Raw genomic sequence first — 230,686 nt, forward strand, 5'->3', positions numbered from 1 at the left:
GCACAGACTGAGGCAGGGTCATGCGCGTTCTGATTATCGAAGACGAGGAAAAAACCGCGGATTATCTGCACTGCGGTCTGACGGAACAGGGTTACACCGTGGATCTGGCGCGGGACGGGGTCGAAGGCCTGCACCTGGCGCTGGAAAGCGACTACGCGGTGATCGTCCTCGACGTGATGTTGCCGGGCCTCGATGGCTTCGGCGTTTTGCGCGCCTTGCGTGCGCGCAAGCAAACCCCGGTGATCATGCTCACCGCCCGTGAACGAGTTGAAGATCGCATCAAGGGCCTGCGTGACGGCGCCGATGACTATCTGGGCAAACCGTTTTCCTTCCTGGAACTGGTGGCACGCCTGCAAGCGCTGACCCGGCGCAGCGGCGGCCATGAACCGGTGCAAGTGAGCATCGCCGACCTGTGGATAGATTTGATCAGCCGCAAGGCTACGCGTGGCGGTACACGGCTGGACCTGACCGCCAAGGAGTTCTCGCTGCTCAGCGTTCTGGCCCGCCGCCAGGGTGAAATCCTCTCGAAAACCGCCATCGCCGAAATGGTCTGGGACATTAATTTCGACAGTGACGCCAACGTCGTCGAAGTCGCGATCAAACGCCTGCGGGCCAAGCTCGACGGGCCGTTTGAAGAGAAACTGCTGCACACCATTCGCGGTATGGGTTATGTGCTGGAGAGCCGTGGTGTCCAGTAATTCAATCGCCTTGCGGCTGAGCGGGATGTTTACGCTGGTGGCGCTGCTGGTGTTCCTGTTGATCGGCTGGGCCTTGTACCAGCAGGTCGACAAAGGCCTTGGCCTGTTGCCCGAAGCTGAACTCGATGCGCGCTACAGCGTGCTCGAATCCACGGTCGGCCGATACGGCACGCCCGAGCATTGGCTGAAGATCAACAACAAGCTCAATCTGCTGAGCGAAGAAGACAAGCGCATCAGTTTCTGGATCATCAGTGGCGATCCGCACTACGAATATGGCAACTTGACCCCAGAGATCCGCGCCTTTGCCCAGGGGCCGCTGGGCACACGGGACATGCATCTGCCGGATCACCCGTATCCGCTGAAAGTGCTGGTCAGCGAGTTCCCGGCCAAGGACCAGCGCCCACCACTGCGTTTCATGATCGCCATCGACACCGAAACGTTTTTCCATACGCAGCATCAACTGCTGATCGCGCTGATCAGCCTGGCGATTGTCGGCGTGCTGCTGGCCTCGGCACTGGGTTACTGGGTGGCGCGGATCGGTCTCAAGCCGCTGATCAAACTGTCCCAGGAAGCCCAGCGCCTGGCCCCGCCGTTGCGCTCGGGGCGCTTGCGACTGTCACCGTTGCCACCAGAACTCGATCAATTCGTCAGCTCGTTCAATTCGACCCTGGAACGGGTCGAGCAAGCGTACTCGCGCCTTGAATCGTTCAATGCCGACGTCGCCCACGAATTGCGTTCGCCATTGACCAACCTGATCGGCCAGACCCAGGTCGCATTGACCCGCGGACGCTCCGCCGAGCATTACTTCGAAGTGCTGCAATCGAACCTCGAAGAGCTTGAGCGACTGCGTTCGATCATCAACGACATGCTGTTCCTCGCCAGCGCCGACCAGGGCAGCAAGGCGACCAAACTCACCTCAACCTCACTGGCCGAAGAGGTCGCCACGACGCTGGAATATCTGGATTTCATTCTCGAAGACGCTCAGGTCCGGGTCGAGGTCAGTGGTGACGCACAAGTGAGCATCGAGATTGCCCATCTGCGCCGGGCGTTGATCAACCTGCTGAACAACGCGGTGCAGCACACGGCGCCCGGGCAGGTCATTCAGGTGCGCATTGAAGCCGCAGAACACCAGGTCAGCATCGGCGTCGCCAACCCCGGTTCGCCGATTGCCTGTGAGCACCTGCCACGGCTGTTCGAGCGTTTCTATCGGGTCGATGCTTCGCGCAGCAACAGCGGCAACAATCACGGCCTGGGGCTGGCCATCGTCAAGGCGATTGCATTGATGCATGGCGGCGATGTGTTCGTGCGCAGCGACCATGGGATGAATACGTTCGGGATTCATCTGCCTGTCTGACGGGCACACCCCCTGTTGGGCTGCGCAGCGGCCCCAAAATCTGCAACCACGATTTATCTGATACACCTTGCATACCGGATTTACGACGGCTTTGCCGCCGAACGGGGGCAAGCCCCCTCGCCACCGTGAATGTTTGCTTCCTCCTATCGATCTTTGCTTTTGTTGTAACAGTCCTTTCATGAATCCGCTCTTTTTCCCCTCGCCTCATATCCTTATCTTTGCCCGCACCAAACAGCACTTGCCAAGCAAGAAGGTTTTAAAGATGTCCAACAGTATGGGTATTGCCAGCGCTTTCGTTTTGTCCTCTTTGTTCCTGTCGCCATTGGCGATGGCGGAAGAATCGCAGACTTTCGTTGCACATAACGCTGCACGCTCTGCGGCGTTCGAAGAGCATCAGGTCGAGATGACGGCCAAGGCTGCGCAAGACGCCCAGGCCCCGCAAGCCTCCAGCACCCAGGCCCAGCCACGGGCCGAAAAAGACAGCTGATCCGTACCTGTCACGCCTGTTTCCCTCGACACTTTTCATTGGCTCTTCCCTTTGAAAAGTTGTCTTAAAGCCGCTGCTGCCAGCGGCTTTTTTTTATCGTGGCGACTCAACTTTCATTGCAATTTTTGCAACGAAAACACTGACACCCACGCCAATGATCAATCGTTCAAGCAACAGAAGCGATTCACTCGGCTGCTACGTTTATGCAACTACGCTTACTACGTCCCTCCAGCAGACGTCAGTCCTATGACCGCAAGCCGCACCCCACACATTCAAGGCCCGCCCGGGCGACCGGAGATCATGGTGATCCTCGGCAGCACCCTGACTGTCATCTCGATCCTGTGCATCGTCACGTTCCTGCTGATCCGCGAACACGCCTATGCACAGCAGACCGCCACACGCAGCGCGACCACCATCGCACAACTGATCGATGCCGATGTCCTGCGTACGGTCGAGCTCTATGATTTGACCTTGCAGGGCCTGATCGCCGCCGCCCAACGGGAGGACCTGAAACAGGTATCGCCACAGATCCGTCATCTGGTGCTGTTCGACCGCTCCACCACCGCGCGCTACAAGGGCGACATCCTGCTGCTGGACAAGCACGGCGACGTGCTGGCCGACTCTTCATTGATCGAACCGAAACCGGGCAACTTTGCTGACCGTGATTATTTCCAGGCCCATGTCTCCAATCGCGACACCGGCATGTTTATCAGTCGACCATTCAAGCCGCGCTGCGACTGTGATGACAGCGACGAATGGCGCATCAGTTTCAGCCGACGCATTTCCTCGCCAACGGGTGAGTTTCTGGGGGTCGCGGTGGCCTCTATGCGCATGAGCTACTTCGATCAGCTGTTCAACAGCCTCGACATCGGCACCGGCAGTACGCTGGCCATCATCAACAATGACGGGATTCTCCTGGCGCAGAAACCGTACCGGGAACAAAACTCCATCGGTAAAAGCTTCTCCAACCGTCCCAACGTCGTACGCATGCTGCAGGAGCGCAGTGGGACCTTCGAAAGCGTATCGAGTGTCGACCATCAACGGCGCCTGTACACCTTTTCCCGGGTTGGCAATCTGCCGCTGACCGTCATCGTGGCCCTTTCCATCGATGAAGTGTTCGCCACCTGGAGCCGCACGGCCTATGTGATCAGCGGTGCTACCGGGGTTTTGTGCATCGGTTTGTTCTGGCTGACCTGGCTGCTCTGCCGCGAGCTGCGCCTGCGCCAATATGCCGAACAGGAACTGGCGCAACTGGCGGCCACTGACGCCTTGACCGGCGTGGCCAACCGTCGATCCCTTGATCAGACGCTGCGCCATGAATGGTTTCGTGCGCAGCGCAGCGGCAAGCCGTTGTCATTGCTGATGATCGATGCCGATCATTTCAAGGCCTTCAATGACCGGCACGGGCATCAGGCCGGCGACGACGCCTTGCGGGCATTGGCCGAGGTCATCCGCGCCAATGTCCATCGCCCGGCAGACCTGGTGGCGCGCTATGGTGGCGAGGAGTTCTCGGTGATTCTGGCGGAAACCGGCAGTGAAGGCGCGCGGCAGATCGCCGAACATATCCGTGGGGCGGTGCAAAAGCTGCCGCTGGTTGACCCGGGTGAGTCGCCGATGAGCGTGAGTATCGGCATTGCCACCTGGACGGCGGCCAGCGATATCAACCTGGAACAATTGCTGTTCAGTGCGGACAAGGCGCTGTATCAGGCCAAGGACGGGGGGCGCAATCGGGTGGTGTGTGCCAAATAGGATTTTTACTGGATGGGCCGACGCCTTCGCGAGCAGGCTCGCACCCACATGAGAATGCAACCCTCTGTAGGAGCGAGCTTGCTCGCGATGAGGCCAGCCCAGGCACTACAAACTTCGGGGCATAAAAAAAGGCCACCCGAAGGTAGCCTTTAAAAAACTAGAGAGGTTTTTTGCTTACACGGCCGCAACCGGGCGCATGTAAGAGATCGGTGCAGTGCTGGCATCTTCGAACGTCACGACTTCCCAGGCATCTGTCTGCTCAATCAACTTGCGCAGCAGCTGGTTGTTCAGTGCGTGGCCGGACTTGAAGCCCTTGAACTCACCAATCAGGCTATTGCCCAGCAGGTAGAGGTCACCAATTGCATCGAGAATCTTGTGCTTCACGAATTCGTCTTCGTAGCGAAGGCCGTCTTCGTTCAGTACGCCATCGGCGTCGACCACAATAGCGTTTTCAACGCTGCCGCCGAGTGCGAGGTTGTGCTTGCGCAGGTACTCGATGTCACTCATGAAACCAAAGGTACGGGCGCGGCTGACTTCTTTTACAAACGAAGTGCTGGAAAAATCCACGCTTGCACTTTGTGTGCGGTCACGGAAAACCGGGTGATCGAAATCGATCTCGAAGCTCACCTTGAACCCGTCGAAAGGGACGAAAGTAGCGCGCTTGTCGCCATCTTCCACTGTCACTTCACGCAGGATGCGGATGAACTTCTTGGCGGCGTCCTGTTCTTCCAGGCCAGCCGATTGAATCAGGAATACGAAAGGTCCGGCGCTACCATCCATGATCGGGACTTCGGACGCGGAGAGCTCGACGTAGGCGTTATCGATGCCCAGGCCTGCCATGGCCGAGAGCAGGTGCTCTACCGTGTCCACTTTGACGTCACCGTTAACCAGCGTGGTCGACATAGTGGTTTCACCAACGTTTTCCGCGCGGGCAGGAATCTGCACCACGGGATCGAGGTCGGCGCGACAAAACACAATGCCGGTGTCGACAGGCGCTGGCTTGAGGGTCAGGTAGACCTTCTCCCCGGAGTGCAGGCCGACACCTGTGGCACGGATAATATTCTTCAGGGTGCGTTGTTTAATCATGGCATGGGCCGCTTCAGCGCAAATTGCGAACTGGTATCAACAAAGGCTGGCGATGATAGCAGACCAGACCTTTGCTGAACACCAATCACCCTAATACCCCTGATACATTTCATCAATCGGCCTGTCGACGCAGGAAAGCCGGAATGTCCAGGTAGTCCAGGTCATCTTGCGGATTCATCTTCGCGGCAGTCGCAGCACCGGCCTGGGCCTGGTTGCGCATGACGGTCGGACGGTCCAGGTCACGGTAGTTCACCGCTGGAGCTTCCTGACGAACAGGGGCCTGTTGTTGTGGCTGTGCAGCCATCGAGGTGTGGACGGTGTTGTCGATGACCTTCACAGGCTTCTCGATTTTAGCGCCAAGACCTGTGGCAACGACGGTCACGTGCAGCTCGTCGCGCATGTCCGGATCGATAACGGTACCGACCTTGACCATCGCGTGCTCGGATGCAAATGCCTCGATGATGCTACCCACGTCGGAGTATTCACCCAGGGACAGATCCGGACCGGCGGTAATGTTCACCAGGATGCCGCGAGCGCCTTGCAGGTTCACGTCTTCCAGCAGCGGGTTGCGAATGGCCGCTTCGGTGGCTTCGCGTGCACGGTTCGGACCGCTCGCGCAGCCAGTGCCCATCATCGCCATGCCCATTTCGCTCATCACGGTACGCACGTCGGCGAAGTCGACGTTGATCATGCCCGGACGCTTGATGATGTCGGAGATACCGCGAACGGCACCGGCCAGTACATCGTCAGCCTTGGCGAAAGCCGACAAGAGGCTTGCGTCTTTACCGAGGATGGTCAGCAGTTTTTCGTTGGGAATGGTGATCAACGAGTCGACGCTTTCGGAGAGCATGCGGATGCCTTCGTCGGCGATCTGCATACGCTTGCGGCCTTCGAACGGGAACGGACGGGTCACCACCGCAACGGTGAGGATGCCCATTTCCTTGGCCACTTCGGCGATGATCGGCGCAGCACCGGTACCGGTACCGCCGCCCATGCCGGTGGTGATGAACACCATGTTGGTGCCGGCCAGTACTTCGGCAATGCGCTCACGGTCTTCCAGAGCGGCTTGACGGCCGACTTCAGGGTTGGCGCCAGCGCCCAGGCCCTTGGTCACGCCGGTGCCCAGTTGCAGGATGGTGCGCGCGCCGATGTTTTTCAGCGCTTGAGCATCGGTGTTGGCGCAGATGAACTCGACGCCTTCGATGTTGCTCTTGACCATGTGGTTGACAGCGTTGCCGCCGCCACCGCCGACACCGATAACTTTGATTACCGGGCTTGCGGGGATGTTGTCTACGAGTTCGAACATTTTCCCTCTCCTTTACATTCTCTAGTTTTTTCGCCTACTGCGTGCTTCGGTGTAGCGGTGATGCGGTAAATCTTCAGAAATTGCCCTGGACCCACTTCTTCAGGCGGTCCAGCAGCGGAGCCTGTGGCTCTTCGTTGCTGTAGCTGTCGCGACTGCCGATGCCCGAGAACGAGATGCCGTCGGACTGCTTCTGCAGGCCGTACATCAACAGGCCGACGCCAGTGGAATAGATCGGGTTGCGGACTACGTCATCCAGGCCTTTCACGCCGTGAGGCACGCCCAGGCGGACCGGCATGTGGAAGATTTCCTCGGCCAGTTCGGTAGCGCCTTCCATCTTCGACGTACCGCCGGTCAGCACGATGCCGGCCGGGATCAGGTCTTCGTAGCCGCTGCGGCGCAGTTCGGCCTGGATCAGCGTGAACAGTTCGTCGTAGCGCGGCTCAACCACTTCGGCCAAGGCCTGACGGGACAGCTCACGCGGCGGACGGTCGCCAACGCTCGGTACTTTGATGGTTTCACCGGCACCGGCCAGCTTGGCCAGGGCGCAGGCGTAGCGAATCTTGATTTCTTCGGCGTACTGGGTCGGAGTGCGCAACGCCATGGCGATGTCGTTGGTCACCTGGTCACCGGCAATCGGGATCACCGCGGTGTGACGGATCGCGCCTTCGGTGAAGATCGCGATGTCGGTGGTGCCACCGCCGATGTCCACCAGGCACACGCCCAGCTCTTTCTCGTCATCGGTCAGTACCGAATACGCGGAAGCAAGCTGTTCGAGAATGATGTCGTCGATTTCCAGACCGCAGCGACGCACGCATTTTTCGATGTTCTGTGCGGCGTTGACAGCGCAGGTGACCACGTGGACCTTGGCCTCCAGACGCACGCCGGACATGCCCAGCGGCTCACGGACGCCTTCCTGGTTATCGATCACATAATCCTGCGGCAAGGTGTGCAGCACGCGCTGGTCAGCCGGAATCGCCACGGCCTGGGCCGCGTCGAGCACGCGCTCAAGGTCCGCCGAGCTGACTTCGCGATCACGAATCGCGACGATGCCGTGGGAGTTCAGGCTGCGGATGTGATTGCCGGCCACGCCAACGAACGCCGAGTGAATGCGGCAACCAGCCATCAGCTGCGCTTCTTCGATCGCGCGCTGGATCGATTGCACGGTGGATTCGATGTTCACCACCACGCCTTTTTTCAGGCCACGGGACGGATGGGTGCCGATCCCGACGATTTCCAGCGTGCCGTCGTCCGCGACCTCGCCTACCAGCGCCACCACCTTGGAGGTGCCGATATCGAGACCGACGATCATTTTGCCGCTTTGCACGTTTGCCATGGGTCCTGCCTCTTCTTAATTCTTCGCGACAGCGGGTTGGGCTGCCGTGGGCGCTACAGGTTCCCGCCAGCCAACGGCGAGGCCGTTGGCGTAGCGCAGATCGATGCGCGCAATGTTCGTAATCTGTTCTTTAAGCGTCTTGTCATAGATGGCGATGAAGCGGCGCATCTTTTCCACCTGGTTGCCGCGTCCCAGCAGCAGTTCGATGCCCGGGCCGGCACTGCCGGGGCCGGTGGTCAGGAACCAGCTGCCGCGATCACGCAGTTCCAGGCGTGCAATCGAGAAGCCCAGCGGCCTGAGCATCTGGCTCAATACCTGGTATTGCTGCATAACTTGCTGCTGGGCCCGCTGCGGGCCGAACAGCTGCGGCAAGTGTTCGTAGTTCGCCAACTCACGCGGAGTGAAGGCCTGGCCCTGGTTGTTCAACAGCGACTCGTCGCCCCATCGGGCCACCGGCAGTTGTTCCTCCAGGCGGATCACCACTTGATCCGGCCACACCCTGCGCACTTCGGCGTGGGCAATCCATGGCATCGTTTCAAGCTCCGTGCGCATGCTCGCCAGGTCGATGGTGAAGAAGCTCGACGCCACGTATGGGGCGATCCGCTGCTGCACCGCTTGCTGGCTGATGTAACTCAAGTCGCCCTGCACGTTGATCCTGGTGATGGGTCGGTCGGCATACGGCAACAGCCGAGTGGCGCCTTCGTAAGTACCGAACCCCAAAGCCACCAGCACTACCGGCCAGAACAGGCTTTTCAGAAAGCCGAAATTGGCTTTCGGCAGGCGCACGGACATCGGCTCTTTGGCCACCATTCGGCTGGCACCCCGTGGCACCGGCTTGCGACCGGGTGCGGGAGGCTGATGTCTGAGCTGAGCGCCTTGCATGGCCTTAACCTCTCGTCGACTCTTGATTACCGGCAGTGTTGCCGGCAACGCTCTCGGCCAGAATGGCCAGAACCAGTTGCTGGAAATCCAGACCGGCAGCACGGGCCGCCATCGGCACCAGGCTGTGATCGGTCATGCCCGGTGCGGTGTTGACTTCCAGGAACCAGAACTGCCCGTCGGCGTCCTGCATCACGTCTGCCCTGCCCCAACCGGCGATACCCAGCGCTTCACAGGCTTTCGCCGTGAGGTCCATGAGTTCCTGTTCCTTGGCGCTGTCCAGACCGCACGGAATGCGGTACTGGGTATCGTTGGCGATGTACTTGGCGTCGTAGTCGTAGAAGCTGTGCGTCGTGCCCAGGGCAATCGGTGGCAACACCTGGTCACGCAGGGTGGCGATGGTGAACTCCGGACCGTGAATCCATTGCTCGACCAACACTTGCGAATCGTAGGTACTGGCCGCGTTCCATGCGTCGATCAACTCGGACGCAGAACTCACTTTGGCCATCCCGATACTTGAACCTTCATGGGCCGGTTTGACGATCAAAGGGAAGCCCAGTTCCGTCGCTGCCGAAATACAATCAGCCTCGCTGCTCAGTACCGCGTGACGTGGCGTCGGAATGCCCAGGCTGTGCCAGACCTGCTTGGTGCGCAGTTTGTCCATGGCCAGGGCCGAGGCCAGGATGCCGCTGCCGGTGTACGGAATGCCCAGGCATTCGAGCAGGCCCTGCATGCTGCCGTCTTCACCGCCACGACCGTGGAGGATGATGAAGGCGCGGTCGATCTTTTCGCTCTGCAGACGCTGCAGCAGGTCATCGCCCACGTCGAGGCCGAACGCGTCCACACCGGCGCTTTGCAGCGCGTCGAGAACAGCGTTGCCCGACTTCAGGGAGACTTCGCGCTCGGCACTCTTGCCGCCAAACAGCACGGCGACGCGGCCGAAATCTTTCGGCGCGATCGTGGAGACCAGGTTGGCGTAGGCAGCAGTCATTTCAACGTCCCCTTCTCCGGTGCGGCAACGGCACCGGCGAACAGCTCACTCTTCAGCAGTTTCGGTGCGAGACCGCCGATATCACCGGCACCCTGGCACAGCAGGATGTCGCCGGCACGCAGCAGCGGCTTGACCACTGGCGCGAGGTCGACACCACGCTCGATGTAGATCGGGTCAAGCTGGCCACGCTGACGGATGCTGTTGCACAGCTTGCGGCTGTCGGCGCCCGGAATCGGCTCTTCGCCGGCCGGATAGACCTCCATCAGCAGCAGTACATTGGCGTCGGCCAGCACATTGACGAAATCGTCGTACAGGTCACGGGTGCGGCTGTAACGGTGCGGCTGGTAGACCATCACCAGGCGTCGCTCCGGCCAGCCCCCGCGCACGGCCTTGATCACGGCCGCGACTTCCGTCGGGTGGTGACCGTAGTCATCGACCAGCATCACATTGCCGCCGTCCACCGGCAGTTCGCCGTAGACCTGGAAGCGTCGGCCGACGCCCTGGAACCCGGACAGACCCTGGACGATGGCTTCATCGCTGACGCCTTCGTCGGTGGCAATGCAGATGGTCGCCAGTGCGTTCAATACGTTGTGGTTGCCCGGCATGTTCACCGACACATCCAGCGGTTCGCGGTCAGGGCGCAGCACAGTGAAGAAGGTCTGCATGCCTTGCTGGCGCACGTTGATGGCGCGCACGTCGCAGTCTTCGCCGAAGCCATAGGTGACTGTCGGGCGTTTGACCAATGGCAGGATTTCACGCACCACCGGATCGTCCAGGCACACCACCGCCAGACCATAGAACGGCAGGTTGTGCAGGAATTCGACGAAGGTTTTCTTCAGTTTGTTGAAGTCACCGTCGTAGGTCGCCATGTGATCGGCGTCGATGTTGGTGACCACGGCCACCAGCGGCTGCAAGTGCAGGAAGCTGGCATCGCTTTCGTCGGCTTCGGCGATCAGGTAGCGGCTGGTACCAAGCTGGGCATTGGTACCCGCGGCATTCAGGCGGCCACCGATCACGAACGTCGGGTCCAGGCCACCGGCCGCGAACACCGAAGCGATCAGGCTGGTGGTGGTGGTTTTGCCGTGGGTACCGGCAACGGCGATACCGTGGCGATAACGCATCAGCTCAGCCAGCATCTCTGCACGCGGCACCACCGGAATACGGCGCTCCAGCGCGGTAGCGACTTCCGGGTTGGACGTGTTCACGGCACTCGACACCACCAGCACGTCGGCGGCAGCGGCGTTCTCGGCGCGGTGGCCGATGAAGATCTGCGCCCCGAAGGACTCCAGGCGCTCAGTGACCGGCGAAGCTTTGAGGTCGGAACCGGACACGGCATAACCCAGGTTCAGCAACACTTCGGCAATCCCGCACATGCCCACACCGCCGATACCGACGAAGTGGATGCGACGGATACGGCGCATTTCCGGTTGTGGCATGGCTTTCTGACTCTCAACCATGGGCCACCTCCAGGCAGCTATCGACCACGTTACGGGTGGCATCGGGTTTGGCGAGGCGGCGTGCCGCGGTAGCCATTTCGTTGAGTCGTTGTGGTTGCATCAGGACCTCTGTCAGGCGAGCGGCAAGATCCGCTGCGCCAGTCGTTCTTTGCGGCATCAGGAAGGCTGCGCCTTCACGGGCCAAATATTCGGCGTTGCGGGTCTGGTGATCGTCGATGGCGTGAGGCAAAGGCACCAGCATCGAGGGCAGACCGGCGGCGGCCAGTTCACTGATGGTCAGCGCGCCTGCGCGACATACCACCAGGTCGGCCCAGCCGTAGGCTTGGGCCATGTCTTTGATGAAAGGCTGCACCTGCGCCTCGACGCCAGCCGCGCGATAGCGCTCTGCAGTCACTTCATCGTGTTTTTTGCCGGCCTGATGGAACACTTCCGGACGCAAATCGGCAGCAACTTGCGACAGGGCTTCAGGCAGCAACTTGTTCAACGGTTCTGCGCCCAGGCTTCCGCCCAGGATCAGCAAACGCGCCTTGCGACCGGCCAGGGCAGGTCGCGATGTCTCGAGGAACAGCTCGGTGCGCACCGGATTACCGGTGGTCCGGCGGCTGTCCGACAGGGTAAAGGTGTCGGGGAACGCTTCACAGACTCGGGCGGCCAACGGCACCAGCAACCGATTGGCGGTACCGGCCACGGCGTTCTGCTCGTGAACGATCACCGGCACACCGGCCAGTTTGGCCGCGACGCCACCAGGACCGGTCACAAAACCGCCAAAGCCCACGACACAGACCGGTTGCAGACGGCGAATGATCGCCCGCGCCTGCCAGACCGACTTGAACAACATGAACGGTGCCTTGAGCAGCGACAGCTTGCCCTTGCCGCGCAGACCGCTGGCATTGATCCGGTGCAACTCGATACCGGCTGCCGGCACCAGATCGTTCTCGATGCCACGCGGCGTGCCGAGCCAGTGCACGGTATAGCCGCGCGCCTGGAATTCGCGGGCACAGGCCAGCGCCGGGAACACGTGGCCACCGGTGCCGCCGGCCATGATCATTACGTTAGCGCCCATGGTGCGGCTCCTCGGCGAAGTCGCTCTCCTGGAACTCCATTTCCTCGCTGCCCAGGTGGGTTCGACTTTCCCATTCGATGCGCAGCAACAAGCCGAGACAGGCGCAGCAGATCACCAGCGAACTCCCGCCATAGCTGAGGAACGGCAGGGTCAGCCCCTTGGTCGGCAGCAAGCCCACGTTCACGCCGATATTGATCAGGAATTGACCAATCCACAGAAAGGACAAACCGTAGGCGACATAAGCAGCAAAAAACTGCTTGGCCTTCTCGGCCCACAAACCGATGTACATGCCGCGAATACACACGAAGACGAACAGTGCCACAGTGCACAGCGAACCCACCGCGCCCAGTTCTTCGGCCAGGACCGAGAACACGAAGTCAGTGTGGGCCTCCGGCAGATAGAACTGTTTTTGCACGCTGTTGCCCAGGCCAACGCCCAGCCATTCGCCACGACCGAAAGCTATCAACGCCTGGGACAATTGATAGCCGGCACCGAACTGGTCGGCCCATGGATCGGCAAAGTTCGTCAGACGCGCCATTCGATACGGCTGCATTTGAATCAACAGCACCACCGCTCCGACAGCCAGGACCACCATCAGGGAAAAACGGAACAGCCCGACGCCGCCAAGGAACAACATCGCCGCCGCAGCGCCCATCATCACGACGGTGGCACCGAAGTCCGGCTCCATCAGCAGCAGGCCCGCCATCGGCAGCAGCACGATGAACGGCTTGAAAAAGCCCATCCAGCTTTCACGCACTTCTTTCTGGCGACGCACCAGGTAACCGGCGAGGTAGATCACCACGAATACCTTGGCGATCTCGGAAGGCTGGACGTTGAAGAAACTGAAGCCGATCCAGCGCATCGAGCCGTTAACCTCACGGCCGATCCCCGGAATGATCACCATCACCAGCAAACCGAACGCACCCAGCAGCATCAGCCAGCCCAGGCGTTGCCAGGTGGCAATCGGGATCATCATGGTGACGATGCAGGCCCCCAGGCCCAGCACCACGTAAATAAGGTGGCGAATCATGTAGTACAGGGCGCTGCCCGACTGCACGGCCGCCACTTCGGTCGATGCCGAGGCAATCATGATGAGCCCCAGGCCGAGCAACGTCAGGCAACCGGCGAGCATCGGGAAATCGAGGTCGATACCGCGCCCGGTGATGATCGGCGACGGGTACGGCTTGATGATGCCTCTCAGGCTCATGCCAGTTCCTCCACGGCTTGGACGAACTGGTGACCACGGTCTTCGTAGTTCTTGAACATGTCGAAACTGGCGCAGGCTGGCGACAGCAGCACCACGTCGCCCGGCTGCGCGGCCGCGCGGCATTGCTCGACCGCTTCGATCAGGGAGCCGGCGCGGATCAGCGGCACGGCGTCGCCGATGGTCTCGCCGATCTTGTCGGAGTCGCGGCCCATCAGCACCACGGCGCGGCAGTTGGCCGCCACCGGATCGCGCAAGTCCTTGAACTCCGCCCCCTTGCCGTCGCCACCGGCGATCAGCACGATCTTGCCCTCGATGTCCGCGCCCAGCCCTTCGATGGCGGCCAGTGCGGCACCGACGTTGGTGGCCTTGGAATCGTTGTAGTAACCCACGCCGTCGAGGTCACGGACCCATTGGCAACGATGCTCCAGGCCGGCGAAGGTGCGCAGGCTCGACAGCATGGCATCGAACGGCAGGCCGACGGCATGACCCAGGGCCAGGGCCGCGAGGGCGTTGGACTGGTTGTGGGCGCCACGAATCTTCAACTCGCGCACCGGCATCAGGTTCTGGAATTCGAAGGCCAGGTATTTCTCGCCATCTTCTTCACGGATACCAAAGGCCTTGAAATCCGGTTTGCTCAGGCCAAAGGTCCAGCACGGCTGGCCCTCGCCCATCAGCGGACGGCTCAGGGCATCCTGGCGATTGACCACGAACTGTTTGGCACCACGGAAGATCCGGTGCTTGGCCAAGTGATAGGCCGGCAGACCGCTGTAGCGATCCATGTGGTCTTCGCTGATGTTGAGCACGGTCGCCACTTCAGCGTTGAGCTGGTCGGTGGTTTCCAGCTGGAAGCTCGACAGTTCCATCACGTACAGTTCGACGTCATCGCGAAGCAGATCAAGCGCCGGGGTGCCGAGGTTGCCGCCCACCGCGACGCGCTTGCCGGCCGCAGCCGCCATTTCGCCGACCAGCGTGGTGACGGTGCTTTTCGCGTTGGAGCCGCTGATGGCCACGATCGGCGCCTTCGCGTTACGCGCGAACAGCTCGATGTCGCCGGACATTTTCACGCCACGGGCGGCGGCGGCCTGCAGGGCCGGGGTCGCCAGGGCCAGGCCGGGGCTCACGTAGAGCTCGTCGGCACGGCACAGGAACTCGACGTCCAGCTCGCCACAACGCACTTCCACGTGCGGATAGTCACGCTTGAGCGTGGCCAGTTCCGGTGGATTTTCCCGCGTATCGGCCACTGCAAACGCCACGCCCCGGTTCGCCAGGAAGCGAACCAGGGACATGCCGCTCTTGCCGAGGCCGACAACGATGCGGAAGTGGTCAGAAGCGATCAGAGACACGAGTTTCTACCTCAGCTTCAGGGTGGCAAGACCGATCAGCACCAGAATCACGGTGATGATCCAGAAACGGACGATCACGCGCGGCTCGGGCCAGCCCTTGAGTTCAAAGTGGTGATGAATGGGCGCCATGCGGAATACGCGGCGACCGGTCAGTTTAAAAGAGGCAACCTGAATGACCACTGACAGGGTTTCCATCACGAACACGCCGCCCATGATGAACAGGACGATTTCCTGACGGACGATCACCGCGATGGTGCCCAGGGCCGCGCCCAGCGCCAGTGCGCCGACGTCGCCCATGAAGACTTGTGCCGGATAGGTGTTGAACCAGAGGAAACCCAGGCCTGCGCCGATCAGTGCACCACAGAACACGATCAATTCACCGGCGCCCGGTACATAAGGAATCAGCAGGTATTCGGCGAATTTCACGTTACCCGACAGGTAGCAGAAAATGCCCAGGCCGCCGCCGACCATTACCGTCGGCATGATCGCCAGACCGTCGAGGCCGTCGGTCAGGTTGACCGCGTTGCTCGAACCGACGATCACGAAATAGGTCAGGACGATGAAACCTGCGCCCAGCGGAATGCTGTAGTCCTTGAGCATCGGCAGGATCAGCGTGGTTTCCACTGGAGTGGCCGCGGTCATATAAAGGAAGATCGCAGCGCCGAGGCCGAACACCGACTGCCAGAAATACTTCCAGCGGCTCGGCAGGCCACGGGAGTTCTTCTCGATGACCTTGCGGTAGTCGTCGACCCAGCCGATGGCGCCGAACAGCAGGGTCACCAGCAACACGACCCAGACGTAACGGTTGGTCAGGTCAGCCCAGAGCAAGGTGCTGACGCCGATGGACGACAGAATCAATGCGCCACCCATGGTCGGTGTGCCCGACTTGGACAGGTGCGATTGCGGGCCGTCGTTACGCACCGATTGGCCGATCTGACGGTTCTGCAGGGTGCGGATCATCCACGGGCCGTAGCACAGCGACAAGACCAGCGCGGTCAGCACACCGAGGATCCCGCGCAGGGTCAGGTACTGGAAGACCGCGAAGCCTTTGTAGAACTGTTGCAGATACTCCGCTAGCAGCAGCAGCATTAATGTTTCTCCAGACTGGACCCGCACAAGGCGGCGACGACGTTTTCCATCGCAGCGCTGCGCGACCCCTTGATCAAAATGGTGGTGTTTGTGTCTTGCTCGGCACCCAGGGCCTTGATCAGTTCAGCCTGCGTGCTGAAGTGAAAAGCCTGTGGACCGAATGCGTTCACGGCGTGAGCCATCATTGGCCCGACGGCGTACAGCGCAGAAACCTTGCCACGGGCGTACGCGCCCACGTCGCGGTGCCCCTGCTCCGCCCAATCGCCCAACTCGCCGATATCTCCGAGCACCAGGACGGTGCGACCGGAAAAGCCGGCCAGTATATCAACGGCAGCGCACATGGAGGTGGGATTGGCGTTGTAAGTGTCATCGATCACGCGCATGCCGTTGCTGGCCAATTGCGCAACGGTGCGCCCCTTGACCGGTTGCACCGCGCCCAGGCCGGTAGCGATGCCAGACAGCGACACACCCAAGGCATGGGCGGCAGCGGCGGCGGCCATCGCATTGGCGACGTTATGGGTGCCAAGCAGATTCAGTTGAACGCGCTCCACACCTTCAGGTGTATGCAGGTTGAACGCCGGGCAACCGCGAGCATCAGTGGCCAGGTCACTGGCGTAGAAGTCGGCATTACTGTTGCTCAAGGCGAATGTCAGCACTTTGCGATCACCGGCGCGCGCCTTCCAGATACCGAATGCCTTGTCATCGAGGTTGAGCACGGCGACGCCATCGGCCGCCAGCCCTTCGATGATTTCGCCCTTGGCCTCGACGATTTTCTCCGGCCCGCCGAACTCGCCTACGTGGGCGGTCCCTGCGTTGTTGAGGATCGCCACGTGCGGCTTCGTCAGCCCTACGGTGTAAGCGATTTCACCCAGACGCGAAGCGCCCAACTCGATCACCGCCGCGTTGTGTTCCGGGGCGAGTTCGAGCAGGGTCAACGGCACGCCGAGGTCATTGTTCAGGTTGCCACGGGTCGCCAGTACCGAACCGCGGGTACGCAGGATGCTTGCGAGCATTTCCTTGACCGTGGTCTTGCCGCTGGAGCCGGTGACGGCTGCGACCTGATGGGCGTAGGCGGCGCGATTCAGCGCGCCCAACTGGCCGAGGGCCTGGCGAGTGTCCTTGACCAGCAATTGCGGCAAGGTGCTATCGGCGACTTCACGCTCGACCAGCGCGGCCACGGCACCCTTGGCGGCGACTTCATTCAGATAGTCATGACCGTCAAAACGCGGACCGGCCAGGGCAATAAACAGTTGGCCCGGTTTGATCGCGCGGCTGTCGATACTGACGCCGTCGAATCTGGCATCGGTGGACACCAGGCGAGCATTCAGCGCACTGGTCAGTTCGCTCAGTTTCAAGGCCTCAAGCATGGGCAACCTCCCACGCAGTCAAGGCATGATCAGCCTCGATCAGATCGGAAAAGGCATGACGTTCGCCGTTGATTTCCTGATAGTCCTCATGACCTTTGCCGGCCAGGACAATCACGTCGTCCACCGAGGCACTGGCGATCAACCGGGCAATCGCCTGACCACGACCGGCAACGAACTCCACCTTATCCACAGCCGTGAAACCGGCGCGGATGTCATCGAAAATCACCAAGGGGTCTTCCGTACGCGGATTGTCATCGGTGACCAACACACGATCGGCCAGACGCTCGACCACCTCCGCCATCAGCGGACGCTTGCCGCGATCACGGTCGCCACCACAGCCGAACAGGCACAGCAACTGGCCCTTGGCGTGTGGACGCAGAGCCAGCAGCACTTTTTCCAGGGCATCCGGGGTGTGGGCATAATCGACCACCACCAACGGCTGCGAACCACCACCCAGACGCTGCATGCGACCGGCCGGGCCTTCGAGCATCGGCAGCACCTTGAGGATTTCGTCCAGTGCGTACTCCAGACCGAGCAACGCGCCGACTGCCGCCAGGACGTTGCTCAGGTTGAAGCGACCAAGCAAAGCGCTACGCAACAGATGCTCGCCCTGTGGCGTGACCAGCGTGGCACGCACGCCTTCGTCGTCGTCGAATTGCGCCTGGCGGCAATACAGATAGGCGCTGGAATCTTCCAGGCTATAGGTGATCAGCCGCGACTCGCGCTTGTCCGCGGCCAGCTGCCGACCAAACTCGTCGTCGAGGTTGACCACGCGGCATTTCAAATCATTCCAGGCAAACAGCTTGGCCTTCGTCTCGCCGTAAGCCTGCATGGTGCCGTGGTAGTCCAGATGATCGCGGGACAGGTTGGTCATCACCGCCACATCGAAGGCCAATGCCGTCACACGGCCCTGGTCCAGGCCATGGGAAGAAACTTCCATCGCCACGGCTTTGGCCCCGGCCTTTTCAGGTCCGCCAGGGTCGCTTGCATGGCAATCGGATTCGGCGTGGTGTGCAGGCCGCTTTCCAGCGCGCCGTAGAAGCCGCAACCGAGTGTGCCGACCAGGCCGCAGTGCTGGCCAAGCAGGTCCAGTGCCTGGGCGACCAATTGAGTCACGCTGGTCTTGCCGTTGGTGCCGGTCACGCCCACCAGGTTCAGGTGATGGCTTGGCTCGCCATAAAAACGCCCGGCGATGTCCGACAACTGGGCCGCCAGCCCCTTGACCGGAATCAGCGGCACTTCAGTGATCGGCAGGACCGTGGCGCCTTCGACTTCATAGGCCACTGCAGCAGCACCACGTTGCAAGGCGTCGGTAATGTGCGCACGCCCATCGAACTTCCCGCCCGGCACGGCGAGGAACAGATCACCCGCGCGCACTTTGCGGCTGTCCAGGGCGAGCTCGCGAATCAGCAGATCGTGACCGGCGTGAGGGAAAATCTTGTTCAGGCTCAGAGACATCAGCCGCGCCCTCCATTGGCTTTCAGCGGAACGACCGGTGTCGCGTTCGCTTGTTGAGTAGGTGGCAGGTTGTCCGGCGTAATGTTCATCAGGCGCAGGGTGCCCGACATCACGCGGCTGAACACCGGTGCGGAAACCAGGCCACCGAAGTAACCAGCCTTGGTCGGCTCATCGATGACGACAACGATGGCGTAACGCGGATCGCTCATCGGGCCGAAACCGGCGAACAGCGAACGGTAGGAGTTCTCGGCGTAACCCTTGGTGCCAACCGATGTTTTACGAGCGGTACCGGACTTGCCGCCCACGTGATACGCCGGCACTTGCGCACGGAACACACCGCGCGGGGCTTCGATCACTTGTTGCAGCATGCCTTGCATGGTTTTCGCGACAGTCTCTGGCAACACCTGAGTGGTTTGCGGCGGCTTGTCGGTCTTGATCAGGGTCAGCGGTGCGAGGCGACCGTTGTTGGCCAGGGCCGAGAAGGCGTGGACCAACTGGATCGCGGTCACGGAGATACCGTAGCCGTAGGACAGCGTGGCGGTTTCTGCCTTGCGCCATTCGCGGTAGTTCGGCAGGTTGCCGACGCGTTCACCCGGGAAGCCCAGGCCAGTGTCCTGGCCGAGGCCGACTTTCTGCGCAAGACGGAAGATCGTTTCGCCGCCGATGTCGAACGCGACCTTGCTCATGCCGACGTTACTGGAGTTGATCAGGATGCCGGTCAGGTCGAGCACCGGGCCTTCGGTCTTGGATACGTCCTTGATGGTGTACTTGCCGATCTGCAACGAGCCCGGATACACCTCGACCGTGTCGCTCGGCTTCCAGCGGCCGGTTTCGATCGCAGCGCTCATCGAGATCGCTTTCATGGTCGAACCGGGTTCGAACACGTCGATCATCGCGCGGTTACGCATCATCGCCGGTTGCAGGTTGCGACGGTTGTTCGGGTTATAGGTCGGCTGGTTGACCATCGCGAGAATCTCGCCGGTCTTCACGTCCATGATCACCAGGCTGCCGGCCTTGGCGCCGTTCTCGATGATCGCGTTGCGCAACTCACGGTTGGCCAGGTATTGCAGGCGCAGGTCAATGGACAACGCCAAGGGCTTGCCGGCCTTGGCGTTTTTGGTGACCTGGACATCCTTGATCAGCCGGCCGCGCCGGTCCTTGATCACCTGACGCTTGCCAGGGACCCCGGCCAGCCATTCGTCGTAGGCCAGTTCGACACCCTCACGACCGTGATCGTCGATGTCGGTAAACCCGACCATATGGGCGGTGACTTCGCCGGCAGGATAAAAGCGCCGGAACTCTTCGATGCCGTAGACACCCGGCACCTTCAGGTCGAGCACAGCCTGCCCCTGCTCCGGCGTCAGCCCGCGCACCAGGTAGATGAATTCCTTGTTGGCCTGGGCTTCAAGACGCTCGGTCAGGGCCTTGGGATCCTGCCCCAGCGCGGCGGCCAGTGCTGGCCACTTGTCTTTTTCCAGCTGCATTTCCTTGGCGTTGGCCCACAGCGTGGTCACCGGGGTACTGACCGCCAAAGGCTCGCCGTTACGGTCGGTGATCAAACCACGGTGAGCCGGAATCGGAATATGACGGACACTGCGCGCATCGCCCTGACCTTTCAGGAAGTCACGGTCGACCACTTGCAGATCGATGATGCGCCAGCAGATAGCAACCACCATGACGCCGAGCAAACCCAGCACCACGCGGAAACGCCAAGGGAAGAGCGCACCTTCGAGCTTCATCATGGCGCCACCATCTTCACGTCAGCGGCACCGGGGATGTGCATTTTCAATTGCTCGGTGGCCAGCACTTCGATACGGCTGTGGGCGGTCCAGGTGCTCTGTTCCAGAATCAACCGGCCCCACTCGGCTTGCGCCTTGTCGCGCACGCTCAATTCGTTGTACAGCGTGTTCAACAACTGGCGATTCCAGTGGGCGCTATAAGACACGCCGATAGCCGAAACGAGCACGGCAACAAACAGCAGCAGCATGAAGAAGCTTCCGCCGGGCAATGGCTTGGCGAAAAGCTTGCTCACCGCAGCTTCTCCGCCACACGCATGACAGCGCTACGGGAACGTGGGTTGGCTTTGAGTTCGGCGTCGGAGGCCGTCTGCGCTTTGCCATGGACTTTGATTTTCGGTTCGAAAGCGACGTGCCGAACCGGCAGGTTGCGCGGCAGGTTGTCGGCTTCGCCTTTCACCAGCTTGCGCATGAACAGTTTGACGATGCGGTCTTCCAGCGAATGGAAGCTGATCACCACCAGGCGACCGCCCACTTCCAGGCATTCCAGCGCGGCTTCGAGGCCGGTCTCCAGATCGCCCAGTTCGTTGTTGACGTGAATACGCAATCCCTGGAACGCACGGGTTGCAGGGTTCTTGCCCTTTTCCCACGCCGGGTTGGCGACCTTCAGGACTTCCGCCAGGTCACCGGTACGCTCGAACGGCTTGATGTCGCGACGTTCGACCACGGCACGGGCCATGCGACCGGAGAAACGCTCTTCGCCGTATTCCTTGAACACACGGGCGATTTCTTCCACGGGTGCGGTGTTGACGAATTCGGCGGCGCTGATGCCACGAGACGGATCCATGCGCATGTCCAGCGGGCCGTCGTTGAGGAAACTGAAACCGCGTTCAGGGTCGTCGAGCTGTGGCGAGGACACGCCAAGATCCAGCAGAACGCCGCTGACCTTGCCAGCCAGACCGCGTTCGGCGACTTCCGAACCGAGTTCGGCAAAGCTGCGCTGCACAACGACAAAGCGGCCGTCTTCGGCCGCTAGCGTCTGCCCGGTGGCAATCGCTTGTGGATCTTTATCGAATCCGAGCAACCGGCCATCGGGGCCGAGCTGGCTGAGGATCAACCGGCTGTGCCCGCCGCGTCCGAACGTGCCGTCCAGATAGCAGCCATCAGGACGTACGGCGAGAGCTTCGACGGCTTCGTCAAGCAGTACGGTGATGTGGTTAAAGCCGCTATCAATAGTCACAGGATCAAATCACGCAGTTCATCAGGCATAGCGCCCGGTTGTTGAATAGCAGCCAGGTCAGCGGCAGAAACCGCGTTCCAGGCATCCTCGTCCCACAATTGGAACTTGTTCAGTTGGCCTACCAACATCGCGCGTTTATCCAACTTGGCATATTCACGAAGACGCGGCGGAACCAGAAAGCGACCACTGCCATCGAGCTCGAGGTCGACGGCATTACCAATCAGTAAACGTTGCAAGCGGCGGTTCTCTTCGCGAAGCGAAGGCAGTGCGCGCAGTTTGGTTTCAATAATTTCCCACTCATCGAGGGGGTAAACACACAAACAAGGATCAACGGCATCAATTGTTACGATCAATTGACCGGAACTACGCGAATCGAGCTCGTCACGGTACCGGCTCGGCATGGCGAGACGGCCCTTTGCATCGAGACTGATAACGTTGGCTCCGCGAAACACGTCTGCGTTTCTCCAAATTCTAGCGTTTTGAGTTCAAAAAACCCACTTCATGCCACTTTCCGCCACTTGCGCACACTATAGGAATGCGCCCACCACACCGTCAAGGCGCGGATCAAAGGAAAACCCTTACAGAACTGAGATTTAGGAGCATTAAAGGAGGGGCAACGAGAATCCGGCACATGAAACTGCCCGATAACTTGAATCAGCGCAGGAGGCTGCATTCGGAAGTTAAAGTAATTTATTAAGAGTAAGATTTTTTCGGTATTACAAAAGTGGTTCTGCTGACGATTGTGGAAGGAGGAAAACTGGTGCTGCGTGGAGTTTATGCGATCACTACAAGCGCGGGCTAATCGATATCACAAAACCGTGTCTCCTGACGATTGTGCAAGGAGGAAAACCGGTGCTGCGTGGAGTTTATGCGATCACTACAAGCGCGGGCTAATCGATATCACAAAACCGCTTCTCCCGACGCTTGTGCACGAAGGGAAATGGCTATCACCAACACTCTGCCCAATGATTCAAGCAGAGGAGAAAAAAGGTGGAGAGTCGATCTGTAAGCCGGGTTCTGTCTTGAACAGTCATTCGTCTACGATGGCCATCACTGGACACCTTTAGCAACCTACCCGGTCCCAGCGCGGGCCACGCCTTGGGACCCTATTTGGTCTTGCTCCAAGTGGGGTTTACCTAGCCACGAACTGTTACCAGACGTGCGGTGCGCTCTTACCGCACCTTTTCACCCTTACCGGCGCCGAAGCGCTTAGGCGGTTATTTTCTGTGGCACTTTCCGTAGGCTCACGCCTCCCAGGCATTACCTGGCACTTCGCCCTATGGAGCCCGGACTTTCCTCCCCCCCCTAATTTTCATAGGGGGCAGCGACTGTCCAATCGACTCTCCGCCGCGAAGGTTACCGGCAGAGCGCCCGAAGAACAAGGGCCAAGCGCCCTTGAGCACGCCTGCACGTCGGGTTTTACTCGCTTTTCTGTTTATCCAGGGCGATCTGGTACAGCACATTCTTGCGCTCGCCGGTGATTTGCGCCGCCAAAGCCGCTGCACGCTTGAGCGGCATTTCTTCGAGCAACAGGTTGAGGATGCGCATCGCCTCGCTGCTGACGGCGCCCTCCTCTTCGGGGGCAGACCAGCCCGCCACCAACACCACGCACTCGCCACGCTGCTGATTGCTGTCCGACTCGACGAACTCGCGCAGCTCAGCCAGCGGCAGCCCCTTGAGCGTTTCAAACGTCTTGGTCAACTCACGGGCAAGCAGCGCCGGGCGCTCGGGGCCAAACACCAGTTCCATGTCTTGCAGGCATTCCAGAATGCGATGCGGAGCCTCATAGAAGATCAATGTGCGAGGCTCTTCCTTTACCTGCTCCAGACGCGCTCGCCGCCCCACAGCCTTGGCTGGCAGAAAACCCTCGAAAATGAATCGGTCGGAAGGCAGCCCTGCCGCCGACAACGCTGCAATCAACGCGCAGGCACCCGGAACCGGCACCACATCGATACCCGCTGCCCGGGCCTGCCGCACCAGGTGATAACCCGGATCGGAAATCAGCGGCGTGCCGGCGTCGGAGATTAACGCCACGTTGTCGCCGGCAAGCAGACGAGTGATAAAGCGACTACCTTCATCCCGCTCGTTATGCTCGTGGCAGGCTGCCAATGGCGTCGAAATGCCGAAGTGCTGCATCAAGCGCTGGGAATGGCGGGTGTCTTCCGCGGCGATCAAGGCCACTTCACGCAGAATCTTCAGCGCCCGCGCACTGATGTCATCCAGGTTGCCGATGGGCGTCGCCACCACATAAAGCGAGCCAGCAGCGGAATTCAAAGCACCTGGAGCAGTCAAAGCGCACACCTCATGATCGGTAAAAGCCGCCATTGTAGCGCGTAGCGAGACTCACGATACGCGCAAGCAAACGTGGTATCGCCGACCGTTTGTGTACTGGCGCAACATTTACACCAGCTAAATTGATCGATTCACGCCACTAACATCGCGCCCCGGCCAGTGCTTGGGTACAATTCCACGCTAATTTGATCGAGTATCAGGAACGCTTACATGATCGCTTGCCTGCGGCTGTTATCTGCCCTCTGCCTCGCTGCCTTGCTGGCGGCTTGCGCCAGCTCGCCCTCCTCCAGCCTTGGCGAACTTCCACGGACACCGGACGCCAGTATCGAGCAACTGCTTGCGAAGGCTGCCCAAAGCAAATCACCGGAAGATGCCGCCCTGCTGCGCCTGAGCGCTGCAGACCTAGCCTATCACCAGGGCAATGCCGGCCAGTCCGCGCAAATCCTGCAACAGGTTCCGATCGAGCAGCTCAAGCCGGGCCAACAGATTTTCGCCAGCACTCTGGCGGCTGAACTGGCCATGACCCGCAACCAGCCCAAGGCAGCACTTACTGCCTTGAGCCATCCCAGCCTGCAGCGCTTGAGCGAACTGCCCGTAGAGCAACAGGTGCGCACCGGCACCGTTCACGCCCGCGCCCTTGAAGCCGATGGCCAGACACTCGCCGCCGCTCGCGAGCGCATTTTCATTGCCCCGATGCTGAAAGGCGAAGCCGCGAGCAAAAACCACGAAGCCATCTGGACCCTGATCGCTTCGTTGCCAACCGATCAGTTGCAGCCGAACACCACCGACGATCTCGGTGGCTGGATGGCCCTGGCGCTGGCCGTGAAATCCGCCGGCACCCTGGAGCAGCAACAGGCCGCCATCGATAACTGGCGCGCGAAGAATCCGAAACACCCGGCAGCCATTCAATTGCCACAGCCACTGACCCAACTCAAGGAGCTGGCCAGCCAGCCCCTGAACAAGATCGCCCTGCTGTTGCCTCAGGACGGCCAATTGGCCTCGGTTGGCAAAGCACTGCGCGACGGCTTCATGGCCGCTCACTACCAGGCACAACAGGCCGGGCAGAAGCCACCCGCCATCGAGTTTTATGACAGCTCGCACCTGACCTCCATGGACGAGTTCTACCGCAAGGCCCAGGCCGATGGCGTGCAACTGGTCGTCGGGCCGCTGGAGAAGCCGCTGGTCAAACAGCTGAGCACCCGCCCGCAATTGCCGATCACCACGCTGGCGCTGAACTACAGCGAAGGCGACCAAGGCCCGGCACAGCTGTTCCAGTTCGGTCTGGCCGCTGAAGACGAAGCCCGCGAAGTGTCGCGCCGCGCTCGCGCCGACGGCCTGCATCGGGCAGCCATCATGGTGCCGAAAGGCGAATGGGGCGACCGCGTGCTCAAGGCGTTCAGCCAGGACTGGCAAGCCAATGGTGGCACCATCGTCGCCACCGAACGCGTCGATCAGCCGGTCCAGCTGGCCCAGCAGATTGCCGACATGTTCCAGCTGCGCCAGAGCGAAGGTCGCGCCAAGAGCCTGCAAAGCACTGTTGGCTCGCAAGTGGCTGCCCAGCCATCGCGCCGCCAGGACATCGAGTTCATCTTCCTGGCCGCAACACCGCAACAGGCCCAGCAGATCAAACCGACCCTTAACTTCCAGTACGCAGGCGATGTTCCGGTCTACGCCACCTCCCACGTGTTCAGTGCCAGCGGTGACATCAACCAGTACAACGACATGAATGGCATCCGTTTCTGCGAGACGCCATGGTTGCTGGACGCCAACGATCCACTGCGCCGCCAGGTCACCGCCCAGTGGCCACAAGCCGCCGGCAGCCTGGGGCGTCTGTATGCAATGGGCGTGGACGCCTATCGACTGGCGCCACGCCTGGGCCAGCTCAAGTCTCTGCCGGACAGCCGGATCGACGGTGAATCGGGCAGCCTTGGCATGACTCAGAGCCAGCGTGTCGTACGCCAGCTGCCATGGGCCCAGTTCGCCAATGGCCAGGTCCAGCGCCTGCCGGACACCGCTCGCTGATGCCTGACAGGTCACGCCAGCAAAGCGGTAAGGATGCCGAGCGCCATGCGCTCGAGCATCTTCAACAACAGGGTCTGCGCCTGCTGGCGCAGAACTGGTTGTGTAAACGCGGCGAGCTTGATCTGGTCATGCTAGATGGCGATACAGTAGTATTCGTTGAAGTCCGCTACAGAAAAAACACTCAATGGGGTGGCGCGCTCGATAGCATCGATGAGCGCAAACGGCAAAAACTGATTTTCGCCGCGCAGTATTTTCTTCAGTGCGAGTCGCGCTGGGCCAATTCCCCTTGCCGCTTCGACGTGATTGCCATCGACAGCAATCTCGATCAGTTGAATTGGCTACAGAATGCCTTCGACGGCTGATCGCCGGCATTGCGAACCGGACACTATCACCCAACACTTTTGCTCTTTGCTTTGCGGGCTGCACATTCACGTGCCGAACAGCCGCGCTACTTAAGGTCACACAGATGGACATGCAATCCCGAATTCGCCAGCTTTTTCAGGCCAGTATCGACACCAAGCAACAGGCGATGGAAGTACTTGCACCGCACATCGAGCAAGCCAGCCAGGTCATGGTCAACGCCCTGCTCAACGAAGGCAAAATGCTTTCCTGTGGCAACGGCGGCTCTGCAGGCGACGCCCAGCACTTCTCGTCCGAGCTGCTCAATCGCTTTGAGCGCGAGCGCCCGAGCCTGCCAGCCATCGCCCTGACGACCGACAGCTCGACGATCACCTCGATCGCCAACGACTACAGCTACAACGAGATCTTCTCCAAGCAGATCCGCGCACTCGGCCAACCGGGCGATGTGCTGCTGGCTATCTCCACCAGCGGCAACTCGGCCAACATAATTCAAGCGATCCAGGCCGCACATGATCGCGAAATGATTGTCGTAGCATTAACGGGTCGTGATGGCGGCGGCATGGCGTCGCTGCTGTTGCCCGAGGACGTGGAGATTCGCGTACCGGCCAACGTCACCGCTCGTATTCAAGAAGTCCACCTGCTGGCGATCCATTGCCTTTGCGATTTGATCGACAGCCAATTGTTCGGGAGTGAAGAATGACCCCTAATCGCCTTGGCCTGTTGGCCTTGACCCTGTGCCTCGGCATCAGTGGCTGCACCTCGGTCGTGACTGCCAGCCGTGAAGCACCGATTGAAGATGACCGCGGTACTCGCACACTGGGCAGCAAGATCGACGACTCCCTGATCGACACCAAGGTTGGCGTGAACGTCGCCAAGGCTGACCCGGCCCTGGACAAGGATTCGCACATCGTCGTCACCAGCTTCAACGGTGTCGTGCTGCTTGCCGGGCAAACGCCACGCGCAGACCTCAAGGCCAAGGCCGAACAGGCCGCTGCCGCGGTCCAGCGCGTGAAGCAGGTGCACAACGAACTGCAGATCCTGCCACCCTCCTCGTTGCTGGCACGCCAGAACGACACCTGGCTGACCACCAAGATCAAGACCCAGATGCTCGCCGATGCGAACATCCCTGGCTCGCGCATCAAGGTCGTCACCGAAAACGGTATCGTCTACATGCTGGGCCTGCTGACCAAGCAGGAAGCTGCGCAGGCGACCAACCTGGTACAGGGCGTTTCCGGCGTACAGAAGATTGTGAAATTGTTCGAGTACATCGACTGACCTGCAATCCCGCGCAATAAAAAAGGCGATCCATCTGGATCGCCTTTTTTATTACTTCACCACTTTCAGACTGGGGCGACCGCTTGGACGCGGCGGCTCACTGTCGGGTGGCGGAAGATCGTCATCTGGTTCGATCTCGTCATCCTCGCCCATCGGCGATTCCAGATCAAACACCATGCCCTGACCATTCTCCCGAGCGTAGATTCCCAGGATCGAAGCGATTGGCACATACAGTGTGTGCGGCACACCACCAAAGCGCCCCTCGAAACTGACCGCCTCGTTATCCATGTGCAAGTGACGCACGGCTTGTGGCGATACATTCAGGACGATCTGCCCGTCACTGGCAAACCCCTGTGGAACCTGTACCGACGGGTACTCGGAATTGACCAGCATGTGCGGGGTGCAATCGTTGTCCACAATCCACTCATAGAGCGCGCGGACCAGATAAGGTCGACTGGAGTTCATAGCGGCTCCTTAAGCCTTAGCGCATGTCGCGTTCGACACCAGACAGACTCGCCTGGAAAGCCTCACGCGCAAACTGGCGCTCCATATAATCAAGCAGCGGCTTGGCCGGCCGCGGCAGTTCTATACCCAGAATCGGCAATCGCCAGAGTATTGGCAGTAGGCAGCAATCCACCAGACTTTGTTCCTCACTGAGGAAAAACGGTTTGTCGGCGAACAGCGGCGACACACCCGTCAGGCTTTCGCGCAATTCTTTCCGGGCCACGGCACGGGCCGCCTCCTTGGTCCGCGAATCCAGAATCAGATCCACCAGACCACACCAGTCCCGCTGAATGCGGTGCATCAGCAGGCGACTGTTGGCACGCGCCACGGGATAAACCGGCAGTAGCGGCGGGTGCGGGTAACGCTCATCCAGATATTCCATCACCACAGTCGACTCCCACAATGCCAGGTCGCGATCGACCAGGGTGGGCAAGCTGCCGTAAGGGTTCACTTCAATCAGTTTAGGTGGCTGGCGTCCAGCTTCCACGTAAATGATCTCGGCGCTGACACCCTTCTCTGCCAGTACGATGCGCACTCGGTGGGAATAGTGGTCGGCGGGGTCGGAGTAACAGGCCAACCGATTGGTCACGCCCATGGCGATCCTCCTCGCTTGTAGAAATAATCGAACGCGGAAAAACGAGCGCGCCCAGAGGGCGCCTCCCGTAACGACTGGATCACCAGTTTCGCTACACCTTCAGAGGCGCCCTTGGGCGCGCGCGATTAACAGCAATAGCTTGAAGCTTTATCAGTGCACGTCTTTCCAGTATTCGCGCTTGAGCAGGTAAGCGAATACGAAGAAGAACGCCAGGTACAACAATACGTAAGTACCGATGCGCTGATGTTGCAGCTTAACCGGGTTAGCCGAGTAAGCCAGGAAGGTTACCAGATTCTTGACCTTCTCATCGAACTGCTCTGCAGTCAGGGCACCGCTTTTCGGCACGATGGTCAACTGATCGCACGCTTCATGGGTCAGCGCCGTACCGGTCAGAGGATCATATTGCTTCTTGCCGTCTTCGACGATTTGTACCTGTTTGCAGCCAACCACCTGGCGACCTTGCAGGCCGGCCAGGACGTTAGGCATACCCACGTTCGGGAAGACCTTGTTGTTCACACCCCATGGGCGCGCCGGATCTTCGTAGAACGACCTCAGGTAACCGTACAGCCAGTCAGTACCGCGAACACGGGCAACCAGGGTCAGGTCCGGTGGCGCGGCGCCAAACCAGGCCTTGGCGTCCGCCGGCTGCATGCCGATGCTCATGTGGTCGCCGATCTTGGCGCCGGTGAACATCAGCTTCTCCATCATCAACTCATGGGGAATGCCCAGGTCGTCGGCAACACGCTCGTAGCGCTGGAACTTGGCACTGTGGCAACCCATGCAGTAGTTGGCGAACGTACGCGCGCCATCCTGCATGGCTGCTTTATCGGAAACGTCGATGTCGACTTTTTCCAGCTCGGGGCCACCGTGTTCTGCTGCGAAAGCGAACACTGGCAGCGCGGCAAGCATCAATACAGCAAATAGTTTTTTCATCAGCCAGTCACCCTTTCCGGAACCGGTTTGGTCTTCTCGAGCCTGGTGTAGAACGGCATCAGAATGAAGTAGGCGAAGTACAGGAAGGTACATACCTGCGACAGCAACGTACGCTCAGGGGTTGGGGCCAATACGCCCAGCACGCCCAGGATCACGAACGCGATGCAGAACACCCAGAGCCAGATCTTGCTCAGCCAGCCCTTGTAGCGCATCGACTTGACCGGGCTACGGTCCAGCCATGGCAGGACAAACAGCACGGCAATGGCCGCGCCCATGGCGATCACACCGAAGAGCTTGTCCGGAACAGCACGCAAGATGGCGTAGAACGGGGTGAAGTACCAGACCGGAGCGATGTGCTCTGGGGTCTTGAAGGCGTTTGCCACTTCAAAGTTCGGCTTTTCGAGGAAGTAACCGCCCATTTCCGGGAAGAAGAACACGATCGAGCAGAAGATGAACAGGAACACCACCACGCCGACGATATCTTTCACGGTGTAGTACGGGTGGAAGGCAATGCCGTCCAGCGGTATGCCGTTTTCATCCTTGTGCTTCTTGATGTCCACGCCGTCCGGGTTGTTCGAACCTACTTCGTGCAACGCCAGGATGTGCAACACCACCAGACCCAGGATAACGATCGGCAGGGCAACCACGTGCAAGGCGAAGAAGCGGTTCAGGGTAATGCCGGAGATCAGGTAGTCACCACGAATCCATTGGGTCAGGTCGTTGCCGATGACCGGAATCGCACCGAACAGCGAGATGATTACCTGGGCACCCCAGTAGGACATCTGCCCCCACGGCAGCAGGTAACCCATGAAGGCTTCGGCCATCAATGCCAGGTAGATCAGCATGCCGAAGACCCACACCAGCTCACGCGGCTTCTGGTACGAACCGTAGAGCAGGCCACGGAACATGTGCAGATAGACCACGATGAAGAACGCCGAAGCGCCGGTGGAGTGCAGCAGACGCAGGATCGAGCCGTACTCGACGTCGCGCATGATGTATTCGACGGAGGCGAATGCCTCTTCCGCCGACGGGGTATAGCTCATGGTCAGCCAGACACCGGTAACGATCTGATTGACCAGCACGAGCAGTGCCAGGGAGCCAAAGAAGTAGAAGAAGTTGAAGTTCTTCGGAGCGTAATACTTGCTGAGATGGTCTTCCCACATCTTGGTGGCGGGAAAGCGTGCGTCAACCCAATCCATGAACTTGCTCATCACGCTTTCTCCGTATCGACGCCAATGATAATGATCTCATCGGTCTCATAGGAATGCGGGGGAACTGGCAGGTTCAAAGGCGCAGGTTGCGACTTGTAGACGCGACCTGCCAGATCGTAGTGGGAACCGTGACAAGGGCAGAAATAACCACCCACCCAGTCTTTACCCAGATCCGCAGGTGCCACTTCAGGACGGAAGGTCGGCGAGCAACCCAGGTGCGTGCAGATACCAATCAGCAGCAGGACCTCAGGCTTGATCGAACGGGTTTCCGGATCAACGTAAGTCGGTTGTGTCGAGTTCTTGGAGGTCGGATCAACGAGCTGGCCCTCGATCTTCTTCAGATTCCCCAGGATTTCCGGTGTACGGCGGACAATGAACACCGGCTGGCCGCGCCACTCAGCAATCATCTGCTGGCCTGGCTCGACTTTGCTGACATTCACTTTCACCGGTGCACCTGCGGCTTTCGCCTTGGCACTGGGAAACCATGACCCCACGAACGGGACCGCAGCCCCCACCGCTCCTGCAGCACCCACCACGGATGTGGCTGCTACCAAGAAGCGACGCCGGCCTGCATTCACGCCGTCATTGCTCATTCAGTCCTCTCCCATCAGCTTTGTGGCCTGTTAAATCAGGCATCTACTAAGTAAATCTATGTACTTATAAAAATTTTGCCGAATGGTAATGAAAAGCCCCAATCCTGACAAGGTAATTACCGGAGCCCATCACCCCCAAGCCTTGTAGTATAGGGCGCCTACGGATGTGGCAAGTTGTCACAGCGCAATTCTTTGATAAATCGCAGACATAAAAAAACGCCCAGCTCCGTGAGGATACTGGGCGTTCTTTTTTGAACGTGAAAGCGAATTAACGCTTCGAGTACTGCGGACGCTTACGCGCTTTACGCAGACCGACTTTCTTACGTTCAACTTCACGAGCATCGCGGGTTACGAAGCCGGCTTTACGCAGGGCGCTGCGCAGAGTCTCGTCGTAGTCCATCAGAGCGCGAGTGATGCCGTGGCGGATTGCGCCAGCCTGACCACTTACACCACCGCCGATCACGGTGACGTAGATGTCGAACTTCTCGACAGTCTCAGTCAATTCCAGCGGCTGACGAACTACCATGCGGGCAGTTTCGCGACCGAAGAAATTATCCAGCGAACGGTTGTTGATGGAGATGTTACCAGTACCCGGACGCAGGAAAACGCGTGCGGTTGCGGTCTTGCGACGGCCAGTGCCGTAATTTTGAGTCGCCGACATAATGAACTATTCCGTTAAATCTTCAGTTCTTGGGGCTGCTGAGCAGTATGAGGGTGTGCAGCGCCCGCATAGACTTTCAGCTTACGGTACATGTCGCGACCCAGCGGGTTCTTAGGCAGCATGCCTTTGACCGCGGTCTCGATCACGCGCTCAGGGGCCTTGGCGATCAGCTTTTCAAAGTTGATCGACTTGATGCCGCCCGGGAAACCGGAGTGGGAGTAGTACATTTTGTCAGTGGTTTTAGCACCGGTAACACGGATTTGCTCAGCGTTGATTACGACGATGTAGTCGCCGGTGTCAACGTGAGGAGTGTACTCAGGCTTGTGCTTGCCACGCAGACGGCTCGCGATTTCGGTGGCCAGACGACCCAGGGTCTGACCAGCAGCGTCGACGACAAACCAGTCGCGCTTTACTGTTTCCGGTTTAGCAGTAAAAGTTTTCATTCTTTATAGCCTCAGGGGCCGCCCTGTAAATTAGACGGCGGATCTTACTGAATAGTGCGTACTTTGACAAGTCAAAGGCAGCCGGATACAGACGCTTTCGGGGGCTCGGGTCGGCGCGTCCGTTCAACGGCAAGATTCTTCGGCGGCGGCGCATCACTTCCACTGCAGAAAGAGGTGCGCAATTATGCAGATTGCGAAAAATAATTCAACCTGCTTTTATGATTGTTTTGCCCAAGGAGCACCCGATGGACTATCGCCAGCTAGGCCGAACGAACCTGAACGTGAGCGCCATCTGCCTCGGAACCATGACCTGGGGCGAGCAAAACAGCGAGGCAGACGCCTTCGCCCAGATTGAGCGGGCAAAGGCTGCCGGGATCAACTTCATCGACACCGCCGAGATGTACCCGGTGCCACCCAAGGCCGAAACCTACGCCACCACCGAACGCTACATCGGCAATTACTTCAAAAGCCGCGGCGACCGCGCGGACTGGATCCTGGCCAGCAAGATCGCCGGCCCCGGCAACACCATCGACTACATCCGTGACAGGAACCTTCGGCACAACCGGCAGCACATCACCGAAGCCGTGGATGCCAGCCTCAAGCGCCTGCAGACCGACTACATCGACCTGTACCAGTTGCACTGGCCGGAGCGCAGCACCAACTTCTTCGGCCAGCTCGGCTACAAGCACAAGATCGAAGCCAACCTGACCCCGCTGGAGGACACCCTCGAAGCGCTGGACGAGCAGGTCCGGGCCGGCAAGATCCGCCACATCGGCCTGTCCAACGAGACGCCATGGGGCACCATGCGCTTCCTGGCGCTGGCCGAAGCCCGAGGCTGGCCACGCGCCGTGTCGATCCAGAACCCGTACAACCTGCTCAACCGCAGCTTTGAAGTCGGCCTGGCGGAAATCGCCATCCGCGAGCAATGCGGCCTGCTCGCCTATTCGCCGCTGGCGTTCGGTTTCCTGTCAGGCAAGTACGAAGGTGGCGCCCGCCCGCCAAAAGGTCGCCTGAGCCTCTACAGCCGCTTCAGTCGCTATTTCAACCCACAGTCGGAAGCAGCTTGCAGCCGTTACGTGGCACTGGCCCGTGAACACGGTCTGGATCCGGCGCAAATGGCCCTGGCGTTCGTGACGCAGCAGCCGTTCGTGACCAGCAACATCATTGGCGCAACGACCATGGAACAACTGGAGAGCAACATTGCCAGTTTCGATCTGAAACTGTCGGAGGAAGTGCTGGAAGGGATCGAGGCGATTCACAAGGATCATCCGAATCCTGCTCCATAATTTGCAGTAAAAAAAAGATCGCAGCCTGCGGCAGCTCCTACAGGGTTCACGCCAGTCCCATGTAGGAGCTGCCGCAGGCTGCGATCTTTTCAGCCATCAAAAATGATTCAAAGCGACCGCGCAATAATCTCCTTCATGATCTCGTTCGTCCCGGCATAGATCCGCTGCACCCGCGCATCCGCCCATGCCCGTGCGATCGGGTACTCCCACATGAATCCGTAACCACCGTGCAACTGCACGCACTCGTCGAGCACCCTGCATTGCAGATCGGTGCCCCAGTACTTGGCCATCGCCGCCGTAGGCACGTCGAGCTTGCCTTGCAGGTGCAACTCCAGGCAGCGGTCGACGAAGACGCGGCCGATCTGGATTTCCGTGGCCATCTCCGCCAATTTGAACCGGGTATTCTGGAAATCCGCGATCGACTTGCCGAACGCCTTGCGCTCGCGGGTGTAGTCCAGCGTCCATTGCAGCGCCGCTTCAGCTGAAGCCAGCCCGCCAACGGCCACGGTGAGGCGCTCCTGGGGCAACTCCTGCATCAGGTAGGCAAAGCCCATCCCGGCCTGGCCCAGCAGATTTTCCTTGGGCACACGCACGTCCTGGAAAAACAGTTCCGAGGTGTCCTGGGCTTTCATCCCGACCTTTTCCAGGCGCTTGCCCTTGTCGAAGCCCGGCGTGTTGGCCTCCACCAGAAACAGACTGGTGCCCTTCGCGCCGGCCTTCGGATCGGTCTTGGCGACGACGATCACCAGATCGGCCAGGTAACCGTTGGTGATGAAGGTCTTGGAGCCGTTGATCACGTACTCATCGCCATCGAGCACGGCCGTGGTTTTCACGCCTTGCAGATCGGAACCGGCGCCTGGCTCGGTCATGGCGATCGCGGTAACCATCTCGCCGGACACCAGCTTCGGCAGGTACTTCTGTTTCAGCGCTTCACTGCCGTAATGCAGGATGTACGGCGCCACGATGTCCGAGTGCAGGGAAAAACCGATGCCGGTCAGGCCAAGTCGCCCCACTTCTTCGATCACCACGGCACTGTAGAGAAAGTCCGCCCCCAGACCGCCGTATTCTTCCGGCAGGTGCGAGCACAGCATCCCCGCCTCCCCTGCCTTGTTCCACAGTTGTCGGTCGATATAGCCTTGTTTTTCCCATTGCCCATGGAACGGCACCGCCTCTTTTTCGAGGAACGTTCGCACGCTGTCGCGGAAAAGCTCGTGCTCGGAACTGAACAGGGTTCTGGGGATCATGCGGCACCTTTTCTTTGTTTTTAGAAGGAGTTGACCTTCAGAGACTATGCCTCGCTTCCGATACAGGACACTGGACACATCCGACAAAAAATAAGACGATCCAGCCGTCTGGTGACCACTTCCCCCTATAAAAATAAAGTTGAATTATGTCTAACCAAGCCTCCACGCCCCTGCGGCGCGTCAGCATCCTGGCCATCGACCGGGTTTTTGCTTCCACCCTCATGCAAGCCAAGGATTTCTTCCACCTCGCCAGCCTGCGCTACGGCAAACAGCTGGGCCAGGGCCTGACACCGGCGTTCGAAACCCGCCTGGTCAGCCCCGATGGCAAACCGGTCAACACCTTCAGCGATGTGACGATTCCGGTGGATGGCGGCCTGGAAAACGCCGACATCATCGTTCTTCCCGCGTTCTGGGACGATTTCGACAGCCTCTGCAAACGTTACCCGCAAGTCCTGCCCTGGCTGCGCCAGCAACATGCGCGCGGAGCAGTACTGTGCGGCGAGGCCACCGGTGTTTTCTGGCTGGCCGAAGCCGGGCTGCTCAATGGCAAGGAAGCGACCACCTACTGGCGCTTCTTCAATGCCTTCGCCGAACGCTTCCCCCAGGTTCAGCTCAATCAGGACAAGCACCTGACCGACGCCGACAACCTGTACTGTGCCGGCGGCACCACCTCGGCGTGCGATTTGTACATTTACCTGATCGAGCGATTCTGCGGTGCCAATGTGTCCCAGGCCGTAGCGCGGGACATTCTGTATGAGGTGCAGCGCAGCTACTCGCCGGGACGCATCGGTTTTGGTGGCCAGAAGCTGCACCAGGACGTGATCATCCTGCAGATCCAGCACTGGCTCGAAGAACACTTCGCCGACAAGTTCCGCTTCGAAGACGTCGCCCGCGAACACGGCATGAGCATCCGCAACTTCATGCGCCGCTTCCAGACCGCCACCGGCGACAAGCCGCTGCATTACCTGCAACGCCTGCGTATCGAAACCGCCAAGGGCTTGCTGTCCGGCAGTCGCAAGAGCATCAAGACCATCAGTTACGAAGTCGGTTACGACGATGCGAGCTTCTTCGCCAGGCTGTTCCGGCAGCACACGGAGTTGTCGCCGAACCAGTATCGGCAGCAGTTCCAACAAGCGGCGTAGATTTCAAGCCAAACACCAAGCAAATGTGGGAGCGAGCCTGCTCGCAAAAGCAATATGACAGTCGACTGAGCGCTGAATGTTAAATCGCCTTCGCGAGCAGGCTCGCTCCCACAGGTTATCTTTGGCGCATAAAAAAAGGGCCTGCATCTGCAGACCCTTATTATTTTCTGAATCGTCTTAAGGCTTATGCGCCCGAGACAGGAATTCGTGGGACTGCATTTCCAGCAGACGACTCAGGGTCCGCTGGAATTCGAAGTTCAGGCGACCGCCTGTGTACAGATCCTTAAGCTCGACTTCGGCAGAAATGATCAGCTTCACGTTGCGGTCGTAGAACTCGTCGACCATGTTGATGAAGCGGCGGGCGATGTCGTCGGTGGTGACGCTCATCTGCTCGACACCACTGAGCAGCACGGCATGGAAGATCTTGCCCAGCTCGATGTAGTCGTTCTGGCTGCGCGGGCCGTCGCACAGTTCGCGAAAGTCGAACCAGGCCACGTCGTCACAGGTGCGCAGAGCACGGATCTCGCGGTTTTCGATCATCAGCACGTCGTTCTCGATCGCTGCCGTGCATTCCGGCGTCAGCGCGCGGAAGCTCTTGCGCAGGCTTTCGTGGGACGCTTCGTCGAGCGGGAAATGGAACAGCTCCGCTTGTTCGAGGTGGCGCAGACGATAATCGACGCCGCTGTCGACGTTGACGATCTCGGTGTTCTGCTTGATCAGCGCAATGGCCGGCAGAAAGCGCGCGCGTTGCAGGCCGTCCTTGTACAGGCCGTCCGGCACGATGTTCGACGTCGCGACCAGGGTCACGCCGTTCTTGAACAGTTCTTCCATCAGAGTGCCCAGGATCATGGCGTCGGTGATGTCGGAGACGAAGAACTCATCGAAGCAGATCACCCGGGCTTCGGTGGCAAAGCGCTTGGCGATGATGGTCAGCGGGTTTTTCTCGCCGCCCAGGGTTTTCATCTCTTCGTGCACGCGCTTCATGAAGCGGTGGAAGTGCGTACGGGACTTTTCCTTGAACGGCAGCGCCTCGAAGAAGGTGTCCACCAGGTAAGTCTTGCCGCGACCTACGCCGCCCCAGAAATACAAGCCCTTGACCGGGGCCTGATCCTTCTTGCCAAACAACTTGCCCAGCAGGCCCGGCTTGTTTTGCTCGGCCGCGACCAGGTCGTCGTACAGGCGCTGCAAATGACGCACGGCGGTTTCCTGCGCGGCGTCATGGAAGAATTCCGGGCGTTTCAGATCAGCTTGATATCGTTCTAGGGGCGTCATAATTCGTTAGCAAGGCAACAAAAACGGGCCGACACTGTAGCGACGGCCCGGAGGAATGGCAATCGGCCCTTGGTCGGGCCGAACCGTTGTTTATTCCTGAACCGGTGTCAGGGCAATGCGCAAGGCTTCGATGGCCGCGTCGCGTGCGGCGCTGTCGGCGAAGGTCGGGCTGTCGGCAACACACTGGCCTTCGAGCCAGACGCTGAAGCCCAGTTCGTCACTACGCACGTCCAATGCCTGACCCGCTTGCAGTTGCTTGGTCACCTGTCCGGCGGTTTTACCATCGGCGAAGTTGCGCGACAGCAGCAGTTGTTCGCCATCGGCCGCCAGCAGACGGAAGCGGAAACTGCCGTCGTCCTCGCGGAAGCTGACAAAACGCGCAGCCTTCACGGCTTTCTTCTTGGTGGTCGCCGCCACTTGAGTCTGGGCAACGAAGGAACGCAGGCCCACCGCTTCACGCAGTTCGTTGAGGAACGGTGTCGCCACCGCACGGGCCTTTTTCGCGCCGTGTTGCAGGATGTCTTCCAGATCCGCCGGACGCTCGATCAGCTGGTTGTAACGCTCGCGGGATTCGCCCAGTTCGGCGTCCAGCAGCTGGAACAAACGATTCTTCGCCTCGCCCCAACCCAGGCCCTGCAACAGTTCGCTACGGAACTCGTCGGCCTGCGCCGAGGTGGCGAACGCCTGGAACAGGGTGAACAGGTGCGAATTGTCCGGGTCCTTGGCTTCGCCCGGCGCGCGGGAGTCGGTGACGATCCGAGAAATCGCGTCCTTCATCTCTTTGGCGCTGCTGAACAGCGGAATGGTGTTGTCGTAGCTCTTCGACATCTTGCGGCCATCCAGGCCCGGCAGCGTGGCGACGCTCTCCTCGATCAACGCCTCGGGCATGGTGAAGAACTCTTTGCCCTGGCCAAACAGGTGGTTGAAACGCTGGCCGATGTCCCGCGCCATTTCCACATGCTGGATCTGGTCACGACCGACCGGCACCTTGTGTGCGTTGAACATCAGGATGTCCGCGGCCATCAGTACCGGATAGCTGTACAGGCCCATGGTGATGCCCGCGTCCGGGTCTTCGCCGGTCTCGACGTTCTTGTCCACCGAAGCCTTGTAGGCGTGGGCGCGATTGAGCAGGCCCTTGGCGGCGACGCAGGTCAGCAGCCAGGTCAGTTCGGGGATTTCCGGGATGTCGGACTGGCGGTAGAAGGTCACGCGATCGACATCCAGGCCACCGGCCAGCCAGGTCGCGGCGATTTCCAGGCGCGAGCGCTGGATGCGCAACGGGTCATCGCACTTGATCAGGGCGTGGTAGTCCGCCAGGAAGTAGAACGAATCGGTATTACTGTCACGGCTGGCAAGGATCGCCGGGCGGATGGCGCCAGCGTAGTTGCCCAGGTGCGGCGTGCCGGTGGTGGTGATGCCGGTGAGGATACGGGTACGAGTCGTCATGGGTAATCGCTTGTCAGACTGCAATCAATTCGAGAGGCGCGGCAGGATCAGATCCTTGAGATCGGTCAGCTTGCCATGAAAAAAGTGTCCGCATTCTGCCACTTTCAGCAGCTCATGGGGGCGTTCGAGCTCGTCGGACCATTCGTAAACGACTTGTGGATCGATCACTTCGTCGGTTTCCGGCTGGATCAGGGTCAGTTCGCCGTGCTGCGGCAACTGATCCTGATCGCCGAGGCGCATGACCGCTGGCGCGACCATGAACAGGTGCTTGAGCTGCTCGCCCTTGGCCTCGAGGCGCCCGCCAAGGCTTGCAGCAACAAAACCGCCGAAGGAAAAACCGAACAGGGTCAGCGGCAATTGCGGGTGTCTGGCGCGAAACCATTCGGCGACAGCCTGGGCATCATCGACTTCACCGGTGCCCATGTCGTGGGAGCCTTCGCTGGCACCGACGCCGCGATAGTTGAAGCGCAGGGTGATCAGTCCGGCGTCGCGCGCGGTGCGCTGCAGGGTCGAGACCACTTTGTTGAGCATGGTGCCGCCTTGCACCGGGTTCGGATGGCAGATGAGCGCCAGGCCGCGCGGCTGCTCGTTGTCCAGGTACAGTGCTTCCAGTTGGCCGACCGGGCCATCAATCACTACAGGGGTTTCGCGCATAAGCAAGGAAGGAACTCCGTGACCTCGAATCGGGTCGACTCGTCTAGCAAATTGTCTGTGGCTGTCTATTGCGAGTGAATCGCGGTATACAGCGCAGGTTCGAGCCGTTAACGTAAAGCAAAGCCGTTTATAGAGGAAGGACTCGTGGAACACTCGCTCTTAGTTTGGTTGTTACCGACTCTTGCCCTGGTTGTGGGTGTCGCCATTGGGTTTCTGATCGCTCGCCTTGCGCCGAATGCCGCGCCTAGCAGCACGCAACGTCAGCTGGACGACATTCAGGAACGTTTCGACAGTTATCAGAACGAAGTGGTGACCCACTTCAACAGCACTGCAACGCTGGTCAAGAAACTGACTGCGAGCTACCAGGAAGTGCAGGATCATCTCGCCGAGGGCGCCAACCGCCTGGCCCTGGACGAACAGACTCGCCAACGCCTGCTGGCCTCCCCAGCACGCCGATGCGGCGCAGGCTCCACGGGAACGCCTGACGCCGCCGCGCAATCAGGAACCGCCTCGCGACTACGCACCAAAAGCCCCGAACGCGCCGGGCATGCTCGATGAGCATTACGGCCTGAAGAAGTAATCAGGTATCGCGCGATAAAAAGCCCCCGGACAAGTGATTGTCCGGGGGCTTTTTCGTTTTTGAACTCTTCTTTGCCCGTTCTGACCCCATCGCGAGCAGGCTCGCTCCCACTGGGCTCTTCTTCGATCACAGGATTTGTGTCTATTGAAGATCAATTGTGGGAGCGAGCCTGCTCGCGATGGGGCCGGAGTCAACGACACAAAAAAACCGCTCGGCCTATAAGGACCGAACGGTTTTTTTTGCCCGGGATTCAGTCAGACGCTTATGGGTACTGCTGAACTGTGCCCTGCTGCTCACCGCCATATTGCTGACCCGGAATCGCCTTGAGGTTGACCTCTACACGGCGGTTCTGCGCCCGGCCATTGGCGTCGCCGTTGCTGGCAACCGGGCTATCCGGACCGGCGCCGCGAGCGCTCAGGTTGGTACCGCTGACACCTTGCGAGGTCAGGTAGGTTGCCACGCTTTGTGCACGACGCTGGGACAGGTCCATGTTGTGCTGGCGGCTGCCGGTGCTGTCGGTATAGCCGACGATTTCGATCTGGTTCTGGTTGAACTCTTTCAGCGAGCCCGCCAGGTTGTTCAGCGGCTGATAGAAACTTGAAGCAATATTCGCCGAATCGGTAGCGAACGTGATGTTGCCCGGCATGATCAGCTTGATCTGGTCGCCCTGGCGCTGCACTTCAACACCGGTGTTGGCCATGCTGGCGCGCAGCTTTTTCTCCTGCTGGTCGGCGTAGTAGCCGTAACCGGCGGCGGAAGCACCGACCACTGCCGCACCGATCAGTGCGCCCTTGCCACGGTTATCGTGGTTGATTGCAGCACCGGCCAGCGCACCGGCCAGCGCGCCGAGGCCACCGTATTTCGCGGTCTTGCTCATGCCTTCGGAACCGCTATCCGCCTGGCCCTGAGCCTGGCCCTGACCGCCGTAAGGGTTAGGCGAGGCACAACCGGACAAAACGGCCACAGCCGTAGCGACAATAATCAAACGACGCGTGGTGAACATGTAAAGCTCCTACTTTTTTGCATTCTGTGGTGCAACGGACCAAGGCATAAGCCTTTGCGGGCGTTGGATCACTTCCTGGAATAAAAATTCCGCTCGTTACAAATCAGGCCCGTACAAACGGGTTTTCGCGCATTTCATCGCCCAGACGGGTGTCCGGACCATGCCCGGCTACCACCGTCGCCTCTTCGTCGAGGGTGTACAAACGCTGCTTGATCGAACGCACTATGGTCGCCTGGTCGCCACCCCACAAGTCCGTGCGCCCGACTCCGCGACGAAACAGCGTGTCGCCGGCAATCAGCAGCTTAGCCTCGGAAAACCAGAAGCTCATGGAGCCCGGTGTATGACCCGGCGTGTGCAGCGCCACGCCGCAACCGCAGGCCAGCTCTTCATCATCGGCCAGCCAGCGATCCGGTGACGGCACCGGGGTATAAGGCACACCGAACATCTGGCACTGCATTTCCAGGTTGTCCCACAGAAACTGGTCTTCCTTGTGCAGATGCAGCGTCGCGCCGGTTTTCTCTTTGAGTTGACCGGAAGCGAGGAAATGATCGAGGTGGGCATGGGTATGGATGATGCAGACCACTTTCAGCCCCAGGGCATCGAGACGCGCCAGGATCAGCTCATGATTGCCACCCGGATCGACAACGACGGCCTTTTTCGTCACCGGATCGCCGATGATTGTGCAGTTGCACTGCAAGGGGCCAACAGGGAAGGTTTCGCGGATGAGGGTGGGTTGCTGGGACATCGGGGCCTGCTCGACAAACGGGGACGAGCGATTTTCGCACAATTGAGTATCCAGCCAATGGCCGCGATCTGTATCGTGAAAAATCCTTAATCCAGCACCCCCAACTCCTTGGCCCGCGCCACGGCCTGAGTACGCCGCTCGACCCCGAGCTTGCTGTTGATGTGACTGGCGTGGGTCTTGACCGTGTGCAGGGAGATAAACAGCTGATCGCTGATTTCCTGGTTTGAACAGCCCTGGGCAATCAATCGCAATACCGCCAATTCCCGCGTGCTGAGCTGCTCCGCAGCCACGCTGGACTCCAGGCCGGAACGGGCAGCCAATGCCGGCAATTTTTCACTGAGACTCAGGGAAACGGGGGTTGGCGGATAAAGTTGCAGTTGCCCACGCAGCCAGTCCGGGTACTCGGCCAGCAGGCACTCAAAGGGTTGCAGCACCCCTCCACCGGCGACGTCCAGTGCCTGAACCAGTGCCTTGCGTGCTTCCGGCTCCCGTCCGGTGCCCAGCAATAACGCCACTTTCTGGGTCAGCGCCATGGCACTGAGCATCTGCCGACCGCTTTGCTGGCCATGTTCAAGCAGCGCATTCAAACGCCCTTCAGCCAGCATCGGTTGGCCCTGGATGGCATCCAGCAAGGCTTGCTGCAATTCGATATGCAGCGGCAATTGCGGGTGGAACTCTGGAGGTGCTGCCCCGTTTTCGCCGTTATAGGTCTGGCCCAGACGCGCCAGCCAGGCTTCGGCCAGATCGGTGCGCCCCTGGGCCAGCCAGAGTTCACATTTGACCAGGGTGATCATCGCCAGGTAGTAGATCGGCGGAACGTCCCAGATGTGCATCAGCCGTTCGGCTTCGGCGAGTTCGGCAAAGGCCTTGGCGAACTCGCCGCTGCTGCCCTCCAGCCTGGCAATCACGCAGTGGCCGATTAGCACGCTGATGTCACGACAGGCGCGCGCCTCGCTCAACCCGGCCTGCAAGCGCACCCGGGCCAATTGCGGCTGCATGCGCTGGGCCAGCAAAAAGCCTTCGTACAAGGTCAGCCGGGCACGAACCGCATACAGCCGTTGCGCCGACAGGCTCTGCAGGCGCTGCATGCCCTGACGGACCTCTTCCAGCGCCCGACAGATTTCTCCGCGCGCTTGCAACACCCGGGCGCGGTCGTAGTGCGCCAGTGCTTCGAACAACGGGTTGCCGACCCGTTGCGCCAGCTCCAGCGATTCGCGGTTCAGCCCCCGTGCCTGCCACAAATCACCGTCGGCAATGGCCAGGTTGGACAGGGTCGAGAGGCACATCAGGCGCTGGCCGTAACGCTTGGAAGGAAGACTTTCCAACGCTTCGCGGCAGTACCGCAACGTCAGTTCGCGGTTGCCGCGCCCACGGGCAATGATGCCGCTCAATGCCAGCCATTGAGCCAGCATGGACTTCTGGGCGGTGGCCGACGGAGCGGGCAGGAAGCGGCTCAAATGGCTGGCCAGCTCCTCGGCGGCATCCAGTTGGCAAGCCATCCCCAGCGCCCAGCTATACAGCACGATCAGTCGCGGGGTGCTAATCAGCAAGCTGTCAGGCAAGTCCATTTTCCAGCGCAGCAACATGCCGACATTCTGCTCGGCCAGCAGTTGCTCTTCGGAGAGGTTCTGCACCAGGTTCGCCGCAACGTCCAGGTGTCCGGCACGCAAGGCCTGCTCCACGGCCTCATCGAGCAGTCCCTGGGCATTGAACCAGCGACAGGCACGCAGGTGCAGGCTGGCGGCCGGGACCATCGACTGGGAAGTCGGCCGAGTACGCAACAGATCGGAAAACAGGTGATGATAACGATACCAATGGCCATGCTCGTCCAGCGGCACCAGGAACACCTGGTGAGCCAACAGGAAGCGCAGGATCTCTGTGCTGTCATGGGCGTCGCGAACGGCATCGCACAGTTCGCTGCAAAAACGTTCCTGGGGCGCCGTGTCATAGAGGAACGACTGGACCTCGGCGGGCAGGCAATCAATGACTTCTTCGAGCAGATAATCGCGGATCAGCCCTTCCCCACCGTGCAAGGATTGCGGCAGCGTTCCATCGGTGCCCGCCTCCGAAGCGGCCAGCAGCCAGAAGCGTAACCCCGCGACCCAGCCTTCGCTGCGCTGGATCAGGTTTTCCAGTGCCTCACCGCGCAAGGAACTGCTGTGTCGGTCGAGCAGGCTCAAGGCCTCGTCACGGGTCAGGCGCAAATCCTGTTCATGCAATTCAAGCAGTTGTCGCGACAGCCGCAGCCGCGCCAGGTGCCAGTCGGGACGTTGCCGACTGGTGACCATCACCAGCAAACCATCGGGAAGATGATTGAGGAAAAACTGCAGGCAACGGTCCAGTACCGGCCCCTGGGCCAGATGGTAATCATCCAGCACCAGCAGCAATGGCTTCGCTGTGGACAGGTGTACGGCCAACTCGTCGAGCAGGCCGTCCAGCCATTCTTCGAATGCGAACGGCTGATGGCGTTGGCGCATTTTCAACAGCCCGAGGGACTGCCTGCCCAGATGCGGGAAATAGTCCTGAAGGCCTTCGAGCAGGCGCTCGAGAAAACGCCCCGGGTCACTGTCTCGCGGGCTCAACCCCAGCCAGAGACTTTGCCAGTGCTCTGGTAATCCCTGACAAAACTCCACCGCCAACGAACTCTTGCCGAACCCTGCCGGTGCGCTGACCAGCAGTAACCTGCCCGCGAGCCCGGCACTCAGCCGCTCGCACAAACGTGGACGCAGCACATGGCCGTCGGGCAACGGCGGGCGGAAGAAGCGCCCGTCGAGTGTCGCGACGGCAACGTGTGCAGAACCTGGGGGTGTAGACAAATCAGTCATAGCCGGCTCTTGTTTGAATTGCGGGTGGCGGCGTTGCAGATGTCCGCAGACTAGCCGTAAACGGATAGGGAATGAAGGTAATTGCTACAAATGGCTACAAAAAGTCTACAAGCAAAAAAAAACGCCCCGAACCAGTCGGGGCGTTTTCAGAGGCTGCGTCGCTACTCAGTTCACCTTAGCGAACACCGTCCTGACGCAAGGCTGCCGGGGTGAAGTCGCTGGTGGTGGCGGTGAAGCCGAAGTCATAGGCCGACTTCTCTTCGTTCTTCATGCCCAACGCCAGGTAACGACCCGATTGCAGGTCATACAGGGCTTCGAGGGCATACCACGGTACTTGCTTGTCGTAGTAGTTCTCGGCATGGGCCTCGGCGACACGCCACAGTTGACCGCGACCGTCGTAGTGATCGATCACCGCTGCTTGCCAGGTGTCTTCGTCAATGTAGAAGTCACGCTTGGCGTAGATGTGACGCTGACCTTCCTTCAGGGTTGCAACCACATGCCACACACGACGCAACTCGTAACGAGCCAGGTCCTGGTTGATGTGGCCGGCCTTGATGATGTCGGCGTACTTGAGCTTCGGATCATCGAGCTTGTAGGAGTCGGAGGCGATGTACATCTCCTTCTTGCCTTCGAGTTTCCAGTCGTAACGATCCGGTGCACCGTTGTACATGTCCAGGTTATCGGAAGTACGCAGGCCGTCGGCTGCAGTACCCGGGCCGTCATAGGACACTTGCGGTGCACGGCGCACACGACGCTGGCCGGCGTTGTAGACCCACGCCGAGCGCGGTTCCTTCACCTGGTCGAGGGTTTCGTGCACCAGCAGTACACCACCGGCCAGACGTGCCGGCGCGGTCACTTTCTGCTTGAAGTAGAACAGGATGTTGCCCGGGTTTTTCGGGTCGTAATCCTTCATCTTGTCGCGGAACACGAACTGGTCCTGGAAGTACACCAGGCTGAACGAACCGTTCGGCTGTGGTGTGGCCTGGGTCACCAGACGGGTCACGCTGCCCCCGCGATAGCGGGTGATGTGGTTCCAGATGACTTCCACGCCGCTTTTCGGAATCGGGAACGGCACGGCCGTTTCGAAGTTTTCCAGACCGTTACCGCCGGACACCAGGTTGGTGTTGGTGGCGTTGCGCTTGATGGCGGCGAACACGTCATCCGGCACGGTGGCACCGCGGTGGGACAGGTACACCGGCATCTTGAAGGTTTCCGGGTAGCGCTTGAACATCGCGTACTGGCCCGGGGCGAGCTTCTCCTTGTACTGATCGACGTTCTGCGCCGTGATGGTGAACAGCGGCTTTTCGCTGGCGTACGGATCGGACAGGAAGCCCTTGCTGTCAACGGTGCCGGCATTCTTCGGCATCGGCTTCCAGGCCGGGATCGAACCGTCGGCATTACCCGCCATTTCGGCGCCCATCGGGGTCAGGCTCTTGCCCAGTTTGTCGGCCTCGGCCTGGGGAACCGCCGCCATGACGCTGGTCGCCAGCAGCGAAAGCCCCAGAACACTGGCGTGGAACAGACTCTTTGTTATTTTCATATGTGCGTTCGTCCTGAGAAACAGTGCTTAGAAGTTCACGCCGAGGCTGAGCGCAACGAAGTCGCGGTCATCCACGGTGGTGTACTTGCCGTCGAAGAAGTTGGTGTACGCCAGGCTCGCGGTGTAGGTGTTCTGGTACTCGGCGTCGACACCCAGGCTCACCGCCTTGCGGCCTTCCTCGAAGTTGCCGCCAGGGCCAGGGGAGTAACCGCTCACGTCATGGGACCAGGCAACGTTCGGCTTGAGGTTCACACCGGCAAACACGTCGTTGTATTCCCAGATGGCGCGACCGCGGTAGCCCCACGAAGTCGGGGTGGTGAAGCCTTCGTTGGTGCAATTGCGGCTGAGGTTGTTGCTCGGAGTACCCGGGCCGGCTCCGCGGATAGTGGCGGCATTGAGCGTCACGCAGGTATTTTGGCCGTTGGTAGCAGGCAACTCACCCGGGCCGTAGACCGGATCGCGGCCGTAACGGACATCGGAGGAGCTTTCCAGCCCGCCGACATGGGTCACGCCCACTTCGCCCACCAGGGTCAGACGGCTGGCGCCCATGACCTGGTCAAAGAAGTGCGTCAGGGTAGTCTGGAACTGGGTGATCTCTTTACGGCGATAGCCGTGCAGGTCAGTACCCGGTGCAGCGGACAGCAGCGACGCGTTGCCCAGGCCGGCCAAAGGACGTACACCAGCGAACAGGATGTCGGTGGTATTGAGCTGCACCGGAGCGTTCGGACGGTAGCTGATCTCACCACTCCACGCCGTACCGGTAGGCAGGGTGGTGGAGAAGCTCAAGCCATACAGGCGAATGTCCTCGGGGTATTCGATGAAGTATTGTGAATTACCTGCCACCAACAGTGGCCCGAGTGCCGCGAACGGGCCCGGGAGTCCCGCTGCCGTGTTGTAGACCGACTGCGGCGCACCGGTGGCGCTGAAGATCGGCGCACGGCTGTGGTAGTTCATGAAGTAGGCGCCGAACTCGGTGTCCAGCGGATCGAACATGTACTTGAAGGACGCGCCCCACTGACCGCTGTCACGGGCATCACGATCGGGGCCACGACGCACCAGAACACCCTCTTCGTTGACGTCGACGCCGTTGGCGGCCAAAGGCCCCAGGGCAATGGCCGGAATTTGCGAGCGTTTGTTCAGCACGCGCAGGTTGTTGTCGCAGCCGTCGGCAACGATGTCTGGCTGGGAGAAGAACGTGCCGCAGTTATCGACGACGGTCTGGTCCCACTCCAGTTGGTAGAAGGCTTCGGCCGAGAGGTTTTCGGTCAGGCTCTGGGAGATGTAGAACATGTTGACCGGGATCAGGCCTTCCTTGATCTCGGCACCCGGACGGCGGAACGCAGACACGTCGATCGGGTTGATCGAGTTGATGCCTCCGCCGATGAAGGTACTTTCACCCCAGCTCACGACCTGCTTGCCCAGGCGCACGGAACCTGGCTGATCGGCGATGGAGTAGTTGTGGTAGACGAAGGCGTCGAGGAGTTGAGTGCCAGCGGACTTGGCGCCTTCCTTGCGGCCGTCGTCACTGATGTCCTTGAACGGACGGCTTTCGTCTTTCAGTTCAAAGTCGTACCAGTATTTGCCACGGACGAAAACACCGGTATCGCCATATTTCAGTTCAAGGTCATGGATGCCCTTGAAGATCTTCGAGAAGGTTTCCCCGCTCTTGAAGTTCAGGTGACCGTCATCAGAAGTCTGGGACAGCCCCCTGCCACCGTTGTTGACACCGATGAGGTTCTTGTTCGGCTGCTGAGTAGACCAGCTGGCACCAATCGACAGGGATGAGTCGAACTGACCTTCGATTTCACCTACGTTGAAACTGACGCCGAATGCTGGCCCGGCGAGCGTAGAGGCAAGACTGACAGCCAAGGGCAGTTTCGCCCGGCGCCAGAACTGGTTAACTGATGTCATCGACGCTACTCCATGTGCACTTTATTGTTATGGCAGTGAGCACTTCTAAAAACGCTGTGGATAACCGGGAGCCACGGCATCCCAAAGTCATTCCAAAGTTGCATCGCCCCGGTTTGTGCGGTTGCCCCGTTCTTAAAAATCCTTGAGCGGACTATAGCCAGCAGGTAGTAACGCTTGATCCCTCTAAAGTGTGATTTGCAGCTGCCAGCCACTCTGGAACAGTCCTTTCGCCAGTCCGACGCCCGTCGGCCCGGCAAGGATGGCTGAAAATTTCGATTTGACAAGCCAAGCGCTTGCTTGGTGGGGCTGGCGTGCCCCTTCGGGCACGCCGAGAGGCGCTTAAAGCGTCGAGAGGAAGGTGCTGTTGGTGGCCTGCCATTCGGTGATGTCGACACGAATGCGCTTCTTGTCGAGTTTGCCGACACTGGTCTTGGGAATTTCAGTAACAAGGGCGATCTGGCTCGGAATCGCCCACTTGCTCAAGTGCCCCAGCTCCACAAACGGCTTGAGGTGTTCCTTGAGTTCCCGAGCCCCGATTGTGTGACCCTCGCGGAGCACCAGCAGGGCAAACGGCCGCTCGCCCCATTGCGGATCAGGGATCCCCACCACTGCTACTTCGCGTACCGCCGCATGGCGGCTGATCAGGTCTTCGAGGTCCAGGGAGGAAATCCACTCGCCACCGGTCTTGATCACGTCCTTGATGCGGTCACGAATGTCGATCACGCCCATGCTGTCCAGGGTCGCCACGTCGCCGGTGTGCAGCCAGCCGCCGGCCCAGAGTTCGGCGCCCTTCTGCGGCTCGTTGAAATACCCCTCGGTTAGCCACGGTGCGCGTAACACCAGCTCGCCCTGGGTCTCGCCGTCGGCGGGCAGGAAGTTACCCTCGGTGTCGACGATTGCCGCCTCCACCAGTGGCCCCGGTACGCCGGCCTTGATTCGGTAGGTAGTGCGTTCGTCTTCAGTGCCGGCCATCAATTCGTCGTTGAGGTGCGCACACGACACCAGCGGCCCGGTTTCCGACATGCCGTACGCAGCGGTCAGCTGAATGCCTTTGGCCTTGGCCGCCTCGTACAGCGTGCGGTTCAGGGCGCTGCCGCCGATGACGATTTTCCAGCCGCCGAAGTCGACGTTCTGCGCGGCCTTGGCATTGATGACCATCTGCAAGATGGTCGGTACGCAATGGGAGAACGTGACCTTCTCCTTGCGCCACAACTCCACCAGATACTCCGGGTCATAGCGACCGGGGTACACCTGCTTGAGGCCGAGCATGGTCGCCACATACGGCAAGCCCCAGGCGTGCACATGGAACATGGGGGTGATCGGCATGTACACGTCGTTGGTGCCCAACAGGCGCACGCTATCGATCGCACCCATGATGGTCGACACGCCCATGGTGTGCAGCACCAGTTGCCGATGGGTGAAGTACACGCCCTTGGGATTGCCGGTCGTGCCGGTGGTATAGAACGTGGTAGCGACCGAGTTTTCGTCGAAATCCTCGAAGTCGTACTGCGGGCTCGCCGCGGCCAGCAGCTGTTCGTATTCGCCGACGAGGTTCGGCAAGTCAGCGGTTTTTTCCGGCAGGTCAGTCAGCAGCAGGGTTTTGTCGACTGTGGTCAGATGCCCTTCGATGGCCTTGTAGAGGCCGACGAACTCGCTGTTGACCAGCACAAAGCGGTCCTCGGCGTGGTTCATGGTGTAGAGGATCTGTTCCGGCGACAGGCGCACGTTGATGGTGTGGATCACCGCACCGATCATCGGGATGGCGAACATGCATTCCAGGTAACGATGGCTGTCCCAGTCCATCACACCCACGGCATCCCCAGGCTTGACCCCGGCCGCGGTCAGCACGTTGGCCAGACGGGCGACCCGCTCGATCAGGGTCGGGTAGCTGTAGCGCAACTTGTCGCGGTAGATGATCTCGCGGGTTTTCTCATAACGGGCACCGGACATCAGTAGCCGCTTGATCAGCAGCGGATACTGGTAAGCACCTTCGGCCGGGGGGATAACGCGAGTCTGCAACATAAGAATCCCTTTTTCTGACTGCACGGACGTGACTGAAAGTACGCACTGTAGTGCCCTTGATCGTCAGCCAAATCAGCCAAAGGAATGATTTGCAGGGCCCCACAAATGCTAGCGTTGCGCCAGCATTGATCATTTATTGCGCATTCGAGGTCGACCCATCGTAGGAGCTGCCAAAGGCTGCGATCTTTTGATCTCGTTCTTCATGTCAAAGCTCAAAAGATCGCAGCCTGCGGCAGCTCCTACAGGGAATCACGTTTGATCAGTGCATCTCGGTAAAGGCGAGCTTCACGCCAATCGCAATCAGCACCGCGCCCATGGTCCGGTCGAACCAGTGCCCCATGCGTGCGAAACCGGCGCGTACGCGTTGCTGGCTGAACAACATCGCCACCAGGCAGAACCAGGTCGCTGTCGCCGCCGCCAGGTAAACCCCGTAACCGGCCTGCACGGCCAGTGGTGTGTGCGGGTTGATCACCACGGTGAACAGCGAGAGGAAGAACAGCGTGGCTTTCGGGTTGAGACCGTTGGTGACGAAGCCTGAGGTGAAGGCACCACGGGCCGTGCGCTCCCCGGCTTCCTTGTGCAGATCGTCCGTCACTGGCCTGGCCGGTTGCGCGCGCAGTGCCTTGTAACCGATATACAGCAAGTAAGCGGCGGCGGCCCATTTCAAGGCATTGAACAGCACGATCGACTGGGACACGATCAGGCCGATACCCAACAGGGAATAACCCACGTGCAGGAAAATCGCAGTACCCACGCCCAGCGCGGTCCAGGTGCCCGCGCGGCGACCGTGGGTAACACTCTCACGCACCACCACGGCAAAGTCCGGGCCGGGGCTGGCCACGGCCAGCAGGTGAATCAGGGCAACGGTCAAGAACTCTGTCCAGTACATGGGGGCTCCTTTAGGCCAAGCGTAACTATTTTTTTCATCTGGTAGGCTCGGCAGGTTACGCCTTCAGTTCATTGCACAAAAGGTACAGTTGATGACGAACACTCGCCGCGCCGTTTTCCTCGACCACCCGTCCCTGGACCTCGGCGACCTTGACCTCAACCCGCTGCGCAGTTGTTTCAGCGAACTGCAGCTGTTCACCCAGACCTTGCCCGATCAAGTCATCGAACACCTCAAGGGCGCTACCGTCGCCATCAGTAACAAGATCCTGATCGATGCCGCCGCCATGGCCGCCAGCCCTGATCTCAAGCTGATCCTGATCACCGCCACCGGCACCAACAACGTCGACCTCGCCGCCGCCCGCGCCCACGGGATTACCGTGTGCAACTGCCAGGGTTACGGCACGCCATCGGTGGCGCAGCACACGATCATGCTGCTGCTCAACCTGGCCACGCGCCTGGCCGATTATCAAAAAGCCGTCGGCGAAGGTCGCTGGCAGCAGGCCAAACAGTTCTGTTTACTGGATTACCCGATTGTCGAACTCGAAGGCAAAACCCTTGGCCTGCTGGGCCATGGCGAATTGGGCGGCGCCGTTGCGCGGCTGGCTGAAGCCTTCGGCATGCGCGTTCTGCTGGGGCAAATTCCCGGGCGCCCTGCCCGGCCGGACCGCCTGCCACTGAATGAACTGTTACCGCAAGTCGATGCCCTGACCCTGCATTGCCCGCTCAACGAACACACCCGGCATTTCATCGGCGCCCGTGAACTGGCATCAATGAAACCCGGCGCATTCGTGATCAACACGGCCCGCGGTGGCCTGATCGACGAACAGGCGCTGGCCGACGCTTTGCGCAATGGGCATCTGGGCGGCGCCGCCACTGACGTACTGAGTGTCGAACCTCCCATCAATGGCAATCCGCTGCTGGCCCACGACATCCCGCGCCTGATCGTCACCCCGCACAACGCCTGGGGCAGCCGCGAAGCGCGCCAGCGAATCGTTGGCCAAGTGACCGAAAACGCACTGGGATACTTCAGCGGTAAGGCGCTGCGGGTCGTCAGTTGATAAACTGCGGCACTTTTTTCAAGGGAGCAGTTATGGATCCGCGCAGTGAAGTACTGCTTCGTCAGGCCGAGTTATTCCAGGGCTCGGTGCTGTTGGCCGGCTTGCCCGCCGACGACTTGCTGGGCCGTCTGCCCGAGGCTCAGGGCTGGTGCTGGCACGCCGGCGATCAGGCCGCACTTGAAGCCCGCTTTGCCGGGCGCAGCCATTTTGGCGTGAATGCGCCTGAACGCGGGTTCGATAGCGCCTTGGTGTTTTTGCCCAAGGCCAGGGACCTGACCGATTACATCCTCAACGCTGTAGCCTCGCGGCTGGAAGGCCGCGAGGTGTATCTGGTGGGCGAGAAAAAAAGCGGTATCGAAGGTGCCGCCAAACAACTCAACCCGTTCGGCAAGCCGCGCAAGCTCGATAGCGCGCGGCATTGCCAGCTCTGGCAAGTCACCGTGGCCAATGCGCCACAAGCCAAACCGCTGGAAAGCCTGGCGCAGACCTACGAACTGCCGCTGGCCGAAGGCCCGTTGAAGGTCATCAGCCTGCCGGGTGTGTTCAGCCACGGTCGCCTCGATCGCGGCAGCGCGCTGCTGCTGGAGCACCTGGATAAACTGCCCGGCGGTCACTTGCTCGATTTCGGTTGCGGCGCAGGGGTCTTGGGCGCGGCGGTGAAACGTCGCTACCCGCACAATCAGGTCACGATGCTGGACGTGGACGCCTTTGCCGCCGCCAGTAGTCGCCTGACACTGGCGGCCAATGGTCTGGAAGCCGAGGTGATTACCGGTGACGGAATCGATGCGGCACCGATGGGTTTGAGTGCGATCCTGAGCAATCCGCCATTCCATGTCGGCGTGCACACCGACTACTTCGCAACGGAAAACTTGCTGCGAAAATCGGCCAAACATCTGAAAAATGGCGGCGAACTGCGCTTGGTGGCGAACAGCTTCCTGAAATACCAGCCACTGATCGAAGAGCATCTGGGCCCATGCACGATCAAGGCCGAAGGCCAGGGTTTTCGCATCTACCGGGCCAAACGCGGCTAAGGCTTTTTTGAAAAAGAAGGCTTGCCGAATGGATTTTGCCTAGGCAGAATCCGCTCCGTCCTAGGGGAGTAGTCTCCCACGAGCGCCACGCTCGTCCGGCATGCGTCAACATACTTGGTCCTCAGACCATGGCGTATGCGACCCAAGCATCCACATCAGATGGATCGCAGGGTTTGACAAGACCTATGACACGAACACCTTACCCGGGGCGGGAAGGCTGTACGTGTCATAGCCGTGTCGACCCGCCCCTTAGGAAAACCCCTGATGCTGGATTCACTACTCGTACCTACCGCAATCGTTGCCTTGGCCGAAATCGGCGACAAGACGCAACTGCTCGCGCTCATTCTCGCTGCCCGCTTCCGCAAGCCCTGGCCGATCATCGCCGGCATCGTCGCTGCGACCCTGGCCAACCACGCGGCCGCCGGCGCAGTCGGCGCCTGGGTCGGCAGTTTCTTCTCGGATACGATGCTGCACTGGATCCTCGCCGCGAGCTTCGCCGCGACCGCACTGTGGACCCTGGTGCCGGACAAGATGGATGACGACGAAGCCAGCACCGCCCGCAAGTTCGGGCCATTCCTGACCACGCTGATCGCGTTCTTCCTCGCGGAAATCGGCGACAAGACGCAAATCGCAACCGTGATGCTGGCTGCGCAATATCCGGAGTTGTGGCTGGTGATCATCGGCACCACGGCCGGCATGCTGATTGCCAACGTACCGGTGGTTCTGGCGGGTAACTTTGCCGCAGACAAGCTGCCATTGACCCTGATCCGTCGACTGGCGGCGTCGGCGTTCTTCATCCTGGCGATTGTGGCGGTGTACAAGGCGATGCAGAGCAGTGGGTGGGTTTGAAGCGGTAAGTCGTTAGATCGCGTTGTCGTTCTTCGCGAGCTGGCTCGCTCCCACAAGTGTCGTATTCCAATGTGGGAGCGAGCCTGGTCCGGGCAGTGATCCGACGAAAGCGTCAGCGGTCACACCACATGACTATTTCTTGGCCCGCTCGTACAGCGGCATGACCTTCGGAATCGCTGCCTGCAACGCAGCAGTCCGGCTGCTGGAAGAGGGGTGCGTGCTGAGGAACTCCGGCGGAGCACCTTCGCTGGCCTTGCTCATCTTGTCCCACAGGGTGATCGCGGCGTTCGGGTTGTAGCCGGCACGGGCGGCCAATTCCAGGCCGATCAGGTCCGCCTCGTTTTCATTGGCACGGCTGTTGGGCAAGGTCATGCCGTAGTTGGCTACAGCGTCCGCCAGGGCCAGGCTGTCCTGGCCCAACCCGAGCAACGCACCGGCGCCCTGCTTGGCCATTTCGATACCGTACGCCTTGGACATCGCCTCACGACCGTGCTCGCGAAGGGCGTGGGCGATTTCATGGCCCATGACCGCGGCGAGTTCATCGTCAGTGAGTTGAAGACTGTCGATCAGCCCGGTGTAGACAAAGATCTTGCCGCCGGGCCCACAGTTGGCATTGAGCTCGTCACTCTTGATCAGGTTCACTTCCCATTTCCACTGCGCCGCATCCGGACGGAAATTCGGTGCCTGGGCGATCAGCCGGTCGGCAATGGCCTGAACACGCCTGGCATCGTTGCTGGTCTTGTCCAGCACGCCTTTGCTGCTCGCCTCACCCACAGTCTTTGTATAGGACTGGGCGTACATCTGGTCGACCTCTTGCGAGGACAACATGCTGAACATGTACTGCTTGCGCTCAACGCCGACAGCGCCGCCGCTGGTGGTATTGACCGACTGGCAACCGGCGAGCAGCAGGCCTGCGCTCAGCGTACATATAGCCAATGTCTTGTTCATCGAATAACTCCCTGAAAACATGCGAGTATCCTAGGCGTGGAATTGTATCGACGCCAGATACATACAGATATGAGACGCACAATTCGGACAAAGCTCTCATCGGTGCAGGAAAAAATTCACATTCCGCGGTGAGCCGCAGCCCATCGCGCCGCGCATTGATTCATTTGCGACATCCGGCACGCAAAAACAGCCATTTCAACGGCCCGCGCTCATGCTCGCCCGATACCCTGCCGATACACCTCCGCAGACGTCCTTTCGCGTGCGGAGCCCCCATGAAATTCAAGTCGATCCAGTTTTCCGTGGCGGCCCTTGCCGGCGCCATCGTCCTCAGTGTCGTGGCAGCGCTGGTGGTGTACGCGCTGTTTTCCGGCGCCCGCACGCAAGACATGGTCCAGGAGCGGACCCAAGCCCAATTCGAGCAAGTCATCGAACAACGCCTGACATCACTGGCGCAAACCCAGGTCAGCCAGATCCAGCGTGAACTCGAAGCACCGCTGCTGATCGCCGGCGGACTGGTGCGGGTCAATGCCCTGATCGGTACACCGGGTGCCGATGGCAGGCCCGCCCTGAGCCTCAGCCGCGAGCAACTGATCGGCCTGATCAAGGAAAATGTGGTCAAGAACCCGAAAATCCTCGGCACCTACATCGGTTGGGAAAAAGACGCACTGGATCACAACGATGCGGCCTACGTCGGCACCCAGGTGGTCGGCATCGACGCCAGCAACGGGCGCTTCCTGCCCTGGTGGTTCCGCAACGACGACGGCACCCTGGGGCTGGACAAACTGGTGGACGTCGATGACCAGAAAACCCTGTCCACCGGCGTGCGCGCCAGCGAGTACTACCTGTGCTCGAAAGAAACCGGAAAATCCTGCGTGATCGATCCGGCGCCTTACAAGGTGGGCGACAAAATCGTCATGCTCGCCTCCTTTATTGAGCCGATCATGCTCAACGGTGCCTTCCAGGGCATCGTCGGTGCCGACCTGTCGGTGAACTTCATTCAGGAAATGCTCCTGGGCGCCAACCAGAAACTCTACGGCGGTGCAGGTGAAATGGCCCTGGTTGGCGGCAATGGCCGGATCGTTGCCTATACCAAGGATCCGAGCAAATTCGGCGAAAAAGTCAGTGACATCCTCGACAGCAAGCAGATTGCCAACCTGGCCAATCTCAAGCGCGGCGAAGTCACCTACACCGTCGACAAGGCCCAGGGCCGGATCGAGCTGTACCTGCCGTTCGGCATCGGCCAGACCGACGCCCGCTGGACCTTGATGCTGCAACTGCCCCTGAACGCAGTCATGGCAGACCTGCAAAAACTCCAGGCCGACCTGAACGCACAGCGTAAATCCGACACCTTCGGCATGGCGATGGTCGGTCTGGTGATCGCCGGTATCGGCTTGCTGGTGATCTGGCTGGTAGGCCACGGCATCGCCCGCCCACTCAAACAGATGGTGGCCATGCTCGACGATATCGCCCAGGGCGAAGGTGACCTGACCCGGCGCCTGACCAGCGACCGCGCCGATGAACTGGGCTCGATCGCCAAAGGCTTCAACACCTTCCTGGCCAAGTTGCAGGCGATGATCACCCAGGTGGTGACTTCGGTGCAGAGCGTGAGCGATTCGTCGGAACACACCGCCGACATCGCCATCCGCACCAACACCGGTGTCCACAAACAAATGGCCGAGATCGATCAAGTGGCCACCGCCGTGCAGGAAATGACCGCCACCGCCCAGGACGTCGCGCGCAATGCGACCCAGGCCGCACAGGCCGCCAGCCATGCTGATCAGGCCGCCAGCCTGGGCATGCAGATCGTGCGTGACACGTCGGACTCGATTGGCGCCCTCGCCGTGGAGATCGGTCGGGCCGTCGGCGTGGTGCAAACCCTGGCCAAGGACAGCGAAAACATCAATGCCATCCTCACCGCCATTCGCGGGATCGCCGAGCAGACCAACCTGCTGGCCCTGAACGCAGCCATCGAAGCCGCCCGTGCCGGAGAACAGGGCCGAGGTTTTGCCGTGGTGGCCGACGAGGTGCGTAACCTGGCGCAGAAGACACAAAAGGCCACCGAAGAAATCCAGACCATGATCCAGCAACTCCAGCAAGGCACGCGGGATGTGGTGCGAGTCATGGAAGACAGCCAGAACCGCACGGACGAAAGCGTACTGCACGCCTCCAAGGCCGCCGAAGCACTGGAAACCATCACTCAGGCAGTGTCGGTGATCAACGACATGAACACCCAGATTGCCAGCGCGGCCGAGGAGCAAAGCGCGGTAGCGGACGACATCAACCGCAATGTAATCAACATCGGGCAAGTGGCCAATGAAGTGGCGGGCGGCGCGGATGAGTCGAGTGCAGCCAGTGCGGATTTGACCAAACTGGCCGAGCAGCAGCGGCGGTTGATCAATCAGTTCAGGGTCTGATCCGGAGGCCCCATCGCTGGCAAGCCAGCTCCTACAAGGGATCTGCGGTGTTCACAAATCCCCTGTAGGAGCTGGCTTGCCAGCGAAGGCGTCAGCACACCCAACACATCAACCCGGGGTCAGGCACTCCGGCCCATTGAGCTTCGGATCATTCACCATGTTCGCCAGCACTCGCTCGCGCAACGCGGCGGGCTCGCTGGCCAGCAATGCTTGCAAGGCATGCAGCGGCGTATCCGGATCCAGCCAAGCGGCCTGTCCAGCCTCATCAAGAATCAATGGCCGCCGCTGGCTCGCCGCCGGTTGCGTGATCACCGCCGTGCTCAACCACACCTGCTCCTGTACCGGATACGCCTCCCAGATCGCCGCAAAGAACAATGACGAGCCCTCCCCCGGCGTCAGCCAGTACGGTCGTTTACGCGTGGTACCGCGCCATTCGTAAAAACCATTGGCCGGTAACAGGCAGCGGCGCAAGCGCAGGGCTTCGCGGAACATCGGTTGTTCGGCAACGGTTTCAGCACGGGCGTGGGCCGGAGTACGGGACAGATCGGTCAGCCAGGGCGGCGTCAGGCCCCAGCGGGCGCGGGCCAGCGTGCGCTGGCCGCCAGGCCCGGCCCGCAGCATCAGCACCGAATCATTGGGGGAAATGTTCCACTGCGCCTGCTGGTCGGCGGGAAAACCGGGCAGCGCCGCGAAGGCGGGATTCCAGCGAAACAGGGCATAACGTCCACACATGGGGCAACACGGCTCTTGATCAAACGAACACCAGCCTAACAGACCAGCGTGCCGGGAAAGCTGTCCGGTTCATCGCCAGACAGCGGCAGCGCGGCATTGTACGCGGTGATCAGCTCGCGGGCGTATTCGGCCTGGTCGTTCTCGACCGACAGCCCGAGCAGGCCATAGATCGGCAACTCGCCGCTGCCCCCGAGCAAATCACGCCCCACCAGATGCGCCTCGATACCCTCGCTGGCGAGCATGCCCTGCAGCAACTCGCCTTCCATCAGGTTTTCCGGATCGTAGATGCGCTGCATACACGCTCCTCACTCGTTTTCACTGAACACTTCGAGATGCCATTCTTCTCCATGAACCTGCAACACGAAGGTTATCGGCCGGCAGCACACCTGACAGTCCTCGATGTAGGTCTGATCGCCACCGGACAAATCCAGAGTAGTCTCTACCTCCTCACCACAATACGGACATTCATACAGCGCGTTTTCCAGCATCGCGGTCTCCCAGGTGACTTGTGCGTATAATCGCCGGTCTATTTGCAGGGCTATTTTTGTCTGGCTACTTTTTCAGACCGTGCCCCGCCGGTTTTCGATCAGAACCTTTACTTACCCTAGCCGTTTCTAACAAGAGAGCATGATGGGCGAATTCGATGCCATCCGACCTTACGACGACAGTGAAGTCCCGGCAGTGCTGGCACGGCTGCTCGGCGACAAGGCGTTTCTAGATATCCTCACCCACTTCCGCTTCCCGCGTTTCGCCGGCGCTTTAGGCTGGGCGCTCAAACCTCTTATAGCCCATCGGCTGCGCCGTGAGTTTGCCGGCGTGACCTCCGTGGCCACGTTACAGGACAAAGTCGAGCATTACGTCGACCATACCATCGAGCGTGCCACCGACGGTGTCACCTATACCGGGGTGGAGCAATTCAAGTCCGGCAGCGCCTACCTGTTTATCGCCAACCACCGCGATATCGTGATGGACCCGGCCTTCGTCAACTATGCCGTGTACCACGCCGGTCTGCCGACCCCGCGCATCGCCATTGGCGACAACCTGCTGCAAAAGCCTTTCGTCAGCGACCTGATGCGCCTGAACAAGAGCTTCATCGTTCACCGCTCGATCAGCGGACGTCGGGAGAAAATGGCGGCCTATCAATTGCTGTCGGCGTACATCAACCATTCGATCCGCAACGATTGCGCCTCGATCTGGATTGCCCAGGCAGAGGGGCGTGCCAAGGACGGTGACGACCGCACCGAATCAGCGATCCTCAAGATGTTCCACATGAGCCGCAAGGACGAGCCGTTCGGTGAAGTCATTCAGTCGCTGAACCTGACCCCGGTGTCGATCAGCTACGAATACGACCCGTGCGATCAGGCCAAGGCCCGCGAGCTTTACATCCGCGCCACCACTGGCAGCTACGCCAAGGTGCCGGGCGAGGATGACGTGAGCATTGCCAAGGGCATCACCGGCTACAAGGGCCGGGTGCATGTGAACTTTGCCGCGCCGGTCACCGACCTGTTCGAAGACACCAAGCAACTGGCGGTCGAGATGGACAAGCAAATCCTCAGCGGCTATCGCTTGTTCCCGGTGCATTACCTGGCTTATGCGCAGTGGAAAGACGCGGACCCGCAACTGCAGGTACCCAAAGCTGCGCAAGTGTTCCCGGCCGAGGAACTGGCCAAGGCCCAGGAAGAATGGCAACGCCGCCTGGACGCCTGCCCCGAAGAGCATCGTCCATTCCTGGTGCTGCAGTATGCGACGCCGGTGCGCAATCAGTACCGGGTGAAGGCAGGGTTGCCGCTGTAAGCGGTTTCGGCCAGATGCAAAAACGGCGCCGACTTGTGGCGAGGGGGCTTGCCCCCGTTGGGCTGCGAAGCAGCCCTAAAACCTAAGAAGGTTTTCCCCCTGACACAGCGTGCCTATCGAGGTGACGACGGCTTCGCCGCCGAACGGGGGCAAGCCCCCTCGCCACAGGTACTGCGTCAAGACTTTAGACCTGCGTACTGATCCACGACACCAGCAGCGCCATCCCCATGCAGGCAAAACCGAAAATGTAGAAAAACCGGTTCCTGCGCAAGGTCGCCCAGTCCAGCGAGGGCTCTACGCTGGCGCTACTCTGGCGCTGCGCCTGCAAACTGGCCATCGCGCGCAGTTCGCGGCGACGGGTGGCGTGCAGCAACCAGCCGCCCGGGAAGGCAAAGAGCAAGGCCAGCAGATTGATCAATTTGGCGGGATGGGCGGTAAACAGCGTCATCAAGTGCAGCGACATCACAGACCTCAAGTAAAACAGGTGGCAGGTGCCGGACCGGCGACCGCGGCGCGGATTCTACCGAAAGCCCGCGCCCCTGCCCTCTGTTTCCGACAAATAACGAAGCAATCGATCAATGGCTGTCCTGAGTCACGGCATCGTCATCTGTATCGGCAACCATGCGCGCCTCGAAACCGACAGGGACCACGTCATGCTCCACGCCGAAAACCAGGATCGTCTTTACCTCATCACCCCCAGCGAAGAACAGCAAGCCCTCGTCGGCAGCCTCGCTTTCAACGTTCAAGACCGCCATTGGCTGGTGTATTGCGCCTTGGGTGGACACCAACATGCGGATTTGCCGGAAACGGATTTGCTGACGGGTGTGAGTGTGCTGGATTTTTACTCGCAAGCGGCCTGATACCGATCTGTAGGAGCGAGCTTGCTCGCGATGGACTTGAGGGCGCCGCGGGGTATCAGATTTCCCGCGTAATCGTTAACGACCATCGTCGGAACGCCGCCCGGAGCAAGTTCGCTCCTACAGTGGGCTCGCATTACTCGCCGAGAATCTGGCCCACGGTCGGGTCCTTGAACAGGCGGGTCAACGCATCGCTCAACACATCGCTGACCAGCTTGGTGTTGGTTTCCTGGTTCGGCGCCATACCGAAGCGCTGGTCCAGGGACGAACCATAACGGCCGCTGTAGCGACGGTTGGCGTTCTGCACATCGGAGCGGAACGTCGCGCCGATGGTGGCTTCGGTCACGTACAGGCCTTCCTTGGGCGACTGGTACTTCAACTCTGCCAGGGTCACGGTCAGTTGCGGTGCATTCATGGCGTTGTTCGTCGGGGTAAAGCCCAACAGACGCACGGCGGCTTCAGCCTGGGCCTGCAGCTTCGGCAGGATCTGCGCGCCCTGCACGGTGATCGCGCTGGTCTCCGGATACAGGCCACCACGGGTGCCCAGTGTCGGCGACGGACGACCGTCCACTACACGTACCACAACGGGCTGGCCATGGCCCACCGGGGCCAACTGGGCAGTCAGCTTGGGTTCCGGGCTCAGTTGTTGCGGGCTGTGGGCGCAGCCAACCAGGGTCAAACTGGTCACAGTGATCAAACCGAACAACAGGCGTTGCAACATGCGCTTCTCTCCAGAATCAGGCACAAACAGGCCGGCAGTATAGCGGTGCGCCACTGCGGGGAACCAGCACCTCACAGTGTTTGATGAAATCTTTGACAACTCCTTGGGAAAGCGGTTCTTGTCACCTATCTGTCATCCCCCATACACTTGCACGTAACGGCTAGTGGGCTATTTTCACAATAACCACCCCACAAGGTAAATTGCCATGCGATACCTCGTTTCGTTGTTCGCACCACGCCCACTGCACCGCTGCTTTGCCCTGCTCGACAGCAATGGCCATTGCCAGGCCTTCAAGCAGTGCAGCCTCCAGCCCATGGGCGATGGCTGGGTTGAAATCGAAGAGATCCGCCTGAACTGGCTGAATCAGCCGCTGCCGGCCGGTGCCCACGTCGTTTCGCAACAGCACCAGCCACGCTCGCGAGCACAGCAATTGATGACGACCTGACCAAACACCTAATAAAAGTCATTAAACACGACCAATTCCCTGCGTTTCTTAGATACAATCTCCCCCCGATTATAAGGACGTCTCCTGATCGGGCCTCGCAGCACCGTCAATGCGCTTGCGTTGACACCCCGCACCGCCCACAGAGAGCCGCCCACACAGATCGAGTGAAGCTGGCGCGCTTGCTGTTTCGTTGAGCAAAACCTCCACTTTTCGCGAATCTGCAGAGCTGTCATTACGCTCGGTCACTGAGCTGTTTGCCCGTTTTGCCTGCCCTGTATCCCATGGCGGCAATCCATCCGGGCACGGTGCCAGGCTGGGACAGCCCTTTTGAGGTTCACGTCTTCAAAAGAGCGTGAAAAAAACGGGTTTTCACAACTTCACAAGAGTGTGGCGAGCAAATGAATAGTTTTGCGTCTGAACATGCACCATTAGCGTCTACAACAGCCCAACGACACAGGACCGAGTATTCCTCGAACACCGGAGCCTGAAGCCTGTCCGCTACGGATTTGGTTGCACAAACGGATGTATCGACCATAAGTCGAATTGCCTCCCGCGCGCTGAAATGAGTTCATATGGCTCATAGGCCCGGCAGGTAGCGTCCGTCGAAGTTGCGATAAATTGCGAAGATTCGGACATGGCGACACTGCCATGGGTACCAGGGGCAACACTGACACGCCCCGGAACGCCTGGCAGCCATGCCGACAATTTGGTGCTGCAGATTTTGGAGACGCGTTAAATGGCGCATAACGAAGCAGTCGACGTAGTACTGGTTGGGGCCGGCATCATGAGTGCCACCCTGGCGGTATTGCTCAAAGAGCTCGACCCCGCGATCAAGCTGGAAGTCGTCGAGCTGATGGATTCCGGTGCCGCGGAGAGTTCCAACCCATGGAACAACGCCGGTACCGGTCACGCCGGGCTGTGTGAGCTCAACTACACGCCGCAGGCAGCCGATGGCGCCGTCGACATCAAGAAAGCCGTGCACATCAACACCCAGTTCGAGGTGTCGAAGCAGTTCTGGTCGTACCTGACCCGAAAAGGCACGTTCGGCTCGTGCAAATCGTTTATCAGCCCGGTGCCACACCTGAGTTTCGTGCAGGGCGACAGCGGCGTGTCCTTCCTCAAGGAACGCTTCAAGGTGCTGAGCAAGCACCACGCCTTCGCCGACATGGAATACACCGAAGACAAGGCCAAGATGGCCGAGTGGATGCCGCTGATGATGCCTGGCCGCGACCCTGGCGAAACCCTCGCCGCGACCCGCGTGATCAATGGCACCGACGTCAACTTCGGCGCCTTGACCAACCAGCTGCTCAAGCACCTGACCAGTGCACCCGATGCCCAGGTCAAGTACTGCAAGCGCGTGACTGGCCTCAAGCGCAGCAACGGCGGCTGGACCGTCAGCATCAAGGACGTCAACAGCGGCAATACCCGTGAAGTCGACGCCAAATTCGTCTTCCTCGGCGCTGGTGGTGCGGCATTGCCGCTGCTGCAAGCCTCGGGCATCGAAGAAAGCAAAGGCTTCGGCGGCTTCCCGATCAGCGGCCAGTGGCTGCGTTGCGACAACCCGGAAGTGGTCAAGCACCACCAGGCCAAGGTCTACAGCCAGGCCGCAGTGGGTTCGCCACCCATGTCCGTGCCGCACCTTGACACCCGTGTGGTCGATGGCAAGAAGTCCCTGCTGTTCGGACCGTACGCCGGCTTCACCACCAAGTTCCTCAAGCACGGTTCCTTCATGGACCTGCCGATGTCGGTTCGCGCCGGCAACATTGGCCCGATGCTCGCCGTGGCGAAAAACAACATGGACCTGACCAAGTACCTGGTCAGCGAAGTGATGCAGTCGATGGAGCAGCGCCTGGATTCCCTGCGTCGCTTCTACCCGCAGGCGAAACCCGAAGACTGGCGCCTGGAAGTGGCCGGCCAACGGGTGCAGATCATCAAGAAAGACCCGAAAAAAGGCGGCGTCCTGCAATTCGGTACCGAACTGGTCGCGGCCAAGGACGGTTCCCTGGCGGCACTGCTCGGCGCTTCTCCAGGTGCCTCGGTGACCGTTTCGATCATGCTCGAGCTGATCGAAAAATGCTTCCCGAGCAAAGCAAAAGGCGAATGGGCCACCAAACTGGCCGAAATTTTCCCAGCCCGGGAAAAGGTTCTGGAAACCGACGCTGCGCTGTATCGCAAGATCAACGCGCAGAACAACGTTGCCCTGGAACTGGTTGAAGCCAGCAGCGAGACCGAAAGCTACGCTTGATTCATTCGGCCGCATAAAAAACGCCCCATTCTCACTGAGAGCGGGGCGTTTTTTTGTAGCTGTATTTGCTCAGCCGCGAGCTTTTTCGATCAGCTCGATGTAATCCGCCGCGTTGCGCTGATCCTTGATCAGGGCAACGAAGTCATTGCCGTGCTCATCCTTGCCATTCACGTCATAACCCGCTTCGACGAAGAACGTCAGGAAGCGCTCGAAATCGTCGATGCGCAGGCCACGGTAGGCCTTGACCAGTTTGTGCAGGGACGGAGAAGTCGCGTCGACCGGTTCGAAATCGAGGAACAACTTGATCTGCTCATCGCCGATCTCGTCACCAATCACTTGTTTTTATCTTTACGCATTGCCGACTCCAGCTCGCAGACATTTCACGGGCGGGCAGTTTACCCCTGCGCAGCCACAGGGCTCAACGCGCACGAGTGCTGCCGGTGTGCAGATCGGCCCAGACATGCCCATTGGCGTAGCTGAGAAACTGGCAATACACCGTGTCATTGCGCAACAAGTCGATCACCACCCGGTATTGCGCCAGCGGGTAATAGAGGGTCAAGGTCTTGCTCGGCTCGTCGTAAACCGGCTTCTTCAGGCTTTTGCTCTCGCCATCGAAGTTGACCAGCACCTGACTGATGGTAGCGCCCTTGTTCAGGGACTTGCCCTTGAGGCGAATCATCAAAGGCGAAGTGACCGGTATCGGCTGTTGATTGGATTGACGCTGAGCGCCGACCACCACCGAATAATCGGTGACTTGCATCAGTTGCTGCTGCTCGGGATCAGCATCGCGCAGAGTGAGATCGTCCGGCGGCAGAAATTGACTGTGCATGGGCGCTGGTGCGGCAGCCAGAGGCAGACTGAGGGTCAGCAACAGGGCGGCGCAGCAGCGAATCAAAAGGCTCATGACAGGCTCCTACAAAAAGCGCATCAATCGAACTGCACGCGCATCCAGGCCTGATACTCGGCTACACCAGGCTCACCTTCGCGCGGTGCCCAATGCGCCAGTTCACCGTCACCGACCGGACGGTAAGGACCGGCCTTGCATTCGAACATCAGGCTGTCGGCCTCCAGCACCACCAAACCGTGGAACACACCGGTTGGCAGGTCCACGCCAACACAGTCGCCACCGGCCTGAAGCACGGTCTTGCTAAGCACCGCACCCGTCTCATCAAAGATCAACACGCCCAGCCGGCCCTTGAGGACCAACAGGGTTTCGGCCTTGTTGTCGCCCAAGTGCCGGTGAGGCGGGATGTACGTGGACGGCTGCAAGCCCACTGCCATGCGATGGCAAGCGTCTTCCATCTGGTGGAAATTGTGATGCTGGCGCCCACGAGGATTCGCCGCGGCTTTCCCGGCCAGCTCGGCGAACAAGGTCTGATCCAGAAAGCGAGGCGTATCCATGTATTACATTCCTTTAACGGCGAAAATCCCATTGGCGTTACGCCAGTAGCCCTTGTAGTCCATGCCGTAACCGAAGATGTAGCGGTCGACGCATGGCAGACCGACGAAGTCGGCCTTGAGGTCCGGACGAGCCTTGCGGTCGTGGTCTTTGTCGATCAGCACGGCAGTATGCACTTTACGTGCGCCAGCGTGTTTGCAGAAGTCGATGATCGCACCCAGGGTGTGGCCTTCGTCGAGGATGTCGTCGATGATCAGCACGTCACGGTCGATGAAGGATACTTCCGGCTTGGCTTTCCAGAACAGGTCGCCGCCGCTGGTTTCATTGCGATAGCGGGTGGCGTGCAGGTAGGACGCTTCCAGCGGGAACTGCAGATAGGTCAGCAGCTTGCCGGAGAAAATCAGCCCGCCGTTCATCACGCAGAACACCACCGGGTTGCTGTCGGCCATTTGTTCGTTGATTTGTGCACCGACGCGGGCGATGGCCGCCTCGACTTCAGCTTCGGTGTACAGGCAGTCAGCCTCTCGCATGATTTGACGGATATGCTCGAGATCAGCGGACATGGCGCTCTCCAGGGGGGGGTTGGAAGTCAGGAAAAGCGGGCAAAGGTACGCATCCCGCACGGCCAGATCAAGCGTTTGTGGACTAACGTACTGTATGTCTATAGGACAACACCCTCGGATAGATTAATCTAGGCCGGTTTTTTTGCCCGCCGCCGGAGCCTTTCCCCATGCCCATCCATGAGATCCGCCACCCGCTGATCCGTCATAAACTTGGCCTTATGCGCCGTGCAGACATCAGCACCAAGAATTTCCGTGAGCTCGCTCAGGAAGTCGGCGCCCTGCTGACCTATGAAGCCACCAAAGACCTGCCGCTGGAAGCCTACGATATCGAAGGCTGGTGCGGCACCGTGTCGGTCGAGAAAATCGCCGGCAAGAAAATCACCGTGGTACCGATTCTGCGTGCCGGCATCGGCATGCTCGAAGGCGTGCTCAGCCTGATCCCGGGCGCCAAGGTCAGCGCCGTCGGCGTGGCCCGCAACGAAGAAACCCTCGAAGCCCACACCTACCTGGAAAAACTGGTACCGGAAATCGACGAACGCCTGGCGATGATCATCGACCCGATGCTCGCCACCGGCGGCTCGATGGTTGCCACCATCGACCTGCTGAAAAAAGCCGGCTGCAAGGACATCCGCGCCATGGTGCTGGTCGCCGCGCCAGAAGGCATCGCCGTGGTCGAGAAAGCTCACCCGGACGTGATCATCTACACCGCTTCCATCGATCAGAAACTGAACGAGCATGGCTACATCATCCCTGGGTTGGGCGATGCCGGTGACAAGATCTTCGGCACCAAGCAGAAGGACGCGTGACCATGCAGCAAGAGTTCAACGATCCGCTCTGGCGCACGGTGCTGTCGGGTGCGCAGATGCTGTTCGTGGCCTTTGGCGCCCTGGTGTTGATGCCGCTGATTACCGGTCTCGACCCGAACGTAGCGCTGTTCACGGCCGGCCTGGGGACGATCCTGTTCCAGATCGTCACCGGGCGTCAGGTGCCGGTGTTCCTGGCATCGAGCTTTGCCTTCATTACCCCGATCATTCTCGCCAAGGGCCAGTTCGGCCTGGCCGCGACCATGGGCGGCGTGATGGCGGCGGGTTTCGTCTACACCTTCCTCGGCCTCGCGGTGAAGATCAAAGGTACCGGTTTCATTGACCGCCTGCTGCCGCCGGTGGTGATCGGGCCGGTGATCATTTCGATCGGCCTGGCCATGGCGCCGATTGCCGCCAACATGGCCATGGGCAAGGCCGGCGACGGCAGTGAATTGATTCATTACCAGACGGCGATGATGATCTCGATGCCCGCGCTGCTGACCACGCTGATCGTCGCGGTTTTCGGCAAGGGCATCTTTCGCCTGGTGCCGATCATCTCCGGCGTGCTGGTCGGTTTCGGCATGTCGTTCTACTTCGGCGTGGTCGATATCGCGAAGATTGCTGCGGCACCTTGGTTCGCCATCCCGAATTTCACCGCGCCGGAATTCAACTGGCAGGCGATTCTGTTCATCGTTCCGGTGGCCCTGGCCCCGGCCATCGAGCACATTGGCGGCGTGATTGCCGTGGGTAGCGTGACCGGTCGCGATTACCTGAAGAAGCCCGGCCTGCACCGCACCCTGCTCGGCGACGGCATTGCCACCACGGCGGCCGGCCTGTTCGGCGGTCCGCCCAACACCACCTACGCCGAAGTGACTGGCGCGGTCATGCTGACCAAGAACTACAACCCGAAAATCATGACCTGGGCGGCGATCTTCGCCATCAGCCTGGCGTTTATCGGCAAGTTCGGCGCACTGCTGCAAAGCATTCCGGTGCCGGTAATGGGCGGGATTCTCTGCCTGTTGTTCGGTTCGATTGCGGCGGTGGGGATGAACACGCTGATTCGCCACAAGATCGATCTGGGCGAGGCGCGCAATCTGGTGATTGTTTCGGTGACCCTGGTATTCGGGATCGGCGGCGTGCTGATCGGCACCGGCACCGGGCCGGACGATTTCGGCCTCATGGGCATCGCGCTGTGCGCGGTGGTGGCGATTGGTTTGAATCTGATCCTGCCGGGCAATGACAGCTGGAAGCACAAGAAGGCGAATGAGCCGCTGATCTAAACAACCTCGGATTATTCGCTGACTGAAGGTCGCACTTCGCGAGCAGGCTCGCTCCCACAGTTTTGGAATGCATTTCCTGTGGGAGCGAGCCTGCTCGCGATGCTTTAAAGCGCCAACGGCGCCCTTTCGCACAACGCACTCAACGCCTTCGCCCAATGCGGGTCATCGTTGAGGCACGGCACCAGCACCAACTCCTCTCCTCCTGCTGCGCGGAACTGCTCCTTCCCGCGATCACCAATCTCTTCCAGTGTTTCGATGCAATCGGCAACGAATGCCGGGCACATCACCAGAATTTTTTTCACGCCTTTTTTGGCCAGCTCATCGAGGCGCGCTTCGGTGTAGGGTTCGATCCATTTCGCGCGCCCCAGACGCGACTGGAACGATACCGACCACTTGCCATCCGGCAACCCCATGCGCTTGGCAAATTCTGCCGCCGTACGCAGGCATTGGCCGCGATAACAGGTGGCGACCACCTCAGGGGGCGCCCCGGCACAGCAATCACCGTCACCCTCGAAGCTGTGACCCGGGTTGAGCTTCTTCAGATGCCGTTCCGGCAATCCATGAAAACTCATCAACAAATGATCGAAGTCCTGTTGCAAATGCGGCCGGGTCGTGGCCACCAGCGCATCGAGGTACTCCGGTTGATCGTAGAAAGGCTGGAGCACCGACAGCTGCACGTCGAGGCTCTTCTCGCGCACCACACGCCTGGCTTCTGCAATGACCGTGGTGGTGGTGCTGTCGGCGAACTGTGGATACAGCGGCGCCAGCGTGATTCGCTTGTGCCCCGCGGCGGCCATGCGCACCAGCGTCGATTCAATCGACGGCTCGCCGTAGCGCATTGCCAGTTCGACCGGGCCGTGCTTCCACTGGCCGGTCATGGCTTGTTGCAGGCGACGGCTGAGCACCACCAGCGGCGAGCCTTCGTCCCACCAGATCGAGGCATAGGCATGGGCCGACTGCTCGGGACGCTTGATCAGGATCAGCGACACCAGCAAGCGTCGAACCGGCCATGGCAGGTCGATCACGTAGGGGTCCATCAGAAATTGATTGAGGTAGCTGCGCACGTCCGCCACCGAGGTGGAGGCAGGTGAGCCAAGGTTGACCAGAAGCAACGCGTGATCGGTCATGCAACGTCCTATTTCAAAGGCGACCGGACAGATCGTCCAGAGCCGCGCGCAAATCCGTGAACTTAAATGTGAAACCCGCCATCAACAGGCGAACCGGCGTGGCCCGTTGGCCACCCAGCAACAACAAGGACAACTCGCCCAGCCCCACCTTCAATGCGAAGGCCGGCATCGGCATCAACGCCGGGCGATGCAGCACGCTGCCCAGCGCCTTGGCAAACTCGCGGTTGCGCACCGGTTTGGGCGCGCACGCATTATAGGGACCGCTGGCCTCGTTGCGGTGCAGAAGAAAATCAATCAGGGCGATTTGATCGTCGATATGAATCCACGGCATCCACTGCCGGCCGTTGCCGACCGGCCCTCCCAGGCCCAGTTTGAACGGCAGTAACAGCCGCGACAAAAAGCCGCCCTCCGCCGACAGCACCAACCCGGTACGAATGAGAATGACGCGAATGCCCAGCGTTTCAGCCCGCTGCGCAGTCTCCTCCCAGGCAATGCATAACTGGCTGGCGAAATCTTCGCTGACCGGCGCCGAGTCCTCGGTCAGTTCGCGCTCGCCACCATCGCCATACCAACCGGCAGCCGAACCGGAAATCAAGACCCGTGGTTTCTGCTCGCGGCTTTCAAGCCACGCCAGCAGGGTTTCAGTCAGCGTGATCCGGCTGCTCCACAACAAGGCTTTACGCTTGTGTGTCCAGGGACGGTCGGCAATCGGCGTTCCGGCAAGATTGACGATCGCATCCACCGGCTCCTGCCCCAGATCCTCCAGCCGGGCAACTCCACGCACTTGGGCACCACATATTTTCGCGACTTTTTCAGGCTTGCGACTCCAGACTGTAAGGCGATGGCCCTGCCCCGACCAGTGCCGGCAGAGCTGACGTCCTATCAAACCAGTACCGCCGGTCAGCAATATGTGCATGACTTCTTCCTCGCGTGGCGTTTTACCCTGTCCATTAGTCTATTTTTATAAGCAGGGATCTTTGGTATCGAGCAGGCTCTATGTTTAACAATAGGCCAAGCTGTCAGAACGAGAACGCTAAAAGTTATACCAAAAAACAATATTGTACAGGTTTAAACCCCAGCGTAGTCTGTACAGAAAGGTAAACGAGGCACCTATGACTGTACCTATCGCAATCATTGGCACCGGCATTGCCGGACTCTCCGCCGCCCAGGCCCTGACTGACCTCGGGCACGTGGTTCAACTGTTCGATAAAAGCCGCGGCAGCGGCGGGCGCATGTCGAGCAAGCGCAGCGATGCGGGTGCTCTGGACATGGGCGCGCAATATTTCACCGCCCGCGACCGCCGCTTTGTCACGGAAGTCCAGCGCTGGCAAGCCAAAGGCTGGGTCGCCGAGTGGACGCCGCAGCTGTACACCTACCATGGCGGCCAGCTCAACCTGTCGCCGGACGAGCAGACCCGCTGGGTCGGCACGCCCCGCATGAGCGCCATCACCCGCGCTCTGCTCGGTGACCTTGAAGTGCATTTCGCCTGTCGGATCACCGAGGTCTATCGCGGTGAAGAACACTGGCATCTGCAGGACGCCGAGGGCTTCACCCACGGACCGTTCAGCCACGTGGTCATCGCCACGCCAGCCCCACAGGCCACGGCTCTGCTGGCATCGGCGCCGAAACTCGCGGGTGCCGCCGCCGGGGTGAAAATGGACCCGACCTGGGCCATTGCCCTGGCCTTCGAAACGCCGTTGGAAACCCCCATGGAAGGCTGCTTCGTACAGGACAGCCCACTCGACTGGCTGGCCCGCAACCGCAGCAAACCCGGGCGCGACAACACCCTCGACACCTGGGTGCTACACGCCACCAGTGCCTGGAGTCGCCAGCACATCGACCTGCCCAAGGAGGCTGTGATCGAACAGCTGCATGGCGCATTCGCCGAACTGCTGCACGACTCCATGCCTGCGCCGAGCTTCAGCCTCGCCCACCGCTGGCTCTACGCCCGCCCCGCCAGCAGTCACGAATGGGGCACCCTGGCCGATGCCGACCTGGGACTGTACGCCTGTGGCGACTGGTGCCTGTCCGGACGCGTCGAAGGGGCCTGGCTCAGTGGTCAGGAAGCCGCCCGCCGCTTGCATGAACACCTGCAGTAAAGAGCATCAATCCGAGCAAGTCGCTGCTGTCATCATGGACAGCAGCCGGTCAAAAATATCTATACATAGAATTTGACTTGTACAACTTTGAATCTATGATGAAGTTATCTTGTACAGACCAGAATATTTGTACAGGTTCAGATTCGAGGTGCTCCGATGCCCCACTCCCCCGCCAAACCGAAAATCGCCATCAGCGCCTGCCTGATGGGGCTCGACGTGCGCTATAACGGCGGGCACAAGGAATCGCGGCTGTGCAGCCGTACCCTCACTGATTACTTCGATTTCATCCCGGTCTGCCCGGAAGTGGCCATCGGCCTGGGTGTGCCCCGCCAACCGATTCGGCTGGTCAGCGGCCCGGATCAACCCGAAGCCGTGGGAACCCTCGATCACAACCTGAACGTGACACAGGCGCTGGCCACCTACGGCCGGGACATGGCAGCGCATCTGAGGGATATTTGCGGCTACATCTTCATGCAAAACTCCCCGTCCTGTGGCCTGGAGCGGGTCAAGGTCTACCAAGCCAACGGCACACGAGCGGACGGTGGTGGTCGCGGGATCTACGCCAGGGCTTTCTGCCTGCTGCACCCGGACTTACCGGTGGAGGAAGACGGCCGGCTCAACGATCCGGTGCTGCGGGAAAACTTCCTCACCCGCGTATTCGCCTACAGCGCCTGGCAGCAGCTGTGCCAGGCGGGCCTGACCCGACGCGGTCTAATGGACTTTCACTCGCGCTACAAATACCTGCTGATGGCGCACAACCCGGAGCAATACAAAGTGCTCGGCAACCTGCTGGGTAACATGGGCCACACCGATCCAAACGAACTCGGCGCGCGCTATTTCAGTGAACTGATGGCGGCCCTGAAAAAGTGCGCCACCCGTGGCACCCATACCAATGTCCTGCAACACCTCAGTGGCTACCTGAAGCAGGCCATCAACCGCGAAGACAAGCAGGAAGTGCAACACGTGATCAGTCAGTACCGCCAAGGTATCGTGCCGCTGGTGGTGCCGCTGACGCTGCTCAAACATCACTTTCGCCAACACCCTGATCCATACATCGCACAGCAGGTCTACCTGCAACCGCACCCGGAAAACCTAAGCCTGCGAAACGCCATCTGATGAAAAAAGCACTCGACACCAGCGCCCGCGATGACCTCGGCGATGACTTTAACAAGGCGTTGGACGAAGGCTGGCTGCCGATCCGTGAAGTGGCGCGGCAAACCGGCGTCAATGCCGTGACCTTGCGCGCCTGGGAGCGGCGCTACGGGCTGATCGTGCCGCAACGCACGCCCAAGGGGCACCGGTTGTTTTCGGCTGACCATATACAACGCATCCAGGCCATCCTCACCTGGCTCAACCGTGGCGTTGCCGTCAGCCAGGTCAAGCAATTGCTCGACACGCCGCAAGCCTTCAGCGAGTCCGTCGACAACGATTGGCACACCCTGCTGCAAACGTTGTTGCAGGCGGTCAGCGGATTGCAGGAACGCGCCCTGGATGACAGCGTCAATCAGGCGATGGCGCTGTATCCGCCGCGAACCCTGTGCGAGCACTTGCTGATGCCCCTGCTGGCCGCTCTGGAGCTACGCTGGCAAGGCCAATTCGGTGCGCAGATGGAGCGGGTGTTTTTGTGCCTGGCTGCGCAGCAAGTTCGGCGCACGCATCTACCATAACAATCGTCAATTGCGCAGCGCACCACTGCTGTTAATCAACCACTCGGACCTGCCCACTGAGCCGAATCTGTGGCTCACGGCCTGGCTGATCAGCACAGCCGATTGCCCGGTAGAGGTCTTCGACGGGCCGCTGCCTGTCGGTGAACTGGCATTGGCGGTCGAGCTGCTGCAACCCCGCGGGGTTCTGCTGTACTCCAGCAAGGCCATGAACCTGACGCAACTGCCGAAACTGTTCAAAGGCATCAATTGCCCAAGAATGATTGCCGGACCAACGGTATGCATCCACCACGCCGAGTTGTCTGCAGGTACTACCGAGATCGCTGATCTGTACCTGGCCGAAGATCCATTGTCGGCACATCAGGTACTTATTCAGCGCGGGCTGATTTAAATGAATCGCGTGGATACCAACATGCAAATGATCTGGCTGCGCAGCGACTTGCGCCTGCATGACAACACCGCCCTCTCTGCCGCCGCGGCTCGCGGCCCGTGCCTGGCCCTGTATCTGCTGAGTCCGGAACAATGGCTGGAACACGATGACGCGCCCTGCAAAGTGGACTTCTGGCTGCGCAACCTGCGCGAGTTGAGCCGCGAACTGGGTCAACTGAACATTCCCTTGCTGGTCCGCTGGGCACCACGCTGGGAGGACGCGCCAGCCGTGTTGCTGAATCTGTGCCGACAATGGCAGATCGACGCGGTGCACCTCAATGAAGAGTACGGTATCCATGAAACCCGTCGCGATGCGGCGGTCGCCGGGGCGCTCGGGGCCGAAGGCATCGAAGTTCGCCGCTACCTCGATCAATTGCTGTTCAAGCCCGGGAGTGTGCTGACCCGGACCGGCACTTGTTTTCAGGTCTTCAGCCAGTTCCGCAAAGTCTGCTACGAACGCCTGCACCACTCGCTGCCCAGCCTGGTTCGTGCGCCGCAGAAACAAGCGCCGCTGAACATCGCTAGCGATGCAGTTCCCACGAGTATCGAGGGTTTCGCAACGCCCGCTGACAATCTGCGTCAAATGTGGCCCGCCGGCGAAACCGAGGCCCGGCGTCGCCTCGACAGCTTTACCGATGCGCAGATCGAGCACTATCAAAACGAACGCGACTTCCCGGCAAAACCCGGCACCAGTCAGCTCTCGGCCTATCTTGCCGCCGGGGTGATTTCTCCCCGCCAATGCCTGCACGCTGCCCTGAACAGCAATCAGGGTGAGTTCGAAAGCGGCAAGACCGGCGCCGTCACCTGGATCAACGAACTGCTGTGGCGCGAGTTCTATAAACACATCCTGGTGGGCTACCCACGGGTGTCCCGGCACCGCGCGTTTCGCCCGGAAACCGAAGCGCTGGCCTGGCGCGATGCACCCGAAGAACTGCTCGCCTGGCAACAGGCGCGCACCGGTTTGCCGATCATCGACGCGGCCATGCGCCAACTGCTGGCTACCGGCTGGATGCACAACCGCCTGCGCATGGTAGTGGCGATGTTCCTGACCAAGAACCTGCTGATCGACTGGCGCGAAGGCGAACGCTTTTTCATGCGTCACCTGATCGATGGCGACCTGGCGGCGAACAATGGTGGCTGGCAATGGAGTTCCTCCACCGGTACCGACTCGGCGCCTTACTTCCGGATTTTCAACCCGTTGAACCAGTCGGAAAAATTCGACCCCGAAGGCTTGTTCATCAAGCACTGGCTACCGGAACTGGCCGGACTGAGTAAAAAAGACGTGCACAACCCCACCAGTCTCGGCGGCCTTTTCGGTGTAGCGGATTACCCGTCACCGATCGTTGACTTGAGTGCTTCGCGTACACGCGCCTTGACCGCGTTCAAGAATCTGCCGTCACGGCAACTGTCCGCCGAACTGGCCGGGAGTGCCTATGAATAGTTTCCTGCAGCAGTTTGCCCGTCCGTTCATGACGCTCGACAAAGACAACCTGCAACATTTGGCAGACCGGGCAATCGCCTGGCTGAAAAGGAGCTTGGGATGAGTCGTACACCTCCTCGCCGATATTGGCTGACCGGCGCCAGCAGCGGTATTGGTGCCGCACTGGCCGAGAAAATTCTGAAGACCGGCGCGCACCTGGCGGTAAGCTCAAGGTCAGTTGCGCCACTGAAAGTCTTGTCGCAACGTTATCCGGGGCAAGTGCTGGTAGTCGCCGGAGACCTGACCAACAGCCAGACCGTGCGCGAGATCGGCGAGCAGATTGCCGACGATTGGGGTTCGCTGGACAGCGTGATACTCAACGCTGGCACCTGCGAGTACGTGGACGCCAATCAATTCGATGCATCGATTGTCGAGCATGTTGTGCGCACCAATCTGTTGGCCAGCAGCTATTGCATCGAGGCTGCCCTGCCTTTGCTACGGGCTGGCACCGCACCGCATATGGTGCCCATGGCCAGTGCAGTGACTTACCTGCCGCTGCCCAAGTCAGAAGCCTGCGGCGCCTCGAAGGCCGGGCTGCGTCATCTGTTCGAATCCCTGCGCATCGACCTGGCTCCCGAAGGCATAGAAGTCACGGTGATCAGCCCCGGTTTTATTGAAACGCTGCTGGCGACGAAAGACGACTTCTCCATGCCCTTGAGCTGGCCGGTAGTGAAAGCCGCACAGTACATCTTCGAAAAGCTCAAGGACCGTCCGCTGGAAATCGCTTTCCCGGCAGCGTTCATGGCCACCCTCTGGCCGCTCTCCAGACTGCCGGACCAGGTGAAACTGGAGATCGGCAAACCCATGACGCGCAGCCGGCCGCCACTCAAGGGTCAACCGTAAAAATCGCCATCATCGGCAGGAGTATCTCGGTGTCGACCTGCGTCCGTCCGACCGTTCACACAGCACCCGGTGACTGCCTTACACTGCGCGCCATGAATACCATCCCCCATACGCAAATCGCGGAACCCGCGGTCACGTGCTCGACCTGCGCAGCCTGCTGCTGCCAGCTCGAAGTCATGCTGATCACCGACACGGGTGTGCCTGAACGGTTCATCGATACCGATGACTGGGGCGGGGAAGTCATGCTGCGCCTGGACGACGGCTGGTGTGCCGCACTGGATCGCAACTCGATGATGTGCACCATCTACGAAAAACGCCCGCTGATCTGCCGGGAGTTCGAGATGGGCGCACCGGAGTGCATCGACGAACGCCAGGGGATTTCGACGGCGTATCGCTAGTTTGAAGTCACCCAAATACAAATGTGGGAGCGAGCCTGCTCGCGAATGCAGTCTGACAATCACTATAAATGGTGAATGTTAAACCGCTTTCGCGAGCAGGCTCGCTCCCACATTTAGTACAGCGTTGCGTCTTATAACGGCAAGGTGTAATGCAGCGAGTAGCTTTCTACACCGTCGTTGGAACTGGCGAGCCCGGCGTTGGAATAGTGCGTCGCGCGGATTCCGACTTCATGGCCGCCGTTGAAGCGCAGGCCAAAACCGAGCCGGTCTTCAAACTGGAAAGAACTGCCGATGTTGTTGTCTTCGAGTCGGGTATTGGAGAAAAACGCCACGCCAATGCCAGCTTCAACGTACGGCTTGACGTTCTGGCCGGCAAACTCGTAAACGAACACCGGAGAGAACGACAGGCTGTTGTTGCTCGAGGTCTTGTCGCCTTCCCAGTAGGTATAGGCACCGCTCCAGTAGCCGGTCATGCGACCGACGTCACTCTGCCACCAGCTCTGGTCCCAATCGAATTGCATGCCCAGTCGATACGTCATGGTCGAATCGCTGGTCTGACCAACCGCGAACTCCACACCTGCCGCCTGCGCAGTAAAGGTGTGCCCCATTAATGCGGCCGCAATCGCGGCCAAGCAGAATAGTCGCTTCACTAGAAACTTCCTTTTCCGAACGATTTCGTATGGTTTTTTTGTTACCAAGCCCCGCAAAACTATAGAAGTCAGCGATTTATCAGAAGTTCACCCCCGATTTTTCGTACTCCCCCCCGGACAGGCTTCTACCTGTTGAAGCTTCGCACAACGCCAGCGGTATTCCACAGTATCGGCAAGATATTTCTGAAATGAAGCGGATCGGCACTGGTCCAGAACTGCGCTTCACGGGCCGGCCCCTGGGCGAGCAGCTCGCTTTCGGCCAATAGCCGCTGGAGTTGCCGTGCGACCGCGGCACCGGTGTCGATCAGACTGATGTCCTCGGGGATCATCTGCCGGAGCATCGGCTTGAGAAAGGGGTAATGGGTGCAGCCGAGAATCAGGGTGTCCGCGCCGGCGGCCAGCAGCGGCTGGACATACCTGGCCAACAGCTGACGCAGCTCGGGGCTACGCAGATCGCCGTTTTCAATCAGCTCCACCAACCCCGGACACGGCTGGGTAATCACTTGCACGTCCGTGGCGAAACGGTCGAGCAATGCGGCGAACTTGGCGCTCTGCAAGGTGCCGGTGGTAGCCAGAACCCCCACCACGCCGGAGCGGGTTGCGGCGGCGGCCGGTTTGACTGCCGGCTCCATACCGACGATGGGCCATTCGGGATAGTCGCGGCGCAAGTCGGCGACACCGGACACCGTCGCCGTGTTGCAGGCCAGCACCAGGGCCTTGGCACCCTGCTGCTGAAAGAAGTCGGCCATCACGCTGCATCGCTGCCGGATGAATTCCGGGGTTTTCTCGCCATAGGGAACATTCCCGCAATCGGCGACGTACATCAGCGTCTCGTTGGGCAACAAGCGCTGGATCTCGGCCAGCACCGAGAGCCCACCGACACCAGAGTCGAACACGCCGATTGGCGCCTCACGCATGTTTCGACCCACAGACGCTGCAACCCGGATCCCGCTTGACCCGCAATTCGCGAAAGCGCGTGCCCAAGGCGTCGATCAACAGCAGCCGCCCCACCAGCGGCTCGCCGAATCCGGCCAGCAATTTCAGCGCTTCAAGCGCTTGCAGACTGCCGACCAGCCCCACCAGCGGCCCGACCACCCCGGCTTCGCTACACGTCAGTTCGGCTTCGCTGCCGTGCCCGTACAAACAGTGGTAGCACGGGCTCTCGGGGCGACGCGGATCGAACACCGACAATTGCCCTTCGAGGCGAATCGCTGCGCCACTGACCAAAGGTTTGCCGGACGCCACACAAGCGGCGTTGACCGCTTCACGGGTAGAGAAATTGTCGGAGCAATCGAGCACCAGGTCCACGGCGGCTACGGTAGCGGCCAAGGAGTCTTCATCCAGCGCCGCACGATGAGCGATCAACCGGACCTCGGGGTTGATCGCCGTCAGGCGCTTGATCGCCGAATCGACTTTGCCCATGCCGATGCTGTCGGTGTCGTGAATGATCTGGCGTTGCAGGTTAGTCAGGTCGACCGTATCGAAGTCCGCCAGATGCAACTCGCCGACCCCTGCGGCGGCGAGATACAGCGCCACCGGCGCACCGAGACCACCGAGGCCGACGATCAATACGCGGCTGTCCTTGAGGCGCAACTGGCCGTCGATATCGATGTGTTGCAGCAGAATCTGCCGACTGTAACGCAGCAACTCCTGATCATTCAGCACGGCAGGCGCCCCAGACTGATGCGTTGGTGACCGCCCAGATCGGTGCGGCTGTGAACTTCCTCGAAACCGCGGGTCAGCAGCAAATCGCGGACCGCCTCGGCCTGATCATAACCATGTTCGAGCATCAGCCAACCGCCAGCGTCGAGATGGTCCGGTGCCTGGGCGACGATCAGACGCAGATCGTCGAGCCCGTCGACACCGGCCACCAGGGCGCTGGCCGGCTCAAAGCGCACATCGCCCTCGACCAGATGCGGGTCGGTCGCTGCAATGTAGGGCGGATTGCTGATGATCAGTTGAAAACGCTGTCCTTCCAGGGCGCTGAACCAATGGCTGCTCAGTACCTTGGCGTTGTTCAGGTGCAGGCGCTGGCGATTGCGTTCGGCCAGGGCCACGGCCTCCAGCACGCGATCCACTGCAGTGACGCTCCAGGCCGGACGCTCGCTCGCCAGTGCCAGGGCAATCGCGCCGCTGCCGGTGCCAAGGTCGAGCACCTTGGCCGGTGTGGCCGGCAACAATTCCAGCGCTGCTTCCACCAGCAGCTCGGTGTCCGGGCGCGGGATCAGCGTGTGCGGTGCCACTTCCAGATCCAGCTTCCAGAAACCTTGCTGGCCGAGGATATAAGCCACCGGCTCGCCGCTGCGGCGGCGCTGCAAATACTCGGCGAACGTCAGCGCCGCTTCGCTCGGCACGATGCGTTCCGGCCAGGTGTGCAGAAAACTGCGGGACTTGCCCAACGCCGCCGCAAGCAGCAGTTCGGCATCCAGACGCGCCGTCGGCGAGTCGGGTAAATCGGCGGCGCGCAACAAACTGGCAATGATCGTCATTTACTCACCTATCGCCGCCAGTTGATCGGCCTGGTACTCGGCCAGCAACGGCTCGATCACCGCCTCGACGCCGCCGGCAAGGATCTCGTCGAGGGAATACAGGGTCAGGTTGACCCGGTGGTCGGTGACCCGGCCCTGGGCAAAGTTGTAGGTGCGGATGCGCTCGGAGCGATCACCGGAACCGACCAGCAACTTGCGCTCACTGGCGATGGCGTTGGCCGCGGCCGAGGTCTGCTGATCGTTCAGCTTGGCCGACAACCAGGACATCGCCCGGGCACGGTTCTTGTGCTGTGAACGTTCTTCCTGGCACTCGACCACGATACCGGACGGCAAGTGCGTGATACGGATCGCCGAGTCGGTCTTGTTCACGTGCTGGCCACCGGCGCCGGAGGAGCGATAGGTATCGATGCGCAAGTCGGCCGGGTTGATCTCGATGGCTTCCTGTTCGTCCGGCTCGGGCAATACCGCCACGGTGCAGGCCGACGTGTGGATGCGGCCCTGGGACTCGGTCGCCGGAACCCGCTGCACGCGGTGCGCGCCGGACTCGAATTTCAGCTTGCCGTAGACGTTGTCGCCTTCGACCCGGGCAATCACCTCTTTATAGCCGCCGTGTTCACCCTCGTTTTCCGAGAGGATTTCCACCCGCCAGCCACGACGCTCGGCGTAGCGCGAATACATGCGGAACAGGTCGCCGGAAAAAATCGCGGCCTCGTCGCCGCCGGTGCCGGCACGGATTTCGAGGAATACGTTGCGCCCGTCGTTCGGGTCTTTGGGCAGCAGCATGCGCTGCAGGTCGGCCTCAAGCGTGACCAGGCGCTCCTTGGCCTCGCGGACTTCTTCCACGGCCATTTCACGCATGTCCGGGTCGCTGTCCTTGAGCAGCGCCTGGGCACCTTCGAGGTCATCCTGCACTTTCAGCAGTTCTTTATAGGCGCCCACGATCGGCTCAACTTCCGCGTACTCCTTGGAGTAGGTACGGAACTTGTTCTGATCGGAAATGACCTCGCCATCGCCCAGCAGGGCGGTCAATTCCTCGAAACGGTCCTGGAGGATATCCAGCTTATTGAGCAGTGACGCTTTCATTGCGGTTTTTTATCCGAAAAGCTATCCGATGAGCCCTCACCGAGGGCAAAGAGTTCCTGGGCCATCGCCAGCGCATCCAGGCGACCTTCGGCAGAGAGCTTTTTCAACTGCACGCTCGGTGCGTGCAACAGTTTGTTGGTCAGCCCGCGAGCCAGTTGCACCAGCACCTCTTCGGCACTGGTGCCGTTGGCCAGCAGGCGCTGGGCCTTTTGCAATTCTTCGTCGCGCAGGCGTTCGCTCTGTTGACGATAGGCCTTGAGTACATCCACCGCCGCCAACTCACGCAGGCGGACCATGAAGTCTTCGGCGCCGACCGAGACCATCTCTTCGGCGGCCTGGGCTGCGCCCTGGCGGCTCTTGAGGTTCTCGGCGACCACTTCGTGGAGATCGTCGACACTATAGAGGTAAACATCGTCCAACTCGCCGACTTCTGGCTCGATGTCACGCGGAACGGCGATGTCCACCATGAAGATCGGTTTGTGCTTGCGCAGTTTCAAGGCGCTTTCCACGGCGCCCTTGCCCAGAATCGGCAACTGGCTGGCAGTGGAACTGATGACGATATCGCTGCGCACCAGCTCCGCCGGAATATCCGACAGCAACACGGCATGGGCACCGAACTGTTCGGCCAGAATGCTGGCGCGCTCCAGGGTACGGTTGGCCACCACGATGCGCTTTACACCCAGGTCATGCAGATGGCGGGCGACCAGGGTGATGGTCTCGCCGGCACCGATCAACAAGGCCTGGCTGCGCTGCAAGTCGCTGAAAATCTGTTTCGCCAGGCTCACCGCGGCAAACGCCACCGATACCGGGTTCTCGCCGATGGCCGTGTCGGTGCGCACCTGCTTGGCCGCGTTGAACGTGGCCTGGAACAGCCGCCCGAGCAATGGCCCGATGGTGCCGGCCTCGCGGGCCACGGCATAGGCCGACTTCATCTGACCGAGAATCTGCGGTTCGCCCAACACCAGCGAGTCGAGCCCGGAAGCCACCCGCATCATGTGACGAACTGCCGCATCATCTTCATGCACATAGGCGCTTGCGCGCAGCTCGTCGAAGCTCAAATGATGATATTCGGCCAGCCAGTGCAGCACGACGTCCGCCGACAGGTGATCCTGTTCTATATAGAGTTCACTGCGATTGCAGGTGGAGAGGATCGCAGCTTCGCGGCTGTCGGTGAGTCGGCAGAGCTGCTGCAAGGCCTCAACCAGCTGCTCAGGGGTAAAAGCCACGCGCTCGCGGACGTCTACTGAAGCAGTCTTGTGGTTAATACCGAGTGCAAGGAAGGCCATTCAAAGTCGCTGATTGTGACGTGAAGCCGGTAATTGTCCTACTTCGACGGAGTCAGAACAACTACTCGATATCTATCGTCATGGTAGGCACCTACCCGTACTGCGAGCCGTTCTCGTTTACAGGCGCGTACATCGCTTCCTGTGGGAGCTGGCTTGCCAGCGATGGACTGACTGGCGCCACGTCTTTGCGGTTAAAACGCGTCATCGTTAACGACCATCGCTGCGATGCGGCGACCCGACAAGCCAGCTCCTACAGGGACCGTGCACATGGGAAAATGGCTGGCCGGTTATGTTTGGCCTAAAGCTTGTGTCATGATGATCTGACCGCAGGTTAGTCGTCCTCTTCCCATATGAATAGATCTTCCGCGTTGCTCCTCGCTTTTGTCTTCCTCAGCGGTTGCCAGGCCTTGGCACCCGTTTCGTCGGACGGTACGCCGCCGGCTGAAGACAGCACCCCGGCCCCTGAAAAGCCCAAGGTCTACAGCTCATTCAGCGAGGAAACCATCTTCAGCCTGTTGAGCGCCGAACTGGCTGGCCAACGCAATCGTTTCGACATTGCGCTGGACAACTATGTGACCCAGGCCATCAACACCCAGGATCCGGGCATCTCCGAGCGGGCATTCCGTATCGCCGAATACCTGGGCGCCGATCAGGCAGCCCTGGATACCGCGCTGATCTGGGCCAGGAACGCCCCCGACGACCTCGAAGCGCAACGCGCCGCCGCCGTGCAACTGGCACGCGCCGGGCGTTATGACGACTCCATGGCCTATATGGAGAAAGTCCTGCAAGGCAAGGGCGACACCCATTTCGACTTCCTCGCGCTGTCCGCGGCAGACACCGACCAGGACACCCGCAACGGATTGATGAAAAGCTTCGACCGTTTGTTGCAGCGTCATCCAAACAACAGCCAGCTGATTTTTGGCAAGGCACTGCTGATGCAACAGGATGGCGACGCCAAAGGCGCGCTGACGCTGCTGGAAAACAATCCGCCGGACGACGGCGAAATCGCTCCGATCCTGCTGCGCGCACGCCTGCTGCAAACCCTCAATCGCGGCGACGAAGCCCTGCCGCTCCTGCAGAAAAGCATCAAGAAGTACCCGGACGACAAGCGCCTGCGCCTGACTTACGCACGCATGCTGGTTGAACAGGACCGCATGAACGACGCCAAGGCCGAGTTCTCGAGCCTGGTCCAGCAATACCCGGAAGACGACGAACTGCGTTACTCCCTGGCACTGGTCTGCCTGGAAGCCAAGGACTGGAAGGAGGCCAAGGGTCATCTTGAAGACCTGATCGCCCGGGAAAGCCATGTCGACTCGGCGCACCTGAACCTCGGCCGCATTGCCGAAGAACAGAACGATCCGCAAGGCGCGCTGATCGAATATGCCAAGGTGGGCCCGGGCAACGACTTCCTGCCGGCGCAATTGCGTCAGGCCGACATCCTGATCAACAACGGCAAGACCGCCGAAGCGCAACGCAAGCTGGCGGCAGAGCGCGATGAGCAGCCGGATTACGCCATCCAGTTGTACCTGATCGAAGCCGAAACCCTGTCCGCCAACAATCAGGGCGACAAAGCCTGGAATGTTCTGCAACAGGCCTTGCAGAAATACCCGGACGACTTGAACCTGCTCTACACCCGCGCCATGCAGGCGGAAAAACGCAATGACCTGGCGCAGATGGAAAAAGACCTGCGCACGATCATCAAGCGCGACCCGGACAACGCCATGGCCTTGAATGCCCTCGGCTACACCCTGTCCGACCGCACCACGCGCTACGCCGAAGCCAAGGCCCTGATCGAACAGGCGCACCAGATCAGCCCGGAAGACCCGGCGGTACTCGACAGCCTTGGCTGGGTGAATTACCGCATGGGCAACCTCGACGAAGCCGAGCGCCTGCTGCGCCAAGCCCTGGACCGATTCCCCGATCAGGAGGTCGCCGCTCACCTGGGCGAAGTCCTGTGGGCCAACGGCAAACAGCGTGAAGCCAGACAAGTCTGGGGCAAGTTCCTCAAGGAGCAGCCTGACAGCCCGACCCTGCGCGGCACCATCAAACGCCTGACCGGATCAGAGACCCTTTAGGATTATGTTTTTGCGCCATTTCATCGTTTTCAGTTTTATCGTCCTGCTCGCCGGTTGCGCGGGCCTGGGTCCACGCGAGTCGGTCGAGGGGCATGGCAATCCAGCCCAATGGCGTGAGCACAAACAGCAACTGACCGGCCTCGATGGCTGGCAGATCGACGGCAAGATCGGCATCCGCGCCCCGAAAGACTCGGGCAGCGGCACGCTGTTCTGGTTGCAACGCCAGGACTACTACGACATTCGCCTGTCCGGCCCGCTGGGTCGTGGCGCGGCTCGCCTGACCGGCCGGCCGGGCAAGGTGTCGCTGGAAGTCGCCAACCAGGGACGTTACGACGCGCCAAATCCGGAAGTGCTGCTCGAAGAACAGCTTGGCTGGAAGCTGCCGGTGTCCAACCTGGCCTGGTGGGTCCGCGGGCTCCCGTCTCCGGACAGCAAAAGTCACCTGACACTGGATGCCGACAGTCGCCTGGCCAACCTCGAACAGGATGGCTGGCAGGTCGAATACACCGACTACACCCAACAGAACGGTTACTGGCTGCCGGAGCGAATCAAGCTGCATGGCACCGACCTTGACGTCACACTGGTGATCAAGGCCTGGCAACCACGCAAACTGGGGTCGTGACATGCCAGCCGATCGCCTGACTTTGCCGTCTCCGGCCAAACTCAACCTGATGCTGCACATTCTCGGTCGCCGTGAAGACGGCTACCACGAACTGCAAACGATGTTTCAGTTTCTCGATTACGGCGATGAAATCACCTACGCCCTGCGCGAAGACGGTGTCATTTGCCTGCACACTGAATTCGCAGGCGTCCCCCATGACAGCAACCTGATCGTCAAGGCTGCGAAAAAACTCCAGGAACAGTCCGGGTGCACACTGGGCGTCGATATCTGGATCGAAAAAATCCTGCCCATGGGCGGCGGCATTGGCGGCGGCAGTTCGAATGCAGCAACGACTTTGCTCGGCCTCAATCACCTGTGGCAATTGGGTTGGGATGAAGATCGCCTGGCTGGCCTGGGATTGACGCTGGGCGCCGACGTCCCGGTTTTCGTACGTGGCCACGCGGCTTTCGCCGAGGGCGTGGGGGAAAAACTGACCCCTGTCGACCCGGAAGAACCGTGGTATCTCGTGCTGGTGCCGCAAGTCTCTGTAAGTACGGCAGAAATTTTTTCAGATCCGTTGTTGACACGTAACACGCCTCCCATTAAAGTGCGCCCCGTTCCCAAGGGAAACAGTCGAAATGACTGCTTGCCGGTGGTAACAAGGCGTTATCCAGAGGTACGTAACGCTTTGAATTTGTTAGGTAAATTTACCGAAGCAAAACTCACCGGAACTGGAAGTTGTGTGTTTGGGGGCTTCCCAAGCAAAGCTGAAGCTGATAAAGTCTCGGCCCTTCTTACAGAGACCCTTACAGGGTTTGTAGCAAAAGGAAGCAACGTTTCGATGTTGCATCGCAAGCTGCAAAGCCTGCTCTAAAGGAACCGATTACAGGGTAATCGTTGCAACAGATACAGGGGCGTCGCCAAGCGGTAAGGCAGCAGGTTTTGATCCTGCCATGCGTTGGTTCGAATCCAGCCGCCCCTGCCATTTTCCTATACTCATCCAGGTTACCCTCAGCCTTCAGGTACTGCGCGTGTCCAAGATGATGGTCTTTACGGGGAACGCTAACCCCGATCTGGCTCGGCGTGTCGTACGTCAGCTGCATATCCCTCTCGGTGACATCTCTGTCGGTAAGTTTTCCGACGGCGAAATTACAGCCGAGATCAATGAAAACGTCCGCGGTAAAGATGTCTTCATTATTCAGCCGACTTGCGCTCCGACCAACGATAACCTGATGGAACTGGTAGTGATGGCTGATGCCTTCCGCCGCTCCTCGGCTACTCGTATCACTGCTGTTATTCCTTACTTTGGTTATGCCCGTCAGGATCGCCGTCCGCGTTCCGCACGTGTGGCTATCAGCGCGAAAGTCGTGGCTGACATGCTTACCGTAGTCGGCATCGACCGTGTTCTCACGGTTGATCTGCATGCTGACCAAATCCAGGGTTTCTTCGATATTCCGGTAGATAACATCTACGGCTCCCCGGTTCTGGTGGATGACATCGAAGATCAGCGCTTCGAAAACCTGATGATCGTGTCCCCGGACATTGGTGGCGTCGTGCGTGCACGTGCCGTTGCCAAATCCCTGGGCGTGGATCTCGGGATCATCGACAAACGCCGTGAGAAAGCCAATCACTCTGAAGTGATGCATATCATCGGTGATGTCGAAGGGCGTACCTGTATTCTGGTCGATGACATGGTCGATACCGCCGGCACCCTGTGCCACGCGGCCAAGGCCTTGAAAGAGCATGGCGCAGCCAAGGTTTTCGCCTACTGCACGCACCCTGTGCTGTCGGGTCGGGCGATCGAAAACATTGAAAATTCCGTGCTGGACGAGTTGGTGGTGACTAACACCATTCCTCTGTCCGCTGCAGCACAAGCCTGTGCGCGTATCCGCCAACTGGATATCGCACCGGTAGTTGCCGAGGCGGTCCGCCGCATCAGCAATGAAGAATCGATCAGCGCGATGTTCCGCTAAGGGCCCTGCCCTTCTCGAAATGTCTCGTTGACGAAAAGCGCCCCGCCCCGGCATTCCTGTCGGGGCGGGGCTTTTTTGCCCATATCGCCTTTAGCGCTGGTCGCAAACGCTGGGGCGAGTGTGGTTATTTTGGAGATACAACATGAACGATTTTACTCTGAATGCTGAAGTGCGTTCCGACCTGGGGAAAGGTGCGAGCCGCCGCCTGCGTCGTCTCGCAAGCCTGGTTCCAGCTGTAGTTTACGGTGGCGACAAAGCCCCTGAATCCATCAGCATGCTGGCCAAAGAAGTTGCCAAACTGCTCGAAAACGAAGCGGCTTACAGCCACATCATCGAGCTGAACGTTGGTGGCACCAAGCAGAACGTCGTGATCAAAGCCCTGCAGCGTCACCCGGCCAAAGGCCACGTGATGCACGCTGACTTCGTACGCGTAGTCGCTGGCCAGAAACTGACCGCTATCGTTCCAGTGCACTTCATCAACGAAGAAGCACCGACCAAGAAAGGCGGCGAAATCTCGCACGTTGTTGCCGAGATCGAAGTTTCCTGCCTGCCGAAAGATCTGCCTGAGTTCATCGAAGTCGACCTGGCTAACGCTGAAATCGGTTCGATCATTCACCTGTCGGACCTCAAGGCACCTAAAGGCGTTGAGTTCGTGGCCCTGGCACACGGCGATGACAAGGCTGTTGCCAACGTCCACGCTCCACGTGTTGCTCCAGAAGCTGCAGAAGGCGCTGCAGAGTAATTTTACTCTGTACGCCGGAGTGACCGGAAACATCGCGGACTAGAGCGTAGCGAGAAAGCGGGCGAGAACGCGGAGTTTACATCATGGTAAATGAGCAATTTTCGTCCACTTTCGCCGCACTCCCTGATTGCGGCGATGTTATCCACCACTCCAATGAAGGGCCCCTATCGTGACTGCCATCAAACTGATCGTTGGCCTGGGAAATCCAGGCGCTGAATACGAACAGACCCGGCATAACGCAGGGGCCCTTTTTGTTGAGCGCATCGCGAACGCACAAGGCGTGAACCTTGTGGCGGACCGCAAATATTTCGGCCTGACCGGGCGCTATTCGCATCAGGGTCAGGATGTTCGTCTGCTGATTCCCACCACGTACATGAACCGCAGCGGCCAGGCCGTGGCGGCCCTTGCAGGTTTCTTCCGCATCAAGCCTGAAGAAATCCTCGTGGCGCACGACGAACTCGATCTGCCTCCGGGCGTCGCCAAACTCAAAGTGGGCGGCGGCCATGGCGGTCACAACGGGTTGCGCGACATCATTGCGCAACTGGGCAATCAGAACACTTTCCACCGCCTGCGGCTTGGCATCGGTCACCCGGGCGTCGCCAGCATGGTTTCAAATTTCGTCCTGGGTCGTGCGCCACGCGCCGAACAGGAAAAACTCGATGCCAGCATCGACTTTGCCCTCGGCGTGCTGCCGGATATCCTCGCCGGTGAATGGAACCGCGCGATGAAAAACCTGCACAGCCAGAAGGCCTGACTCTTATCCGAGGGGAAACACCATGGGATTCAATTGCGGCATCGTCGGCCTGCCTAACGTCGGCAAGTCCACCCTGTTCAACGCCCTGACCAAATCCGGGATCGCGGCCGAGAACTTCCCCTTCTGCACCATCGAGCCGAACAGCGGTATCGTGCCGATGCCGGATCCGCGTCTGGAAGCCCTGGCGGCCATCGTCAATCCAAAGCGCATCCTGCCGACCACCATGGAATTCGTCGACATCGCGGGCCTGGTTGCCGGCGCATCGAAAGGTGAAGGCCTGGGCAACAAGTTCCTGGCCAACATCCGTGAAACCGATGCCATCGCCCACGTGGTCCGCTGCTTCGAAGACGAGAACGTGATTCACGTCTCCAACAGCGTCGACCCGAAACGCGACATCGAAATCATCGACCTGGAACTGATCTTCGCCGACCTCGACAGCTGCGAGAAGCAACTGCAGAAAGTCGCGCGCAACGCCAAGGGCGGTGACAAGGACGCCGTGGTCCAGAAAGGCCTGCTGGAGCAACTGATCGCTCACTTCACCGAAGGCAAGCCGGCGCGCAGCCTGATGAAGAACATGGGCAGCGACGAGAAAGCGGTGATCAAGGGCTTCCACCTGCTGACCACCAAACCGGTCATGTACATCGCCAACGTCGCTGAAGACGGTTTCGAAAACAACCCGCACCTGGACGTGGTCAAGGCCATCGCCGAAGAAGAAGGCGCCGTGGTTGTTCCGGTGTGCAACAAGATCGAAGCGGAAATCGCCGAACTCGATGACGGCGAAGAGAAAGACATGTTCCTCGAAGCCCTGGGCCTCGAAGAGCCTGGCCTGAACCGCGTGATCCGCGCCGGCTACGAAATGCTGCACCTGCAGACCTACTTCACCGCCGGTGTCGAAGAAGTCCGCGCCTGGACCGTCCGCGTCGGTGCCACCGCACCACAAGCCGCTGGCGTGATCCACACCGACTTCGAAAAAGGCTTCATCCGCGCCGAAGTGATCGCCTACAACGACTTCATCCAGTACAAGGGCGAAGCCGGTACCAAGGAAGCCGGTAAATGGCGCCTGGAAGGCAAGGATTACATCGTCAAAGACGGCGACGTGATGCACTTCCGTTTCAACGTGTAACTACACCGCCCAAGAAAAAGCCGCGTCCAGACGCGGCTTTTTTGTGCCTGGTACATTTCCAACGAACAATAAAAATCCCTGTGGGAGCGGGCTTGCCCGCGAAGGCATTGTGTCAGTTGCATAAATGTCGACTGATACTCCGTCTTTGCGGGCAAGCCCGCTCCACACAGGAATTTGCATTGGCTCAGGACTTCTTCGTTCTTGGCAGGAAGATTGCCAACACCCCAAACAGCGGCAGGAACGAACACAAGTAGTACACATACTCGATGCCGTGTATGTCCGCCAGATGGCCCAGCAATGCCGCGCCAATCCCGCCGAAACCGAACATCAAGCCGAAGAACACCCCGGCGATCATCCCGACATTGCCCGGCACCAATTCCTGGGCGTACACCACAATGGCCGAGAACGCCGAGGCGAGAATGAAGCCGATGACCGCGCTGAGAATGCTGGTCCAGAACAGGTCGACATGCGGCAGCAGCAAGGTGAACGGTGCAACACCGAGGATCGAAAACCAGATTACTGCCTTACGCCCGATCCTGTCGCCGATCGGGCCGCCAAAGAATGTCCCCGCCGCGACCGCACCGAGAAACAGGAACAGATGCAGCTGCGAGCTAGCCACCGACAGGTCGAATTTCTCGATCAGGTAGAACGTGAAGTAACTGGTGAGGCTGGACATGTAGAAATACTTGGAGAACACCAGTAACCCGAGCACCACCAACGCACTGATCACCCGGCCTTTTGATAAACCGTGCGTCGCGGCCTGACCTTGTTTGAGTTTGAACAGATTCAAGTGATTGGTGTACCAGCGGCTGATCCAGTAGAGCACGAACAGCGCAAATACCGCGAACAGACCGAACCACGCCACGTGCCCTTGACCGAAGGGAATGATGATCGCCGCCGCCAGTAACGGGCCGAACGCCGAGCCCGCGTTACCCCCGACCTGGAAGGTCGACTGCGCCAGCCCGAAGCGCCCGCCCGAAGCCAGTCGCGCCACACGGGACGCTTCCGGGTGGAAGGTCGAAGAACCGATGCCGATCAAACCCGCTGCCAGCAGAATCAGCGGGAAGCTGCCGACTACCGACATCATCAGAATCCCGACCAAGGTACAGACCGTACCCGCCGGCAGCAGCCACGGCTTGGGATGGCGGTCGGTGTAGTAACCAACCCAAGGCTGCAACAACGAGGCCGTCAACTGGAACGTCAGGGTGATCAGGCCAACCTGGGTAAAGGTCAGGCCATAGTTGGCCTTGAGCATCGGATAGATCGACGGCAGCACCGACTGGATCAGGTCGTTGATCAAATGCGCCAGCGCCACCGCGCCGATGATGTGCATCACCAGGGGACTGCTTTGGGGCGTAGCGGACGCCGGCACTGAACCGGTCTGGGCGTTGCTGATAGCCATGGGGATTTCCGTACAACAGGTGGGTGCAAACGGGCAGGTGCGCCAATGTGCCATTTTTCAGTGCAGCAACGCCATCCCCTTAGCCTGCTAACGACTTCGATTTTCATCGCCATAACGTTGATGGCGCAAAGCCATGGTCTGAATCTTGCCTTGCTTGTCTGCTTGAACGCGGCTTCCTTACAAAGGAGGCCGACAATGGGAAGTTTCGCCACAGAGTCGGCCTACAGAGCGGACAAGGGTGAACTTTCGAGGCCTTTTTAGAGGGCACGAGTCGGCGGTGCAACAACCTCCGACGCACGCCAATGGTGCGTGGTGTCCAGAGGAGTCATGGGGCATGCAGGCTTTTTTATCACCGGGGATCGGGTTGCTGGGGCGTTTTGGCTTTGCACGCAAATTCCAGCTGTTGTTTCTGCTGTTTATCCTGCCGCTGGCTGGCAGCCTGTGGATGATCGGCCAGGACTATCGCGACAAACTCAGCCTGATCTCCGGCGAACGCGCCGGGGTGCGGCAACTGCTTGCGCTTGATGTGCTGGATGACCTGCTCGCCGCCCAGCGTGATCGCGCCGCCCGGTGGCGCGCCACGGAAACCAATCGCCAGCCAACGCCGGCCACCCTCGTTGCGATGGCTGCGTTCGATGCGGTTCAACCCGCCGTCAGCCAGGCCACTGCCGAGTTGGGAAACGCCCTGCAAAAAGAAGGTGCCGAGGGTGAAACACTGTCGCGTTATCAGGCCCTGCAAACCGCCCTCGATGGCCTCGACTCAAAAAGCCTGAGCAATGTCGGCTGGTGGCCGGATGGCTACGATCGCTTCACCAACGCCTTGAGCGCCCTGCAAGCCTTGCGCGAGCAGATCGCCATGGACAACCGCCTGACGCTGGCACCGTGGCTGGAAACCTACTTGCTGACGCAGATTTCCACCCAACATGCGCCGGACCTGATCGAACGCGTCGGTCGCCTGGCAGCGGTGGGCCAGGCGTCGGTCGTGTCCGGGCAGTTCACTCTGCAAAGCCGCCTGCAACTGCGCGACTTGCGCAGCCGCATCGGCGATGCGCGCGAGCAGCTGGTGAAAACCGCAGGCCTGCTCGAAGCGCGCCTGCCCGGCGCTCTGCAAACCTGGGCCGGGCAATACCACGACAGCCTCAAGCACCTGGACGCCGGCCTGAAGGTGCTGGATGACGGCGTGTTCGGCGGCAGCATCAACCTCAAGCCGGATGACTTCGAACGCAGTCTCGATGCCCTGCTCTCTGACCTCGCCTCATTGCGTCAGCAGTCGCTGGTGTCGCTGGATCAACGCCTTGATTACTACCACGGCTCGGCGATCCGTCAGTTCATTGTGGTGGCTGCCGTGTTCGGCTGCCTGCTGTTGGCCGCGCTGTATCTGTTCATCTGTTTGCAGGCCTCGATCCGCCGCAGCGCCAGCGGCATCACGCTACTGGCCGAGGCCTTGCGCGATGGCAATCTGAGCCTGCAAGTACCGGTTCAAGGCCGGGACGAACTGGCCGCCATCAGCACCGCGCTGAACGTCGCCGTGGTGCAACTGCGCACCAGCCTGCAAGGGGTGGACCACGAAACCCTGCAATTGAGCCACGCGGTGCAAACCCTCAACCATCACTCCAGTGACGCCTTGGGCGAAGTCGAAGCCCAGCAGCTGCAGATCAGCCAGATTGCCGCGGCGGCGACGCAACTGGCCGCCACCTCACAAGGGGTGGCCCACAGTTGCGAACAGGCGTCCGGCAGCGCCCAGCACACCCGGCGCATTGCCGCCGACAGCAGCCGTGACAGCCAGCGCACCACCGCGAGCATCCAGCAGCTCAACCAACGCCTGAATGAAACCGCAGCGGCGCTGGGCCGGGTCAGCGAGCAGGGGCAGCAGATCCAGTTGGTGGTCGACACCATTCGCGGCGTTGCCGAGCAGACCAATCTACTGGCGCTAAACGCTGCAATCGAAGCGGCGCGTGCCGGCGAACAGGGTCGCGGCTTTGCGGTAGTGGCCGATGAAGTGCGCAGTCTGTCGCAACGTACGCAATCTTCAACTGCGCAGATTGCCGGCACTGTCGATAGCTTGCGCAACACGGTGAACGAAGCCGTGAGCCTGATGGAAGCGGCCTGTGGTCAGGCACAGTCCGATGCGCAGGCTGTGACAGGTCTGGGTGAACGGCTCGGGGAAATCGCCAGTGCGGTTCAAAGCGTCACCGATACCCTGGCGCAAATCGCCACGGCGGTGGAGGAACAGGCCAGCACCGCCGATGAGGTCAGCGGCAATATCCAGCAGGTCGATCAAGCGGCGGTGCGTTTGCTCGAAGGTGCGCGCGCGGTGAACCAGGCAGCGGACACCTTGAGCCACGGCAGCAAGGCCCTCAGCGACAACACCGGGCGCTTCCGCTTGAGTTGAATCCGGCAGCGCTGCTCAGGCGCGGATCACCGCCTCCGGGAAGTCCTGCTCCAGCTCGGTCTTGAGCCAGTCGATAAACCACGCCACGTCCGCCGAGAGCTCGGCGGACGGCGTGAGCACCCGATAGCTTTCCAGCTTCACTTGCGCGTCCACCACCCGCACCAACTTGCCGCTATGGAGTTCTTCGCGCACCAGCACTTCGTTGGCCAGGGCAATGCCCTGCCCGCTCTCGGCCACCGACAGCGCGTGGTCGTTGTTGACGTAGAGCATGTCCGAATTGAGGTGCATGTCGAGGTCGTTGGCGGCGAACCACAGGTTCCACCACTCACCGTCATCGACGTGGATCAGGTTGTGTTTCACCAGGTCCGCGGGGCTGTCGATGGGCTCGACGCTGGCCAGGTATTCGGGGGAACAGATCGGAAACACCCGAGGACAAATCAGGCTGGTGCGGGAGTGGGCATACTGGCCGTCCAACCCGTAGACGATGCCCAGGTCAGCGCTTTTGCCATCCACTTCGGTGAAGGTCGAATTGGGTTCGATGGCGAATTTCAAACCCGGACGCAGATGGCGCATGGCTTCGATGCGTGGCATCAGCCAGCGCTTGGCGAACCCCGGCACCACCATGATGCGCAACCAGCGCTCGGCGTGTTTGGGCTGCGCCTCTTTTCCGGCTTCGATGATCAGTTGCAAGGCGGCAGCGATCTTGCGGTGGTACTTCTCCCCCGCCGTCGTCAGGTTGACCCCGCGAGAGGTGCGCTCGAAGAGTTGGATGCCCAGCCAGTCTTCCAGCAACTTCACGTGACGGCCGATGGCCGGCTGGGTCACGTGCAGGGCTTTGGAGGCTTCGACATAGCTGCCCAACCGGGCCGCGGCATCAAAGGCACGCACCGCGTTGAGCGGCGGCAAACGGTGGTCAGGCATGGTTTCCGGACGCCTTGTACTGTTAAATTTTTTAACAACCCCTATGTTAAAATTGAAGTTTCGCCCCCGCAACCCCTCGCTGATAATCGATCCACAGCAGAACAACAAAACAGCTGGTTACAACACCCGAACGCAATCTCGATCCTGCCCAGAAAAATAATATCCATGGTCCGACGGCTCAGCTGCTCACAGCACTCGCGGACGATGGGGGAATCGGAGGTAACGCATGAATGCCCTGCATTCGCTGCAAACGCTGGCGGTGTCCATCCGCTCAGTGCGCAAAGTCTACGGTGATCCACGTACCGGTCCGGTGGCGCTCAAAAGCATCGACCTGGACATTCGCGACAACGAATTCTTCACCCTTCTCGGCCCTTCGGGCTGCGGCAAAACCACGCTCCTGCGGATGATCGCCGGGTTCGAATTCCCTACCGAAGGCGAGATTCTGCTCTACGGCGAAAACATCGCCGACCGCCCGCCCTTCCAGCGCCCGGTCAATACGGTGTTCCAGCATTACGCGCTGTTCCCGCACATGACCATCGCCGAGAACCTGGCCTTTGGTCTTGAATCCCAGCCGATGGGCAAAGTCCTGAACAAAACGCAAATGGCCGAACGGGTGCGCGAGATGCTCGCCCTGGTGCAGATGGAACGTTTCGCCAACCGCAAGCCGGCGCAACTTTCCGGCGGTCAGCAACAGCGCGTCGCCCTGGCTCGCGCACTGGCGCCACATCCCAAGGTCTTGCTACTCGATGAACCGCTCTCGGCCCTGGACCTCAAGCTGCGCCAGGCCATGCGCGAAGAGCTGAAAACCATCCAGGCGCGCACCGGCATTACCTTCATCTTCGTCACCCACGACCAGGAAGAAGCCCTGACCATGTCCGACCGCATCGCCGTGTTGTCCGAAGGCGAAGTGCAGCAGGTCGGCCGCCCGGAAGACATCTACGAGCGCCCGCGCAACCGCTTTGTCGCGGACTTCATCGGTGAAACCAACTTCATCGAAGGCACGGTCACCCGCGTCGAAAATGGCCTGGCCTGGTTCGCCGGCCCGGCCGGTCACCCTCTGCCTGCGCAGCCGTGCAGCGATGTGCGGGTCGGTGCCAGCATCGCGTTGTCCGTGCGCCCCGAGCGTTTGCATCTGGTGCCGGGCAATACCGACGGTGCCTTGCCGTGCCGGATCGAAGTGCAGATCTACCTCGGCACCGACCTGCAATACCAGGTCAGCCTGAGCGACGGCTCGCGCCTCACCGTGCGTACCCCCAACTGCATCGACCAGAGCAAACGCTTCGCACCAGGAAGCCAGGCCGGCCTGTTGTTTGACCAAGGTAGCGCCAGCGTCCTGCACGATTGAGCACGAGGAATTGCCATGCACGCTTTACCGATTGCCAATACCCTGGAACGTCGGCGGGCTTTCCAGAGTTTTCTCGGTGTCAGCCCCGCGCTGATCGCCATCGGCCTGTTTCTGATCGTGCCGATCCTGATCGTCATCGGTTACTCGCTGATGGAAGCCAACCCCTACGGCGGGGTGAACAAGGTATTCAGCAGCGACGCCTACACCTCGCTGCTGTTCGAGCGGCAACTGGATGACAGCCTGGCCTTCGCCGACTCCTACCTGATCATCGCCTTGCGCTCGATCGGCATCGCCGGGCTGACCACCGTCATCACCCTGCTGATCGGCTTTCCGGTCGCGGTGTGGCTGGCCATGCAACCGGCCCATCGCCGAGGCCTGCTGATCTTTCTGATCACTGTGCCGTTCTGGGCCAACCTGTTGATCCGCACCTATGCGTGGATTCTGCTGCTGCGCAACACTGGGGTGATCAACAACAGCCTGATGGGCCTGGGGGTCATCGATCAACCGTTGCAACTGCTCTACACCGACGGCGCGGTGTTGCTGGGGCTGGTCTACACCTACGCGCCCTTCGTCGTGCTGCCGATCTACGCCACCCTGGAAAAAATGGACATCCGCCTGCTCGAGGCCGCCCAGGACCTTTACGCCGGGCGTGTGCGCACCTTGCGCAAGGTGGTGTTGCCGATCGCCAAACCGGGGATCCTTGCCGGCGCCATCCTCACCTTCGTGCCTTGCCTGGGCGCGATGATAGCCCCGGAATTGCTCGGCGGCGGCACGCGAATGATGCTCGGCAACCTGATCTTCCGGCAGTTCAGCGATGCCCGTAACTGGCCCTTCGGTGCGGCCCTGTCTTTGGTGCTGATGGCGGCGGTGATGTTGGTTCTGACGGTCTATGCCCTGCGTGCCGAACGCCAGCGCATCGCCAAAGGAGGTGCGTGATGATCGGCCTGTTCAAACGCAACACGCTGGACGTGCAAGACTTCCCCGGTTTCGGCGGTTTCAGTTTCCTGTTCTACCTGTACCTCTACGCGCCAATCGTGGTGCTGGTGGCGTTCTCGTTCAACGCCAACCAGTCGGCCACGGTGTGGACCGGATTCAGCCTCGACTGGTATCGCGCCGCATTCGCCAACCAGGCCCTGCGCCAGGCGGCCGGCAACAGCCTGTTGATTGCCGTCTGCGCCAGCATGGTTGCCACGGCCATCGCCACCCTCGCCGCCCTCGGCACGTCACGGGGGGCGAAGTTCAAAGGTCTGCAACTGTCCATGGGCGCAATCATGCTGCCCCTGGTACTGCCGGAAATCGTGGTCGGCGTCGCCACCCTCGCGCTGTTTTCCACCATCGGCCTGTCCCTGGGCTACGGCAATCTGATCATCGCTCACACGGTGTTCTGCATTCCGTTTGCCTTTCTGCCGATACGGGCACGCCTGAACGACATGGACCTGTCCCTGGAACAGGCCTCGGCCGACCTCTATGCCGGACCTTGGCGGACCTTCCGCAAGGTCACCCTGCCGTTGCTGATGCCGGGGATTTTCTCCGGGCTGATGCTGGCCTTCATCGTATCGCTGGATAACTTCGTGATCTCGATGATGGTCTCCCAGGCCGGTACCACCACCTTGCCGATCTTCATCTTCGGCCTGTTGCGCATGGGCGTGACACCCGACGTCAACGCCGTCTCGACCCTGATCCTGGGCGTCTCGGTGCTGTTCGTCACCCTTTCCTATCTGCTGGGCAAAAAGAAATCCTGATCCTTCTACGCACTGTGGGGAAATAGCATGAGCAAGTGGATTAAAAGCATCGGCGCGTCGTTGTTCCTGACCTTGCCGCTGACCATGGCCGGCAGCGTTCAGGCCGCGGAAAAACTCAATGTAGTGAGCTGGAGCGGTTATTTTTCGCCGGAGATTCTCGCCAAGTTCCAAAAGCAGACCGGTATTGAAGTCACAGTCGACTCCTACGACTCCAACGAAACCCTGCTGGCCAAATTGAAACAGGGCGGTGCCGGTTACGACGTGGCGATCCCGTCCCACCAGTTCATTCCAATCCTGATCAAGGAAAAGCTGCTGGAGCGCTTCGACCCGGTCAACGAGCCCTACTATGCCGGCGTCGTCGACAACCTGAAAAAACCCACCTGGGACCCGGAAGGCGCCTATTCCGTGCCATTCATCTGGGGCACCACCAGCGTGGTGCTCAACACCGAGCGCTACAAGGGCCCTGCCGACAGCCTCAAGGTGCTTTACGAGCCACCGGCCGAGCTGCAAGGGCGAATCAACATGTTCGACTCGGTCAGCGATGTGGTGGACATGGCCAGCCTGTACTTGAACATTCCGCTGTGCAGTGAAGATCCGAAGCAGATGCAGCAGATTCTGACCCTGCTCAAGACGCAGAAGCCGTTCGTCAAAACCTACAGTTCCAAGGCGGGTTCGATCCGCGAAAACCTGGCGTCCGGTGAGATCGACATGTCGACTTTCTGGGGTGGTTCGTCGATGCGCGCCCGGGAAATGAAACCGAGCCTGAACTACCTGTACCCGAAAGAAGGCGTACTGGCCTGGGTCGACAACATGGTCATCCCGACCGGCAGCAAGCACCCGGCGAACGCCAAGGCGTTCATTGCGTTCCTCAGCCAGCCTGAAAACGCGGCGATGACCCAGAACTTCCTCAAGCACCAGAGCCCGATCAAGGGTGTGGAGCCGTTCCTCGACGCGGGCCTCAAGGATGCGCCGGAACTGCACATCCCCGATGGCACTCCGGTGGTGTTCAGCAAGACCTGCGGCGAAGGCGCGATCCGCCTGGCCGACCGTCTCTGGACCAACCTGATGCGTTGATCGCTATCGCCCCGACGCAATGGCGGGGCGTTTTTCCAGCCGCTTGAAAGGCCGCTTGCAATGAACTCTAACAACATCAGCGAACTGGTCCTGTTGCAGGCCCATGAGCTCGCCGAACGCATCCGCCTGCGCCAGGTTTCCTGCCGGGAAGTGATGCAGACTTATCTTGCCCATATCGAACGCTTCAATCCGCAGGTCAATGCGCTGGTGAGCCTGCAAGCGCCGGACGACCTGCTGGCCCAGGCGGATAACCGGGACGCCGAACTGGCTCGTGGCGACTACAAGGGCTGGATGCACGGCCTGCCGCACGCGATCAAGGACCTGTCCCTGACCCTCGGCATCCGCACCACCCTGGGTTCGCCGCTGTACAAAGACTTCATCCCCGAGCGCGACGGCATCATGGTCGAGCGGATCAAGGCCGCAGGCGCGATCATCATCGGCAAGAGCAACACCCCGGAATTCGGTCTCGGCTCGCAAAGCTATAACCCGCTGTTCGGCGCGACCGGTTGCGCCTACGACCCGAGCAAGACCGCTGGTGGCAGCAGCGGCGGCGCGGCGGCGGCGCTGGCCATGCATCTGTTGCCGGTGGCCGATGGCAGCGACATGATGGGCTCGCTGCGCAACCCGGCCGCGTTCAACAACATCTTCGGCTTCCGTCCGTCCCAGGGCCGCGTGCCCTTCGATGACAGTGCCGACCTGTTTATCGACCAACTCGGCTACGAAGGCCCCATGGCGCGCAGCGTGCGCGATGCGGCGTTGCTGCTGTCGGTGCAGGCCGGGGCCGATGCGCGGGCGCCGCTGTCGATTGCCGAGTCCGGCAGCGCCTTTGCGGCACCGCTGGATCGTGACTTCAAAGGCACTCGTCTGGGCTGGCTCGGCGACTTCAACGGCTACCTGCCGATGGAAAAAGGCATCCTCTCGCTGTGCGAAAAGGCCTTCGGCGATTTCGAAAGCCTGGGTTGCCATATCGAGCCCGTACAGCCGGAGTTCGCGCCAGAGAAGCTGTGGAGCAGTTGGCGGACATTGCGTCACTGGATGGTCGCCGGCTCGTTGGGCGCGACCTATGCCGACCCGAAAAAGCGTGCACTGTTGAAACCGGAAGCCTGCTGGGAAGTCGAAAACGGCCTGAAACTCTCGGCCACTGACGTGTTTGCCGCGTCGGTGATGCGCAGCGACTGGTATAGGGCAATCTCCAGGCTGTTCGAAAGATACGACTACCTGCTGCTGCCGAGCGCCCAGGTATTCCCGTTCGATAAAACCCAACCGTGGCCCGCCGCCATCGAAGGCGTGAGCATGGACACCTATCACCGCTGGATGGAGGTGGTGATTCCCGGCACCCTGTCCGGATGTCCGGTGGCTAACGTACAGGTCGGCTTCAACGCCAGCGGCCTGCCCATGGGCCTGCAAATCATCGGCAGACACCAGGCCGACTTCGCTGTCCTGCAACTGGCCCACGCGTACGAACAGGCCAGCCGCTGGTTCCAGCGCTGCCCTTCACCCTTGCTCAGAGGATAGATTTTGATAAACGGTTGAAAGCGCAGAGAAATATTTTAGATTTGTGCTTGACGCATCCCCGTTACCGGTGAATAATGCGCGCCACTTGGCTACATAGCTCAGTTGGTTAGAGCATAGCATTCATAATGCTGGGGTCCGGGGTTCAAGTCCCTGTGTAGCCACCAAGTACTAAAAACGGCTTACCGAAAGGTAGGCCGTTTTTTTATGCCTGTAGGAATGAGCTCGCTCGCGATGGAATCAAGAACACCGGGTTCTGTCTGGGTTAGCGCGGTGTCTGGTAGTCCATCGCGAGCAAGCTCGCTCCTACACTGTCGGCAATGCCGACAACGCCCGCTCCCAGATCTGCCACGTGCGCAACCAGACCATCGCCTGCCAATCGCTATCCGCCGGATAGAACTGCTCCAGCAGATTCAACTTGATCCCGCGCCCCGTTGCGTCGCTTGGGTTGCCATGCAAATGCAGCCAGTGGTCATCACGCAGATGCCGGTGAACATCCGGCCCCGGATAGGTCCCGCACTCGATGACGAAAGGCATCAGCCGTACCTGCGGCAACGCATCGATCAACGCCTGTGAGGTATAGCCGGTGGCTGTCGCGGCCACACCGGTTTCGCTGACAGTCTCGGCACCGGTTTGCAGGCTGTAGAGCCACGGGCCGTAAATCGCCTGCGCATCCGCCAGTGCCGGATAGGCGGACTCGGTGATGGTCAGCAACATCGGATGACCGTACTCGCCAGCGCCTGTGTGCAAGTCGAAACACATGGCGACCTCGGCATGGCTCACGTGCTTTTGCACGATTTGGTGCAGCGTGCGGTTCGACCAGCTCGGCGCCAGCCCGCCATAAAACAGGCCATCGGGATGAGCGTGCTGACCGCCCTCGACAATCGACATCACCGCCGGCCAGCCATGCAGGCGAATCTGCTCGTCGAGCAAGGCATCGGCACGCTCACGCTGCGGGCCGTGCAACTGCGGGCAGGCATAGATTTCATGCAGGGCGTTGTATGCCTGATTGTCTGGCAGCGGGCGCTGGAAGTTCAGATGATTGCGGTTCAGGTCGATGTTGTCTTCGTTGACCCGGCGCAACCACGCCATGCCCCAAGGGTTGATGGCATGGATCATGACCACGGCGACATCCGCTGGCAGGGAACGTCTGCCCAACTCCTGCAGCCATTTGATCTGGCACCCCGAGCCATAGAAGCCTTCAACCCCGTGGGTGCCGCTCAGCGCAATCAACAGGCGCCTGGCGCCCGGATCACCGAGCACCGCCACATCCGTACTCAGCGATTCGCCGAACGGTCCTTTGAGCGGGTGTGGATACTCCGTCAGCGTCGCGCCTGCCGTGGTTGCTGCGGCCAGGAACTGTTCACGCTGGGCGTGATAGCCGGGCTGGGTGGGGAACTCGGTTTGCATGTCTGCCTCTTGTTGATTTTCTGGCCTGCCTGTTGGCAACGACCCTACAGAAAATCCTGTCGTTGATGAAGGACTAAAACGTCAATGCAGCCGGAGCTGGTTTGCGTCCCTTCCAGTCGGCCGATAAAGTCCACTGATCGTAGATCCAACGGACGGAGTACCCCACGTGTTCTCAACCTTCCCTTTGCGCCGCTATCGCCTGCCAGCCGTAGCTCTGCTCGCCAGTGCCCTGACCCTGGCCGCGTGCAACAACGCTTCGGTGCCGACGTTGCCGCTCGCTCCGGAAAGCGCTTCCGGGTTCCGCACCGACCTGCGCACCCAACACGCCGAAAAATACATGGCCGCGGCGGCCAACCCGCTGGCGGCCGAAGCCGGGCGGGAGATGCTGCGCCGGGGCGGCTCGGCGATCGATGCCGCGATTGCGATGCAAGCGGTGTTGACGCTGGTCGAGCCGCAATCTTCGGGCATCGGCGGCGGCGCATTGATCGTACTCTGGGATGGCAAGGCCGTGCGTACCTACGACGGACGTGAAACCGCCCCGGCCGGCGCCACCGAGAAGCTTTTCCTGCAAGCCAACGGACAACCGATGGGGTTTACCCAGGCACAGATCGGTGGTCGTTCGGTGGGCACGCCGGGCGTACTGCGTGCCCTCGAACTGGCCCATCAAAAACATGGGCGCCTGCCCTGGGCGCAGCTGTTTGAACCGGCCATCCAGCTCGCCGAGCAAGGCTTCGCCATTTCGCCACGCCTGCACCAGTTAATCGCCGCGGACTCGTCCATGCCGCGCTCAGCGGAAATGATGGCTTACTTCCGTAATGCCGATGGCAGCCCGAAAGCCGTCGGCACAAACCTGAAGAACCCGGCGCTGGCCGCCGTGCTCAAACGCATCGCCCAGGAAGGTTCCGATGCCCTGTACAAAGGCCCGGTCGCCGAGGAAATCGCAGCCAAAGTTCAAGGTCACGCCAACCCCGGCAGCTTGTCCTTGACCGACCTCGCCAACTATCAGGCCAAGGAACGCACACCGCTGTGTACCGACTACAAGCGCTGGCAAGTCTGCGGCATGCCGCCGCCGTCGTCGGGCGGGATCGCCGTGGCGCAGATTCTCGGCACGCTGCAAGCCCTGGAGGCTCGCGACAAGCGCCTGGCGCTGGCACCGCTGAAACCGGTCAGAACCACGGCCCCGGCCGGCATCGAACCCGCCCCGCAAGCCGTGCACCTGATCTCGGAAGCCGAACGCCTGGCCTATGCCGACCGCGCACAGTACGTAGCCGATACCGACTACGTACCCGTCCCGGTCAAGGGCCTGGTGGACCCGGCCTACCTCGCCAGTCGTGCCGCCCTGATTGGCGAACGCAGCATGGGCACGGCCAAGCCCGGCACCCCGCCGGGCATTCAGGTAGCCTACGCGCCGGACCGTTCGCCGCTGCGGATCTCCACCTCGCAAGTGGTGGCCGTCGATGACGCGGGCGGCGCGGTGTCGATGACCACCACCATCGAGTCGGCGTTCGGCTCCCACATCATGGTTCAGGGGTTCATGCTCAACAACGAGATGACCGACTTCTCGTTCATTCCCGAGGAAAACGGGCAGAAAGTCGCCAACCGCGTCGAACCCGGCAAACGCCCGCGCTCATCCATGGCCCCGACCCTGATTTTCGACCGCCAGAGCGGCGAATTCCTCGCCACTGTCGGCTCCCCCGGTGGCTCGCAAATCATCGAGTACGTCGCCAAATCCACCATCGGCCTGCTCGACTGGAACCTCGATGCGCAAACCGCCATCAACCTGCCCAACTTCGGCAGCCGCAACGGCCCGACCGAGCTGGAACAGGGACAGTTCAGCCCCGCGCTGATTCAGGCGCTGAAAGACAAAGGGCATAGCGTGAGCGAAATCGACATGACCAGCGGCACCCAGGCGATTGTCCGGGTCAAGGACGCCCAAGGGAAAGCATCGCTGACCGGAGGTGCCGACCCGCGGCGTGAGGGGCAAGCGTTGGGGGATTGAGTCGTACGCAGGAACGAGAAATGGCTTACCGGTGGGTAGGCCCTTTTGTTTATGAACAAGCGAAAATCAGCAGCACCCTTATCGACTGATCTTCAACCCCTGCCGAACCTGATGCTTCTCCAGCGCCAGCTCGATCAGTCGCGTCACCAGTTCGCTGTAGGTCATGCCGGTGGCCTGCCACAGTTTCGGGTACATGCTGATGCGGGTGAAGCCGGGCAGCGAGTTGATTTCGTTGATCAGCACTTCGCCGCTGTCGGTCAGGAACACATCGACGCGGGCCAGGCCGGAACAGCCCAGTATCTGGAACGCTTCGACGGCCAGGGCGCGAATGCGCTCGCTGGCCTCGACGCTGATATTGGCCGGCACCACCACTTCAGCCGCCTTGTCGTCGATGTATTTGCTGTCGTAGGAATAGAACCCGCTGTGCACCACGATCTCGCCACAGCCACTGGCGATGGCCTCTTCATTGCCGAGCACCGCGCATTCAATCTCGCGGCCGCTGACGGCAGACTCGATCAACACCTTGGTATCGAAACTTAACGCCAGTGCCACCGCAGCGGTGTACTCGACCTCGTCGGTGACCTTGCTCACGCCCACGGAGGAGCCCTGATTCGCCGGTTTGACGAACAGCGGCAAGCCGAGCTTGCCCTGCACCTCGGCAAACCCGATGCGGGCCGCCGTGGCGCGGGTCAACGTCACGAACGGCGTCACGGCCAGGCCGGCATCGCGCAGCAGGCGCTTGCTGATGTCCTTGTCCATGCACACGGCCGAGCCCAGCACATCGGAGCCGACAAACGGCAAATCGGCCATGCGCAGCAAGCCTTGCAGGCAACCATCTTCACCGAGGGTGCCGTGGACAATCGGAAAGATCACATCGACGTGGCCGAGCATTTCCTGGCTGGAAGTTTCCACCAGTTGCTGGCTGGCCTTACCCGGCACCACGGCCAGTTCACGATTGGACTGATTGAGGGCGATCAGCGCCGGGTTTTCCTGGTTCAGCAAAAAACTCGAAGGATCGTTGAGGTGCCAGTGGCCTTGTTTGTCGATGCCGATCAGCACCGGTTCGAAGCGCGAACGATCCAGCGCATCGACGATGTTTTTCGCCGATTGCAGCGACACCTCATGTTCGGCCGAACGGCCCCCGAAAATGATCCCCACGCGCAGCTTGCTCATGACCCGGCCTCACCTGACGAATAGAAAAAACGACCTACAGAGAATGCGCCACACAGTGCAGTATTTGCCCTTGGTTTTCTAGCGTACCTGTCGCCTTACGATCAGAAGACAGGGAGTCGCTGACTGGGTTACCGTGGTGCGCATCGAGCTCAAGACAATCATCACCATGGCCAAGTACCCGCCTCGCAATGACTGGTTCCATCGCGCGCCCGATGTCGGCGGGCTACAGCGTTTCGAGGCGTTTTTTGCCGGCCATGGTTACGATCTTCATCGCCACGATACCTATGCCATCGGCCACACCCTGGCCGGGGTGCAGAGTTTTCAGTATCGCGGTGGCTGGCGGCACAGCCAGCCAGGTGCAACGATCGTGCTGCACCCGGACGAAGCTCACGATGGCGAGGCCGGTACCGAGTCCGGTTTCCAGTACCGGATGATGTACATCGAACCGGCGCTGATCCAGCAGATGCTCGGTGGCCAACCGCTGCCGTTCATCAAGACCGGACTGTCGAACGACCCCCGCTTGTTCGCCGCCACGGGAGCGTTGCTGCGCAGCCTTGATTGCCCGCTCGACCCACTGGAAGAACAGGATGCGCTGTTCGATCTGGCGCAGGCCTTGAGCACCGTTTCCGGTGCCTCGGGCAAGCGTTCGGGTTTCGATTACGTGGCCGCGCAACGCGCGCGGGAATACATCCACAGCGCCCTCGATCGCACCGTGACACTCGATGAGTTGGCGCAGCACAGTGGCCGGGATCGCTGGAGCCTGTCTCGGGATTTTCGCCTGTTGTTCGGTACCAGTCCCTATCGCTACCTGACCATGCGGCGCCTGGACATGGTTCGCGCGCTGCTGACTCAGGGACAGACACTGGTCAGCGCCGCGCTGATCGCCGGCTTCACCGACCAGAGCCACATGACTCGGCAATTCAGCAAAACCTACGGCTTGCCACCGGCCCGCTGGCTGAACCTGCAGCGGCGCTGAGCCACGCACAATCGTTCAAGAATCGCGCCTGATTGCTGGCTATCGTGGCCCTGAATCAACCACGAGAGCCCCATGATGAACGCTTACCGAAGCTTGAACTTCGCTGAAAAACTCGCCCGAATCGATTCGCTCTGGTCACCACGGGTCATCGCCGAAATGAACGACTACCAGTTCAAGGTGGTGAAGCTGCTGGGGGATTTCATCTGGCACGACCACTTCGATACCGACGAAACCTTCATCGTTCTGGAAGGCCAGTTACGCATCGACTTTCGCGATGGCCACGTGCTGGTGAACGCCGGGGAAATGTATGTAGTGCCCAAAGGCGTCGAGCACAAACCCAGCGCCGGGCAGGAGGTAAAACTCCTGCTGATCGAACCCAAGGGCGTGCTCAATACCGGCCGCGAAGGTGGCGAGCGCACGGCCGAGAATGATGTCTGGATTTGAGCGCTGCCCGCCTCACGCCTGCAAGGTCTTGCCGTCCACCGGGTCACCAATGGTCAGGAAGTGCCCGCCCGCCACATGGTGCAAGGTGCGCAAGGCATCTTGCCCTTCGAAGTGCCAGCGGCCTTCGCTGAACACGCGTTCGTCAGCCTGGGCGGTAATCACTTCGGCCAGGAACAGATCGTACTGCTGGTGATTGTTCGGTTCCGGCAACAGGCGACATTCCAGCCAGGCCACGCAGCCTTCGAGCATCGGCGCATCGACCGCCTGGCCGGCGAACGTCTGCAAGTCGTAGGTTGCAAACTTGTCGCGCCCCTGGCCCTGGGTCAGTTCCAGGCCGGAGGTCGAACCGACGGTTTGCACAATGTCGGCCTGGGCAACACAAGGAACGTTCAGCACAAACGTGCCCGAGGCTTCCAGCAACTGGCGCGTCCAGGTGGACTTGTCCAGCACCACGGCAATTTTCGGCGGCTCGAAATCCAGCGGCATGGCCCAGGCCGCCGCCATGATATTGCGCTGACCACCGTGGGCTGCGCTGACCAGCACGGTCGGGCCGTGATTGAGCAGACGATAAGCCTTGGACAAGGGAACCTGACGGCGGTGGGAAACGCTCATGGAAGTCTGCTCCAGGGGGAAATGAGCCGATTGTAACGGGATAAAATGAGCTGAAATGAAAAGATCGCCGATGGCGATCTTTTCAGGCTTCGAGCTGAACGCTGGACTCAACTCGCCAGCTGATTGGCAAACTGCCCCACCGCATCGACCACTTTCTGCGCGCCGTCCTGGATCTCGACAATCACCGTACCGGCCTCCGCCGCCAGCGCCAGGCCCTGTTCGGCCTGGAGCTTGCCGTCGGCCATCAGCGCCACGGCGTTGCGCGCCATGTCCTGGTTCTGCCGCACCACGAGGACAATTTCGTCGGTGGCCTGACTGGTCCGCGAAGCCAGTTGCCGGACTTCGTCCGCCACCACGGCGAACCCTCGGCCCTGTTCGCCCGCACGCGCCGCTTCAATGGCCGCGTTGAGCGCCAGCAGGTTGGTCTGCTCGGCAATACCGCTGATGGTTTTGACGATGGTTCCGATCACCAGCGACTGCTCGTTCAGGGCTTCGATGCCATCGCCAGCGGTTTGCATATGTTTGGCCAGGTCACGCATCACGTCCACCGCCTGAGTCACCACGGCGTTGCCGCGCTGGGCGCTTTGGTCGGTTTGCTGCGAGGTGCTGTAGGCAATGTTGGCCGCCTCGGCGACGGCTTGCTCCTGATTGACCTGATCGGTAATCACCGTGGCGAACTTCACCACTTTGTAGAGATTGTTGTTGGCATCGACCACCGGGTTGTAGGACGCCTCCAGCCAGACCGTACGACCGTGGCTGTCGATACGTTTGAAACGGTCGGCCACGTACTCGCCCGCGTTCAGGCGACGCCAGAAATTCTGGTACTCGGCACTGTTGTACTCCTCCGGCAGGCAAAAGGTGCGGTGATGCTTGCCCTTGATCTGCGCCAGGCTGTAACCCATGCCACTGAGAAAGCGGTCGTTGGCGGTCAGCACGTTGCCGTTGAGGTCGAATTCGATCACCGCCGTGGAGCGCACCAGTGCGCCGATCAGGTTCTCGTGTTCGCGGGAAGCCTCAATGGTACGGGTCAGGTCGCTGGAGAAGATCGAATAATGCTTGATCCGCCCATCTGCCGAGCGCACCGGTTGCAGGATCGACCGCAACCACGCTTCCTGGCCCGTGCCGCGCAACAGGCGCACCGCGCCAGCGAAGTGCTCGCCACGGGTCAGCGCGTTCTTGAAACGCAGCTGGAATTCATCGGATTTGACGTGATCCGGGACGAGGTCGTCGATGTGTCGGCCGATCAGGTCAGCACTCTTGTAGTGCATCTCGCCAAGGAAGTTCTGGTTGACCGAGTGAACCCGCCCGTCGCTGTCGAGGGTCAGCACCAGCATCTCGCTTTCCAGACTTTCCTTCACTTGCTGGAGGCTGGAGAGTTCTTCACGAAGAGCCGACAGCTCCTGCTTCAAGCGTTTATTGAACATGGGAAAGCACCGATGGACAGGGTAGAAAGCGATATGCAGCCTAACCATCGGCCTTGAAAACATTTTCTTAAGCGTACTTCAGGCTTGTCCTACAAAAATAAATACGACATGCCCGATCAATGCGCGCCAGCAGCAGAACAGCCGGCGATTCTCGGCATCCGCGCACCGAAGAACGCCGCACTGCCCACGCCCACTGCGCCCATCACCGCACTGAACATCACGCAGATCCATGGACTCCACGGCATCAGACCGATCAACAACAGCGGTGTGAGGCTCGCCCACGCGGCGTAGGCAATGTTGTAGGTGAACGAGATGCCCGAGACACGGATTCGCGCCGGGAACAGGCTGACCATCACCGATGGCACCGCACCGACCACCCCGCAGGCCAGCCCAGCCACGGCGTAGGCCAGGCCGATCCAGTGGCCGCCCATGATCAGGCAGGCATACAGCACGCCGATGCCCAGCGGCAGCAGCAGGCTATAGAGCATCACCGTGCGCCAGGCGCCGATACGGTCGACCAGCAGCCCGGCGAGCACGCAGCCGATGTTCAAAAACACGATGCCCAAGGCGCTCAAGGCGAAGGTATGGCTGGCGGTCATGCCAAAGGTTTTCTGCATCATGGTCGGGGTGATGACCACGAACACCACCACGGCCGAGGTCAGCACACAGGTGAGAATCATCGCCGGCAAAATGGCCAGGCGATGCTCGCGCAAGACGGTGCGCAGCGGCAGTTCGCCCGCCGCCTCGCGTTGCGCCTGCATGGCCGTGAACACCGGGGTTTCGCTGAGCCAGCGACGCAGCCACACACCAATCACCCCAAACACGCCGCCGAGCAGGAATGGATAACGCCAGGCGTAATCGAGGATTTCCGCCGGGCTGAAAGCCTGCGCCAGGAAGGTCGCGGTCAAAGCACCGATCAGGTAACCGAAGGTCAGCCCCGCTTGCAGGAAGCCCAAGGCATAGCCGCGATGGGCGATGGGTGCGTGCTCGGCGACGAATACCCAGGCACTGGGCACCTCGCCGCCCACTGCCGCGCCCTGGAGGATGCGCAGGGCCAACAGCAACAACGGTGCGAAATAGCCGATTTGCGCGTAGGTCGGCATGATCCCGATCAGCAGGCAGGGCAACGCCATCATCAGGATGCTCAGGCTGAAGACTTTCTTGCGCCCCAGACGATCGGCGAAGTGCGCCATCAGGATGCCGCCCAACGGTCGCGCCAGATAACCGGTGACAAAGATCCCGAAGCTTTGCAGCAGGCGCAGCCACTCGGGCATTTCCGGCGGGAAGAACAACTGACTGAGGGTCAGGGCGAAAAACACGAAGATGATGAAGTCGTAGATTTCCAGTGCCCCGCCGAGGGCGGCGAGCCCCAGGGTCTTGTAGTCCGAGCGGCTGAACGGCGCCGGGCGCGAATCGGTGTTAGTCATGAAAAGAACTCTGGCACAGGCAAAAAACAAGGCGCCCATGGTCTACGCAAATGCACCGGCGGACAACCCGTTAGACCAAAGTCCCATAGCCACGAAACAGCCCCACAAAAATCCTCGGCTTGAATTAATGTTGGCGCCTGTCCAGACGGGCCGCTGCTGCCCCGAAGACCACAACAAACATAAAAATCCGAGGTACCCTCCGTGGCCGCCAAGATCGAAGATAGCCGCTCCGCCCGCTTTGCCCTGCACTGCTCAAGTTTTGCCGAACGCTGGTTCCCCGACTCCTGGGTGTTTGCTGCCCTGGCGGTGATTATCGTGGCCCTGGCCACCATGGCGATGGGAGCCAAACCCACCGACGCCGCCATGGCCTTTGGTGATGGCTTCTGGAGCCTGATCCCCTTCACCATGCAGATGGCCTTCGTGGTGATCGGCGGTTATGTGGTCGCCAGTTCACCGCCAGCGGTGAAACTGATCGATCGCCTGGCGAAAATCCCGAAAAACGGCCGCTCTGCCGTGGCCTGGGTTGCCCTGATTTCCATGGTCGCTTCGCTGCTGAACTGGGGTCTGTCCCTTGTCTTCGGCGGCCTGCTGGTGCGCGCCCTCGCCCGTCGTACCGATCTGAAAATGGACTATCGCGCCGCCGGTGCCGCCGCCTATCTGGGTCTCGGTGCCGTGTGGGCATTGGGCCTGTCGTCGTCCGCTGCACAGTTGCAGGCCAATCCGGCGAGCCTGCCGCCATCGATTCTGTCGATCACCGGGGTGATTCCATTCACCCAGACGATCTTTCTCTGGCAGTCCGGTGTGATGTTGCTGGCCTTGATCGTCATCTCGCTGATCATTGCCTACGCGACCGCCCCCGGCCCGAATTCAGCGCGTGACGCCAAGGCCTGTGGTGTCGACCCGAGTTTCAACCTGCCGCCGCTGCAACCACGCACCCGCCCCGGCGAGTGGCTGGAACACAGCCCGCTGCTGACGATTCTGCTGGTGTTGCTGGCAGCCGGGTGGCTGTTCCATGAGTTTTCGACCAAGCCGGCCATCAGCGCGATCTCCGGGCTGAACACCTACAACTTCCTGTTCATCATGCTGGGGGCCCTGTTGCACTGGCGTCCGCGCAGCTTTCTCGATGCCGTATCCCGTGCGGTGCCGACCACCACCGGCGTGTTGATCCAGTTCCCGCTGTACGGCTCGATCGCCGCACTGATGACCACGGTCAAGGGCGCCGACGCGCAGACCCTGGCGCACCACATCTCGACCTTTTTCGTCAGCATTGCCTCCCACGACACCTATGCCCTGCTGATGGGCGTGTACTCGGCGATCCTCGGTTTCTTCATTCCTTCCGGTGGCGGCAAGTGGATCATCGAAGCGCCATACGTGATGCAGGTGGCCAACGACCTGAACTATCACCTGGGTTGGGCTGTGCAGATCTACAACGCCGCCGAAGCCTTGCCGAACCTGATCAACCCGTTCTACATGTTGCCGTTACTGGGCGTGCTGGGGTTGAAGGCTCGGGACCTGATCGGCTTTTCGTTCGTGCAGTTGCTGGTGCACACGCCACTGGTGCTAGTGTTGTTGTGGGCACTGGGGACGACGCTGGCGTATTTGCCGCCGGTCATGCCGTAACCAGGAAAAAGGGCCGATATTGAAATCGGCCCTTTTTGTTCCGCCCTGTCTGTTTCAGTATCTGCTGGTCTTAATACGCTGAAAAGGATCTGAGCATGTTCAAACTCGCGGCCCTCACCCTCGCAGCCCTCACCCTGAGCACCACCGCCCACGCCGATGCCAATTTGAAGCTGGGCACTACCGAACGCGTTACCCGCCTCTTCGCCTACCCCAACAATTGCAACGTGATCTGCTTTCGCAACTGGACGCTTGAGCAAACCGTCGAGCATTACCTGACCCAGAGCGTGCAGCGCGATGGCTACGGCGACGCGAAGGTGCTGGTCAAAACCGACAATGGTCAGCTGCACGCAGAAATCATCGGCGTGCCCAATGGCTATGAAAAACCTTTGGCAGCACTGCTCGATGCCGGTGACCTGGCCTATAACGGAGCCAGCAAACTGAATGCCGACGGCAAGTGGGCGTATAGCTGGTACCTGTTCCTGCCGCTGGGCATGGCCCTGGAGAACCGCAAAAGTGTCGAGCTGCTGCACTTCCCACCCGACTATTCGTTGACTCAGGCCCAGGATTACCTGAAATCCGCCACTACGGATCGTTGGGCCACGCTGCTCACCGCCAATGGCATTCCGGCCGAGCAGACGCCAGCCTTTCAGACCATTGTCGACATCGCCCCCATCGCCGCCCCATCCAACGCAGGCAAAGATCTGGAGGGCGTCTACAGCTACTTCAACGACTACCAGACCACCATGGTCAAGAATGTCAGCCTGCACCCCAGCGGTGAAACATTGCCGATGGTCGCCTTCGGCGCACCGGTGCGTAACTGGATCAAACAACAATACGGCTCGACCGTGAACGTGCTGGGCCTGGCGACAATCAGCCCGAGTGACGGGATGAAAGTGCGGGTGCTGGGTTCCAACCACCCGAGCTACATCTGGTACGCCGCCGACCCGGCGAACTATTCCGGCAACGATGCCAAGGCCAAGGCCGATGCGGCGGGCCTGAAAGTCATGGGCCAGGATTTGAGCGCCGCGTGCTGGCAGGCGGTCATGGGCCGTCAACCGGACAGCAATGCTGATGTCGAGCTGAAAACCTGCACTCAAACCTGGCAAGTGGCCGAGAAAGAAAAAACCTGCGAGCTGTTCTACACCTCGATTCGCGACCTGACGCCTGGCCAGGCAACGGCCAAATGCTCGACGGCAGCGATTCAGTTGCAGCTCAAGCAGCTCAAGGCGCCAGCGCCAGCCACTGCCCTGCCCACGCCACCGTTATAAATCGATTGCGGGCAGTCGACCTGTCAGTTATGACAGTAGACCGCTCGCGATTTCTGCGAGAGGCTTGGGCCGTACCCCACGTGCTGCAGCGCTGACAGGATCGTCAGCCGATGGACGTCGCAGCACCCAGCCGACAAGGATCGTTATGAGAGCTCACGCCCCTCAAGGAAAACGCGCGCAACCACCGCAAGGTATTTACCCCTTTTCGGAGCTGCCCGTTCGCCTGGGATTTCCATCCCTGGCCGACTTCGAAATCATTGAAAACGCCAACGGCCAGGCCACAGCCATTGCGGTACGGCGCGAATTCCCGCGAATCACACGTATCTGTCGGGCGTCGGGGCATTTGCTGCCCTATCGCTGCCGCCATACCCGCCAGCTCGCGCCGGGCGTGCATGTCTATGACCCGCGCTTCTGCGGACTGCTGCGACACTCCTGCGATCCCAATGTCTTTCTCGACATGAGCGAGTTGTGGTTATGGGCGCTGAAGGACATCAGCAAAGGTGACTGGCTGACCATGGACTTCGCCGCCACCGAAGACAAACTGCAACGCCAGTTCGCCTGCCAGTGCGGCTCATACGATTGCCGCGGCTGGATTACCGGCTACGACGAATCGCCGAACGCCGACGGCCAGGCGTTTCTGCAACACTGGCGTCGGCGAAGCCACGATTGACGGGCTTTATTGCGAACCGAGCGGACGCAGGCGGTACTGCGGCGGCAATTGCTCGAAGCCGCTGATGGTGGTGTTCAGGCTTTTCCAGCGACCGTCCTTGATGCCGTAGATGCAACCGTGGATCGACAGGCTCTGCCCGCGGTGCCAGGCATTTTGCACAATGCTGGTATGGGCGACGTTGGCCACTTGCTGAATCACGTTGAGTTCGCAGAGGCGGTCGACCTGTTCCTCTTCGGTGGCCAATTTGGCAAGTTCTTCGCGCTTCTCGTAGTAAAGATCGCGAATCGAACGCAGCCAGCCGTCGATCAGGCCGAACTGGCGATCCTGCATCGAGGCACGCACGCCGCCGCAGCCATAGTGGCCGGTGACGAGGATGTGCTTGACCTTGAGCACGTCGACTGCGTACTGAATCACCGACAGGCAGTTAAGGTCGGTGTGCAGCACGACGTTGGCCACATTACGGTGTACGAACAGATCGCCCGGTAGCATGCCGACGATCTCGTTGGCCGGCACCCGGGCATCGGAACAACCGATCCACAGATACTCAGGCGTTTGCTGGCGGGCCAGTTTGGCGAAGAAATCCGGGTCTTCCTTGGTGATCGCGTCAGCCCAACGCTCGTTGTTATCAATCAGGTCTTGTAAGTCGTGCATGCTGTAAGGCCTCAAGAAAGATGCGTTGCTTTGACAGACGACCGTCCGTCGGGGTCACGCAAGAACCGCAAGTGTTTTCGTTGGAATTCTCGTGTGTCCGGTGAGTCCACCCTAGTAAGGCCCACAGTATGAGGAATTGCCATGACTGATTCACGACGTCCGTACGATGCGGTGCAACCGGAGCCCATCGATGATAACGAAGACCGCATGGGTTCGGTGCATGAGCTGGATTTCGACGAAGAAGAACCCGGCGCCAGGATCGGTGATGAATTACCGGAGAACGAGCGTGAGCAGCATATGCTCCATCAGCGCGCGCTTGAAGCGGCCATGACCGGCTTCTCGACCGATGACCATGAACCCACCGACGACGACATGAGCCCGGAAACCCTGATTCTTGAAGATGGCGCACGGGATGCCCGCGAAGCCGGTGAAGGTCATCAGGCGGATTGGGACTTGAGCGTTGTCGATGAAGACGACATTGGTGGCGGCAATGGTCTGGATGAGGCTTAGGTGGCGCGGCAGGATCCGATGGACAAAGCGTTGATGTTCAGTGCCTGAAGAATGCCTTCGCGGGCAAGCCCGCTCCCACAGGGTTCAGTGACGTACACAAGATTACGGTGCGACACAAAACCTTTTGGGAGCGAGCCTGCTCGCGATAGCTGAAGCCTTAGTCCGCAAAGTACAGGCCATGACCACCGCATCTTCGCGCCCACCCACCGCCGGGTAGTAATCGCGCCGACGACCGATTTCGTTGAAGCCATAGCGTTCATACAACTTGAACGCTGCGGTATTGCTGTCGCGCACTTCCAGGAAACACTCCCGGGCGTCGGCCTTGCAGGCAATCGACATCAAATGCTCAAGCAAGGTCAGCCCCAGGCCCCGGCCCTGGTTTTCCGGCTTGACCGTAATGTTCAGCCAGGTGCGCCTCGTCGAGGATGATCTGCACCACACCGTGGCCTACAGTGCTGACCTTCGGAGCATCAGCCAGATCTGATACTTGCCCAGGCCATCAGAAAATCCCGCGAGTCCACGGATGGCGCCAGGCCGCGTATTCGATTTTCAGTACAGCTTCCAGGTCTGCCTCGGTCATCGAGGCCGAAACGATACGATGATCACTCATTCGATTCTTTCCAGCGCGCCATCAGCCGACGCATGGCTTGCCACACATCAGCCTTACGCTGTGGCTCTTCCATTAATAATTCCAGGCCCGGCACCGCCCAGGCCGCGCCCAGGCCTTCGATCTGCAACTCGCGATTGAACGCCCCGGCATCCGCCTCACCGGCAAACCGCACCGCGGGCAGGCCAATCAGCCACAAGCAGGCGCATGGCGTTTCTTCCATCCGCACAGAAAGGAAGCCCTGTACCGAGAGTGTCCCGCGCGGCTTCCGGTCCCTGATCCATCGTGCCACGCACCAGCAACGGCCAGCGTACCGGCTCACCGACGATCTGCGGGCTGTCCGGCAGACCGACGGCGCGCAGCATGTCACTGTGAGCAGCAGGTAGGCAGGATCGCGCGGGTCTGGAAGGATTCGCCTATGGGTAGCTCGACCAGCGGCAGGCAGCGCGCCCGGCCTGCAACAACCACGGGGCGGCTGCAGAGGGCGGCGACCCCAGCGCCTTGACCACCACGAACTTCTTCGGCCTCTTCCACCGGTTTGGCACCGGTGCGCGTGCTTGCCAGCGATGGCCGCAGCACCTCGACCTTCGCCCGCTCCAGCCGGTTTGACCACCGGCGCTACGGGCGTTTCAGCCACAACAGCCGGTACGACAGGCACGAGCGCAACCGGCTCGGGCATCTCCAGCAGTTCGGGCCGCGACGGCGCAGCAAAGGGCAATTCGGTGCGCGGCAGCCAGTTGATTGACCACCTGCGCCCACGAGATAAGCGCGACGGCGGACTCGATAAGCAAAGGTCGGCCCTTGCCCGGATAACGCTAAAGTGCGCTGATTCTACCGCCGTTCGCTCAAGATCGCCCGCAGTTGATCGATGCACCTTACCGAAAAGGCGACAGTCCGTCCCGAGTGAAGATCGCATTGCCCCCGATGCAGTACAATCGCGGCTTTTAATCGCCAACCAGCCGGCCATTCCGATGATCGAACCCAAGCGCGTCTTGCGCGCCCTCGCTGAACACTGGGCACTTCTGGAGCCACTGTGCGAGCACTTCGACCAAGGCACACTGAGCCTCAACGAACTGCGCACGCAACTGGCCGCCCAGCAGCTGGACAGTACGCCGCAGGACATTACCAGCCTGCTGGACGGTGTGGATTCGCCTCGACATCCCTGGTTCCCGTGGCCAAAAGCCCGAACCGTTTCGAGCTCAATGCGCAGATTCACGACTTCCTCGCCTATCTGCGCCGTGAACACCGTCTTGGCCTGTGCCTGGAGATCGAAGCCTACCTGCGCCACCTGGAGCGTCTGGCCGGCTATATCCAGGACGCGTTCGATATCCGCGACGGCAATGACCTCGCCCGCCAGTTGCGCCTGCTCGACATGCGCGTGCGTGACGTGTTGAAAAAACTCGATAACGACGAACAGGCACTGGTGGCCGTCGCCGAACGGGCGAAAACCAGCGACCGGCAGATTCCGCTGCGCCAGCGTTACGCTGAAGTGCTGGCGACCTGGGACGAATACGTCGAGCCGATGATTGATCTGGTGAACGCCGACGGCGCCTTCGAACAAGGCGTGCGCAAGGTCGAAACCGTCCTGCTGAAGATGCTCAGCGAACAGCAACGCCTCGGCCACCTGGTCGACGACGACATGCTGCTGCGTACCCACGCGCGCATCCTCGAAATGCAGACCAGCGCCCAGTTGACCCTGCGTCATGCCCGCGAACTGCTGCTGCCGCTGCGTGAAGAAGCCCGCCGGCACAACGCCGTGACCCGTGGCGCGGCGCTGGCCCTGTCAATGATCCGTCGCAAGGGCCTCGACGCGTTGCACAAGCGGCAATGCCGATATTACCCCGCCCGCAAAGCACCTTCCTCGGCAGTGCCAGTCAGGTCGAAGCCGTTTATGCCCTGGCACGTTTCGAACCGAAACCGGCGCGTTTCCCCCAAGGCGCACAAGACTACAAGGGCGGCATTGCCACGGGCGCCGCGCACGGTTCGGGAATGCTCGAACGCTGCGAGGCGCCTTGCCGATGCCGGACCTGATGACCTGGCTGCTGGAGCGAACCGGACAGCGCCACCGACGAATTGCTGTACTGGTTCTCGCGCCTGTCGCGGGAAAAACGTTTCACGCGCGAGCGTCTGGAACGACGCGAATACCATACTCACGAGCATCAGGTCAGCCTGCGCTCCTTCGCCCTGCTCTCGGTCAGCGATGACGCCGCCGAGAATTCTGCGAGCATCCCAAATGCATCTTGATCTTTCCGAACTGTCCCAACTGGCGCCGATCTTTCGCGAGCTGTTCAAGGGTTACCACGTCAGCCGCCGCGATCCGGAGCTGTACGCACAGTTGTCGAACTTCCAGGACCAGTACCGCACGCTGTTCAAGGCCCTGGGCTTTGAACTGGTCTGCGACACCCGCGGCTTCTACTACTTCGTGCCGGACCTCGCGGCAGCGGCGGTGAACAAGACCGCCCAGCGTCTGGCGCTGTTCACCTTCATCCTCGTCGAGCACCTGGCCGATCAAGGCCGCGACCCGATTTCCGTGCTCGACGGCGGCAGCCTGGGGCGTGATGAGTTGCCGTCGCTGCTGGAGAAATACCGCGACCTGTTCATCCAGGCCGAAGTGCAGACCCAGGACGAGCTGGAAGAAAAGATGCGCCGCATATTGGCGCTCGGTTTCGCCGGCGAAGAAAACGGCGTCTACCGTTCCCGCACCGCCGATGCACCGTTTCCTCGATGTGTGCCTGTCGGTGCAACAGGACCGCGATCTGGCCGCCAGCCTGCACAGCGTCCTGCCGTTGCGGTACCGGTGCTGATCGACGAAGACAGCGACGAAAAGCTGCTGCAGACCGATGACCCGCTCGACCTCGCGGAATTTGAAGACGAAAGCGAAGAAGACGCCCTGGCCCGCGCCATTGCCGAAGAACAGGAGCTCGACGCATGAGCAAGGAACGTTACGGCATCCGCCGTTTTGCCCTTTTGAACACCGCCGGCTACAGCCTTGGCCTGTTCCCGCTGGAAGAGCCGCTGTCGGTGTACGGCGCAAACAACCTAGGTAAATCCGCCTCGATCAACGCCTTGCAGTTCCCGATCCTGGCGCGCATGTCGGACATGAGTTTCGGCAAGTACAGCCTGGAACAATCCCGGCGCTTCTACTTCGCCTCGGACACCAGCTACATCCTGGTCGAAGTGAACCTGCCCCACGGCCCCCACGTGATCGGTGTGGTCGGTCGCGGCCCGGGCGGCGGTTTCGGTCACCAGTTCTTTGCCTACGCCGGCAAACTGGACCTGGCCCACTACCAGAAAAACGACACCTGCCTGCGCCAGAAAGAACTGTTCACCAACCTTGAACGCGAAGGCTTGAAGGCCTATGAACTCAAGCCGGACGAACTGCGCCGTTTGCTGGTCGGTGGCCACACTTCGATCCCGCTGGACCTGACGCTGATCCCGCTGCGCTCCACCAGCGAGCAAAGCCTGAAGACCTTCCGCGCGCTGTTCATCAACCTGCTGCACATGCGCGAAATCACCGCGGCCAAGCTCAAGCAACTGTTCCTCGATGCCTTCGAACACAGCCTGCGTTCCGGCAGCGTCGATTACATTGCCGCGTGCGAAGAAGCGTTCCGCGATGTACGACGCATGGAGCAGGACTACAACTCGCTGGTGGCCGCAGGCCCCTTGGTCGAAGCCCTGGCCAACGGCGTGAAACAACGCGACATCCTGCGCGGCAAACTGCACCGGATCTCGCCCCTGCTCGACTCCTTGCTCGGCACCTGGTCGGACTACGCCAGTGCACGCAAAGAGGAGTTGACCATTCAGGCCGAACACTACCGCAACGAGCAGGATGCCCTGCAAAACGACCAGCGCGGTGGCACTCAGGAACTGATGCGTCTGGAGCGGGAAATCACCGGCATCCAGCGCTGGCTCGGCGAATTGTCGGTGCTCAAGCATCGCTTTGCCCTGATCGATGACGTCAAGGTGCTGGAACAGCAACTGCTGGCCGCGAAGGACGCCCACGACGAACTGGCCGGTGCGCTGGCACAGTCCCGCCAGTTCAGCGCCGAAGACCTGGACGAGCGCCTGCGCGACCTGGAAAAACGCCTGAAGTCGGTCAAACAGCAACTCGATCACGCCGATAACAACAGCTACGCCCGCCTGCGCGAAGAATTTTCGCAGCAAGACGTCGAACGCCTGATGCGCCTGTTCAACAGCGCACTCTTCAGCCTGCCGCTAGGTGAACACGGCATCACCCTTGACGACGACGGCGAGTGGGTCAAATCCGTGGAGCTGATCCTCGACGGTTTCAAAGGCGAACGCTTCGAAGTGCCGGGCCTGTCCATCGACATCTCGCACATCGAACCGCCGGCGTTGCAGGCCCTGGCTGACCGCGCGGCCCTGCGCGACCAGAAAGAACGCCTGGAAAAAGAACTCAAACAACTGAAAACCCAGCAGGCCGTCGCTGCCGACCGCGCCGCGAGCAAGACCCAGACCGAAGTGCTGTACCAGCAAGTGCTGGATGCACAGAAAGCCCTGGAAGATTTCCGTCGTGCGCAAACCCTGAGCGCTGAAGAAGGCGACAAGCTGGAACAGATGGCGCAGATGGAAGCCGCACAGGACGAATTGAAGCGTTCCAGCGATGCCTTTACCGAGCGCGTCCAGCAACTGTCGGCCAAGCTGCAACTGGTTGGCCGGCAGATCGGCGACATGGAAGCCAAGCAACGCACCCTCGACGACGCCCTGCGCCGCCGTCAGTTGTTGCCCGCGGACCTGCCGTTCGGCACACCGTTCATGGACCCGATCGACGATTCCATGGACAACCTGCTGCCGCTGCTCAATGACTATCAGGATAGCTGGCAAGGCCTGCTGCGAGCCGATGGCCAGATCGAAGCGCTGTACGCCCAGGTGCGCCTCAAGGGCGTGGCCAAGTTCGACAGCGAAGACGATATGGAGCGTCGCCTGCAACTGTTGATCAACGCCTATGCGCACCGTACCGACGAAGCCCTGACCCTGGGCAAGGCGCGCCGTGCCGCCGTGACGGACATCGCCCGGACCCTGCGCAACATCCGCAGCGACTACGACAGCCTCGAACACCAGCTGGCACTGTTCAACCGCGAGATCAACAAACGCCAGGTCTCCAACCTGCAGAGCTTCCGCATCGTGCTCGCGCCGAACAAGGAAGCGCTCAAGCACATCGACCAGATCATCCACAGCGCCGGCCAGTATGAGGAAGGCGAAACCCTGTCGGTATTCGATCTGAGCCAGAGCGCGGAACAGGACAACAAAAACGAAGAGGCCAAGGAATACCTGGCGCGGCTGGTGGCGGCCAACCACAACCAGCTCGGCCTCAAGGATTTGTTCGAACTAGCATTCGAGATCACCAAGGTCAACGGTCAACCAGTGATCCACACCGACATCGATGGCGCGGCGTCCAACGGCACCACCATGACCATCAAGGCGCTGACCAACATGTACTTGTTGCTGCACTTGATGGACCGTGACCAGGCCGGTCGCGTGCGCCTGCCGTACTACCTCGACGAGGCGGCGGACATCGACGAGAAGAACCAGGCCGCCTTGCTGGAAACCAGCCTGCAACTGGGCTTCGTGCCGATCCTGGCGAGCGTGAAGCCGCAGGTCTGCGCCAGTGTCGCCATCGACCTGGAAGGTGGCAGCGGGCCGAACGGGATCTACATCGATGAGGCAGACTGGAAGTACATCCGCCGTCACGACCAGGTGAAGGCGACGGTCAACGAACTAGCGGATGAACCAGAGCTGGATGCGGTCTGAGGCTTGAATCGTAGGCAATGAAAAAGGCCGCGGTCCAATGGATTGCGGCCTTTTTTGTGGGCACTACTGAAGACTTTCAGTGAATTACAGGGCCTCTTCGCGGGCAAGCCCGCTCCCACAGGTTTATCGGTTGATCACAGATTCTGTGTACAACGCAGTTTCCTGTGGGAGCGGGCTTGCCCCGGGCGGCGTTCCGACGAAGGCGTCATCACAGACACCTGATCAGTTCCAGACTACTTACCGAGGCTAATCTTCGGCGCCCAGGTCAGCCATTCCTCTTCGAACTTGTCGAACAGCGCGAACGTCTGCTCCGGTTGCGCGGGATTGCCCATGCGCTCGCCGTCCGGAGTGGCAAAGGCGACACCGCCCTGAATCATCGTCTCCAGGGATTCAGTGCGCACTGTTGCACCTCTGAACAGGCCGATATCGAAGTCGAATCCGCTGGTGTTCCAGAACCGGGTGCCGCTGCGTACCAGTGGCGCGTACTTCGGCTCGATCAGGATATGGATCAGGACACGGTCAGCAGTCTGGCCCAGTTCATAACCCGTCACCTTGCCCACGGTGATTTCGCGATACGTCACCGGCACGCCGGCTTTCAGCGATCCACGACGAGCGGCGCTCAGCACCAGACTCAATCCCGCCTCCTGCTTTGCCGTTTCCGGCACAGTGGCCAAAGCCACAAAGTTTTTCTGCGGCCCCAGATTCTTCGGCGCCGGTTGCACCTCAATGTATTGCCCAGTCACCAGGGTTTCGAGGTTGGAGGTCTTGATCAACCCCAGCTCAGGCTTGACCACCCAGAACTGACTACCGACCCGGGCGATGCGCTCCGGCACTTCGGTAATCCGCGCGGTCAGCAGCACCGATTGCAGGTCCTCGCTGAGATCAACGCCTTCCACCTTACCGACATCCAGCCCCTTGAAACGAATCGGAGTACCGGTACGCAAACCATCAGCACGATCCAGTTTGATCGTGATGACTTCGCCTTTTTGCGTGGCGTCGTCATGGCTGGCGAACAAGCGGAAACGTGGAATGCGCTTCTGTAGCGGCGCCTTGGCTTCCGGGGTTTCAAACGCAATACCGCCGGCCATCAAGCTTTGCAACGATTCACTTTTGACTTGAATCCCACCGGTCAGTCCGCCCGTGAGCGTGATGCCGCTGGCATTCCAGAAACGTGTCGAAGCGTTGACCAGATCCTCGTACTCCTTCTCGATGTGCACGCCGATGATCAATTGCTTTTTGGTGCGCGAGAACTGATAGCTCTGTACCGAACCGACCTTGACCTGCTTGTAGAGAACCGGGCTGCCGACTTCCAGCGAGCCGAGATTTTCCGTGAACAACACCAGGTGCAGACCAGGTGCACGCAGATCCAGCGGTGGCGCCTTGGCCCGCGCCACAAACTCCCGTTGTGGAGCCGCACCCTTGTCGCCAGGACGCACAGCGATGTAGTTACCTTTGACCAGCGCTTCCAGGCCGGTAATCCCTGCCAGGGAAATCGACGGTTTGACCACCCAGAATTGCGTACCGTCCACCAGGTAATCTTCAGCCAACGGATCCATCGTCAATTCGGCGGTGGCCCCGGACAGATCAGGATCGACCTTCAACGCCTTGAGATTGCCGACCTGAATGCCTTTGTACATCACCGGCGTACGACCGGCCTGCAAACCTTCGAAGTCGCTGAGCTTGACCTTGACCCGAATACCGGCCGCCGCTGCATCGAAGTCTTCGTAGAGCCTGAACGGCAGGCTTGGATCGGTAGGCGGGCTGTCCTTGCGGTTTTCAGGTGTAGCGAACGCAATACCACCGGCGACGATGCTGGCCAACGACTCGCTACGCACTTTCACACCCGACAGATTGGCATCGATGCTAATGCCGCTGGCGTTCCAGAAGCGCGTGTGTTTGCGCACCAGTTTGGCGTAGGTCGGTTCGATGAAAACCTTGAGCTCGACGGTGCTCTGATCTTCGGAGAGCACGTAGCTTTTGATCTGCCCCACCTTGATCTGTTTGTAGAACACCGGGCTGCCACGGTTCAACGAACCCAGGCGATCAGCCTTGATGGTCAGGTGCAGACCCGGTTGGGCATCGGAAAGCGGTGGCTCCTGAGCCAGGGCCTTGAACTTGCGAACCGGTTCACCCTCACCCGGACTGATTGCAACGTAGTTACCCGAAACCAGGGTCTCAAGGCCTGTAATACCGGCCAGCGTCACGCTCGGTTTGACCAGCCAGAAACGCGTACTGGTTCGCAGGTATTGCTCTACGTCCTTGTTCATTTCGATGCTGGCAATCACACCTTTGGAACTGCCCTCGTCATCGAGCTTGAGACTTTTGACCTTGCCGACCGACATCCCCTTGTAGACGACTTCCGTCTTGTTGGCCTGAATGCCTTCGCCACTTTCAAAGCGCACCTGAATCTCGATGCCATTCTCGTTGTAAGCACGCCAGCCAAGCCAGCCACCGATGATCAAGGCGATCAGGGGCAACACCCAAATGGCAGACCAGTTGGAGGCCGGTCGGGTTTTCGCTACGGGCAAATCAGTCATGGTCGTCGTCCGACTCCGTGTTATCCCAAATCAGTCGGGGATCGAAAGTTACGGCGGCAAGCATCGTCAGAATCACCACAGTGGCGAAAGCGATGGCGCCAAGATTGGCTTCAATGCTGGCAAGCCGTCCAAAATTCACGACCGCCACCAGGATGGCGATCACAAAGATATCGAGCATCGACCAGCGGCCGATGAACTCGATGAAGCGGTACATCCAGATACGCTGGCGAGCTGAAAGGGGCTGACGACGCTGCACGGAAAACAGCAGCAAGGCGATGCCTACCAGCTTGAAGGTGGGCACCAGGATACTGGCGATAAACACCACGGCCGCAATGGGGAACATTCCGTAGTGCATCAACTCGATCACACCGGCCATGATCGTGCTGGGCGCACCTTTGCCCAAGGAGTTCACGGTCATGATCGGCAACAAATTGGCCGGTATGTAAAGAATGGCGGCTGTAATTAGCAATGCCCAGGTGCGCACCAGGCTATTCGGGCTGCGGGCATGCACCAACGCTCCACAGCGTGTACAGACTTGCTCATCGGTATCAGCTTCCTGCCTGTTCAATTCATGACATTCCTTGCAAATCAGAATGCCTGCATCAATCGCCCGCATGGGCATCCTCTCCTGATAACGCTTGCCAGATCTGGTGAGGCGACATCACGACCTCCAGCCAGACTTGAATCAGCAACAAACCAATGAAGCACGCCAGGCCGAGGCCTACAGTGATTGCTGCCATATCTGCCAGCTTGACGATCGCTACGAGTACGCCCATGAAGTAAACCTCGAGCATCCCCCATTCGCGGATATGGTGATAAATGCGATAGAGCAACAGGCCGTAGCTGCGTCCGACATCAAAACGGATGCTCAACAATACGGCCAATTGGCACAGTAGCTTGAGCAGCGGAATCCCCATGCTGCACAGGAACACGATCACTGAAACGCTTTGCATGCCTGTGTCAAAAAGCGCGACAACACCGCTCCAGACCGTGTCTTGCGAAGATTGCCCGAGCAGATTGAGTTGCATGATGGGTAAAAAGTTCGCCGGAATAAACAACAACAGGGCGGCGATAACCAGGGCAAGGCTGCGCTGTACGACGTTGTAGCGATGGGCATAAAGCTCGTAGCCACAGCGCGGGCACAGGGCTTTTTCGCCATGGGCGAGTTCTGGCTTACGCATGAGCAGGTCGCACTCATGACAGGCAACCAGATTGTCTAGCGGTAATTCTGACAGCCCTTGGGCGTCAACCGGATCCAGCATAAAGGCTCTGAGTCTGAAAAAGTTGGCCCTATTCTAGTGCCATGAACTGAAAATAACTGTGCAAAATGTGCAACAGCCAGCCCTGTTTTTTCACGCACAAAAACAAAACCCCTACCTGCGTACGCAGATAGGGGTTTCGGAATTTAATCTTGACGATGACCTACTCTCACATGGGGAAACCCCACACTACCATCGGCGATGCATCGTTTCACTGCTGAGTTCGGGATGGGATCAGGTGGTTCCAACGCTCTATGGTCGTCAAGAAATTCCGGAATTGCTGGGTCAGCGACCAAGAGGGGCCTCCCCTTCAACAAATTGGGTACGATAGTTTGTACGTATTTATACGAACTTTCGGTTCATTGCGTCTTCACACGCAACGTCTTTAAAAGCAAATTGCTTGCGATTATTATAGTCCAAGCCTCACGGGCAATTAGTATTAGTTGACTCAACGCCTCACAGCGCTTACTAACCTATCAACAATCGTAGTCTTCGACGGCCCTTCAGAGACTCAAAGGTCCCAGTGAGGTCGTCTTGAGGCAAGTTTCCCGCTTAGATGCTTTCGGCGTTATCTTTTCGAACATGGCTACCCGGCAATGCCCGCGTGACAACCGGAACGCAGAGGTTTCGTCACTCCGGTCTCTCGTACTGGGAGCAGCCCCTCCGTCTCAAACGTCCACGGCAGATAGGGACCGAACTGTCACGACGTTTAGGCCAGCTCGCGTACCACTTTAAATGGCGAACAGCCATGCCAGGACGGCTGGCCCAGGATGTGATGAGCCGACATCCAGGTGCCAGAAGAGCTGCCGTCGATATGAACTCTTGGGGCGGTATCAGCCTGTTATCCCCGGGTACCGCGCATCAGGTGGAGGCGGTAAAGCGCTTCCATACAGAACCACCGGATCACCTAAGACCTACTTTCGTACCTGCTCTGGCGTGTCTGTCTCGCGATCAAACGCGCTTTTGCCTTTATACTCTACGATGACCGATTTTCCGACCGGTCTAGGCGCACCTTCATTGCTCCTCCGTTACTCTTTGGAGGAGACCGCTAGTCAAACTACCCACCATACACTGTCCTCGATCCGGATAACGGACCTGGGTTCAGAACCTCAAAGTGCCAGGGTGATGGTATTTCGGATGGCTCCGCGAACTGGCGTCCACGCTTCAAAGCCTCCCACCTATCCTGCACAAAAGCAAATTCAAAGTCAGTGCAGGAAATGCTTAGTAAAGTTTAGAGTCTTTCCGTCTAATATGGATACACTGCATCTTCTGGCGATTTCAATTTCACCTGGGTCTCGGTGGAGACAGCGCCGCCATCACGTTACGCCATTCATTGAATTCGGAACTTACCCCGACGAGGAATTTCGCTACCTTAGGACCGTTATAGTTGCGGCGCCAGTTTACCAGGGCTGATCGAGGCTTCGCGTTAGCCAGCCCATCAATTAACCTTCCGGCACCGGGCAGGCGTCACTACCGCGTCACTTTTCGTGTTTGCAGAGTGCTGTGTTTTTAATAAACAGTCGCAGCGGCCTGGTATCTTCGACCGGCGTGGGCTTACGCAGTCGTACTTCACCCTCACCGGCACCTTCTCCCAAGTTACGGTGCCATTTTGCCGCAGTTCCTTCACCCGAGTTCTCTCAGCCTTGGTATTCTCTACCCAACCACCTGTCGGTTTGGGGTGAACCCTGGTTATCAATACGACTTAGGCTTTTCACTTGGAAGCATGGCGTATTCACTTCGTCGCAAGGGTAACTCGTCATCAGCTCTCGGCCTTAAGATCCCGGATTTTACCACCGTTTCAGCCTACCACCTTAAACTTGGACAACCAACGCCAAGCTGGCCTAGCCTTCTCCGTCCCTCCATCATAACCAGTACAGAATATTAACCTGTGTTTCCATCGACTACGCTTTTCAGCCTCGCCAGGGACCGACTAACCCTGCGTCGATTAACGTTGCGCAGGAAACCTTAGTCTTTCGGCGTAGATTGTTTCACACCCATTGTCGTTACTCATGTCAGCATTCACTGCTTCTGATACCTCCCTGGCAAGCTTCTCCAATACCTTCACAGGCTTGGGGGCATTTTCCTCTACGCATCACCTTACGTGATACCGTAGCTTCGGTGTATGGTTTCAGGCGTTACATCTTCCGCGCAGGCCGACGACTAGTGACTTAATACGCTTTCTTTAAAGGGTGGCAGCCTTCAAAGCCCGGCCTCACAACCTTTGAAGCGCTACGCATCTGTTTTATATACGCATAACTTTGGGACCTTGGCTGACGGTCTGGGTTGTTTCCCTTTTCGACGGACGTTAGCACCCGCCGTGTAATACTCCCCATGCTCTCGGCACTTGTAGGTATTCGGAGTTGCATCGGTTTGTAGTAAGTCAGGATGACCCCCCTAGCCGAAACTTTGGTGCTCTACCCTACAGTGATACATGAGGCGCTACTAGAAATAAGCTTTCAGGGGAGAACCAGCTATCTCCGACTTGATTAACCTTTCCTCCGATCCACAGGTCATCCGCTAACTTTTCAACGGTAGTCGGTTCGGTCCTCCAGTCAGTGTTACCTAACCTTCAACCTGCCCATGGATAGATCGCCCGGTTTCGGGTCTATTCCCAGCGACTAGACGCCCTATTAAGACTCGCTTTCGCTACGCCTCCTATTCAGTTAAGCTCGCCACTGAAAATAAGTCGCTGACCCATTATACAAAAGGTACGCAGTCACCCAACAAAGTGGGCTCCCACTGCTTGTACGCATACGGTTTCAGGATCTATTTCACTCCCCTCTCCGGGGTTCTTTTAGCGCACCCTCCACCACGGTACTGGTTACCACTATCGGTCAGTCAGTAGTATTTAGCCTTGGAGGAGATGGTCCCCATATTCAGACAAAGTTTATAAATTAGTCGTCCTACTCCGATTTCATGACCAAGAGATTTTCGCGTACAGGGTTTATCACCCATGGCGCACTTTCCAAGGCGTTCCGCTAATCTCTGAGCCGCATGAGGCTGATCCCCGTTCGCTCGCCACTGCTAAAGGGAATCTCGGTTGATTTCTTTTCCTCAGGGTACCAGATGTTTCAGTTCCCCTGGGTTCGCCTCTTGCACCTATGTATTCAATGCAAGATAACCATCTTATGATGGCTGGGTTCCCCATTCAGGCATCTCCGGATCAAAGTCTGTTTGCCGACTCCCCGAAGCTTTTCGCAGGCTACCACGTCTTTCATCGCCTCTGACTGCCAAGGCATCCACCGTATGCGCTTCTTCGCCACGACCATAAGCCCCAAGCAATCTGGTTATACTGTAGAGACGACATTCGCCGAAAATTCGCACTTGCTCTAAGAGCAACTCCAAGTACACCTTGGCCTGATCCGTTACCAGGTGAAGTAACGTTCAGTCTATCTTTCTATCACATACCCAAATTTTTAAAGAACGAACTAGTCAAAGACTGAAATCAACATTCACCATCATCGATGGAATGCTCATTTCGACTTTTTACACAATCGAAGCAGTAGTGGTGGAGGCCAAACGGGATCGAACCGTTGACCTCATAGAGTAGGGCGAGAGCGCTCTCCCAGCTGAGCTATGGCCCCGTATTTCTACGGGCGTTTCCACACAAAATTGGTGGGTCTGGGCGATTCGAACTGCCGGGCCTCCATATCAGGGGTGCGCTCTAACCAACTGAGCTACAGACCCAATTTCCGGGCTGCTTATCGTCTTCTTCAATGAATCAAAGCAGTTTCGTGTGGGAACTTATCCAGGCAGCTGAGTCGTCGAGTAAGGAGGTGATCCAGCCGCAGGTTCCCCTACGGCTACCTTTTTGACTTCACCCCAGTCATGAATCACACCGTGGTAACCGTCCTCCCCGAAGGTTAGACTAGCTACTTCTGGTGCAACCCACTCCCATGGTGCATTGAGGCGGTGTGTGTACAAGGCCGGGTGTATTCACCGCGACATTCTGATTTTCGCGATTACTAGCGATTCCGACTTCACGCAGTCGGTTTACGCGGGCTGCGATCCGGAACTACGATCGGTTTTGTGGGATGAACCACCTCGCCGGCAGCCTCACAACGCCGACTTCATTGTAGCACGTGTGGCAGCTAGGCCGTCAGAGGCCGCCTGATGACTTGACGTCATCCCCACTGCCTTCCTCCCGGTTTGTCACCGGCAGTCGTCTCGCCGTGCCCACCATAACGTGCTGGTAACTAAGGACAAGGGTTGCGCTCGTTCCCCGCAGGTTTTCCAACCTTAACATCTCACGACACGAGCTGACGACAGCCATGCAGCACCTGTCTCGTGTTCCCGAAGGCACCAATCCATCTCTGGAAAGTTCATTGGATGTCAAGGCCTGGTAAGGTTCTTCGCGTTGCTTCGAATTAAACCACATGCTCCACCGCTTGTGCGGGCCCCCGTCAATTCATTTGAGTTTTAACCTGCGTGTAGTTCGACAGTCAACAGTAGTTTAGCTGCGCCACTAAGGCTCAAGGCTCCCAACGGCTGAATTGACTCGTTTACGGCGTGGACTACCAGGAGGGTATCTAATCCTGTTGTTTTGCTCCCCACGCTTTCGCACCTCAGTGTCAGTATCAGTCAGGTGGTCGCCTTCGCCACTGGTGTTCCTTCCTATATCTACACGCATTTCCACCGCTGGGAAATTCCGCCTCTACCGCCTCTCTGGCTTGTCAGTTTTTTGAATGCGGTTCCCAGAGTTCGGGCCCAGGGCTTTCATCAACTTAACAAATACCTACGCGCGCCCATTAATTCCGATTAACGCTTGCCACCTCCTTATTACCGCGGCTGCTGGCTGGGGTTAGCCGGTGCTTATTCTGTCGGTAACGTCAAAGGTGCGGAGTATTAATCTACGAAAACCCTTTTATAGCAAAGTGCTTTACAATCAGGGACCTTCTTCCCGCACGCCCGGCATGTTTGGATCAGGCTTTTTCCTTACATTTGTCAATATTCCCCCACTGCACTCCAGCGAGTCTGGACCGTGTCACTGGTTCAGTGTGACTGATCATCCTCAGACCAGTTACGGATTCATGTCGCTGTAGTGAGCCATTACCTCACCAACTGGCTAATCCGACCCTAGGCTCATCCTGATGGCGCAAGGCCCGAAGGTCCCTGCTTTCTCCCGTAGGGACGTATGCGGTATTAGCGTCCTTTCGAGACGTTGTCCCCCACTACCAGGCAGATTCCTAGGCATTACTCCGCCCGTCCGCCCGCGCTGAATCTGAAACCCCAGGCTCTCTTCTGCATCCGCTCGACTTGCATGTGTTAGGCCTGCCGCCAGCGTTCAATCTGAGCCATGATCAAACTCTTCCAGTTCAAACATCTTTGGGTTTTGAAAACCTAAACAGCTCAGCAATCGTTAGTTTACATCAACTTTGATTTCTGCCAGGTAACTTACCCGATGCTGATAATCTATTGACTAGCAGTCCTGACTCCACAAGCACCCGCACGAATTGCTTTACAGTTAGTTGTTAAGAGCGGTTTGGTTAAAAGGCTTTGCATTATAACCGAAGGGCGCGCATTCTACAGCAGCCTCATTTGCTGTCAAGTGATTTATTTTCAAGTTTTCAAGGAATCTTTAACAGCTTCAACCACTTGCTCGATCTCTCGTCGGCGGGGCGAATTCTGCAGCGTTACACGCTGCTGTCAACACCTCTTTTTTCAGCTTCGCTTCGCCTTCATTGACCTGAAACAGCTGCTGCAGACCTGCATGCTCCTTGTTTATCAAGGAGTTTTCCGTTTCGACTGCGCCGGAAGTCGGGGGCGAATTATAGGCCACTCAGAATCTGCCGTCAACCACTATTTACGCCTTTTTCGCAGAAGCGCCCTTTTTAGCCATCAAACGCGGGATTCGACGGGCTAAAGGCGGCAGCCGCAGCACTAACAGCAATGCACCTATAGAGGCATAGATCGCCCACTCCTTCAGGTCGGCGCGCACAATCCAGAGCATATGCAGCAATCCAAGCCCGAGAATTACATAAGCCAGGCGATGCAACTTCTTCCAGCGAGCACCCAATCGCCGCTGACTGTATCGGTTGGAAGTCACCGCCAATGCCAGCAAACCAAGAAAGCCCAGCGCCCCGACAAGAATGTAAGGCCGCTTGCGCAACTCGACACCCAGCTGCGACCAGTCAAAACCAAGAATGAATGCGGAATAACTACTGAGGTGGAGCAACACATAGGCAAAACACCACAACCCCAACTGTCGCCGCACGGCGTTCCACCCCGCCCAACCGGTGAGCTTCTGCAAAGGCGCCATGCTCAACGTTACAAGCAGCAGAACAAGCGCCCCCAAACCCAATCGATCGACCAGCACCTTGCCCGGATCCGGCCCGAGGACATCTTCCCAAGCCTGGTACAACCACAGCAGCGGCCACACCAACACCACGATAAAGACGCCGATACGCCAAAGCGGATAGCGCATCAGTAATTCGCCCTCAGGTCGAGACCCGCATATAGAGAGGCGACTTCCTCTGAATAGCCGTTGAACATTTGCGTGTCACGCACATTGGGTTTGAACAAGCCGCTGGGCAGGCGGCGTTCACGAGCCTGAGTCCAGCGAGGATGATCAACAGTCGGATTCACGTTCGCATAAAAGCCATATTCATCCGGCGCAATGCCCTGCCAGGTGGTTTTTGGCTGCTCGCCGACCAGACTGATACGCACGATGGACTTGATGCTCTTGAAACCATATTTCCAAGGCACCACCAGACGCAGTGGCGCACCGTTTTGATTAGGCAACTCGCGCCCGTACATGCCTACCGCGAGAATCGCCAACGGGTTCATCGCCTCATCCAGGCGCAGCCCTTCTATATATGGCCAGTCGATCAAGGCGAAACCGGAACGCTGGCCCGGCATGCTCGCGGAATCCTGCAGGGTTTCGAAGCGGATGAATCTGGCTTTCGAGGTCGGCTCGACCTCCTTGAGCAAAGCCGAGAGCGGAAAACCGCTCCAGGGAATGACCATCGACCAGGCTTCCACGCAACGCAGTCGGTAGATTCGCTCCTCCAACTGATAAGGCTTCAAGAAGTCTTCCAGCGCATAACGCCCAGGCTTGCCCACCTCCCCGTCCACCACCACCGACCACGGTTCCGTCTTCAGCGCGCCGGCATTGGCAGCCGGATCACCTTTGTCGGTGCCGAACTCGTAGAAGTTGTTGTAATGGGTCGCATCCTTGAACGGCGTGATCGCCTCATCCTTGACGTTGACCGCACCCCACTGGGTAGCCGCAAGCTTTTCGCTGAGCCAGGAAGGCGCCTTGCCGGATTCAACATCCGGATACCGCGCAGCATCGCCAGCGCTGGCCCATTGCGGCAGGCTGCCCAAAGCGAAACCTGCAACCGTGGCACCGAGCACTTTGCGTCGAGATAGATAGAGGGATTCAGGCGTGACGTCCGACTCATGGCAGTCGGACGCTTTGGAGACTTTGATCAGCATGGTTACTCCGCAGCTTTGGAGGACAGATGCACCCATAGACTGCGGAGTATGAGGGAAATTACGCGCTCTTGTTACGGCGAAGGCGTAACAGGTATTGAACCGGACCGGAGGCTGCATAGGCGAGAAACACCAGCAGCAGGATGCGCGGCGGATCACTGAACACCACTGCGAACACCAGCACCACAGCGAGAATCGCCACGAAAGGCACTCGTCCCTTCAGGTCCAGCTCCTTGAAGCTGTTGTACTTGATGTTGCTGACCATCAGCATGCCGGCCGCAGCAACCATCAGCGCCACCAGGAAAGACATCTTGGAGCCCTGGATACCGTAATCGCTGAACGCCCAGACGATACCCGCAACAACGCCCGCCGCCGCCGGACTGGCCAGGCCGATGAAGTAACGCTTGTCCGCCGTACCGACCTGAGTGTTGAAACGCGCGAGACGCAGCGCCGCACCCGCGACATAAACGAAGGCAACCATCCAGCCGACCTTGCCCATGTCCCCCAGGGCCCAACCGAAGGCCAGCAATGCCGGCGCAACACCAAAGGCGACCATGTCCGACAGCGAGTCGTACTCGGCACCAAACGCGCTCTGGGTATTGGTCATGCGCGCCACCCGACCATCAAGGCCGTCGAGTACCATCGCGACGAAAATGGCGATGGCGGCAAACGCAAAGTACTTGCTCGCATTGACCGAGTCGCCGGCGCTCAAGGCAGCCTGGGCGCTCATCGAGTTGATGATGGAGTAGAACCCTGCGAACAGGTTCGCAGTGGTGAACAAATTCGGCAGAAGATAGATACCACGATGCCGGACTTTACGACCTTCAGCGTCGTGCCCTTCCTCGACATGTTCATCGATGGGCAGCAGGCTTTCGGCGTCAGAAGCCTGATTTGGCTCTTCGGGGCGTTCGCTCATGGACATTACCTTGCAACGGGGTGGAAAGTCTGGACAGGTGTCTGGGACGACGGTTCGGCCGCAAACGATGCAGCTTTATACCAGAACCGGCCTCGCAAACGAAAAACGCGGCCTAGGCCGCGTTTTTCGTACAAGCGCGTGACTTAGTTTTTGGCTTTGTCGACGATCTTGTTGGCACCGATCCACGGCATCATGGAGCGCAGTTGCTCGCCGATGATTTCGATACCGTGAGCGGCGTTGTTACGACGCTTGGCGGTCATCGAAGGATAACCGGTAGCGCCTTCGCTGATGAACATCTTGGCGTATTCGCCGTCCTGAATACGTTTCAGGGCGTTGCGCATGGCCTGACGGGATTCGGCGTTGATGACTTCAGGGCCGGTCACGTACTCGCCGTATTCGGCGTTGTTGGAGATCGAGTAGTTCATGTTGGCGATACCGCCTTCGTACATGAGGTCAACGATCAGCTTCAGCTCGTGCAGGCACTCGAAGTAGGCCATTTCCGGCGCGTAGCCAGCTTCAACCAGTGTTTCGAAACCGGCTTTGACCAGCTCGACGGTACCGCCGCACAGAACGGCTTGTTCGCCGAACAGGTCGGTTTCAGTCTCGTCCTTGAACGTGGTTTCGATGATACCGGTACGACCGCCGCCAACGCCGGCAGCGTAGGACAGAGCGACGTTCTTGGCGTTGCCCGAGGCGTCCTGGTAGATAGCGATCAGGTCAGGGATACCGCCGCCCTTCACGAACTCGGAACGCACGGTGTGGCCCGGAGCCTTCGGCGCGATCATGATCACGTCGAGGTCAGCGCGCGGCACAACCTGGTTGTAGTGGATCGCGAAGCCGTGGGAGAAGGCCAGGGTGGCGCCTTTCTTGATGTTCGGCTCGATTTCGTTTTTGTACAGGGAGGACTGGAATTCGTCCGGGGTCAGGATCATGACCAGGTCGGCAGCTGCAACAGCGGAAGCAACGTCGGTCACTTTCAGGCCGTGGGCTTCAGCCTTGGCAACGGTAGCCGAACCTTTACGCAGGCCGACAGTCACGTCTACACCGGAATCTTTCAGGTTGCACGCTTGAGCGTGACCCTGGGAACCGTAACCGATGATGGCAACTTTCTTGCCCTGGATGATCGACAGGTCGCAGTCTTTATCGTAGAAAACTTTCATGAATTTCCCCTATATCAGGCCGTTCAGGCCGTTCGCTAATTTGGTTTAGATGCTGAGTACTTTGTCGCCGCGGGCAATGCCGGTCACGCCACTACGGACGGTTTCCAGAATCGAGGCGGTGCCAATGGACTGAATGAAGCTGTCGAGCTTGTCGCTGGTACCGGTCAGTTGAACGGTATACACGCTGGCGCTGACATCGACGATCTGTCCACGGTAAATATCGGTAGTGCGCTTGATCTCGGCGCGCTGGGCGCCGGTGGCCTTGACCTTGACCAACATCAGTTCACGCTCGATGTGAGCACTCTCCGACAGGTCGACCAGTTTTACCACTTCGATCAGCTTGTTCAGGTTCTTGGTGATCTGCTCGATGATCTCATCGTGACCGACAGTGGTCAGCGTCAGACGCGACAGGGTCGGGTCTTCGGTTGGGGCCACGGTCAGGCTTTCGATGTTGTAGTTACGCTGCGAGAACAGACCAACCACACGAGACAGAGCGCCGGGTTCGTTTTCCAGAAGCAAGGAAATAATGTGCCGCATGATTAGGTACGCTCCGTCTTGCTCAGCCACATATCGCGCATGGAGCCGTCTTTGATCTGCATCGGGTAGACGTGCTCGCTGGTGTCGACCGAAATATCGATCACCACCAGGCGATCCTTCATGGCGAACGCCTCTTCCATCTTCGACTTCAAATCTTTCGATTCGGTGATGCGTACGCCGACGTGGCCGTAGGCCTCTGCCAGCTTGACGAAATCAGGCAGCGATTCCATGTACGAATGCGAGTGACGGCTGCCGTAACTCATGTCCTGCCACTGGCGAACCATCCCCAGCACACCGTTGTTGAGGATGACGATCTTCACCGGCAAACCGTATTGCAGGCAGGTCGACAGCTCCTGGATGTTCATCTGGATACTGCCCTCGCCGGTGACGCACGCAACGTCAGCGTCAGGGAAGCTCAAGGCGATGCCCATGGCCGCCGGCAGGCCGAAGCCCATGGTGCCCAGGCCACCGGAGTTGATCCAGCGGTTCGGCTTGTTGAAACGGTAGTACTGCGCAGCGAACATCTGGTGCTGGCCCACGTCGGAGGTCACAAAGGCATCGCCCTTGGTCACTTCGCACAGGGTTTCGATCACGGTTTGCGGCTTGATCTTGCTGCCGTCGCCCTTGTCGTACGGGAACAGGCCGCCATCACCACGCCACTCGTCAACCTGCTTCCACCAGCTGGCCACGGACTCCTTGTTCGGGGTCTCGCCGATTTCCTTGAGGATCGCGACCATTTCGGTCAGGACACTCTCAACCGGACCAACGATAGGCACGTCGGCCTTGATGGTCTTGGAGATCGAAGCCGGGTCGATGTCGATGTGAATGATCTTGGCGTTCGGGCAGAACTTCGACGCGCCATTGATGACGCGGTCGTCGAAACGTGCGCCGACAGCGAGGATCACGTCAGCATGGTGCATCGCCAGGTTGGCGGTGTAGCTGCCGTGCATGCCGAGCATGCCGATGAACTGACGGTCGGTGCCAGGATAGCCACCGAGGCCCATCAGGGTATTGGTCACTGGCAGGTTGAGCATCTTCGCCAGTTCGGTCAGTGGTGCGGAACCACCACCGAGGATCACGCCGCCGCCCGAGTACAACACAGGACGCTTGGCCGCCAAGAGCATTTCTGCCGCCTTGCGGATTTGACCGGAGTGACCGCGAACAGCCGGGCTGTAGGAACGCAACTTGGCTTTTTTCGGGAAGACGTATTCGAACTTCTCGGCCGGGTTGGTCATGTCTTTCGGAATATCGACAACGACCGGGCCAGGACGACCGGATTGCGCCAGGTAGAACGCCTTCTTCATGACTTCCGGAATTTCCGACGCATGCTTGATCATGAAGCTGTGCTTCACGATTGGCCGGGAGATACCGATCATGTCGGTTTCCTGGAAAGCATCGGTGCCGACCATGTTGCTCGGAACCTGGCCGGAAATGACCACCATCGGAATGGAGTCCATGTAGGCCGTGGCGATACCGGTGATGGCGTTGGTTGCACCCGGACCGGAAGTCACCAGCACCACGCCGGCTTTACCGGTGGCACGGGCGTAACCGTCAGCCATATGGGTAGCCGCTTGCTCGTGACGAACCAGGATGTGGGTCACTTCCGGTTCTTTGAACAGGGCATCGTAGACATGAAGAAGAGCACCACCCGGGTACCCGTAGATATATTTGACGCCTTCGTCGCGCAAAAAGCGGACGAGCATCTCACCGCCAGATAAAAGCTCCACGTTGCTCACCTCTAAAACGCCAGAATACCGCCCACGAAAGATGGGACGGGTCTTAATAGGTTTACTTCTCAGCAGAGCATGAGCGACGGTGGTCGCCGACTACGTCAGCACTGACTGAGCAAGTATTGGGATCGTCCCAAGTGTTGCGGGCCTTTCCCACCCAGCGCGAGGTAACGCGTTGCGGGTGTAACAGGTCGACGCGGATATGCGCCTCATGATCTGCTGAGAGGGTCTGCTTCTGGCAGTCCCTGTACAGCGGACTTTGGATTCTTCTGTTTCGCCCTTCGCAAGTCAAGTCGTCTATGTGCTTTATTCTGGTAAGCACATGAGAACGCAAGAAAAAACCTGTAAATCCGCTGTGTGTTAGCTTCAATTGCGCAAGTTTTGGCAAAAAATTGGCACGCGCATGCACTTAGCCGGCAGCGGCAGACAAAATAGAGAGAGATTGTGGACAACTGCCAGCGGACGCTGGCAGCTTCTGGCTCAGCGAGACGCTGTGATCAGCTGATCAAACTGTTTGAGCAATGCCTGCAACTGCCGATCCTTGCCCTGGACATTGCGTCCGGCAAAGACCATTTCGGCCATTTCCTGAATGCCCGAAGCATTGGGTAGCGGCAAATTCTGCTCGAGGATCATTTTCATGCGTGGCAGGAAGATCCATTGCAGCCATTGCTCGAAATCCAGTGTATCGACCGAAAACGGCTCGACGCTGGAAAGCGCTTCAACAGATGGCGAGACTTCATCCCACCACCCTTGCACCCGCAATTCGCGTTCGATCAACAACAGTTGATCGGCGATTTTCACAAAGCGCGTATCCATCACAGCGTTACCTTGGCCTTCTGACGAGCCAATGCCGCGCCCTGGGAGTCACTCTGTTTTTCTCGCGCCTGGGCAATCAGTTCCCACAAGTTCGCCTGAAGGGCTGGACGGCCATTGGCAAAGGTCAGCCCGCGGCGAGCGAACTGCTCAGCCTGGGCCGCATCGCCTTGAGCCATCCGCACCTGCGCCAGACGGTAAAGCACCTGCGGCTCACGCGGAGCAACGCGCTGGGCGCGCTCGAGACTGGAGGAAGCACCATTGAGATCACCGCTCGCCTGCTGCTGTTGAGCAGTGGTCAGCAAAGCCAATACCGGGCCGTCCAGTTGCTCGTCGGCAGACAGCCCGCCCGAACTGGCTGACGGAATCCCGCTTGGCGACGACGGCATGCTGTAGCTGCCCTGATTGATCGGCGCCGACTGGATCGGCGACGTGTCAATCGGCCCCGGCGTGATCGGCCCCGGGGTAATCGGCGTGGTGCTGATCGGCGTTGAAGTCGTTGCCGCGCCTGGCACCATCACCACGACGCCGCTGTCACCTTGCGGAATCGCCTGGGCGTGCGACTGACCTTGTACAGGGCGTTTGACGGTCGTCTGGCGGAAGCCGCCATTGGCCGAGATCCGCTCACTGTTGGACACGGCGGTCCCGGAATCCACAACCGGAATCGAGCCACGTTGTACGGTGGAGCAACCGCTGAGCAAAGCTACGGCGGCAACCGCTGGAATCAACCACTTGTTCACTTGAAATCCTCTTTGCTTAATTCATCCAGCCCTTGACCCAATCCATCACCGTCTCGGCAGGGTTTTCACCACCGCAAGCGGCGCCGGGAGGCGGTTCGCTGCCACGAATATACGGCATCTGCACGGCACCCGGGCAACCGGCGTCAGAACCTTGCCCGGTTCGCGAATCAACCCAGGCCTGAACGATATTGTCCGGCTGTGGCATGTCCAGGGGAAGTGGGTCAGCCTTGCGCATGAAGCTGGTCCAGACCTGCAAGGCCCCGGTGGCGCCAGTGAAAGGCGTCTTGCCGTTGTCGTCGCGCCCCAGCCAGACCACCGCCAGCAAGTCCTGGCTGAATCCGGCAAACCAACTGTCCCGCGAGTCGTTACTGGTACCGGTTTTACCCGCCAGGGTCAGCGTCCTTGGCAACACGTTATAAACCGAGCTGCCAGTGCCTTCACGCATCACACGCTGCATGGCGCTCTGAATCAGGTAAATGGAGGCCGGATCGAAACGCTGCTGAATCTGGAACGGATAACGCTTGAGCGGCTCGCCCTCGGCGGTCAGCACGCTACGAATCCCGCGCATCGGCGTATTGAAGCCGCCGTTGGCGAGGGTCTGGTACATGGTCGCGACTTCGATGGGCGTCATGCCGCCGGCGCCAAGCAACATCGACGGGAAGGCCGGAAACTCACGAGTCACCCCCAGGCGCGCCAGCGTCTTCAGGACGTTCGGTACACCGACCGCCAGACCGAGACGCGCGGTCGACAGGTTGTAGGAATGCGCCAGGCCTTGATAAAGGAAAACGGTACCGTGAGAGCGACGATCGTAGTTCTGCGGTTTCCACACCTGGCCGTCGGCGCCCTTGACCGAGAAGGATTCGTCCGACAGCCAACTGGTCAATGTGTACTGGCTAGGCTTCTCCAGCGCAGTCAGATAAACCGCCGGCTTGATCAGCGAACCGATCGGCCGTACCGCATCCAGCGCCCGGTTGAACCCGGCAAAGCTGGCCTGGCGACTGCCGATCATGGCCTGTACTTCGCCGGTCTCCGGGTTGGTCACAACCATTGCCGCTTCGACGTCATCGGAACCCTTGCGCCCGGCCAGGCGCTTGAAGGTGTCGTTGACCGACGCCTCAGCCTTCATCTGCAGGATCGGGTCGAAACTGGTGAAGATTCGCAGGCCTTCTTCGGTCAAGTCTTCGTCGCGATAATCTTCGCGCAACTGGCGCTTGACCAGATCGAGGAAGCCGGGGAACGAGCTGTCCGCCAGACTGCCACGTTTGGTCACACCCAGCGGCATTTTCTTCGCGGCCTCAACCTGCTCGGCAGTCGCGACGCCCTGCTCTTGCAGGACATCGAGCACCAGGTTGCGCCGCTCAAGGGCACGCTCCGGATAACGACGCGGGTTATAGGAAGAAGGCCCTTTGACCATGCCCACCAGCAATGCGACTTGATGCAGCTTGAGTTCGGCCAGTGGCTGGCTGAAGAAGAACTGGCTGGCCAGACCGAAACCGTGCACCGCGCGCTGACCGTCCTGCCCGATAAACACCTCGTTGAGGTATGCCTCGAGGATTTCGCGCTTGTCGTAATGCAGCTCGAGCAGCAGCGCCATCATCGCTTCGGTGAGCTTCCGGCTCAGGCTGCGCTCGTTGGTCAGGTAGAAGTTTTTGACCAACTGCTGAGTCAGCGTACTGCCGCCCTGACGCATGCGGCCGGCCGCACCGTTGACCCAGATTGCACGGGCGATCGACTTCGGCGAAACACCGAAGTGATGATAAAAATCGCGATCCTCGACAGCCACCAGCGTTTCAAGCAAGTACGGCGGCACCTGATCGATCTTGATCAGAATCCGGTCTTCGAGGTTTTTCGGGTACAGACCGCCGATCAGCAGCGGCTCCAGGCGCACCACAGAAAGTTTCGAGTCCTTTGCGCCTGACAGTTCCGCCACGTAATCACCAGAGAAACGCACGCGCACCGGCTGCGCTTGCTCCATGCCTTCATAGAACTGGAAGCCACGGGTGTTCAGATCAACGGTATTACCGTTGACCGACGCCGCACCCGGACCGTTAGCCACGCTTTCACGGCGATAGCCCAAGGCATCGAGCTCGGTCAGGAAATCGTCCCTGCTCAGCTTTTGTCCGACGAACAGCTCGAGCGGGCGCGCGTAAACCTTGGCCGGAATGGTCCAGCGCTTGCCGGAGAACTTCTCCTGGACGATTGCATCAAGGTAAACGGCGAATCCGGCCAGCACTACCAGGCCGACCAGACTGAGTTTAATGGCCCAGCCCAACCATGGGCGCAGGCCTCTGGAGGGTGGTTTTTTTGGGGTGCGAGGAGTTCGGGTACGAGTCATGGCGGCGGATTATACGCACTTTATTCATACCCGACAGGAGCGCTCCGAGGTTTGCGCCAAGCGGAGTTACGGCCATAATGGCGGCCTTGATTTTCCAGACTCTGAAGGATCGCCTGTGAGCCAGTCCCTGATCGCTGCCCTGCAAAACCCTGCCCTCTACCCGCATCCTGTAGACGGATTCCAGGTCATCGAAACCCATATTTCCTGGGTCGTTCTCACAGGCCCCTTCGCCTATAAAGTGAAGAAGCCGGTCAATTTCGGATTTCTCGACTTCACCAGCCTTGAAGCACGCGAACACTTTTGCACTGAAGAGCTGCGCCTGAACCAGCGCCTGACTGACGATCTGTACCTCGAAGTGCTGCCCGTTACCGGCAACGCCGAGGCTCCGCAACTGGGCGGCGAAGGCCCGGCCATCGAATATGTCCTGAAGATGCGCCAGTTCCCGCAAACCGGATTGCTGAGCACCCTTCAGGCCAATGGCGAACTGACTACCGCACACATCGACGAGATGGCCGAACAAATCGCCCGCTTCCACCTCAGTGCACCGAAAGTGCCAGCCGAGCACGAAGCCGGCACCCCGGACAGCGTCATGGCGCCGGTGCGGCAGAACTTCGAACAGATCCGTCCATTCCTCAGCGATAAAACCGACCTGCTGCAACTCGACGCCCTGCAAGCCTGGGCCGAAAGCAGCTTCGAGCGCCTCAAACCACTGTTCGCCCAGCGCAAGGCCGAAGGTTTCATTCGTGAATGCCACGGTGATATCCACTTGGGCAACGCGACCGTGATCGATGGCAAGGTCGTGATCTTCGACTGCATCGAATTCAACGAACCGTTTCGCTTTACCGACGTTTATGCCGACACCGGCTTCCTGGCCATGGACCTGGAAGATCGAGGCCTGAAGTGCCTCGCGCGTCGCTTCATCAGCCAGTACCTGGAGCTGACGGGTGACTATCGCGGCCTCGAACTGCTGAACTTCTACAAAGCCTACCGCGCACTGGTTCGCGCCAAGGTTGCCCTGTTCAGCATGCCGGCCGACGCCACTGCCGTGCAGCGCGCCACAACCCTGCGCCAGTACCGCAACTACGCCAACCTGGCAGAAAGCTACAGCACCATTCCTTCGCGCTTCATGGCCATTACCCACGGCGTTTCCGCCGTCGGCAAGAGCCATGTCGCCATGCGCCTGGTCGAAGCCCTGGGCGCGATTCGCCTGCGCTCCGATGTCGAGCGCAAGCGTCTGTTCGGCGAGCAAACCGTCGAGAATGACGTACAGGCCGGCATCTACAGTGCCGACGCCAGCGCGGCGACCTATGCCCGCTTGCATGAAATCGCCGACGTCATTTTGCGTGCAGGCTTCCCGGTGGTGGTCGACGCCACTTACCTCAAGCGTGATCAGCGTGACAGCGCCGCGAAAGTGGCCGAGGCCACCGGCGCACCGTTCCTGATTCTCGACTGCAATGCGCCACAGGCCGTGATCGAAAGCTGGCTGGCCGTGCGCCAGGCAGACAAGAAAGACCCGTCCGACGCCACCCTGGCGGTTATCGCAGCCCAGCAAGCCAGCCGTGAAGCGCTGACGCCTGCAGAAATCCTCTGCAGCAAGCGCGTCCAGACCAATGAAAGCGGGACTCTCGATACCGTTGTGGCACAGATTCGCCAGCGCCTGCCTGGTTTGTAAGAGACTATTTCAGTCGTGAGGCCCACGCTGGCTTCACGACTGTCAAATAGTGGCACTATACTGGCGTCATAAAACCATCAGGTGATGCGACATGAGCCAGCCGAAACTTCTCGACACTCCGCTTTATGCCCTGCTGCACAAAGACGACATCAGAGGCTTCAACAGTGAACGCCCCGAGGACGGCCCCATCGATATGGTGGGTGGAGACTTCCGGGGGCTGGACCTGCGCGAACTGAATGCTGACGGCGTGGATTTCAGCGACGCCTACTTCCGTTCCGCGGACTTGCGCGGCATCGATTTTCGCAAGGCGAACCTGGAAGGTGCGAGCCTGGCCCACGCGCAAATCTCCGGCGCCTACTTTCCGGTGGAGCTCAGTGCCGACGAAATTTTGATGTCGATGAACTTCGGCACGCGATTGCGCTATCGCACCCGCTGATCAACGTCGCTGACTGACACGTCCAGCGCCCCCCCGTTGCGCTGGACTGCGGGGGATATTCACCCGTAACTCCTGATTGTTCCCCGCCTCTTCCTCCCGCGTTCGCAGACTTTTCACACACTGCCAATACTCGCCTCTTAGAAGCATTTGCGTCGAAAACGAGCAAACAATCACGCTTTTCCTGCTGATGGCTACACTCCTCAGAAGATTGCCCACGATCTCCATTCGGCCATCGCAAGGAGGCTTGATGAATGATGAACTGCAACACCTGAAGAATCTTGGCAAGACGTCAGCGCAATGGCTGCATGCCGTGGGCATCCATAGCGCGTCGGACTTGCGTCGCCTCGGGGCGGTGGATGCTTATCGGGCCGTGCGTACGCGCGGCTTTCGAGCGTCCAAGGTGTTGTTGTACGCAATCGAAGGCGCCCTGATGGACGTGCACTGGAATGACATTCCTGCCGAGCGCAAGGAGGCGTTGAACAGACAACTGGAAGCCATCTCTTCACGCCACAAGAATTAATCCCACAAAACTTACTGAAGCCTTGCAAGCTGACGCCCAATGATTACGGGACCTGCAGACGAAAATCCGGAAAATCGAAAAGAATTCAGGAAACAGCGGTTGACTTGATAATGAGAATCGATATGATTATCACAACTGGTCGCGAGACTGGTCGATATTCTGAAAAGCCCTTGGTTCGGACTCTCGGATTATCTCCTCATCAGGCTAATCACGGTTATTTGACCCGGCTCTTGCCGGGTCTTTTTTTGCCTGTGGAAAAGTACTGACCGGATCAGGTGATGATGCCCCATGCAGATCACCGCGACGCGGGTGATCAGGCGCATGAAGGGCTTCCTTTAAAGTTTTCCCGAGCATCGAAGGAGCAGGCCAAGTATCCTCGGCGACAGGCACTTGTACCCGACGGGCAAGACGGCCATTTCATTATTATTAGCATTTAACGGTCAAGCTCGGGCATCTCCGCTCACGAGTTGCAGGACTGAGAATAGACATGAAGCTGCTTTGCACAGGTGCCGAGCTGATCAACGACAGCAGCCGCGGGTTCGACATCGATGGCCAAAAGCTTTTTGCGGTGCGCCGCAGCGGACAGGTTTATGTCTACATCAATCGCTGCCCGCACCGGGGAGTCGGTCTGGAGTGGCATCCCGACCAGTTTCTCGACCCCAGCAACAGCCTGATCCAGTGCACCACCCATGGCGCACTGTTCCTGATCGAGGACGGTGAATGCGTCGCCGGCCCTTGCGCAGGCCAAGCCTTGACCGCCGTGGCCTGTCGCGAGGATGAACAAGGGATCTGGATCAGCCTTTAGCCACCCGGCAACACGTCCAGACGCCGGTCGATCGACATTTCCTGGTGATTCAACCGCACACCGTAAGCCAACACCTCGACCCCACAGGCCACCGCCTCCCGCAAGGCCTGCGCATAAGCTGCATCGATTTCCTGCGCCGGGCGCACGGCCTCGATGTCGGTCAGGCAAACGCAGTACAACTGCACCGCGCGAATACCGTCCCTGGCCAAGTGGGCCAGTTCCCGCAGATGCTTGGCGCCACGCTGGGTGACCGCATCGGGAAACGCTGCCACCGCCGTACCGTCGAAGCCCAGGGTCACGCTTTTGACTTCGACGTAGGCCGGCCCGTCGGGGTAATCAAGGCGAAAATCGATGCGACTGTTTTCCTGACCATAAGCCACTTCACGCTTGAGCCCGGTAAAACCGTTCAGCTCAGTGATGATGCCCGCACGCAGCGCCTCTTCGACCAAACCATTGGCCCGGGCGGTGTTCACACAAAACAGCCGCCCTTGCGGGGTTTCACCAATCTCCCAGGTGCCGGGCAACTTGCGTTTCGGGTCGTTGGAGCGGCTGAACCAGACCTGGCCGCCCTCGACCTGGCAATTGAGCATCGAGCCGGTGTTCGGGCAGTGAATGGTCAACAACTCGCCGCCGACGGTTTCGATATCGGCGAGAAAACGCTTGTAACGACGAATCAGGCGACCTTCTTCGAGTGGAGGATGAAATCGCATCAGCCTTGCCAGCTCCGCAACCCGCGAGCAATGCGCTCGACCGCCTCCTGCAAACGCTCGAGATTTTGCGTATAGGCGAACCGCACATGATGCCCGGCCTGATAACGCCCGAAATCCAGCCCCGGGGTGAATGCCACATGCTCGGTTTCGAGAAAGTGTTTGCAGAACGCGAAGGCATCGCCACCGAACTTGCTGATATCGGCGTACAAGTAGAAAGCACCCTCCGGCTCCACCGCAATGCCGAAGCCCATTTCACGCAAGGCCGGCAGCAGGTAATCCCGACGCCGGCCAAATTCGGCGCGACGCTCTTCGAGAATGCTGATGGTTGCCGGCTCGAAACAGGCCAGCGCAGCGTGCTGCGCCATGCTTGGAGCACTGATGTAGAGATTCTGGGCGAGCTTTTCCAACTCACCGACGGCAGCGTCGGGCGCCACCAGCCATCCCAGCCGCCAACCGGTCATCCCGAAATACTTCGAAAAACTATTCAGAACGAATGCACCGTCGTCGACTTCCAGCACGCTGGCCGCATCGGTGCCATAGGTCAGGCCGTGATAAATCTCGTCGACCACCAGATGACCGTGGCGCTCCTTGATTGCGACAGACAGCTTCGCCAACTCGTCACGGGTCAGGATCGTGCCGGTCGGATTGGCCGGCGACGCCACCAATGCGCCAACGCTGTCGTGATCCCAATGACGCTCGATCAGGCCAGGCGTCAATTGATAGCGCACATCGGGACCGACCGGCACCAATTGTGCGGCGCCTTCCACCAGTCGCAGGAAATGCCGGTTACACGGGTAGCCAGGGTCCGCCAGCAGCCAGTGTTTACCGGGGTCTACCAGCAAAGCGCTGGCCAGCAGCAACGCACCGGACCCGCCGGGGGTGATGAGGATGCGCCGAGGGTCGATATTCAAACCATAACGCTGCTGATAAAAGCCCGAGATGGCCTCGCGCAGCTCCGGAATACCGCGCGCGGCGGTATAACGGGTCCGCCCTGCCGCCAGCGCAGCCTGGCCGGCCTGGATGATCGGTTCGGCGGTGGTGAAGTCCGGCTCGCCGATTTCCAGGTGGATCACATCGTGGCCGGCTGCCTGCAATTCATTGGCCCGCGCCAACAGCGCCATGACGTGGAATGGTTCGATCGCGCGACTGCGGGCACTGTAGGGCTGAGCCATTGGCCTTCCTTCAAAAGGGGAAAAAAACCGATTCTACCCAAGCGCAGGAACGAGCGAGAACCTAAAGCGGTCAGAGGCCTTATAACCCCGACCACAAACGACTCAAGCGCTTACGCAAGGTTTGACTAAAATCAATAATTGAGCAGGGCTCCAGAGCCACCAGACAACGGTTTGTCATCATTTGCAAGCACCATGTGCCGCGAGCTCGACATCCGGGAGTAGCGCGGCCCGAGTTGATCTGGTAAGTTCGCCCGCTTGCAGCCGCAGGGCCGGCAGGTGTCGGTGATGGAGCAATCCTGCGCAGATGGATTACAAGAGTAGAGGCGGTCTATTTCATGTCCACCCAAGCAAAGCAGCAAAACCAGACGATCAGCGGCTTCGAGCCCTATGTTCAGAAAGCCGGCGAAGAGTACATGGGCGAGCCCATGCGCAAGCACTTCACCAAGGTTCTGAATCAGTGGAAAAAAGAGCTGATGGAAGGTGTCGACAAGACCGTGGACCACATGAAGGACGAAGCGGCCAACTTTCCTGACCCGGCAGACCGTGCCAGCCAGGAAGAGGAATTCGCCCTCGAACTGCGTGCCCGCGATCGTGAACGCAAGTTGATCAAGAAGATCGACAAGACACTTCAGCTGATCGAAGACGAAGAGTACGGCTGGTGTGAGTCCTGCGGCATCGAGATTGGTGTCAAGCGCCTCGAAGCGCGCCCTACCGCCGACCTGTGCATCGACTGCAAGACCCTGGCGGAAATCAAGGAAAAGCAAGTCGGCAAATAATTGCGACTTGAACGAAGAACGGAGCGTGCGAACGCTCCGTTTTTGTTTCCAAAGTTCGCTGATGCCTATTGCGATTAAAATCGCCATCACTGTAGGAGCGAGCTTGCTCGCGATGAACCTGAGAACGCCGCGGGGCACCAGGCTCCCAGCGTTATCGTTGACGGCAATCGCGAGCAAGCTCGCTCCTACAGGAATCTGACGACAGCCTGGAATAAGTAGCCTTGCCCTGATGACCGCCACCACCTCCCCCACCTACATCGGGCGTTTCGCCCCGACGCCCAGCGGCCACCTGCATTTTGGTTCACTGGTCGCCGCGCTGGCTTCCTACCTTGACGCACGCTCGGTGGGCGGCCTGTGGCTGATGCGCATGGAAGACCTTGACCCGCCCCGCGAAGAACCCGGCGCCCAGGCAGCCATTCTCAAGGCGCTGGAAAGTTATGGTTTCGAGTGGGATGGCGACCTGGTTCGCCAAAGCGAGCGCCACGATGCCTATGCAGAAGTGCTCAATCGCCTGTTCAATCACGGCCTGGCCTACGCCTGCACCTGTTCGCGCAAACAGCTGGAACCGTATCACGGGATATATCCCGGGCTGTGCCGCAATGCCGGCCATGGCACTGATGATGCGGCCATCCGCCTGCGCGTACCGGAACTGGAATACCACTTCCTCGACCGGGTGCAGGGCGAATACCGCCAACACCTGGGCCGGGAAGTCGGCGACTTCGTGATCCGCCGCCGCGACGGGCTCTACGCCTACCAATTGGCCGTGGTCCTGGACGATGCCTGGCAGGGCATCACCGATATCGTTCGGGGTGCCGACCTGCTGGACTCCACGCCCCGCCAGCTCTACCTGCAGGAACTGCTCGGCCTGCCTCAACCGCGTTATCTGCATATCCCGCTGATTACTCAGCCCGATGGCAATAAACTGGGTAAATCCTACCGTTCGCCGCCGTTGACCGAGGATCAGGCAACGCCGCTGTTGCTGCGAGCGCTGCGGGCACTGGGGCAGAACCCGGGAACCGAACTGGCTTACGCCACGCCACGGGAAGTGTTGAACTGGGGCATTACCCACTGGGATGCCTCGTTGATCCCGCGCACACTGAACCTGCCCGAGGCACAGCTATTGTGATCGCACTTGCAGTGGCGCGCCCATCCGTTACCATCGCCGCACGCTTTCGGGCACGCGCATAAAAAAGAGAGGCCGGGATGTACATCTATCGCTTGGTCCTGCTTTTGGTAGTGGGGATTTACCTGTTTTCCCCGGCCATCATGGATTGGTGGATCGACGCCACTGGCGCCTGGTATCGCCCTTATCTGCTCTGGCTGATTCTGATCGTCGTGACCTTCATCCTGCAGAGCCAAAAAGATGCCGATGAGCTTTAGCCTGACCCAGATGATCCTGATCAGCGCCGCGTACCTGGCGGTGCTGTTCGGCGTGGCCTGGATCAGTGAACGGGGCATGATCCCGCGAGCGATCATTCGCCACCCGCTGACTTACACCCTGTCACTGGGCGTCTATGCCAGTGCCTGGGCGTTTTACGGCACCGTGGGCCTGGCCTACCAGTACGGCTACGGCTTTCTGTCCAGCTATCTGGGTGTCTCCGGGGCATTTCTGCTGGCGCCGGTGTTGCTCTACCCGATCCTGAAGATCACCCGCACCTATCAATTGTCATCTTTGGCCGACCTGTTTGCCTTCCGCTTCCGCAGCACCTGGGCCGGAGCGCTGACCACGATTTTCATGCTGGTCGGCGTACTGCCGCTGCTGGCCTTGCAGATTCAGGCGGTCGCCGACTCCATCGGCATTCTCACCCGCGAGCCGGTGCAGCATCGCGTGGCCCTGAGCTTCTGTGCATTGATTACGCTGTTCACGATTTTCTTCGGTTCCCGCCACATTGCCACCCGCGAGAAGCATGAAGGTCTGGTGTTTGCGATTGCCTTCGAGTCGGTGATCAAGCTGATCGCCCTCGGCGGTGTCGGGCTGTATGCGCTGTACGGCGTGTTCGACGGCCCGCAACAGCTTGAGCTCTGGCTGCTGCAAAACCAGACCGCGCTCGCGGCCCTGCACACGCCTTTGCAGGAAGGCCCGTGGCGCACGCTGTTGCTGGTGTTCTTCGCCTCGGCGATCGTGATGCCGCACATGTATCACATGACCTTTACCGAGAACCTCAACCCGCGTTCGCTGGTCAGTGCGAGCTGGGGCCTGCCGCTGTTCCTGCTGCTGATGAGCCTGGCGGTGCCGCTGATTCTCTGGGCCGGCCTGAAACTGGGCGCCACCACCAATCCGGAATACTTCACCCTGGGCATCGGTATTGCCGCCAACAGCAAGGCGCTGGCGTTGCTGGCGTATGTCGGCGGGCTCTCCGCCGCCAGCGGCCTGATCATCGTCACCACGCTGGCGCTGTCCGGCATGGCTTTGAACCACCTGGTGCTGCCGCTGTACCAACCACCGGCCGAAGGCAACATCTACCGCTGGCTGAAGTGGACCCGCCGGGCGCTGATTGTCGCGATCATCATGGCCGGCTATGGCTTCTACCTGATGCTCGGTGCCGAGCAGGACCTGGCCAACCTCGGCATTGTCGCGTTCGTCGCCACGCTGCAGTTCCTGCCGGGCGTGCTCTCGGTCCTGTATTGGCCGACCGCCAACCGTCGCGGCTTCATTGCCGGCTTGCTGGCGGGGATACTGGTATGGCTGGTGACCATGCTGCTGCCGCTGGTCGGCAACCTGCAAGGCTTCTACATTCCGCTGCTGAACATGATCTACGTGCTGGACGACACCAGCTGGCACATGGCGGCGATTGCCTCGCTGGCGGCCAACGTGCTGATGTTCACACTGATCTCGCTATTCACCAACGCCAGCACCGAAGAAGCCAGCGCTGCCGAAGCCTGCGCCGTGGACAACGTTCGCCGCCCGCAACGCCGGGAACTGCATGCCGCCTCGCCCCAGGAATTTGCCACACAGCTTGCTAAACCACTGGGTGCAAAAGCGGCGCAGAAAGAAGTGGAACAGGCACTGCGCGACCTCTATCTGCCCTTCGACGAACGCCGGCCGTATGCCCTGCGCCGCTTGCGTGACCGTATCGAAGCCAACCTGTCCGGCCTGATGGGGCCGAGCGTGGCCCAGGACATGGTCGAGACGTTCCTGCCGTACAAGGCTGGCGGCGAAAACTACGTCACCGAAGACATTCACTTCATCGAAAGCCGTCTCGAGGACTACCACTCGCGCCTGACAGGCCTGGCCGCCGAACTCGATGCCCTGCGCCGCTATCACCGCCAGACCCTGCAGGAATTGCCAATGGGTGTTTGCTCGCTGGCCAAGGATCAGGAAATCCTCATGTGGAACAAGGCCATGGAGGAACTCACCGGCATCGCTGCGCAGCGCGTGGTCGGTTCACGCCTGAGCACCATTGCCGACCCATGGAAAGAACTGCTGCAAGGTTTCATCAATCTGCCAGACGAGCACTTGCACAAACAGCACCTGGCCCTCGACGGCCAGACACGCTGGCTGAACCTGCACAAAGCGGCCATCGATGAACCGCTGGCGCCGGGCAACAGTGGCCTGGTGTTACTGGTGGAAGACCTGACCGAAACCCAGATGCTCGAGGACAAACTGGTGCACTCCGAGCGCCTGGCCAGCATCGGTCGACTGGCGGCCGGCGTAGCCCATGAAATCGGCAACCCGATCACCGGCATCGCGTGCCTGGCGCAGAACCTGCGCGAAGAACGGGAAGAAGACGGCGAGCTGAAGGAAATCAGCGGCCAGATCCTCGAGCAGACCAAACGCGTATCGCGCATTGTCCAGTCGCTGATGAGCTTTGCCCATGCCGGCAGCCATCAGCACAGCGACGAACCCGTCTGTCTGGCCGAAGTGGCTCAGGATGCCATCGGCCTGCTGGCCCTGAACCGACGCAATTTCGAAGTGCAGTTCTACAACCTGTGCGACCCCGAACACTGGGTCGAAGGCGACCCGCAACGGCTGGCCCAGGTATTGATCAACCTGCTTTCAAACGCCCGTGACGCCTCGCCTCCCGGCAGTGCGGTACGGGTCAAGAGTGAAGCCGGCGAACACACGGTCGATCTGATCGTGGAGGACGAAGGCAGCGGTATTCCGTCGAGCATCATGGACCGATTGTTCGAACCTTTCTTCACCACCAAGGACCCTGGCGAAGGTACCGGTCTGGGCCTTGCACTGGTCTATTCCATCGTTGAAGAGCATTATGGACAAATCACCATCGACAGCCCGGCTGATGTTCAAAGCCAACGCGGCACCCGAATCAGGGTTACCTTGCCGCGTCATGTCGAAGCGACGTCCGCTGTGAACTGAGACCGTCGAGAGTATCGAATCAATGCCGCACATTTTGATCGTCGAAGACGAAACCATTATCCGCTCCGCCTTGCGCCGCCTGCTGGAACGTAACCAGTACCAGGTCAGCGAAGCCGGTTCAGTGCAGGAAGCACAAGAACGCTTCACCATTCCCTCGTTCGATCTGATCGTCAGCGACCTGCGCCTGCCAGGCGCACCGGGCACGGAGTTGATCAAGCTCGCCCAAGGCACGCCAGTGCTGATCATGACCAGCTATGCCAGCCTGCGCTCGGCGGTGGACTCGATGAAAATGGGCGCGGTGGATTACATTGCCAAGCCATTCGACCACGACGAAATGCTGCAAGCCGCCGCACGAATCCTGCGTGACCGACAAACGGCACAAGCCGGTGGTGAAACGGTTGCCGGTAAAGCCACCAACGGTGCGGTGAAATCCGGTACCGACAACAGCAACGGTGAAATCGGCATTATCGGCTCGTGCCCGCCGATGCAGGACCTGTACGGCAAGATCCGCAAAGTCGCACCGACCGACTCCAACGTTCTGATCCAGGGCGAATCGGGCACCGGTAAAGAGCTGGTGGCGCGCGCCCTGCACAACCTGTCCAAACGCGCCAAGGCGCCGATGATTTCGGTGAACTGCGCGGCCATTCCGGAAAGCCTGATCGAATCCGAACTGTTCGGCCACGAAAAGGCGCATTCACCGGTGCCAGCGCCGGGCGCGCCGGTCTGGTGGAAGCGGCGGACGGCGGCACCTTGTTCCTCGATGAAATCGGCGAACTGCCGCTGGAAGCCCAGGCTCGCCTGCTGCGCGTATTGCAGGAAGGCGAAATTCGTCGCGTGGGCTCGGTGCAGTCGCAAAAAGTCGATGTGCGCCTGATCGCAGCAACGCACCGCGACCTCAAGAGCCTGGCGAAGATCGGCCAGTTCCGCGAAGACTTGTATTATCGCCTCCACGTTATCGCGCTGAAGCTGCCAGCCCTGCGCGAACGCGGTGCGGACGTCAACGAAATCGCCAACGCCTTCCTGGCGCGGCAAAGTGCGCGAATCAACCGCACCGACCTGAAGTTTGCCGCGGATGCCGAGCAAGCCATTCGTCACTATTCCTGGCCGGGCAACGTTCGCGAACTGGAGAACGCCGTCGAGCGCGCCGTTATCCTGTGTGAAAGCCCGGAGATTTCTGCCGAACTGCTGGGCATCGACATCGAACTGGGCGACCTGGAAGACGACGAGTTCATTGGTCTGCCCCCACAACAGGGCAACGGCAATGCCAGTAACAACAACCACGAACCGACCGAAGACCTCTCCCTGGAAGACTACTTCCAGCATTTCGTTCTCGAGCATCAGGACCACATGACCGAAACCGAGCTGGCTCGCAAGCTCGGGGTCAGTCGCAAATGCCTGTGGGAGCGCCGTCAACGTCTGGGCATTCCACGACGCAAGACCGGGGTGGCCAGCGAGAGCTGAACCGCGCCTGTCTGATGTGCGGGTAACACGTGACTTTGTGGAAAAAACTGTTACCTCAGTTTTTTCACGTAACAGAAGCCGGGGCTTACGGTAACGAAGCCCCGGTTTTTTTTGGCCTTCGAAATGCCTGCCAGCCGACCTAACCCCTTGTTTTATTGGGCTTCGTAAAAGTTGGCACGCACCCTGCTATATGTTTGGTACAAGAACAATAACAAGCAATGCACAAGACAATAAAAATAAGACGAATCGACTCACGCACAATAAAAACAAGACGGCGAGAGGCGCAGCTAACTGATTCTTTTGGAGAGGCGTTGTATTTGGGGCTTGCCCCACGACCAGGCCGAGAACAACAAAAACTGTCCCAAGACAGAGCCTGCACTGGTTGGATCGAAAGATCACTGCAATTCAGCGACCAAAGCAATCCGTTTGCTCTTGGCTCCCGATTGGGAGGGTCATGAAGGAAAACTTCATGGCGAGGGCGCTCAACAAAAACAAGAAGCCCAAAACCAAAAATAAAAATAGAGCATGCAACTACTTCTTGGGGAGCTTCGGCTCCCCTTGTGGTTTCTGAGATTCCCCCCATACCCATACCCGCTTCCTGTACCTGTACCTGTAGGAGCGAGCTTGCTCGCGAAAAACCCACAGGCAACACTGGGCATCTGGTTTTCCGCGTAATCGTTCACGTCCATCGCGAGCAAGCTCGCTCCTACAGCCTGCGGACTAAATCTCATATCTGCTGTCTCCTACACCATCCCCCGACTAAATGCTAGAATCCCCGCCCATCATGCGGTCATTCTTCTGTTATGGCCGAATATTCCTTCAAACAGTGCATCCCATGCTGAAGAAGCTGTTCCAGTCATTCCGTTCTCCCAAGCGTCCTACGCAACACATTCGCAGCACGCCTGAAGTGCTCAACAGCGGTCAACATTCGCTGCAAAAGGCGCAATTCAGCCGCTACGCGGTGAATATCGTTGAACGCCTGCAGAGCGCCGGTTATCAGGCTTACCTGGTTGGCGGTTGCGTGCGCGACATGCTGCTGGGTATCACACCGAAAGATTTCGACGTTGCCACCAGCGCCACCCCCGAGCAGGTAAGGGCCGAATTCCGTAACGCGCGAATCATCGGGCGCCGATTCAAACTGGTGCACATCCATTTCGGCCGCGAAATCATCGAAGTCGCGACCTTCCGTGCCAATCACCCGCAAAACGAAGACGAGGAAGACAGCAATCAGTCCTCCCGCAACGAAAGCGGACGCATCTTGCGCGATAACGTCTATGGCACTCTGGAAGAAGACGCGCAACGTCGCGACTTCACCATCAATGCCCTGTATTACGATCCGGTCAGCGAACGCATCCTCGACTACGCCAATGGCGTACACGACATCCGCAATCACCTGATCCGCCTGATCGGCGATCCGAAGCAACGCTACCAGGAAGACCCGGTACGCATGCTGCGGGCCGTGCGTTTCGCCGCCAAGCTGAACTTCGGCATCGAAAAACACAGCGCCCTGCCGATCCGCGACCTGGCGCCGATGCTGCGCGAGATCCCGTCGGCGCGCCTGTTCGAAGAGGTGCTCAAGCTATTCCTCTCCGGCCATGCCGCCGATACGTTTGAAATGCTGGTCGATCTGCAATTGTTCGATCCACTGTTCCCGGCCAGCGCCGAAGCACTGGAATACAACCCGACGTACACCCACACCCTGATCAGTGAAGCCCTGATCAATACCGACCTGCGGATCAAGCAGAACAAACCGGTTACCCCGGCGTTCCTGTTTGCAGCCCTGCTCTGGCCTGCCCTGCCGGCGCGGGTCCTGCGCCTGCAGGAACGTGGCATGCCACCGATTCCGGCCATGCAGGAAGCGGCGCACGAGCTGATTGCCGAACAGTGCCAGCGCATCGCGATTCCGAAACGCTTCACCATGCCGATCCGCGAGATCTGGGACATGCAGGAACGCCTGCCGCGCCGTAGCGGCAAGCGTGCCGATCTGTTGCTGGACAATCCGCGCTTCCGCGCCGGCTACGACTTCCTGCTGCTGCGCGAAAGCGCTGGCGAGCAGACCGACGGCCTGGGCGAATGGTGGACCGACTACCAGGACGCCAACGACAGTGAGCGCCGCGACATGATTCGCGACCTCAGCGGCAAGGACGAAGGTACCGGTGCCCCGCGCAAGCGTCGCCGCAGTGGTGGCTCCAAACGCAAACGCGCCGCCGGCGCTTCGAGCACCACGGGCGAGTAATCCATGGAACGCACCTACATCGGCATGGGCAGCAATCTGGCTGACCCTGCCGAGCAACTGCGCAGCGCCGTCGAGGCACTGGCGCACTTGCCGCAATCGGAGCTGGTCGGGGTTTCTGCGTTTTATCAAAGCGACTCGCTGCTTCCCGGACAACCGCGCTACACCAATGCGGTGGCCGCTCTTGACAGCACGCTGGCGCCGCTGGAACTGCTGGATGCCTTGCAATCCATCGAAAACGGCCAGGGTCGCGAACGCATCGAGCGCTGGGGGCCACGTACGCTGGACCTCGACATCCTGCTGTTCGGTGATCGCCTGATCGACGAACAGCGCCTCAAGGTCCCCCATTACCACATGCAGGAACGGGCCTTCGTGCTTTATCCGCTGGCGGAATTGGCACCTGCGGATCTGCGACTGGCTGATGGCCGGACGTTGGCCGAATTGCTCAAGGCATGCCCGTTCGTCGGCCTGGAGCGCCTCCCGGTTTAAAAGATCGCAGCCTTCGGCAGCTCCTACAAATCTCTGCACTCCTGTAGGAACTGCCGTAGGCTGCGATCTTTTGACGTTGGCATTTGCTGAATCGCATCAGTTACCCCGGTAACACCCCACCCGTAACAATGCGGTAACACACGCAATTGACTTCCCTCGTTCTCCTCACGACTATAGGCGTCCCGCTGCCGCCAACACGGCATTCAAGGGCGCAATCCAGGCCTTAAAAGCACGACAAAAAGAGCGTGCGCCTGTATTTAACGAAGAATCACGCGCGTTACTCGCAGTAGTTTCCACAGCGCCTGAATGAGGAACTTTTCATGCCAGCCATCACCCTGACCACCCTGCAAGGTCTGAAGCAAAAAGGTGAAAAAATCACCATGCTGACCTGCTACGACGCAACCTTCGCCCATGCCTGCAATCAGGCCGGCGTCGAAGTGCTGCTGGTGGGCGACTCCCTCGGCATGGTTTTGCAGGGCCACGACAGCACCTTGCCTGTCACCACCGCAGAAATGGCTTACCACGTGGCCGCCGTCAAACGCGGTAACAGCGATGCCTTGATCCTCGCCGACCTGCCTTTCATGGCCTACGCCACCACCGAGCAAGCCATGGCCAACAGCGCTCTGTTGATGCAGGCCGGTGCGCACATGGTCAAGGTTGAAGGGGCGTTGTGGCTGGCCGATTCGATCCGCCTGCTGGCCGAGCGCGGCATCCCTGTATGCGCGCACATGGGCCTGACGCCACAATCGGTGAACATCCTTGGCGGCTACAAGGTCCAGGGTCGCAATGAAAACCAGGCGCGGCAGATGCGTGCCGATGCGATCTCCCTGGAACAGGCCGGCGCGGCAATGCTGCTGCTCGAATGCGTCCCGAGCGAACTGGCAGAAGAAATCACCCAGGCGGTGAAGATACCGGTGATCGGTATTGGCGCCGGCAATCGCACCGATGGCCAGGTGCTGGTGCTGCACGACATGCTGGGGCTGTCCATTAGCGGCCGCGTGCCAAAATTCGTGAAAAACTTCATGACCGGCCAGACCAGCATCGAAGCTGCACTGAATGCCTACGTGACTGAAGTCAAAGCGGCAACTTTCCCTGGGATCGAACACGGATTCTCTGCATGAACACCGTAAAAACCGTACGCGAACTGCGGGCCGCCGTGGCCCGTGCCCGTAGCGAAGGCAAGCGCATCGCCTTTGTGCCAACCATGGGCAACCTGCACAGCGGCCACGTTGCGCTGGTGACCAAAGCCTCTCAACGGGCGGACTTCGTGGTGGCGAGCGTTTTCGTCAATCCGCTGCAATTCGGTGCTGGCGAGGACCTCGACAAGTACCCGCGCACGCTCGCCGCCGACCAGGAAAAACTGCTCCAGGCCGGTTGCCACCTGCTGTTTGCCCCCACTGTTGAAGAGATGTATCCCGACGGCATGAGCGGCCAGACCCGCGTCAGCGTCCCGCAATTGTCCGAAGGCCTGTGCGGCGCCAGCCGGCCGGGGCATTTCGAAGGTGTGGCGACGGTGGTCAGCAAGCTGTTCAACATGGTCCAGCCGGACCTGGCGATTTTCGGCGAGAAAGACTTCCAGCAACTGGCGGTGATTCGCGCACTGGTACATGACCTGAACATGCCGATCCAGATCATCGGTGAGCCGACCGTAAGGGCGGCCGATGGCCTGGCGCTGTCGTCGCGCAACGGCTTCCTCAACGAAGAGCAGCGCGCTGTGGCGCCGGTGGTGTACTGCACGTTGAGCGAGATCGCCGAGTCAATCAAACAAGGTGAGCGCGACTTCCCGGCGTTGATCCGCGTGAAACTGCAACAGCTCGAAGCCGCCGGCCTGCGCCCGGATTACCTGGAAATTCGCCACGCCCTGACCTTGCGCCCAGCGGCGCCGGAAGATCGGGACCTGGTGATTCTGGCGGCGGCGTTCCTGGGGACGACGCGGCTGATCGACAACCTGCACCTGAACCTCGACGCGCCGGTCTGACCAACCCAATTCCCGCTGTGGGAGCGAGCCTGCTCGCGATAGCGGATGTTCGGTCACAACAATTTTGACTGATACATCGCCATCGCGAGCAGGCTCGCTCTCACAAGGGGGCATCTGCACCGCCATCCAAGCTGTATTGCCGCCCACAAACCCATCAGGCAAACTGCCCGCCGTTCGATTCCGACCTGGGAAACACTCATGCACGCCATCATGCTCAAAGCCAAGCTGCATCGCGCCGAAGTCACCCACGCTGTACTCGATTACGAAGGCTCCTGTGCCATCGACGGTGAATGGCTGGACCTGTCCGGCATTCGCGAGTACGAACAGATCCAGATCTACAACGTCGACAACGGCGAGCGCTTCACCACCTACGCCATCCGTGGCGAAGAGGGTTCGCGCATGATCTCGGTCAATGGCGCCGCGGCGCACAAGGCCAAGGTCGGCGATCGCGTGATCATCTGCGCGTATGCCCACTACAGCGAAGCCGAACTGCTCAACTTCAAGCCGCGCATGCTCTACATGGCACCGGGCAATGAACTGAGCCACACCAGCAACGCCATTCCGGTCCAGGTCGCCTGATCCGAGCCCTGTCTCTTCCGTTTGTCGGACTATTCCTGACTTGATGTTAAAAAAGTACCGGAAACAGGTCAGACAAAGTCAAGACAGATCATTGCGCGGGGTTTACTGTATTCGCCCTGCGCCATGAAATCGTGTCGACGCAGTTGACCGGAACGCCCACCCACAGCGCTCCGGGATTTTTAGTGTTCAAAAGGCCGTTCAAGTAATAAGGAAACCCGCAGCGATGGCGTATTACCGCACTCCTCACGACGTTACCGCTCTGCCCGCCTGGCAAGCGCTGAATGACCACCGCCAAGCCATGCAGGATTTCAGCATGCGCGAAGCCTTCAATGCAGATCCGCAGCGCTTTACTCAATTCACCCTCAGCAGTTGCGGCCTGTTTCTCGACTACTCGAAAAACCTGATCAACGCCGAGACCCGCAACTTGCTGGTGGGCCTGGCCAACGCAGTCGACCTCAAGGGGGCGATCAAGTCGCTGTTCGACGGCGAAATCGTCAACGCTTCCGAAGGCCGTCCAGCCCTGCACACCGCCCTGCGCCGCCCGGTTGGCGACAAGCTGTCGGTCAATGGCGTCAACGTGATGCCGGAAGTGCACAAGGTACTGAACCAGATCACCGACCTCGTTGGCCGTATCCACGATGGTCTGTGGCGCGGTTACACCGAAAAACCAATCACCGACGTGGTCAACATCGGCATCGGCGGCTCCTTCCTCGGCCCGGAGCTGGTGTCCGAAGCCTTGCTGTCCTACGCCCAGAAAGGCGTGCGTTGCCATTACCTGGCAAACATCGACGGCAGCGAGTTCCACGAACTGACCATGAAGCTGCGCGCCGAAACCACGCTGTTCATCGTCTCGTCGAAATCCTTCAACACCCTCGAAACCCTGAAGAACGCCCAGGCCGCCCGTGCCTGGTATCTGGCCCAGGGTGGTTCGGAAGCCGAGCTGTATCGCCATTTCATCGCAGTATCGAGCAACAACGCCGCCGCAGTGGCGTTCGGCATCCGCGAAGAGAACATCTTCCCGATGTGGGACTGGGTCGGCGGGCGCTACTCGCTGTGGTCGGCCATCGGTTTGCCGATTGCCCTGGCCATCGGCATGTCCAACTTCAAGGAATTGCTGTCCGGTGCCTACACCATGGACCAGCACTTCCAGAGCGCACCGTTCGAACAGAACATGCCGGTGCTGCTGGCACTGCTCGGCGTGTGGTACGGCAACTTCTGGGGCGCGCAAAGCCATGCGATCCTGCCGTACGATCACTACCTGCGTAACATCACCAAGCACCTGCAACAGCTGGACATGGAATCCAACGGCAAGAGCGTGCGCCAGGACGGCAAGCCAGTGTCCACCGACACCGGACCGGTGATCTGGGGCGGCGTTGGCTGCAACGGGCAGCATGCCTACCACCAGTTGCTGCACCAGGGCACCCAACTGATTCCGGCCGACTTCATCGTGCCGATCGTCAGCTTCAACCCGGTGTCCGACCACCACCAGTGGCTGTACGCCAACTGCCTGTCCCAGAGCCAGGCGCTGATGCTCGGCAAGACCCTTGCCGAGGCTGAAACCGAGCTGCGTGATAAAGGCATGGGCGAAGCCGAAGTGCAAAAGCTTGCACCGCACAAGGTGATCCCGGGCAACCGTCCGAGCAACACCCTGGTGGTCGAGCGCATCAGCCCGCGTCGCCTTGGCGCTCTGGTGGCGATGTACGAGCACAAAGTCTTCGTGCAAAGCGTGATCTGGGGCATCAACGCCTTCGACCAGTGGGGTGTGGAACTGGGCAAAGAGCTGGGCAAAGGCGTCTACAACCGCCTGGTCGGCAGCGAAGAAACCCCGGCCGAGGACGCCTCCACCCAAGGGCTGATCAACTACTTCCGCGGTCGTCACCGCGGATAATCTGAACAAACCTGCTACCCACTGTGGGAGCGAGCCTGCTCGCGAAAGCGATCTCACATTCAGCATCATCGTTGAATGTCAGACCGTCTTCGCGAGCAAGCCCGCTCCCACAGTTGTTTTGCATCTGACTTGAACCCATTGGTCACTCGGCGCATCTTTATCCTTGTCGCAAAACAAGCATAAGGAACCGTCATGTTCGATATCAGCACGTTCCCCAAAGCCGATGCCGTCCGCCGGGCTGCACAATTGAGTCAAGACGACTACCACCGCCTGTACCGCGAATCCGTCGAACACCCCAGTACGTTCTGGGCCGAACAGGCCACGCGTTTTCTCGACTGGAGCAAACCGTGGGACTCCGTCCAGCGCTACAACCTGAAAACCGGTGAGGCCAGCTGGTTTGCCGGCGCGCAATTGAACGTCAGCTACAACTGCATCGACCGGCACCTGGAGAAACGCGGCGATCAGGTCGCCATCATCTGGGAAGGCGATGACCCCGCCGAGTCCACCCAAATCACCTACAAAAAACTGCATCACCACGTCTGTCGACTGGCCAACGTGCTCAAAAGCCGTGGCGTGAAGAAAGGCGACCGCGTGTGCATCTACATGCCGATGATCCCCGAAGCCGCCTATGCCATGCTCGCCTGTGCGCGGATCGGTGCGATTCATTCAGTGGTGTTCGGCGGATTCTCCCCGGACTCGCTGCGTGACCGGATCCTCGACGCCGACTGCCGCACCGTGATCACCGCCGATGAAGGCGTGCGTGGCGGTAAATTCGTGCCGCTCAAACACAACGTCGACAAGGCCCTGCAAAGCTGCCCCGATGTCAGCAGCGTGATCGTGGTCGAGCGCACCCAAAACCAGGTGAATTGGGTTGAAGGCCGCGACCTCTGGTATCACCAGGTGCTACGCGACGTCAGCGACGATTGCCCACCCGAACCAATGGGCGCCGAAGACCCGCTGTTCATCCTCTATACCTCAGGCAGCACCGGCAAACCCAAAGGCGTGTTGCACACCACTGGCGGCTACCTGCTACAAGCGGCGATGACCTTCAAATACGTGCTGGATTACCGCGACGGCGAAGTGTTCTGGTGCACCGCCGATGTCGGCTGGGTCACCGGCCACAGCTACATCGTGTACGGCCCGCTGGCCAACGGCGCGACCACGCTGATCTTCGAAGGCGTGCCGAGCTACCCGAGCACGTCGCGTTTCTGGCAAGTGATCGACAAGCACAAGGTGAACATCTTCTACACCGCCCCCACCGCCCTGCGTGCCCTGATGCGCGAAGGTCCCGAGCCGCTGAAGGAAACGTCACGCCAAAGCCTCAGATTGCTCGGTACCGTCGGTGAGCCGATCAACCCGGAAGCGTGGGAATGGTACTTCCATGAGGTCGGCGAAGAGCGCTGTCCGATCGTCGATACCTGGTGGCAGACCGAAACCGGCGGCATCATGCTCAGTCCTTTGGTCAGCGCACAGCGGATAAAACCCGGTTGCGCCACGCAACCGATGTTCGGCGTGCAACCAGCGCTGCTCGACGAGCTGGGCAAGGAAATCAAAGGCGCCGGCAGCGGCGTACTCGCCATAAAGTCCAGCTGGCCGGCGCAGATCCGCAGCGTCTATCGCGACCCGCAACGCATGGTCGACACCTACTTCAAGCCATATCCCGGTTACTACTTCACCGGCGATGGCGCGCGGCGCGATGAGGATGGCGATTACTGGATCACCGGGCGCATCGACGATGTGATCAATGTGTCCGGCCACCGTATCGGCACCGCCGAAGTGGAAAGCGCCCTGGTGCTACACGAGAGCATCGCCGAAGCTGCTGCCGTCGGTTACCCCCATGACATCAAGGGCCAGGGCATCTATGTCTTCGTCACGCCCATGAACGGCGTCGAAACCAACGATGAACTGAAGAAGGAATTACTGGCCCTCGTCAGCCAGGAAATCGGCAGTTTCGCCAGGCCGGATTTGATCCAGTGGGCGCCGGCCTTGCCGAAAACCCGCTCAGGCAAGATCATGCGGCGCATTCTGCGCAAGATCGCCTGCAACGAACTCGATAGCCTGGGCGACACTTCGACCCTGGCAGATCCAAGCGTGGTACAAGGCTTGATCGATAAACGCCTGAATCAATAACGTACTGGCTTTTGTAGGAGCAGCCGGTCGACGCTCGATCGCTCGCGATGAACTCCGACACACCGCGTTTACTCAGGAAACACGCGTTATCGTTAACGTCCATCGTCGGAACGCCGCCCGGAGCCGGCTCGCTCCTACAGAAAATTACAGAGTGGCCATGGAATTCATCCGCACCCGCATCGAAACCCAGATCATGAGCCTGAGCGGTTTGTCCCTGGGCAAACTCGACCTGGAAAACCCCAAGGGCGACCCCGGGCTGTTCGGGCCTGACTCGGTGAGCTGGCAAGTCCATGGCGATTTCAGCAGCATGCTGATCGGTGGCATCGCCGCCCTGATGCTGCAGGCCCTGCACCCGCTGGCACTGGCCGGGGTCTGGGACCATACGAACTTTCGTGAAGACATGCTCGGCCGCTTGCGCCGCACCGGGCAGTTCATCTCCGGCACCACCTTCGGCTCTCGACAGGATGCCGACTGGCTGATCGAAAAAGTCCGCACCATCCATTTGCAGATCACCGGCACGGCGCCGGATGGACGCCCGTACGCCGCCAGCGATCCCGAATTGCTGACGTGGGTGCACGTGGCAGAAGTCAGCCACTTCCTCGCCGCGCATTTGCGCTATCGCAACCCGCATCTTTCACCTGCCGACCAGGATCGCTATTACGCGGAAATAGCCTTGGTCGCCGAACGCCTGGGGGCCCGGGATGTGCCCCGCTCACGGCGGGAAATTGCCGACTACCTCAAGCGCATCCGTCCACAACTGCTGTGCGACGAGCGCAGTCGTGAAGTCCTGCGCCTGCTGCTGAACGCCCCCTCCCCCAGCCGCCTGGCCAGGCCTTTCGGCAGTTTGATGATGCAGGCCGGGATTGATCTGCTGCCGGACTGGGCCAGTGACATGCTCGGCGTCAGCCTGAACGCGCTGCAACGCAAGCTCATCCGCGCCAGCGTCAATCGCAGCGCGCCGATGCTGCGCTGGGCGGTGCGTAATGGCTCGGTGCAGCGGGCTAAACGGCGGATGGGGATTGCTTAGACAGAGCAAAGTCAAAAGCTTCGCGAGCAAGCCCGCTCCCACAGGGGATTTATGTGGGTTGCTAATCCCCCTGTGGGAGCGGGCTTGCTCGCGAAGGCAGCGCCTCGGTCTTGCGTCAAAACTGTTAAACTTCCGCGCCCAATTCCCTCCTGCAAGGCGCCCAGCATGTCTTCCTTGAATCAGGCGCTGCGCGCCGCCCTCGATCAACGCCAGGACCTGCTCGCCGAACTGCACCAGCAAGGTACCGATTGCTATCGCCTGTTCCACGGCAGCCAGGAAGGCGCCGGCGGCCTGACCCTCGACCGCTACGGCCCGCAATTGCTGGTGCAAAGTTTCCACCAGCCGCTGGAACGCGAGACGCTGCTGCAACTGCACGAAGCGATCAATCAACACTTGGGTTTTGACACCCTGCTGGTCTACAACGACCGCTCCCGAGGCAACTCGCGCATCGATCGCGAAGACACCGTCTACCGCGCCGACGAGGCCGCCCTGCAAGACCTGGTTGGCCACGAATGGGGCCTGAACTATCGGGTGCGTGGCCGCCATGCCGGACAAGACCCGCTGCTGTTCCTCGACTTGCGCAATACCCGTGGCTGGGTCAAGGATCACAGCAAAAACAAAAGCGTACTGAACCTGTTCGCCTATACCTGTGGTGTCGGCCTCAGTGCCGCCGCCGGCGGTGCGCGCGAGGTATGCAACCTGGACTTCGCCGAAGGCAACCTGGCGGTCGGCCGGGAGAACGGTTTACTCAATCCGCAGTTGCCGACCATGGAGTTCATCCAGTCCGACTACTTCCCGGCCATTCGCCAGCTGGCCGGCCTGCCGGTCAGCCAGCGCCGCGGGCAAAAACTGCCAAGCTATCAGCGCCTGGAACAGCGCCAGTACGATTTGGTGCTGCTGGACCCGCCGGCCTGGGCCAAGAGCGCATTCGGCACCGTCGACCTGCTGCGCGACTACCAGAGCCTGCTCAAACCGGCCCTGCTGACCACCGCCGACAACGGCGTGCTGATCTGCTGCAACAACCTGGCGAAAGTCAGCATGGACGACTGGCGCGAGCAGGTTTTGCGTTGTGCAGAGAAGGCCGGGCGGCCGGTGCGTGAGTGGACCGTGATGAAGCCAGGCGCCGACTTCCCGTCGATGGATCAGCAACCACCGTTGAAAACCCTGATTCTGCAGCTCTGACCGTTGCAGGAGAAATCTGAAAGTTCATGAACGGGCCGATCACTTCGGAACCAGAATCGCGTGCCATACTCCAAGGCACTCCGATCCAGACAGATGAAGCCGCACATGTACAAAGGATTGATTCGCGCCCTCGGCGCCTTGTTGACTGCTCTGGCCCTCTACAGCTTGCTGGGTTTTCTGATTTTACCGGGGGTCGCGTTGCGCGTTGCCAATCAGCAACTGGCCAACTACGCCACCACCCCCGCCACGATCCAGCGGATCGAATTCAATCCGTTCAGCCTTGAACTGACCCTTTGGGGCTTGAATATCGGTGAGCCCGGCAAGGAGCAGGTCGGTTTCGAACGCCTGTACGCCAACCTGCAACTCGACAGCCTGTGGACCAAAGCGGTGCACCTGTCCGATGTCGAACTGGTCAAGTCAAAAACCGAAATCCTGTTCAGCAAGGACGGCAAACTCAATCTGCTCGGGTTGTTCAAACTGCCCGCGAGCGAACCCACACCCGCCGACCCGAATGCCAAGCCGTTCCCGCTGCGCATCGAGCGGATCAAGCTGGCCGGCGGTTCCTTGCACTTTGAAGATGCCCGCCCCAGCGAGCCCATCGAGTTTCTCTACGACACACTCGATTTCGAACTGAAAAACCTCAGCACTCTGCCTGAAGACAGCGCCGACATGACCCTGGTGGCTATCGGCCCAAACGGTGGACAGATCGACTGGACGGGTAACTTCAGCCTGATCCCGATCGCCTCCGAAGGTAAGCTGAAAATCACCGATGGCAAGATGAAAGCCTTCTGGCCCTATGTGCGCGATGCCGTACCACTGGACCTCGAAAGCGGCATCATGAGTATCAGTACCGACTACAAACTCAACCTGTCCAAGGAAACCGAGCTGCTGCTGAGCAATGTAGCAGTCAACATTGCCCCCTTCGCGATCAAGGCCCCGGATGGCCGGCCGCTGGTGAAGCTTGAACGCCTGGACGTCAGCGAAACCACCGTGGACCTGGCCAAACAGCAAGTGGTGGTCGGCAAGATCCGCAGCAACAAACTGGAAACCTGGGCCGCGCTGGAATCGGACGGCCAACTCGATTGGCAGAAGCTGTTCGCCAGCCAACCATCAAAACCCGCCGCCAAAGCCAAGGCGGATGCCGAACCGGCCAGCACTCCGGCGGCGGCAGACTCACCGAAACCCGAACCGGCCGCGCCAGGCAAACCCTGGCAGGTGCTGCTCAAGGATGTGCAGTTGCGCGATTACCGGGTGCATCTGGCTGACCGCAAGGCACAACCCGCCGTCGCCCTGGACCTGAGCCCGCTGAACCTCGACCTGCAAAACTTCGACAGCCTCAACGGCTCGCCCTTTACCCTCAAGCTTGATACCGGCGTGGGCAAGCAAGGCAAGCTCCTGGCCGATGGCGAGGTCAACCTGGCGCCCGTCAGCGCCAGACTGAACGTGCAGACCAAGGACATCGACCTGCGGGTCGCCCAGTCCTACATCACCCCGTTCATTCGCCTCGAACTGCGCAGCGGCATGCTCGGCAGCGATCTGGCGGTCAACCTGAAAAGCACCGAGCCCCTGGCCTTCGGCGTTACCGGCCGCGCCCAGGTCGATCAAATGCACACCCTCGACACCCTGAAAACCCGCGATTTCGTCAAGTGGCAACAGGTCGTTGTCGAAGGCCTGAACTATCAGCACGGGGACAGCCTTTCGATCGACAAGATCAACCTGTTCCAGCCCTATGCGCGTTTCATGATCAACGATGATCGCACCACCAACATCGATGACCTGCTGATTCCGCAGCCGGCGGACTCCGGGGCAAAACCGGCAGCGAACAAACCGGCCAGCAACGAAAAACCGTTGGGCATCCACATCGGCGGCATTTTCATCAATGATGGCTCGGCCAACTTCGCCGACTTCAGCCTGACCCCGAACTTCGCCACCGCCATCCAGCAACTCAACGGTCAGATCGGCACTATCGACAGCCGCCAGCCGAAACCGGCCGGTGTCGACGTCAAGGGCAAGGTCGATCGCTACGCGCCGGTGACCATCAAGGGCGCCGTCAATCCGTTCGACCCGATGGCCAGCCTCGACATTGCCACCAGCTTCAAACGCGTGGAACTGACCACGCTGACACCCTACTCCGGCAAGTTCGCCGGCTACCGTATCCGCAAGGGCCGGCTCAATCTCGACCTGCACTACCAGATCACCAGGGGCCAGCTCAAAGCTGAAAACAAAGTGGTGGTCGAACAACTGCAACTGGGTGAGAAAGTCGACAGCCCGGATGCCGTGAGCCTGCCGCTGAAACTGGCCATTGCCTTGCTCAAGGACGTCGACGGCAAGATCTCCATCGAACTGCCGGTGACAGGCGACCTGAACAACCCCCAGTTCAGTGTCATGCCGATTATCTGGCAGACCCTGCGCAACCTGATCGTCAAAGCCGCGGCCGCACCATTCAAGCTCATTGGCGGGCTGGTCAACGGTGGGGGCGCGGAAGATCTGGGCAGTGTGTCGTTCGCAGCGGGTTCCAGCGACCTGAGCAAGGACGCCGAAGGCGCTTTGGACAAACTGTCCAAGGCGCTCAAGGAACGCCCGGCCCTGCGCCTGGAAATCGAAGGCACCGCCGCCCAGAGCAGCGACGGCCCGTTGATCGCCGAACAACGCCTGGAGCGTGAGTACCAGTACAACTACTACAAAATGCTCCAGCGCCGCGGCGACAAGGTCCCGGCCCAGGCTTCGTTGCTGGAAGTGCCGGACGGGGAAAAAGGCCCGCTGCTCGAAGGTATCTATCGCACCCGCCTGAAAACCCAGCCCCCTGCCGAATGGAAGGATCTGGGCAAGGAGGAGCGCACCGCGAAAATGCGTGCCGAGGTGATCAAGTTCTGAGCGCCAGCGACGTGCTGTTGCGTCAACTGGGCCAGGAGCGCGCCAGCAGCATCAAGGATTACCTGGTCGACAAGGCCCAGCTGGAAGATGACCGGGTGTACTTCATCGACGCCAATCTGGGCGAGGCGGAAAGTGATGGCCGCGTGGTGACGCCAATGCATCTGGATGCCGAGTGATGACTCGACGGGTGCTGACAGGCCTGATTCTGGCGCTAGCCGCCAGTCAGGCCGGGGCGGCCGATACCCTGCGCTGTGGCAGCCAATTGATCAGCGTCGGTGATCGTTCGAGTGAGGTTCTCCAGAAATGCGGTGAGCCGGTCAGTCGCGACTTGCTGGGTTACAAGCGCAGTGCAGACCGGCGTGAGGAGTTTCAGGTCGAAGAATGGACCTACGGACCGAATGGCGGCATGTATCAATACTTGCGATTCGAAGGTAATCGGCTGAAACAGATCACCAGCAAACGCGGCAATTGATCAGGCACGCCCCCACAATTGATTGACACCGCTGCAAATAAAACAGGCCCCGGCAAAAATGCGCGGGGCCTGTGGTGGCCTAACTCCGTTTGGCCATTCGCATGAACTCTCAGGTTGCAACAGACGTATGACTCGGCCCGTCTGTCGCGCCCTCTCCCGGTCCAGGCGAGAAGCCTGTCTTATTCAGCTTTGAGGCCGTCAGCGGAGACCGCCTTGACGCCTTTGATTTTCTTGGCGATGGCCACAGCCATGTCTTTTTGCGAATCGGTCACGGCAGTGGTCGACGACAGCGATACTACGCCTTTGTTGGTTTCAACCTTGATGTCGGTACCTGGAATGCCTTTTTCGGTCATCAGGTCGGCTTTGACTTTGGTGGTGATCCAGGTATCGGAAGTAGCTTCTTTAGCCTTGGTCATTTCACTCGCCGCCAGGGTCATTGGAGCCTGGGTGGCTTGAGTGGTCTGGGCGAATGCCGCATTTGCCATGGTCAGAGTCAGCGCGGTAGCAGTAGCGGCAGCGATAGCGAACTTCTTCATACGAGTAACTCCTGTTTTTCTGAAAAGTCTGCCGGGTGTCATGTCGGCAGGGTTACCAAGGGTATTGCGAGCGCTGTGCCAGTTTTGACAAATGAAATAAAGCCTTATAAATCAATAATTTATAAATAAATCCAATTTTCGGAATCATGCAAAATGCACGAGGCGCCGAAACACTGCATGCAAGTTGCGGGTTTATGGAAAGTTCCCAAGATCCTGAATTTCTTCGCTTGCCCTGAAGCTTTTGACGACAGGTCGACAAACAGAAAAAACCCCGCAATGGCGGGGACTTGATTCAGCAATTCACGTCGCGGAACACCCTTTCGGCAAGTAGTCCGGGGATACGGTGCTTTTGCACGACCAGCCTTTGGTTTCGTCCCGTGTCAGGACGACGGTTTTGCCCAGGACCGTCCCCGGGGCATTCTGCAACGTACAAACGATCGATCCCGCCCCCTCCGGAGTCGAAGCCGTCACAGACAGGGCGCAGTGGTTAGTCGATGTCGCGCCGGCGGGCGCCACGTTGGCAATGGTCGGGGTGTCCCCCTGATTGATCACATCCTCGAACGGCACTTTCATCGCAGTCAGCTCGGCCAGCGCCGCCGTGACTTTGGCCCGGGCCTGGTATTTGGAATACATCGGCAGACCCAGTGTTGCCAGGATCCCGATGATCGCCACCACGACGAGCAACTCGATCAGGGTAAAACCTTTTTGATTCATATACAGGCTCCATGCATGAGTCGAAAGCTCATGACCTGCCCCTTGGCAGCACAGCCTGTGCCAAGGCAAAAGCCCCCTGCTGGCCGGGGCCGTGGCGGCTGCAAAGCCCTTTCTTACTACCAGGATCAGCACTATCTGACGTTTTTTGTCACCTCACCCTTGCTGGTTTGGCTCCGTTGATTGACTAGGCTATAAGAGCAACTCAACCGGATTACCCAGGACTGAACATGGCGGTCAAGGCAGCGAAAATCAGCGTGTATGCATGGGAAGGCATCGACCGCAAAGGCACAAAGGTAACCGGTGAGCTCAGTGCTCAAAACCCGGCGCTGCTCAAGGCAAAACTGCGCAAGCAAGGCATCAATCCGGGCAAGGTTCGCAAGAAAAACCATTCTGTTTTCAACATGGGCAAGCGCATCAAGGCCCAGGACATTGCCCTGTTCACCCGGCAAATGGCAACGATGATGAGGGCCGGCGTGCCCTTGTTACAGTCGTTCGACATCATCGGCGAAGGCTTCGACAATCCGGCCATGCGCCAGTTGGTGGATGAGCTGAAACAGGAAGTCGCGGCCGGCAACAGCTTCGCCACCGCCCTGCGCAAGAAGCCCCGGTATTTCGATGAACTGTATTGCAACCTGGTGGATGCCGGCGAGCAGGCCGGTGCCCTCGACACCCTTTTGGAGCGAGTCGCAACCTACAAGGAAAAAAGCGAAAGCCTCAAGGCCAGGATCAGGAAAGCCATGACCTACCCGCTGGTGGTGGTGTTTGTCGCGGCGATTGTCACCGGGATTCTGCTGGTCAATGTCGTACCGCAGTTCGAATCGGTGTTCAAAGGCTTTGGCGCCGAGCTGCCGGCCTTCACCGTGATGGTCATTGGCATGTCGCAATTCATGCAGGCCTGGTGGTGGACGGTCCTTGGCACGCTGATCGCAATGGCCTTCGGTGTGCGCCACGCCCTCAGGACATCCCCGGCCTTTCGTGACCGGATGGACACCTGGCTGCTGAAACTGCCGCTGGTAGGCACCTTGACTTACAAGTCCGCCGTGGCCCGGTTTGCCCGTACGCTGTCGACTACTTTCGCTGCCGGCGTGCCACTGCTGGAGGCCCTGGAATCAGTGGCCGGTGCGACCGGCAATATCGTGTTCAAGCGCGCCGTGTTGCGCATCCGGCAGGACGTTTCGACCGGCATGCAATTGAATTTCGCCATGCGCACCTCGGGCGTGTTTCCGAACATGGCCATACAGATGACCGCCATCGGCGAAGAGTCCGGCGCCCTGGACGACATGCTCGACAAAGTCGCGGATTTCTACGAAAACGACGTCGATAACATGGTCGATAACCTCACCAGCCTGATGGAGCCGTTCATCATGGTGGTGCTGGGTGTTATCGTCGGTGGACTGGTAGTTGCCATGTACCTGCCCATCTTCCAACTCGGCTCAGCGATCTGACATGCCCTTGAATGAAATCCTGATTCACTATCCACTGGCCTTTGTCCTTCTCGCGGGAATCACCGGCCTGCTGGTCGGCAGTTTCCTCAATGTGGTGATCTGGCGCCTGCCGAAAATGCTCGAACGCGAGTGGCGTGTGCAGGCCCATGACATTCTCGGGCTGCCTGGCGAAACGCCGGTGCCGACCTACAACCTGCTGCTGCCCCATTCCCAGTGCCCGCATTGCGGTCACCGGATCCGCGCCTGGGAAAACATTCCGCTGCTCAGTTATGTGTTGTTGCGCGGGCGCTGTTCAGCCTGCGAAGCGGGTATCAGCCCGCGCTATCCGTTGATCGAACTGGCCTGTGGCGCGTTGTCGGCGTTTGTGGCCTGGCACTTCGGCTTCAGTTGGCCAGCCTGTCTGATGCTGATCCTGAGTTGGGGGTTGCTGGCGATGAGCCTGATCGACGCCGAACATCAGATATTGCCGGACGTACTGGTGCTGCCGTTGATATGGCTGGGGTTGATCGTCAACAGTTTCGGCCTGTTCGCGTCGTTGCACGAGGCGCTTTGGGGGGCGATAGCCGGCTACAGCGTGCTGTGGGCGGTGTTCTGGCTGTTCAAGCTGGTCACGGGCAAGGACGGCATGGGCTACGGTGATTTCAAGCTGCTGGCGATGCTGGGCGCCTGGGGTGGCTGGCAGATTTTGCCACTGACCATCCTGCTGTCCTCGCTGGTGGGTGCCATTATCGGGATGATATTGCTGCGCTGGCGCAATGCAAAAACCTCGACGCCGATCCCTTTCGGTCCCTATCTGGCCATTGCCGGCTGGATTGCGTTGCTCTGGGGTGGTCAAATAACCGACCTCTATTGGCAGTTTGTCGGTTTTAAATGAATAGCCCCGTGGAAAAAACCTGGATTCTCGGCCTGACCGGCGGCATCGGCAGCGGCAAAAGCGCGGCCGCCCAGCACTTCATCGATCTGGGTGTGCATGTGGTCGACGCCGATCATGCCGCTCGCTGGGTCGTTGAACCTGGCCGCCCGGCACTGGCACTGATCGCCGGGCACTTCGGCCCCGGCGTGTTGCAGAGCGACGGACAACTGGACCGCGCAGCGCTGCGCAAATTGATCTTCGAAGTGCCTGAAGAACGCCGCTGGCTGGAGGCCCTCCTGCATCCACTGATCGGCGAGGAAATCGCTCACCACCTGGCGCTGGCAAAATCACCTTATGCGATTCTGGTTTCGCCGCTGCTGATCGAGTCCGGGCAATACGCCATGACCCAACGCGTGCTGGTGATCGATGCCCCGGAACAATTGCAGGTTGAACGCACCCTGCAACGTGACCAGACCAGCGAACAGCAAGTCCGGGCGATCCTGAAGGCCCAGGCCAGTCGCCAGGATCGCGTGAGCCATGCCGACGACGTCGTGATCAATGACCGCGACCTTGCCTGGCTGCACAGCGAGGTCGAACGCCTGCATCACTTTTATCTTACTTTGCGTGGAGGCCAGTCATGAGCCAGCCAACAACCGTCGAATGCCCAACCTGTGGCGCCCCCGTGGAATGGACCGCCGAGAGCAAATTCCGGCCATTCTGCTCCGACCGCTGCAAACTGATCGACCTGGGTGCCTGGGCGTCCGAAGAACACAAGATTCCAGTGGCTCCCGATGCCGAGGACGAGTTGTTCAGCGGTGATTTCGACCCGCGTCACTGATCCCGACGGTGGCGATTTCAGGCTTTGATGTGAATCAGGACTTGGGATCGTCGTCTTTCCAGGGGGCCGAGAGGTAGCGGGTGCGGTTGAACGTCTCCAGCCATTCCGGGCAGAACACCACCAGCGCACTGACCACCATGCCGTTGATAAACGCCTCGGGGAAAATGATCAGCCACAGGTAACCGACAAAATCCTCGAGCCAATATGGCATTTCGAAACGCCCATCGAACCACAGCAACCACAGCCCCAGCAGCAGGCACAGCAACGCCGACAGCGCGGCGGCAAAGAATCCGGAAACGAAGATATACACGAAGGGATTTCGTGGCTGCGCACGTTCCACCAGAATGGCGCAGCACTCGGTGACCAGCACCGGTAGCGCAATCAACAGCGCACCATTGACCCCGACCGCCGCCAAATCCTGTCGGCCGAGCAACACCAGCCCCGTTTGGGCAACCAACCCGCCGACCAGCGCCAGCGGCCAGTCCAGCAGCAGGGTTACCGCCGTCATTCCGATCAGGTGATAAGACACGCCGGTATCGAAATCCTGCCGCACCAGCCACAGCAGAAACAGCGCAAACACCGTTCCAAACAGCAGATGCTGACGACGGCTGTCGGTGAACAGTTCAACCCACGGCGCGCGACAGACCGCCCAGATCAACACCGGCACATAGATCAGCCAGCCGGCCGCAAGGGTTTCCGATGACAGCAACTGCGCACCAATCATGGTTCAACACACTCCCGTGTGCGCCATGGCACGATGCCCGCTGACCCTGGTGTGCACATCTACGCGCGACTCCTTGGCGAAAGACAACAGACACTCAGTCTACACCGCCGCTCGCAGGCCCTTCGACGTCAAGCCCAATGCCGCGGATCGTTCATCGCCGCGTCATGTTCGGCGAACAGCTTCGGCAGCTCAGACTTGAGAAAGTCCACCCAGGTGCGGACCTTGGCATCGAGAAAGCGGCGCGAAGGATACAGCGCGTACACATTGCGTTCGCGCAGGCGCCATGCAGGTAACACGCGCAGCAAAGTGCCGTCGCTCAAGGGCCGCGTCGCGGTGTAGAACGGCAGCAGGCTGATACCCATGCCCGCCTCCGAAGCCTTGACCATCGACTCGGCAACATTGCACTGAAAGGTCTTGGCCGGGCTGACGGCGTGCTCGCCGTGCTCGTCCTGGAAAAGCCATTGATCGCTGTACAGCGGGTCGAGCATGCGCAGGCATTGATGGTCGCTCAGCGCCAGCGGATGCTGCGGCACGCCCCGGCGGTGCAGGTAGTCCGGGGAGGCACAGGGTACGCTGTAGATTTGCCCGACGGCCTGCGCAACCATTTGCGAGTCGGCAAGTTCCGGAGCGATCGAAATCACCACATCATGCCCTTCCTCCAGCGGATCGGGATTGCGCTGCGACAAGGTCAGCTCGAACACCACATCGGGATAAAGCTCGCTGTAGCGGGCGATCAACGGCGTGAGCAACACACCCAGGCCGTTCATGCTGTGCACCCGCAGACGTCCGGCCGGATTGAGATGTGCGCCACGGGCCTCGGCCGTCGCCTCATCCATGGCGTCGACGATTTGCCGGCTGCGCAGCAGGAAGCGCTCGCCGGCGTCGGTCAGGCTCAAGCGCCGCGTGGTGCGTTGCAGCAGGCGCGCCTGTACATGTTCCTCCAGATCCGCCACCAATCGGGATACCTGCGCGGTCGACAGATCCAGCGCATCGGCAGCCCCGGTGAAACTGGCGCAGTCCACCACCCGGATGAACACGCGCAAGTTGTTAAGCACATCCATAAGCCCCCCTCGGGCGATGACTGTTACGTTTTATGTAAGGTTGCATCTGCAGTTCGCCCCTTTATCCGTCGGTGGCCAAGACTAAAATTCAGACATCAGAACCGACACGGAGCACGCCAACATGAAAACGTTGATCAGCCTGTTGCTGACCGTCATCGCCACCTCGGCCATGGCCGCTGACAACGAGCCCCTCACGATCCTGTACAACCCGGCGCAGCCACTGGACATCGCCAAGGTGGTTTCGGTGTCGGACACGGCGACCGCGTGCGGGGTTGTACCGGCGACCATGGAGTATGTCGATCATCAGGGCCAGACCCACCGCGTGACCTACGACGTCATGGGTGATTGCACCAGCAACCTGTGATCAATGGCTCACAGCAAGGTCCACGTGTAGCTGAGGATCAAGCGGTTCTCGTCGATGTCACTGCGGTAGTTGGAACGCGCCATCGCATTGCGCACGCGAATGCCAAGGCCTTTGAGGCTGCCACTCTGCAGCACATAGCCGATGTCCAGGTCACGCTCGCGATCCTTGCCTTCGAAACCCTTTCCGGTATCGACATTGTTGCCGCTGATGTAGCGCAGGGTACTGGTCAGCCCCGGTACGCCGAGCGCCGCGAAGTCGTAGTCGTAGCGCGCCTGCCAGGAACGCTCATCGGTGAAGGCGAACTCATAGGTCGGCACTTCGTTGCCCAGCGGCGAGATGTTGGCAAATACCCGTGGAAATGCACTGTCGCCGAACATGCCCTGATAGCCGACGTAAAACGTATGGCCGCCACGCTTGGCCGACAGCAACGAGAAGAACGCCTGGTTGTCGATGTTGCCCAGCAGTTTTTTGCCGTCCTCGCGCGAATCGTAGTAACCGAGGTTGGCGCCGAGGATCCAGTCGCCCACTGGCTCACTGTGCTTTAAACCCAGAAAACGCTGGTTGTAGATATCTTCCAGTTGCCCGTACCAGGCGCTGACCGAGCTGCGCTTGTCATTGAAGGCATAATCAGCGCCGGCAAAATTGAAACCGTCACTGCTGACCTGACGCTGCGGCACATGGCCCAGCATCGCTTGCATCTTTTCGTCGCCAGCCTCGTTGCGCAGGCTGGTTGAACTCAAGTGACCACCCTGCAGCGTCAGGCCATTGATCTCGTTGGAGGTGATGCTTGCGCCCTGATAACTCGGTGGCAGCAGGCGAATATCGCTGAATGCCAACACCGGCAGATTGGGTTGCAGCTCACCGACTCTCAGCTCGGTTTTGGAGTAGCGCATCTTCAATGCGCCTTCCAGGCGGCTGTAGTTGTCCGCCGCGCGGCCGTCGCCCTGCACCGGCAGCAAACCGGTATTGGTTCGGTCCGGAGCGCTGTCGAGCTTGAGGCCGAGCAAGCCGATGACATCCATTCCAAACCCGACGGTGCCCTGCGTGTATCCGGATTTCACGTTGAGGATGAAACCCTGGGCCCACTCTTCAGCCTTCGATTGCTGGTTGGCGCCGACGATGTCGGAATAGTCGCGGCTGAAGTAGTAATTGCGCGCCTGCAACGTCGCGGTGGTGTCTTCGACAAAGCCGGTTTCAGCCGCCATCGCACCCGCGGAAAAACCCGAGACGACAGCCAGGGACAACGCCGAACCGGTTGTTGGGAAAATCTGTTTCATCGTTTTTCTCTTATTGTTATTGATCGACTGGTTGAAGGACTTCAGTTGCAGTGGATTTGCGACGGGGAATGGGGCGACGAGCGCTCAACAACACATGGGTAACCATGCCGAAAATCAGCCCCCAGAACGCCGCGGACAATCCGAACAACGTCATGCCCGAAGCCGTGACCAGAAAGGTCACCAGCGCGGCTTCGCGATCGCTCGGCACGGCCATCGCTCCCGTCAACGCACCGGCAATGGCGGCGAACAAGGCCAGCCCGGCCAGCGCCGCGACCAACTCTTTGGGGAACGCTGAAAACAGCGAGACCAGCGTGGCACCGAAGATCCCCAACAGCAGGTAACACAGGCCGCCGACGACCCCCGCCACGTAGCGTTTGCGAGGATCTTCGTGGGACTCGCGACCGGTGCAGATCGCCGCGGTGATCGCCGCCAGATTCAGTCCGTGGCAACCAAACGGCGCCAGCAGTGCCGTGCCCAACGCGCTACTGGCGATGATCGGGCTCGCCGGCACTGGATATCCACTGGCGCGCAGCACCGCCATGCCGGGCACGAACTGACCGGTCAGCGCCACCATCACCAGCGGCAAGGCGATGTTCAGGATCGCGCCCAGACTGAACTCGGGCGTGATCCACATCGGCGTGGCCAGACCGATCACCAGCGCTTCACGATGCAATTCACCAGTGAACGCGGCAATCGAACAGCCCACCAGCAGCACCATCATCACCGCATAACGCGGTATCACCCGCTTGCAGATCAGGTAGCTGGAAAACATCGCCAGGACCAGCAACGGCTTGTGCTGCATCGACACGAACAATCCGGTGCCGAAACTGAACAGGATCCCCGCCAGCATCGCCGCCGCGACGGCTGCGGGCAGCTTGCTGATGATCCGGTCGAAAGCCCCCGAGAGGCCAACCACGAAAATGATCAGGCTGCTGACCAGATAAGCCCCCACCGCCTCTGCCATGGAAATTTCCGGCAATAGCGTCACCAGCAACGCCGAGCCCGGCGCCGACCAGGCGATGATCACCGGAACGCGGTAGCGCAGGCTCAAAGCGATACCGAGCACGGCGCTGCCAATGGAGATCGCCCAGATCCAGGACGACAACACTTCCCGCGAAAGATGTGCCGCTTCTGCCGCCTGAAAGATGATCACCAACGGGCCGGCGTAGGAAATCACCGTGGCAATGAATCCAGCCACGGCGGCTGACAACGAGAAGTCCTGGAAAAACGCTTTCATGATTCAGGCACCGGTCGCTGACAACGCCGGGGTGACGCCAGCAGCGCTGCGTCGACTGCTGATGGCGAACACGGTCATGGCCAGGGCCGCCACCGCACCGGGCAAGGCAAACGCCATGAAGTTCAGTTGCAGGGGCAGGCTGATCCCGAGCAAGGCACCGCCCAGCAGCGGACCGACGATGGCCCCGTTGCGCCCGATGCCCGACGCCCAGCCCAGACCGGTAGAGCGAATCGTCATGGAGTAAAACTGCGCGGCGCAGGCGTACAAAAGAATCTGCGAGCCAATAGTGGTGGCACCCGCAACGGCGATCAGCAGGTACAACACCGGCATCGGGCTGTTGAAGCCCAACAGAGTGATCGACACCGCCGCCATGGCGAAAAACACCGCCAGCACTTTCGGCAGATTGAGTTTGTCGCCCAGCACCCCGCCACCGACCGCGCCGAAGATCGCCCCGAAGTTCAACACCAGCAGGAACGACAGGCTCGAGCCCAGGCTGTAACCGGCGTTGGCCATCAGTTTTGGCAGCCAGGAACTCAGCGCGTACACCATCAACAGGCAGCAGAAAAACGCCAGCCACAGCATCAGCGTGCGCAGCGCACGGCCTTCACGGAACAACTGCAGCACCGGGGTGCCCGTGCCTTTCACTTCGGCCATGTGCAGTTGGTCAGACGTTTGCGCGACGTAAGCCGGATCAATCCGCTGGAGAATACTGCGCGCCTCTTCATTACGCCCCTGACGCAACATGAAACCCACTGATTCGGGCAGGAAATACATGATCAGCGGCAACAACAGCAACGGCATGACCGCCACGTAAAACACCGACTGCCAGCCGAAACCCGGGATCAGCACAATGCCCAGTCCGGCGGACAGCATGCCGCCCACCGAGTAACCGCTGAACATGATCGCGACCAGCGTGCTGCGGATTTTTTTCGGCGCGTACTCGTTCATCAGTGCCACGACGTTAGGCATCACGCCGCCAATGCCGAGCCCGGCAATGAAGCGACAGAGGCCGAACTCCGTGGGGTTTCGGGCGAAACCGTTGAGCACGGTGAAACCACTGAAGAGCATCACGCAGATCGTGATGGCCTTCTTGCGGCCGATCCTGTCCGACAACGGGCCAAAGAACAGCGCGCCGAACATCATGCCGAACAGTGCGTAGCTGCCCAGTGCACCGGCTTGCAAAGGACTGAGCCCCCACTCTTTCATCAGCATCGGCAAGACCACACCGTAGATCACCAGATCGTAACCATCGAAGATGATGATCAGGGCACACCAGAACAGCACCATCCAGTGAAAGCGGTTGAAGCGAGCGTTGTCGATAACCTCATGTACGTCGATCTTGCGCATGGCATATGTCTCTTGTTGTTGTTTTTTTCGAGCGTCGGTAACACGGCTTACGTCCGTACAGCCGAGGGTAGAGCCACCCGATACGTGGCAATATCCAGTGCGCGCAGATCTCTATCCATTTTGTGCAGGGCCCTGAAACGGGCATGGGGACGGGAGGCATCGGCCCTCTCCGACAAATTGTCTTCTTTGCGATCACATTTGAACGCTAAGCTTGGGCCTATGGATGACTCAGATTATTTACGCCTGCTGACCATCGCGGCCGAGCAAGCCAACGCGTTCCTGTCCAACGCCCGCAAATGGGAGCGTGAGCGTTGGGTCTGCCAGCGCCTGCTGCAAGGCTTGAACATTCCCTATCGTGCCGATGAGTTCGCCCCCGCCGGGGAGCCGCCGGATGTGTTGTTTCGCGATGCCAGTTTCGAGGTGTTCTTCGTGCTCGACGAAGGCCGGCGCCTCAACGATGAATGGCGCGACGAATTGCAACGCCGACGCAGCGCGTTTTCCCTGAGCCAACTGGTGCGCCGCGAGGCCAAGCCACGACGCATCCCCGCCAACGAATTCTTGCTGCGATTGGCACCGACCTTGCGCAAAAAAGCGCACAACTACAAAGAACGCGGCATGGATCTGGGTGAACTGGACATCATTGCCTTCGCCAGCCTCAAACGCGAAGTGCTGGACCTCAACAGCCATTTCCCGCCGCCGACCGAATACCTGCGCCAGGGCTGGCGCTCGCTGTCATTGGTCGGGCCGACATTTGCCCGCGTGCTGTTCGCTCACCCGGATGCGCCGGACTTCTTGCGCAGCAACCTGGGGCGCAGCATTGTTTTTGACGTCGGAATCAGCTTGTGAGCCCGCTGCAGGAACTGATCGCCGAGGTGCCGCAACAAGGTCGTGTACGCTGGATCGGCGTGCGCCCGCAATCACGTTCGCCGATGCTTGCACTCGAGGCCGTGGAAGCGCGCCTCGAGGCCGGCCTGACCGGCGACCACGCCCGCCCCGGCGTGCGCAATGCGCGGCAGGTCACGCTGATTCAGTGGGAGCACCTGGCGGTGATCAGTTCGTTGATGGGGCGTGGGCACGATCATCCGGTCCGGCCTGAAGATCTACGGCGCAATCTCGTTATCAGTGGCATCAATCTGTTCAGCCTCAAGGGTCGCCGCTTCCGGATTGGCCAGGCAACGTTCGAAACCACCGGCTGGTGCCAGCCCTGCGCGCGCCTTGAAAGCAACCTGGGCATCGGCACCTTTCAGGCCGTGCGCGGACATGGCGGAATCACTGCCCGAGTGTTACAAAGTGGAATCATTCGCCTGGACGATACGGTGAGCGTCGAGCCCCTTCCGGACAGCGGCTATGCTCCGTTCAACGTTCGTTAAATCAGCCTGTAGCTTCTACGCATTTAGCTACGTCTACCTGACGAGGCCTTTATGACCAGCCGCCTGAACCCCGACGACCAAAAGCATGTCGAAGAGTACCTGCAATTGTCCCAGCACCAAGTCGAGCGCCGGCCTTTCCGGCCGTGGATGCTCCTTGTACTGGTATTGGCAGTGACCATTGGCCTGGGCCTGTTGAGCCGCCTTATCAGTTACCTGACGCTATGAGCTGCCTTGCGCTCGCTCGGGTAATTGCACCGATTTCTTTTAGCCTTGCGAGATATCCCCATGACTCATCGTATTGTCATCGTTGGCGGCGGCGCCGGCGGTCTGGAGTTGGCTACCCGTCTGGGTAAGACTCTGGGCAAGCGTGGCACGGCCAGTGTGATGCTGGTCGACGCGAACCTGACCCACATCTGGAAACCGTTGTTGCACGAAGTGGCGGCCGGTTCCCTGAACTCTTCCGAAGACGAACTCAACTATGTCGCCCAGGCCAAATGGAACCACTTCGAGTTCCAGCTTGGGCGCATGAGCGGGCTCGCTCGCGCGAAGAAAAAAATCCAGCTGGCCGCCACCTATGACGAAGCCGGTCTGGAGCTGGTGCCAGCCCGTGAAGTGCCTTACGACTCGCTGGTGATCTCCGTCGGCAGCACCACCAACGATTTCGGCACCCAGGGCGCTGCGCAACACTGCCTGTTCCTCGACACGCGTAAACAGGCCGAGCGCTTCCACCAGCAACTGCTCAATCACTACTTGCGTGCTCACGCCGGTCAGACCGATACGGTTGAGCAAATCAGTGTGGCCATCGTCGGTGCCGGTGCCACCGGGGTCGAGCTGGCCGCCGAGCTGCACAACGCCGCCCATGAACTGGCAGCCTATGGCTTGGACCGGATCAAGCCGGAAAACATGCACATCACCCTGATCGAAGCCGGACCACGAGTCCTGCCGGCGCTGCCAGAACGGATTGGCGGACCTGTGCATAAAACCCTGGAGAAACTCGGGGTCAACGTCATGACCAATGCTGCTGTCAGCGAAGTGACGGCCGACAGCCTGATCACCGCCGACGGCAATGAAATCAAGGCCAGCCTGAAAGTCTGGGCCGCGGGGATTCGCGCACCGGGTTTCCTCAAGGACATCGATGGCCTGGAAACCAACCGCATCAATCAGCTGCAAGTGCTGCCGACCCTGCAAACCACCCGTGACGAGAACATCTTCGCCTTCGGTGACTGCGCCGCCTGCCCTCAACCAGGCAGCGACCGCAATGTGCCGCCACGTGCCCAGGCCGCTCACCAACAGGCTTCGTTGCTGGCCAAATCGCTGAAACTGCGCATCGAAGGCAAGGCACTGCCGGAGTACAAGTACACCGACTACGGCTCGCTGATCTCGCTGTCGCGTTTTTCGGCTGTGGGTAACTTGATGGGCAACCTCACCGGCAGCGTAATGCTCGAAGGCTGGCTGGCGCGGATGTTCTACGTGTCGCTGTACCGCATGCACCAGATGGCGTTGTATGGGCCGTTTCGCACAGCGATGCTGATGCTCGGTAGCAAGATCGGGCGCGGCACCGAGCCACGGCTGAAGCTGCACTGATGTAAAACCTGTGGGAGCGAGCCTGCTCGCGAAGAGGTCGAGTCAGCCAGCATCAATGTTGACTGGTACACGGCTTTCGCGAGCAGACTCGCTCCCACATTGGTTTTGCGATGTCCTGAATTTCTCGCGGGCAAAAAAAATCCCCGTATCTTTCGATACGAGGATTTTTAATATGGTCGGGGTAAGGGGATTCGAACTCCTGACATCCTGCTCCCAAAGCAGGCGCGCTACCGGACTGCGCTATACCCCGGTAAAAAAAAGGCACCTTCGAGAGGCGCCTTCTGCGAACAGAGCTTTTGGCGTCTGATCTTAAGATTCGATTCCAGTTTAACCTGGTTTCAAAAATGGTGGGTCGTGTGGGATTCGAACCTACGACCAATTGGTTAAAAGCCAACTGCTCTACCAACTGAGCTAACGACCCAAAAATGGTCGGGGTAAGGGGATTCGAACTCCTGACATCCTGCTCCCAAAGCAGGCGCGCTACCGGACTGCGCTATACCCCGGTTTGAAATTGGCTCCGTGACCAGGACTCGAACCTGGGACCCAATGATTAACAGTCATTTGCTCTACCGACTGAGCTATCACGGAACTACACATTTCAATTTACAACTTTGAAGCTTTACTGCGTTCTCTTCAACCCGTTTGCATCGCTGCGTTCGTGTGTCTGAGGCGCGCTATTCTACAATCTTCAGAACCTCTGTCAACCCCCTAAATTGCTTTCAAGTTAATGATTTGCAACTTATTTTGGATTCCTGCCCAGTGAGCGGAAACCCTGGCGGGTGACTTACTGCGGGGCGCACTTTACAAGCCTTTTCCTTTGAGTTCAACAGCCTAACGAAAAAAAGGCCTCGCAATGCGAGGCCTTTTCAATTTTGTTGCCGATCCGGATCAGACGAAGACGATTTCGTCGTTTTCCACCACACCATGAGCGGTATCGCCCGGCATGAATCGACCGGACAGGATCAACTGCGCCAGCGGGTTCTCGATCCAGCGCTGGATCGCTCGTTTGAGCGGCCGTGCGCCGTACACCGGGTCGTAACCGACCGCAATCAGCTTGTCCATGGCTTCAGGGCTGAGTTCAAGCTTCAGCTCCCGTTCGGTCAGGCGGCTACGCAGACGACCCAACTGGATCTCGGTAATGCCGGCGATCTGATCCCGCGCCAACGGTTCGAAGATCACCACTTCGTCGACCCGGTTGATGAACTCCGGCCGGAAGTGGCTGGAAATCGCATCCATCACCGCTGCACGCTGTGCCTCACGATCACCGACCAGTTCCTGGATCTGTACCGATCCCAGGTTGGACGTCATGACAATCACGGTGTTCTTGAAGTCCACCGTGCGGCCATGGCTGTCAGTCAGACGACCGTCTTCGAGCACTTGCAGCAAGATGTTGAACACATCCGGGTGCGCTTTCTCGACCTCATCCATCAGGATCACCGAATACGGTTTGCGACGCACGGCCTCGGTCAGGTAACCGCCCTCTTCATAGCCCACGTAGCCCGGTGGCGCACCGATCAGGCGAGCCACGGAATGTTTCTCCATGAACTCGGACATGTCGATCCGCACCATCGCCTCTTCGGTATCAAAGAGGAATTCGGCCAGCGCCTTGCACAGCTCGGTTTTACCGACACCGGTCGGGCCGAGGAACATGAACGAGCCGCTGGGGCGATTCGGGTCGGACAAGCCGGCACGCGAACGCCGCACCGCGTTGGAAACCGCTACCACCGCTTCATCCTGGCCGATCACACGCTGGTGCAGCAGGCTTTCCATCTTCATCAGTTTTTCGCGCTCGCCTTCGAGCATCTTCGACACTGGAATACCAGTCCACTTCGACACGACTTCGGCGATTTCTTCCTCAGTCACCTTGCTGCGCAGCAACTGGTTCTCGCTTTTGCCATGCTGGTCGACCATTTGCAGGCTGCGCTCCAGGTCCGGGATCACCCCGTACTGCAACTCGGCCATGCGGTTCAGGTCGCCTTTGCGGCGGGCCGCTTCCAGTTCCTGACGGGACTGTTCGATTTTCTGCTGGATCTGTGCAGAACCCTGGACTTCGGCTTTTTCCGAATTCCAGATTTCTTCGAGATCCGAATACTCGCGCTCATGACGAGCGATTTCATCCTGCAGTTTTTCCAGACGCTTCTTCGCCGCGTCGTCGCTTTCCTTCTTCAGCGCCTGGGATTCCACTTTCAGCTGAATCAAGCGACGCTCCAGACGGTCCAGCACTTCCGGCTTGGAGTCGATCTCCATGCGGATGCGGCTGGCCGCTTCATCGATCAGGTCGATGGCTTTGTCCGGCAACTGCCGGTCAGTGATGTAACGATGGCTGAGCTTGGCCGCGGCAATGATCGCGCCGTCGGTGATCGCCACCTTGTGGTGAACCTCATAGCGCTCCTTGAGGCCACGCAGGATGGCGATGGTGTCTTCTTCGCTCGGTTCATCCACCAGCACTTTCTGGAAGCGTCGCTCGAGCGCGGCGTCCTTCTCTATGTATTGACGATACTCGTTGAGCGTAGTGGCGCCCACGCAGTGCAGCTCACCACGGGCCAGGGCCGGCTTGAGCATGTTGCCCGCATCCATCGAGCCTTCGCCCTTGCCGGCGCCGACCATGGTGTGCAGTTCGTCGATGAACAGAATGATCTGCCCTTCCTGCTTCGACAGTTCATTGAGCAACGCCTTGAGCCGCTCTTCAAACTCACCGCGATACTTGGCACCGGCAATCAGCGCCCCCATGTCCAGGGACAACAGGCGCTTGCCCTTGAGGCCATCCGGCACTTCGCCATTGATGATGCGCTGGGCCAGGCCTTCGGCGATGGCGGTTTTACCCACGCCAGGCTCACCGATCAGCACCGGGTTGTTCTTGGTACGACGTTGCAGCACCTGGATGGTCCGGCGAATTTCATCGTCACGGCCGATCACCGGATCGAGCTTGCCCTCTTCGGCGCGCTTGGTCAGGTCGACGGTGTATTTATCCAAGGCCTGACGGGACTCTTCGTGGTTAGGGTCGTTGACGGCCTCGCCACCGCGCAGGTTGTTGATCGCATTTTCCAGGGCTTTCTTGCTCACGCCCTGGCCGAGCAACAGTTTGCCGAGCTTGCTGTTCTCGTCCATGGCGGCGAGCAGCACCAGCTCGCTGGAGATGAACTGGTCGCCTTTCTGCTGCGCCAGACGATCGGCCTGGTTAAGCAGGCGCGCCAGATCCTGCGACATGTTCACGTCGCCGGTCGGGTTCTGGATTTTCGGTAGCTGGTCGAGCTCTTTGGTCAGCTCTTTACGCAGGCTGTTGACGTCGAAGCCCACCTGCATCAGCAGGGGCTTGATCGAGCCGCCCTGCTGTTCGAGCAAGGCTTGCATCAAGTGCGCCGGTTCAATGGCCGGATGATCGTGGCCGACAGCCAGGGATTGGGCATCGGACAACGCTAACTGCAATTTGCTGGTTAAACGGTCTATACGCATGGGTCACCTTCCTTTTGAGCAGGCCGGACCTATAAAACATCCTGAGTGAAGAAACCTGCCAGATAACACAATAGATGCGGTCGATTCTGGGAGTTTCAAGCGTCGTGACGTTGATGCAGGTCAGGCAAGTCTAGCGTTCGAGCCAGATCAGGGAGGCAAACCGACCCGTTTTTGGGCTGCGGCGATAAGAAAAGAAGCGAGGATCGGTCACGGTACAGAAACCGCCACCATAGACAGCCGTTACACCGCGAGCCGCCAGACGCAAACGCGCCAGCATATAGATGTCGGCCATGAACTTGCCGGAGTTTTGGCTCGGTACAAAGGCTTCTGCCGCTTGCGGCAGCTGCTGCACGAAGGTTTCGCGCACTTCGGGGCCGACTTCAAACGCTTGTGGACCAATGGCCGGACCGAGCCACACCAGCACCTCGGCGGGTGGTACGGCCAGACTGTCGAGGGTGGCTTCCAGCACGCCCGCCGCCAACCCGCGCCAACCGGCATGGGCTGCCGCAACGCGAGTGCCGGCACGGTCACAAAACAGCGCAGGCAGGCAGTCAGCAGTCATCGCCGCACAGGCGATACCGGGCGTCGATGTCCAACTGGCATCGGCAGTGTCCACCCGGTCTGGATCGGCATGGGCCACGGCAATGCCGTGGACCTGCTGCAGCCAGGCCGGTCGAATGGAGAAATGATCGGTAAGACGACGGCGATTCTCGGCAACGGCTTCAGGGCTGTCGTCGACGTGATCGCCGAGGTTGAGGCTGTCGAACGGCGCCACACTGACGCCGCCCGCACGGGTGGTGACACAGGCTTTGACCCCCGCCGGCGCGGGCCAGTCAGGAATCAGCCAGTCACTCATCCGATGAACGCCTCACGGTCTTGCTTGAGCAGGGTCAGCAGCCAGACGAAGTCTTCCGGCAACGGTGACTCCCAGCTCATGCGCTGACCGGTGGTCGGATGATCCAGTTCCAGGAAACGCGCATGCAGCGCCTGACGCGGGAAGTTTTTCAGGGATTCGACCATGGTCGGGTTGGCCGCCGGCGGAATGCGGAAGCGACCGCCGTAGGCAGGATCTCCGACCAACGGGAAGTTGATGTGCGCCATGTGCACGCGAATCTGGTGCGTACGACCGGTCTCCAGCTTCACCCGCACGTGAGTGTGGGAGCGGAAGCGCTCGAGCACGCGGTAATGGCTGACGGCTTGCTTGCCACCTTCCATCACGGCCATGCGCTGGCGCTGCTGGCCGTGACGACCGATTGGCGCATTGATCTTGCCACCGGCTGTCACCACACCGATCACGATGCACTCGTAGATCCGGCTGACGCTGCGGCTCTGCAACTGTGCAACCAGTTGCGTCTGCGCTTGAATGGTCTTGGCCACCACCATCAGACCGGTGGTGTCCTTGTCCAGGCGATGCACGATACCGGCGCGGGGCACATTGATGATGTCCGGCACGTGGTGCAGCAAGGCGTTGAGCAAGGTGCCGTCGGCGTGACCGGCAGCCGGGTGCACCACCAGGCCCGCAGGCTTGTTGATCACCAGGATATCGTCGTCTTCGTAGACGATGTCCAGGGCAATGTCTTGAGCGACCCATTCGCCCTGAGCTTCCTGCTCGGCAGTCAGCTCAAGGATGGCGCCGCCATGGACGATGTCTCGCGGGCGGATAACCGCCCCATCCACAGTCAGGCGGCCGTCTTTGATCCAGGCGGAAAGGCGCGAGCGCGAGTGCTCAGCGAATAATTGTGCGGCGACTTGATCGAGGCGTTGGCCGCCCAATTCGGACGGCACCTCTGCGCGGAGTTCAATTTTATCGGACATGCTCAGACTAGGCGTCGGCACAGCCTTTGGTTTCGGCTGCGCGCTTGTGGTTAAATACGGCGTCTTTTGCCCCGAGGCTATTCAACGGGGCGCTCATCATAACAGGACGGCCACGCCCAAGACAGCGGCCGTCATAGGGACGCAAGCCGCCATGCAAGTGAAACACCTGCTGCTGATCGCCATCCTCGCATTGACCGCTGCTTGCTCATCGAAGGAAGTCGTAGACGAAAACCTCAGTGAAGTCGAGCTGTACCAACAGGCTCAAAATGACCTGGACAACAGTAGCTACACCAGCGCCATCGCCAAACTGAAGGCTCTGGAGTCGCGTTATCCGTTCGGTCGTTATGCCGATCAGGCACAACTCGAACTCATCTACGCGAACTACAAGAACACCGAGCCAGAAGCGGCCAAGTCCGCTGCGGAGCGCTTCATTCGCCTGCACCCACAGCATCCGAATGTCGATTACGCCTACTACCTCAAGGGCCTGACTTCTTTCGACCAGGACGTTGGCCTGCTGGCGCGCTTCCTGCCGCTGGACATGACCAAGCGTGACCCGGGCGCCGCCCGCGACTCCTACAACGAGTTCGCCCAGCTGACCAGCCGCTTCCCGAACAGCCGCTACGCGCCAGACGCCAAGCAGCGCATGATTTATCTGCGCAACCTGCTGGCGGCCTACGAAATTCACGTGGCCGACTACTACCTGACCCGTCAGGCCTATGTCGCCGCCGCGAACCGCGGTCGTTACGTGGTGGAAAACTTCCAGGAAACCCCTTCGGTCGGCGACGGCCTGGCGGTAATGACCGAGGCCTACCAGCGCCTGCACCTGGACGAACTGGCTGCCACCAGCCTGGAAACCCTGAAGCTCAACTACCCGAACCACCCGACACTGGTGGACGGTCAGTTCGTGCCGACCGTGGCCGAAGCCGACAACCGTTCGTGGCTGAGCAAGGCGACCCTGGGCCTGATCGAGTCCCGTCCGCCACTGCCACCGGGAGAAACCCGCGCCAACCAGGACGTGCAGAAGCAATTCCAGGACGCCAAGGACGCAATCCCGGCCGAGCTCAAGCCTAAAGAAAGCAATGGCGACGCGATCGAAGAAGAAGATCACGAAGCGGAAGGCAACAGCAGCGACCGCTCGTGGTTCAGCTACATGACCTTCGGCGTGTTCGACTGACACCCCGGGTTGTGCAAAAAGGGAGACTTTCGAGTCTCCCTTTTTTATTTCAAGCGATTTATTGCACTGTGCGCCCGGCAGGTCCTTGGCTAAACTGCCGGATCATCCGTCGAAAAGCAGTTCACCATGCTTCGTTTATTGTTCTGGATTGCCCTGATTGCCGCTGCAGTATGGTTCTGGCGCAAGTTCAAGGGGCAGGCTTCCACCCCCAGGCCCCCTGCCGAGCGGGAAGCTGCGCCCATGGTCCGTTGCGCCCATTGCGGCGTTCACCTGCCCCGTGACCGCGCGCTGAGCCTCGACCAACGGTGGTATTGCAGCCAGGCTCATCTCGAGCAAGACAAGGGCTCCAGTGGCCGCTGATGTGTCACCCGAAATCGCGACCGATTGAGGACTATCGCGCGCCCCCAAGGAACTGAAAGGCGTCGCTCGACGTCTGACGCAGATTATTCAAGACCACACTCTGCGAATGAACCGGGTAATCGAAAACGTCCTGTACCTGCGGCGCCGCGAGCAAATGTCGCCGCTACGGCTCGATCTGAAATCACTGGAAATACTCGATAACGAAGCCCCCGCCCCCCAAATCAAGGGCCTGGGGCTTCATCTGTCCGGCGAGCCGGGTGAAAGCATTCTGTCCCGCCTAGACTTCAAGGCACGCCAGGAAAGCGCCTGCTTTTGCATGACCTTTGCTCACGGACGGAACCCACGTTGAACACGAGACCACGACAAAAAGTCTTGATCGTCGATGACGAACCGGAAATACGCGAACTCCTGGAAATCACCCTGGGAAGGATGAAACTGGAGACGTTCAACGCCCGCAACGTCGGCGAAGCGCAATCCCTGCTAAATCGCGAAAGCTTCGATCTATGCCTGACTGACATGCAGTTGTCGGACGGTACCGGCCTGGAGTTGGTGCAGCACATCCAGCAACGTCACCCTAAGGTCCAGGTGGCGATGATCACCGCCTATGCCAGCCTCGAAACCGCGATCGATGTGCTCAAGGCCGGGGCATTCGATTTTCTGACCAAACCGGTGGACCTTACCCGCCTGCGTGAACTGGTCACCAGTGCCCTGCTGCTTCCTGCCCGCGGGGTCGGCATCGACCGTCGCCTGCTGGGCGACTCATTGCCCATGCGCAACCTGCGTAAACACATCACCAAACTGGCCGGCAGCCATGCGACGGTATACATCAGCGGAGAATCCGGCAGCGGCAAGGAATTGGTGGCGCGCCTGATCCATGATCAAAGCCCCCGCGCCAATCAGCCGTTCATTGCGATCAACTGCGCGGCGATTCCTTCGGAACTGCTGGAGAGCGAGTTTTTCGGCCACCGTAAAGGCAGTTTCAGCGGTGCCATCGAAGATAAGCCCGGACTGTTCCAGACCGCTCACGGCGGCACCCTGCTCCTCGACGAAGTCGCTGACCTGCCGCTGGCCATGCAGGTCAAACTGCTGCGCGCGATTCAGGAAAAAGCCGTACGCAGCGTTGGCGGGCAGCAGGAAGTGGCGGTGGATGTGCGCATTCTCTGCGCCACACACAAAGACCTTGGCGCCGAAGTCGCCGCCGGGCGATTTCGTCATGATCTTTACTACCGTTTGAATGTGATCGAACTCCGGGTGCCGCCCTTGCGCGAGCGTCGTGACGACATTGAAGTACTGGCCAGCCATATACTCAAGCGCCTGGCCGCCGATACCGGTCAACCTGCGGCGAGACTCCACCCCCACGCCCTCGATACGCTGAAAAATTATCGCTTCCCGGGCAATGTGCGGGAACTGGAAAACATGCTCGAACGGGCGCACACCCTGTGTGAGAACCATCAGATCGAAGCCGGCGACCTGCGCCTGGCCGAAGGCAACTGTGGGGCTGAAGCAGGCCTGCCGGACCTGACCCGGATCGACAATCTGCAAATCTACCTGGAAAACGTCGAACGCCAACTGCTGCTCCAGGCCCTGGAGGAAACCCGCTGGAACCGCACGGCGGCGGCTCAGCGGTTGAATCTGTCATTCAGGTCGATGCGCTACAGGCTGAAAAAGCTGGGGCTGGATTGACGCCCCCATCGCGAACGGGCTCGCTCCCACAGTCCGCTAGTCAGAGCCGCCCGGCAGGCGCATAAGGCGCCGGATCGATAATGGGCGCCCGACCCAGCATCACATCGGCAAACAACTGGCATGACGCCGGTGCCAGCACCAGCCCGTTACGGTAATGCCCGCAGTTGAGCCAGAGCCCGTCAAACCCCGGCACCGGGCCGATATAAGGAATGCCCTCGGGTGATCCCGGGCGCAATCCGGCCCAATGCCCCACCACTTCGGCATCGGCCAGCGCCGGAATCAACTCCACTGCGGACGCCTTCAGGCTTTCCAGTGCCGACCCGGTCGGCGTCTTGTCAAAGCCTTCATGCTCCAGCGTACTGCCGATCAGTATGTGTCCATCGCGCCGGGGAATCGCATAACGGCCCTTGGCCAGGACCATGCTCGGCAGGAAATCCGCTGCACACTTGTAGAGAATCATCTGCCCTTTCACCGGTTCGACCGGCAGCGTCAGATCAAGATGCTTGAGCAAATCACCGCTCCAGGCCCCCGCCGTCAGGACGACCTGATCGCCCAGAACAGTACCTGTGGAGGTCTGCACGCCGACCACTTTGTTGCCGTCACGAACAAACCCGCTGACTTCGCACTGCTCATGGATCGTCACGTTCGGCAGCGCCAGCAACGCGGCCTTGAGTGATTTCACCAGACGCGGATTGCGCACGTTGGCGACGTCGGCCATGTAGATCGCCCGGGAAAAACCAGTGCCCAGCACCGGTACGGCGTCGTGTGCTGCCGAAATGTCCACCGCACTAAGCGGACGATTTTCCCGGGTGGCCCATGCCAGCGCTTCAGCTTCGTCATCCAGATCCAGCCAGTACAGACCGGTGGTGTGTACTTCAGGATCAACGCCGGTGGCGGCAAACAAGCGCTCGCCCAGTTGTGGATAAAAGTCCTGGGACCAGTGAGCCAACGCAGTGACCGCCGGGCTGTAGCGCCACGGGTAAAGCGGCGAAACGATGCCGCCGCCGGCCCAGGACGACTCTTGGCCGACGTTCGAGCGATCCAGCAGCACAACGCTTTGCACTTCGGAGGTGAGATTGAAGGCCGTCAGCAAACCAATCACCCCACCGCCGACAATCACCACTTGCTGTTGCCTGGTCATGTTCTGATCCAATCGTTAAATAGACAGAGGGTGCAAAGGACACCCGAAAAGGAAACTTAGCGCCCCCAGCAATCTTTGCTGGTCAGGCCGGATTTCGCGTTGACCATACCGAGCCCACCGGTGTTGCTGATGGTCAGATCACCACACTTGTCAGTGGCCATGCTCTTGTCAGCCTTGCGCACCGCCGTCAGTAGAAAGGTCTGGTCGGTCAGGGTCGGTGTAATGCTGTAGTAATCATTGCCGGCACTGAGGCCCGTCGCATCGGTGTAGACATTTTTCTGCGAGTAGAAGCGCTCCAGGATCTGCGCCTGCTCCGAGAGCAGACCCGCCACTTCTGCGCGACGGCCCTTGTTCAGGTACTCGGTGAAACTCGGGGCAGCAATGGTCATGACAATCCCGATGATCGCAATCACGATCATGATTTCGATCAGGGTAAAACCGCGGTTGGTACTACGCATGCCTCAACTCTCACTTACTGTATTTGTCGCCACATGATGCGACGGCTACCGCCGGATTTTTCCACTCCCGGAGTATCGTCGCCAGTGGAATCGTTCACGGCCCCGCCATTGTCGCTGACGTCCTGGGCTGAATGCTCTCCAACAAAAATCACACCTTCGGAGAGCGTGTCGATGTTGTCGACCACGCCATCGGCGTTGCTGTCGAGCATCTTAACGCTGATCGCAGCGGGCAGCCTCAAGCAGACGGCTTTCAATCCCTGATTGCTGTGGTAGAACCCGTACCAGTTGCCATTCGCCAGGCAGGTTGGCCGGTTCAGCGCTGGTGAACCCGATGGCGCGGCAGCGTGCGCCAGAACCGACAGGTTCAGCGCAACTACAACACCGAACAGTTGTGACCACCGCCGGATATATCGCTCAGTACTTCGCATAGATGCTCTCCACCACACTGCGCGAATGACCTGCGATGCCTACTGCCGTTACCCGATACAAGGTCGCCGGGGTATTGATTGGCACATTCACCGCATCTCGGCTGACACCGATGTTTTGCACGCCATAAAAGCCGTTGCCCGATGCAATCCAGGTCACTCCGGACGAGGCGCTGAAACCGGCCGCGGTAATTGTCGAGGACTCGGGTGGTGGCGCACATTGAACGATGCCGCTACAAACAGGTAGCGCATAACTGTCCGGTTGCACTGCACTCTCGCCCACCCGCAAGGCGGCTTCGGCACTCTGAAACGACAGGTTGCGCAAGGCGACGCTACCGGCCATTTTTTCCTGCAGGGTGGCGCTCTGCATCGATGAAAGACCAATCAGCGTCAGCAAGAGCAAGAACACCAGACTGACCAACAGTGCCATGCCGCGTTGGGTGTCATCCGTCATGGGAGAACAGTTCATTGGCACTCCCTCATGGCAAGCGGTTGCGCAGAGCGGCCACTGCGTTGAAAGTTTGATCGCTCACCCGGTGCCTCGGATCGATGAGCGTCAGGCTCAGGCGAACGCTACGAATCAGCGCAGGGTCCGGCGGGTTGCTGCTGTAGCGGGACGCCGCCAGATCTGTGGCTGTGCTGGCCAGGCCGAAGCTCACGCCAAAAGCACTTACGTTGCTCACCAATGCCTGCGCTGCTCCGGAGCCGCCCCTCATAAGCAGCTGGTTGTTGCTGAAGCTGTAAGTCAGTTGCCGTATCGGAAAAACCAGTTGCCCTGCCTCTGGAGTCGGACTGTCGCTGTAGGCCGTCGAATTGCTTCGGCAATCGGAAAGCACGGTCCAGTCCGGCTTGCTGCCATTGCCGCCGACATCCGCCGTAACCAGCGTCAAGCTGCGACTGCCATTGTCCCAGCGAATCGGCGTTAGCCGACTGGCATGGAAATCACCTTTCTTACTTGCATCAGTGATCGTTTCCAGGCAGCCGAACATCCCGACCATGCGGATTTCCTGAATCATTTTGCTCAACACGAAACGTGCATCCTCCTGCATGTTCGCGGCCGCATTCTGGCTGAGATAAGTGCTCTTGGCCGCGATGAAAACCTGCACCACGCCCAGCACCACGATCAGGCTCAGTGCCAGGGCGATCAGCAACTCGACCAGGCCAAAGCCTCTGTTGCGGCGACTCACGGGATCACCACCGGATCAATGGCCGCACGGCTGCTCAGGACGAAACTGCGCCGCGAGTCGGCAGCATTCGCAGCCCGTGAGTCGTCCCAGGTAATCGTGATGGTGTACACCTGCTGATTGACGGTGACACTGCCCGTCGCAGTGGCGCCGAGTGAGCTGACAATGTTGGAGTTGAAGTCGAACAGGTCCTGATCCCGGGCAACATCCAGATTGCCCGTAGCCGGCGGCGCGATGGTGTAGTCCGCAGCGGCGTTGGCGCGAATACGGTCCATCATGTCGTAGGCGATAAAGCTGGCCTGACTGCTCATGCGCGCACTGTCCGTGTACTTCAGCGCATTGAGCTGAAACGCCGCGGCCCCCAGCAACCCCACGCCCAGAATGACTAATGCCACCAGGACTTCGACCAGCGTCATGCCCTCCTGCGTGCCTTGGCTTCCTATCCTCATCCGCAACTTCCACCCAATAGAATTCGTCCGTTCAAACACACTTTCAGCGTCCTGCTTTGAGCTCCCCGCCCATAGCTGATCACCACCTCTGAGGACGGTGATGACAATCCGCCCATGCTGTTGAAATCGATGGTAATCACACCCGAGGTTAGCGCCAGAGTTACGCCGCGGCTCATCGCCGGAACAACCCGCAATACATTGGCCAAAGCGCCAGTACCGTCGTAAACCGCCAGCTCCCCACTCCAGACATCCCCACCGGCCGTCGGGCGCACCCGTGTGGTATTGCCCCGGTCGATGGCTTCGAGCCGGGCAAAATTCAGGGCTCGTCGCAGGTCAGCGATTTCGGTATCAGCCCTCGTTGCTTGCATCGAGCGGGTAAACGCCGGGACAGCCAGAGTCAGCAGAATCAGAAGGATCGCAATCGCGACCAGCAACTCGATCAGCGTGAAACCTTTTGTACGATGATCCATCGGGGCCTTCTGTTTCCTTCGGCTATACCTGCTCTTGCGCGGCACAATTCGAGCGATGCGCTACGTTTGTGATGCCATTTCTCGCGCAGGGATTGCGCGAGCCACAGCACGCCACGGAGGGAGATGTCATGCGGCAACACGGCTTCAGCCTGATCGAACTGCTCATGGGACTGGCAATTACAGGAATTGTTCTGCAACTGGTCAGTCCGGCGTTCGCAACGCTGATCGAATCGAACCAAAGAGAGCAAGCGGCACAGGCGCTTTTCAGTGGTATTCGCACAGCCCGAACCGAAGCCATCGTCCGCAACCAGGCCGTGGTGATTCACGGCATCAATGGCGACTGGAGCCAGGGCTGGCGGATCATTCTGGATATCAGCGGCAAGGGGGATATGGACAGCAACAACCCACTGCTGGCCGAACGCCAGAGCAGCGCACGCGTGCCGATTGTGGGGAACGGTCCGGTCGAAAGCTTTATACGATTCAGAGGTCAGGGCGAACCACTGTTTGGAGGGACATTGCACATTTGCAAAGTTCGCGAACCAGTGAGCCAACATCAAGTGGTGTTGGCACGGACCGGTCGCGTCAGCCTGCGCAGCGACAAGGCTGAGCAGGCGTTATGCGAAGAAAGGAAGAAACTCAGAGCAACGAGCGAACTCGCAGTTCTTTAGGCATCGAGAACGTGATGTTCTCCTCGCGACCGGCCAGTTCATCAGCACCTGTGGCACCCCAGGCCTGCAACTGCTGGATCACACCGCGCACCAGAACCTCCGGGGCGGAGGCGCCAGCGGTGATGCCGATACGCTCGACACCGTCGAACCAGCTCTTTTGCAGGTCTTCGGCACCGTCGATCAGGTAGGCCGGAGTGGACATGCGTTCTGCCAATTCGCGCAGACGATTGGAGTTGGAGCTGTTCGGGCTGCCGACCACCAACACCACGTCGCACTCATCGGCCAGTTGCTTGACCGCGTCCTGGCGGTTTTGCGTGGCGTAGCAAATGTCGTCCTTGCGCGGTCCACCGATGGCCGGGAAGCGCAAACGCAGGGCGTCGATAACACGACTGGTGTCGTCCATCGACAAGGTGGTCTGGGTCACGAAGGCGAGCTTTTCAGGGTTGTTCACCTGCAACGCCGCGACATCTTTCTCATCTTCGACCAGGTAGATCGCACCGCCATTGCTGGCATCGTACTGGCCCATGGTGCCTTCGACTTCCGGGTGACCGGCGTGGCCGATGAGAATGCATTCACGACCGTCACGGCTGTAGCGCGCCACTTCGATGTGGACCTTGGTCACCAGCGGGCAGGTGGCGTCGAACACTTTCAGTCCACGACCCGCCGCTTCACTGCGCACGGCCTGGGACACGCCGTGGGCACTGAAGATCACGATGACGTCGTCCGGCACCTGATCCAGTTCTTCGACGAAAACGGCACCACGGGAGCGCAGGTCCTCGACGACAAATTTGTTGTGGACCACTTCATGGCGCACGTAGATCGGCGGCCCGAAGACTTCCAGGGCGCGGTTGACGATTTCGATCGCCCGGTCCACACCGGCGCAGAAGCCACGGGGATTGGCGAGTTTGATTTGCATGCTGTGCCTCGTGTCTTGCGCGTGAAAAATTGGATCATTGCAATCCTGTGGGAGCGGGCTTGCCCGCGATGGGGACCTGACAGTCGACTTTTATGTCGACTGATACATCGCTATCGCGGGCAAGCCCGCTCCCACACTGGATCTGCTTTGTAGCTTACAACGCTTTGACGGAAATGATTTCCACATCAAAGGTCAGCGTCTTGCCCGCCAGCGGGTGGTTGAAGTCGACGGTCACTTGCGCATCGTCGAACTCTTTGACCACGCCCGGCAACTCGGTATTGGCCGCATCGTTGAAGATCACCAGCAAGCCAGGCGACAGTTCCATGTCCTGGAACTGTGAGCGCGGGATGATCTGCACATTTTGCGGGTTAGGCTGGCCGAAAGCGTTTTCCGGCTCAATGCTCAGTGTACGCTTGTCACCGGCCTTGAAACCAAACAGGGCTGCTTCGAAACCTGGCAACAGGTTGCCATCACCGACCTTGAAGGTCGCCGGGGCTTTGTCGAAGGTGCTGTCCACCGTGTCGCCGTTCTCCAGGCGCAATGCGAAATGCAAGGTGACTTCCGTGTTCTGGCCGATGCGTTGCTCAGCCAATACCTGTTCAGTCATGAACGGTTTCTCCGGTTTTTTTACTTTTGAACATATCCAGTGCCAGCATGACAGCGCCTACAGTGATAGCACTGTCGGCAAAGTTGAACGCTGGGAAATACCAGCGATTCTGCCAATGCACCAGAATGAAATCGATCACATGGCCCAGGGCAATGCGGTCATACAGATTGCCCAGCGCGCCGCCGAGCACCAGTGCCAGCGCAATCGCCAGCCAGGTCTCGTTACGCCCCAGACGCTTGAGCCACACCACAAGCACCGCACTGACCACGACAGCGATCAACGCGAACAGCCAGCGCTGCCAGCCGGAGCTGTCCGCCAGGAAGCTGAACGCAGCGCCAGTGTTGTAGGCCAGGGTCCAGCTGAAGTAATCGGGGATGATTACGATCTGCTGGTACATCTGGAGCTTGCCTTCGAAGTAGAACTTGCTGGCCTGGTCGATGACCAGGACCAGCAAACTCAACCAGAGCCAACTCAGCCGTCCGAAACGGCCAACGGCATTAGGCATAGTGACGGACCTCGCCAGCGCCGCTGATGTTATCCACGCAACGGCCGCAGATTTCCGGATGCTCCGGGTTCACGCCGACGTCTTCGCGGCAGTGCCAGCAACGGGCGCACTTGGCGTGGCTCGACTTGACGATCTTCAGCTTCAGGCCACTGACTTCGGTGGCCACGGCGTCGGCCGGTGCCTGCGCCAATGGCGCAACGCTGGCGGTCGAAGTGATCAGCACGAAGCGCAGTTCGTTGCTCAGCCTGGCCAGGTCGGCGGTCAGCGCATCTTCGGCGAACAACGTCACTTCGGCTTGCAGGTTGCCACCGACAGCCTTGGCTGCACGCTGGATCTCCATTTCCTTGTTGACCGCGACCTTGACCGCCATGATCCGGTCCCAGTAAGCGCGATCCAGCTCGAAGCCTTCCGGCAGTTCGCTCAGGCCTTCGTACCAGGTGTTGAGCATGACGGACTCGTTACGCTCGCCCGGCAGGTATTGCCACAGTTCGTCGGCGGTGAACGCCAGGATCGGCGCGATCCAGCGTACCAGCGCTTCGGAGATGTGGAACAGCGCGGTCTGGCACGAACGGCGGGCCTTGCTGTCGGCGCCAGTGGTGTACTGGCGATCCTTGATGATGTCGAGATAGAAGCCGCCCAGCTCCTGCACGCAGAAGTTGTGGATCTTCGAGTACACGTTCCAGAAACGGTATTCGCCGTAGTGCTCTTGCAGCTCGCGTTGCAGCAGCAGGGTACGGTCCACCGCCCAACGGTCCAGTGCCAGCATTTCTTCGGCCGGCAGCAGGTCGGTGGCCGGGTTGAAGCCGGTCAGGTTCGACAGCAGGAAGCGCGCGGTGTTACGGATACGCCGGTAGGCGTCCGCACTGCGTTGCAGGATCTGCTCGGAAACCGCCATTTCACCCGAATAATCGGTCGAGGCGACCCACAGACGCATAATGTCGGCGCCCAGGGTGTCGTTGACTTTCTGCGGCGCGATCACGTTGCCCAGGGACTTGGACATCTTGCGGCCGGACTCGTCAACGGTGAAGCCGTGAGTCAGCAGTTCGCGATACGGTGCGTGGTTGTCGATGGCGCAACCGGTCAGCAGCGACGAGTGGAACCAGCCACGGTGCTGGTCCGAACCTTCCAGGTACAGGTCGGCGCGCGGGCCGGTTTCGTGGCCCATCGGGTGCGAACCGCGCAGGACGTGCCAGTGCGTGGTGCCCGAGTCGAACCAGACGTCCAGGGTGTCGCTGATCTTGTCGTACTGCGGCGCTTCATCGCCCAGCAGTTCGGCGGCATCCAGCTTGAACCAGGCTTCGATGCCTTCGACTTCAACGCGCTTGGCCACTTCTTCCATCAGCTCGACGGTGCGTGGGTGCAGCTCGCCGCTTTCCTTGTTCAGGAAGAACGGGATCGGCACGCCCCAGTTGCGCTGACGGGAAATGCACCAGTCCGGACGATTCGCGATCATCGAATGCAAGCGCGCCTGGCCCCAGGCAGGAACGAATTTGGTGTCCTCGATGGCCTTGAGCGAACGCTGGCGCAGGGTGTCGCCGGTGGTCGGCTGCTTGTCCATGCCGATGAACCACTGCGCGGTGGCGCGGTAGATCAGCGGGGTCTTGTGGCGCCAGCAGTGCATGTAGCTGTGTTCGATGACGGTGGTGTGCAGCAGCGCACCGACTTCGGTCAGCTTGTCGACGATGGCCGGATTGGCCTTCCAGATGAACTGGCCGCCGAAGAACTCCAGCGACGGTACGTAAACGCCGTTGCTTTGTACCGGGTTGAGGATGTCATCGTTGACCATGCCGTATTTCTTGCAGGTCACAAAGTCGTCCACGCCGTAGGCCGGAGAGGAGTGAACCACACCGGTGCCGGCGCCCAGTTCAACGTAGTCGGCCAGGTATACCGGCGACAGACGGTCGTAGAACGGGTGACGGAAGTTGATCAGTTCCAGCGCCGAACCGTTGGCGGTAGCGATCACCGAGCCTTCCAGCGAATAGCGCGCCAGGCACGACTCAACCAGTTCTTCAGCCAACACCAGCAGTTTGTCGCCGACGTCGACCAGGGCGTAGTTGAATTCCGGGTGAACGTTCAGCGCCTGGTTGGCCGGAATGGTCCACGGGGTGGTGGTCCAGATCACGATCGAAGCAGGTTTGGCCAGCGATGGCAGACCAAAAGCGGCAGCCAGTTTGGCTTCATCGGCAATCGGGAACGCTACGTCGATGGTGGAGGATTTCTTGTTCTCGTACTCGACTTCCGCTTCAGCCAGGGCCGAACCGCAGTCGAAGCACCAGTTCACGGGCTTCAAGCCCTTGAATACGAAGCCGCCCTTGACGATCTCGGCCAAGGCGCGGATTTCGCCGGCCTCGTTCTTGAAGTCCATGGTCTTGTACGGGTTGGCGAAGTCGCCCAACACGCCCAGACGGATGAATTCGGATTTCTGGCCTTCGATCTGCTCGGTGGCGTACGCGCGGCACAGTTCGCGGGTCTTGTCCGCGCCCAGGTTCTTGCCGTGGGTCACTTCGACCTTGTGCTCGATCGGCAGGCCGTGGCAGTCCCAGCCAGGAACATAAGGCGCGTCGAAGCCCGACAGGGTCTTCGAGCGGATGATCATGTCCTTGAGAATCTTGTTCAGCGCATGACCGATGTGAATCGTGCCGTTGGCGTACGGAGGACCGTCGTGCAGGACGAACTTCGGACGATCCTTGCCAATCTCGCGCAACTTTCCGTACAGGCCAATGCTGTCCCAGCGCTGCAGAATCTGCGGTTCGCGCTGAGGCAGGCCGGCCTTCATTGGGAAGGCGGTGTCCGGAAGGTTTAGCGTGGCTTTATAGTCGGTCATTTAAGGCTCTTCATTAGCGATGGGCGCTAGGTGCGGCTAGTGCACGGGCGGCGGCGACATCCGCGTTGATCGCCGTTTTCAGCGCCTCCAGAGAGGCGAAACGCTGCTCTTCACGCAGCTTGTGGTGGAAAACCACCGTTAAACGCCGGTCATACAGATCGCCGGCAAAATCTAAAAGATGCACTTCCAGGTGGGCTTTGCCATCACCTTGAACCGTGGGCCGCACGCCGATATTGGCGACGCCGGGCCAGGTCTTGCCGTCAATCTCGACATCCACCAGGTAAACCCCGGTGAACGGCACGCGACGACGCTTGAGTTGTATGTTGACGGTGGGCGTACCCAACTGCCGAGCGAGCTTCTGGCCATGCAATACGCGACCGGCGATCCGGTACGGCCGCCCGAGCAGGCGTTCGGCCAGGGCGAAATCCGCGGCGGCCAGGGCATTGCGGACCTGCGTGCTGCTGACCCGGATGCCATCGAGCTCGACGGTTTGCGCCGCTTCGACGGTAAACCCCTGAACGATGCCGGCCTGTTGCAGGAAATCGAAATCCCCCGCGCGGTCACAGCCGAAACGGAAGTCATCACCGACTTCCAGGTGCTGGACGCCAAGGCCATCCACCAGAATGGTATCGACGAACTCGCTGGCGCTGAGCTTGCTCAGGCGCTGGTTGAAAGCCAGGCACAGGACACGGTCGACGCCTTCGGCGGCCAACAATTGCAGCTTGTCCCGCAGACGGGCCAGACGGGCCGGTGCAGTCTCCGGAGCAAAGAACTCTCGCGGTTGCGGCTCGAAAATCACCACGCAACTGGGCACGCCCAACTCGAGCGCACGCTCACGCAGCCGCGCCAGGATAGCCTGGTGGCCACGGTGTACACCGTCAAAGTTGCCAATAGTGGCGACACATCCCCGATGCTGGGGGCGCAGATTGTGGAGGCCTCGAACCAGCTGCATAACGCGCTTCTTGCTCATAAAGTGGTCGATTATAACCACACCCGGCGGCCGACGACAGGCAACACCGTAACCCAAAGTGATCGAGCCGACAAAACCGCCGGCTCGCCCGTGTTTATCGAGGCCAGAACCTCAGCCCAGCGCCTTGCGATTGAAGTCGCGCAAACGGAAGCCCATCAACACTAACATGCCGAAATAAGCCACCACACCCGCCGCTACCAAAGCCCCCAGACGCAAGAAGCGTTCGAGCATATGCCCTTGATCCCAGGCCGGCATGAAATGCATTACCCCCAACAGTACCGCGGACATCACTGCCACCGCGACCACCAGCTTGAACGTGAACTTCGCCCAGCCCGGCTGCGGCTGGTACATCTGCTGCTTGCGCAGTTGATAGAACAGCAATCCGGCATTGAGGCAGGCGCCGGCACTGATCGCCAAGGCCAGGCCCGCGTGAGCCAGCGGCCCGATCAACACCAGGTTGAACAGCTGGGTCACCACCAGGGTGAAAATCGCAATCTTTACCGGTGTACGGATATTTTGTTGCGCATAAAAGCCAGGGGCCAGCACTTTGATCATGATAATCCCGAGCAACCCGACCGAGTAGGCGATCAAGGCACGCTGGGTCATCGCTGCATCGAACGCATTGAACTGGCCGTACTGGAACAGCGAAACCGTCAACGGCTCCGCCAGAATCCCCAATGCCAGCGAGCAAGGCAGCACCAATACGAAGCAGAGGCGCAATCCCCAATCGAGAATGCGCGAATACTCATGACGATCCTTGTTGGCGTAGGTCTTGGCCAGGGTCGGCAACAGAATCGTCCCCAGCGCCACGCCCAGCACGCCGGATGGCAGTTCCATCAATCGGTCGGCGTAATACATCCACGACACGGAGCCGGCAACCAGGAACGACGCGAAGATGGTATTGATGATCAGCGAAATCTGGCTCACCGAGACACCGAGGATTGCTGGCAGCATTTGCTTCATCACCCGCCAGACCCCCGTGTCGCGCAGGTTCAGGCGCGGCAGCACCAGCATGCCGATCTTTTTCAGGTGCGGCAGCTGATAGAGCAACTGCGCCAGGCCGCCGACCAGTACCGCCCAGCCAAGCGCCATGACGGGCGGATCGAAGTAAGGCGTCAAAAATACCGAAAAGATGATCATGCTGACGTTCAGCAGCGTCGGCACGAAGGCCGGCACCGAAAAGCGGTTCCAGGTATTGAGGATCGCACCGGCCAACGACGACAGGGAAATCAGCAGAATGTACGGAAAGGTCACCCGCAACAGGCTGGAGGTCAGCTCGAATTTTTCCGGGGTGTCGGTGAAACCCGGCGCAGTCACCCAGATGACCCACGGCGCGGCGATCATGCCCAATGCCGTGACCAGCGCCAGTACCAGCGTCAGCAGGCCCGAGACATAAGCGATGAAGGTTCGCGTCGCCTCTTCGCCCTTCTGGCTTTTGTATTCGGCAAGAATTGGCACGAACGCTTGGGAAAACGCCCCTTCGGCAAAGATCCGCCGCAGCAGATTGGGCAATTTGAAGGCGATAAAGAAGGCGTCGGTCGCCATTCCCGCACCAAATGCACGTGCGATGAGGGTGTCCCGAACAAATCCCAGAATCCGGGAAAGCATCGTGATAGAGCTGACGGCGGCCAACGATTTGAGCAGATTCATGGAAAGAGTTTGTGCCTGTCGATAAACAGCAGGCGAACTACGCGCCCACTTATGCGATACTCCGCGCCGCAACAGCACAGAGCCAAAGCTCGCGAGTTTACAGGTCAAGCGCCGGAAATAAATATCCCGCCTCTTTAGATCGACCACTCAGCGGAACGCATCAACCGCCCTTGACAACACATCAACTCATCGGCATGATTCGCGGCCTATTTTGTTTGCTATTTCCTAAAAAGTCTTTCGAGGAGCTCGACGGTGGCCAACTCACCTTCCGCCAAAAAACGTGCAAAACAGGCTGAGAAGCGTCGCAGCCACAACGCCAGCCTGCGTTCCATGGTTCGTACCTACATCAAGAATGTAGTTAAAGCCATCGACGCAAAAGACGCTGCCAAAGCTCAAGCCGCTTACGTTCTGGCTGTGCCAGTTATCGACCGTATGGCCGATAAAGGCATCATCCACAAGAACAAGGCCGCTCGTCATAAGAGCCGCCTGAATGGCCACGTCAAGGCCCTGAACGTTGCCGCTGCTGCCTAAGCGACCCGTTCATTAAAAAGCCGACCTCAGGGTCGGTTTTTTATTGCCTGTGATTTGATGAACGCAACACAAAAAATGTGGGAGCGGGCCTGCTCGCGAAGAGGGAGCATCAGTCAACACGCATGCCGCCTGATACACCGCCTTCGCGAGCAAGCCCGCTCCCACATTTCGTTTTGCGTAAGGCTACTGAGCGTGAGCCCACGGCAAGATCGGAATCGCCGTCACCGCATTCTGCGGACTGCCTTCGATCAAGCGATCGCTATACACCAGATACACCAGCGTATTGCGCTTCTTGTCGAGGAAGCGCACCACCTGCATGGTCTTGAACACCAGGGACGTGCGCTCCTTGAACACCTCGTCGCCATCCTTGAGCTCACCCTTGAAGCTGATAGGCCCGACCTGTCGGCAAGCGATAGACGCTTCGGCACGATCCTCGGCCAAACCAAGACCACCCTTCACCCCACCGGTCTTGGCGCGGGACAGATAGCAAGTCACACCGTCGACCTTGGGATCATCGAATGCCTCGACCACAATCCGGTCATTTGGCCCGACGAACTTGAACACCGTCGACACCTGACCGATCTCTTCGGCCGAAGCCAGCAGCGGCATCGCCATCAGCAACCCCAACAATCCTTTTGCCACGCGCATTCAGGTATTCCTTCAGACCAGAATCAGGTTATCGCGGTGAACCAGTTCCGGTTCCGCCATGTAACCCAACAGACCGACAATCGCCTCGGACGACTGACCGATGATTTTTTGCGCTTCCAGCGCACTGTAGTTGGCCAGGCCACGGGCAATCTCACGACCGTCCGGCGCCACGCAGACTACCATCTCACCGCGACGGAAGCTGCCCTGCACCAGCTTGACTCCGACCGGCAGCAAGCTCTTGTTGCCCTGGGACAAAGCGGTCACGGCACCCGCATCCAGCACCAGGGTGCCACGGGTTTGCAGATGACCAGCCAGCCACTGCTTGCGTGCCGCCAGCATGCCGCGCTCCGGCGAGAGCAAGGTGCCGATGCGCTCACCCGCCTTGAGGCGATCCAGTACACGCTCAATACGCCCGCCAACGATGATCGTGTGAGCGCCGGAACGAGCCGCCAGGCGCGCAGCACGCAATTTGGTCTGCATGCCACCACGCCCCAGCGCACCACCGGTGCCACCCGCCACCGCGTCAAGCGCCGGATCATCGGCACGCGCTTCGTAAATCAGCTGGGCATTCGGATTGTTGCGCGGATCAGCGTCGAACATGCCATCACGATCCGTGAGGATCACCAGCAAATCCGCCTCGACCAGGTTCGCCACCAACGCCGCCAGGGTGTCGTTGTCGCCAAAACGGATTTCGTCAGTGACTACAGTGTCGTTCTCGTTGATCACCGGGATGACTTTGAGCTCGACCAGCGCACGCAAGGTACTGCGGGCATTCAGGTAGCGTTTGCGATCGGACAGGTCGTCATGGGTCAGGAGAATCTGTGCGGTATGCCGGCCATGCACGGCAAAGCTCGACTCCCAGGCCTGCACCAGCCCCATCTGGCCGATTGCAGCAGCAGCCTGAAGCTCGTGCATCGCACTGGGTCGCGAGGTCCAGCCCAAACGGCTCATACCGGCCGCCACCGCCCCGGAGGACACCAGCACCAGCTCGACACCCGCCTCATGCAAGGCCACCATCTGCTCAACCCAGACACCCATTGCCGCGCGATCCAGGCCCTTGCCGTCCGCCGTCAGCAAAGCGCTGCCGATCTTCACGACCCAACGCTGCGCACCTGTCACCTTGCTCCGCATCATCTTCAACCTTAGCTTGAGGGCAGCACGACCTAGCACTGCCCGTGACATTATTCGTGGTTATTCGTGACCAACGATCGATTTCCAGATACCAAAACGCCGCTCGATTGAGCGGCGCTTAAGTTTATCGCAACGAATCAGTCACGCACGTAAATGATTTCCGGACCGTCTTCGTCATCCACATCTTCTTCGTCCCAATCATCGTCGCCGATGTCATGGACCGACTTCACGCCGCTGCGACGCAGGGCACGCTTGTCATCCAGCGCCTGCAGTTGCGCGCGAGCTTCGTCTTCGATGCGCTGATCGAGATCGGCCAGCTCTTCCTTGTAGGCCGGGTCATTGGCCAGGCGATCAGCACGGTCTTCCATGTAACGCATGATGTCGTGGCACAGACGCTCGGTGCCGAGCTTGGAGATGGCCGAGATCACGTAGACCGGACCAGTCCACTCCAGGCGATCAACGATTTCCTTGACGCGAGCATCGTGCTCTTCATCAAGGATCTGGTCGCACTTGTTCAGGACCAGCCAGCGATCACGCTCCGCCAGGGACGGGCTGAACTTGATCAGCTCGTTGACGATCACTTCAGCGGCATCCGGTGCGCTGGCGTCATCCAGCGGCGCCATGTCTACGAGGTGCAAAAGCAGACGAGTACGCGCCAAGTGCTTGAGGAAGCGAATGCCCAGACCAGCACCTTCGGAAGCGCCTTCGATCAAACCCGGAATATCGGCAATGACGAAGCTCTTCCAGCGATCGACGCTGACCACACCCAGGTTCGGCACCAGCGTGGTGAACGGGTAGTCGGCAACTTTCGGCTTGGCAGCTGAAACCGAACGGATAAAGGTACTTTTACCGGCGTTTGGCAAGCCCAGCAGACCGACGTCAGCCAGCACTTTCATTTCCAGCTTCAGGTCGCGCTGCTCACCCGGCTTGCCCGGAGTGGTCTGGCGCGGCGCCCGGTTGGTACTGGATTTGAAACGAGTGTTGCCCAGACCGTGCCAGCCGCCCTGCACTACCATCAATTTCTGACCAGCCTTGGTCAGGTCGCCGATAACTTCCTGAGTCGCGGAGTCGATCACCGTGGTGCCGACCGGAACGCGCAGGATCAGGTCCTCACCCTTCTTGCCGGTGCAATCGGTGCTGCCACCGTTGGAGCCACGCTCGGCATCGAAGTGCCGGGTGTAACGGTAGTCCACCAAGGTGTTGAGGTTTTCGTCGGCCATCATGTAGATGGAACCGCCGTCACCGCCATCACCGCCGTTCGGACCACCGTTCTCGATAAATTTTTCCCGACGGAAACTCATGGCGCCATTGCCACCGTCACCAGCCTTTACGCGAATCGATACTTCATCAACAAACTTCATAACAAACGCCTCTCGCCATACGGACGAGCCGAAAAACAATCAAGACATAAGACTCTTGCAAAAATGAGCGCAGCGACCCCAAACCACGATACCTACATCGTACGCCGACAGCCCATACAAACAGCTTTGCAAGAGACTCACCCCACAAACGAAAAAGCCCCGTCGCGAGACAGGGCTTTTCCAGCGATCGCGCAATTAAGCTGCGACTACGCTCACGTAACGACGACCGAAGGCGCCTTTTACTTCGAACTTGATCACGCCTTCGACTTTAGCGAAGAGGGTGTGATCTTTACCCATGCCAACGCCGTAGCCAGCGTGGAATTGGGTGCCGCGCTGACGCACGATGATGTTGCCTGCCTTGATAGCCTGGCCGCCATACATCTTCACGCCAAGGCGTTTGGCTTCTGAGTCGCGACCGTTACGGGTACTACCACCAGCTTTTTTGTGTGCCATGAGTTCAATTCTCCTAGTGAGGAATTAGGCTGAAATTAAGCCTGAATACCGGTGATTTTGATCTCGGTGTACCACTGGCGGTGGCCCATACGCTTCATGTGGTGCTTACGGCGACGGAACTTGATGATGCGGACTTTATCGTGACGACCTTGGGAGATCACTTCAGCCACAACGGTAGCGCCAGCAACAACTGGAGCGCCGATATTCACGTCGTCACCGTTGGCAACCAACAGAACGCGATCAAAGGTAACGGATTCGCCGGTAGCGACTTCCAGTTTTTCGATCTTCAGGTATTCACCTGGGGCGACTTTGTACTGCTTGCCGCCAGTAACGATTACTGCATAAGACATGGTATTTCTCCGATAATCCTGCTCACCCAGCTCTTTATAAGAAGAGGTATTGGCTGGCATGGCTGCATGGGGCTGGAGGCCCGCTTGCAATTGCGTAAGGCAGGTGCTGCCCAGGAAGTTCAGGGTGCGCGATTGTACGCAAGCCACGCCGGCCTTGCAAGGGGCCGTCCATCGCGCCTTGACACCTGCAGGCGTGGGTCCTAGCATGCCGCGCAACCCTTCTGGAGCAACTGTCGCTGATGCAACCCCAAGCTTTCTACCGCGCGGTGGCGGACGATTTTAGCGCCGTCGACGGCATCATCAAGAAGCAGCTGACTTCCCGAGTGCCGCTGGTATCGAAAATCGGCGATTACATCACCTCGGCCGGTGGCAAACGCCTGCGTCCTTTATTGGTGTTGCTGTGTGGCAAGGCCCTGGGCCGTGAAGGTGACGACCTGCGCCTGCTGGCCGCCACCATCGAGTTCCTGTACACCGCTACCCTGCTGCATGACGACGTGGTCGACATGTCCGGCATGCGCCGTGGCCGCTCGACCGCCAACGCCATGTGGGGCAACGCGCCAAGCGTGCTGGTCGGTGATTTCCTGTATTCGCGCTCCTTCGAAATGATGGTCGAGCTGGGCTCCATGCCAGTGATGAAGATCCTTTCGCAAGCCACGCGCATCATCGCCGAAGGCGAAGTGTTGCAGCTGTCGAAGGTGCGTGACGCCAGCACCACCGAAGAAACCTACATGGAGGTCATCCGCGGCAAGACCGCGATGCTCTTCGAGGCCTCGACCCACAGTGCTGCCGCCCTGTGCGAAGCCACGCCGGAACAGGCCGAAGCCCTGCGTACATTCGGTGATCACCTGGGGGTAGCCTTCCAGTTGGTCGACGACCTGCTTGATTACAAGGGCGACGCCGAAACCCTGGGCAAGAACGTCGGTGACGATCTGGCCGAAGGCAAGCCGACCCTGCCGCTGATCTACACCATGCGTGAAGGTACGCCGGAGCAGGCCGCCCTGGTACGCAAGGCGATCCAGAAAGGCGGAATCGAAGACCTGGAAAGCATCCGCGCAGCCGTGGAAGCCTCGGGTTCGCTGGAGTACACCGCGCAACTGGCCCGAGATTATGTGGCCCGCGCGATCAAGTGCCTCGAAGCGCTGCCTGCCAGCGAGTACCGCGATGCGCTGGTTGAATTGAGCGAATTTGCGGTAGCCCGCACGCACTGATTCGCCTCTGTACTGTAGGAGCGAGCTTGCTCGCGATGAACTCAAAGACGCCGCGTTCATTCAGAATGCACGCGTTAGCGTTGACATTCTTCGCGAGCAAGCTCGCTCCTACAGGTTTCCGGCACTACCCCCTCTCCCGCCTAAAACCCTATACAATGTGCGCTTTTTAGCGATCCTGAATCCAAGGAGCCTTAGTGAGCACGCTGCCACCCTGCCCAAAATGCAATTCCGAATACACCTATGAAGACGGCGCCCAGCTGATCTGCCCCGAGTGCGCCCACGAATGGTCTGCCAGCGGTGAAGCCGAAGCGGCGTCCGATGACGCAGTGAAAAAGGATTCGGTCGGCAATGTCCTGCAGGACGGCGATACCATCACCGTGATCAAGGACCTCAAGGTCAAGGGTACGTCTTTGGTGGTCAAGGTCGGCACCAAGGTCAAGAACATCCGCCTGTGCGATGGCGATCACGACATCGATTGCAAGATCGACGGCATTGGCCCGATGAAACTCAAGTCCGAGTTCGTCAGGAAAGTCTGAACCTGCTGTCCTCCATCCCGTGCCCGGCGCGGGATGGCGCCTCACCCTCCCCTGCTTCGCCCAGCAAACCCTTCCAATAGCCAAACCCCAGTCGTTTTGACCTGACGCAATCTTTACCTGGAAAAAAGCGCAAACCGCCAATAGGCGCTTGCTATTTTGCGAATAGGAATTATTCTCATAAAACCCTCAGTGGAGATGAGAACCATGACTTATTTGATCGATGCCTGGCTGGACCGCCCACACCCTTACCTCAGGATCCTGCACCGGGAAACCGGGGAAGTCTGTGCCGTACTGGAAGAGGAAGCCTTGAACGAGCTGCAGGATCAGGGTGATCTGGATCTCAATGGCTTGAGTTCCAGCGAGCCGGTGGTGCTCAAGGAAGTGGTGCGTAACCTGTTTCTGTTCTGCTATGCCCGGGCGTTGCGCCCGACGCACGATCTGAACCATAAGATCGAAATATGAAAAACGCTGCAAAACTTTGTAGGAGCGAGCTTGCTCGCAAAGAACTCAAACACACCGCGTTCATTCAGGATGGCCGCGTTATCGTTGACGCCCATCGCGAGCAAGCTCGCTCCTACAAGTACAGGTAATCAGCGGGTCTTACAGAACGTCGAGCAGTTCGACGTCGAACACCAGTACGCTGTGCGGCGGGATGCTGCCAACGCCTTGAGCGCCGTAAGCCAGTTCGCTCGGCACGTACAGGCGCCATTTGCTGCCGGCGTTCATCAGTTGCAGCGCTTCGGTCCAGCCAGCGATCACACCACCAACCGGGAACTCTGCAGGCTGGCCGCGCTCGTAGGAGCTGTCGAACACCGTGCCGTCGATCAGGGTGCCGTGGTAGTGAGTACGCACGGAGTCTTCACGGGATGGCTTGGCGCCTTCGCCAGCGGTCAGAACTTCGAACTGCAGGCCGGAAGCCAGAGTGGTGATGCCTTCACGCTTGGCGTTTTCAGCCAGGAAAGCCAGGCCTTCGCCAGCAGCCGCTTCAGCCTTGGCTGCAGCTTCGGCCTGCATGATTTCGCGGATGACTTTGAAGCTGGCGGACATTTCTTCCTGACCCACGCGGCTTGGCTTACCGGCGAATGCGTCGGTCAGACCTGCCAGGATCGCGTCCAGGCTTACGCCCGGTGGCGGGTTGTCGCGCAGTTGGTCGCCCAGCTGACGGCCAATACCGTAGCTGACGCGGGTTTCGTCGGTGGACAGATTTACTTCGGACATGACACTGCTCCGCTGTGCGGACGGCTCGGGAACTTGCCATGCGTGCACAGCGCGTCCCGGAGCGCCCGGAACCAAAAGGGCCAGCAGACTAGCACAGATGTCATGTCATTGATGAGGGACGTCAGGCGATCGGCACCTTCAGGTTTTCCTCAACATCGGCAACCAGCCCGCACATCTCGTCATGCACGACCGTGTGCACAAGGTTGAAATGCAGCTTGGGAAAGGAGCGCAACACATCACGGGCATGCTCCACCGAGCGCAGGCTCATCATATGGCCGTGCGTATCGCTCAGGGGGTACGCCGCGCCATGCATCCTTGCTTCCAGCAGGTAGATGCCACCCTCCATGGAGATCAGGTTCAGCTCATCGACCTTCCCGGCGACGGCATACGCATTCAACTCATGCAGGGTCATGAACGTACCTCACGCAGTGGCGAGCCAACATACTTACAGGGATAGGCCTCGGCGCATCAAAGCACAAGCCACAAACGACGCCGCCCGTCTGTTTTGCAACAGACGGGCGGCGTGTTTCATGGGGGCCAGCAATGGATCAGTGCTTGGTGACTTTGTCCAGGTAACCCATGGCGAATGCCGAGACCACGAAAGTCATGTGGATGATCACGTACCACTGCAGATGCTCAGGATCGACGTTCTTGGCGTCCATGAAGATGCGCAACAGGTGAATGGACGAGATCGCCACGATCGACGCAGCCACCTTCATTTTCAGCGACGAAGAGTCCATGGTGCCCAGCCAGTTGAGCTTTTCCTTGGAGTCATCGATGTCCAGTTGCGAGACGAAGTTCTCGTAGCCGGAAATCATCACCATCACCAGCAATCCGCCCACCAGCGCCATGTCGATCAGCGACAGCAGCACCAGGATCAAGTCCGATTCGGCCATCGAAAACACATTCGGGATGACATGGGAGACTTCCTGGAAGAATTTCAGTGCCAGTGCCAACAGCCCCAGGGACAGCCCGAAATAGATCGGTGCCAGCAGCCAGCGCGAGGCGTACATTGTATTTTCGATAAAGCGTTCCATTGAATCTCACACGTTGGATTGAAAATGGCCGCGAGTATACCAGCCGCCCGTCTATACCCAGAAGCAACCGGAAACCGTCGAAAAATCCGCGACCTGCGCCTGTGTATCAAGGTTTTTCTGCTAGTGTCCAAATCATCGACTGCTCAGTGATGTCGGACAGGAAGACTGGAAATGGATGTGCGATTGCCTTTGACGAGTGCCGGTATTTGCCTGGCGCTGCTGCTAAGTGGCTGCCCACCCAGCGATGAAAAACGCCAGGTCAGCCTCGAAGAAAAAACCGCGCAGTTCGAAAAGTCGCTGGACGCCATCCAGGATCCGAAACTCAAGGATGCCGTGTCGGAGCTGGGCGGCTCACTGCTGCTGCTCGAGCGCGCCCGACTCAAGCTCGACAGTAAACCGGTGGAAACCGAATACGGCGAAGACGCCCTCGCCATGCTCAAGCACTACCCGACCCCACAGGCCTTGGTCGACACCTACATCAACGGGTTGTTCGTGCTGCAAAAGGACTCCGGTTCCGACTACCTGACCGATTTGCAACCGGTGTTCCCGTTCACGTTCAGCGTTCCTGCCGCGTTTTTGTTTCCCCATGGCCTGGAATGGCAGTCGGTTACCCTGAGCAATAAACGAGTGATTCCATTCCAGCCGGAATGGTCGGAAACCGACCCCGGCATTCAACTCAGCCCGTCGAGCTCCAACCTGACCAACCCCGATGACCTGACCGTGGCCTACCCTTCATCGAAGGCCTCGACATCGACAGAAAGCAGCAACCGCAACCGGTGAGCCTGCAAGGCAAAGTCGAAGTCATCGCGCCACGCCGCCTCTACAGCTTCGACCTGACGAAAAAGGACGCAGGCCAGACTCGCACCAATGACAACCTGAGCGTCACCCTGCTCACATTGACGAACAACTACGCGGAAATCGAATACAACAACAGCGCACCGCCGGCCCCCGAAGTCAGTGAAACACCGCTGAACCCGCTGATCGTCCAGGCCAGGGACAGCACCGGGCAATTCATCACGCGCGCCGGCTCAATCAACGAAACCGCGGTACAAATTGCCTTCTATCAGCAGCAGCTGGCCAAGATGCAGCAGCAAAAGAGCTGGAGCGAGGCCCTGGAAAAACAGCTCGACGATGAACAACGCAATTTTGAGAAACAGCAGGCTCGACATTATTCGAAGGTGTACTTCAACGGGACAATCGAAACCCTCGAAGTCAGCATGCTGGATTTTTCCGCCGTCACAGTCACCCGAAAGGACCTCGACCTGCCGATCCGGCGCTTTGATGCCATTACCACGGACAAGACCATCCAGCCCTTGAACCTGCCCGTGGTGGTCTATGACGACCAGGCGGCGAGCTGGCTGAAAGGGGCAACGCTGACTGAGGATCAACTGAAAAAGAACGTCAGCATCAGTCAGTCGGTCGACGACCCCAGTGCTGCGCGAATCGAATTCACTCATCTGCGCAGCTTCAACGATGAACTGCTTGGCACATCGTTCAATCCCGGTGAAAGCCCGGTGAGTTTCTTCACCGAAGACGCTCGCGGCAATCGCGACGAGCCGATCGAACTGCCGTCTGAGGCGTACCAGATCGATCCCCTGCGCGGCACCATCACTTACGATCTGAATCTGTTTCCGCAAACGCCGGCCTATGCAGTGGGCTCGATGCCGTTGTTCCTGGCCACGGTCGACAAAAAAACCGTGGAGGCCCGTCAACTGCCCAAAGGCCTCGGACTCAAAGACAATGCACTGGTGGTGGATCTAAAGGCATTTCCCGCCCAGGACTGGCGCTTTTTCGCCAAGGACGACAGCGGTAACTACTTGAAGGAGATTCTATCGGTCAGCCATGGCGCGAGCGCACAAGGTCCGGCGCAGTTTGCCGTGCATTACTTCTACGGGCAGCCTGCGCGCCTGGAAACCTATCAGCGCACTGACCTCGCCACCGTGCAATATGGTTTCGAGGTCAGACTCGACAAGGCCGACATGACGCGCCTTGATCAATAGTGCGACTCAGTGCTCGGGGTGAAACTCGAAGCCGCCCATGTTTCGGCAGCGACCACCATTGATTTCCCGCAGTTGGGCTTGCAAGTGCAGGCACCAGATTTGCGGATCGTCGGCCAATTCGTAGCCGTGCAAAGTCAGGCTTTCAACAATGGTGTCGAGGATTGATTCAGCGACGAATGGGCCATGAAACGGGCCTTGGGCCTTGATGGCCGAAGGCTGTTCGCCGGCCATTCCGGCGGCGAACAGCAGAGTCCACATGCCCGTATCTCCCGCCAATGGACGGATGGCACACTCGATACGGGTTACAAGGCCCAGGCATTGACGGGTGAGGCAGAGGTTGCGCGACATGGCGGCGACCCTCGGTAGATCCGGTATTCAGCCCCCTCGGGAAGGCTGTTTCGATCCTGTGATGACTCTCGATATCCCTGAGCAGAGAATAGAAGAAAAGTCTGGCTTGCAGGCCGGGCGAGACCGAAAGGCGCCGAATGGTCATAGTGTGAATATTGACGTCATTTCGACGACGCTTTTGGGGTGATCCATACATAAAATGTAGGAGCGAGCCTGCTCGCGAAGGCGGACCTTCAGTCAACACATGGGTTGAATGTCAGTCCCTCATCGCGAGCAGGTCGGATCGCCGCACCGTCGCTCCCACAGTAGAGCGGTGTGAATGACTTCAAGTGCGCATCACGCTGGTTTTGTTTCCGCCAACGCCTCTTGCGCCAACTCCTTCTCGGCTTCTTTCAGATCATCTTCGCTGATCATTTCCGCGATAACCCGCAGGCGCTCCACGACCCGCGCGTTCACGCTGCCTTCAGGGAATTCGCCATTCTCGTCCGGCTCGCCGGCCGGCTCGCCGACCAGCAAACTCAAGGCTTCGTCGGCCTGACGGACCGCGTAGACATGGAACTGCCCCGCACGCACCGCCGCCAGCACCTTCTCGTCGAGCATCAGCGTGGCGACGTTGGCGTGAGGAATGATTGCCCCCTGCTCGCCGGTCAACCCACGGGCTTCGCACAGACGGAAGAAGCCCTCGATCTTCTCGTTGACTCCGCCGACCGCCTGCACTTCGCCGAACTGGTTGATCGAACCGGTGATGGCAAAACACTGCTTGAGCGGGGTCTTCGACAAGGCCGAGATCAGGGTGCAGGCCTCGCCCAGGGAAGCACTGTCGCCATCGACATAACCGTAGGATTGCTCCAGGGCGATGCTCGCCGAAATCGCCAGCGGAAACTCCTGGGCGTAACGGCTACCCAGATAACCGGTAAGGATCATCACGCCTTTGGAGTGGATCGGCTGGCCGAGGTTGACCTCGCGCTCGATGTCGACGATGCCGCTGCCACCCGGGTACACCGTGGCGGAAATCCGTGCCGGTATACCAAAGGCCGAGTCACCGACTTCCAGCACGGTCAAACCGTTGCACTTGCCGACCGCCGCGCCAGCGGTATCGATCAGGATGATCCCGGCCAGCATGTCGTCAAGAATCCGCGCAGAAACCCGCCCGGTCCGAGTGGCCTTGGCCTTGAGCGCGCGCTCGATATGCCCCGCGTCGGTCATTTCATCGCTGGCCAGATGGCGGATGAAGTCCGCCTCGCTGACCAGTTGGAACAAGTCACCAATACGCGCCGACAGGCGCCCCTGGTGCTCGGCCAGACGGGCACTGTAAGTCGCCAGGCGCGCCACCGCATCGGCGGTCAGCGGTGCCATGCCTTCTTCGGAAGTACGGGTTTTGAGCAGCTGGGCGAACTGCTCCAGGCTCTCGTCGACCATCGGGATGTCTTCGTCGAAGTCCACCAGGACGCGGAACATCTCCTGGAAGTCCGGATCAAGGTCTTGCAGCGTGTAATACAGCTGACGGGCACCGATGATGACGACTTTGACCTGCAACGGAATGTGTTGCGGCGTCAGGGTAACGGTCGCAAAACGGCCCATCTCGCCCAGTGGCGATTCCATTTTCAGCTTGCGCGATTGCAGGGCGCGTTTCAGCGCATCCCACACGAATGGCTCGCTGAGCATCTTGTCCGCTTCAAGGATCAGGAACCCACCGTTGGCCCGGTGCAAGGCCCCCGGCCGCAGCTGACGGTAGGTGGTATACAGCGCGCCCTGGTCGGTGCTGTATTCGATACGGCCGAAGAGGTTTTCGTAGGTCGGGTGCGGCTCGAACACCACGGGCGCACCGCCGCTGGCCGAGTGACCGACCACCAAGCTCGGCGCGCATTGTTCTTCCAGCAACTTGCGGGCGACAGCGTCAGTCTTGCTGTCGTCCACCAGTTGCTCGACCACGGTCTTGAGCAAATACACCTGCATGGCTTGCAGATAACCGCAAACCGCCGCGTTCTCGGCGTACTTCTCCGACAATGGCGACAACAATGGCTGCAAGGCCAGGGTGATGGTTTCTTCGTTCAGATGACGCAACTGGTTGCTCGACTCACGCTTCCATTGCGGCAGGCTGGCGAGCTCCTCGTTCAGGCGCTCCTCCAGGGCCGAAATATCCTCGTGAAAGCGCTCGCGCTCGGCTTCCGGCAACTGGGCGAATTCAGCTTCGTCCAGCGCCTTGCCGTCGCTCATCGGGGTGAAGGCGATATTGCTGGCGTCGCGGTACAGCGCGACCTCCTTTTCCAGCGCCAGACGCTCGATGACGTCCAGAGCCTTGTCGTAGCGCTGATTGAAGGCGCGGTCGATGCTGCTTTTCTTCTGCTGGTAGGACGGATGCTCGAAAACTGCCGGAAACGTCGCCAGCAGGTTGTCGATCAAACCGTTGATATCACCGATGAAGGCGCCAGCGCTGCCCGACGGCAGCTCCAGTGCGCGCGGCTCGCGAGGCTCATCGAAATTGTTGACGTAGACCCAGTCCGCCGGGGTCTGCAGGCGCTTGCCTTCGGCCTTGAGGTAGCGTTTGACGAACGAAAACCGGCCAGTGCCAGGCTCGCCCATGACGAATACGTTGTAACCGGGGCGTGGCATGGCCACACCGAACTGCAAGGCTTCGACCGCACGTTCCTGGCCAAGCACACCGCGAAAGGGCTCCAGATCATTGGTGGTAGAGAAGCTGAACTGTTCAGCGGAAAACGGACGGGTCAGCGCTTCGGGCGCTAGACGCAAGCTGGCAGCAACAGGATCAGGCATCGGGCTTCCTTAACAATCAGGCGGGGCAGATGGCAGCATTCTGGCGCCGCCCATGCCCGACTGGCAAGGAGCGCCGTTGGCCGGAGCATCGTCAATCCGCCAACCCCAGGCGGGCCGGGCTTTCGCCGCCGTTTCCCAGGAATGTTTTGCAAAAAATCACGGAGCCCCGTGATCGTGCCTAAACTCCAGACTGCGCGGCTGGACTAATGACCGGCCCACTGGCACCAGACGGGCCAGACCCCTTGTCCATTGGTAGGCACCTAAAGAGAACAAAGCTATGAAACGGATTCTTCTCGGTACTCTCTTCACCGCTGTATCCATCAACGCCATGGCTCAGGCGCCAGGTGGCCCGGATTGCGGTTGGGGCAACATGCTGTTCGAAGGTCAGCGTGGTACTCCGGCTCACTTCCTGGCATCCACCACCAACGGCACCTCCGGCAACGCAACCTTCGGCATGACCTCCGGCACCAACGGTTGCGCGACCAATGCATCGCTGACCTATGGCGGCAAATCCTGGTTTGCCATGAATGGCATGATGAACGAGCTGTCCGAAGACATGGCCAAAGGTCAGGGAGAAGCGCTGACCACCTATGCCGTGGTACTGGGCGTGGCGCCGGAAGACCGTGCGCATTTCGCCGCCGTCACTCACGAGCACTTCCAGCAGATCTTCAGCAAGGCTGACGTGACTGCCGAAGACGTGCATACCAACACCCTGGCCGTGCTCAAGGCCGACCCTCGTCTGGCCAAGTACGCGACTCAAGCCTAAGCTCGACCTGCCCCGCTTCTTTCGGGAAGCGGGTTTTGTTTTTTGGACCTGCCCCTCCTCGGGTAATGTCGCTGACTGTAGGAGCTGGCTTGCCAGCGATGGTTTCAAAGGCGCTGTGTTTATCCAGTAGACACGCGTTATCGTTAACGACCATCGCTGGCAAGCCAGCTCCTACAGGTAAACGGCATCCACCTCGTTGGGTCTTCATTTTTTCCTGTTTAAGTTGCCACCTATGCTCAAACGCCTTGCCTGGCTGGCGCTGTGTGTCTGCGCCCCGCTGTTCGCCGCGCCTCACATCGACCCACAACGTTTGCAGCAACTGGCCAACGACCCTTTCTGGATATCCCTGGGCCATTACGAAACCGCCAAGCTCGGCGGCTGGCGCAGCTATGTCAGCGACAGGGAATTCTTCCTCGCCGCTGACGGCAATGAACACCCGGACCATGAATTGGCGGCGACGGTACAAGCCTTGTATGCCCCGGCCAGTGCCGGTGAAACACACGCTCAATGCGTCTACCCGGCCCGCACCCGCTGGCTGAAAGAACAGCTCGGCCTGACCGGCCTGCCGACGCCGGATTGCGCCGGGTTCAGGCAATGGTTCAAGGACGTCTCACCGGACAGTGCGGTGATGATCTTCCCGGCAGCCTATCTGAACAGCCCATCCTCGATGTTTGGCCACACCCTGCTGCGCATCGATCAGGCCGAAGTGAAAAGCGACAAGACGTCGCTGCTCAGTTACGCGATCAACTTCGGCGCCTACATCGAGGGCTCGGACAACAGCATCCTCTATGCCTGGAAAGGCCTGATGGGCGGTTACCCCGGCTTGTTCGCAATGGTGCCCTACCAGGAAAAACTCTCGGAATACCGCAGCCTGGAAAACCGCGACCTGTGGGAATACCGGCTGAACCTGACCCGACAGGAAACCGCACGCATGGTCGAGCACGTCTGGGAGCTGAAGCAGATCAAGTTCGACTATTTCTTCTTCGACGAAAACTGCTCATACCGTTTACTGGAACTGCTGCAAGTGGCCCGCCCGAGCTTGCGCCTGACCGGGCAATTCCCGCTCACGGCCATCCCGACCGACACCGTCAAAGCCGTGAAGAATGCCGGGCTGGTGGAGTCCATCCAGTATCGTCCGTCCCGGGAGCGCGAGTTGCTCAGTCGCGCCGAGCCGCTGAACCCTGAAGAGCAGCAATGGGTGTTGAAAGTCAGCGCCGATCAGAACCGATTGCAGGACCCGGCGTTCAAGGCACAACCCCGCGAGCGCCAGGCGCTGATCATTGATGCGGCCTATCGACTGGAGCGTTACCGCGCCAATGGCCAGGAACGCGACCCGGCGCGTGCCCAGCGCAGTTTCGAACTGCTGCGGGCAATCAACCAGAACCCGGCGCCGGAGCTGGAAATCGCGCAACCCGGCCTGCCTGAAGACGGTCACGAGTCCCGTACCTGGCAGCTCGGCCTCGGCACCCGGGGTGACAGAGCCTTTGGCGAGTACGGCTTGCGCATGGCTTATCACGACCTCGATGACAACAGCGAAAGCTTTCCACTGGGCGCGCAGATCGAAATCCTGCAATTGAAACTGCGCCAGTACGAAGGCAATGACTGGCAAGTACAGCAACTGGACCTGGCGACCATTCGCTCCCTGACCCCGCGTAACCAATTGCTGCAACCACTGTCATGGCAAGTCACCGGTGGCCTGGAGCGGGTGCCGGGCAAGCACAATGACCAAACCCTGGTCAGCCACGTCAACGGCGGTGGCGGTGGGACCTGGCAACTGGGCGATGACCTGCTCGGATTTGCCCTGGGCACTGTGCGTATCGAACACAACAATGACTTCGCCGCCTTCATCGCGCCGGCCGCTGGCTTCAACAGTGGTGTGCTGTGGCAAAACCCGGTGGGCAACCTGAGTCTGGAAGCCAAGGGTGATTTCTTCACCAATGGCGAAGTGCGTCGTAACCTGAGCCTGAATCAGCAATGGGAAATATCCCGCAATCTCGGACTGCGCTTGAGTGCCCGGCGCGAGTTCAGCCATTTGGCGACGCCCGAGAATGAAGTGATGCTTGAGCTGAAGTGGTATCACTACTGACCTGATACACACCACCGCCCCCTGTGGGAGCGGGCTTGCTCGCGAAAGCGGTGTGTCAGTCAGCACCTCTGCTGAATGACAGATGGCTTTCGCGAGCAAGCCCGCTCCCACAGGGGGGATGCGGGTTTGAATGATTTTTCACCGCCCTGGCACACCGTCCTGACGAGCCTGCTTCTAGACTTTCCTTATGGGCCGTTGGGGCATGGGAGTTCGAAATGTGGCGAGTGATAGGCCCGGGCCTATCACTCGCCGTAAGTCGCTTTCAGACATCCAGTGAAACCAGATGCCTGCGACCATGATCCAAACCCTGTACCGGGAGAATTCCATGAGCCGTGCCTTCGTCCATGAAGATAACGCCGCCGCGCAAGCCGACCAGCCTGTCGAACGGCAGGTCAGCGCGCAGCCCAATTACGTCACGCCGCAAGGCCTCAGCCTGTTGCAGGCCAAGGTCGCCGAACTGCAAGCCCAGCACACTGAACAATCGGCAAAAGGCGACGAGGCCGACAAGCAGCGCCTGGCGGATCTCGAACGTGATTTGCGTTATTTCAAGCAGCGCCTGGGCAGCGCTCAGGTGGTACCCGCCGCGACTTCGACCGAGAAAGTGCAGTTCGGCAGTTGGGTGACCTATGCCGATGAACACAACACCGAGCGCCGTGTACAACTGGTGGGCGAAGATCAGGCCGATGCCGCCCACGGCCTGATCAATTGGGGTTCACCACTGGGCCGGGCGCTGTTCGGCGCACGACTCAACGATGAAGTGCTGTGGCAGCGTCCTGCCGGCGATCAACTGATTGAAGTGATCCGCATCGAACCGTCTTAAACCACGCCTTGGGCCAACATGGCATCGGCGACTTTGACGAAGCCTGCGATGTTCGCGCCTTTGACGTAGTTGATACGTCCGTTCTCTTCACCGTAGTGCACACAGGCGTGGTGGATCGACTGCATGATTGCGTGCAGCTTGCTGTCCACTTCGCCAGCGGTCCACAGCAGACGCATGGCGTTCTGCGACATCTCCAGACCGCTCACCGCCACGCCACCGGCGTTGGATGCCTTGCCCGGGGCGAACAGAATGCCGGCCTCGATGAAGATATCCACAGCCTCCAGCGTGGTCGGCATGTTCGCGCCTTCGGCCACGCATACGCAGCCGTTACGCAGCAGAGTGTGCGCAGCTTCGGCATCGAGTTCGTTTTGCGTGGCGCATGGCAGCGCGATGTCGCACGGCAGCGACCATGGGTGCTGGCCGGCGCGAAACTCCAGGCCGAACGCCGCCGCCAATTCGCTGATCCGCCCGCGCTTGACGTTTTTCAGATCCAGCAACGCCAGCCACTGATCTTCGCTCAGGCCAGCTTCGCAATACAGCGTGCCTTCGGAGTCGGACAGGGAAATCACTTTGCCACCCAGGTCCATGACCTTGCGCGCTGCGTACTGGGCAACGTTGCCGGAACCGGAGATCGCCACGCGCTTGCCTTCAACGGTCTGATCACGGCGCTTGAGCATTTCTTCGGCGAAGTACACGCAACCGAAACCGGTGGCTTCCGGACGAATCAGGCTGCCGCCGTAGCTTGGGCCCTTGCCTGTCAGCACACTGGTGAACTGGTTGCTCAGGCGCTTGTACTGGCCGAACAGGAATCCGATTTCCCGTGCACCGACGCCGATGTCCCCGGCCGGCACGTCAACGTCTGCACCGATGTGGCGATACAACTCGCTCATGAAGGCCTGGCAGAAGCGCATGACCTCGGCATCGCTCTTGCCCTTCGGATCGAAGTCCGAACCGCCCTTGCCGCCGCCCATGGGCAATGAAGTCAGGGAGTTTTTGAAGGTCTGTTCGAAGGCGAGGAATTTCAGCACGCCCATGTTCACCGACGGATGGAAACGCAGGCCGCCCTTGTACGGGCCGATGGCGCTGTTCATCTGGATGCGGAACCCGCGATTGACCTGGACCTTGCCCTGATCGTCGACCCACGACACGCGAAACACCACCGCCCGCTCCGGCTCGCAGATGCGCTCCAGAATGCCCGAGGTCAGGTAATGCGGGTTGGCTTCAAGAAACGGCCATAGACTGCGTAGTACTTCTTCCACGGCCTGGTGGAATTCAGGCTGGTCCGGATCGCGATTTTTCAGGCGGGCAAGGAAGGATTCGACGGATTCGATCATGGAAAAGTCTCGGCAAATTGATTGTCGTTGTAGGAGATTGCGCCGGACTGTAACAAACGACTTGCGCACAAGAACAGCGCAAAATGTCGCACCTATGAAATTAAATGGTGCACAGGATATAAATAAGGCTGCTTTTTTGACGGGTTTTGCACCTGAATGGGGAGGCAAAGTCCAAGTAATGCACCAACAGTTACACCGCCATCGCTGGCAAGCCAGCTCCCACAGGATCTGTGCCATGTCCTGGATGTGTAATCACCGCGAAAACTGTGGGAGCTGGCTTGCCAGCGATGAATTCCCCCTCGGAGCCACTGAAAAAACCGAGCAAAAAAAACGGAGCCCGAAGGCTCCGCTCTTTATGCAACCAACCCGAAATCAGGCCAGTTTCTTGTGGCGTACACGATGCGGCTGGGCAGCCGCTTCGCCGAGGCGCTTTCTGCGGTCGGCTTCGTACTCGGTGTAGTTACCTTCGAAGAACACCGCTTGCGAGTCGTCTTCGTACGCCAGGATGTGCGTCGCGACGCGGTCAAGGAACCACCGGTCGTGGGAGATCACAATGGCGGCGCCCGGGAAGTCCAGCAGGGCTTCTTCCAGGGAACGCAGGGTTTCGACGTCGAGGTCGTTGGACGGTTCGTCGAGCAGCAGGACGTTGCCGCCCTCCTTCAAGGTCAGGGCCAGGTGCAAGCGGCCACGCTCACCACCGGACAGGTCCTTGACGAACTTCTGCTGATCGCCACCCTTGAAGTTGAAGCGACCGACGTAGGTACGCGACGGGATCTCGTAGTTGCCGATGCGGATCTGGTCGGAACCGTCGGAAATCTGCTGGAACACGGTCTTGCTGCCGTCCAGGTCTTCGCGGCTCTGATCCACACAAGCAAGCTGCACGGTTTCACCGACTTCGATGCTGCCCGAATCCGGAGTTTCCTTGCCCATCAGCATGCGGAACAGGGTCGACTTACCGGCACCGTTACCGCCGATCACGCCGACGATGGCGCCTTTAGGCATGGAGAACGACAGGTTGTCGATCAGCACGCGGTCGCCGTAGCCCTTGGTGACGTTCTTGAACTCGATGACCTTGTCGCCCAGGCGCGGACCGGCCGGGATGTAGATCTCGTTGGTCTCGCTGCGCTTCTGGAATTCCTGCGATTGCATTTCTTCGAAGCGTTGCAGACGAGCCTTGGACTTGGACTGGCGGGCCTTGGCGCCTTTGCGCACCCACTCCAGTTCTTCCTTCATGGCCTTTTCATGGGCCGACTGCTGCTTGGATTCGGCAGCCAGACGATCGGACTTGGCTTCCAGCCAGCCCGAATAGTTGCCTTCGTACGGAATGCCCGCGCCGCGGTCGAGTTCCAGAATCCAGCCAGCAACGTTGTCCAGGAAGTAACGGTCGTGCGTGATCGCGACCACAGTGCCCGGGAAGTCGTGCAGGAAGTGTTCAAGCCACGCAACGGAGTCGGCGTCCAGGTGGTTGGTCGGTTCGTCGAGCAGCAGCATGTCCGGGGCGGACAGCAGCAGACGGCACAGGGCCACACGACGCTTTTCACCACCGGAGAGGTGTTCGACCCTGGCATCCCAGGCCGGTAGACGCAGCGCATCGGCGGCGACTTCCAGTTGACGCTCCAGGTTGTGGCCGTCGCTGGCTTGCAGGATGGCTTCGAGCTTGGCCTGCTCGGCCGCCAGCTTGTCGAAATCGGCATCCGGGTCGGCGTAGGCCGCATAGACCTCGTCCAGGCGCGCCTGGGCGTCCTTGATCACGCTGACCGCTTCCTCGACCACTTCACGCACGGTCTTGGTCGGGTCCAGGATCGGTTCCTGTGGCAGGTAGCCGATGTTCAGCTCCGGCATCGGACGGGCTTCGCCCTCGAACTCGGTGTCAACGCCGGCCATGATTTTCAGCAGCGTGGACTTACCCGAACCGTTGAGGCCGAGCACGCCGATCTTGGCGCCGGGGAAGAACGACAGAGAAATGTTTTTCAGGATTTCCCGCTTCGGCGGAACAACTTTGCCCAGCCGATGCATGGTGAATACGTATTGAGCCATGGAGAACCTAGGGTCAGTGACTGATGAATGATTGGAGCGCAGGCAATGCCCGGCCAGACCATGCGCGTCGCTCGCTTGAGGGGATCAAAACGTGCGCGCTGAAAAAAGTCTGAGTCTAGGAGCTGGAACGCCCCCGCGTAACCGGCAAAGCTACCTTATTGACCAGTGGCAGTCCAGCCGACGGACAGGGCTGGCACATCGCCACAACTCAAGGCATGCTAGCCGCCCTTCGGGCGTCCGGCTTATAGTGCACGTCGCGCCAGTCCAGCCAAACCGCAGGATTACAGCTTGTCCAATGTCCCCCCGCCTCTGACTTCCAGTGCGCCGGCCACTGCGCCCGGCGCTCCCCTGCGCGGGACTTTGATGGGCACCTTGGCGACACTGGTACTTTTGCTGCTGGCCCTGCTGTTCTGGCAGTTGCTCGACCAGTTGCGGGAAACCCAGAAGAACCAGCGTCAGTACACCATCGACTACACCGCCGATCTGGCCGCGCAGGTCAGCCTGAACATGGCACTCAACGCGCAGATCGCCCTCAACCTGTTGCCGATCGTCGAACAACCGCAGGACGCCGATGAGCTGCAGGCCCTGCTGCGCAAGCTGCAACAGTCGCTACCTGATCTGCGCAGCCTGGCTTTGCTCAGCCCCTCGGGAAGAGTCATCAGTGACAGCGCTCCCGACAGCGATGACAGCGACTACCTGGGTGAACTGGTACGCCGCAGCCACGCCCAGGCGCACTACTTCAGCAACGCCACCGACGGTTCCGTGGTGCATCTATTGTTGCATCAGGCCAGCGGCAGCTCCCGAGGCTATTGGGCCTTGCGCCTGACCCCCACCTTCTTTTCGTCCCTGACCAAGCAAAGCGAGGCCGGGGACCGTCCGTTGTGGCTGGTGGAAAACCGCATCAATCATCAGATCGTCAGCCGTGACGAAGCGTTGCCCTCGGTCAACCCAGGGACACTGACCGCCGACGACATCGCCAACAGCGTGCTGACGGTTCCGCTGAGCAGCAGCGATTGGCAATTGCGCGGCTTGTTCGACCGTCAGCGCGTGCTGGAGGAACTGCTGCCGGCGTTCATCGGTAAATGCCTGCTGGGCCTGGCGCTTTCCATGCTGCCGTTTCTTGCCTTGCTGAACATGCGCCGACGTCAGCGCCAGTTGAATGAAGGCCGCCGGCGTTATCAGGACATTTTCGAAGGCACCGGCGTGGCTTTGTGCGTGCTCGACATGTCGGGGCTCAAGGTCTTTTTCGACAAGGCACAACTGCAGGGCAGCGAGCAACTGCAAGCATGGCTGGCGATCCCGCAGCAACGCCGGCAATTGCTGAAGGAACTGCGGATCACCGAGGTCAACCAGGTCGCGTTGCAACTGCTTAATGTCGATAGCACCGACAACGCCTGGAAACTGCTGGTCGACGGCAATCCGCAGGACGGCACCGCCATCGGCAACCAGGTGCTCGACGCGCTGCTCAACCGGCAGCAACAGCTGGAGCTGGAAATCAAGCACCAGGACGCCAGCGGTCGCGACCAGCACCTGTGGCTGGTGCTGCGCCTGCCGCAAACCCCGGACGACTATGACGCGGTGATCCTGAGCATCACCGACATCACCAGCCGCAAGCTCATCGAACTGTCATTGCAGGAGCGCGAAGGGTTCTGGTCGGACGTGGTACGCACGGTGCCGGATCACCTGTATGTGCAGGATGTGATCAGCCAGCGCATGATCTTCAGCAACCACCATCTGGGCCAGACCCTGGGTTACAACCGCACCGAACTGCAGCAGATGGGCGAATACTTCTGGGAAATTCTCCTGCATCCCGAAGACGCCGACTATTACCATCGCTCCCGCCAGGTCCAGCGCCAGGCCGGTTATCGCCAGTTGATGCAGTGCCAGTTGCGCTTCCGCCATCGGGACGGCCAGTGGCGACGCTTCGAGATTCGCGAACAGGCGCTGGCGCGGGACAAGGACGACCAGGTCACGCGGATCATCGGCGTGGCCAAGGACATCACCGACCAGATCGAAGCCAGCGAATCGCTGCGCGACAGCGAGCAGCGCTACCGGATGCTCGCCGAAAGCATCAGCGACGTGATTTTCTCCACCGACAACCGCCTTAACCTCAATTACGTCAGCCCTTCGGTACAAGCCGTGCTGGGCTACGACGCCGAGTGGATTTTCCAGAACGGCTGGCAATCGACCATTGCCAACCCGCAACAACTGACCGGCATCTACCACCTGATGGACCGGGTCAGCAAAGCGCTGGATCAGCCGGACCAACTGGCGCTGTTGCGCAGCCAGGTGCAAACCCAACTGTTCCTGTTCGATTGCCTGCGGGCCGACGGGCGCAAGATCCCGATCGAATTGCGCCTGGTATTGGTCTGGGACGAGCACGGCACGTTCGAAGGCGTGCTCGGCGTCGGTCGCGACATCAGCCAGCAACGCCGGGCCGAAAAAGACTTGCGCATGGCCGCCACGGTATTCGAACACTCGACCTCGGCGATCCTGATCACCGACCCGGCCGGCTACATCGTCCAGGCCAACGAAGCCTTCAGCCGTGTCAGCGGTTATGCCGTGGAGCAGGTCCTCGACCAGTTGCCGAACATGCTGACCGTCGACGAGCAGCAGGAAACCCATCTGCGTTACGTGCTCAAGCAATTGGGCCAGCACAGCACCTGGGAAGGCGAAGTCTGGCTCAAGCGCCGCAACGGCGAGCACTACCCGGCCTGGGTCGGGATCACCGCCGTACTCGACGACGAAGGCGACCTGGCCAGCTATGTGTGCTTCTTCAGCGACATCAGCGAGCGCAAGGCCAGCGAGCAGCGGATTCACCGCCTCGCCTACTACGATGCCCTGACCCACCTGCCCAACCGCACACTGTTCCAGGATCGCCTGCACACGGCACTGCAATCGGCCGAACGGCAGAAGTCGTGGGTGGTATTGATGTTCCTCGATCTCGATCGCTTCAAGCCGATCAACGACTCCTTGGGCCACGCCGCCGGCGACCGCATGCTCAAGGAAATGGCCACGCGCCTGCTCGGTTGCGTCGACGATGACGACACCGTGGCACGCATGGGCGGTGACGAATTCACCTTGCTCCTGCAACCGCGAGCCAACCGTGAAATTGCCCTGAACCGGGCCATTCATGTGGCCGAACAGATTCTCGCCAGCCTGGTGAAACCCTTTGTGCTTGAAGGCCGCGAGTTCTTCGTCACGGCCAGTATCGGCATCGCCCTGAGCCCGCAGGACGGCAACGAACTCAGCCAATTGATGAAGAATGCCGACACCGCGATGTACCACGCCAAGGAGCGTGGCAAGAACAACTTCCAGTTCTATCAGGCGGACATGAATGCCAGTGCGCTGGAGCGCCTGGAGCTGGAAAGCGACTTGCGTCATGCCCTGGAACAGAATGAATTCGTACTGTATTACCAACCGCAGTTCAGCGGCGACGGCATGCGCCTGACCGGTGCCGAGGCACTGCTGCGCTGGCGCCATCCACGCCGCGGGCTAGTGCCGCCGGGGGATTTCATTCCCGTGCTCGAAGAGCTCGGGCTGGTGGTGGATGTCGGCGACTGGGTGATCAGCGAAGCCTGCCGCCAGCTCAAGGCCTGGCATCAGGCCAGGGTACGGGTGCCGAAGGTGTCGGTGAACATCTCGGCGCGGCAGTTCTCCGACGGCCAGCTCGGCACGCGAATCGCCACCATCCTCAAGGAAACCGGCCTGCCACCGGCGTGCCTGGAACTGGAACTCACCGAAAGTATCCTGATGCGCGAAGTCAGCGAGGCGATGCAGATCCTCGATGGCCTGAAAAACCTCGGCCTGAGCATTGCGGTCGACGATTTCGGTACCGGTTACTCATCGCTCAACTACCTCAAGCAATTCCCGATCGACGTACTGAAGATCGACCGCACCTTCGTCGACGGCCTGCCGTCGGGTGAGCAGGATGCGCAGATCGCCCGGGCGATCATTGCCATGGCCCACAGCCTGAACCTGGCGGTGATCGCCGAAGGTGTGGAAACCCACGAGCAGCTTGATTTCCTGAGGGAGCACGGTTGCGACGAGGTGCAGGGTTACCTGTTCGGCCGTCCGATGCCGGCAGGCCGGTTCGAAGGGCAGTTCAGCAATGATGCACTCTTCATGTTTGACTGAGGAGCACAACTGTGGCGAGGGAGCTTGCTCCCTCGCCACAGACACCACACATCTGCTCATGAAGCCCACTTGTCTGCGACATGATGCCGTTTCATATGCCATCTAAAACCCATTGGGTTAGAATGCCCCCCTTTTCCGCCCCCGATCCTTGAGGACCGCCATGTTCAGCCGTGATTTGACTATTGCCAAGTACGACGCCGATCTCTTTGCCGCCATGGAGCAAGAAGCTCAGCGCCAGGAAGAGCACATTGAGCTGATCGCTTCGGAAAACTACACCAGCCCTGCGGTGATGGAAGCTCAAGGCTCGGTCTTGACCAACAAGTACGCCGAAGGCTACCCGGGCAAGCGCTACTACGGTGGTTGCGAGTACGTAGACATTGTTGAGCAGCTTGCAATTGATCGGGCCAAAGAGCTGTTCGGTGCCGACTACGCCAACGTTCAGCCGCACGCTGGCTCGCAAGCCAACAGCGCCGTTTACCTGGCCCTGCTGTCGGCGGGTGACACCATCCTGGGCATGAGCCTGGCCCATGGCGGCCACCTGACCCACGGTGCCAGCGTTTCGTCTTCCGGCAAGCTGTACAACGCCATCCAGTACGGCATCGACGCCAACGGCCTGATCGACTACGACGAAGTCGAGCGCCTGGCCGTTGAACACAAGCCGAAAATGATCGTGGCTGGTTTCTCTGCCTACTCGCAGATCCTCGACTTCCCGCGTTTCCGCGCAATCGCCGACAAAGTAGGTGCCTACCTGTTCGTCGACATGGCTCACGTGGCCGGTCTGGTCGCCGCTGGCGTCTACCCGAACCCGGTTCCATTCGCCGACGTCGTGACCACCACCACCCACAAGACCCTGCGCGGTCCACGTGGCGGCCTGATCCTGGCTCGCGCCAACGCCGACATCGAGAAGAAGCTGAACTCCGCGGTATTCCCGGGCGCCCAGGGCGGCCCACTGGAGCACGTGATCGCGGCCAAGGCGATCTGCTTCAAGGAAGCGCTGCAGCCTGAGTTCAAGGCTTACCAGCAACAAGTGGTGAAGAACGCCCAGGCCATGGCCGGCGTGTTCATCGAGCGCGGCTTCGACGTAGTGTCGGGCGGTACTCAGAACCACCTGTTCCTGCTGTCGCTGATCAAGCAGGAAATCTCCGGTAAAGACGCCGACGCCGCTCTGGGCAAAGCGTTCATCACCGTGAACAAGAACTCCGTGCCAAACGACCCACGCTCCCCGTTCGTCACCTCCGGCCTGCGCTTCGGCACCCCGGCTGTGACCACTCGCGGCTTCAAGGAAGCAGAGTGCAAGGAACTGGCCGGCTGGATCTGCGACATCCTGGCTGACCTGAACAACGAAGCGGTGATCGACGCCGTTCGTGAGAAGGTCAAGGCTATCTGCAAGAAGCTGCCGGTATACGGCGCTTAATCAGCCCCGCTAAACCGCAGTCATGAGAAACCGGCCAGAGATGGCCGGTTTTTTTTCGCCCTTTTTTTATTCAGCCGGTGGGAAAGGCTCTAAACCGCACTCGCCCACCAACTGGTCAGACCGGTCATGCCAATTTTCTAATTTTTTGCTTGCAGACACCCGAAAACACCACCTAGACTGCGCCTGCACTGGACATACCGGTAAGACCACAATAATTAAGTCCTGAAGTCGATGCGCCTTGCGCACGGCAGCCAGGACACCGACCAGGATTCCTCCCATGCTCAGATGGTGCTCGCGTTCAATCTTCCTCCAAGTGGTTCTCGGACTGGTGCTCGGCATCGTCTGCGGACTGACCCTTCCCGAATACTCCGCTCAGCTCAAACCGCTCGGTGACGGTTTTATCAAGCTGATCAAAATGCTCATAGGCCTGATCGTGTTCTGCGTGGTGGTCAGCGGCATCAGCGGTGCCGGCGACCTGAAAAAGGTCGGGCGCATCGGCCTGAAATCAGTGATCTACTTTGAAGTACTGACCACCATCGCCCTGGTGATCGGCCTGGTGTTCGCCTTCAGCACCGGTATCGGTAGTGGCGCGAACATTCACCTGGAACAACTTTCCGCAGCCGACATGGGCGACATTGCCCAGCGCGGCCAGCACATGCACACCACCACACAGTTCCTGATGGACCTGATTCCGACTTCGGTGATCGGTGCCTTTGCCGATAACAATATCCTGCAGGTCCTGCTGTTTTCAGTGTTGTTCGGCAGTGCACTGAATCTGGTGGGCGAGGCGGCATCGGGTATTTCGCGGCTGATCAATGAACTCAGCCACGTGATCTTCCGCATCATGGGCATGATCGTGCGCCTGGCGCCGATCGGCGTGTTCGGCGCGATTGCCTTCACCACCAGCAAATATGGCCTGGATTCGCTGCAACACCTGGGCAGCCTGGTCGGTTTGTTCTACTTGACCTGTGTGGCCTTCGTTGCCCTGATTCTCGGCCTGGTGATGCGCCTGTCTGGTTTGAAGATGTGGCCGCTGCTCAAATACCTGCGCGAGGAACTGCTCATCGTCATGGGCACCGCTTCGTCCGATGCCGTGCTGCCGCAAATCATGCGCAAGCTCGAGCATCTGGGCATCGGCAGTTCGACAGTCGGCCTGGTGATTCCAACGGGTTACTCGTTCAACCTCGACGGTTTCTCGATCTACCTGACCCTGGCCATCGTGTTCATCGCCAACGCCACCGGCACGCCACTGGCCATGACCGACCTGCTGACGATTCTGTTGGTATCGTTGATCACCTCCAAGGGTGCCCACGGTATTCCGGGCTCGGCGCTGGTGATTCTGGCAGCTACCCTGACCGCCATTCCGGCAATTCCGGTGGTGGGTCTGGTGCTGGTGCTGGCCGTGGACTGGTTCATGGGCATCGGCCGGGCACTGACCAACCTGATCGGCAACTGCGTGGCGACCGTCGCCATCGCACGGTGGGAAAAGGACATCGATGTACAACGGGCGAACAAGGTACTTTCCGGCCAGGCGGGTTATACCTTCCAGCCACGAAAACCGGTTGCTCAAGCGGCAGCCAAAGAATTCTGAATGACCGCCGTGCCTGCCGCCCCGCAGGCACGGCTCACGGAGCGAACAAGTGATTACCTCATCAACCGTCGTCAACTCAGTGGTAGAAAAACTTCGGGCCGCCTTGGCCAGGGGTCAGTGGCGCTCCGGCGACATGCTGCCGGGCCAGCGTGAACTGGCTGAACAACTGGGCATCAGCCGCCCAAGCCTGCGCGAAGCGGTGATCGTGCTGGAAACCCTCGGCCTCGTGCGTTCAATGCCGGGCAAAGGCGTTGTGGTGCTCGACGCGCAACTCAGCGACAACCCAAGCCACGACAGCGCCGTGGCCGGCGCCAGTCTCGAAGATGTGCTGCAACTGCGCTACACCCTCGAACCGTTCATTGTTGGCCTCGTGGCGCAGTCCATCAGCAGCAAGGAAGTCGGGCAACTGCGCCTGACCCTGATGGACATGCGCGAAGCCCTGGAGGCTGGCGATAGTGAAGCCGGAGTCAGCGCTTACATCGCCTTCCACGAGGAATTGTTCACCCTGACCTCGAACCCGATCTTCCAGAGCGTGGTCCAGCAAACCAGCAATGCCCTCAAGCAAAGCGCCGAAGTGTTGCGCAACTCCCCGGAACATCTGGCTGAACGCCTTGAAGAAAACGAAGCCGTGGTGCGGGCGATCCGCAGCAAGAACAGTGCCCAGGCCAGTGTCGAGATGCGTCGGCACATTTTGCGCGAAGGCCAGCGCATGGGCATCGAACTGAACATCCCGGAAGACAACCTCGGCAGTTGAAACCTCTTCGAACTGGAGACTGGCCATGAACGGCTTCGCCTTGCCACAAACACTCGCTACCCTGCCCATCCGCCCTTCGGTGGATGATCTGTATTCGCGGATCCTCGATGCCATTTTCGAACAACGCATCCATTCGGCCAGCCGCTTTACAGAAGAGAGCCTGGCGCAGATGTTCGGTGCTCGACGCAGCGACGTGCGTGATGTGCTGACGCGACTGTCCCATCAGCAAATCATCCTCCTTCGAGTCAACCATCGCCCCCGCGTCGCCGAACTTGATGCCGAGCAGACCCGGCAGACCCTGCATGCCCGGCGGCTGGCCGAGATCATGCTGGTGCGGCTGGCGTGTCAGCGCCCCTGCGCGCAAGACCTGAAACGCCTGCGCGCCTTGATCGAACGCGAGCGCCAATGCAAGGAGCGTGGTCCTTCGATCCGGTTATCGGGGGCGTTTCACTTGCAACTGGCCGAAATGGCGGGAAATGCACCGCTGGCGCACTTTCTTGGCAGCCTGGTGCCGCTGACTTCGCTGGCGATTGCGCAGTATGACGCTCAGACAGATGACGATTGCGGCTGGCAGGAGCACATGCAGATTGTCGATGCGGTGGAGCGTGGGGATAGTGTGATGGCGGAAATATTGATGAACCGACATCTGGATCATCTTGAGGAGGTACTGCTGAGCTCTGGTTCGGTAGTCAGCCATAATCGTGTTGCCGGGTAAATTGCCATCGCGAGCAGGCTCGCTCCCACAGGGGACTGCATTTCAAATGTGGGAGCGAGCCTGCTCGCGATGGCGACATCAGGCCCGCTGAAAATGGCGGAACTTACTCCGCCGCCACCCGCGCAAACCCCTCACGAATTTTCTCTTCCGGTAGCTCATCGGCAATAAACACGATCACGCTTTCGCGGTTTTCATCGTCGGCCCATTCGGTATCCCAGTCGAAACCATAAAGCTTCAGCACACCCTGAAACACCATGCGCCGCGGTTCGCCGAGGATGTTCAACACGCCTTTGTAGCGCAGCAACTGCTTGCCATGCTCCTCCAGCAGCTCGTTCATGAACTCGCTGAGTTTGTCGATATCCAGCGGCTTTTCGGTGCGCAGCACCAGGCTGGAAATGCGGTCGATGGACGGTGCCTGGCTGACCGGTCGCAAACTCACCCCGCCACCAAGGTCGGCGTTGAGATTGAAACCGCGCACGTCGAGCAACTCTGCCAGGTCGATCTTGCCATGGTCGACCACGCGGATCGGGGCGCGACGGTTGATGCGGGTCAGGCGTTCGCTCAACGCGATGAAGGCCGGCTCGTCCACCAGATCGCGCTTGCTCACCAGCAAGCGGTCGGCGAAACCGATCTGTGCCTGGGCGATGGTCTGGGTCAGGTGAAAGTCGGCATGTGCCGCATCGACCAGCGTGATGATGCCGTCGAGGATATAGCGCTCGCGCAATTCTTCGTCGATGAAAAAGGTCTGTGCCACGGGCGCCGGGTCGGCCAGGCCGGTGCACTCGATCACCAGGCGGTCGAAGGCGATGTCACCCTGGTCCAGACGTTCGAGCAACAGATAAAGCGCTTTGGTCAGGTCCGTATGGATGGTGCAGCAGACGCAGCCGTTGGAGAGCGTCATCACTTGTACCGGTTCATCGCCCAACAACTGGGTGTCGATACCGGCATCACTGAATTC

Annotated in this window: 199 protein-coding genes, 7 tRNA genes, 3 rRNA genes, 1 other RNA gene, 15 pseudogenes and 1 riboswitch (2 of these 226 running past the window's edge); of the genes and pseudogenes, 101 read left to right on the forward strand and 124 right to left on the reverse strand. The window is 59.7% G+C overall.

Annotated elements, in window-relative coordinates:
- The 5 genes and pseudogenes from RS887_RS06420 to RS887_RS06440 form a co-directional block, all read left to right on the forward strand.
- A pseudogene (locus RS887_RS06420) lies at positions 1 to 11 on the forward strand (multidrug efflux RND transporter permease subunit); it begins 3,088 nt to the left of the window's first position.
- 9 nt (positions 12 to 20) lie between these two features.
- Entirely contained in the window at positions 21 to 698 is a 678-nt protein-coding gene (locus RS887_RS06425; protein WP_322614792.1) for a heavy metal response regulator transcription factor, read from the forward strand.
- Positions 688 to 2,052, forward strand: coding sequence for a heavy metal sensor histidine kinase (locus RS887_RS06430; protein WP_322614793.1), 1,365 nt, complete (start codon positions 688 to 690; stop codon positions 2,050 to 2,052). Before RS887_RS06425 ends, RS887_RS06430 begins: the two co-directional genes overlap by 11 nt.
- 262 nt (positions 2,053 to 2,314) lie before the next feature.
- The gene (locus RS887_RS06435; RefSeq protein WP_322614794.1) at positions 2,315 to 2,539 is read left to right on the forward strand and encodes a hypothetical protein; all 225 of its coding nucleotides are present in this window, start codon (positions 2,315 to 2,317) and stop codon (positions 2,537 to 2,539) included.
- Between the two features lie 246 nt (positions 2,540 to 2,785).
- Positions 2,786 to 4,288 (forward strand): sensor domain-containing diguanylate cyclase, encoded by a 1,503-nt coding sequence (locus RS887_RS06440; RefSeq protein WP_322614795.1) that lies wholly within the window; start codon positions 2,786 to 2,788, stop codon positions 4,286 to 4,288.
- A 174-nt stretch (positions 4,289 to 4,462) separates the two neighbouring features.
- Here RS887_RS06440 and lpxC read toward each other — a convergent pair whose 3' ends face one another.
- The 18 genes and pseudogenes from lpxC to rsmI all read right to left on the reverse strand — a co-directional run bounded on the left by lpxC (position 4,463) and on the right by rsmI (position 24,168).
- Entirely contained in the window at positions 4,463 to 5,374 is a 912-nt protein-coding gene (gene lpxC / locus RS887_RS06445; protein ID WP_008016709.1) for a UDP-3-O-acyl-N-acetylglucosamine deacetylase, read from the reverse strand.
- 112 nt (positions 5,375 to 5,486) lie between these two features.
- Positions 5,487 to 6,680, reverse strand: a complete 1,194-nt coding sequence (gene ftsZ / locus RS887_RS06450; RefSeq protein WP_008016708.1) for a cell division protein FtsZ — start codon at positions 6,678 to 6,680, stop codon at positions 5,487 to 5,489.
- Between the two features lie 73 nt (positions 6,681 to 6,753).
- A complete protein-coding gene (ftsA, locus tag RS887_RS06455; protein ID WP_007989901.1) occupies positions 6,754 to 8,013 on the reverse strand; it encodes a cell division protein FtsA in 1,260 nt (419 codons plus the stop codon).
- Positions 8,014 to 8,028: 15 nt separating this feature from the next.
- Positions 8,029 to 8,895, reverse strand: a complete 867-nt coding sequence (locus RS887_RS06460) for a cell division protein FtsQ/DivIB (RefSeq protein WP_322614796.1) — start codon at positions 8,893 to 8,895, stop codon at positions 8,029 to 8,031.
- Positions 8,896 to 8,899: 4 nt separating this feature from the next.
- Complete coding sequence (locus RS887_RS06465; RefSeq protein ID WP_322614797.1) at positions 8,900 to 9,883, reverse strand: D-alanine--D-alanine ligase; 984 nt, start codon at positions 9,881 to 9,883, stop codon at positions 8,900 to 8,902.
- Positions 9,880 to 11,340 (reverse strand): UDP-N-acetylmuramate--L-alanine ligase, encoded by a 1,461-nt coding sequence (gene murC / locus RS887_RS06470; RefSeq protein WP_008016705.1) that lies wholly within the window; start codon positions 11,338 to 11,340, stop codon positions 9,880 to 9,882. Before murC ends, RS887_RS06465 begins: the two co-directional genes overlap by 4 nt.
- On the reverse strand, positions 11,333 to 12,403 hold the full coding sequence (murG, locus tag RS887_RS06475; protein ID WP_085715913.1) for an undecaprenyldiphospho-muramoylpentapeptide beta-N-acetylglucosaminyltransferase: 1,071 nt from the start codon (positions 12,401 to 12,403) through the stop codon (positions 11,333 to 11,335). Before murG ends, murC begins: the two co-directional genes overlap by 8 nt.
- Positions 12,393 to 13,610, reverse strand: coding sequence for a putative lipid II flippase FtsW (ftsW, locus tag RS887_RS06480; RefSeq protein ID WP_416339939.1), 1,218 nt, complete (start codon positions 13,608 to 13,610; stop codon positions 12,393 to 12,395). The genes murG and ftsW overlap by 11 nt, the downstream gene beginning before the upstream one ends.
- Entirely contained in the window at positions 13,607 to 14,953 is a 1,347-nt protein-coding gene (murD, locus tag RS887_RS06485; protein WP_322614798.1) for a UDP-N-acetylmuramoyl-L-alanine--D-glutamate ligase, read from the reverse strand. Before murD ends, ftsW begins: the two co-directional genes overlap by 4 nt.
- Before the next feature lie 6 nt (positions 14,954 to 14,959).
- Complete coding sequence (gene mraY / locus RS887_RS06490; RefSeq protein ID WP_008016698.1) at positions 14,960 to 16,042, reverse strand: phospho-N-acetylmuramoyl-pentapeptide-transferase; 1,083 nt, start codon at positions 16,040 to 16,042, stop codon at positions 14,960 to 14,962.
- Positions 16,042 to 17,409 carry a UDP-N-acetylmuramoyl-tripeptide--D-alanyl-D-alanine ligase gene (locus tag RS887_RS06495; RefSeq protein ID WP_322614799.1) on the reverse strand — a complete coding sequence of 456 codons (1,368 nt, stop codon included), beginning with the start codon at positions 17,407 to 17,409 and terminating at the stop codon, positions 16,042 to 16,044. Before RS887_RS06495 ends, mraY begins: the two co-directional genes overlap by 1 nt.
- A pseudogene (locus RS887_RS06500) lies at positions 17,402 to 18,867 on the reverse strand (UDP-N-acetylmuramoyl-L-alanyl-D-glutamate--2,6-diaminopimelate ligase). The gene RS887_RS06495 and the pseudogene RS887_RS06500 overlap by 8 nt, the downstream one beginning before the upstream one ends.
- Complete coding sequence (locus tag RS887_RS06505) at positions 18,867 to 20,606, reverse strand: penicillin-binding protein 2 (protein WP_322615266.1); 1,740 nt, start codon at positions 20,604 to 20,606, stop codon at positions 18,867 to 18,869. Before RS887_RS06505 ends, RS887_RS06500 begins: the two are co-directional and overlap by 1 nt.
- Positions 20,606 to 20,899, reverse strand: a complete 294-nt coding sequence (ftsL, locus tag RS887_RS06510; RefSeq protein WP_008016694.1) for a cell division protein FtsL — start codon at positions 20,897 to 20,899, stop codon at positions 20,606 to 20,608. The genes RS887_RS06505 and ftsL overlap by 1 nt, the downstream gene beginning before the upstream one ends.
- Positions 20,896 to 21,843, reverse strand: a complete 948-nt coding sequence (gene rsmH / locus RS887_RS06515) for a 16S rRNA (cytosine(1402)-N(4))-methyltransferase RsmH (RefSeq protein WP_008016693.1) — start codon at positions 21,841 to 21,843, stop codon at positions 20,896 to 20,898. Before rsmH ends, ftsL begins: the two co-directional genes overlap by 4 nt.
- Positions 21,840 to 22,295: a division/cell wall cluster transcriptional repressor MraZ gene (gene mraZ / locus RS887_RS06520; RefSeq protein ID WP_322614800.1), complete on the reverse strand. Its 456-nt coding sequence runs from the start codon at positions 22,293 to 22,295 to the stop codon at positions 21,840 to 21,842. Before mraZ ends, rsmH begins: the two co-directional genes overlap by 4 nt.
- Before the next feature lie 538 nt (positions 22,296 to 22,833).
- Positions 22,834 to 23,187, reverse strand: an RNA gene (gene rnpB / locus RS887_RS06525) — RNase P RNA component class A.
- 75 nt (positions 23,188 to 23,262) lie between these two features.
- A complete protein-coding gene (rsmI, locus tag RS887_RS06530; protein WP_322614801.1) occupies positions 23,263 to 24,168 on the reverse strand; it encodes a 16S rRNA (cytidine(1402)-2'-O)-methyltransferase in 906 nt (301 codons plus the stop codon).
- A gap of 177 nt (positions 24,169 to 24,345) precedes the next feature.
- Between rsmI and RS887_RS06535 the strand changes: the two genes are divergently transcribed.
- The 4 genes from RS887_RS06535 (at position 24,346) to RS887_RS06550 (ending at position 27,792) form a co-directional block, all read left to right on the forward strand.
- The gene (locus tag RS887_RS06535) at positions 24,346 to 26,157 is read left to right on the forward strand and encodes a penicillin-binding protein activator (RefSeq protein ID WP_008016691.1); all 1,812 of its coding nucleotides are present in this window, start codon (positions 24,346 to 24,348) and stop codon (positions 26,155 to 26,157) included.
- Complete coding sequence (locus tag RS887_RS06540; RefSeq protein WP_111279712.1) at positions 26,157 to 26,519, forward strand: YraN family protein; 363 nt, start codon at positions 26,157 to 26,159, stop codon at positions 26,517 to 26,519. The genes RS887_RS06535 and RS887_RS06540 overlap by 1 nt, the downstream gene beginning before the upstream one ends.
- A gap of 104 nt (positions 26,520 to 26,623) precedes the next feature.
- Positions 26,624 to 27,217 carry a phosphoheptose isomerase gene (locus tag RS887_RS06545; RefSeq protein WP_007972584.1) on the forward strand — a complete coding sequence of 198 codons (594 nt, stop codon included), beginning with the start codon at positions 26,624 to 26,626 and terminating at the stop codon, positions 27,215 to 27,217.
- Positions 27,214 to 27,792, forward strand: a complete 579-nt coding sequence (locus RS887_RS06550) for a BON domain-containing protein (RefSeq protein WP_007989868.1) — start codon at positions 27,214 to 27,216, stop codon at positions 27,790 to 27,792. The genes RS887_RS06545 and RS887_RS06550 overlap by 4 nt, the downstream gene beginning before the upstream one ends.
- A 51-nt stretch (positions 27,793 to 27,843) precedes the next feature.
- On the opposite strand, the gene RS887_RS06555 is transcribed toward RS887_RS06550, so the two are convergent.
- The 7 genes from RS887_RS06555 to rplM form a co-directional block, all read right to left on the reverse strand.
- Positions 27,844 to 28,257, reverse strand: coding sequence for a ClpXP protease specificity-enhancing factor (locus tag RS887_RS06555; protein WP_007998247.1), 414 nt, complete (start codon positions 28,255 to 28,257; stop codon positions 27,844 to 27,846).
- A 16-nt stretch (positions 28,258 to 28,273) separates the two neighbouring features.
- Positions 28,274 to 28,891: a glutathione S-transferase N-terminal domain-containing protein gene (locus RS887_RS06560; RefSeq protein ID WP_007989864.1), complete on the reverse strand. Its 618-nt coding sequence runs from the start codon at positions 28,889 to 28,891 to the stop codon at positions 28,274 to 28,276.
- A gap of 150 nt (positions 28,892 to 29,041) precedes the next feature.
- Positions 29,042 to 29,824: a cytochrome c1 gene (locus RS887_RS06565; protein WP_008016687.1), complete on the reverse strand. Its 783-nt coding sequence runs from the start codon at positions 29,822 to 29,824 to the stop codon at positions 29,042 to 29,044.
- On the reverse strand, positions 29,824 to 31,035 hold the full coding sequence (locus RS887_RS06570) for a cytochrome b (RefSeq protein WP_085715925.1): 1,212 nt from the start codon (positions 31,033 to 31,035) through the stop codon (positions 29,824 to 29,826). The genes RS887_RS06565 and RS887_RS06570 overlap by 1 nt, the downstream gene beginning before the upstream one ends.
- Complete coding sequence (gene petA / locus RS887_RS06575; protein WP_008016685.1) at positions 31,035 to 31,628, reverse strand: ubiquinol-cytochrome c reductase iron-sulfur subunit; 594 nt, start codon at positions 31,626 to 31,628, stop codon at positions 31,035 to 31,037. Before petA ends, RS887_RS06570 begins: the two co-directional genes overlap by 1 nt.
- 268 nt (positions 31,629 to 31,896) lie before the next feature.
- The gene (gene rpsI / locus RS887_RS06580) at positions 31,897 to 32,289 is read right to left on the reverse strand and encodes a 30S ribosomal protein S9 (protein ID WP_003228056.1); all 393 of its coding nucleotides are present in this window, start codon (positions 32,287 to 32,289) and stop codon (positions 31,897 to 31,899) included.
- 14 nt (positions 32,290 to 32,303) lie between these two features.
- Positions 32,304 to 32,732 (reverse strand): 50S ribosomal protein L13, encoded by a 429-nt coding sequence (rplM, locus tag RS887_RS06585; RefSeq protein WP_003228062.1) that lies wholly within the window; start codon positions 32,730 to 32,732, stop codon positions 32,304 to 32,306.
- A gap of 245 nt (positions 32,733 to 32,977) precedes the next feature.
- Here rplM and RS887_RS06590 point away from each other — a divergent pair, with 245 nt between their 5' ends.
- The gene (locus tag RS887_RS06590; protein WP_322614802.1) at positions 32,978 to 34,018 is read left to right on the forward strand and encodes an NADP(H)-dependent aldo-keto reductase; all 1,041 of its coding nucleotides are present in this window, start codon (positions 32,978 to 32,980) and stop codon (positions 34,016 to 34,018) included.
- A gap of 107 nt (positions 34,019 to 34,125) precedes the next feature.
- Here RS887_RS06590 and RS887_RS06595 read toward each other — a convergent pair whose 3' ends face one another.
- Positions 34,126 to 35,262 (reverse strand): acyl-CoA dehydrogenase family protein, encoded by a 1,137-nt coding sequence (locus RS887_RS06595; RefSeq protein WP_322614803.1) that lies wholly within the window; start codon positions 35,260 to 35,262, stop codon positions 34,126 to 34,128.
- 221 nt (positions 35,263 to 35,483) lie between these two features.
- On the opposite strand from RS887_RS06595, the gene RS887_RS06600 reads away from it, so the two are divergent.
- Complete coding sequence (locus RS887_RS06600) at positions 35,484 to 36,404, forward strand: GlxA family transcriptional regulator (protein ID WP_322615267.1); 921 nt, start codon at positions 35,484 to 35,486, stop codon at positions 36,402 to 36,404.
- A 177-nt stretch (positions 36,405 to 36,581) separates the two neighbouring features.
- Here the strand turns inward: RS887_RS06600 and zapE are convergent, their stop codons facing one another.
- The 3 genes from zapE to RS887_RS06615 all read right to left on the reverse strand — a co-directional run bounded on the left by zapE (position 36,582) and on the right by RS887_RS06615 (position 39,776).
- Positions 36,582 to 37,676 (reverse strand): cell division protein ZapE, encoded by a 1,095-nt coding sequence (zapE, locus tag RS887_RS06605; RefSeq protein ID WP_043302216.1) that lies wholly within the window; start codon positions 37,674 to 37,676, stop codon positions 36,582 to 36,584.
- A gap of 90 nt (positions 37,677 to 37,766) precedes the next feature.
- A complete protein-coding gene (locus tag RS887_RS06610; RefSeq protein ID WP_322614804.1) occupies positions 37,767 to 39,122 on the reverse strand; it encodes a tryptophan--tRNA ligase in 1,356 nt (451 codons plus the stop codon).
- A gap of 24 nt (positions 39,123 to 39,146) precedes the next feature.
- Positions 39,147 to 39,776, reverse strand: coding sequence for an alpha/beta hydrolase (locus RS887_RS06615; RefSeq protein WP_322615268.1), 630 nt, complete (start codon positions 39,774 to 39,776; stop codon positions 39,147 to 39,149).
- A 144-nt stretch (positions 39,777 to 39,920) separates the two neighbouring features.
- Between RS887_RS06615 and RS887_RS06620 the strand changes: the two are divergent.
- Positions 39,921 to 40,356: pseudogene (locus RS887_RS06620) on the forward strand (YhcB family protein).
- 262 nt (positions 40,357 to 40,618) lie between these two features.
- Here the strand turns inward: RS887_RS06620 and RS887_RS06625 are convergent.
- The 7 genes from RS887_RS06625 to RS887_RS06655 form a co-directional block, all read right to left on the reverse strand.
- Positions 40,619 to 41,359, reverse strand: a complete 741-nt coding sequence (locus RS887_RS06625) for an OmpA family protein (protein ID WP_322614805.1) — start codon at positions 41,357 to 41,359, stop codon at positions 40,619 to 40,621.
- Positions 41,360 to 41,462: 103 nt separating this feature from the next.
- Positions 41,463 to 42,104, reverse strand: a complete 642-nt coding sequence (locus tag RS887_RS06630; protein WP_322614806.1) for an MBL fold metallo-hydrolase — start codon at positions 42,102 to 42,104, stop codon at positions 41,463 to 41,465.
- 86 nt (positions 42,105 to 42,190) lie between these two features.
- Positions 42,191 to 44,929: a LuxR C-terminal-related transcriptional regulator gene (locus RS887_RS06635; protein WP_322614807.1), complete on the reverse strand. Its 2,739-nt coding sequence runs from the start codon at positions 44,927 to 44,929 to the stop codon at positions 42,191 to 42,193.
- Positions 44,930 to 45,104: 175 nt separating this feature from the next.
- Positions 45,105 to 46,469 carry a DUF1329 domain-containing protein gene (locus RS887_RS06640; RefSeq protein WP_322614808.1) on the reverse strand — a complete coding sequence of 455 codons (1,365 nt, stop codon included), beginning with the start codon at positions 46,467 to 46,469 and terminating at the stop codon, positions 45,105 to 45,107.
- Positions 46,470 to 46,496: 27 nt separating this feature from the next.
- Entirely contained in the window at positions 46,497 to 48,380 is a 1,884-nt protein-coding gene (locus tag RS887_RS06645) for a DUF1302 domain-containing protein (protein WP_322614809.1), read from the reverse strand.
- A 339-nt stretch (positions 48,381 to 48,719) separates the two neighbouring features.
- A complete protein-coding gene (locus RS887_RS06650) occupies positions 48,720 to 50,402 on the reverse strand; it encodes a fatty acid--CoA ligase (RefSeq protein WP_322614810.1) in 1,683 nt (560 codons plus the stop codon).
- Between the two features lie 259 nt (positions 50,403 to 50,661).
- Entirely contained in the window at positions 50,662 to 51,291 is a 630-nt protein-coding gene (locus RS887_RS06655) for a LysE family translocator (protein WP_322614811.1), read from the reverse strand.
- Between the two features lie 91 nt (positions 51,292 to 51,382).
- Between RS887_RS06655 and RS887_RS06660 the strand changes: the two genes are divergently transcribed.
- From RS887_RS06660 to RS887_RS06670, 3 genes are all read left to right on the forward strand, one after another.
- Positions 51,383 to 52,348 carry a 2-hydroxyacid dehydrogenase gene (locus tag RS887_RS06660; RefSeq protein ID WP_322614812.1) on the forward strand — a complete coding sequence of 322 codons (966 nt, stop codon included), beginning with the start codon at positions 51,383 to 51,385 and terminating at the stop codon, positions 52,346 to 52,348.
- A 32-nt stretch (positions 52,349 to 52,380) separates the two neighbouring features.
- Positions 52,381 to 53,379, forward strand: coding sequence for a class I SAM-dependent methyltransferase (locus RS887_RS06665; RefSeq protein ID WP_322614813.1), 999 nt, complete (start codon positions 52,381 to 52,383; stop codon positions 53,377 to 53,379).
- Between the two features lie 51 nt (positions 53,380 to 53,430).
- Positions 53,431 to 53,553, forward strand: a riboswitch (yybP-ykoY riboswitch).
- Positions 53,554 to 53,643: 90 nt separating this feature from the next.
- Entirely contained in the window at positions 53,644 to 54,228 is a 585-nt protein-coding gene (locus RS887_RS06670; protein WP_007972537.1) for a TMEM165/GDT1 family protein, read from the forward strand.
- Between the two features lie 132 nt (positions 54,229 to 54,360).
- On the opposite strand, the gene RS887_RS06675 is transcribed toward RS887_RS06670, so the two are convergent.
- A complete protein-coding gene (locus tag RS887_RS06675; RefSeq protein WP_322614814.1) occupies positions 54,361 to 55,176 on the reverse strand; it encodes a M48 family metallopeptidase in 816 nt (271 codons plus the stop codon).
- Positions 55,177 to 56,537: 1,361 nt separating this feature from the next.
- Between RS887_RS06675 and RS887_RS30510 the strand changes: the two are divergent.
- Both RS887_RS30510 and RS887_RS30515 read left to right on the forward strand, forming a co-directional pair.
- A pseudogene (locus tag RS887_RS30510) lies at positions 56,538 to 56,735 on the forward strand (HAMP domain-containing protein); the annotation flags it as partial.
- Between the two features lie 111 nt (positions 56,736 to 56,846).
- The gene (locus RS887_RS30515; RefSeq protein WP_416339950.1) at positions 56,847 to 57,590 is read left to right on the forward strand and encodes a methyl-accepting chemotaxis protein; all 744 of its coding nucleotides are present in this window, start codon (positions 56,847 to 56,849) and stop codon (positions 57,588 to 57,590) included.
- 108 nt (positions 57,591 to 57,698) lie between these two features.
- On the opposite strand, the gene RS887_RS06685 is transcribed toward RS887_RS30515, so the two are convergent.
- Genes RS887_RS06685 through RS887_RS06695 form a run of 3 tightly spaced genes read right to left on the reverse strand, consistent with a single transcriptional unit; the run spans position 57,699 to position 58,810 of the window.
- Positions 57,699 to 58,322, reverse strand: a complete 624-nt coding sequence (locus RS887_RS06685; RefSeq protein WP_322614816.1) for an SOS response-associated peptidase — start codon at positions 58,320 to 58,322, stop codon at positions 57,699 to 57,701.
- 35 nt (positions 58,323 to 58,357) lie between these two features.
- Complete coding sequence (locus RS887_RS06690; RefSeq protein ID WP_007979315.1) at positions 58,358 to 58,618, reverse strand: putative signal transducing protein; 261 nt, start codon at positions 58,616 to 58,618, stop codon at positions 58,358 to 58,360.
- Positions 58,619 to 58,627: 9 nt separating this feature from the next.
- A complete protein-coding gene (locus RS887_RS06695; RefSeq protein ID WP_085715945.1) occupies positions 58,628 to 58,810 on the reverse strand; it encodes a CPXCG motif-containing cysteine-rich protein in 183 nt (60 codons plus the stop codon).
- Positions 58,811 to 58,949: 139 nt separating this feature from the next.
- On the opposite strand from RS887_RS06695, the gene RS887_RS06700 reads away from it, so the two are divergent.
- Positions 58,950 to 60,116, forward strand: coding sequence for a 1-acyl-sn-glycerol-3-phosphate acyltransferase (locus tag RS887_RS06700; RefSeq protein WP_322614817.1), 1,167 nt, complete (start codon positions 58,950 to 58,952; stop codon positions 60,114 to 60,116).
- A gap of 184 nt (positions 60,117 to 60,300) precedes the next feature.
- Here RS887_RS06700 and RS887_RS06705 read toward each other — a convergent pair whose 3' ends face one another.
- On the reverse strand, positions 60,301 to 60,579 hold the full coding sequence (locus RS887_RS06705; RefSeq protein ID WP_322614818.1) for a hypothetical protein: 279 nt from the start codon (positions 60,577 to 60,579) through the stop codon (positions 60,301 to 60,303).
- A gap of 190 nt (positions 60,580 to 60,769) precedes the next feature.
- Between RS887_RS06705 and RS887_RS06710 the strand changes: the two genes are divergently transcribed.
- The gene (locus RS887_RS06710) at positions 60,770 to 60,976 is read left to right on the forward strand and encodes a hypothetical protein (protein ID WP_085724026.1); all 207 of its coding nucleotides are present in this window, start codon (positions 60,770 to 60,772) and stop codon (positions 60,974 to 60,976) included.
- A 133-nt stretch (positions 60,977 to 61,109) separates the two neighbouring features.
- Here RS887_RS06710 and RS887_RS06715 read toward each other — a convergent pair whose 3' ends face one another.
- Entirely contained in the window at positions 61,110 to 61,694 is a 585-nt protein-coding gene (locus RS887_RS06715) for a YajG family lipoprotein (protein WP_008016656.1), read from the reverse strand.
- 205 nt (positions 61,695 to 61,899) lie between these two features.
- Here RS887_RS06715 and RS887_RS06720 point away from each other — a divergent pair, with 205 nt between their 5' ends.
- Positions 61,900 to 62,139, forward strand: a complete 240-nt coding sequence (locus RS887_RS06720; RefSeq protein WP_322614819.1) for a hypothetical protein — start codon at positions 61,900 to 61,902, stop codon at positions 62,137 to 62,139.
- Between the two features lie 736 nt (positions 62,140 to 62,875).
- Positions 62,876 to 64,384, forward strand: a complete 1,509-nt coding sequence (gene mqo / locus RS887_RS06725; protein ID WP_322614820.1) for a malate dehydrogenase (quinone) — start codon at positions 62,876 to 62,878, stop codon at positions 64,382 to 64,384.
- Between the two features lie 69 nt (positions 64,385 to 64,453).
- Here the strand turns inward: mqo and RS887_RS06730 are convergent.
- The 4 genes and pseudogenes from RS887_RS06730 to RS887_RS06745 form a co-directional block, all read right to left on the reverse strand.
- Positions 64,454 to 64,740: pseudogene (locus RS887_RS06730) on the reverse strand (PA4642 family protein).
- A gap of 62 nt (positions 64,741 to 64,802) precedes the next feature.
- Positions 64,803 to 65,288, reverse strand: coding sequence for a hypothetical protein (locus RS887_RS06735; protein WP_322614821.1), 486 nt, complete (start codon positions 65,286 to 65,288; stop codon positions 64,803 to 64,805).
- 23 nt (positions 65,289 to 65,311) lie between these two features.
- A complete protein-coding gene (locus RS887_RS06740; RefSeq protein WP_322614822.1) occupies positions 65,312 to 65,785 on the reverse strand; it encodes a WbuC family cupin fold metalloprotein in 474 nt (157 codons plus the stop codon).
- Positions 65,786 to 65,788: 3 nt separating this feature from the next.
- A complete protein-coding gene (locus RS887_RS06745; protein WP_008016649.1) occupies positions 65,789 to 66,346 on the reverse strand; it encodes a hypoxanthine-guanine phosphoribosyltransferase in 558 nt (185 codons plus the stop codon).
- A 167-nt stretch (positions 66,347 to 66,513) separates the two neighbouring features.
- Between RS887_RS06745 and upp the strand changes: the two genes are divergently transcribed.
- Together upp and RS887_RS06755 are read left to right on the forward strand one after the other, a co-directional pair.
- The gene (gene upp, locus RS887_RS06750; protein WP_008016648.1) at positions 66,514 to 67,152 is read left to right on the forward strand and encodes a uracil phosphoribosyltransferase; all 639 of its coding nucleotides are present in this window, start codon (positions 66,514 to 66,516) and stop codon (positions 67,150 to 67,152) included.
- A gap of 2 nt (positions 67,153 to 67,154) precedes the next feature.
- A complete protein-coding gene (locus tag RS887_RS06755; protein WP_322614823.1) occupies positions 67,155 to 68,429 on the forward strand; it encodes a uracil-xanthine permease family protein in 1,275 nt (424 codons plus the stop codon).
- 104 nt (positions 68,430 to 68,533) lie between these two features.
- On the opposite strand, the gene hemH is transcribed toward RS887_RS06755, so the two are convergent.
- Together hemH and RS887_RS06765 are read right to left on the reverse strand one after the other, a co-directional pair.
- A complete protein-coding gene (gene hemH / locus RS887_RS06760; protein ID WP_322614824.1) occupies positions 68,534 to 69,556 on the reverse strand; it encodes a ferrochelatase in 1,023 nt (340 codons plus the stop codon).
- Positions 69,557 to 69,569: 13 nt separating this feature from the next.
- Positions 69,570 to 70,472 carry a TIGR01777 family oxidoreductase gene (locus RS887_RS06765; protein ID WP_322614825.1) on the reverse strand — a complete coding sequence of 301 codons (903 nt, stop codon included), beginning with the start codon at positions 70,470 to 70,472 and terminating at the stop codon, positions 69,570 to 69,572.
- A 196-nt stretch (positions 70,473 to 70,668) separates the two neighbouring features.
- Between RS887_RS06765 and RS887_RS06770 the strand changes: the two genes are divergently transcribed.
- The 6 genes and pseudogenes from RS887_RS06770 to RS887_RS06795 all read left to right on the forward strand — a co-directional run bounded on the left by RS887_RS06770 (position 70,669) and on the right by RS887_RS06795 (position 76,469).
- The gene (locus RS887_RS06770; protein WP_322614826.1) at positions 70,669 to 71,655 is read left to right on the forward strand and encodes an NAD(P)/FAD-dependent oxidoreductase; all 987 of its coding nucleotides are present in this window, start codon (positions 70,669 to 70,671) and stop codon (positions 71,653 to 71,655) included.
- Positions 71,656 to 71,811: 156 nt separating this feature from the next.
- Positions 71,812 to 72,771 (forward strand): 2-thiouracil desulfurase family protein, encoded by a 960-nt coding sequence (locus RS887_RS06775; RefSeq protein WP_322614827.1) that lies wholly within the window; start codon positions 71,812 to 71,814, stop codon positions 72,769 to 72,771.
- Positions 72,771 to 73,710: pseudogene (locus RS887_RS06780) on the forward strand (MerR family transcriptional regulator). The gene RS887_RS06775 and the pseudogene RS887_RS06780 overlap by 1 nt, the downstream one beginning before the upstream one ends.
- Before the next feature lie 21 nt (positions 73,711 to 73,731).
- Positions 73,732 to 75,189 carry a deoxyribodipyrimidine photo-lyase gene (gene phrB, locus RS887_RS06785; protein WP_322614828.1) on the forward strand — a complete coding sequence of 486 codons (1,458 nt, stop codon included), beginning with the start codon at positions 73,732 to 73,734 and terminating at the stop codon, positions 75,187 to 75,189.
- A gap of 99 nt (positions 75,190 to 75,288) precedes the next feature.
- Entirely contained in the window at positions 75,289 to 76,071 is a 783-nt protein-coding gene (locus tag RS887_RS06790; protein ID WP_322614829.1) for an SDR family oxidoreductase, read from the forward strand.
- Positions 76,072 to 76,163: 92 nt separating this feature from the next.
- Entirely contained in the window at positions 76,164 to 76,469 is a 306-nt protein-coding gene (locus RS887_RS06795) for a YkgJ family cysteine cluster protein (protein WP_008016637.1), read from the forward strand.
- A 131-nt stretch (positions 76,470 to 76,600) separates the two neighbouring features.
- On the opposite strand, the gene RS887_RS06800 is transcribed toward RS887_RS06795, so the two are convergent.
- The 6 genes from RS887_RS06800 to hemA form a co-directional block, all read right to left on the reverse strand.
- A complete protein-coding gene (locus tag RS887_RS06800) occupies positions 76,601 to 77,119 on the reverse strand; it encodes an acyloxyacyl hydrolase (RefSeq protein ID WP_322614830.1) in 519 nt (172 codons plus the stop codon).
- A gap of 125 nt (positions 77,120 to 77,244) precedes the next feature.
- On the reverse strand, positions 77,245 to 78,036 hold the full coding sequence (gene murI / locus RS887_RS06805; RefSeq protein ID WP_322614831.1) for a glutamate racemase: 792 nt from the start codon (positions 78,034 to 78,036) through the stop codon (positions 77,245 to 77,247).
- Entirely contained in the window at positions 78,029 to 78,784 is a 756-nt protein-coding gene (locus tag RS887_RS06810) for a molybdopterin-synthase adenylyltransferase MoeB (protein WP_322614832.1), read from the reverse strand. Before RS887_RS06810 ends, murI begins: the two co-directional genes overlap by 8 nt.
- Entirely contained in the window at positions 78,778 to 79,608 is an 831-nt protein-coding gene (prmC, locus tag RS887_RS06815; protein ID WP_322614833.1) for a peptide chain release factor N(5)-glutamine methyltransferase, read from the reverse strand. The genes RS887_RS06810 and prmC overlap by 7 nt, the downstream gene beginning before the upstream one ends.
- Positions 79,609 to 80,691: a peptide chain release factor 1 gene (gene prfA / locus RS887_RS06820; protein WP_007981853.1), complete on the reverse strand. Its 1,083-nt coding sequence runs from the start codon at positions 80,689 to 80,691 to the stop codon at positions 79,609 to 79,611.
- On the reverse strand, positions 80,688 to 81,977 hold the full coding sequence (hemA, locus tag RS887_RS06825; RefSeq protein ID WP_008016623.1) for a glutamyl-tRNA reductase: 1,290 nt from the start codon (positions 81,975 to 81,977) through the stop codon (positions 80,688 to 80,690). The genes prfA and hemA overlap by 4 nt, the downstream gene beginning before the upstream one ends.
- Positions 81,978 to 82,327: 350 nt before the next feature.
- Here hemA and RS887_RS06830 point away from each other — a divergent pair, with 350 nt between their 5' ends.
- The 8 genes from RS887_RS06830 (at position 82,328) to ychF (ending at position 89,245) form a co-directional block, all read left to right on the forward strand.
- Complete coding sequence (locus RS887_RS06830; protein WP_322614834.1) at positions 82,328 to 84,052, forward strand: tetratricopeptide repeat protein; 1,725 nt, start codon at positions 82,328 to 82,330, stop codon at positions 84,050 to 84,052.
- Between the two features lie 4 nt (positions 84,053 to 84,056).
- Positions 84,057 to 84,674, forward strand: coding sequence for a lipoprotein insertase outer membrane protein LolB (lolB, locus tag RS887_RS06835; protein ID WP_322614835.1), 618 nt, complete (start codon positions 84,057 to 84,059; stop codon positions 84,672 to 84,674).
- A 1-nt stretch (position 84,675) separates the two neighbouring features.
- Complete coding sequence (gene ispE / locus RS887_RS06840) at positions 84,676 to 85,527, forward strand: 4-(cytidine 5'-diphospho)-2-C-methyl-D-erythritol kinase (protein WP_322614836.1); 852 nt, start codon at positions 84,676 to 84,678, stop codon at positions 85,525 to 85,527.
- Positions 85,528 to 85,563: 36 nt separating this feature from the next.
- Positions 85,564 to 85,638 (forward strand) — tRNA-Gln (locus RS887_RS06845).
- A 46-nt stretch (positions 85,639 to 85,684) separates the two neighbouring features.
- Entirely contained in the window at positions 85,685 to 86,626 is a 942-nt protein-coding gene (locus RS887_RS06850) for a ribose-phosphate pyrophosphokinase (RefSeq protein ID WP_003171603.1), read from the forward strand.
- Positions 86,627 to 86,768: 142 nt separating this feature from the next.
- Entirely contained in the window at positions 86,769 to 87,368 is a 600-nt protein-coding gene (locus RS887_RS06855; RefSeq protein ID WP_007973891.1) for a 50S ribosomal protein L25/general stress protein Ctc, read from the forward strand.
- Between the two features lie 169 nt (positions 87,369 to 87,537).
- Entirely contained in the window at positions 87,538 to 88,122 is a 585-nt protein-coding gene (gene pth, locus RS887_RS06860) for an aminoacyl-tRNA hydrolase (protein ID WP_007973893.1), read from the forward strand.
- A gap of 22 nt (positions 88,123 to 88,144) precedes the next feature.
- On the forward strand, positions 88,145 to 89,245 hold the full coding sequence (gene ychF / locus RS887_RS06865; RefSeq protein ID WP_322614837.1) for a redox-regulated ATPase YchF: 1,101 nt from the start codon (positions 88,145 to 88,147) through the stop codon (positions 89,243 to 89,245).
- A gap of 184 nt (positions 89,246 to 89,429) precedes the next feature.
- On the opposite strand, the gene RS887_RS06870 is transcribed toward ychF, so the two are convergent.
- A complete protein-coding gene (locus RS887_RS06870) occupies positions 89,430 to 90,647 on the reverse strand; it encodes an MFS transporter (protein ID WP_322614838.1) in 1,218 nt (405 codons plus the stop codon).
- Positions 90,648 to 90,981: 334 nt separating this feature from the next.
- On the opposite strand from RS887_RS06870, the gene RS887_RS06875 reads away from it, so the two are divergent.
- Positions 90,982 to 93,039, forward strand: coding sequence for a methyl-accepting chemotaxis protein (locus RS887_RS06875; protein WP_322614839.1), 2,058 nt, complete (start codon positions 90,982 to 90,984; stop codon positions 93,037 to 93,039).
- Between the two features lie 15 nt (positions 93,040 to 93,054).
- Here RS887_RS06875 and RS887_RS06880 read toward each other — a convergent pair whose 3' ends face one another.
- Complete coding sequence (locus RS887_RS06880; protein WP_322614840.1) at positions 93,055 to 93,960, reverse strand: LysR substrate-binding domain-containing protein; 906 nt, start codon at positions 93,958 to 93,960, stop codon at positions 93,055 to 93,057.
- A 226-nt stretch (positions 93,961 to 94,186) separates the two neighbouring features.
- On the opposite strand from RS887_RS06880, the gene RS887_RS06885 reads away from it, so the two are divergent.
- The 6 genes from RS887_RS06885 (at position 94,187) to RS887_RS06910 (ending at position 99,800) form a co-directional block, all read left to right on the forward strand.
- Positions 94,187 to 95,305 (forward strand): ABC transporter ATP-binding protein, encoded by a 1,119-nt coding sequence (locus tag RS887_RS06885; protein ID WP_322614841.1) that lies wholly within the window; start codon positions 94,187 to 94,189, stop codon positions 95,303 to 95,305.
- A 15-nt stretch (positions 95,306 to 95,320) separates the two neighbouring features.
- The gene (locus tag RS887_RS06890) at positions 95,321 to 96,241 is read left to right on the forward strand and encodes an ABC transporter permease (RefSeq protein ID WP_108228443.1); all 921 of its coding nucleotides are present in this window, start codon (positions 95,321 to 95,323) and stop codon (positions 96,239 to 96,241) included.
- Entirely contained in the window at positions 96,241 to 97,047 is an 807-nt protein-coding gene (locus RS887_RS06895) for an ABC transporter permease (protein WP_416339940.1), read from the forward strand. The genes RS887_RS06890 and RS887_RS06895 overlap by 1 nt, the downstream gene beginning before the upstream one ends.
- A gap of 27 nt (positions 97,048 to 97,074) precedes the next feature.
- A complete protein-coding gene (locus RS887_RS06900) occupies positions 97,075 to 98,121 on the forward strand; it encodes an extracellular solute-binding protein (RefSeq protein ID WP_322614843.1) in 1,047 nt (348 codons plus the stop codon).
- A gap of 60 nt (positions 98,122 to 98,181) precedes the next feature.
- On the forward strand, positions 98,182 to 99,636 hold the full coding sequence (locus RS887_RS06905) for an amidase (protein WP_322614844.1): 1,455 nt from the start codon (positions 98,182 to 98,184) through the stop codon (positions 99,634 to 99,636).
- Between the two features lie 87 nt (positions 99,637 to 99,723).
- A tRNA-Met gene (locus tag RS887_RS06910) sits at positions 99,724 to 99,800 on the forward strand.
- 139 nt (positions 99,801 to 99,939) lie between these two features.
- On the opposite strand, the gene RS887_RS06915 is transcribed toward RS887_RS06910, so the two are convergent.
- On the reverse strand, positions 99,940 to 101,043 hold the full coding sequence (locus RS887_RS06915; RefSeq protein ID WP_322614845.1) for a DUF2817 domain-containing protein: 1,104 nt from the start codon (positions 101,041 to 101,043) through the stop codon (positions 99,940 to 99,942).
- Between the two features lie 166 nt (positions 101,044 to 101,209).
- Here RS887_RS06915 and ggt point away from each other — a divergent pair, with 166 nt between their 5' ends.
- The gene (gene ggt, locus RS887_RS06920; protein ID WP_322614846.1) at positions 101,210 to 103,042 is read left to right on the forward strand and encodes a gamma-glutamyltransferase; all 1,833 of its coding nucleotides are present in this window, start codon (positions 101,210 to 101,212) and stop codon (positions 103,040 to 103,042) included.
- A 78-nt stretch (positions 103,043 to 103,120) separates the two neighbouring features.
- On the opposite strand, the gene ddlA is transcribed toward ggt, so the two are convergent.
- Positions 103,121 to 104,215, reverse strand: coding sequence for a D-alanine--D-alanine ligase (gene ddlA / locus RS887_RS06925; RefSeq protein WP_322614847.1), 1,095 nt, complete (start codon positions 104,213 to 104,215; stop codon positions 103,121 to 103,123).
- Between the two features lie 166 nt (positions 104,216 to 104,381).
- On the opposite strand from ddlA, the gene RS887_RS06930 reads away from it, so the two are divergent.
- Positions 104,382 to 105,191 (forward strand): AraC family transcriptional regulator, encoded by an 810-nt coding sequence (locus tag RS887_RS06930; protein ID WP_322615269.1) that lies wholly within the window; start codon positions 104,382 to 104,384, stop codon positions 105,189 to 105,191.
- 75 nt (positions 105,192 to 105,266) lie between these two features.
- Positions 105,267 to 105,635, forward strand: a complete 369-nt coding sequence (locus RS887_RS06935) for a cupin domain-containing protein (RefSeq protein WP_322615270.1) — start codon at positions 105,267 to 105,269, stop codon at positions 105,633 to 105,635.
- Positions 105,636 to 105,647: 12 nt separating this feature from the next.
- Here the strand turns inward: RS887_RS06935 and RS887_RS06940 are convergent, their stop codons facing one another.
- The 4 genes and pseudogenes from RS887_RS06940 to RS887_RS06950 all read right to left on the reverse strand — a co-directional run bounded on the left by RS887_RS06940 (position 105,648) and on the right by RS887_RS06950 (position 109,098).
- Positions 105,648 to 106,247 (reverse strand): flavin reductase family protein, encoded by a 600-nt coding sequence (locus RS887_RS06940; RefSeq protein WP_322614848.1) that lies wholly within the window; start codon positions 106,245 to 106,247, stop codon positions 105,648 to 105,650.
- Between the two features lie 107 nt (positions 106,248 to 106,354).
- Positions 106,355 to 106,915, reverse strand: a complete 561-nt coding sequence (locus RS887_RS30520) for a methyl-accepting chemotaxis protein (RefSeq protein ID WP_416339951.1) — start codon at positions 106,913 to 106,915, stop codon at positions 106,355 to 106,357.
- Positions 106,895 to 107,734 (reverse strand): annotated as a pseudogene (locus RS887_RS30525) (PAS domain-containing protein); the annotation flags it as partial. The pseudogene RS887_RS30525 and the gene RS887_RS30520, both read right to left, overlap by 21 nt.
- Positions 107,735 to 107,787: 53 nt before the next feature.
- Positions 107,788 to 109,098: an MFS transporter gene (locus RS887_RS06950; RefSeq protein ID WP_322614850.1), complete on the reverse strand. Its 1,311-nt coding sequence runs from the start codon at positions 109,096 to 109,098 to the stop codon at positions 107,788 to 107,790.
- Positions 109,099 to 109,299: 201 nt separating this feature from the next.
- Between RS887_RS06950 and RS887_RS06955 the strand changes: the two genes are divergently transcribed.
- The 3 genes from RS887_RS06955 to RS887_RS06965 all read left to right on the forward strand — a co-directional run bounded on the left by RS887_RS06955 (position 109,300) and on the right by RS887_RS06965 (position 112,656).
- Positions 109,300 to 110,718 carry a short-chain fatty acid transporter gene (locus RS887_RS06955; protein ID WP_322614851.1) on the forward strand — a complete coding sequence of 473 codons (1,419 nt, stop codon included), beginning with the start codon at positions 109,300 to 109,302 and terminating at the stop codon, positions 110,716 to 110,718.
- A 95-nt stretch (positions 110,719 to 110,813) separates the two neighbouring features.
- Positions 110,814 to 111,986, forward strand: a complete 1,173-nt coding sequence (locus RS887_RS06960) for a hypothetical protein (RefSeq protein WP_322614852.1) — start codon at positions 110,814 to 110,816, stop codon at positions 111,984 to 111,986.
- A gap of 145 nt (positions 111,987 to 112,131) precedes the next feature.
- On the forward strand, positions 112,132 to 112,656 hold the full coding sequence (locus tag RS887_RS06965; RefSeq protein WP_322614853.1) for a lysine methyltransferase: 525 nt from the start codon (positions 112,132 to 112,134) through the stop codon (positions 112,654 to 112,656).
- 6 nt (positions 112,657 to 112,662) lie between these two features.
- On the opposite strand, the gene can is transcribed toward RS887_RS06965, so the two are convergent.
- Positions 112,663 to 113,307, reverse strand: a complete 645-nt coding sequence (gene can, locus RS887_RS06970) for a carbonate dehydratase (RefSeq protein WP_085715990.1) — start codon at positions 113,305 to 113,307, stop codon at positions 112,663 to 112,665.
- Between the two features lie 141 nt (positions 113,308 to 113,448).
- On the opposite strand from can, the gene RS887_RS06975 reads away from it, so the two are divergent.
- Positions 113,449 to 113,817 (forward strand): serine kinase/phosphatase, encoded by a 369-nt coding sequence (locus tag RS887_RS06975; RefSeq protein WP_322614854.1) that lies wholly within the window; start codon positions 113,449 to 113,451, stop codon positions 113,815 to 113,817.
- A 102-nt stretch (positions 113,818 to 113,919) separates the two neighbouring features.
- Here RS887_RS06975 and rimI read toward each other — a convergent pair.
- Both rimI and RS887_RS06985 read right to left on the reverse strand, forming a co-directional pair.
- Positions 113,920 to 114,423, reverse strand: a pseudogene (rimI, locus tag RS887_RS06980) (ribosomal protein S18-alanine N-acetyltransferase).
- Positions 114,420 to 115,166 (reverse strand): annotated as a pseudogene (locus RS887_RS06985) (energy transducer TonB); the annotation flags it as partial. The pseudogenes rimI and RS887_RS06985, both read right to left, overlap by 4 nt.
- Positions 115,167 to 115,395: 229 nt before the next feature.
- Here RS887_RS06985 and mksB point away from each other — a divergent pair.
- From mksB to mksF, 3 genes and pseudogenes are all read left to right on the forward strand, one after another.
- Positions 115,396 to 116,668: pseudogene (mksB, locus tag RS887_RS06990) on the forward strand (Mks condensin complex protein MksB).
- Positions 116,658 to 117,356: pseudogene (gene mksE, locus RS887_RS06995) on the forward strand (Mks condensin complex protein MksE). Before mksB ends, mksE begins: the two co-directional pseudogenes overlap by 11 nt.
- Positions 117,353 to 120,193, forward strand: coding sequence for an Mks condensin complex protein MksF (gene mksF / locus RS887_RS07000; protein WP_322614855.1), 2,841 nt, complete (start codon positions 117,353 to 117,355; stop codon positions 120,191 to 120,193). The pseudogene mksE and the gene mksF overlap by 4 nt, the downstream one beginning before the upstream one ends.
- A gap of 233 nt (positions 120,194 to 120,426) precedes the next feature.
- Here mksF and RS887_RS07005 read toward each other — a convergent pair whose 3' ends face one another.
- The 16 genes from RS887_RS07005 to mrcB form a co-directional block, all read right to left on the reverse strand.
- On the reverse strand, positions 120,427 to 122,730 hold the full coding sequence (locus RS887_RS07005) for an intermembrane transport protein PqiB (RefSeq protein WP_322614856.1): 2,304 nt from the start codon (positions 122,728 to 122,730) through the stop codon (positions 120,427 to 120,429).
- On the reverse strand, positions 122,723 to 123,346 hold the full coding sequence (locus RS887_RS07010; RefSeq protein ID WP_085715997.1) for a paraquat-inducible protein A: 624 nt from the start codon (positions 123,344 to 123,346) through the stop codon (positions 122,723 to 122,725). The genes RS887_RS07005 and RS887_RS07010 overlap by 8 nt, the downstream gene beginning before the upstream one ends.
- On the reverse strand, positions 123,333 to 123,992 hold the full coding sequence (locus RS887_RS07015; protein WP_322614857.1) for a paraquat-inducible protein A: 660 nt from the start codon (positions 123,990 to 123,992) through the stop codon (positions 123,333 to 123,335). The genes RS887_RS07010 and RS887_RS07015 overlap by 14 nt, the downstream gene beginning before the upstream one ends.
- 147 nt (positions 123,993 to 124,139) lie before the next feature.
- Positions 124,140 to 124,255, reverse strand: a 5S ribosomal RNA gene (gene rrf / locus RS887_RS07020).
- 146 nt (positions 124,256 to 124,401) lie between these two features.
- Positions 124,402 to 127,255: ribosomal RNA gene (locus RS887_RS07025) — 23S ribosomal RNA — on the reverse strand.
- Positions 127,256 to 127,499: 244 nt separating this feature from the next.
- Positions 127,500 to 127,573 (reverse strand) — tRNA-OTHER (locus tag RS887_RS07030).
- Between the two features lie 185 nt (positions 127,574 to 127,758).
- A 16S ribosomal RNA gene (locus tag RS887_RS07035) occupies positions 127,759 to 129,305 on the reverse strand.
- Together the 16S, 23S and 5S rRNA genes with 1 tRNA gene alongside form the textbook arrangement of a ribosomal RNA operon.
- A gap of 487 nt (positions 129,306 to 129,792) precedes the next feature.
- Positions 129,793 to 130,413, reverse strand: coding sequence for a protein-methionine-sulfoxide reductase heme-binding subunit MsrQ (gene msrQ / locus RS887_RS07040; RefSeq protein WP_322614858.1), 621 nt, complete (start codon positions 130,411 to 130,413; stop codon positions 129,793 to 129,795).
- Positions 130,413 to 131,426, reverse strand: coding sequence for a protein-methionine-sulfoxide reductase catalytic subunit MsrP (gene msrP / locus RS887_RS07045; RefSeq protein WP_322614859.1), 1,014 nt, complete (start codon positions 131,424 to 131,426; stop codon positions 130,413 to 130,415). The genes msrQ and msrP overlap by 1 nt, the downstream gene beginning before the upstream one ends.
- A gap of 58 nt (positions 131,427 to 131,484) precedes the next feature.
- Positions 131,485 to 132,339, reverse strand: coding sequence for a CDP-diacylglycerol--serine O-phosphatidyltransferase (gene pssA / locus RS887_RS07050; protein ID WP_057400427.1), 855 nt, complete (start codon positions 132,337 to 132,339; stop codon positions 131,485 to 131,487).
- A gap of 143 nt (positions 132,340 to 132,482) precedes the next feature.
- Positions 132,483 to 133,499 carry a ketol-acid reductoisomerase gene (ilvC, locus tag RS887_RS07055; RefSeq protein WP_003228216.1) on the reverse strand — a complete coding sequence of 339 codons (1,017 nt, stop codon included), beginning with the start codon at positions 133,497 to 133,499 and terminating at the stop codon, positions 132,483 to 132,485.
- 45 nt (positions 133,500 to 133,544) lie between these two features.
- Entirely contained in the window at positions 133,545 to 134,036 is a 492-nt protein-coding gene (ilvN, locus tag RS887_RS07060) for an acetolactate synthase small subunit (protein WP_003205610.1), read from the reverse strand.
- A 2-nt stretch (positions 134,037 to 134,038) separates the two neighbouring features.
- Entirely contained in the window at positions 134,039 to 135,763 is a 1,725-nt protein-coding gene (locus RS887_RS07065; protein ID WP_322614860.1) for an acetolactate synthase 3 large subunit, read from the reverse strand.
- Positions 135,764 to 136,246: 483 nt separating this feature from the next.
- Positions 136,247 to 136,582 (reverse strand): YqcC family protein, encoded by a 336-nt coding sequence (locus RS887_RS07070; protein ID WP_322614861.1) that lies wholly within the window; start codon positions 136,580 to 136,582, stop codon positions 136,247 to 136,249.
- Positions 136,582 to 137,319, reverse strand: a complete 738-nt coding sequence (locus RS887_RS07075; protein WP_322614862.1) for a tetratricopeptide repeat protein — start codon at positions 137,317 to 137,319, stop codon at positions 136,582 to 136,584. Before RS887_RS07075 ends, RS887_RS07070 begins: the two co-directional genes overlap by 1 nt.
- 16 nt (positions 137,320 to 137,335) lie before the next feature.
- Positions 137,336 to 139,654, reverse strand: a complete 2,319-nt coding sequence (mrcB, locus tag RS887_RS07080) for a penicillin-binding protein 1B (protein WP_322614863.1) — start codon at positions 139,652 to 139,654, stop codon at positions 137,336 to 137,338.
- Positions 139,655 to 139,769: 115 nt separating this feature from the next.
- Here mrcB and RS887_RS07085 point away from each other — a divergent pair, with 115 nt between their 5' ends.
- The 3 genes from RS887_RS07085 to RS887_RS07095 all read left to right on the forward strand — a co-directional run bounded on the left by RS887_RS07085 (position 139,770) and on the right by RS887_RS07095 (position 142,282).
- Complete coding sequence (locus RS887_RS07085; protein WP_322614864.1) at positions 139,770 to 141,326, forward strand: bifunctional aminoglycoside phosphotransferase/ATP-binding protein; 1,557 nt, start codon at positions 139,770 to 139,772, stop codon at positions 141,324 to 141,326.
- Positions 141,327 to 141,417: 91 nt separating this feature from the next.
- Positions 141,418 to 141,762: a pentapeptide repeat-containing protein gene (locus RS887_RS07090; RefSeq protein ID WP_322614865.1), complete on the forward strand. Its 345-nt coding sequence runs from the start codon at positions 141,418 to 141,420 to the stop codon at positions 141,760 to 141,762.
- Positions 141,763 to 142,009: 247 nt separating this feature from the next.
- Positions 142,010 to 142,282 carry a TfoX/Sxy family protein gene (locus RS887_RS07095; RefSeq protein ID WP_008020494.1) on the forward strand — a complete coding sequence of 91 codons (273 nt, stop codon included), beginning with the start codon at positions 142,010 to 142,012 and terminating at the stop codon, positions 142,280 to 142,282.
- Between the two features lie 188 nt (positions 142,283 to 142,470).
- Here the strand turns inward: RS887_RS07095 and RS887_RS07100 are convergent, their stop codons facing one another.
- Complete coding sequence (locus RS887_RS07100) at positions 142,471 to 142,605, reverse strand: hypothetical protein (RefSeq protein WP_322614866.1); 135 nt, start codon at positions 142,603 to 142,605, stop codon at positions 142,471 to 142,473.
- Positions 142,606 to 142,769: 164 nt separating this feature from the next.
- Here RS887_RS07100 and RS887_RS07105 point away from each other — a divergent pair, with 164 nt between their 5' ends.
- Complete coding sequence (locus tag RS887_RS07105) at positions 142,770 to 143,087, forward strand: Rieske (2Fe-2S) protein (RefSeq protein ID WP_322614867.1); 318 nt, start codon at positions 142,770 to 142,772, stop codon at positions 143,085 to 143,087.
- On the opposite strand, the gene sfsA is transcribed toward RS887_RS07105, so the two are convergent.
- Together sfsA and RS887_RS07115 are read right to left on the reverse strand one after the other, a co-directional pair.
- The gene (gene sfsA, locus RS887_RS07110) at positions 143,084 to 143,797 is read right to left on the reverse strand and encodes a DNA/RNA nuclease SfsA (protein ID WP_322614868.1); all 714 of its coding nucleotides are present in this window, start codon (positions 143,795 to 143,797) and stop codon (positions 143,084 to 143,086) included. The two genes, RS887_RS07105 and sfsA, sit on opposite strands and share 4 nt — an antisense overlap.
- A complete protein-coding gene (locus tag RS887_RS07115) occupies positions 143,797 to 144,969 on the reverse strand; it encodes a pyridoxal phosphate-dependent aminotransferase (protein ID WP_322614869.1) in 1,173 nt (390 codons plus the stop codon). Before RS887_RS07115 ends, sfsA begins: the two co-directional genes overlap by 1 nt.
- 335 nt (positions 144,970 to 145,304) lie before the next feature.
- Between RS887_RS07115 and dksA the strand changes: the two genes are divergently transcribed.
- The 16 genes and pseudogenes from dksA to RS887_RS07200 all read left to right on the forward strand — a co-directional run bounded on the left by dksA (position 145,305) and on the right by RS887_RS07200 (position 166,376).
- Complete coding sequence (dksA, locus tag RS887_RS07120; protein WP_007995322.1) at positions 145,305 to 145,745, forward strand: RNA polymerase-binding protein DksA; 441 nt, start codon at positions 145,305 to 145,307, stop codon at positions 145,743 to 145,745.
- 229 nt (positions 145,746 to 145,974) lie between these two features.
- Positions 145,975 to 146,871, forward strand: coding sequence for a tRNA glutamyl-Q(34) synthetase GluQRS (gene gluQRS, locus RS887_RS07130; RefSeq protein ID WP_322614870.1), 897 nt, complete (start codon positions 145,975 to 145,977; stop codon positions 146,869 to 146,871).
- Positions 146,872 to 146,948: 77 nt separating this feature from the next.
- A complete protein-coding gene (locus RS887_RS07135) occupies positions 146,949 to 147,125 on the forward strand; it encodes a hypothetical protein (protein WP_003176118.1) in 177 nt (58 codons plus the stop codon).
- On the forward strand, positions 147,109 to 150,063 hold the full coding sequence (locus RS887_RS07140; RefSeq protein ID WP_007990065.1) for a sensor histidine kinase: 2,955 nt from the start codon (positions 147,109 to 147,111) through the stop codon (positions 150,061 to 150,063). The genes RS887_RS07135 and RS887_RS07140 overlap by 17 nt, the downstream gene beginning before the upstream one ends.
- Positions 150,064 to 150,085: 22 nt before the next feature.
- Positions 150,086 to 151,524: pseudogene (locus RS887_RS07145) on the forward strand (sigma-54-dependent transcriptional regulator).
- Positions 151,525 to 152,359: 835 nt separating this feature from the next.
- Complete coding sequence (locus RS887_RS07150) at positions 152,360 to 153,760, forward strand: polynucleotide adenylyltransferase PcnB (protein WP_007990946.1); 1,401 nt, start codon at positions 152,360 to 152,362, stop codon at positions 153,758 to 153,760.
- A 3-nt stretch (positions 153,761 to 153,763) separates the two neighbouring features.
- Complete coding sequence (gene folK / locus RS887_RS07155) at positions 153,764 to 154,246, forward strand: 2-amino-4-hydroxy-6-hydroxymethyldihydropteridine diphosphokinase (RefSeq protein WP_322614871.1); 483 nt, start codon at positions 153,764 to 153,766, stop codon at positions 154,244 to 154,246.
- A gap of 320 nt (positions 154,247 to 154,566) precedes the next feature.
- On the forward strand, positions 154,567 to 155,367 hold the full coding sequence (panB, locus tag RS887_RS07160) for a 3-methyl-2-oxobutanoate hydroxymethyltransferase (protein WP_322614872.1): 801 nt from the start codon (positions 154,567 to 154,569) through the stop codon (positions 155,365 to 155,367).
- Positions 155,364 to 156,224 carry a pantoate--beta-alanine ligase gene (gene panC / locus RS887_RS07165; RefSeq protein WP_322614873.1) on the forward strand — a complete coding sequence of 287 codons (861 nt, stop codon included), beginning with the start codon at positions 155,364 to 155,366 and terminating at the stop codon, positions 156,222 to 156,224. The genes panB and panC overlap by 4 nt, the downstream gene beginning before the upstream one ends.
- Positions 156,225 to 156,422: 198 nt before the next feature.
- Positions 156,423 to 156,803: an aspartate 1-decarboxylase gene (gene panD, locus RS887_RS07170; RefSeq protein WP_003228271.1), complete on the forward strand. Its 381-nt coding sequence runs from the start codon at positions 156,423 to 156,425 to the stop codon at positions 156,801 to 156,803.
- A 223-nt stretch (positions 156,804 to 157,026) separates the two neighbouring features.
- On the forward strand, positions 157,027 to 158,691 hold the full coding sequence (gene pgi, locus RS887_RS07175) for a glucose-6-phosphate isomerase (protein WP_322614874.1): 1,665 nt from the start codon (positions 157,027 to 157,029) through the stop codon (positions 158,689 to 158,691).
- A gap of 192 nt (positions 158,692 to 158,883) precedes the next feature.
- Positions 158,884 to 160,821, forward strand: coding sequence for an acetate--CoA ligase (gene acs, locus RS887_RS07180; RefSeq protein WP_322614875.1), 1,938 nt, complete (start codon positions 158,884 to 158,886; stop codon positions 160,819 to 160,821).
- A gap of 157 nt (positions 160,822 to 160,978) precedes the next feature.
- Complete coding sequence (locus RS887_RS07185; RefSeq protein ID WP_322614876.1) at positions 160,979 to 161,848, forward strand: oxygenase MpaB family protein; 870 nt, start codon at positions 160,979 to 160,981, stop codon at positions 161,846 to 161,848.
- A 165-nt stretch (positions 161,849 to 162,013) separates the two neighbouring features.
- Positions 162,014 to 163,030 carry a class I SAM-dependent rRNA methyltransferase gene (locus tag RS887_RS07190; RefSeq protein ID WP_322614877.1) on the forward strand — a complete coding sequence of 339 codons (1,017 nt, stop codon included), beginning with the start codon at positions 162,014 to 162,016 and terminating at the stop codon, positions 163,028 to 163,030.
- Positions 163,031 to 163,135: 105 nt separating this feature from the next.
- A pseudogene (locus RS887_RS07195) lies at positions 163,136 to 166,080 on the forward strand (DUF748 domain-containing protein).
- Positions 166,080 to 166,376 carry a DUF2845 domain-containing protein gene (locus RS887_RS07200; protein WP_322614878.1) on the forward strand — a complete coding sequence of 99 codons (297 nt, stop codon included), beginning with the start codon at positions 166,080 to 166,082 and terminating at the stop codon, positions 166,374 to 166,376. Before RS887_RS07195 ends, RS887_RS07200 begins: the two are co-directional and overlap by 1 nt.
- Before the next feature lie 179 nt (positions 166,377 to 166,555).
- Here RS887_RS07200 and RS887_RS07205 read toward each other — a convergent pair whose 3' ends face one another.
- A complete protein-coding gene (locus tag RS887_RS07205) occupies positions 166,556 to 166,912 on the reverse strand; it encodes a BON domain-containing protein (protein ID WP_111288421.1) in 357 nt (118 codons plus the stop codon).
- A gap of 300 nt (positions 166,913 to 167,212) precedes the next feature.
- A complete protein-coding gene (locus RS887_RS07210) occupies positions 167,213 to 167,626 on the reverse strand; it encodes a pilin (RefSeq protein ID WP_322614879.1) in 414 nt (137 codons plus the stop codon).
- Between the two features lie 227 nt (positions 167,627 to 167,853).
- On the opposite strand from RS887_RS07210, the gene RS887_RS07215 reads away from it, so the two are divergent.
- From RS887_RS07215 to yacG, 4 genes are read left to right on the forward strand one after another with little or no spacing between them, the layout of a single operon-like run.
- Complete coding sequence (locus RS887_RS07215; protein ID WP_322614880.1) at positions 167,854 to 169,071, forward strand: type II secretion system F family protein; 1,218 nt, start codon at positions 167,854 to 167,856, stop codon at positions 169,069 to 169,071.
- 1 nt (position 169,072) lies between these two features.
- Complete coding sequence (locus RS887_RS07220) at positions 169,073 to 169,945, forward strand: A24 family peptidase (RefSeq protein ID WP_322614881.1); 873 nt, start codon at positions 169,073 to 169,075, stop codon at positions 169,943 to 169,945.
- Entirely contained in the window at positions 169,942 to 170,565 is a 624-nt protein-coding gene (coaE, locus tag RS887_RS07225) for a dephospho-CoA kinase (RefSeq protein WP_322614882.1), read from the forward strand. The genes RS887_RS07220 and coaE overlap by 4 nt, the downstream gene beginning before the upstream one ends.
- Positions 170,562 to 170,762: a DNA gyrase inhibitor YacG gene (yacG, locus tag RS887_RS07230; RefSeq protein WP_008022439.1), complete on the forward strand. Its 201-nt coding sequence runs from the start codon at positions 170,562 to 170,564 to the stop codon at positions 170,760 to 170,762. Before coaE ends, yacG begins: the two co-directional genes overlap by 4 nt.
- 34 nt (positions 170,763 to 170,796) lie before the next feature.
- Here the strand turns inward: yacG and RS887_RS07235 are convergent, their stop codons facing one another.
- Both RS887_RS07235 and RS887_RS07240 read right to left on the reverse strand, forming a co-directional pair.
- A complete protein-coding gene (locus tag RS887_RS07235) occupies positions 170,797 to 171,486 on the reverse strand; it encodes an energy-coupling factor ABC transporter permease (RefSeq protein ID WP_322614883.1) in 690 nt (229 codons plus the stop codon).
- 128 nt (positions 171,487 to 171,614) lie between these two features.
- Positions 171,615 to 172,547, reverse strand: a complete 933-nt coding sequence (locus RS887_RS07240; protein ID WP_322614884.1) for a LysR family transcriptional regulator — start codon at positions 172,545 to 172,547, stop codon at positions 171,615 to 171,617.
- Between the two features lie 121 nt (positions 172,548 to 172,668).
- Between RS887_RS07240 and RS887_RS07245 the strand changes: the two genes are divergently transcribed.
- A complete protein-coding gene (locus RS887_RS07245) occupies positions 172,669 to 172,911 on the forward strand; it encodes a DUF2790 domain-containing protein (protein ID WP_322614885.1) in 243 nt (80 codons plus the stop codon).
- 8 nt (positions 172,912 to 172,919) lie between these two features.
- On the opposite strand, the gene RS887_RS07250 is transcribed toward RS887_RS07245, so the two are convergent.
- The 3 genes from RS887_RS07250 to RS887_RS07260 are packed head-to-tail and all read right to left on the reverse strand — an operon-like array spanning position 172,920 to position 176,772.
- Positions 172,920 to 174,188, reverse strand: a complete 1,269-nt coding sequence (locus RS887_RS07250) for an OprD family porin (RefSeq protein WP_322614886.1) — start codon at positions 174,186 to 174,188, stop codon at positions 172,920 to 172,922.
- 16 nt (positions 174,189 to 174,204) lie between these two features.
- Positions 174,205 to 175,425 (reverse strand): benzoate/H(+) symporter BenE family transporter, encoded by a 1,221-nt coding sequence (locus tag RS887_RS07255; RefSeq protein ID WP_322614887.1) that lies wholly within the window; start codon positions 175,423 to 175,425, stop codon positions 174,205 to 174,207.
- A 3-nt stretch (positions 175,426 to 175,428) separates the two neighbouring features.
- Positions 175,429 to 176,772, reverse strand: coding sequence for an aromatic acid/H+ symport family MFS transporter (locus RS887_RS07260; protein ID WP_322614888.1), 1,344 nt, complete (start codon positions 176,770 to 176,772; stop codon positions 175,429 to 175,431).
- Positions 176,773 to 176,991: 219 nt separating this feature from the next.
- On the opposite strand from RS887_RS07260, the gene RS887_RS07265 reads away from it, so the two are divergent.
- Genes RS887_RS07265 through RS887_RS07280 form a run of 4 tightly spaced genes read left to right on the forward strand, consistent with a single transcriptional unit; the run spans position 176,992 to position 179,726 of the window.
- Positions 176,992 to 177,618 (forward strand): DUF1780 domain-containing protein, encoded by a 627-nt coding sequence (locus tag RS887_RS07265; protein ID WP_007970534.1) that lies wholly within the window; start codon positions 176,992 to 176,994, stop codon positions 177,616 to 177,618.
- Positions 177,615 to 178,142, forward strand: coding sequence for an MOSC domain-containing protein (locus tag RS887_RS07270; RefSeq protein ID WP_322614889.1), 528 nt, complete (start codon positions 177,615 to 177,617; stop codon positions 178,140 to 178,142). The genes RS887_RS07265 and RS887_RS07270 overlap by 4 nt, the downstream gene beginning before the upstream one ends.
- A 51-nt stretch (positions 178,143 to 178,193) precedes the next feature.
- Positions 178,194 to 178,367 (forward strand): DUF3094 domain-containing protein, encoded by a 174-nt coding sequence (locus tag RS887_RS07275; protein ID WP_007970531.1) that lies wholly within the window; start codon positions 178,194 to 178,196, stop codon positions 178,365 to 178,367.
- 60 nt (positions 178,368 to 178,427) lie between these two features.
- Entirely contained in the window at positions 178,428 to 179,726 is a 1,299-nt protein-coding gene (locus RS887_RS07280; protein WP_322614890.1) for an NAD(P)/FAD-dependent oxidoreductase, read from the forward strand.
- A 173-nt stretch (positions 179,727 to 179,899) separates the two neighbouring features.
- On the opposite strand, the gene RS887_RS07285 is transcribed toward RS887_RS07280, so the two are convergent.
- The 7 genes from RS887_RS07285 to rluD form a co-directional block, all read right to left on the reverse strand.
- A tRNA-Pro gene (locus RS887_RS07285) sits at positions 179,900 to 179,976 on the reverse strand.
- Between the two features lie 95 nt (positions 179,977 to 180,071).
- Positions 180,072 to 180,147: transfer RNA gene (locus RS887_RS07290), tRNA-Lys, on the reverse strand.
- Positions 180,148 to 180,152: 5 nt separating this feature from the next.
- Positions 180,153 to 180,229 (reverse strand) — tRNA-Pro (locus tag RS887_RS07295).
- 9 nt (positions 180,230 to 180,238) lie between these two features.
- Positions 180,239 to 180,314, reverse strand: a tRNA-Asn gene (locus RS887_RS07300).
- A gap of 300 nt (positions 180,315 to 180,614) precedes the next feature.
- Positions 180,615 to 183,179 (reverse strand): ATP-dependent chaperone ClpB, encoded by a 2,565-nt coding sequence (clpB, locus tag RS887_RS07305; protein WP_111288389.1) that lies wholly within the window; start codon positions 183,177 to 183,179, stop codon positions 180,615 to 180,617.
- A gap of 130 nt (positions 183,180 to 183,309) precedes the next feature.
- A complete protein-coding gene (pgeF, locus tag RS887_RS07310; protein WP_322614891.1) occupies positions 183,310 to 184,035 on the reverse strand; it encodes a peptidoglycan editing factor PgeF in 726 nt (241 codons plus the stop codon).
- A complete protein-coding gene (rluD, locus tag RS887_RS07315) occupies positions 184,032 to 184,994 on the reverse strand; it encodes a 23S rRNA pseudouridine(1911/1915/1917) synthase RluD (RefSeq protein ID WP_057400466.1) in 963 nt (320 codons plus the stop codon). Before rluD ends, pgeF begins: the two co-directional genes overlap by 4 nt.
- Before the next feature lie 151 nt (positions 184,995 to 185,145).
- On the opposite strand from rluD, the gene RS887_RS07320 reads away from it, so the two are divergent.
- The 4 genes and pseudogenes from RS887_RS07320 (at position 185,146) to RS887_RS07335 (ending at position 188,211) form a co-directional block, all read left to right on the forward strand.
- Positions 185,146 to 186,168: an outer membrane protein assembly factor BamD gene (locus tag RS887_RS07320; protein ID WP_322614892.1), complete on the forward strand. Its 1,023-nt coding sequence runs from the start codon at positions 185,146 to 185,148 to the stop codon at positions 186,166 to 186,168.
- A gap of 126 nt (positions 186,169 to 186,294) precedes the next feature.
- On the forward strand, positions 186,295 to 186,528 hold the full coding sequence (locus RS887_RS07325) for a PP0621 family protein (protein ID WP_322614893.1): 234 nt from the start codon (positions 186,295 to 186,297) through the stop codon (positions 186,526 to 186,528).
- A 31-nt stretch (positions 186,529 to 186,559) separates the two neighbouring features.
- A pseudogene (locus tag RS887_RS07330) lies at positions 186,560 to 186,877 on the forward strand (hypothetical protein); the annotation flags it as partial.
- Entirely contained in the window at positions 186,874 to 188,211 is a 1,338-nt protein-coding gene (locus tag RS887_RS07335; protein ID WP_322614894.1) for a sigma-54 dependent transcriptional regulator, read from the forward strand. The pseudogene RS887_RS07330 and the gene RS887_RS07335, both read left to right, overlap by 4 nt.
- A gap of 40 nt (positions 188,212 to 188,251) precedes the next feature.
- Here the strand turns inward: RS887_RS07335 and thiO are convergent, their stop codons facing one another.
- Genes thiO through RS887_RS07370 form a run of 7 tightly spaced genes read right to left on the reverse strand, consistent with a single transcriptional unit; the run spans position 188,252 to position 192,338 of the window.
- Entirely contained in the window at positions 188,252 to 189,352 is a 1,101-nt protein-coding gene (gene thiO / locus RS887_RS07340) for a glycine oxidase ThiO (protein WP_322614895.1), read from the reverse strand.
- 56 nt (positions 189,353 to 189,408) lie between these two features.
- Entirely contained in the window at positions 189,409 to 189,810 is a 402-nt protein-coding gene (locus RS887_RS07345; protein ID WP_322614896.1) for a type IV pilin protein, read from the reverse strand.
- A gap of 14 nt (positions 189,811 to 189,824) precedes the next feature.
- A complete protein-coding gene (locus RS887_RS07350) occupies positions 189,825 to 190,238 on the reverse strand; it encodes a hypothetical protein (RefSeq protein WP_322614897.1) in 414 nt (137 codons plus the stop codon).
- Positions 190,225 to 190,704, reverse strand: a complete 480-nt coding sequence (locus RS887_RS07355; RefSeq protein ID WP_322614898.1) for a pilus assembly PilX family protein — start codon at positions 190,702 to 190,704, stop codon at positions 190,225 to 190,227. The genes RS887_RS07350 and RS887_RS07355 overlap by 14 nt, the downstream gene beginning before the upstream one ends.
- 10 nt (positions 190,705 to 190,714) lie before the next feature.
- Positions 190,715 to 191,422: a PilW family protein gene (locus RS887_RS07360; RefSeq protein WP_322614899.1), complete on the reverse strand. Its 708-nt coding sequence runs from the start codon at positions 191,420 to 191,422 to the stop codon at positions 190,715 to 190,717.
- Positions 191,419 to 191,868, reverse strand: coding sequence for a type IV pilus modification protein PilV (gene pilV, locus RS887_RS07365; protein WP_322614900.1), 450 nt, complete (start codon positions 191,866 to 191,868; stop codon positions 191,419 to 191,421). Before pilV ends, RS887_RS07360 begins: the two co-directional genes overlap by 4 nt.
- Complete coding sequence (locus RS887_RS07370) at positions 191,865 to 192,338, reverse strand: GspH/FimT family protein (protein WP_322614901.1); 474 nt, start codon at positions 192,336 to 192,338, stop codon at positions 191,865 to 191,867. Before RS887_RS07370 ends, pilV begins: the two co-directional genes overlap by 4 nt.
- Positions 192,339 to 192,466: 128 nt before the next feature.
- Between RS887_RS07370 and RS887_RS07375 the strand changes: the two genes are divergently transcribed.
- Positions 192,467 to 193,006 (forward strand): GspH/FimT family pseudopilin, encoded by a 540-nt coding sequence (locus tag RS887_RS07375; protein WP_322614902.1) that lies wholly within the window; start codon positions 192,467 to 192,469, stop codon positions 193,004 to 193,006.
- Here the strand turns inward: RS887_RS07375 and ispH are convergent.
- The 6 genes from ispH to murJ form a co-directional block, all read right to left on the reverse strand.
- Complete coding sequence (ispH, locus tag RS887_RS07380) at positions 192,975 to 193,922, reverse strand: 4-hydroxy-3-methylbut-2-enyl diphosphate reductase (RefSeq protein ID WP_322614903.1); 948 nt, start codon at positions 193,920 to 193,922, stop codon at positions 192,975 to 192,977. The two genes, RS887_RS07375 and ispH, sit on opposite strands and share 32 nt — an antisense overlap.
- A 154-nt stretch (positions 193,923 to 194,076) precedes the next feature.
- Entirely contained in the window at positions 194,077 to 194,514 is a 438-nt protein-coding gene (gene fkpB / locus RS887_RS07385) for an FKBP-type peptidyl-prolyl cis-trans isomerase (protein ID WP_322615271.1), read from the reverse strand.
- A 7-nt stretch (positions 194,515 to 194,521) separates the two neighbouring features.
- Positions 194,522 to 195,034 (reverse strand): signal peptidase II, encoded by a 513-nt coding sequence (lspA, locus tag RS887_RS07390; RefSeq protein ID WP_008052069.1) that lies wholly within the window; start codon positions 195,032 to 195,034, stop codon positions 194,522 to 194,524.
- The gene (gene ileS, locus RS887_RS07395) at positions 195,027 to 197,858 is read right to left on the reverse strand and encodes an isoleucine--tRNA ligase (protein WP_322614904.1); all 2,832 of its coding nucleotides are present in this window, start codon (positions 197,856 to 197,858) and stop codon (positions 195,027 to 195,029) included. The genes lspA and ileS overlap by 8 nt, the downstream gene beginning before the upstream one ends.
- A gap of 13 nt (positions 197,859 to 197,871) precedes the next feature.
- Complete coding sequence (ribF, locus tag RS887_RS07400; RefSeq protein WP_322614905.1) at positions 197,872 to 198,810, reverse strand: bifunctional riboflavin kinase/FAD synthetase; 939 nt, start codon at positions 198,808 to 198,810, stop codon at positions 197,872 to 197,874.
- Positions 198,811 to 198,939: 129 nt separating this feature from the next.
- On the reverse strand, positions 198,940 to 200,478 hold the full coding sequence (gene murJ / locus RS887_RS07405) for a murein biosynthesis integral membrane protein MurJ (RefSeq protein WP_322614906.1): 1,539 nt from the start codon (positions 200,476 to 200,478) through the stop codon (positions 198,940 to 198,942).
- 252 nt (positions 200,479 to 200,730) lie between these two features.
- Here murJ and rpsT point away from each other — a divergent pair, with 252 nt between their 5' ends.
- Complete coding sequence (rpsT, locus tag RS887_RS07410; RefSeq protein WP_007970922.1) at positions 200,731 to 201,009, forward strand: 30S ribosomal protein S20; 279 nt, start codon at positions 200,731 to 200,733, stop codon at positions 201,007 to 201,009.
- A 183-nt stretch (positions 201,010 to 201,192) separates the two neighbouring features.
- Here the strand turns inward: rpsT and RS887_RS07415 are convergent, their stop codons facing one another.
- The 5 genes from RS887_RS07415 to rplU form a co-directional block, all read right to left on the reverse strand.
- On the reverse strand, positions 201,193 to 201,657 hold the full coding sequence (locus RS887_RS07415) for a CreA family protein (RefSeq protein WP_046041772.1): 465 nt from the start codon (positions 201,655 to 201,657) through the stop codon (positions 201,193 to 201,195).
- 12 nt (positions 201,658 to 201,669) lie between these two features.
- Positions 201,670 to 202,788: a glutamate 5-kinase gene (proB, locus tag RS887_RS07420; protein WP_322615272.1), complete on the reverse strand. Its 1,119-nt coding sequence runs from the start codon at positions 202,786 to 202,788 to the stop codon at positions 201,670 to 201,672.
- Positions 202,789 to 202,925: 137 nt separating this feature from the next.
- On the reverse strand, positions 202,926 to 204,149 hold the full coding sequence (gene cgtA / locus RS887_RS07425; RefSeq protein ID WP_008052064.1) for an Obg family GTPase CgtA: 1,224 nt from the start codon (positions 204,147 to 204,149) through the stop codon (positions 202,926 to 202,928).
- Between the two features lie 195 nt (positions 204,150 to 204,344).
- Complete coding sequence (gene rpmA, locus RS887_RS07430; RefSeq protein ID WP_003281574.1) at positions 204,345 to 204,602, reverse strand: 50S ribosomal protein L27; 258 nt, start codon at positions 204,600 to 204,602, stop codon at positions 204,345 to 204,347.
- A 35-nt stretch (positions 204,603 to 204,637) separates the two neighbouring features.
- Positions 204,638 to 204,952 (reverse strand): 50S ribosomal protein L21, encoded by a 315-nt coding sequence (gene rplU / locus RS887_RS07435; protein ID WP_007950961.1) that lies wholly within the window; start codon positions 204,950 to 204,952, stop codon positions 204,638 to 204,640.
- Positions 204,953 to 205,191: 239 nt separating this feature from the next.
- Between rplU and RS887_RS07440 the strand changes: the two genes are divergently transcribed.
- The 3 genes from RS887_RS07440 to RS887_RS07450 all read left to right on the forward strand — a co-directional run bounded on the left by RS887_RS07440 (position 205,192) and on the right by RS887_RS07450 (position 207,158).
- A complete protein-coding gene (locus RS887_RS07440; RefSeq protein ID WP_322614907.1) occupies positions 205,192 to 206,160 on the forward strand; it encodes a polyprenyl synthetase family protein in 969 nt (322 codons plus the stop codon).
- A gap of 194 nt (positions 206,161 to 206,354) precedes the next feature.
- Positions 206,355 to 206,696, forward strand: coding sequence for a zinc ribbon domain-containing protein YjdM (locus RS887_RS07445; protein WP_008028840.1), 342 nt, complete (start codon positions 206,355 to 206,357; stop codon positions 206,694 to 206,696).
- A gap of 204 nt (positions 206,697 to 206,900) precedes the next feature.
- A complete protein-coding gene (locus RS887_RS07450; RefSeq protein ID WP_322614908.1) occupies positions 206,901 to 207,158 on the forward strand; it encodes a hypothetical protein in 258 nt (85 codons plus the stop codon).
- Between the two features lie 138 nt (positions 207,159 to 207,296).
- Here the strand turns inward: RS887_RS07450 and RS887_RS07455 are convergent, their stop codons facing one another.
- The 3 genes from RS887_RS07455 to RS887_RS07465 form a co-directional block, all read right to left on the reverse strand.
- On the reverse strand, positions 207,297 to 207,914 hold the full coding sequence (locus RS887_RS07455; RefSeq protein WP_008022510.1) for an FKBP-type peptidyl-prolyl cis-trans isomerase: 618 nt from the start codon (positions 207,912 to 207,914) through the stop codon (positions 207,297 to 207,299).
- Between the two features lie 121 nt (positions 207,915 to 208,035).
- Positions 208,036 to 208,326 carry a DUF6482 family protein gene (locus RS887_RS07460; RefSeq protein WP_008022513.1) on the reverse strand — a complete coding sequence of 97 codons (291 nt, stop codon included), beginning with the start codon at positions 208,324 to 208,326 and terminating at the stop codon, positions 208,036 to 208,038.
- A 136-nt stretch (positions 208,327 to 208,462) separates the two neighbouring features.
- Complete coding sequence (locus RS887_RS07465) at positions 208,463 to 208,951, reverse strand: TIGR00645 family protein (protein ID WP_008022515.1); 489 nt, start codon at positions 208,949 to 208,951, stop codon at positions 208,463 to 208,465.
- 171 nt (positions 208,952 to 209,122) lie between these two features.
- Between RS887_RS07465 and RS887_RS07470 the strand changes: the two are divergent.
- Positions 209,123 to 210,951, forward strand: a pseudogene (locus RS887_RS07470) (hypothetical protein).
- A 6-nt stretch (positions 210,952 to 210,957) separates the two neighbouring features.
- Here the strand turns inward: RS887_RS07470 and RS887_RS07475 are convergent.
- Positions 210,958 to 211,299, reverse strand: a complete 342-nt coding sequence (locus RS887_RS07475; RefSeq protein ID WP_008052055.1) for a hypothetical protein — start codon at positions 211,297 to 211,299, stop codon at positions 210,958 to 210,960.
- Positions 211,300 to 211,635: 336 nt separating this feature from the next.
- Positions 211,636 to 214,074: a Lon protease family protein gene (locus tag RS887_RS07480; RefSeq protein WP_322614909.1), complete on the reverse strand. Its 2,439-nt coding sequence runs from the start codon at positions 214,072 to 214,074 to the stop codon at positions 211,636 to 211,638.
- Positions 214,075 to 214,351: 277 nt separating this feature from the next.
- Between RS887_RS07480 and RS887_RS07485 the strand changes: the two genes are divergently transcribed.
- The 3 genes from RS887_RS07485 (at position 214,352) to RS887_RS07495 (ending at position 217,746) form a co-directional block, all read left to right on the forward strand.
- On the forward strand, positions 214,352 to 214,840 hold the full coding sequence (locus tag RS887_RS07485) for a DUF3015 domain-containing protein (RefSeq protein WP_007970900.1): 489 nt from the start codon (positions 214,352 to 214,354) through the stop codon (positions 214,838 to 214,840).
- A gap of 232 nt (positions 214,841 to 215,072) precedes the next feature.
- Positions 215,073 to 216,926, forward strand: coding sequence for a DUF4105 domain-containing protein (locus RS887_RS07490; RefSeq protein ID WP_322614910.1), 1,854 nt, complete (start codon positions 215,073 to 215,075; stop codon positions 216,924 to 216,926).
- Positions 216,927 to 217,251: 325 nt separating this feature from the next.
- The gene (locus tag RS887_RS07495; RefSeq protein ID WP_322614911.1) at positions 217,252 to 217,746 is read left to right on the forward strand and encodes a GreA/GreB family elongation factor; all 495 of its coding nucleotides are present in this window, start codon (positions 217,252 to 217,254) and stop codon (positions 217,744 to 217,746) included.
- Here the strand turns inward: RS887_RS07495 and gdhA are convergent.
- The gene (gene gdhA, locus RS887_RS07500; RefSeq protein ID WP_085718431.1) at positions 217,743 to 219,080 is read right to left on the reverse strand and encodes an NADP-specific glutamate dehydrogenase; all 1,338 of its coding nucleotides are present in this window, start codon (positions 219,078 to 219,080) and stop codon (positions 217,743 to 217,745) included. The genes RS887_RS07495 and gdhA overlap by 4 nt on opposite strands.
- Before the next feature lie 372 nt (positions 219,081 to 219,452).
- A complete protein-coding gene (gene ettA, locus RS887_RS07505) occupies positions 219,453 to 221,117 on the reverse strand; it encodes an energy-dependent translational throttle protein EttA (protein ID WP_111288331.1) in 1,665 nt (554 codons plus the stop codon).
- 288 nt (positions 221,118 to 221,405) lie between these two features.
- Here ettA and RS887_RS07510 point away from each other — a divergent pair, with 288 nt between their 5' ends.
- The 5 genes from RS887_RS07510 to RS887_RS07530 all read left to right on the forward strand — a co-directional run bounded on the left by RS887_RS07510 (position 221,406) and on the right by RS887_RS07530 (position 229,728).
- A complete protein-coding gene (locus tag RS887_RS07510) occupies positions 221,406 to 225,254 on the forward strand; it encodes an EAL and GGDEF domain-containing protein (RefSeq protein WP_322614912.1) in 3,849 nt (1,282 codons plus the stop codon).
- Between the two features lie 160 nt (positions 225,255 to 225,414).
- Positions 225,415 to 226,668 carry a serine hydroxymethyltransferase gene (glyA, locus tag RS887_RS07515; protein ID WP_057713225.1) on the forward strand — a complete coding sequence of 418 codons (1,254 nt, stop codon included), beginning with the start codon at positions 225,415 to 225,417 and terminating at the stop codon, positions 226,666 to 226,668.
- A gap of 277 nt (positions 226,669 to 226,945) precedes the next feature.
- Positions 226,946 to 228,259 (forward strand): C4-dicarboxylate transporter DctA, encoded by a 1,314-nt coding sequence (locus RS887_RS07520; RefSeq protein WP_322614913.1) that lies wholly within the window; start codon positions 226,946 to 226,948, stop codon positions 228,257 to 228,259.
- A gap of 49 nt (positions 228,260 to 228,308) precedes the next feature.
- Entirely contained in the window at positions 228,309 to 229,013 is a 705-nt protein-coding gene (locus RS887_RS07525; protein WP_322614914.1) for a FadR/GntR family transcriptional regulator, read from the forward strand.
- A 25-nt stretch (positions 229,014 to 229,038) separates the two neighbouring features.
- Positions 229,039 to 229,728, forward strand: a complete 690-nt coding sequence (locus RS887_RS07530; RefSeq protein ID WP_322614915.1) for a GntR family transcriptional regulator — start codon at positions 229,039 to 229,041, stop codon at positions 229,726 to 229,728.
- Between the two features lie 103 nt (positions 229,729 to 229,831).
- On the opposite strand, the gene yjiA is transcribed toward RS887_RS07530, so the two are convergent.
- A protein-coding gene (gene yjiA / locus RS887_RS07535) for a GTPase (RefSeq protein WP_322614916.1) crosses the window boundary here: on the reverse strand, positions 229,832 to 230,686 show its 3' portion. The gene runs 117 nt beyond the window's last position; only the last 855 of its 972 coding nucleotides appear in the window; its start codon lies beyond the right edge, outside the window; its stop codon occupies positions 229,832 to 229,834.

Origin of the sequence: Pseudomonas sp. BIC9C (genome assembly GCF_034541995.1) — a bacterium.
Lineage (GTDB): Bacteria > Pseudomonadota > Gammaproteobacteria > Pseudomonadales > Pseudomonadaceae > Aquipseudomonas > Aquipseudomonas fluorescens_CC.

Bases quoted from the DNA above. Each gene is read 5' to 3' on its own strand.
- RS887_RS06935 (WP_322615270.1), top strand. From the start codon at position 105,267: ATGAACGCTTACCGAAGCTTGAACTTCGCTGAAAAACTCGCCCGAATC.
- RS887_RS07135 (WP_003176118.1), top strand. From the start codon at position 146,949: ATGTACATCTATCGCTTGGTCCTGCTTTTGGTAGTGGGGATTTACCTG.
- RS887_RS06870 (WP_322614838.1), bottom strand. From the start codon at position 90,647: ATGGCTATCAGCAACGCCCAGACCGGTTCAGTGCCGGCGTCCGCTACG.
- hemH (WP_322614824.1), bottom strand. From the start codon at position 69,556: ATGACCGATCACGCGTTGCTTCTGGTCAACCTTGGCTCACCTGCCTCC.
- rpmA (WP_003281574.1), bottom strand. From the start codon at position 204,602: ATGGCACACAAAAAAGCTGGTGGTAGTACCCGTAACGGTCGCGACTCA.
- gluQRS (WP_322614870.1), top strand. From the start codon at position 145,975: ATGACCGCCACCACCTCCCCCACCTACATCGGGCGTTTCGCCCCGACG.
- RS887_RS06795 (WP_008016637.1), top strand. From the start codon at position 76,164: ATGAATACCATCCCCCATACGCAAATCGCGGAACCCGCGGTCACGTGC.
- RS887_RS07325 (WP_322614893.1), top strand. From the start codon at position 186,295: ATGCTTCGTTTATTGTTCTGGATTGCCCTGATTGCCGCTGCAGTATGG.
- RS887_RS07485 (WP_007970900.1), top strand. From the start codon at position 214,352: ATGAAACGGATTCTTCTCGGTACTCTCTTCACCGCTGTATCCATCAAC.
- coaE (WP_322614882.1), top strand. From the start codon at position 169,942: ATGAATAGCCCCGTGGAAAAAACCTGGATTCTCGGCCTGACCGGCGGC.
- RS887_RS07140 (WP_007990065.1), top strand. From the start codon at position 147,109: ATGCCGATGAGCTTTAGCCTGACCCAGATGATCCTGATCAGCGCCGCG.
- RS887_RS07415 (WP_046041772.1), bottom strand. From the start codon at position 201,657: ATGCGCGTGGCAAAAGGATTGTTGGGGTTGCTGATGGCGATGCCGCTG.
- RS887_RS06720 (WP_322614819.1), top strand. From the start codon at position 61,900: ATGCGATACCTCGTTTCGTTGTTCGCACCACGCCCACTGCACCGCTGC.
- ftsW (WP_416339939.1), bottom strand. From the start codon at position 13,610: ATGAGCCTGAGAGGCATCATCAAGCCGTACCCGTCGCCGATCATCACC.
- msrQ (WP_322614858.1), bottom strand. From the start codon at position 130,413: ATGCGCTATCCGCTTTGGCGTATCGGCGTCTTTATCGTGGTGTTGGTG.
- RS887_RS06685 (WP_322614816.1), bottom strand. From the start codon at position 58,322: ATGTGTGGACGTTATGCCCTGTTTCGCTGGAATCCCGCCTTCGCGGCG.
- gdhA (WP_085718431.1), bottom strand. From the start codon at position 219,080: ATGATCGAATCCGTCGAATCCTTCCTTGCCCGCCTGAAAAATCGCGAT.
- RS887_RS06495 (WP_322614799.1), bottom strand. From the start codon at position 17,409: ATGCTTGAGGCCTTGAAACTGAGCGAACTGACCAGTGCGCTGAATGCT.
- RS887_RS07375 (WP_322614902.1), top strand. From the start codon at position 192,467: ATGCGGCAACACGGCTTCAGCCTGATCGAACTGCTCATGGGACTGGCA.
- RS887_RS06700 (WP_322614817.1), top strand. From the start codon at position 58,950: ATGATGGGCGAATTCGATGCCATCCGACCTTACGACGACAGTGAAGTC.
- RS887_RS06435 (WP_322614794.1), top strand. From the start codon at position 2,315: ATGTCCAACAGTATGGGTATTGCCAGCGCTTTCGTTTTGTCCTCTTTG.
- RS887_RS06625 (WP_322614805.1), bottom strand. From the start codon at position 41,359: ATGTTCACCACGCGTCGTTTGATTATTGTCGCTACGGCTGTGGCCGTT.
- RS887_RS06930 (WP_322615269.1), top strand. From the start codon at position 104,382: ATGGCCAAGTACCCGCCTCGCAATGACTGGTTCCATCGCGCGCCCGAT.
- RS887_RS06675 (WP_322614814.1), bottom strand. From the start codon at position 55,176: ATGAACAAGACATTGGCTATATGTACGCTGAGCGCAGGCCTGCTGCTC.
- RS887_RS07150 (WP_007990946.1), top strand. From the start codon at position 152,360: ATGCTGAAGAAGCTGTTCCAGTCATTCCGTTCTCCCAAGCGTCCTACG.
- RS887_RS06765 (WP_322614825.1), bottom strand. From the start codon at position 70,472: ATGCACATATTGCTGACCGGCGGTACTGGTTTGATAGGACGTCAGCTC.
- RS887_RS06830 (WP_322614834.1), top strand. From the start codon at position 82,328: ATGAATAGATCTTCCGCGTTGCTCCTCGCTTTTGTCTTCCTCAGCGGT.
- RS887_RS06790 (WP_322614829.1), top strand. From the start codon at position 75,289: ATGAGTCGTACACCTCCTCGCCGATATTGGCTGACCGGCGCCAGCAGC.
- RS887_RS06915 (WP_322614845.1), bottom strand. From the start codon at position 101,043: ATGCAAACCGAGTTCCCCACCCAGCCCGGCTATCACGCCCAGCGTGAA.
- RS887_RS06950 (WP_322614850.1), bottom strand. From the start codon at position 109,098: ATGACTAACACCGATTCGCGCCCGGCGCCGTTCAGCCGCTCGGACTAC.
- RS887_RS06590 (WP_322614802.1), top strand. From the start codon at position 32,978: ATGGACTATCGCCAGCTAGGCCGAACGAACCTGAACGTGAGCGCCATC.
- RS887_RS06875 (WP_322614839.1), top strand. From the start codon at position 90,982: ATGCAGGCTTTTTTATCACCGGGGATCGGGTTGCTGGGGCGTTTTGGC.
- RS887_RS06595 (WP_322614803.1), bottom strand. From the start codon at position 35,262: ATGATCCCCAGAACCCTGTTCAGTTCCGAGCACGAGCTTTTCCGCGAC.
- RS887_RS06645 (WP_322614809.1), bottom strand. From the start codon at position 48,380: ATGACATCAGTTAACCAGTTCTGGCGCCGGGCGAAACTGCCCTTGGCT.
- prfA (WP_007981853.1), bottom strand. From the start codon at position 80,691: ATGAAAGCGTCACTGCTCAATAAGCTGGATATCCTCCAGGACCGTTTC.
- RS887_RS07245 (WP_322614885.1), top strand. From the start codon at position 172,669: ATGAAAACGTTGATCAGCCTGTTGCTGACCGTCATCGCCACCTCGGCC.
- prmC (WP_322614833.1), bottom strand. From the start codon at position 79,608: ATGACGATCATTGCCAGTTTGTTGCGCGCCGCCGATTTACCCGACTCG.
- RS887_RS06640 (WP_322614808.1), bottom strand. From the start codon at position 46,469: ATGAAAATAACAAAGAGTCTGTTCCACGCCAGTGTTCTGGGGCTTTCG.
- mraY (WP_008016698.1), bottom strand. From the start codon at position 16,042: ATGCTGCTGCTGCTAGCGGAGTATCTGCAACAGTTCTACAAAGGCTTC.
- RS887_RS06895 (WP_416339940.1), top strand. From the start codon at position 96,241: ATGATCGGCCTGTTCAAACGCAACACGCTGGACGTGCAAGACTTCCCC.
- ftsA (WP_007989901.1), bottom strand. From the start codon at position 8,013: ATGGCAAACGTGCAAAGCGGCAAAATGATCGTCGGTCTCGATATCGGC.
- RS887_RS07255 (WP_322614887.1), bottom strand. From the start codon at position 175,425: ATGAAAGCGTTTTTCCAGGACTTCTCGTTGTCAGCCGCCGTGGCTGGA.
- RS887_RS07530 (WP_322614915.1), top strand. From the start codon at position 229,039: ATGAACGGCTTCGCCTTGCCACAAACACTCGCTACCCTGCCCATCCGC.
- RS887_RS06570 (WP_085715925.1), bottom strand. From the start codon at position 31,035: ATGAGCAAGTTCATGGATTGGGTTGACGCACGCTTTCCCGCCACCAAG.
- RS887_RS07215 (WP_322614880.1), top strand. From the start codon at position 167,854: ATGGCGGTCAAGGCAGCGAAAATCAGCGTGTATGCATGGGAAGGCATC.
- RS887_RS06890 (WP_108228443.1), top strand. From the start codon at position 95,321: ATGCACGCTTTACCGATTGCCAATACCCTGGAACGTCGGCGGGCTTTC.
- RS887_RS07320 (WP_322614892.1), top strand. From the start codon at position 185,146: ATGCAAGTGAAACACCTGCTGCTGATCGCCATCCTCGCATTGACCGCT.
- acs (WP_322614875.1), top strand. From the start codon at position 158,884: ATGTTCGATATCAGCACGTTCCCCAAAGCCGATGCCGTCCGCCGGGCT.
- RS887_RS06855 (WP_007973891.1), top strand. From the start codon at position 86,769: ATGAACGATTTTACTCTGAATGCTGAAGTGCGTTCCGACCTGGGGAAA.
- ispH (WP_322614903.1), bottom strand. From the start codon at position 193,922: ATGCAAATCAAACTCGCCAATCCCCGTGGCTTCTGCGCCGGTGTGGAC.
- RS887_RS06885 (WP_322614841.1), top strand. From the start codon at position 94,187: ATGAATGCCCTGCATTCGCTGCAAACGCTGGCGGTGTCCATCCGCTCA.
- RS887_RS06940 (WP_322614848.1), bottom strand. From the start codon at position 106,247: ATGAGCGTTTCCCACCGCCGTCAGGTTCCCTTGTCCAAGGCTTATCGT.
- RS887_RS06665 (WP_322614813.1), top strand. From the start codon at position 52,381: ATGGATCCGCGCAGTGAAGTACTGCTTCGTCAGGCCGAGTTATTCCAG.
- RS887_RS06695 (WP_085715945.1), bottom strand. From the start codon at position 58,810: ATGCTGGAAAACGCGCTGTATGAATGTCCGTATTGTGGTGAGGAGGTA.
- RS887_RS07070 (WP_322614861.1), bottom strand. From the start codon at position 136,582: ATGGATACGCGCTTTGTGAAAATCGCCGATCAACTGTTGTTGATCGAA.
- ribF (WP_322614905.1), bottom strand. From the start codon at position 198,810: ATGCAGCTGGTTCGAGGCCTCCACAATCTGCGCCCCCAGCATCGGGGA.
- lspA (WP_008052069.1), bottom strand. From the start codon at position 195,034: ATGCCTAATGCCGTTGGCCGTTTCGGACGGCTGAGTTGGCTCTGGTTG.
- hemA (WP_008016623.1), bottom strand. From the start codon at position 81,977: ATGGCCTTCCTTGCACTCGGTATTAACCACAAGACTGCTTCAGTAGAC.
- murI (WP_322614831.1), bottom strand. From the start codon at position 78,036: ATGCGTGAGGCGCCAATCGGCGTGTTCGACTCTGGTGTCGGTGGGCTC.
- ychF (WP_322614837.1), top strand. From the start codon at position 88,145: ATGGGATTCAATTGCGGCATCGTCGGCCTGCCTAACGTCGGCAAGTCC.
- RS887_RS06600 (WP_322615267.1), top strand. From the start codon at position 35,484: ATGCAAGCCAAGGATTTCTTCCACCTCGCCAGCCTGCGCTACGGCAAA.
- RS887_RS07280 (WP_322614890.1), top strand. From the start codon at position 178,428: ATGACTCATCGTATTGTCATCGTTGGCGGCGGCGCCGGCGGTCTGGAG.
- phrB (WP_322614828.1), top strand. From the start codon at position 73,732: ATGCAAATGATCTGGCTGCGCAGCGACTTGCGCCTGCATGACAACACC.
- RS887_RS07200 (WP_322614878.1), top strand. From the start codon at position 166,080: ATGACTCGACGGGTGCTGACAGGCCTGATTCTGGCGCTAGCCGCCAGT.
- RS887_RS07240 (WP_322614884.1), bottom strand. From the start codon at position 172,547: ATGGATGTGCTTAACAACTTGCGCGTGTTCATCCGGGTGGTGGACTGC.
- RS887_RS07005 (WP_322614856.1), bottom strand. From the start codon at position 122,730: ATGACTGATTTGCCCGTAGCGAAAACCCGACCGGCCTCCAACTGGTCT.
- pilV (WP_322614900.1), bottom strand. From the start codon at position 191,868: ATGAGGATAGGAAGCCAAGGCACGCAGGAGGGCATGACGCTGGTCGAA.
- RS887_RS07275 (WP_007970531.1), top strand. From the start codon at position 178,194: ATGACCAGCCGCCTGAACCCCGACGACCAAAAGCATGTCGAAGAGTAC.
- RS887_RS06710 (WP_085724026.1), top strand. From the start codon at position 60,770: ATGCTCCACGCCGAAAACCAGGATCGTCTTTACCTCATCACCCCCAGC.
- RS887_RS07370 (WP_322614901.1), bottom strand. From the start codon at position 192,338: ATGGATCATCGTACAAAAGGTTTCACGCTGATCGAGTTGCTGGTCGCG.
- dksA (WP_007995322.1), top strand. From the start codon at position 145,305: ATGTCCACCCAAGCAAAGCAGCAAAACCAGACGATCAGCGGCTTCGAG.
- murJ (WP_322614906.1), bottom strand. From the start codon at position 200,478: ATGAATCTGCTCAAATCGTTGGCCGCCGTCAGCTCTATCACGATGCTT.
- RS887_RS07250 (WP_322614886.1), bottom strand. From the start codon at position 174,188: ATGAAACAGATTTTCCCAACAACCGGTTCGGCGTTGTCCCTGGCTGTC.
- RS887_RS07480 (WP_322614909.1), bottom strand. From the start codon at position 214,074: ATGCCTGATCCTGTTGCTGCCAGCTTGCGTCTAGCGCCCGAAGCGCTG.
- murC (WP_008016705.1), bottom strand. From the start codon at position 11,340: ATGGTTGAGAGTCAGAAAGCCATGCCACAACCGGAAATGCGCCGTATC.
- lpxC (WP_008016709.1), bottom strand. From the start codon at position 5,374: ATGATTAAACAACGCACCCTGAAGAATATTATCCGTGCCACAGGTGTC.
- RS887_RS06670 (WP_007972537.1), top strand. From the start codon at position 53,644: ATGCTGGATTCACTACTCGTACCTACCGCAATCGTTGCCTTGGCCGAA.
- RS887_RS07100 (WP_322614866.1), bottom strand. From the start codon at position 142,605: ATGCGCCTGATCACCCGCGTCGCGGTGATCTGCATGGGGCATCATCAC.
- panB (WP_322614872.1), top strand. From the start codon at position 154,567: ATGCCAGCCATCACCCTGACCACCCTGCAAGGTCTGAAGCAAAAAGGT.
- can (WP_085715990.1), bottom strand. From the start codon at position 113,307: ATGCACGACTTACAAGACCTGATTGATAACAACGAGCGTTGGGCTGAC.
- pgi (WP_322614874.1), top strand. From the start codon at position 157,027: ATGGCGTATTACCGCACTCCTCACGACGTTACCGCTCTGCCCGCCTGG.
- rplU (WP_007950961.1), bottom strand. From the start codon at position 204,952: ATGTCTTATGCAGTAATCGTTACTGGCGGCAAGCAGTACAAAGTCGCC.
- RS887_RS06505 (WP_322615266.1), bottom strand. From the start codon at position 20,606: ATGAAGCTCGAAGGTGCGCTCTTCCCTTGGCGTTTCCGCGTGGTGCTG.
- pssA (WP_057400427.1), bottom strand. From the start codon at position 132,339: ATGAGCGAACGCCCCGAAGAGCCAAATCAGGCTTCTGACGCCGAAAGC.
- RS887_RS07015 (WP_322614857.1), bottom strand. From the start codon at position 123,992: ATGCTGGATCCGGTTGACGCCCAAGGGCTGTCAGAATTACCGCTAGAC.
- rsmI (WP_322614801.1), bottom strand. From the start codon at position 24,168: ATGGCGGCTTTTACCGATCATGAGGTGTGCGCTTTGACTGCTCCAGGT.
- RS887_RS30515 (WP_416339950.1), top strand. From the start codon at position 56,847: ATGGCCGAGATCGATCAAGTGGCCACCGCCGTGCAGGAAATGACCGCC.
- RS887_RS07495 (WP_322614911.1), top strand. From the start codon at position 217,252: ATGAGCCGTGCCTTCGTCCATGAAGATAACGCCGCCGCGCAAGCCGAC.
- RS887_RS06655 (WP_322614811.1), bottom strand. From the start codon at position 51,291: ATGTACTGGACAGAGTTCTTGACCGTTGCCCTGATTCACCTGCTGGCC.
- RS887_RS06610 (WP_322614804.1), bottom strand. From the start codon at position 39,122: ATGACGACTCGTACCCGTATCCTCACCGGCATCACCACCACCGGCACG.
- mksF (WP_322614855.1), top strand. From the start codon at position 117,353: ATGAGCAAGGAACGTTACGGCATCCGCCGTTTTGCCCTTTTGAACACC.
- RS887_RS07105 (WP_322614867.1), top strand. From the start codon at position 142,770: ATGAAGCTGCTTTGCACAGGTGCCGAGCTGATCAACGACAGCAGCCGC.
- RS887_RS06705 (WP_322614818.1), bottom strand. From the start codon at position 60,579: ATGTCGCTGCACTTGATGACGCTGTTTACCGCCCATCCCGCCAAATTG.
- rplM (WP_003228062.1), bottom strand. From the start codon at position 32,732: ATGAAAACTTTTACTGCTAAACCGGAAACAGTAAAGCGCGACTGGTTT.
- RS887_RS06460 (WP_322614796.1), bottom strand. From the start codon at position 8,895: ATGCAAGGCGCTCAGCTCAGACATCAGCCTCCCGCACCCGGTCGCAAG.
- RS887_RS07220 (WP_322614881.1), top strand. From the start codon at position 169,073: ATGCCCTTGAATGAAATCCTGATTCACTATCCACTGGCCTTTGTCCTT.
- RS887_RS07205 (WP_111288421.1), bottom strand. From the start codon at position 166,912: ATGAAGAAGTTCGCTATCGCTGCCGCTACTGCTACCGCGCTGACTCTG.
- RS887_RS06770 (WP_322614826.1), top strand. From the start codon at position 70,669: ATGACTGTACCTATCGCAATCATTGGCACCGGCATTGCCGGACTCTCC.
- RS887_RS06615 (WP_322615268.1), bottom strand. From the start codon at position 39,776: ATGCGCGAAACCCCTGTAGTGATTGATGGCCCGGTCGGCCAACTGGAA.
- murG (WP_085715913.1), bottom strand. From the start codon at position 12,403: ATGGGCGCTAACGTAATGATCATGGCCGGCGGCACCGGTGGCCACGTG.
- ettA (WP_111288331.1), bottom strand. From the start codon at position 221,117: ATGGCTCAATACGTATTCACCATGCATCGGCTGGGCAAAGTTGTTCCG.
- RS887_RS06960 (WP_322614852.1), top strand. From the start codon at position 110,814: ATGTTCAAACTCGCGGCCCTCACCCTCGCAGCCCTCACCCTGAGCACC.
- mqo (WP_322614820.1), top strand. From the start codon at position 62,876: ATGGCGCATAACGAAGCAGTCGACGTAGTACTGGTTGGGGCCGGCATC.
- RS887_RS06545 (WP_007972584.1), top strand. From the start codon at position 26,624: ATGGACATGCAATCCCGAATTCGCCAGCTTTTTCAGGCCAGTATCGAC.
- RS887_RS07455 (WP_008022510.1), bottom strand. From the start codon at position 207,914: ATGTCCGAAGTAAATCTGTCCACCGACGAAACCCGCGTCAGCTACGGT.
- RS887_RS06755 (WP_322614823.1), top strand. From the start codon at position 67,155: ATGCAGCAAGAGTTCAACGATCCGCTCTGGCGCACGGTGCTGTCGGGT.
- clpB (WP_111288389.1), bottom strand. From the start codon at position 183,179: ATGCGTATAGACCGTTTAACCAGCAAATTGCAGTTAGCGTTGTCCGAT.
- RS887_RS06775 (WP_322614827.1), top strand. From the start codon at position 71,812: ATGCCCCACTCCCCCGCCAAACCGAAAATCGCCATCAGCGCCTGCCTG.
- RS887_RS06740 (WP_322614822.1), bottom strand. From the start codon at position 65,785: ATGGATACGCCTCGCTTTCTGGATCAGACCTTGTTCGCCGAGCTGGCC.
- RS887_RS07010 (WP_085715997.1), bottom strand. From the start codon at position 123,346: ATGCGGGCGATTGATGCAGGCATTCTGATTTGCAAGGAATGTCATGAA.
- RS887_RS06715 (WP_008016656.1), bottom strand. From the start codon at position 61,694: ATGTTGCAACGCCTGTTGTTCGGTTTGATCACTGTGACCAGTTTGACC.
- RS887_RS06965 (WP_322614853.1), top strand. From the start codon at position 112,132: ATGAGAGCTCACGCCCCTCAAGGAAAACGCGCGCAACCACCGCAAGGT.
- pgeF (WP_322614891.1), bottom strand. From the start codon at position 184,035: ATGAGTGACTGGCTGATTCCTGACTGGCCCGCGCCGGCGGGGGTCAAA.
- RS887_RS06540 (WP_111279712.1), top strand. From the start codon at position 26,157: ATGCCTGACAGGTCACGCCAGCAAAGCGGTAAGGATGCCGAGCGCCAT.
- RS887_RS07095 (WP_008020494.1), top strand. From the start codon at position 142,010: ATGAATGATGAACTGCAACACCTGAAGAATCTTGGCAAGACGTCAGCG.
- lolB (WP_322614835.1), top strand. From the start codon at position 84,057: ATGTTTTTGCGCCATTTCATCGTTTTCAGTTTTATCGTCCTGCTCGCC.
- panD (WP_003228271.1), top strand. From the start codon at position 156,423: ATGCACGCCATCATGCTCAAAGCCAAGCTGCATCGCGCCGAAGTCACC.
- ftsZ (WP_008016708.1), bottom strand. From the start codon at position 6,680: ATGTTCGAACTCGTAGACAACATCCCCGCAAGCCCGGTAATCAAAGTT.
- RS887_RS06745 (WP_008016649.1), bottom strand. From the start codon at position 66,346: ATGTCCGCTGATCTCGAGCATATCCGTCAAATCATGCGAGAGGCTGAC.
- zapE (WP_043302216.1), bottom strand. From the start codon at position 37,676: ATGACGCCCCTAGAACGATATCAAGCTGATCTGAAACGCCCGGAATTC.
- proB (WP_322615272.1), bottom strand. From the start codon at position 202,788: ATGCGGAGCAAGGTGACAGGTGCGCAGCGTTGGGTCGTGAAGATCGGC.
- RS887_RS07440 (WP_322614907.1), top strand. From the start codon at position 205,192: ATGCAACCCCAAGCTTTCTACCGCGCGGTGGCGGACGATTTTAGCGCC.
- RS887_RS06690 (WP_007979315.1), bottom strand. From the start codon at position 58,618: ATGCAGCGCATCTACGATCCGGAAAACCTGATGGAAGGCGAGTTGCTG.
- RS887_RS07115 (WP_322614869.1), bottom strand. From the start codon at position 144,969: ATGGCTCAGCCCTACAGTGCCCGCAGTCGCGCGATCGAACCATTCCAC.
- RS887_RS07450 (WP_322614908.1), top strand. From the start codon at position 206,901: ATGACTTATTTGATCGATGCCTGGCTGGACCGCCCACACCCTTACCTC.
- RS887_RS07185 (WP_322614876.1), top strand. From the start codon at position 160,979: ATGGAATTCATCCGCACCCGCATCGAAACCCAGATCATGAGCCTGAGC.
- RS887_RS06630 (WP_322614806.1), bottom strand. From the start codon at position 42,104: ATGTCCCAGCAACCCACCCTCATCCGCGAAACCTTCCCTGTTGGCCCC.
- sfsA (WP_322614868.1), bottom strand. From the start codon at position 143,797: ATGCGATTTCATCCTCCACTCGAAGAAGGTCGCCTGATTCGTCGTTAC.
- RS887_RS07090 (WP_322614865.1), top strand. From the start codon at position 141,418: ATGAGCCAGCCGAAACTTCTCGACACTCCGCTTTATGCCCTGCTGCAC.
- RS887_RS06880 (WP_322614840.1), bottom strand. From the start codon at position 93,960: ATGCCTGACCACCGTTTGCCGCCGCTCAACGCGGTGCGTGCCTTTGAT.
- yacG (WP_008022439.1), top strand. From the start codon at position 170,562: ATGAGCCAGCCAACAACCGTCGAATGCCCAACCTGTGGCGCCCCCGTG.
- RS887_RS06565 (WP_008016687.1), bottom strand. From the start codon at position 29,824: ATGAAAAAACTATTTGCTGTATTGATGCTTGCCGCGCTGCCAGTGTTC.
- RS887_RS06735 (WP_322614821.1), bottom strand. From the start codon at position 65,288: ATGAGCCTTTTGATTCGCTGCTGCGCCGCCCTGTTGCTGACCCTCAGT.
- glyA (WP_057713225.1), top strand. From the start codon at position 225,415: ATGTTCAGCCGTGATTTGACTATTGCCAAGTACGACGCCGATCTCTTT.
- RS887_RS07465 (WP_008022515.1), bottom strand. From the start codon at position 208,951: ATGGAACGCTTTATCGAAAATACAATGTACGCCTCGCGCTGGCTGCTG.
- RS887_RS06975 (WP_322614854.1), top strand. From the start codon at position 113,449: ATGACTGATTCACGACGTCCGTACGATGCGGTGCAACCGGAGCCCATC.
- RS887_RS06650 (WP_322614810.1), bottom strand. From the start codon at position 50,402: ATGTTGCAGACTCGCGTTATCCCCCCGGCCGAAGGTGCTTACCAGTAT.
- RS887_RS07460 (WP_008022513.1), bottom strand. From the start codon at position 208,326: ATGACCCTGCATGAGTTGAATGCGTATGCCGTCGCCGGGAAGGTCGAT.
- RS887_RS07260 (WP_322614888.1), bottom strand. From the start codon at position 176,772: ATGCGCAAGATCGACGTACATGAGGTTATCGACAACGCTCGCTTCAAC.
- RS887_RS06440 (WP_322614795.1), top strand. From the start codon at position 2,786: ATGACCGCAAGCCGCACCCCACACATTCAAGGCCCGCCCGGGCGACCG.
- RS887_RS07490 (WP_322614910.1), top strand. From the start codon at position 215,073: ATGCTCAAACGCCTTGCCTGGCTGGCGCTGTGTGTCTGCGCCCCGCTG.
- RS887_RS07190 (WP_322614877.1), top strand. From the start codon at position 162,014: ATGTCTTCCTTGAATCAGGCGCTGCGCGCCGCCCTCGATCAACGCCAG.
- rpsI (WP_003228056.1), bottom strand. From the start codon at position 32,289: ATGTCGGCGACTCAAAATTACGGCACTGGCCGTCGCAAGACCGCAACC.
- petA (WP_008016685.1), bottom strand. From the start codon at position 31,628: ATGAGCAATGACGGCGTGAATGCAGGCCGGCGTCGCTTCTTGGTAGCA.
- rluD (WP_057400466.1), bottom strand. From the start codon at position 184,994: ATGTCCGATAAAATTGAACTCCGCGCAGAGGTGCCGTCCGAATTGGGC.
- ispE (WP_322614836.1), top strand. From the start codon at position 84,676: ATGCCAGCCGATCGCCTGACTTTGCCGTCTCCGGCCAAACTCAACCTG.
- RS887_RS06535 (WP_008016691.1), top strand. From the start codon at position 24,346: ATGATCGCTTGCCTGCGGCTGTTATCTGCCCTCTGCCTCGCTGCCTTG.
- RS887_RS07210 (WP_322614879.1), bottom strand. From the start codon at position 167,626: ATGAATCAAAAAGGTTTTACCCTGATCGAGTTGCTCGTCGTGGTGGCG.
- RS887_RS07475 (WP_008052055.1), bottom strand. From the start codon at position 211,299: ATGTCGCGCAACCTCTGCCTCACCCGTCAATGCCTGGGCCTTGTAACC.
- RS887_RS06900 (WP_322614843.1), top strand. From the start codon at position 97,075: ATGAGCAAGTGGATTAAAAGCATCGGCGCGTCGTTGTTCCTGACCTTG.
- ilvC (WP_003228216.1), bottom strand. From the start codon at position 133,499: ATGAAAGTTTTCTACGATAAAGACTGCGACCTGTCGATCATCCAGGGC.
- RS887_RS06425 (WP_322614792.1), top strand. From the start codon at position 21: ATGCGCGTTCTGATTATCGAAGACGAGGAAAAAACCGCGGATTATCTG.
- RS887_RS07345 (WP_322614896.1), bottom strand. From the start codon at position 189,810: ATGCGTAGTACCAACCGCGGTTTTACCCTGATCGAAATCATGATCGTG.
- RS887_RS06635 (WP_322614807.1), bottom strand. From the start codon at position 44,929: ATGACTGATTTGTCTACACCCCCAGGTTCTGCACACGTTGCCGTCGCG.
- RS887_RS06465 (WP_322614797.1), bottom strand. From the start codon at position 9,883: ATGACTGCTGCCTACGCCAACCTGGTCTCCACGATCGCGCCGAAAGAT.
- RS887_RS06550 (WP_007989868.1), top strand. From the start codon at position 27,214: ATGACCCCTAATCGCCTTGGCCTGTTGGCCTTGACCCTGTGCCTCGGC.
- RS887_RS06905 (WP_322614844.1), top strand. From the start codon at position 98,182: ATGAACTCTAACAACATCAGCGAACTGGTCCTGTTGCAGGCCCATGAG.
- mrcB (WP_322614863.1), bottom strand. From the start codon at position 139,654: ATGACTCGTACCCGAACTCCTCGCACCCCAAAAAAACCACCCTCCAGA.
- RS887_RS06555 (WP_007998247.1), bottom strand. From the start codon at position 28,257: ATGAACTCCAGTCGACCTTATCTGGTCCGCGCGCTCTATGAGTGGATT.
- folK (WP_322614871.1), top strand. From the start codon at position 153,764: ATGGAACGCACCTACATCGGCATGGGCAGCAATCTGGCTGACCCTGCC.
- msrP (WP_322614859.1), bottom strand. From the start codon at position 131,426: ATGCTGATCAAAGTCTCCAAAGCGTCCGACTGCCATGAGTCGGACGTC.
- RS887_RS07520 (WP_322614913.1), top strand. From the start codon at position 226,946: ATGCTCAGATGGTGCTCGCGTTCAATCTTCCTCCAAGTGGTTCTCGGA.
- RS887_RS06560 (WP_007989864.1), bottom strand. From the start codon at position 28,891: ATGGGCGTGACCAATCGGTTGGCCTGTTACTCCGACCCCGCCGACCAC.
- cgtA (WP_008052064.1), bottom strand. From the start codon at position 204,149: ATGAAGTTTGTTGATGAAGTATCGATTCGCGTAAAGGCTGGTGACGGT.
- RS887_RS07235 (WP_322614883.1), bottom strand. From the start codon at position 171,486: ATGATTGGTGCGCAGTTGCTGTCATCGGAAACCCTTGCGGCCGGCTGG.
- ddlA (WP_322614847.1), bottom strand. From the start codon at position 104,215: ATGAGCAAGCTGCGCGTGGGGATCATTTTCGGGGGCCGTTCGGCCGAA.
- RS887_RS07265 (WP_007970534.1), top strand. From the start codon at position 176,992: ATGGATGACTCAGATTATTTACGCCTGCTGACCATCGCGGCCGAGCAA.
- RS887_RS06660 (WP_322614812.1), top strand. From the start codon at position 51,383: ATGACGAACACTCGCCGCGCCGTTTTCCTCGACCACCCGTCCCTGGAC.
- thiO (WP_322614895.1), bottom strand. From the start codon at position 189,352: ATGACCAGGCAACAGCAAGTGGTGATTGTCGGCGGTGGGGTGATTGGT.
- ileS (WP_322614904.1), bottom strand. From the start codon at position 197,858: ATGACCGACTATAAAGCCACGCTAAACCTTCCGGACACCGCCTTCCCA.
- RS887_RS07350 (WP_322614897.1), bottom strand. From the start codon at position 190,238: ATGCGAAGTACTGAGCGATATATCCGGCGGTGGTCACAACTGTTCGGT.
- upp (WP_008016648.1), top strand. From the start codon at position 66,514: ATGCCCATCCATGAGATCCGCCACCCGCTGATCCGTCATAAACTTGGC.
- RS887_RS07355 (WP_322614898.1), bottom strand. From the start codon at position 190,704: ATGAACTGTTCTCCCATGACGGATGACACCCAACGCGGCATGGCACTG.
- panC (WP_322614873.1), top strand. From the start codon at position 155,364: ATGAACACCGTAAAAACCGTACGCGAACTGCGGGCCGCCGTGGCCCGT.
- ilvN (WP_003205610.1), bottom strand. From the start codon at position 134,036: ATGCGGCACATTATTTCCTTGCTTCTGGAAAACGAACCCGGCGCTCTG.